Annotated in this window: 205 protein-coding genes, 1 tRNA gene and 1 other annotated feature (1 of these 207 only partly in view); of the genes, 101 read left to right on the top strand and 105 right to left on the bottom strand. The window is 60.7% G+C overall.

Annotation, left to right across the window (positions count from 1 at the left end; all coding sequences use genetic code 11):
• The 3 genes from Q1B40_RS14675 to Q1B40_RS14665 all read right to left on the bottom strand — a co-directional run.
• Positions 1-591: the 5' portion of a GAK system ATP-grasp enzyme gene (locus Q1B40_RS14675; protein ID WP_299816021.1), read on the bottom strand. The gene continues 300 nt to the left of window position 1, outside the view; only the first 591 of its 891 coding nucleotides appear in the window; the start codon lies at positions 589-591; its stop codon lies off the left edge, out of view.
• A complete protein-coding gene (locus Q1B40_RS14670) occupies positions 584-2,218 on the bottom strand; it encodes a phosphotransferase (RefSeq protein WP_299816019.1) in 1,635 nt (544 codons plus the stop codon). The genes Q1B40_RS14675 and Q1B40_RS14670 overlap by 8 nt, the downstream gene beginning before the upstream one ends.
• 556 nt (positions 2,219-2,774) lie before the next feature.
• A complete protein-coding gene (locus tag Q1B40_RS14665) occupies positions 2,775-3,644 on the bottom strand; it encodes a MurR/RpiR family transcriptional regulator (RefSeq protein ID WP_299816017.1) in 870 nt (289 codons plus the stop codon).
• Positions 3,645-3,847: 203 nt separating this feature from the next.
• On the opposite strand from Q1B40_RS14665, the gene Q1B40_RS14660 reads away from it, so the two are divergent.
• The 7 genes from Q1B40_RS14660 to Q1B40_RS14630 all read left to right on the top strand — a co-directional run bounded on the left by Q1B40_RS14660 (position 3,848) and on the right by Q1B40_RS14630 (position 12,237).
• Positions 3,848-4,645 carry an N-formylglutamate amidohydrolase gene (locus Q1B40_RS14660; RefSeq protein ID WP_299816015.1) on the top strand — a complete coding sequence of 266 codons (798 nt, stop codon included), beginning with the start codon at positions 3,848-3,850 and terminating at the stop codon, positions 4,643-4,645.
• A complete protein-coding gene (locus Q1B40_RS14655; RefSeq protein WP_299816013.1) occupies positions 4,638-5,234 on the top strand; it encodes a TRAP transporter small permease subunit in 597 nt (198 codons plus the stop codon). The genes Q1B40_RS14660 and Q1B40_RS14655 overlap by 8 nt, the downstream gene beginning before the upstream one ends.
• On the top strand, positions 5,234-6,574 hold the full coding sequence (locus Q1B40_RS14650; RefSeq protein WP_299816011.1) for a TRAP transporter large permease subunit: 1,341 nt from the start codon (positions 5,234-5,236) through the stop codon (positions 6,572-6,574). The genes Q1B40_RS14655 and Q1B40_RS14650 overlap by 1 nt, the downstream gene beginning before the upstream one ends.
• A 120-nt stretch (positions 6,575-6,694) precedes the next feature.
• Complete coding sequence (locus Q1B40_RS14645; protein WP_299816009.1) at positions 6,695-7,744, top strand: TRAP transporter substrate-binding protein; 1,050 nt, start codon at positions 6,695-6,697, stop codon at positions 7,742-7,744.
• A 126-nt stretch (positions 7,745-7,870) separates the two neighbouring features.
• Positions 7,871-9,238, top strand: a complete 1,368-nt coding sequence (locus tag Q1B40_RS14640) for a glutamine synthetase family protein (protein WP_299816007.1) — start codon at positions 7,871-7,873, stop codon at positions 9,236-9,238.
• A gap of 138 nt (positions 9,239-9,376) precedes the next feature.
• Entirely contained in the window at positions 9,377-10,765 is a 1,389-nt protein-coding gene (locus Q1B40_RS14635) for an aldehyde dehydrogenase family protein (protein WP_299816005.1), read from the top strand.
• 308 nt (positions 10,766-11,073) lie between these two features.
• Positions 11,074-12,237: an iron-containing alcohol dehydrogenase gene (locus tag Q1B40_RS14630; RefSeq protein WP_299816003.1), complete on the top strand. Its 1,164-nt coding sequence runs from the start codon at positions 11,074-11,076 to the stop codon at positions 12,235-12,237.
• A gap of 108 nt (positions 12,238-12,345) precedes the next feature.
• Here the strand turns inward: Q1B40_RS14630 and Q1B40_RS14625 are convergent, their stop codons facing one another.
• Positions 12,346-13,380, bottom strand: coding sequence for an AraC family transcriptional regulator (locus Q1B40_RS14625; RefSeq protein ID WP_299816542.1), 1,035 nt, complete (start codon positions 13,378-13,380; stop codon positions 12,346-12,348).
• 144 nt (positions 13,381-13,524) lie between these two features.
• On the opposite strand from Q1B40_RS14625, the gene Q1B40_RS14620 reads away from it, so the two are divergent.
• Positions 13,525-14,646 (top strand): alpha/beta fold hydrolase, encoded by a 1,122-nt coding sequence (locus tag Q1B40_RS14620; protein WP_299816001.1) that lies wholly within the window; start codon positions 13,525-13,527, stop codon positions 14,644-14,646.
• Between the two features lie 117 nt (positions 14,647-14,763).
• Here Q1B40_RS14620 and Q1B40_RS14615 read toward each other — a convergent pair whose 3' ends face one another.
• From Q1B40_RS14615 to Q1B40_RS14600, 4 genes are all read right to left on the bottom strand, one after another.
• Positions 14,764-15,276, bottom strand: coding sequence for a hypothetical protein (locus Q1B40_RS14615; RefSeq protein ID WP_299815999.1), 513 nt, complete (start codon positions 15,274-15,276; stop codon positions 14,764-14,766).
• 230 nt (positions 15,277-15,506) lie between these two features.
• A complete protein-coding gene (locus Q1B40_RS14610; RefSeq protein WP_299815997.1) occupies positions 15,507-17,048 on the bottom strand; it encodes a tripartite tricarboxylate transporter permease in 1,542 nt (513 codons plus the stop codon).
• Between the two features lie 12 nt (positions 17,049-17,060).
• On the bottom strand, positions 17,061-17,492 hold the full coding sequence (locus tag Q1B40_RS14605; RefSeq protein WP_299815995.1) for a tripartite tricarboxylate transporter TctB family protein: 432 nt from the start codon (positions 17,490-17,492) through the stop codon (positions 17,061-17,063).
• A 263-nt stretch (positions 17,493-17,755) separates the two neighbouring features.
• Complete coding sequence (locus Q1B40_RS14600) at positions 17,756-18,745, bottom strand: tripartite tricarboxylate transporter substrate binding protein (protein WP_299815993.1); 990 nt, start codon at positions 18,743-18,745, stop codon at positions 17,756-17,758.
• Positions 18,746-18,933: 188 nt separating this feature from the next.
• Between Q1B40_RS14600 and Q1B40_RS14595 the strand changes: the two genes are divergently transcribed.
• Genes Q1B40_RS14595 through Q1B40_RS14585 form a run of 3 tightly spaced genes read left to right on the top strand, consistent with a single transcriptional unit; the run spans position 18,934 to position 22,065 of the window.
• Entirely contained in the window at positions 18,934-19,605 is a 672-nt protein-coding gene (locus Q1B40_RS14595) for a response regulator transcription factor (RefSeq protein ID WP_299815991.1), read from the top strand.
• A gap of 19 nt (positions 19,606-19,624) precedes the next feature.
• A complete protein-coding gene (locus tag Q1B40_RS14590; protein ID WP_299815989.1) occupies positions 19,625-20,995 on the top strand; it encodes a sensor histidine kinase in 1,371 nt (456 codons plus the stop codon).
• Entirely contained in the window at positions 20,992-22,065 is a 1,074-nt protein-coding gene (locus Q1B40_RS14585; protein ID WP_299815987.1) for an ABC transporter substrate-binding protein, read from the top strand. The genes Q1B40_RS14590 and Q1B40_RS14585 overlap by 4 nt, the downstream gene beginning before the upstream one ends.
• A 15-nt stretch (positions 22,066-22,080) precedes the next feature.
• On the opposite strand, the gene Q1B40_RS14580 is transcribed toward Q1B40_RS14585, so the two are convergent.
• The 6 genes from Q1B40_RS14580 to Q1B40_RS14555 are packed head-to-tail and all read right to left on the bottom strand — an operon-like array spanning position 22,081 to position 27,264.
• The gene (locus Q1B40_RS14580; protein ID WP_299815985.1) at positions 22,081-23,208 is read right to left on the bottom strand and encodes an energy transducer TonB; all 1,128 of its coding nucleotides are present in this window, start codon (positions 23,206-23,208) and stop codon (positions 22,081-22,083) included.
• Positions 23,205-23,606: a biopolymer transporter ExbD gene (locus Q1B40_RS14575; protein WP_299815983.1), complete on the bottom strand. Its 402-nt coding sequence runs from the start codon at positions 23,604-23,606 to the stop codon at positions 23,205-23,207. Before Q1B40_RS14575 ends, Q1B40_RS14580 begins: the two co-directional genes overlap by 4 nt.
• Positions 23,603-23,989, bottom strand: coding sequence for a biopolymer transporter ExbD (locus Q1B40_RS14570; protein ID WP_299815981.1), 387 nt, complete (start codon positions 23,987-23,989; stop codon positions 23,603-23,605). The genes Q1B40_RS14575 and Q1B40_RS14570 overlap by 4 nt, the downstream gene beginning before the upstream one ends.
• Positions 23,979-24,662 (bottom strand): MotA/TolQ/ExbB proton channel family protein, encoded by a 684-nt coding sequence (locus tag Q1B40_RS14565; protein ID WP_299815979.1) that lies wholly within the window; start codon positions 24,660-24,662, stop codon positions 23,979-23,981. The genes Q1B40_RS14570 and Q1B40_RS14565 overlap by 11 nt, the downstream gene beginning before the upstream one ends.
• A gap of 9 nt (positions 24,663-24,671) precedes the next feature.
• Complete coding sequence (locus Q1B40_RS14560; protein WP_299815977.1) at positions 24,672-25,112, bottom strand: hypothetical protein; 441 nt, start codon at positions 25,110-25,112, stop codon at positions 24,672-24,674.
• 55 nt (positions 25,113-25,167) lie between these two features.
• Positions 25,168-27,264 (bottom strand): TonB-dependent receptor, encoded by a 2,097-nt coding sequence (locus Q1B40_RS14555; protein WP_299815974.1) that lies wholly within the window; start codon positions 27,262-27,264, stop codon positions 25,168-25,170.
• Between the two features lie 267 nt (positions 27,265-27,531).
• Here Q1B40_RS14555 and Q1B40_RS14550 point away from each other — a divergent pair, with 267 nt between their 5' ends.
• Genes Q1B40_RS14550 through Q1B40_RS14535 form a run of 4 tightly spaced genes read left to right on the top strand, consistent with a single transcriptional unit; the run spans position 27,532 to position 31,480 of the window.
• On the top strand, positions 27,532-28,620 hold the full coding sequence (locus tag Q1B40_RS14550) for a ChuX/HutX family heme-like substrate-binding protein (protein WP_299815971.1): 1,089 nt from the start codon (positions 27,532-27,534) through the stop codon (positions 28,618-28,620).
• The gene (locus tag Q1B40_RS14545; RefSeq protein WP_299815968.1) at positions 28,617-29,513 is read left to right on the top strand and encodes a hemin ABC transporter substrate-binding protein; all 897 of its coding nucleotides are present in this window, start codon (positions 28,617-28,619) and stop codon (positions 29,511-29,513) included. Before Q1B40_RS14550 ends, Q1B40_RS14545 begins: the two co-directional genes overlap by 4 nt.
• Before the next feature lie 8 nt (positions 29,514-29,521).
• Entirely contained in the window at positions 29,522-30,637 is a 1,116-nt protein-coding gene (locus tag Q1B40_RS14540; protein ID WP_299815965.1) for an iron ABC transporter permease, read from the top strand.
• 12 nt (positions 30,638-30,649) lie between these two features.
• Positions 30,650-31,480 (top strand): heme ABC transporter ATP-binding protein, encoded by an 831-nt coding sequence (locus Q1B40_RS14535; RefSeq protein ID WP_299815962.1) that lies wholly within the window; start codon positions 30,650-30,652, stop codon positions 31,478-31,480.
• A 99-nt stretch (positions 31,481-31,579) separates the two neighbouring features.
• Here the strand turns inward: Q1B40_RS14535 and Q1B40_RS14530 are convergent, their stop codons facing one another.
• The 9 genes from Q1B40_RS14530 to Q1B40_RS14490 form a co-directional block, all read right to left on the bottom strand.
• Entirely contained in the window at positions 31,580-33,049 is a 1,470-nt protein-coding gene (locus Q1B40_RS14530) for a mannitol dehydrogenase family protein (RefSeq protein ID WP_299815959.1), read from the bottom strand.
• A 3-nt stretch (positions 33,050-33,052) separates the two neighbouring features.
• Complete coding sequence (locus Q1B40_RS14525; RefSeq protein ID WP_299815956.1) at positions 33,053-33,823, bottom strand: L-iditol 2-dehydrogenase; 771 nt, start codon at positions 33,821-33,823, stop codon at positions 33,053-33,055.
• Positions 33,820-34,824, bottom strand: coding sequence for an ABC transporter ATP-binding protein (locus Q1B40_RS14520; RefSeq protein ID WP_299815953.1), 1,005 nt, complete (start codon positions 34,822-34,824; stop codon positions 33,820-33,822). The genes Q1B40_RS14525 and Q1B40_RS14520 overlap by 4 nt, the downstream gene beginning before the upstream one ends.
• Positions 34,825-34,834: 10 nt before the next feature.
• Positions 34,835-35,665, bottom strand: coding sequence for a carbohydrate ABC transporter permease (locus tag Q1B40_RS14515; protein WP_068405831.1), 831 nt, complete (start codon positions 35,663-35,665; stop codon positions 34,835-34,837).
• A 12-nt stretch (positions 35,666-35,677) separates the two neighbouring features.
• Positions 35,678-36,544, bottom strand: a complete 867-nt coding sequence (locus Q1B40_RS14510; RefSeq protein ID WP_299815948.1) for a carbohydrate ABC transporter permease — start codon at positions 36,542-36,544, stop codon at positions 35,678-35,680.
• A gap of 112 nt (positions 36,545-36,656) precedes the next feature.
• Positions 36,657-37,958, bottom strand: coding sequence for a sugar ABC transporter substrate-binding protein (locus tag Q1B40_RS14505; RefSeq protein WP_299815945.1), 1,302 nt, complete (start codon positions 37,956-37,958; stop codon positions 36,657-36,659).
• Positions 37,959-38,123: 165 nt separating this feature from the next.
• Positions 38,124-39,080 carry a sugar-binding transcriptional regulator gene (locus Q1B40_RS14500; RefSeq protein WP_299815942.1) on the bottom strand — a complete coding sequence of 319 codons (957 nt, stop codon included), beginning with the start codon at positions 39,078-39,080 and terminating at the stop codon, positions 38,124-38,126.
• A 156-nt stretch (positions 39,081-39,236) separates the two neighbouring features.
• A complete protein-coding gene (locus tag Q1B40_RS14495) occupies positions 39,237-40,835 on the bottom strand; it encodes an EAL domain-containing protein (RefSeq protein WP_299815939.1) in 1,599 nt (532 codons plus the stop codon).
• Positions 40,836-40,981: 146 nt separating this feature from the next.
• Positions 40,982-41,665, bottom strand: coding sequence for an HAD family phosphatase (locus tag Q1B40_RS14490; RefSeq protein ID WP_299815936.1), 684 nt, complete (start codon positions 41,663-41,665; stop codon positions 40,982-40,984).
• 896 nt (positions 41,666-42,561) lie between these two features.
• Between Q1B40_RS14490 and Q1B40_RS14485 the strand changes: the two genes are divergently transcribed.
• The 5 genes from Q1B40_RS14485 to Q1B40_RS14465 are packed head-to-tail and all read left to right on the top strand — an operon-like array spanning position 42,562 to position 51,150.
• Positions 42,562-43,713, top strand: a complete 1,152-nt coding sequence (locus Q1B40_RS14485) for a helix-turn-helix transcriptional regulator (RefSeq protein ID WP_299815933.1) — start codon at positions 42,562-42,564, stop codon at positions 43,711-43,713.
• A 22-nt stretch (positions 43,714-43,735) separates the two neighbouring features.
• Positions 43,736-45,985 (top strand): UDP-forming cellulose synthase catalytic subunit, encoded by a 2,250-nt coding sequence (bcsA, locus tag Q1B40_RS14480; protein ID WP_299815930.1) that lies wholly within the window; start codon positions 43,736-43,738, stop codon positions 45,983-45,985.
• Positions 45,986-45,993: 8 nt separating this feature from the next.
• Positions 45,994-48,276 (top strand): cellulose biosynthesis cyclic di-GMP-binding regulatory protein BcsB, encoded by a 2,283-nt coding sequence (locus tag Q1B40_RS14475; RefSeq protein ID WP_299815927.1) that lies wholly within the window; start codon positions 45,994-45,996, stop codon positions 48,274-48,276.
• A 1-nt stretch (position 48,277) separates the two neighbouring features.
• Entirely contained in the window at positions 48,278-49,384 is a 1,107-nt protein-coding gene (locus tag Q1B40_RS14470; RefSeq protein ID WP_299815924.1) for a glycosyl hydrolase family 8, read from the top strand.
• Positions 49,363-51,150, top strand: coding sequence for a tetratricopeptide repeat protein (locus Q1B40_RS14465; RefSeq protein WP_299815921.1), 1,788 nt, complete (start codon positions 49,363-49,365; stop codon positions 51,148-51,150). The genes Q1B40_RS14470 and Q1B40_RS14465 overlap by 22 nt, the downstream gene beginning before the upstream one ends.
• Before the next feature lie 151 nt (positions 51,151-51,301).
• Here Q1B40_RS14465 and Q1B40_RS14460 read toward each other — a convergent pair whose 3' ends face one another.
• The 7 genes from Q1B40_RS14460 to Q1B40_RS14430 all read right to left on the bottom strand — a co-directional run bounded on the left by Q1B40_RS14460 (position 51,302) and on the right by Q1B40_RS14430 (position 58,101).
• Positions 51,302-52,057, bottom strand: a complete 756-nt coding sequence (locus Q1B40_RS14460) for an SDR family NAD(P)-dependent oxidoreductase (RefSeq protein WP_299815919.1) — start codon at positions 52,055-52,057, stop codon at positions 51,302-51,304.
• A 41-nt stretch (positions 52,058-52,098) separates the two neighbouring features.
• Entirely contained in the window at positions 52,099-53,550 is a 1,452-nt protein-coding gene (locus Q1B40_RS14455; protein ID WP_299815916.1) for an aldehyde dehydrogenase, read from the bottom strand.
• Between the two features lie 50 nt (positions 53,551-53,600).
• Entirely contained in the window at positions 53,601-54,314 is a 714-nt protein-coding gene (locus tag Q1B40_RS14450; protein WP_299815912.1) for an ABC transporter ATP-binding protein, read from the bottom strand.
• Entirely contained in the window at positions 54,301-55,035 is a 735-nt protein-coding gene (locus Q1B40_RS14445) for an ABC transporter ATP-binding protein (protein WP_299816540.1), read from the bottom strand. Before Q1B40_RS14445 ends, Q1B40_RS14450 begins: the two co-directional genes overlap by 14 nt.
• Positions 55,035-55,997 (bottom strand): branched-chain amino acid ABC transporter permease, encoded by a 963-nt coding sequence (locus Q1B40_RS14440; protein WP_299815909.1) that lies wholly within the window; start codon positions 55,995-55,997, stop codon positions 55,035-55,037. Before Q1B40_RS14440 ends, Q1B40_RS14445 begins: the two co-directional genes overlap by 1 nt.
• On the bottom strand, positions 55,997-56,869 hold the full coding sequence (locus tag Q1B40_RS14435) for a branched-chain amino acid ABC transporter permease (RefSeq protein WP_299815906.1): 873 nt from the start codon (positions 56,867-56,869) through the stop codon (positions 55,997-55,999). Before Q1B40_RS14435 ends, Q1B40_RS14440 begins: the two co-directional genes overlap by 1 nt.
• An 83-nt stretch (positions 56,870-56,952) precedes the next feature.
• Positions 56,953-58,101, bottom strand: a complete 1,149-nt coding sequence (locus tag Q1B40_RS14430; protein WP_299816538.1) for an amino acid ABC transporter substrate-binding protein — start codon at positions 58,099-58,101, stop codon at positions 56,953-56,955.
• Between the two features lie 261 nt (positions 58,102-58,362).
• Between Q1B40_RS14430 and Q1B40_RS14425 the strand changes: the two genes are divergently transcribed.
• From Q1B40_RS14425 to Q1B40_RS14370, 12 genes are all read left to right on the top strand, one after another.
• Positions 58,363-59,274 carry an AraC family transcriptional regulator gene (locus Q1B40_RS14425; protein WP_299815903.1) on the top strand — a complete coding sequence of 304 codons (912 nt, stop codon included), beginning with the start codon at positions 58,363-58,365 and terminating at the stop codon, positions 59,272-59,274.
• Between the two features lie 331 nt (positions 59,275-59,605).
• On the top strand, positions 59,606-60,646 hold the full coding sequence (locus Q1B40_RS14420) for a TRAP transporter substrate-binding protein (protein WP_299815900.1): 1,041 nt from the start codon (positions 59,606-59,608) through the stop codon (positions 60,644-60,646).
• Positions 60,647-60,714: 68 nt separating this feature from the next.
• On the top strand, positions 60,715-61,302 hold the full coding sequence (locus Q1B40_RS14415; protein WP_299815898.1) for a TRAP transporter small permease: 588 nt from the start codon (positions 60,715-60,717) through the stop codon (positions 61,300-61,302).
• A complete protein-coding gene (locus Q1B40_RS14410; protein WP_299815895.1) occupies positions 61,299-62,615 on the top strand; it encodes a TRAP transporter large permease in 1,317 nt (438 codons plus the stop codon). Before Q1B40_RS14415 ends, Q1B40_RS14410 begins: the two co-directional genes overlap by 4 nt.
• Positions 62,616-62,700: 85 nt before the next feature.
• Positions 62,701-63,465 (top strand): SDR family NAD(P)-dependent oxidoreductase, encoded by a 765-nt coding sequence (locus Q1B40_RS14405; protein ID WP_299815892.1) that lies wholly within the window; start codon positions 62,701-62,703, stop codon positions 63,463-63,465.
• Positions 63,466-63,475: 10 nt separating this feature from the next.
• The gene (locus Q1B40_RS14400) at positions 63,476-64,243 is read left to right on the top strand and encodes a crotonase/enoyl-CoA hydratase family protein (RefSeq protein ID WP_299815889.1); all 768 of its coding nucleotides are present in this window, start codon (positions 63,476-63,478) and stop codon (positions 64,241-64,243) included.
• Between the two features lie 4 nt (positions 64,244-64,247).
• Positions 64,248-64,733 (top strand): MarR family winged helix-turn-helix transcriptional regulator, encoded by a 486-nt coding sequence (locus Q1B40_RS14395; RefSeq protein ID WP_299815886.1) that lies wholly within the window; start codon positions 64,248-64,250, stop codon positions 64,731-64,733.
• Positions 64,734-64,756: 23 nt separating this feature from the next.
• Positions 64,757-66,571 (top strand): feruloyl-CoA synthase, encoded by a 1,815-nt coding sequence (locus tag Q1B40_RS14390; RefSeq protein WP_299815883.1) that lies wholly within the window; start codon positions 64,757-64,759, stop codon positions 66,569-66,571.
• A gap of 12 nt (positions 66,572-66,583) precedes the next feature.
• On the top strand, positions 66,584-67,456 hold the full coding sequence (locus tag Q1B40_RS14385) for an amidohydrolase family protein (RefSeq protein ID WP_299815880.1): 873 nt from the start codon (positions 66,584-66,586) through the stop codon (positions 67,454-67,456).
• Positions 67,453-67,908: a DUF3237 domain-containing protein gene (locus tag Q1B40_RS14380; RefSeq protein ID WP_299815877.1), complete on the top strand. Its 456-nt coding sequence runs from the start codon at positions 67,453-67,455 to the stop codon at positions 67,906-67,908. Before Q1B40_RS14385 ends, Q1B40_RS14380 begins: the two co-directional genes overlap by 4 nt.
• Before the next feature lie 12 nt (positions 67,909-67,920).
• The gene (locus Q1B40_RS14375) at positions 67,921-69,498 is read left to right on the top strand and encodes an acyl-CoA dehydrogenase family protein (protein WP_299815874.1); all 1,578 of its coding nucleotides are present in this window, start codon (positions 67,921-67,923) and stop codon (positions 69,496-69,498) included.
• A gap of 172 nt (positions 69,499-69,670) precedes the next feature.
• Positions 69,671-70,156 (top strand): DUF992 domain-containing protein, encoded by a 486-nt coding sequence (locus Q1B40_RS14370; protein WP_299815871.1) that lies wholly within the window; start codon positions 69,671-69,673, stop codon positions 70,154-70,156.
• Between the two features lie 873 nt (positions 70,157-71,029).
• Here the strand turns inward: Q1B40_RS14370 and Q1B40_RS14365 are convergent.
• Positions 71,030-71,986 carry a PRC-barrel domain-containing protein gene (locus tag Q1B40_RS14365; protein ID WP_299815868.1) on the bottom strand — a complete coding sequence of 319 codons (957 nt, stop codon included), beginning with the start codon at positions 71,984-71,986 and terminating at the stop codon, positions 71,030-71,032.
• 140 nt (positions 71,987-72,126) lie between these two features.
• Positions 72,127-72,312 (bottom strand): PLD nuclease N-terminal domain-containing protein, encoded by a 186-nt coding sequence (locus tag Q1B40_RS14360; RefSeq protein ID WP_299815865.1) that lies wholly within the window; start codon positions 72,310-72,312, stop codon positions 72,127-72,129.
• A gap of 173 nt (positions 72,313-72,485) precedes the next feature.
• Between Q1B40_RS14360 and Q1B40_RS14355 the strand changes: the two genes are divergently transcribed.
• Positions 72,486-72,656, top strand: coding sequence for a DUF1328 domain-containing protein (locus tag Q1B40_RS14355; RefSeq protein WP_103225026.1), 171 nt, complete (start codon positions 72,486-72,488; stop codon positions 72,654-72,656).
• Positions 72,657-72,762: 106 nt separating this feature from the next.
• Here Q1B40_RS14355 and Q1B40_RS14350 read toward each other — a convergent pair whose 3' ends face one another.
• The 3 genes from Q1B40_RS14350 to Q1B40_RS14340 form a co-directional block, all read right to left on the bottom strand.
• The gene (locus Q1B40_RS14350) at positions 72,763-74,070 is read right to left on the bottom strand and encodes a DUF2254 domain-containing protein (protein WP_299815854.1); all 1,308 of its coding nucleotides are present in this window, start codon (positions 74,068-74,070) and stop codon (positions 72,763-72,765) included.
• Between the two features lie 81 nt (positions 74,071-74,151).
• Positions 74,152-74,706 (bottom strand): sigma-70 family RNA polymerase sigma factor, encoded by a 555-nt coding sequence (locus Q1B40_RS14345; RefSeq protein ID WP_299815851.1) that lies wholly within the window; start codon positions 74,704-74,706, stop codon positions 74,152-74,154.
• Positions 74,703-74,924, bottom strand: coding sequence for a NepR family anti-sigma factor (locus tag Q1B40_RS14340; RefSeq protein WP_299815848.1), 222 nt, complete (start codon positions 74,922-74,924; stop codon positions 74,703-74,705). The genes Q1B40_RS14345 and Q1B40_RS14340 overlap by 4 nt, the downstream gene beginning before the upstream one ends.
• Before the next feature lie 187 nt (positions 74,925-75,111).
• Between Q1B40_RS14340 and Q1B40_RS14335 the strand changes: the two genes are divergently transcribed.
• Positions 75,112-75,909: a response regulator gene (locus Q1B40_RS14335; protein WP_299816536.1), complete on the top strand. Its 798-nt coding sequence runs from the start codon at positions 75,112-75,114 to the stop codon at positions 75,907-75,909.
• 177 nt (positions 75,910-76,086) lie between these two features.
• On the opposite strand, the gene Q1B40_RS14330 is transcribed toward Q1B40_RS14335, so the two are convergent.
• Positions 76,087-76,284 (bottom strand): CsbD family protein, encoded by a 198-nt coding sequence (locus Q1B40_RS14330; protein ID WP_299815844.1) that lies wholly within the window; start codon positions 76,282-76,284, stop codon positions 76,087-76,089.
• A gap of 192 nt (positions 76,285-76,476) precedes the next feature.
• Between Q1B40_RS14330 and Q1B40_RS14325 the strand changes: the two genes are divergently transcribed.
• The gene (locus Q1B40_RS14325) at positions 76,477-78,282 is read left to right on the top strand and encodes a PAS domain-containing protein (protein WP_299815841.1); all 1,806 of its coding nucleotides are present in this window, start codon (positions 76,477-76,479) and stop codon (positions 78,280-78,282) included.
• Between the two features lie 42 nt (positions 78,283-78,324).
• Here Q1B40_RS14325 and Q1B40_RS14320 read toward each other — a convergent pair whose 3' ends face one another.
• Together Q1B40_RS14320 and Q1B40_RS14315 are read right to left on the bottom strand one after the other, a co-directional pair.
• Positions 78,325-78,558 carry a hypothetical protein gene (locus Q1B40_RS14320; RefSeq protein WP_299815838.1) on the bottom strand — a complete coding sequence of 78 codons (234 nt, stop codon included), beginning with the start codon at positions 78,556-78,558 and terminating at the stop codon, positions 78,325-78,327.
• Between the two features lie 141 nt (positions 78,559-78,699).
• Complete coding sequence (locus Q1B40_RS14315) at positions 78,700-79,215, bottom strand: DNA starvation/stationary phase protection protein (RefSeq protein ID WP_299815836.1); 516 nt, start codon at positions 79,213-79,215, stop codon at positions 78,700-78,702.
• A 453-nt stretch (positions 79,216-79,668) separates the two neighbouring features.
• Between Q1B40_RS14315 and Q1B40_RS14310 the strand changes: the two genes are divergently transcribed.
• The 4 genes from Q1B40_RS14310 (at position 79,669) to Q1B40_RS14295 (ending at position 82,075) form a co-directional block, all read left to right on the top strand.
• Positions 79,669-79,929, top strand: a complete 261-nt coding sequence (locus Q1B40_RS14310; RefSeq protein ID WP_299815833.1) for a Rho termination factor N-terminal domain-containing protein — start codon at positions 79,669-79,671, stop codon at positions 79,927-79,929.
• Between the two features lie 220 nt (positions 79,930-80,149).
• Entirely contained in the window at positions 80,150-80,494 is a 345-nt protein-coding gene (locus Q1B40_RS14305) for a DUF883 domain-containing protein (protein ID WP_299815830.1), read from the top strand.
• A 5-nt stretch (positions 80,495-80,499) separates the two neighbouring features.
• A complete protein-coding gene (locus tag Q1B40_RS14300; RefSeq protein ID WP_299815827.1) occupies positions 80,500-80,913 on the top strand; it encodes a hypothetical protein in 414 nt (137 codons plus the stop codon).
• 58 nt (positions 80,914-80,971) lie between these two features.
• On the top strand, positions 80,972-82,075 hold the full coding sequence (locus Q1B40_RS14295) for an AI-2E family transporter (protein ID WP_299815824.1): 1,104 nt from the start codon (positions 80,972-80,974) through the stop codon (positions 82,073-82,075).
• A 260-nt stretch (positions 82,076-82,335) separates the two neighbouring features.
• On the opposite strand, the gene Q1B40_RS14290 is transcribed toward Q1B40_RS14295, so the two are convergent.
• Positions 82,336-82,644 carry a hypothetical protein gene (locus tag Q1B40_RS14290; protein WP_299815821.1) on the bottom strand — a complete coding sequence of 103 codons (309 nt, stop codon included), beginning with the start codon at positions 82,642-82,644 and terminating at the stop codon, positions 82,336-82,338.
• A gap of 263 nt (positions 82,645-82,907) precedes the next feature.
• Here Q1B40_RS14290 and Q1B40_RS14285 point away from each other — a divergent pair, with 263 nt between their 5' ends.
• The 12 genes from Q1B40_RS14285 (at position 82,908) to Q1B40_RS14230 (ending at position 95,281) form a co-directional block, all read left to right on the top strand.
• Positions 82,908-85,202, top strand: coding sequence for a bifunctional salicylyl-CoA 5-hydroxylase/oxidoreductase (locus tag Q1B40_RS14285; RefSeq protein WP_299815818.1), 2,295 nt, complete (start codon positions 82,908-82,910; stop codon positions 85,200-85,202).
• Positions 85,199-85,942: an SDR family NAD(P)-dependent oxidoreductase gene (locus Q1B40_RS14280; protein WP_299815815.1), complete on the top strand. Its 744-nt coding sequence runs from the start codon at positions 85,199-85,201 to the stop codon at positions 85,940-85,942. Before Q1B40_RS14285 ends, Q1B40_RS14280 begins: the two co-directional genes overlap by 4 nt.
• On the top strand, positions 85,939-86,409 hold the full coding sequence (locus tag Q1B40_RS14275) for a MarR family transcriptional regulator (RefSeq protein WP_299815812.1): 471 nt from the start codon (positions 85,939-85,941) through the stop codon (positions 86,407-86,409). Before Q1B40_RS14280 ends, Q1B40_RS14275 begins: the two co-directional genes overlap by 4 nt.
• A gap of 4 nt (positions 86,410-86,413) precedes the next feature.
• Positions 86,414-87,214: an enoyl-CoA hydratase family protein gene (locus Q1B40_RS14270; RefSeq protein ID WP_299815810.1), complete on the top strand. Its 801-nt coding sequence runs from the start codon at positions 86,414-86,416 to the stop codon at positions 87,212-87,214.
• Positions 87,214-88,368, top strand: a complete 1,155-nt coding sequence (locus tag Q1B40_RS14265; protein WP_299815807.1) for an acyl-CoA dehydrogenase family protein — start codon at positions 87,214-87,216, stop codon at positions 88,366-88,368. The genes Q1B40_RS14270 and Q1B40_RS14265 overlap by 1 nt, the downstream gene beginning before the upstream one ends.
• Before the next feature lie 3 nt (positions 88,369-88,371).
• On the top strand, positions 88,372-89,991 hold the full coding sequence (locus Q1B40_RS14260) for an AMP-binding protein (RefSeq protein WP_299815804.1): 1,620 nt from the start codon (positions 88,372-88,374) through the stop codon (positions 89,989-89,991).
• 149 nt (positions 89,992-90,140) lie between these two features.
• Positions 90,141-91,277, top strand: coding sequence for an ABC transporter substrate-binding protein (locus Q1B40_RS14255; protein ID WP_299815801.1), 1,137 nt, complete (start codon positions 90,141-90,143; stop codon positions 91,275-91,277).
• A gap of 72 nt (positions 91,278-91,349) precedes the next feature.
• On the top strand, positions 91,350-92,270 hold the full coding sequence (locus Q1B40_RS14250; RefSeq protein WP_299815797.1) for a branched-chain amino acid ABC transporter permease: 921 nt from the start codon (positions 91,350-91,352) through the stop codon (positions 92,268-92,270).
• Positions 92,267-93,250, top strand: a complete 984-nt coding sequence (locus tag Q1B40_RS14245) for a branched-chain amino acid ABC transporter permease (RefSeq protein WP_299815794.1) — start codon at positions 92,267-92,269, stop codon at positions 93,248-93,250. The genes Q1B40_RS14250 and Q1B40_RS14245 overlap by 4 nt, the downstream gene beginning before the upstream one ends.
• A complete protein-coding gene (locus Q1B40_RS14240; RefSeq protein WP_299815791.1) occupies positions 93,243-94,025 on the top strand; it encodes an ABC transporter ATP-binding protein in 783 nt (260 codons plus the stop codon). The genes Q1B40_RS14245 and Q1B40_RS14240 overlap by 8 nt, the downstream gene beginning before the upstream one ends.
• Positions 94,022-94,708, top strand: coding sequence for an ABC transporter ATP-binding protein (locus Q1B40_RS14235; protein ID WP_299815788.1), 687 nt, complete (start codon positions 94,022-94,024; stop codon positions 94,706-94,708). Before Q1B40_RS14240 ends, Q1B40_RS14235 begins: the two co-directional genes overlap by 4 nt.
• Before the next feature lie 177 nt (positions 94,709-94,885).
• On the top strand, positions 94,886-95,281 hold the full coding sequence (locus tag Q1B40_RS14230) for a RidA family protein (protein ID WP_299815785.1): 396 nt from the start codon (positions 94,886-94,888) through the stop codon (positions 95,279-95,281).
• Between the two features lie 437 nt (positions 95,282-95,718).
• Here the strand turns inward: Q1B40_RS14230 and Q1B40_RS14225 are convergent, their stop codons facing one another.
• Complete coding sequence (locus Q1B40_RS14225; protein WP_299815782.1) at positions 95,719-95,919, bottom strand: hypothetical protein; 201 nt, start codon at positions 95,917-95,919, stop codon at positions 95,719-95,721.
• Between the two features lie 378 nt (positions 95,920-96,297).
• Here Q1B40_RS14225 and Q1B40_RS14220 point away from each other — a divergent pair, with 378 nt between their 5' ends.
• The 10 genes from Q1B40_RS14220 (at position 96,298) to Q1B40_RS14175 (ending at position 108,842) form a co-directional block, all read left to right on the top strand.
• Complete coding sequence (locus Q1B40_RS14220) at positions 96,298-97,704, top strand: hypothetical protein (RefSeq protein ID WP_299815779.1); 1,407 nt, start codon at positions 96,298-96,300, stop codon at positions 97,702-97,704.
• 27 nt (positions 97,705-97,731) lie between these two features.
• Entirely contained in the window at positions 97,732-98,853 is a 1,122-nt protein-coding gene (locus Q1B40_RS14215; protein ID WP_299815776.1) for a phosphatase PAP2 family protein, read from the top strand.
• Positions 98,854-98,867: 14 nt separating this feature from the next.
• The gene (locus tag Q1B40_RS14210; RefSeq protein WP_299815773.1) at positions 98,868-101,006 is read left to right on the top strand and encodes a S8 family serine peptidase; all 2,139 of its coding nucleotides are present in this window, start codon (positions 98,868-98,870) and stop codon (positions 101,004-101,006) included.
• A 488-nt stretch (positions 101,007-101,494) separates the two neighbouring features.
• Entirely contained in the window at positions 101,495-102,394 is a 900-nt protein-coding gene (locus tag Q1B40_RS14205; RefSeq protein ID WP_299815769.1) for a hypothetical protein, read from the top strand.
• Between the two features lie 397 nt (positions 102,395-102,791).
• Positions 102,792-103,520, top strand: a complete 729-nt coding sequence (locus Q1B40_RS14200) for a FadR/GntR family transcriptional regulator (RefSeq protein ID WP_299815766.1) — start codon at positions 102,792-102,794, stop codon at positions 103,518-103,520.
• Positions 103,513-104,676 (top strand): aminotransferase class I/II-fold pyridoxal phosphate-dependent enzyme, encoded by a 1,164-nt coding sequence (locus Q1B40_RS14195; RefSeq protein WP_299815763.1) that lies wholly within the window; start codon positions 103,513-103,515, stop codon positions 104,674-104,676. The genes Q1B40_RS14200 and Q1B40_RS14195 overlap by 8 nt, the downstream gene beginning before the upstream one ends.
• A 45-nt stretch (positions 104,677-104,721) precedes the next feature.
• The gene (locus Q1B40_RS14190; RefSeq protein WP_299815760.1) at positions 104,722-105,978 is read left to right on the top strand and encodes a sugar ABC transporter substrate-binding protein; all 1,257 of its coding nucleotides are present in this window, start codon (positions 104,722-104,724) and stop codon (positions 105,976-105,978) included.
• Positions 105,979-106,040: 62 nt separating this feature from the next.
• Positions 106,041-106,904, top strand: a complete 864-nt coding sequence (locus tag Q1B40_RS14185; RefSeq protein WP_299816534.1) for a carbohydrate ABC transporter permease — start codon at positions 106,041-106,043, stop codon at positions 106,902-106,904.
• An 8-nt stretch (positions 106,905-106,912) separates the two neighbouring features.
• Positions 106,913-107,755: a carbohydrate ABC transporter permease gene (locus tag Q1B40_RS14180; protein ID WP_299815757.1), complete on the top strand. Its 843-nt coding sequence runs from the start codon at positions 106,913-106,915 to the stop codon at positions 107,753-107,755.
• Positions 107,756-107,765: 10 nt separating this feature from the next.
• On the top strand, positions 107,766-108,842 hold the full coding sequence (locus tag Q1B40_RS14175) for an ABC transporter ATP-binding protein (protein WP_299815754.1): 1,077 nt from the start codon (positions 107,766-107,768) through the stop codon (positions 108,840-108,842).
• On the opposite strand, the gene Q1B40_RS14170 is transcribed toward Q1B40_RS14175, so the two are convergent.
• Positions 108,834-109,574: a phosphoribosyltransferase gene (locus tag Q1B40_RS14170; RefSeq protein ID WP_299815751.1), complete on the bottom strand. Its 741-nt coding sequence runs from the start codon at positions 109,572-109,574 to the stop codon at positions 108,834-108,836. The genes Q1B40_RS14175 and Q1B40_RS14170 overlap by 9 nt on opposite strands.
• 124 nt (positions 109,575-109,698) lie before the next feature.
• On the opposite strand from Q1B40_RS14170, the gene Q1B40_RS14165 reads away from it, so the two are divergent.
• Positions 109,699-110,868, top strand: coding sequence for a M20 aminoacylase family protein (locus tag Q1B40_RS14165; protein WP_299815748.1), 1,170 nt, complete (start codon positions 109,699-109,701; stop codon positions 110,866-110,868).
• Positions 110,869-110,955: 87 nt separating this feature from the next.
• On the opposite strand, the gene Q1B40_RS14160 is transcribed toward Q1B40_RS14165, so the two are convergent.
• From Q1B40_RS14160 to Q1B40_RS14130, 7 genes are all read right to left on the bottom strand, one after another.
• Entirely contained in the window at positions 110,956-112,743 is a 1,788-nt protein-coding gene (locus Q1B40_RS14160; protein WP_299815745.1) for an adenine deaminase, read from the bottom strand.
• Positions 112,740-113,654, bottom strand: a complete 915-nt coding sequence (locus tag Q1B40_RS14155) for a nucleoside hydrolase (RefSeq protein WP_299815742.1) — start codon at positions 113,652-113,654, stop codon at positions 112,740-112,742. Before Q1B40_RS14155 ends, Q1B40_RS14160 begins: the two co-directional genes overlap by 4 nt.
• A 7-nt stretch (positions 113,655-113,661) precedes the next feature.
• Positions 113,662-114,696: an ABC transporter ATP-binding protein gene (locus Q1B40_RS14150; protein WP_299815739.1), complete on the bottom strand. Its 1,035-nt coding sequence runs from the start codon at positions 114,694-114,696 to the stop codon at positions 113,662-113,664.
• On the bottom strand, positions 114,689-115,468 hold the full coding sequence (locus tag Q1B40_RS14145) for an ABC transporter permease (protein ID WP_299815736.1): 780 nt from the start codon (positions 115,466-115,468) through the stop codon (positions 114,689-114,691). Before Q1B40_RS14145 ends, Q1B40_RS14150 begins: the two co-directional genes overlap by 8 nt.
• Positions 115,465-116,292 (bottom strand): ABC transporter permease, encoded by an 828-nt coding sequence (locus Q1B40_RS14140; protein WP_299815733.1) that lies wholly within the window; start codon positions 116,290-116,292, stop codon positions 115,465-115,467. Before Q1B40_RS14140 ends, Q1B40_RS14145 begins: the two co-directional genes overlap by 4 nt.
• A gap of 74 nt (positions 116,293-116,366) precedes the next feature.
• Entirely contained in the window at positions 116,367-117,389 is a 1,023-nt protein-coding gene (locus Q1B40_RS14135; RefSeq protein ID WP_299815730.1) for a PotD/PotF family extracellular solute-binding protein, read from the bottom strand.
• Positions 117,382-118,464, bottom strand: a complete 1,083-nt coding sequence (locus Q1B40_RS14130) for a LacI family DNA-binding transcriptional regulator (protein ID WP_299815727.1) — start codon at positions 118,462-118,464, stop codon at positions 117,382-117,384. Before Q1B40_RS14130 ends, Q1B40_RS14135 begins: the two co-directional genes overlap by 8 nt.
• 419 nt (positions 118,465-118,883) lie before the next feature.
• Between Q1B40_RS14130 and Q1B40_RS14125 the strand changes: the two genes are divergently transcribed.
• Entirely contained in the window at positions 118,884-120,269 is a 1,386-nt protein-coding gene (locus Q1B40_RS14125; protein ID WP_299815724.1) for a hypothetical protein, read from the top strand.
• Positions 120,270-120,371: 102 nt separating this feature from the next.
• Here Q1B40_RS14125 and Q1B40_RS14120 read toward each other — a convergent pair whose 3' ends face one another.
• Positions 120,372-121,121, bottom strand: coding sequence for an SDR family NAD(P)-dependent oxidoreductase (locus Q1B40_RS14120; RefSeq protein ID WP_299815721.1), 750 nt, complete (start codon positions 121,119-121,121; stop codon positions 120,372-120,374).
• Positions 121,122-121,318: 197 nt separating this feature from the next.
• Between Q1B40_RS14120 and Q1B40_RS14115 the strand changes: the two genes are divergently transcribed.
• Positions 121,319-122,626, top strand: a complete 1,308-nt coding sequence (locus Q1B40_RS14115; protein ID WP_299816532.1) for an aminotransferase class III-fold pyridoxal phosphate-dependent enzyme — start codon at positions 121,319-121,321, stop codon at positions 122,624-122,626.
• A gap of 99 nt (positions 122,627-122,725) precedes the next feature.
• Here the strand turns inward: Q1B40_RS14115 and Q1B40_RS14110 are convergent, their stop codons facing one another.
• Positions 122,726-124,207, bottom strand: a complete 1,482-nt coding sequence (locus Q1B40_RS14110; protein WP_299815718.1) for a PLP-dependent aminotransferase family protein — start codon at positions 124,205-124,207, stop codon at positions 122,726-122,728.
• 280 nt (positions 124,208-124,487) lie between these two features.
• On the opposite strand from Q1B40_RS14110, the gene Q1B40_RS14105 reads away from it, so the two are divergent.
• The 4 genes from Q1B40_RS14105 to Q1B40_RS14090 all read left to right on the top strand — a co-directional run bounded on the left by Q1B40_RS14105 (position 124,488) and on the right by Q1B40_RS14090 (position 128,985).
• The gene (locus Q1B40_RS14105; protein ID WP_299815715.1) at positions 124,488-125,624 is read left to right on the top strand and encodes a PotD/PotF family extracellular solute-binding protein; all 1,137 of its coding nucleotides are present in this window, start codon (positions 124,488-124,490) and stop codon (positions 125,622-125,624) included.
• A 99-nt stretch (positions 125,625-125,723) separates the two neighbouring features.
• Positions 125,724-126,812, top strand: coding sequence for an ABC transporter ATP-binding protein (locus Q1B40_RS14100; RefSeq protein WP_299815712.1), 1,089 nt, complete (start codon positions 125,724-125,726; stop codon positions 126,810-126,812).
• A gap of 2 nt (positions 126,813-126,814) precedes the next feature.
• A complete protein-coding gene (locus Q1B40_RS14095; RefSeq protein WP_299815709.1) occupies positions 126,815-127,738 on the top strand; it encodes an ABC transporter permease in 924 nt (307 codons plus the stop codon).
• On the top strand, positions 127,735-128,985 hold the full coding sequence (locus Q1B40_RS14090) for an ABC transporter permease (RefSeq protein ID WP_299815707.1): 1,251 nt from the start codon (positions 127,735-127,737) through the stop codon (positions 128,983-128,985). Before Q1B40_RS14095 ends, Q1B40_RS14090 begins: the two co-directional genes overlap by 4 nt.
• A gap of 103 nt (positions 128,986-129,088) precedes the next feature.
• Here the strand turns inward: Q1B40_RS14090 and Q1B40_RS14085 are convergent, their stop codons facing one another.
• From Q1B40_RS14085 to urtA, 7 genes are all read right to left on the bottom strand, one after another.
• Positions 129,089-129,463 (bottom strand): zinc ribbon domain-containing protein, encoded by a 375-nt coding sequence (locus Q1B40_RS14085; protein WP_299815704.1) that lies wholly within the window; start codon positions 129,461-129,463, stop codon positions 129,089-129,091.
• 9 nt (positions 129,464-129,472) lie between these two features.
• Positions 129,473-130,702 carry a formamidase gene (gene fmdA / locus Q1B40_RS14080; RefSeq protein WP_299815701.1) on the bottom strand — a complete coding sequence of 410 codons (1,230 nt, stop codon included), beginning with the start codon at positions 130,700-130,702 and terminating at the stop codon, positions 129,473-129,475.
• 62 nt (positions 130,703-130,764) lie between these two features.
• On the bottom strand, positions 130,765-131,454 hold the full coding sequence (gene urtE / locus Q1B40_RS14075; RefSeq protein WP_299815698.1) for an urea ABC transporter ATP-binding subunit UrtE: 690 nt from the start codon (positions 131,452-131,454) through the stop codon (positions 130,765-130,767).
• 9 nt (positions 131,455-131,463) lie between these two features.
• A complete protein-coding gene (gene urtD, locus Q1B40_RS14070; protein ID WP_299815695.1) occupies positions 131,464-132,219 on the bottom strand; it encodes an urea ABC transporter ATP-binding protein UrtD in 756 nt (251 codons plus the stop codon).
• Positions 132,220-132,231: 12 nt separating this feature from the next.
• Positions 132,232-133,401 (bottom strand): urea ABC transporter permease subunit UrtC, encoded by a 1,170-nt coding sequence (gene urtC, locus Q1B40_RS14065; protein ID WP_299815692.1) that lies wholly within the window; start codon positions 133,399-133,401, stop codon positions 132,232-132,234.
• A 10-nt stretch (positions 133,402-133,411) separates the two neighbouring features.
• Positions 133,412-134,338, bottom strand: coding sequence for an urea ABC transporter permease subunit UrtB (gene urtB, locus Q1B40_RS14060; protein WP_299815688.1), 927 nt, complete (start codon positions 134,336-134,338; stop codon positions 133,412-133,414).
• 207 nt (positions 134,339-134,545) lie between these two features.
• On the bottom strand, positions 134,546-135,724 hold the full coding sequence (gene urtA / locus Q1B40_RS14055; RefSeq protein ID WP_299816530.1) for an urea ABC transporter substrate-binding protein: 1,179 nt from the start codon (positions 135,722-135,724) through the stop codon (positions 134,546-134,548).
• Positions 135,725-136,250: 526 nt separating this feature from the next.
• Here urtA and Q1B40_RS14050 point away from each other — a divergent pair.
• Together Q1B40_RS14050 and Q1B40_RS14045 are read left to right on the top strand one after the other, a co-directional pair.
• A complete protein-coding gene (locus tag Q1B40_RS14050; protein ID WP_299815685.1) occupies positions 136,251-139,664 on the top strand; it encodes an ATP-binding protein in 3,414 nt (1,137 codons plus the stop codon).
• Positions 139,651-140,574 carry a DNA-binding response regulator gene (locus Q1B40_RS14045; RefSeq protein WP_299815682.1) on the top strand — a complete coding sequence of 308 codons (924 nt, stop codon included), beginning with the start codon at positions 139,651-139,653 and terminating at the stop codon, positions 140,572-140,574. Before Q1B40_RS14050 ends, Q1B40_RS14045 begins: the two co-directional genes overlap by 14 nt.
• Positions 140,575-140,587: 13 nt before the next feature.
• Here Q1B40_RS14045 and Q1B40_RS14040 read toward each other — a convergent pair whose 3' ends face one another.
• Positions 140,588-141,505, bottom strand: a complete 918-nt coding sequence (locus Q1B40_RS14040; RefSeq protein ID WP_299816528.1) for an SMP-30/gluconolactonase/LRE family protein — start codon at positions 141,503-141,505, stop codon at positions 140,588-140,590.
• Positions 141,506-141,738: 233 nt separating this feature from the next.
• On the opposite strand from Q1B40_RS14040, the gene Q1B40_RS14035 reads away from it, so the two are divergent.
• The 4 genes from Q1B40_RS14035 (at position 141,739) to Q1B40_RS14020 (ending at position 147,289) form a co-directional block, all read left to right on the top strand.
• On the top strand, positions 141,739-142,764 hold the full coding sequence (locus tag Q1B40_RS14035; RefSeq protein ID WP_299815679.1) for an ABC transporter substrate-binding protein: 1,026 nt from the start codon (positions 141,739-141,741) through the stop codon (positions 142,762-142,764).
• Positions 142,765-142,869: 105 nt separating this feature from the next.
• Positions 142,870-145,356, top strand: coding sequence for an ATP-binding cassette domain-containing protein (locus tag Q1B40_RS14030; RefSeq protein WP_299815676.1), 2,487 nt, complete (start codon positions 142,870-142,872; stop codon positions 145,354-145,356).
• Complete coding sequence (locus Q1B40_RS14025; protein WP_299815673.1) at positions 145,353-146,381, top strand: ABC transporter permease; 1,029 nt, start codon at positions 145,353-145,355, stop codon at positions 146,379-146,381. The genes Q1B40_RS14030 and Q1B40_RS14025 overlap by 4 nt, the downstream gene beginning before the upstream one ends.
• 128 nt (positions 146,382-146,509) lie before the next feature.
• Complete coding sequence (locus Q1B40_RS14020) at positions 146,510-147,289, top strand: triose-phosphate isomerase (RefSeq protein ID WP_299815671.1); 780 nt, start codon at positions 146,510-146,512, stop codon at positions 147,287-147,289.
• 68 nt (positions 147,290-147,357) lie between these two features.
• On the opposite strand, the gene Q1B40_RS14015 is transcribed toward Q1B40_RS14020, so the two are convergent.
• From Q1B40_RS14015 to Q1B40_RS13995, 5 genes are all read right to left on the bottom strand, one after another.
• A complete protein-coding gene (locus Q1B40_RS14015; RefSeq protein WP_299815668.1) occupies positions 147,358-148,212 on the bottom strand; it encodes a universal stress protein in 855 nt (284 codons plus the stop codon).
• A 10-nt stretch (positions 148,213-148,222) separates the two neighbouring features.
• Complete coding sequence (locus Q1B40_RS14010; RefSeq protein ID WP_299815665.1) at positions 148,223-149,713, bottom strand: SulP family inorganic anion transporter; 1,491 nt, start codon at positions 149,711-149,713, stop codon at positions 148,223-148,225.
• Positions 149,714-149,779: 66 nt separating this feature from the next.
• Positions 149,780-149,837, bottom strand: a sequence feature (sul1 is cis-regulatory element that is thought to sense ions involved in sulfur or methionine metabolism; They are found in Alphaproteobacteria).
• 86 nt (positions 149,838-149,923) lie between these two features.
• On the bottom strand, positions 149,924-150,538 hold the full coding sequence (dhaL, locus tag Q1B40_RS14005; protein ID WP_299815662.1) for a dihydroxyacetone kinase subunit DhaL: 615 nt from the start codon (positions 150,536-150,538) through the stop codon (positions 149,924-149,926).
• 3 nt (positions 150,539-150,541) lie between these two features.
• Positions 150,542-151,552, bottom strand: coding sequence for a dihydroxyacetone kinase subunit DhaK (locus tag Q1B40_RS14000; protein ID WP_299815659.1), 1,011 nt, complete (start codon positions 151,550-151,552; stop codon positions 150,542-150,544).
• A gap of 134 nt (positions 151,553-151,686) precedes the next feature.
• Positions 151,687-152,142 (bottom strand): RpiB/LacA/LacB family sugar-phosphate isomerase, encoded by a 456-nt coding sequence (locus Q1B40_RS13995; RefSeq protein ID WP_299815656.1) that lies wholly within the window; start codon positions 152,140-152,142, stop codon positions 151,687-151,689.
• Between the two features lie 394 nt (positions 152,143-152,536).
• Between Q1B40_RS13995 and tal the strand changes: the two genes are divergently transcribed.
• Both tal and Q1B40_RS13985 read left to right on the top strand, forming a co-directional pair.
• On the top strand, positions 152,537-153,493 hold the full coding sequence (gene tal / locus Q1B40_RS13990) for a transaldolase (protein ID WP_299815653.1): 957 nt from the start codon (positions 152,537-152,539) through the stop codon (positions 153,491-153,493).
• Between the two features lie 65 nt (positions 153,494-153,558).
• On the top strand, positions 153,559-154,257 hold the full coding sequence (locus Q1B40_RS13985; protein ID WP_299815650.1) for an RraA family protein: 699 nt from the start codon (positions 153,559-153,561) through the stop codon (positions 154,255-154,257).
• A 36-nt stretch (positions 154,258-154,293) separates the two neighbouring features.
• Here Q1B40_RS13985 and oiaX read toward each other — a convergent pair whose 3' ends face one another.
• Together oiaX and Q1B40_RS13975 are read right to left on the bottom strand one after the other, a co-directional pair.
• Positions 154,294-155,547: a 3-oxo-isoapionate-4-phosphate decarboxylase OiaX gene (gene oiaX / locus Q1B40_RS13980; RefSeq protein WP_299815647.1), complete on the bottom strand. Its 1,254-nt coding sequence runs from the start codon at positions 155,545-155,547 to the stop codon at positions 154,294-154,296.
• The gene (locus Q1B40_RS13975) at positions 155,544-156,941 is read right to left on the bottom strand and encodes a four-carbon acid sugar kinase family protein (protein ID WP_299815642.1); all 1,398 of its coding nucleotides are present in this window, start codon (positions 156,939-156,941) and stop codon (positions 155,544-155,546) included. Before Q1B40_RS13975 ends, oiaX begins: the two co-directional genes overlap by 4 nt.
• 103 nt (positions 156,942-157,044) lie before the next feature.
• Between Q1B40_RS13975 and Q1B40_RS13970 the strand changes: the two genes are divergently transcribed.
• Positions 157,045-157,875 carry a phosphogluconate dehydrogenase C-terminal domain-containing protein gene (locus Q1B40_RS13970; protein WP_299815639.1) on the top strand — a complete coding sequence of 277 codons (831 nt, stop codon included), beginning with the start codon at positions 157,045-157,047 and terminating at the stop codon, positions 157,873-157,875.
• Between the two features lie 89 nt (positions 157,876-157,964).
• Here Q1B40_RS13970 and Q1B40_RS13965 read toward each other — a convergent pair whose 3' ends face one another.
• The 8 genes from Q1B40_RS13965 to Q1B40_RS13930 all read right to left on the bottom strand — a co-directional run bounded on the left by Q1B40_RS13965 (position 157,965) and on the right by Q1B40_RS13930 (position 166,939).
• A complete protein-coding gene (locus Q1B40_RS13965) occupies positions 157,965-158,702 on the bottom strand; it encodes a transcriptional regulator NanR (protein ID WP_299815637.1) in 738 nt (245 codons plus the stop codon).
• A gap of 87 nt (positions 158,703-158,789) precedes the next feature.
• Positions 158,790-160,610 (bottom strand): hypothetical protein, encoded by a 1,821-nt coding sequence (locus Q1B40_RS13960; protein ID WP_299815634.1) that lies wholly within the window; start codon positions 160,608-160,610, stop codon positions 158,790-158,792.
• A complete protein-coding gene (locus Q1B40_RS13955) occupies positions 160,607-161,638 on the bottom strand; it encodes a Gfo/Idh/MocA family oxidoreductase (protein ID WP_299815631.1) in 1,032 nt (343 codons plus the stop codon). The genes Q1B40_RS13960 and Q1B40_RS13955 overlap by 4 nt, the downstream gene beginning before the upstream one ends.
• Before the next feature lie 22 nt (positions 161,639-161,660).
• Entirely contained in the window at positions 161,661-162,725 is a 1,065-nt protein-coding gene (locus Q1B40_RS13950; protein ID WP_299815628.1) for an ABC transporter permease, read from the bottom strand.
• Entirely contained in the window at positions 162,722-164,287 is a 1,566-nt protein-coding gene (locus Q1B40_RS13945) for a sugar ABC transporter ATP-binding protein (RefSeq protein ID WP_299815625.1), read from the bottom strand. Before Q1B40_RS13945 ends, Q1B40_RS13950 begins: the two co-directional genes overlap by 4 nt.
• Complete coding sequence (locus tag Q1B40_RS13940; protein ID WP_299815622.1) at positions 164,284-164,904, bottom strand: DUF2291 family protein; 621 nt, start codon at positions 164,902-164,904, stop codon at positions 164,284-164,286. The genes Q1B40_RS13945 and Q1B40_RS13940 overlap by 4 nt, the downstream gene beginning before the upstream one ends.
• A gap of 156 nt (positions 164,905-165,060) precedes the next feature.
• Entirely contained in the window at positions 165,061-165,945 is an 885-nt protein-coding gene (locus tag Q1B40_RS13935; RefSeq protein WP_299816526.1) for a D-ribose ABC transporter substrate-binding protein, read from the bottom strand.
• Positions 165,946-166,114: 169 nt separating this feature from the next.
• Positions 166,115-166,939: a phosphogluconate dehydrogenase C-terminal domain-containing protein gene (locus tag Q1B40_RS13930; RefSeq protein WP_299815619.1), complete on the bottom strand. Its 825-nt coding sequence runs from the start codon at positions 166,937-166,939 to the stop codon at positions 166,115-166,117.
• A 298-nt stretch (positions 166,940-167,237) separates the two neighbouring features.
• Here Q1B40_RS13930 and Q1B40_RS13925 point away from each other — a divergent pair, with 298 nt between their 5' ends.
• On the top strand, positions 167,238-167,687 hold the full coding sequence (locus tag Q1B40_RS13925) for a 6,7-dimethyl-8-ribityllumazine synthase (RefSeq protein WP_299815616.1): 450 nt from the start codon (positions 167,238-167,240) through the stop codon (positions 167,685-167,687).
• Positions 167,688-167,848: 161 nt separating this feature from the next.
• Here Q1B40_RS13925 and Q1B40_RS13920 read toward each other — a convergent pair whose 3' ends face one another.
• The 4 genes from Q1B40_RS13920 to Q1B40_RS13905 are packed head-to-tail and all read right to left on the bottom strand — an operon-like array spanning position 167,849 to position 172,137.
• A complete protein-coding gene (locus Q1B40_RS13920; RefSeq protein ID WP_299815613.1) occupies positions 167,849-168,832 on the bottom strand; it encodes a sugar-binding transcriptional regulator in 984 nt (327 codons plus the stop codon).
• Between the two features lie 45 nt (positions 168,833-168,877).
• Positions 168,878-170,353: an FGGY family carbohydrate kinase gene (locus Q1B40_RS13915; RefSeq protein ID WP_299815610.1), complete on the bottom strand. Its 1,476-nt coding sequence runs from the start codon at positions 170,351-170,353 to the stop codon at positions 168,878-168,880.
• Between the two features lie 6 nt (positions 170,354-170,359).
• Entirely contained in the window at positions 170,360-171,319 is a 960-nt protein-coding gene (locus Q1B40_RS13910; protein ID WP_299815607.1) for a transketolase family protein, read from the bottom strand.
• Positions 171,319-172,137, bottom strand: coding sequence for a transketolase (locus Q1B40_RS13905; RefSeq protein ID WP_299815603.1), 819 nt, complete (start codon positions 172,135-172,137; stop codon positions 171,319-171,321). Before Q1B40_RS13905 ends, Q1B40_RS13910 begins: the two co-directional genes overlap by 1 nt.
• Positions 172,138-172,387: 250 nt before the next feature.
• Here Q1B40_RS13905 and Q1B40_RS13900 point away from each other — a divergent pair, with 250 nt between their 5' ends.
• The 5 genes from Q1B40_RS13900 to Q1B40_RS13880 all read left to right on the top strand — a co-directional run bounded on the left by Q1B40_RS13900 (position 172,388) and on the right by Q1B40_RS13880 (position 177,901).
• Positions 172,388-173,317, top strand: a complete 930-nt coding sequence (locus tag Q1B40_RS13900) for an ABC transporter permease (RefSeq protein ID WP_299816524.1) — start codon at positions 172,388-172,390, stop codon at positions 173,315-173,317.
• 221 nt (positions 173,318-173,538) lie between these two features.
• Positions 173,539-174,474 (top strand): substrate-binding domain-containing protein, encoded by a 936-nt coding sequence (locus Q1B40_RS13895; protein ID WP_299815600.1) that lies wholly within the window; start codon positions 173,539-173,541, stop codon positions 174,472-174,474.
• Between the two features lie 31 nt (positions 174,475-174,505).
• Positions 174,506-175,999, top strand: coding sequence for a sugar ABC transporter ATP-binding protein (locus tag Q1B40_RS13890; RefSeq protein WP_299815598.1), 1,494 nt, complete (start codon positions 174,506-174,508; stop codon positions 175,997-175,999).
• A gap of 19 nt (positions 176,000-176,018) precedes the next feature.
• Positions 176,019-176,801, top strand: coding sequence for a glucose 1-dehydrogenase (locus tag Q1B40_RS13885; protein ID WP_299815595.1), 783 nt, complete (start codon positions 176,019-176,021; stop codon positions 176,799-176,801).
• A 308-nt stretch (positions 176,802-177,109) separates the two neighbouring features.
• Positions 177,110-177,901, top strand: a complete 792-nt coding sequence (locus Q1B40_RS13880; RefSeq protein WP_299815592.1) for an SDR family oxidoreductase — start codon at positions 177,110-177,112, stop codon at positions 177,899-177,901.
• Between the two features lie 35 nt (positions 177,902-177,936).
• Here Q1B40_RS13880 and Q1B40_RS13875 read toward each other — a convergent pair whose 3' ends face one another.
• The 4 genes from Q1B40_RS13875 to Q1B40_RS13860 all read right to left on the bottom strand — a co-directional run bounded on the left by Q1B40_RS13875 (position 177,937) and on the right by Q1B40_RS13860 (position 181,717).
• On the bottom strand, positions 177,937-179,073 hold the full coding sequence (locus tag Q1B40_RS13875) for a patatin-like phospholipase family protein (protein WP_299815589.1): 1,137 nt from the start codon (positions 179,071-179,073) through the stop codon (positions 177,937-177,939).
• 327 nt (positions 179,074-179,400) lie between these two features.
• Positions 179,401-180,099 (bottom strand): pirin-like bicupin family protein, encoded by a 699-nt coding sequence (locus Q1B40_RS13870; RefSeq protein ID WP_299815586.1) that lies wholly within the window; start codon positions 180,097-180,099, stop codon positions 179,401-179,403.
• Positions 180,096-180,716 carry an alpha/beta hydrolase gene (locus tag Q1B40_RS13865; protein ID WP_299815583.1) on the bottom strand — a complete coding sequence of 207 codons (621 nt, stop codon included), beginning with the start codon at positions 180,714-180,716 and terminating at the stop codon, positions 180,096-180,098. The genes Q1B40_RS13870 and Q1B40_RS13865 overlap by 4 nt, the downstream gene beginning before the upstream one ends.
• Positions 180,717-180,784: 68 nt before the next feature.
• Positions 180,785-181,717: a VOC family protein gene (locus Q1B40_RS13860; RefSeq protein WP_299815580.1), complete on the bottom strand. Its 933-nt coding sequence runs from the start codon at positions 181,715-181,717 to the stop codon at positions 180,785-180,787.
• A gap of 127 nt (positions 181,718-181,844) precedes the next feature.
• Here Q1B40_RS13860 and Q1B40_RS13855 point away from each other — a divergent pair, with 127 nt between their 5' ends.
• Together Q1B40_RS13855 and Q1B40_RS13850 are read left to right on the top strand one after the other, a co-directional pair.
• The gene (locus Q1B40_RS13855) at positions 181,845-182,744 is read left to right on the top strand and encodes a LysR family transcriptional regulator (protein WP_299815577.1); all 900 of its coding nucleotides are present in this window, start codon (positions 181,845-181,847) and stop codon (positions 182,742-182,744) included.
• Between the two features lie 112 nt (positions 182,745-182,856).
• On the top strand, positions 182,857-183,606 hold the full coding sequence (locus tag Q1B40_RS13850; protein WP_299815574.1) for a class II aldolase/adducin family protein: 750 nt from the start codon (positions 182,857-182,859) through the stop codon (positions 183,604-183,606).
• Here the strand turns inward: Q1B40_RS13850 and Q1B40_RS13845 are convergent.
• Positions 183,601-184,857 (bottom strand): LysR family transcriptional regulator, encoded by a 1,257-nt coding sequence (locus Q1B40_RS13845; RefSeq protein ID WP_299816522.1) that lies wholly within the window; start codon positions 184,855-184,857, stop codon positions 183,601-183,603. The two genes, Q1B40_RS13850 and Q1B40_RS13845, sit on opposite strands and share 6 nt — an antisense overlap.
• 227 nt (positions 184,858-185,084) lie before the next feature.
• On the opposite strand from Q1B40_RS13845, the gene Q1B40_RS13840 reads away from it, so the two are divergent.
• The 7 genes from Q1B40_RS13840 (at position 185,085) to Q1B40_RS13810 (ending at position 193,684) form a co-directional block, all read left to right on the top strand.
• Positions 185,085-186,917, top strand: a complete 1,833-nt coding sequence (locus tag Q1B40_RS13840) for a thiamine pyrophosphate-binding protein (RefSeq protein ID WP_299815571.1) — start codon at positions 185,085-185,087, stop codon at positions 186,915-186,917.
• A gap of 82 nt (positions 186,918-186,999) precedes the next feature.
• Positions 187,000-187,959 carry a tripartite tricarboxylate transporter substrate binding protein gene (locus Q1B40_RS13835; protein ID WP_299815568.1) on the top strand — a complete coding sequence of 320 codons (960 nt, stop codon included), beginning with the start codon at positions 187,000-187,002 and terminating at the stop codon, positions 187,957-187,959.
• A 42-nt stretch (positions 187,960-188,001) separates the two neighbouring features.
• Complete coding sequence (locus tag Q1B40_RS13830; RefSeq protein WP_299815565.1) at positions 188,002-188,466, top strand: tripartite tricarboxylate transporter TctB family protein; 465 nt, start codon at positions 188,002-188,004, stop codon at positions 188,464-188,466.
• A 15-nt stretch (positions 188,467-188,481) separates the two neighbouring features.
• A complete protein-coding gene (locus Q1B40_RS13825; RefSeq protein WP_299815562.1) occupies positions 188,482-190,023 on the top strand; it encodes a tripartite tricarboxylate transporter permease in 1,542 nt (513 codons plus the stop codon).
• A complete protein-coding gene (locus tag Q1B40_RS13820) occupies positions 190,020-191,495 on the top strand; it encodes an aldehyde dehydrogenase family protein (RefSeq protein WP_299815556.1) in 1,476 nt (491 codons plus the stop codon). The genes Q1B40_RS13825 and Q1B40_RS13820 overlap by 4 nt, the downstream gene beginning before the upstream one ends.
• A 1-nt stretch (position 191,496) precedes the next feature.
• A complete protein-coding gene (locus Q1B40_RS13815) occupies positions 191,497-192,618 on the top strand; it encodes an AbrB family transcriptional regulator (protein ID WP_299815553.1) in 1,122 nt (373 codons plus the stop codon).
• Between the two features lie 76 nt (positions 192,619-192,694).
• A complete protein-coding gene (locus Q1B40_RS13810; RefSeq protein WP_299815550.1) occupies positions 192,695-193,684 on the top strand; it encodes an ABC transporter substrate-binding protein in 990 nt (329 codons plus the stop codon).
• 90 nt (positions 193,685-193,774) lie between these two features.
• Here the strand turns inward: Q1B40_RS13810 and Q1B40_RS13805 are convergent, their stop codons facing one another.
• From Q1B40_RS13805 to Q1B40_RS13755, 11 genes are all read right to left on the bottom strand, one after another.
• Positions 193,775-194,551: an aldolase/citrate lyase family protein gene (locus tag Q1B40_RS13805; RefSeq protein ID WP_299815547.1), complete on the bottom strand. Its 777-nt coding sequence runs from the start codon at positions 194,549-194,551 to the stop codon at positions 193,775-193,777.
• Positions 194,552-194,554: 3 nt separating this feature from the next.
• Positions 194,555-195,994 carry an NAD-dependent succinate-semialdehyde dehydrogenase gene (locus tag Q1B40_RS13800; protein WP_299815544.1) on the bottom strand — a complete coding sequence of 480 codons (1,440 nt, stop codon included), beginning with the start codon at positions 195,992-195,994 and terminating at the stop codon, positions 194,555-194,557.
• A 103-nt stretch (positions 195,995-196,097) separates the two neighbouring features.
• The gene (locus tag Q1B40_RS13795; protein ID WP_299815541.1) at positions 196,098-196,919 is read right to left on the bottom strand and encodes an SDR family oxidoreductase; all 822 of its coding nucleotides are present in this window, start codon (positions 196,917-196,919) and stop codon (positions 196,098-196,100) included.
• Positions 196,916-197,917, bottom strand: coding sequence for a Gfo/Idh/MocA family oxidoreductase (locus Q1B40_RS13790; RefSeq protein ID WP_299815538.1), 1,002 nt, complete (start codon positions 197,915-197,917; stop codon positions 196,916-196,918). The genes Q1B40_RS13795 and Q1B40_RS13790 overlap by 4 nt, the downstream gene beginning before the upstream one ends.
• Positions 197,910-198,230, bottom strand: a complete 321-nt coding sequence (locus tag Q1B40_RS13785; protein ID WP_299815535.1) for a cupin domain-containing protein — start codon at positions 198,228-198,230, stop codon at positions 197,910-197,912. The genes Q1B40_RS13790 and Q1B40_RS13785 overlap by 8 nt, the downstream gene beginning before the upstream one ends.
• On the bottom strand, positions 198,227-198,850 hold the full coding sequence (locus Q1B40_RS13780) for an ATP-binding cassette domain-containing protein (protein WP_299815532.1): 624 nt from the start codon (positions 198,848-198,850) through the stop codon (positions 198,227-198,229). Before Q1B40_RS13780 ends, Q1B40_RS13785 begins: the two co-directional genes overlap by 4 nt.
• Before the next feature lie 3 nt (positions 198,851-198,853).
• Positions 198,854-199,549: an ABC transporter ATP-binding protein gene (locus Q1B40_RS13775; protein ID WP_299815529.1), complete on the bottom strand. Its 696-nt coding sequence runs from the start codon at positions 199,547-199,549 to the stop codon at positions 198,854-198,856.
• A complete protein-coding gene (locus tag Q1B40_RS13770) occupies positions 199,549-200,292 on the bottom strand; it encodes an ABC transporter ATP-binding protein (protein WP_299815525.1) in 744 nt (247 codons plus the stop codon). The genes Q1B40_RS13775 and Q1B40_RS13770 overlap by 1 nt, the downstream gene beginning before the upstream one ends.
• 1 nt (position 200,293) lies before the next feature.
• Complete coding sequence (locus Q1B40_RS13765; protein WP_299815522.1) at positions 200,294-201,325, bottom strand: branched-chain amino acid ABC transporter permease; 1,032 nt, start codon at positions 201,323-201,325, stop codon at positions 200,294-200,296.
• Positions 201,326-201,329: 4 nt separating this feature from the next.
• Positions 201,330-202,250, bottom strand: a complete 921-nt coding sequence (locus Q1B40_RS13760) for a branched-chain amino acid ABC transporter permease (RefSeq protein ID WP_299815519.1) — start codon at positions 202,248-202,250, stop codon at positions 201,330-201,332.
• A gap of 106 nt (positions 202,251-202,356) precedes the next feature.
• Positions 202,357-203,646: an ABC transporter substrate-binding protein gene (locus Q1B40_RS13755; RefSeq protein WP_299815516.1), complete on the bottom strand. Its 1,290-nt coding sequence runs from the start codon at positions 203,644-203,646 to the stop codon at positions 202,357-202,359.
• Between the two features lie 174 nt (positions 203,647-203,820).
• Here Q1B40_RS13755 and Q1B40_RS13750 point away from each other — a divergent pair, with 174 nt between their 5' ends.
• Positions 203,821-204,633: a MurR/RpiR family transcriptional regulator gene (locus Q1B40_RS13750; protein ID WP_299815513.1), complete on the top strand. Its 813-nt coding sequence runs from the start codon at positions 203,821-203,823 to the stop codon at positions 204,631-204,633.
• A gap of 109 nt (positions 204,634-204,742) precedes the next feature.
• On the opposite strand, the gene Q1B40_RS13745 is transcribed toward Q1B40_RS13750, so the two are convergent.
• The 9 genes from Q1B40_RS13745 to Q1B40_RS13705 form a co-directional block, all read right to left on the bottom strand.
• A complete protein-coding gene (locus Q1B40_RS13745; protein ID WP_299815510.1) occupies positions 204,743-205,714 on the bottom strand; it encodes a hypothetical protein in 972 nt (323 codons plus the stop codon).
• Positions 205,689-207,113, bottom strand: coding sequence for an MBOAT family protein (locus Q1B40_RS13740; protein WP_299815507.1), 1,425 nt, complete (start codon positions 207,111-207,113; stop codon positions 205,689-205,691). The genes Q1B40_RS13745 and Q1B40_RS13740 overlap by 26 nt, the downstream gene beginning before the upstream one ends.
• Before the next feature lie 21 nt (positions 207,114-207,134).
• Positions 207,135-208,121 carry a sterol desaturase family protein gene (locus Q1B40_RS13735; protein ID WP_299815504.1) on the bottom strand — a complete coding sequence of 329 codons (987 nt, stop codon included), beginning with the start codon at positions 208,119-208,121 and terminating at the stop codon, positions 207,135-207,137.
• A 127-nt stretch (positions 208,122-208,248) separates the two neighbouring features.
• The gene (locus tag Q1B40_RS13730) at positions 208,249-209,622 is read right to left on the bottom strand and encodes an FAD-dependent oxidoreductase (RefSeq protein ID WP_299815501.1); all 1,374 of its coding nucleotides are present in this window, start codon (positions 209,620-209,622) and stop codon (positions 208,249-208,251) included.
• The gene (locus tag Q1B40_RS13725) at positions 209,603-210,469 is read right to left on the bottom strand and encodes an isocitrate lyase/phosphoenolpyruvate mutase family protein (protein ID WP_299815498.1); all 867 of its coding nucleotides are present in this window, start codon (positions 210,467-210,469) and stop codon (positions 209,603-209,605) included. Before Q1B40_RS13725 ends, Q1B40_RS13730 begins: the two co-directional genes overlap by 20 nt.
• Positions 210,466-211,071 (bottom strand): cysteine hydrolase, encoded by a 606-nt coding sequence (locus tag Q1B40_RS13720; protein WP_299815495.1) that lies wholly within the window; start codon positions 211,069-211,071, stop codon positions 210,466-210,468. The genes Q1B40_RS13725 and Q1B40_RS13720 overlap by 4 nt, the downstream gene beginning before the upstream one ends.
• Positions 211,068-213,134: a hydantoinase/oxoprolinase family protein gene (locus Q1B40_RS13715; RefSeq protein WP_299815493.1), complete on the bottom strand. Its 2,067-nt coding sequence runs from the start codon at positions 213,132-213,134 to the stop codon at positions 211,068-211,070. The genes Q1B40_RS13720 and Q1B40_RS13715 overlap by 4 nt, the downstream gene beginning before the upstream one ends.
• Entirely contained in the window at positions 213,131-214,828 is a 1,698-nt protein-coding gene (locus tag Q1B40_RS13710; RefSeq protein ID WP_299815490.1) for a hydantoinase B/oxoprolinase family protein, read from the bottom strand. Before Q1B40_RS13710 ends, Q1B40_RS13715 begins: the two co-directional genes overlap by 4 nt.
• Positions 214,825-215,388, bottom strand: a complete 564-nt coding sequence (locus tag Q1B40_RS13705) for a tautomerase family protein (protein WP_299815487.1) — start codon at positions 215,386-215,388, stop codon at positions 214,825-214,827. Before Q1B40_RS13705 ends, Q1B40_RS13710 begins: the two co-directional genes overlap by 4 nt.
• A 141-nt stretch (positions 215,389-215,529) precedes the next feature.
• Here Q1B40_RS13705 and Q1B40_RS13700 point away from each other — a divergent pair, with 141 nt between their 5' ends.
• The 6 genes from Q1B40_RS13700 (at position 215,530) to Q1B40_RS13675 (ending at position 221,448) form a co-directional block, all read left to right on the top strand.
• Entirely contained in the window at positions 215,530-216,333 is an 804-nt protein-coding gene (locus tag Q1B40_RS13700; protein ID WP_299815484.1) for a GntR family transcriptional regulator, read from the top strand.
• Positions 216,333-217,736 (top strand): 3-isopropylmalate dehydratase large subunit, encoded by a 1,404-nt coding sequence (gene leuC / locus Q1B40_RS13695; protein ID WP_299815481.1) that lies wholly within the window; start codon positions 216,333-216,335, stop codon positions 217,734-217,736. The genes Q1B40_RS13700 and leuC overlap by 1 nt, the downstream gene beginning before the upstream one ends.
• Positions 217,733-218,341 carry a 3-isopropylmalate dehydratase small subunit gene (gene leuD, locus Q1B40_RS13690; protein ID WP_299815478.1) on the top strand — a complete coding sequence of 203 codons (609 nt, stop codon included), beginning with the start codon at positions 217,733-217,735 and terminating at the stop codon, positions 218,339-218,341. The genes leuC and leuD overlap by 4 nt, the downstream gene beginning before the upstream one ends.
• A gap of 105 nt (positions 218,342-218,446) precedes the next feature.
• The gene (gene dctP, locus Q1B40_RS13685) at positions 218,447-219,460 is read left to right on the top strand and encodes a TRAP transporter substrate-binding protein DctP (RefSeq protein WP_299815475.1); all 1,014 of its coding nucleotides are present in this window, start codon (positions 218,447-218,449) and stop codon (positions 219,458-219,460) included.
• 171 nt (positions 219,461-219,631) lie between these two features.
• The gene (locus Q1B40_RS13680; protein ID WP_299815472.1) at positions 219,632-220,138 is read left to right on the top strand and encodes a TRAP transporter small permease; all 507 of its coding nucleotides are present in this window, start codon (positions 219,632-219,634) and stop codon (positions 220,136-220,138) included.
• On the top strand, positions 220,138-221,448 hold the full coding sequence (locus tag Q1B40_RS13675; RefSeq protein WP_299815469.1) for a TRAP transporter large permease: 1,311 nt from the start codon (positions 220,138-220,140) through the stop codon (positions 221,446-221,448). The genes Q1B40_RS13680 and Q1B40_RS13675 overlap by 1 nt, the downstream gene beginning before the upstream one ends.
• A gap of 354 nt (positions 221,449-221,802) precedes the next feature.
• Here Q1B40_RS13675 and Q1B40_RS13670 read toward each other — a convergent pair whose 3' ends face one another.
• The 3 genes from Q1B40_RS13670 to mnmA form a co-directional block, all read right to left on the bottom strand.
• On the bottom strand, positions 221,803-224,565 hold the full coding sequence (locus Q1B40_RS13670) for a beta-1,3-glucanase family protein (protein ID WP_299815466.1): 2,763 nt from the start codon (positions 224,563-224,565) through the stop codon (positions 221,803-221,805).
• 693 nt (positions 224,566-225,258) lie between these two features.
• Positions 225,259-225,335 (bottom strand) — tRNA-Met (locus tag Q1B40_RS13665).
• A gap of 112 nt (positions 225,336-225,447) precedes the next feature.
• Positions 225,448-226,629: a tRNA 2-thiouridine(34) synthase MnmA gene (gene mnmA, locus Q1B40_RS13660; RefSeq protein ID WP_299815463.1), complete on the bottom strand. Its 1,182-nt coding sequence runs from the start codon at positions 226,627-226,629 to the stop codon at positions 225,448-225,450.
• Between the two features lie 339 nt (positions 226,630-226,968).
• On the opposite strand from mnmA, the gene Q1B40_RS13655 reads away from it, so the two are divergent.
• Together Q1B40_RS13655 and Q1B40_RS13650 are read left to right on the top strand one after the other, a co-directional pair.
• Positions 226,969-228,876 (top strand): flagellar hook-length control protein FliK, encoded by a 1,908-nt coding sequence (locus tag Q1B40_RS13655; RefSeq protein ID WP_299815460.1) that lies wholly within the window; start codon positions 226,969-226,971, stop codon positions 228,874-228,876.
• A 32-nt stretch (positions 228,877-228,908) separates the two neighbouring features.
• Positions 228,909-229,568 carry a flagellar hook capping FlgD N-terminal domain-containing protein gene (locus tag Q1B40_RS13650; RefSeq protein ID WP_299815457.1) on the top strand — a complete coding sequence of 220 codons (660 nt, stop codon included), beginning with the start codon at positions 228,909-228,911 and terminating at the stop codon, positions 229,566-229,568.
• The last annotated feature ends 252 nt before the right edge of the window (positions 229,569-229,820 follow it).

Here is a 229,820-nt window from a genome sequence, read left to right as displayed (position 1 = left end):
CAGAAACACCATGCCGAGATCGCGTCCGGACAACCTGACCTTCTTCTGCAGATAGATTACCGGGTTTTCGTCCTGAAATTCGGTTATCCGCTGCCGGAGGAGGCCTTCGCCCTCGTCGGCGTCCATAACGAGCATGCCGCGGGCCTTGGTGGAGAAGAGCGGCTTGAATACGGCGCTGCCGAAGCGTTGGAGAGCGGCGAGAGCCTCGTCGACATTTTCGGTCACGCAGGTCGCCGGCATCGCAATGCCTGCATTGGCAAGGGTGACCGTGCAGCTCAGCCGGTTGACCAGACCCAGGATCGACCGGGTCCTTGAAAAGATCCTGACACCGCAGGCCTCGGCGACCCGCAGCATCTCGAGGTGGTCCAGCGTTGCCGGGCTGTAGTCCTGGCTGATCTTCTTGATGACGAGACCGTCGAGCTCGCAAAGGTTCCGGCCGCCGGCGAAAAGCGTCCGGTTTTCAAGATCGAGGACGGCATCTGCCATGTCGACCACGCAACGGAACCCGGTTCGTGCCTCCAGCGCGTCCGCCAGAACCTCGGTAGACCATTTCCCGGGAATGCCGACGACGCCGATTTTCAGATCAGTCAACAAAGATCTCCTTCATCTGAAGCCGGAATTTGGCTTCTTCTCCGGGCGGGCAGGCGAGCGCCTGTTCGATCAGGTAGCGTGCCCGCAGCCACATGCGCCGGGCGTGGGACTTGTCGAAAATGAAACGGGTGGAACTCGCGAACGAGCGGGCCAGTCCGAGGGCCAGCCGGTATTCGAATGTCTCGTCGCTCTGCTTGCGCGCGAAGGCCCGCGCCGACTTGAAGAATGACTGGGAGACAATCATGATCCTGCGTCTGGTTTCCGGATCGAGCACCTGGAGACGATAGTTCGACACCATGAAGACCGACACGTCCTGCACATAGTCCATGTATCGGGAGCGGTGAAGGTCGATGAAATGGATGCGGTTTTCACCCGGGTCGAAGATGATGTTGTCGACGTTGAAATCTCCGTGGATATAGACGGAGAACGGCGCCGACATCTTCGCCTCGCGTGCAGCGGCTTCCGCGATAAGTGCGTCGAAGGAGGGGAGGACCTCGCCTGAAAAGCGGATCGCGGTATCCTTGAATTCCGGATGCACCCGGCGCACCGACCCCAGCCGTCTGGAGAGTTGCTGCATGCTGCCCAGTTCGGCCGGCTCGCCGGTCCTCGTCTGTTTCCAGATGTCCTTCAAGGTGGCAGCAAGGCAGGCAAGCGCGGTTTCGCAGAGCGTATCGGATTCATTGAGCACGATATGCTCGAAAGTCAGGCCGGGCAGGTGTTCGATCAGGAGCGCTGCGGACTGATCGCGTTTCCGGTAGGAGAGGATCTTCGGGGCAAGGCCGGGATAGATCGAATGCCAGCTCTTCACGCCCTGGCGCTCCTCCTTGACCTTGCTTTTTTCCCCTTCCTTGAAGACGGCGGCGACGGTTTCCGTCTTGCTGTGCCTGATCGCCGAGATGGAACCGCCCGAGCGGGTTTCGGCGATGGTCTCGATCTTCATGTCGTCGCCATTGCCTTCCAGGTCCGACATCAGACTTTGAAGGGCGAAATAGCGTTCGAAATTGACCGCCTGACCGATGTTCGCAGAAATCACCGCTTCACTGATGGCCTTCAGGGTTTCGCCCATGCGCTGGAAGTTGCTGGCAACCAGCAGGCTGTTGGCAATGTCTGCCGGCAGGACATCGGGATTGCGCATTTCCCTTGTGTAGATCTTGAAGAGCTTCCGGTAGTCGGCCTCGATCTTGTCCTGCAACTGACCAATGCCGATGGCCCGCTCGCTGTCATTCCTGAAAAAGGCCTCCTCGATCCGGGCGACCCCCTGGCGCACCCGTTGTACGATCGCCGGATAGCGCGCGGGGACAAGCGTCTCGAAGGTTTCGATCCGTTCGACATGACACAGGGACTGGCGTGCCAGATTGGCGAGGCGCTGCAGATCGGTCGCGATGAACTCCAGGCTGCGCAGGGTCAGATGGGCGCGATTGTCCTTGCCAGCTTCAGTCATCCGCCGGACACAGGCTGCGTGAATGCGGGTTTTCAGGTTATGCGCGTAACCGGCCCGGTCCATGATCCGGCGCGCGGTCGCCGCTGTCGGTTCGGCAAAGAAAGCTTCCAGCTGACCCAGCTGGCCATCGATCTCCGCGCACAGAAAATGGAGGTTTTCCCGGATGCTCTTCGGTAAATCAGTCATTGTGGGGTCCGAGATAAACTTCGAGCTCCCGCGTACAGCTAGCTGAAAACAGTTTTGTGACACAGACCGGATGAAGTTGTTGACTGTGTGAGGCCGTAATCCCGCTTGTACCGGTCTGGCGAGGGGCCGGATGGAGTTTTTTCGGAACCGGCAACATGCCACCGCGAAGGAGGAACGCGCGCGGGGTGGAGCGTATGAGGTGGCGGAATCCGGGGAAGGGATGGTTTTGTCTCAGAATTGCTCTTGGCTCCATTCCCGGGGTCATGTGACCCAGAAAGCGCTCCGATGACCGGTGCGCCCGGCCTTCAAGTATAGATGAGTCTCCCATGCCCGGCCAATCAATCGGCCGCCGGGGATCGGCCTGCAACAGACACCGTCGGTCGATTGAAGCCGACAGGCGCCGTACCTTAGTTGCTGTCCCGGACTTGAGCCGGAACCTTTTCCATCAGGCGTGGCCGTCAGGTCCCGGCTCAAGGCCGGGACGGCGGAATTACAGTTTGAGGCTGCAATGGTGGAAATGGTTGTCGCAAGACCCGCCGCCGGGGCCTGCCGGTCCTCAGATATCCGGCCCTGTTCGCCGGCCTTCGGTTGACGGGTCGATTTCGTTGCGGAGCTTTTCGAGGGCACGCATGCGTTCCTGAGCGCGCTCCTGGTTCTCGCGGGTGACACCTGCAATCAGAACTTCGGCAATTGCCATGAGCGCGAGGGAGGAGTCCCACGGGGAGGGCACGGCAACGCGGGCGGGCAGGACATAGCTTGCGATCCGGCCGACCGGCGACATCCAGCTGTCGGTCACGAGCGCCACTGTGGCACCCTGTTTGGCGGCGGCTTCTGCGAATTGGATGATCTCGGCCTGGTATCGGCGGATGTCGAACACCACGACGACGTCCTTCGGGCCGATGCCGATGAGCTGGTCCAGCCAGTTGCCCTGCTGGCCGGCGACATGGTTGACGTTGGAGCGTACGATCCTCAGATGCGCGGCCGTGTAACGGGCCAGACCGTCGGTGAAGCGGCCGCCGATCAGATGAATGGTCTTGCGTTCGTCCGACAGCAGCCGGACAAGACCCTCCAGTTCGCCCTTGGGAAGATGGGCGAAGGTCTCGCGCACATTTTCCACAAGCTGGCCGACATGCGGGTCGCCGTCCCCGTCATCGGCCATGTGTGCGCTTCTTGCCAGTGGCGAATTGAGCTGGTTTTCCAGCTCGCCGCGCAGCTTTTTCTGGAACTCCGCGAAGCCCGGATATCCCAGTCTGCCGATGAAGCGCAGGATGGTCGGGGAACTGACCCCCGCCGTTTCGGCGAACTGTGCGACCGTGCCCAGGCCCTGCATCGGATAGTTCGCCAGAAGCGCGTGAGCGGCCTTCTTTTCCGTCGCCGTGAATTCCTCCAGACGGTCACGGATTTCTTCCAGAAGCGGGCGTTCCATGGCGGCGGGCTTTCCAAGGTACGGACATGCAGTCGAAATCGACCGGATGTCCGAGGTTGATCGATTTCAGAATTTCTGCGGCGTCGAATTTCATTTGACAGCAGCTGTAATCTACGTATCAAATATTACAGAACTTGGCTTCACCGGCAATACTGTAATAAATGTTACAAACCTGCCGACGTTGATTTTTCAGGGAGTTTGGTATGGGAGCGCGCCCCCAGGCGGACGGCATGTCCCCCGCTGTCACAGTGGAAAATGCGGAGGGAACCGGTCCCTTCGTGTTCGTCTGTGACCATGCTTCCAACTTTCTGCCGTCGCCATACGATCAGTCTCTCGGCATCACGCAGGCAGACAAGACCGCTCATATCGCCTGGGACCCCGGCGCGCTCGGCGTGGCCATGGGATTGTCGCGCGCGCTTGATGCGCCGCTGGTTCAAAGCACGGTCTCCCGTCTGATCATCGACTGTAACCGGGAAGAGACCCGGCCCGACCTGATCCCCTGCCTCAGTGAAAACACACAGATCGCGGGCAACAGGGACCTGCCGGCATCCGAGATAGAGTTTCGGCTGAACCTGGCGCACCGACCGTTTCACAAGGCTATCGACAAGGTCATCAATCAGCGTCTCAATCGTGGGCTGCCGACCGCCGTTGTGTCGATCCATACCTTCACGCCGGTCTACAAGGGCCACGCCAGACCCTGGGAGATCGGACTGATTTCCGATGTGGACCGCAGTCTTGCAGATCCCGTTATTCGCGAACTGAGGGCGAGGGGCGATCTGACCGTCGGCGACAACGAACCCTATGCGCCTTCCGATGGCGTCTATTACACCATCCGCCGTCACGGCGAGGACCGGAAGCTGCCGTGCCTGATGATCGAGATCCGCAACGATGAAGTGAAGACGGCGGAAGAAGAGATCCGCTGGTCTGACATGCTGGCGCCGATGCTTGCACATTCGGTCGAGGCAACTCTCGACGGCGCAAGGGGGAGTGCCCATGCTTAAGGCCGCGCGCTGCTACATTCATGTGGTCGACGGCTTTAACAGGGGCCTTGGCAAGATCATCATGTGGGGCATCTTCGTGATGGCCGGCATCCTGCTCTGGTCGTCCATTTCCAAGACGTTCTTCAATCCTTCGCTGTGGACGCTGGAAGTCGCGCAGTTCGCCATGGTCACCTATTACGTTCTCGGCGGTCCCTATTCGGTCCAGCTTGGCTCCAACGTGCGCATGGACCTGTTCTATGCGGAGTGGAGCGTGAAGAAAAAGGCCTGGTTCGACGCTTTCACCGTGCTGCTGCTGATGTTCTATCTCGGGGTCCTGCTGTACGGCGCATTGAATTCGACCGCCTATTCGCTCGGGTATTTCGGTAAGGAACCCTTCGCGTTCTATTGGGATCTCATCACCGCGTTCGTCACCGGCGGTCCGGAAGCGGCCGGCGAAAAACTCGGGTATATCGAACGCAGTCCGACCGCCTGGCGGCCGTATCTGTGGCCGGTCAAATTCGTCATGGTTTTCGGTTTCTTCCTGATGCTGCTGCAGGCGCTTTCGGAGTTCCTGAAGGATGTCGTCGTGCTTCGGGGAGAAACGGTCTGATGTCCTACGAGATGATCGCCATTCTCATGTTCTCGTCGATGATGCTGATGCTCCTGACAGGGCAGCGCGTCTTCGGCGCCATCGGCGGTATCGCGGCCATCGCGGCCCTGGCCCTCTGGGGCACCGGCGGCGGCGACATTCCGTTTTCGGCCGCGATGAAGCTGATGAAGTGGTATCCGCTGCTGACCCTGCCGATGTTCATCTTCATGGGCTATATCCTGTCGGAAACGAAGATCGCCGACGATCTCTACAGGATGTTCCATGTCTGGATGGGGCCGGTAAACGGCGGACTGGCAATCGGCACGATCCTGCTGATGGTGCTGATCTCCGCCATGAACGGGCTTTCGGTGGCCGGTATGGCGATCGGCGCAACCATCGCACTGCCCGAACTGTTGAAACGAAAATACGACAAGCGCATGGTCACGGGGGTGATCCAGGCCGGGTCGTCCCTGGGCATACTTGTGCCACCCTCCGTGGTGCTGGTGCTTTACGCTATGATCGCGCGGGCGCCCGTCGGTCAGCTCTGGCTAGCAGGTGTGGTGCCCGGCCTGATGATGGCGGCGATGTTCATCGTCTATATCGCCGTTCGCTGCAAGATGAACCCCGAACTGGGGCCGGCGCTGAGCGAGGAGGAGCGCGAGTCCTCGAGCGGCGAAAAATACCACCTTCTTCTGGCCGGCATCCTGCCGATCGCAATCTTCGCGACCATGATGGTGCCCTTCGTCAACGGCTGGACGAGCCTGGTGGAGAGTTCCGCCATCGGCGCGCTGACCGCACTGCTGGCCGCCGTTATCAAACGGCGCATGACCCTGGACATCCTGATCCGGTGCATGAAGAACACGCTCGGCATTTCCTGCATGTTCATGTGGATCATCCTGGCGGCGCTCGGCTTCGGCGCGGTGTTTGACGGGCTGGGCGCGGTCAAGGCCATCGAGAGCCTGTTCACCGAGCAGCTCGGTCTGTCACCTTGGATGATCCTCATCCTGATGCAGCTGTCCTTCCTGGTGATGGGCACCTTTCTTGACGATACGGCCATGCTGGTGATCGTCGCGCCGCTCTATGTACCGCTGGTGGCGACGCTCGATCTGGGCATGCCCGCGGGCGACGTGCTGATCTGGTACGGCGTGCTCTACACGATCACGACGCAGATCGCCTACATGACGCCGCCATTCGGTTACAATCTCTTCTTGATGCGGGCGATGGCGCCTCCGAGCATTTCCATGCGCGACATCTACGGCTCGATCACGCCGTTCGTGCTGGTGATGATCCTGGCGCTGGTGCTGGTGATGACCTTTCCGCAAATCGCGCTCTGGTTGCCTGACATGATCTACGGCAAATAGGTTCGATATGGGGGACAATAAAAACAACATCCGGAGAAAACGGAGTTGAAGGGCAGCCGGATCTGAGCCGGGAACCGGCCGGGTTGCCAGAATTTTTGAATGACACAAGGGGAACTCAATATGACCAACAGACGTGATTTTCTCAAAAAAGCCGGTGTCGGCACTGTTGCCGCCGCAGGTGCCACCACTCTCGCGGCTCCGGCCGTCCATGGCCAGTCGCCGATCAAATGGCGCCTGCAGACCTACGCGGGCCCGGCTCTTGCCGAGCATGTGATCAAGCCGCATATCGATGCCTTCAACAAGGCGGCGAACGGCGAGATGGTAATCGAGCTTTATACCGCCGATCAGCTGGTTCCGACCGGTGAACTGTTCCGCGCAATGCAGCAGGGCACCATCGACGCGGTGCAGTCCGACGACGACAGCATGGCGTCTCCGACCGAAGTCACCGTCTTCGGCGGCTACTTCCCGTTCGCCTCCCGCTACTCCCTCGACGTGCCGGTGCTGTTCAACCAGTACGGCCTGAAGGAGATCTGGGAAGAGGAATACGCCAAGGTCGGCGTCAAGCACATCTCCGCCGGTTCGTGGGATCCGTGCCACTTCGCCACCAAGGACCCGATCCGCTCGCTGAAGGATCTGGAAGGCAAGCGCGTCTTCACCTTCCCGACCGCCGGCCGTTTCATGAGCCAGTTCGGTGTCGTGCCCGTCACGCTGCCATGGGAAGACATCGAGGTTGCGGTTCAGACCGGCGAGCTCGACGGTATTGCCTGGTCCGGCATCACCGAGGATTACACCGTCGGCTGGGCGGATGTGACCAACTACTTCCTGACCAACAACATCTCGGGCGCATGGGCGGGCTCGTTCTTCGCCAATCAGGAACGCTGGAACGAACTTCCCGATCACCTGAAGACCATGCTGCAGCTCGCCATGGACGCGTCGCATTATTATCGTCAGTGGTGGTACTGGGGCGGCGAAGCCAACCTGCGCGTCAACGGCACCAAGATGGAACTGACCACCATTCCGGATGCCGAGTGGGAAACGGTCGAAGCTGCCGCGATGGCCTTCTGGGACGAGATCGCTGCAGAGTCGCCGGTCAAGGCGAAGGTCGTGGAGATCTTCAAGCAGTACAATCAGGACATGCAGAAGGCTGGACGGCCTTACCGCTACAGCTGATAACGGCCCGGGTATGCCGTCCCCCACAGGACGGCATACCCGCACTTACCGATCCGGAGTTCAATGCTCCGGATCGGATTTTCCGGATTATAACGATACAAGACCCGCTCAACACGGACTTAAGAAATGCCAGGCAACCTGACCTTCGATGCGTTGAAATCCCTCGTCTCCTCGGGCGAAATCGACACGGTGCTGACCTGCATCGTCGACATGCAGGGGCGGCTGATGGGCAAGCGGTTTCATGCCCGGCATTTCGTCGACAGCGCATATAACGAGACCCATTGCTGCAACTACCTGCTGGCCACCGATCTGGAGATGTACACGGTCGAAGGCTATGCCGCGACAAGCTGGTCGGGCGGCTATGGCGACTACGTCATGAAACCGGATCTTGCCACCCTGCGGATGGTGCCGTGGCTGGAAGGAACGGCCATGGTGATCTGCGACGTGCAGGACCACCATACGCACGCCGACGTGCCGCATTCCCCGCGGGCGATGCTCAAGGCGCAGGTTGCCCGCATGGACGCGCTCGGCCTGACGCCGGTCATGGCAACCGAACTGGAGTTCTTCCTGTTCGAGAAAAGCCTGGAAGACATGCGCAAGGGCGGCTTCCGCGATCTGGAGCCGATCTCCGGTTACAACGAGGATTACCATATCCTGCAGACCACCAAGGAAGAGGACGTCATGCGCCCGGTGCGCAATTGTCTCTTCGACGCGGGTATCCCGGTGGAGAACACCAAGGGCGAGGCGGAGGCGGGCCAGGAAGAGCTCAACATCAAATACGCGCCGGCTCTAGACACGGCCGAATATCACACCATCGCCAAGCATGCGGTCAAGGAAATCGCCTGGGCCAAGGGCCGCTCCGCGTCCTTCCTGGCAAAGTGGCGGCATGACAAGGTCGGGTCTTCCTCGCATGTGCACCAGTCGCTGTTCGACAAGGACGGCAACAACGTCTTTTGCGACGCCAAGGGCGAATACGGCATGTCGGAGACGATGCGCCACTATGTTGCCGGGCTGATCAAATACGCGCCCGACTACACCTATTTCCTGGCGCCCTACATCAACAGCTACAAGCGGTTCCAGAAAGGCACATTCGCGCCGACGAAGACCATCTGGTCGATCGACAATCGTACGGCGGGCTTCCGCCTGTGCGGGGAAGGTACGAAGGCCCTCAGGATCGAATGCCGCATTGGCGGGTCGGATCTCAATCCCTATCTTGCGCTTGCCGTCCAGATTGCGGCCGGGCTCAAGGGGATTGAAGAAAAACTTCCGCTCGATCCGCCGGCGACCGGGGATGTCTATGAGGCTCGGCGCGCGAAGGAAATTCCGCAGAGCTTGCGAGAGGCACGCGAGACTTTGCGCAAATCGAAATTCCTGCGCGAAACCTTTTCCGATCAGGTGATCGATCACTATGCGCGCGCCGCTGAATGGGAAATCGAGGAATTCGACCGGGCGGTCACGGATTATGAAATTGCGCGCGGCTTCGAGCGGGCGTAAGGGGAGAATTGCGGCGCGGAAAGCCTTGCAGGCCCCTTGCCGGGTGGCAACGATCGCGCGCTTTCTCACGACGATGTTCGGGTTCTGGAACCACACTAAACGAAATGCGCTTCATGAGGCGCGATAGAGGTCTTCAAAATGTCTGATGTGATCAAGCTGATCTCGCCGGTTGACGGATCGGTCTATGCGGAACGGCCTGCCCTCGATGGGGCTGCGGTCGAAAAGGTGGTTTCGGCGGCACGCACGGCGCAGCCCGGTTGGGCGGCTCTGCCGATTGCGGAACGGGTCGCCTATTGTGAAAAGGCGCTCGAGGCACTGAAGTCCATGAACGACGAGGTCGTTCAGGAACTGGCCTGGCAGATGGGTCGTCCGACCCGTTACGGTGGTGAGCTCGGCGGAACGATCGAGCGCACGGAATATTGCGCACGCACCGCTGCAGAAGCACTAGCTGATATCGAACGCACCGACAAGCCGGGCTTCAAGCGCTATCTGAAGCGCGTGCCACTGGGCATCGTCATGGTGATCGCACCCTGGAACTATCCGTTCATGACGGCGATCAACACAATCATGCCGGCGCTGATGGCGGGCAACGTGATCGTTCTCAAACATGCCGCGCAGACGCTTCTTGTCGGCGAACGTCTCGCCAAGGCGTTCGAGATGGCAGGTTTGCCGAAGGGCGTCTTCCAGAATATTGTCCTGACCCACGCCGGCACAGAAAAGCTGCTTGGCTCGGGCGTGATCGACCATGTCAATTTCACCGGCTCCGTCGGCGGCGGCCGCGCAATCGAAAAGGCCCTGGCCGGTACTTTCGCAACGCTCGGGCTGGAGCTCGGCGGCAAGGATCCGGCCTATGTACGCGCGGATGCCGATCTCGACTATGCGATCGGCAACCTGGTGGACGGGGCCTTCTTCAATTCCGGCCAGTGCTGCTGCGGCATCGAGCGCGTCTATGTGCACGAAAGCCTCTACGATCGCTTCGTCGACGGTTTCGTCGATCTGACCAGTCAGTACAAACTGGGCAACCCGCTGGACGAAGCCACGACGCTCGGCCCCATGGCCCAGACGCGCTTTGCCGACTGGGTGCGCGAGCAGACCCAGGAAGCCCTGCGCAAGGGCGCGAAGGCACATATCGACACGTCGAAATTTGCCGAAAACAGGGAAGGAACGCCTTACCTCGCGCCGCAGGTGCTGACGAATGTCAATCACCAGATGTCTGTGATGCGCGAGGAAAGCTTCGGTCCGGTGGTCGGCATCATGAAGGTCAGGGACGACGAGGAAGCCCTGCAGCTCATGAACGACAGTCCTTATGGTCTGACCGCATCGATCTGGACAGAGGATGTCAATGCTGCTGCTCAGATCGGCGACAGGGCCGAGACCGGCACGGTCTTCATGAATCGCTGCGACTATCTCGATCCGGCTCTGGTGTGGACCGGTGTCAAGGATACCGGAAAAGGCGCCGCCCTGTCGGAGATCGGCTTCCACAATCTGACCCGGCCGAAATCTTTCCACTTCCGCGTGGAGCATTGAGGGGAAGGCTATCACGACTGGGCAAACTCTGTTCAGTGAGGGCGATTGTTGCTGGGCATTCGGGCTTGCTCCTTTCTCCCCCCTTGAGGGGGAGATGTCTCCGTCAGGAGACAGAGGGGGGGGACAGCCTTCCGGCACAACGAGATCTGGAATATGACGCACCGCCGCTGCCCCCCTCTGTCCGTTTCACGGACATCTCCCCCTCAAGGGGGGAGAGGGGGTGTTTGCCGGAACGCGGTGCAGAAAACTGACGAATTGACTGGGAAAGGCCCAGTTCTGCTTACAAACGTTCAACCCACGAGACACACATGAGCGCACTTCCTTCCGTCAACTGGTCCTACCCCACCTCCGTCCGTTTCGGCGCCGGCCGCATCAGGGAACTGCCCGACGCAGTCAAGGCCGCAGGCATGGCCAATCCGCTGCTGGTCACCGATCCGGGGCTTGCCGCCCTGCCGATGGTCGCCGAGGCGATTGCGAGCCTTGAAGCAGCGGGCCTCAAGGCCGCGGTCTTTTCAGACGTCAAACCGAACCCGGTCGACAGCAATATTTCCGCCGGGGTCGCGGCCTACAAGGCCGGTGGCCATGATGGTGTGATTGCGTTTGGCGGTGGCTCGGGGCTCGATGCGGGCAAGCTGATTGCCTTCATGTCCGGGCAGAGCCGGCCGATCTGGGATTTCGAGGATATTGGCGACTGGTGGTCCCGGGCCGATCCGGCCGGTATCGCGCCGATCGTCGCGGTGCCGACAACGGCGGGCACCGGGTCGGAAGTCGGAAGGGCAGGCGTCGTCACCAACGAGGCGACCCACACCAAGAAGGTGATCTTTCATCCGAAGATGCTGCCGGCCACCGTCATCTGCGACCCGGAACTGACGGTCGGCATGCCGCGCTTCATCACCGTCGGTACGGGTATGGACGCTCTGGCCCACTGCCTGGAGGCCTATTCCGCACCGATGTATCACCCGATGTCCGAGGGCATCGCGCTGGAAGGCATCCGGCTGGTTCTGGAAAACCTTCCGAAGGTTGTTGCCGACGGCGCTGACCTGGAAGCGCGGGGCCACCTGATGAGTGCGGCCGCCATGGGCGCGGTCGCCTTCCAGAAGGGCCTGGGTGCGATCCATTCGCTGTCGCACCCGGTCGGTGCGCTCTATGACACCCATCACGGCATGACCAACGCTGTGTTCATGCCCTATGTGCTGCAGTTCAACCGTCCGGCCATCGAGCAGAAGTTCGAGCGGCTTGCCGGGTTTCTCGGAATTGCGGGTGGTTACCAGGGTGTTCTGGAGACCGTCCTGAAACTGCGCGAGGACCTCGGTGTGCCGCATACGCTGGCCGGTCTCAAGGTGGACGACAGCAAACGTGACCTGATAGCCGAGATGGCCATTGTCGACCCGACTGCCGGCGGCAACCCGGTTCCGCTGACAAAGGATGGCGCGCTGGAAATCTTCGACAAGGCGCAAAGCGGCACGGTCTGATTACCGCACCAGGTGCTCAAGAACAGTCCCGGCCAGGTATTGCCTGAGCCGGGATTTTTTTGGCTGTGACTGCAGGACGGGCGCGGGGTGCTTGATCAGACTTCAGTGTCAGGTCGCGGCTGCATCCGATGCCCGAGCCGACTTCCGCCAGGCGTCCGGGCTCTGGCCGGTGACGCGCTGGAACTCCTTGTTGAAGTTGGATTTGGTCGCAAAACCGGCCTCATACATGGCGGCCGTGATGGTGGTGTCTTCCTCGGTCAGTATCCGGCAGACTTCGCCGATCCGGAAATCATTCACGTAACGGGAGACGTTCCCGCCGGTGGTGCGGTTGATCGCGCCGGAGACCTGCCGGGCGGGCAGTCCGGCGCGTCGTGCCAGCCGCGAAAGGTTCAGGTTTTCGTCCCTGAAAAGCTTTGCCTCCCGCATCAGGGCGTCGACGCGCTCGAGGATGTCGGCATCTTCAGCGGTGGAGACGGTCTGGGGTGAGGGGCGCGCGCTTCGGGATCCTGTCTGGTCTTCCTGTCCGGTCTGGCTGCGGGCGGCCACGGAAGCTGCAAGTCCGATCAGCAGCAATGTGAACAGATTGGCGTTGCTGACGAGGATTGCGGCGTTCTCTCCGCTGGTCCACTGGAAGTCCAGCAGGATCAGGATATCGAACAAGGCGGACAGGAAGAGGCAGGCGGCCGCCAGGATCATCGCCCGGTAGGCGGATCCAGCGCTTTCCAGCCGCGCCAGATCGAGACCGTCCGGACCGGCGTGGGCAAGCTTCAGGAGCGCCAGGGCGTATCCGATAAAAAGAGCGACGATCGCAATGTCGATCAGCAACGGCTGAACAAGAAACAGGACGACAACGGCAAGGGCTGCGAGTGGCGCCGCAGCGAGCCGGATGCGGCTTGTTTGCGCTTCATCCGCCAGACCCCGAAAGCACTCGTAGATAAGCGGGGGAAGTGCGACTGCCAGGACAGGAAGGACAAAGCGCAGCTCGGCGATGCCATAGCCCCAGCGCAGGCCGATGACGATGGATTGAATAGCGCACAGGCCGATCAGCATCAGGAAGGGCTTTGTCGACAAGGCACCTCTGCTGCGCAGCAGATAGGCGAACAGAAACCACAGCAGCAGGGCGAAGACGAAAGGCAGAGGCACGAATATCAAGACGATGGACCTGAAGCGCTGGTGAGCGGCGCGTCCTCGATCGCGTTCCAGGATGACTGGAACGCGATTCAGGACGCCCTTTGTGGAACCGTTAGCAAAACTGTCCGCAGTTCACCACCACTTGCAGGAGATGTCATGAAAGCCAAAGTCATTTTAGGGTCGTTGATCCTGGCCGCCGGACTGGCCACCCAGTCCAATGCCGGAAACGAGGCGCCGAAAAAGTCCCCCAACGGGGTAGAGCAAGAACACGCCAAGGGCGTCGGTGTCAGGCAGATCAGCATAGCGTCGCCGGCGCGCGGCGGGGATCTTGATGTCACGGTCTGGTATCCGGCAGATGCCCCCGGCGAGGTCGTTGCGGTCGGTGCGGACAGGATTTTCGAGGGCACGGAAGCCTTCGCGGATGCGCCGCTCAGGCCGGGCAGCTATCCGCTCATCGTCTTCTCGCACGGGTCGGGCGCATCGATCCACAAGATGAGCTGGGTGGCAACGAGGCTCGCCGAGAAGGGGTTCGTCGTCGCCGGTCCAAATCACCCCGGCACGACCAGCGGGGATTCCACACCTGAGGACACGCCGAAACTCTGGGAGCGCACCGACGACCTGTCGAACGTGATCTCGGCGTTGCTGGCCGATCCCGCCTGGGGCAAGGTGATTGCGGCGGACAGGATAGGTGTTCTCGGGTTCTCTCTCGGGGGCGCGGCGGCGCTGGAACTTGCCGGTGCCCGTGCGGATCTCGAAGCCTATGCCCGCTATTGCGAGACCTATCCGGACATGGCGGATTGCGTGTGGTTCGCCGGCGGCAGGGGCTACAGGAATCGGGAAGCCATCGATGTCGACGTATTGGACTTGCGCTCGGTCGACAAGGAACGGTTCGAGCAGTCCAATCTCGACCCGCGTGTCAGAGCCACCGTACTCGTCGATCCGTCTCTCGCCCTGGCATATGACGAGGCAAGCTTCGCCGGTATCCGCAGTTCCCTGCATGTCATCAACCTGGGCAATCCGGACACAGTGCCGGTTTCGGTCAAGGCTGACGGACTTGCCGGTCTTGCGCCTGATGCGACCCATACTTTCATAGAGGACGCCGTGCATTTCAGCTTCCTGCCGGTTTGCGCGGAAGGGGCAGCCGAATTCATGAAATCCATCGGCGAGACGGATGAGCTGTGTTCCGACGGCAACCATCGTTTGCGCGCCGATATCCACGCGGAGCTGAACCGGAACATCGCGGAAGCCTTTGACCGGATGCGGAGCCCGCGCGACTGACGTGTCCGGCAGTCTTCGCCAGACCGCAGGAATGTAAAACAGTATTCACGGGATGAGACACCCGCCCGCCTCTTGGGCGGGCGGGTGTCTCGATTGAGAGCAGGTTGTTCGCGGTGATCAGGCGCTCTGTTGACGCTCGATCAGTTTGAGAACCGCGACCAGAACGATGCCATAGAGCACGTGGCCGACCAGCGCGACCCAGGTAATGCCGCTGAAGTTCAGGAAGAACGGCAGGCCGGCAACCGTCGTGATGCCACCGATGGCAAAGACCCACAGACCGAAGCCGTAGATTGCGGAGGGCAGCAGCCAGTGGGTATTGCCGATCACGCGCTGCCAGAGCGGTGCGAACACGAACAGCCAGCCGATGGGATAGCCGATCAGGCCGACGACATAGAAGTGGACGAAATAGCCGGCAAAATCACTGGCGGGCAGACCCAGGCTGCCGAGCAGGCTGCGGGCCAGACCATGCGGGGACAGCGTGGCGAAGCCGAGTGCGGGACTGAGGATCTGTCCCCACAGGTCAAAGGCAATGGTGGCAAAGAAACCGGAAATGAACATCAGGCCAAGCGTGCTGAAATTGACAGCCGGAACGCTGCGCGCCAGACGGGCTTCGGAAGGGATCGTAGTCATGACGGCGTCACCTCTTCAGGGAGTGAATACTGTAGCTGCCGATACGTGGGGCCGATCGCGATCACTTTGAAATAAAATTGAAGGCGGCGCGGGTGACGATCCTGTGAGAAAGAGGTGAGCGGTCAAGCTGGAAAGGCGTCTGTCCCCGGGCCGCGCCTGGCTGTGATCTGAACAAAAAAAGCCCGCCAGTCGGCATTGACTGGCGGGCGCTTCGATCCGGGTCGAAGTCTTTAATCGATCGTCGAGCCTTCTTCGTCCTTCGCCATGTGACGCATGCGGGCTTTCACGACCTTGCCGAAGATGATCGGCAGCAGGAAGCCGATGACTGCGAGGGTCCACAGACCGATCGAGAGCGGGCTGTCGATCAGTGCGAACCAGTCGCCGTTGTCGATGGTGATCGCGCGGCGGAGATTGTTCTCCATGGCGTTGCCGAGCAGGGTTCCCAGAATGATCGGCACCAGCGGCACGTCGAGCTTGCGCAACACCCAGCCCAGGACGCCGAAGCCGACCATCACCAGAAGGTCGAAGGACGATCCGGAGATCCCGTAGATCCCGACGAAGCTGACCATCGCCACAATGGGCATCAGGATGCGCGGCGGGATCAGCAGGACGCGGGTGAACAGGCCGATCATCGGAATGTTCATCAGGAGCAGCATGACGTTGGCGATGAAGAGGGCCGCGATCAGGCCCCAGACGACGTCCGGCTGTTGTGTGAAGAGCAGCGGGCCGGGGGTGATGTTGAGGGCCAGAAGAACGGCCAGCAGGACGGCCGTGGTGCCGGAACCGGGAACGCCGAGGGCGAGCATCGGAACCAGGGCACCGCCTGCAGCTGCGTTGTTCCCTGCTTCGGGCGCCGCGACGCCGCGCGGATCGCCGGTGCCGAAGGTGCCTTCCTTGTCCACCAGCTTCTTTTCGAACGTATAGGCAATGAACGAGCCCAGCGAGGCGCCCGCGCCGGGCAGAACGCCGGCGAGGAAGCCGAGGAAGCTCGAGCGCAGCATGGTCGGGGTGCAGGACTTGAGCAGGGACCAGCTCGGCATCAGGCGGCCGACGGTGACCTTGTGGCCGCTGGCGTCGGCGTTGCCGTGCCGGTGTTCCAGAAACAGGAAGACCTCGGACAGGGCGAAGAGGCCGACAATCGCCACCAGGAAGTCGATGCCGTCATAAAGATGCACTTCGCCGAAGGTGAAGCGCGGCACGCCTGTCTGGGTATCGACGCCCACGGTGGCAAGACCGATGCCGAGCGCGGCTGCAAAAGCGGTCTTGGCCTGATTGGTGGAGGCAACGCCCCCGAGGGTCGCAAAGGCCAGGGTGAAGAGAGCGAAATACTCCGCCGGGCCGAACAGCAGGGCGATCTTGACGAGCTGCGGTGCCAGCAGGATCAGCCCCCATGTCGCCAGAAACGCGCCGACGAAGGAGGCGATGCCGGAGAGCGACAGGGCCTCGCCCGCGCGGCCCTTCTTGGCCATCGGATAACCGTCGAGGCAGGTCATCATCGCCGGTTCGTCACCGGGGATGTTCAGGAGGATCGACGAAATGCGGCCACCATACATGGCGCCGTAATAGACCGAGGTCAGAAGGATCAGCGACGGGGTGGCACCGAGCCCGAGCGTGAAGGCCAGGGGGATCAGGATGGCAACGCCGTTGGAAGGGCCGAGGCCGGGCAGGGCGCCCATCATGGTGCCGAGAAAACAGCCGAGAAGGGCCAGTAGCAGGTTCTGCCAGGTGAGGGCGATCACGAAGCCGTCGGCCAGAGAAGAGAGGGTTTCCATGGGAGCGCTCCGTTAAAAGCCGAGAGGGCCACGGGCCAGCGAGAGGCCGAGGACAAGGTGGAAGACCGCATAGATGCCGAGCGATGTCAGGCATCCGGAGACGACCGAGGAGAGCGGTCTGGTGCCGAGACGCCAGGTCAGGTAGGTGGCGGCGAGTGCGGTGGCGATGACGAAGCCGAGCTCCGGAAGCAGGATCGCGTAGAGGACCATCACCAGGATAGCGGCGCCGACCTCCATCAGACGCGGCAGCGCGGGCCAGTGCGGCGCGGTGTCGGGCTTGAAGAAGATCACCAGGGACGACAGGCCCAGGACCGCCGCGATGATCAGGGGAAAAGCTTTCGGGCCGACGGCGTCGGAGAGAAAGCTTTCTTCGATGATAAGTGCGGCCCAGGCATATCCCAGCGCGAGGATCAGCCCGACCGCGCCAAAAATGCGGTCGCTCATTGTTACTTTCCTAACGGCGGTCCCAGCCGGGGTACGGCAGACGCCTGAAACCATTTCATCTTCATTTATGAGTTTACGCCCTAGGCACTTCGACGGTGCCCTTGAAAAAGCCGGCAAGCAACACTGCCATCTTCTTGAGAAGCCAGGCCACGGGCCCGGCTCAAAGCAGGGATGGTGCATTAAAATACGCGGATGGCTCTTGCCGGGAATGGAGCGGGGGCACACGACATGCGCCCCCGCCCGAGAGACCGATGGGGCAGCTGTTATTTAATGATGCCGATCTCTTTGGAAATTTTCTGGATCTGGGCGACAGAGTTCGCGACGAACTTCTGGAATTCCTCGCCCTGCAGATCGAGCGGCGCCAGGCCGTTGGCGGCCATCACGCCTTTCCATTCTTCGCTGGCGTAAAGATCGCCGATCATGCCGACCCAGGCATTATAGGCATCGTCCGACATGTTGCCCGGTGCATAGAAACCGCGCCAGTTTGCGCCGATGGCGTCGATGCCCTGTTCTTTCGCGGTCGGGAAGACCTCGAATTCACCGGGAAGACGCTCGGGAGCCAGAACCGCGATCACCTTGATGTCGCCGCTGTCGACGAAACCCTTGGCTTCGGAGATATCGCCGGTGAAGGCTTGAACCGAACCGGCGAGAAGCTGGGTTACCGCTTCGCCGCCGCCATCGAAGGCGATGTACTTCACGGAGCGCACGTCATCGATGCCGTAGGCGTTGGCCGCGATCAGCACTTTCAGGTGGTCCCAGCCGCCGACGGCGGAGCCGCCTGCAACGGACACCGAGCTCGGATCATTCTTGATCTGGTCGAGCAGCTCGGGCAGCGTATTGACCGGGCTGTCGGCGGCAACGGCGATCACACCGTAGTCCGCACCCACGGCAGCAAGCCAGCGGACCTGGTCCATGGTGTTGCCCGGGTAGGCGCCCTGTGCCAGACGGGTTGCGGTTGCCGCAGAGGCCGCCACGATGAGATCGTTGTCGTCATCGCGCTTGTTGACGACTTCGGCGAAGGCGACACCACCGCCGCCACCGGCCAGGTTGACAACCTGTACCGTGCTGTCGAGCAGTTTCTGGTCCTGCAGGGACTTGCCGACCTGACGGCAGGTGAAGTCCCAGCCGCCGCCCGGATTAGCCGGTGCGATACATTCCGGATTTTCCGGTTTGAAATCGGCTGCGGATACGCCGAATGCAGACGCGCCAAGAAAGGCCGCCGCCAGAAGAAGGCGGGTCGATTTGAATGCCATGATGTGTTTCCTCCACATGAGCCAGGCTTTTGGGTTGCCCTTGATATCCGCGAGACCGCACAAGCGGGTCCTCCCCGCGGATGTGGAGCGAGCCTAGCGCCGAACCCTGTCACCAACCTGTCATGGTGCAGGATTGCTTGCATGGGGCGGAAAGCCGGGGCATGACAGAACGGGGGAGGACTTTATCCGTGCGTCTTTTGCTCGTTGAAGACACATTCGACATGGCGGAAGCGATCATGATTCGGCTTGAAAGGTCGGGCGTCGCCTGCGACCTGGCCAAAACGCTGGAACAGGCAAGGGCCTGTGTTGAAGTGCAGCGTTATGACGTGATCGTTCTTGACATCAATCTGCCGGACGGGCTCGGAACGGAGCTCCTGAAGGAGATGCGGGCGGCCGGCGACCGCACGCCGGTGCTGATGCTGACGGCGGAATTTTCCGTCGACGACCGGGTCTCGTCGCTGAACTCCGGTGCCGACGACTATCTCGTCAAGCCATTCGATCACAGGGAACTGGAAGCGCGCATCCGGGCGCTCTATCGCAGGGAACAGAATGACAAGGCGGAGGAGCTAACGCTCGGCAATCTGACCTTCAACGCCTCGGCCCGGGTCGTCAGGCAGGACGACAGTCCGATCGACCTGACCCGCCGGGAGTTCTCGCTCCTGGAAATCCTGGTCCGAAACCGGGGCAAGACGGTCAGCAAGGAACGTTTGTTCGATGGTGTCTTCAGCTTTCAGGACACGGATGTCGGCATGAATGCGCTGGAGCTTTATATTGCCAGGTTGCGCAAGAAACTTGCCGGCTGCTCGGTCAAGATCGAAACCCAGAGAGGACTTGGCTACAAGCTGGATGCCGATGCCTGAGCTGATGCGCAGACTGGAAATGACGTCGCTTACCGCACGCGTTGCCCTCGGTGTGGCGGTGCTGCTGGTCATCGGCGGCGTCATCGTTTCCATCGCGGCCTTTGCCTATGGACGTGAAGCGGCCCGCAGCGCCTTTGACCGGTTGCTGCTCGGTGCTGCCAGCGATATCGCCTCGGCAATAACCGTTCAGGATGGAAAACCGGTGATCGAGCTTCCCGTCTCGGCGTTCGAGCTTCTGGCATTCGCGCCCGACGATCGGATCGGCTACCGCATAATCGGACCCGACGGCACGACGCTCACCGGCTATGAGGAGATCGCGCTGCCGGAAAACCGCCGCGATCTGCGGGACGGCTATTTCGACGGGGCATTTTTCGGCGAACCGGGGCGCTATGCCATCGTCTCCCGCCGCTTTGCCGAGCGCACGCTCAACGGCACGATCAGGGTCATCGTCGGACAGACGATGCTGGCGCGCAATTCGATGGCCTATGACATCACGCGCAAGGCGCTCTACGTGCTGGCCGTCTCCGGCCTGGCGATGATCCTGCTCGCGGTGGTGGTCGTACGCTCCGTGCTGACACCATTGGAAAGGATCGCCGGCAGCCTGTCGGCGCGCGATCCCCATGACCTCACCCCCATGGATACCGCTGTTCCCCGGGAAACCGCCGTCATGATCAACGCGCTGAACGGTTTCATGGCGCGGCTCGACCGGCAGATGAACTCGATGCGTCATCTGATCTCCGACACGGCGCACCAGCTCAGGACACCTGTCGCGGCGCTGCGGGCGCAGGCGGATCTTTTTTCCGATGAGGTCGATCTTTCCCGCAAGGAGAAGATCGTCGAACGGATACAGACCCGCTCGGCCGGGCTTGGTCGGCTACTCGACCAGATGCTGAGCCAGGCGCTGGTCATTCATCGCGGCGACAGTGCGCGCAGGGAGCGGGTGGACCTGCGCGACATTGCGCTGGACGTCTTCGAGGAAGGCGACCATGCGGTGCTCAATCCTGAGATGGATGTGGTTCTCGATATCGGGGAGAACCCCGTGGAGGTGCTGGCGGACGCGCCGTCGCTGAAGGAGGCGCTGAAGAACCTTTTGAGCAACGCTCTCAAACACGGCCGGGCTCCGGTCCGGATCGGGGCGTCACTGAATGATGGCAAGGCCGTGATCTGGGTGGAAGACGCGGGGGAGGGGCCGGACCGGCAGACGCTGGACGAACTCGGTTCCAGGTTCAACAGGGGTGGGCTTGCCCGGCAGGCGAGTTCCGGGCTCGGGCTGGCGATCGCCCATTCGGTCGCTGTATCTTTCGACGGCGAACTCGTTCTGGAACCGACGGACCGGGAGCAGTTCCGCGCCGCCTTGCTGTTTGAAGTCGCGCCGGCGAGGACTGCATGATGACGATGACCCCGTCCTTGCGAATTCTTCTGGCCGGAATTCTCGTGCTGCTGAATTGTGGTCCGGCCGCCGCACAGGAAATGGTGGCCGACTTCGGGCCCGAGGACGCCGGGCAAGTCCTTGTGCTGAGATCCACGACCGACATCGCAATCTTCGAACCGGTGGTGGAAACGTTTCTGCAAACGCGTCCGACCGTCCGGTTGCGTTACGAGCAATGGGGCTCCAATGAACTCTACCGGCTGTCGCGGCGCGACTGCCACAGCAATCAGCCGGGCGCGGATATCGTCATCAGCTCGGCTGTTCACCAGATGGTGCAGCTCGTCAACGAAGCTTGTGCGAGCAGTTACCGTTCGCGGCTGACGGAAGAGTTGCCGGGCGCGCTCAGGTGGCGGAACGAGCTGTGGGGCATTACCCGGGAACCTGCGGTCATGGTCTATAACCGCGATCTCGTTCCCCAGGGCGACATTCCGCAGACGCGCTTCGATCTTCTGGATCTGCTGCGGCCTTCGGACACCCGATACGCGGGGCGGGTCGCGACCTATGACATCGAGGAATCCGGTCTCGGCTATCTCTTCGCCTTTGCCGACGCCCAGGAGGCGTCCACCTTTGGCGCGCTGCAGGAATCTTTCGGGCGGACGCGGGCGATTTCCACCTGCTGTTCGGCGGATATCATCCGGGGCGTTGCCGAGGGGCAATATCTGATCGCCTACAATGTGCTCGGCTCCTACGCGCAGGGCTATCAGCAGCAGGACGAGCGGATCGGCATCGTGCTGCCGTCCGATTATACCCTGGTTCTCTCGCGCGCCTTGATGATCCCGAAAGAGGCCCGGCAAAAGCCGCTGGCGGAAGCGTTTCTGGATTTCCTGCTGTCGCCGGAAGGCACCCTTGCGCTCAGGACAGCGCTGCTGATCAGCCCGCTGCTGGAAGCGGAAGACGGCAATGAGGGGGAGAGCCTCAGCTCAACGGCGCTGCGCCCGATAGGCCTGTCACCGGCCCTCATGGTTGCCCTCGACGGCCTGACCCGCGAGACTTTCCTGCGCCGCTGGCGGGCGACGTTTCCGGGGCCTTGAGGGTCTGTACCTACGTCACTTCATCGCCACTGGCAGGGTAAACGTCCAGCTGCTGCGTCCGGCGCCATCGGGGATCGGCGGAAAGGGAGCCGCCCGGCTGACAGCCTTCAAGACCGCCTGATCGAAGGGTTTGGAACCGGAGGAACGGGCCAGGCTGATGGAGCCGACCGAGCCGTTCTTTTTGACCGTGAAACGGACCTGCGCCTCGCTCCTGGCGCGCCTGCCACCCTTTGGCGCGCGCAGGGATCTCAGAATCTTGCGGTGGACCTTGGCGGGGTAATTGGTGACATCGGAATTGCCTGCGGTTTTCGACTTCCCCTTGCGCTGCGATCCGCCTTTCTGGGTGGTTTGGTTCGATTGTCCGCCCGCGCCGCTTTTGGTCGCCTGATCCGCCCGAGGCAGAGGCTTGTCCGGCTTTTTTGTGGCGGATGGCCTGGTCTTGGCCGGTTCAGCCTTGGCAACCTTCTTTGGAGGCTCGGGTTTCGACCGGGGCGCAGGCGCATCGGTTTCGGCTTTCAGGACTTCCTCATTCTCGACTTCGGTCGCTTTCGTCGGCGAGGGAGCCTCGGGAGTTACAGCCTTCACAGGAACTGTTTCTGCTGTGACGGGCTTTGCCGGTTGAACGGGTGATTGTTGGTTCCTGACGCTTTCGACTTCAGCAATTTCGGCTTTTTCGACTTGCTGGACGGCCAGCGGGCTTTCCGGCTGCAGCTCCGGCGTGACCGGTATGGCAAGAGTGGAGGTTGGCGAAACCGGCAGACTTGCGGATGCCGCCGTCTCAACAGGCTGGACTTCCGTTACCGTTTGAACCGTCGTTGTCTTCACCGGCTCGGCCTGCTGCACGGGATCGAGCGGTTCGACCCTGGCAGCCTTGGCGGTCTCCACCGGCTTCGCAGTTACCTTTTCCGGTTCGACAGGCGTTTGAACCTCGTGGTCCTCCACAGGCTCCTGTCTTTCCGACTGGGCAGTCGTGCCGGCGACAAGCGTGTGGAACGGTGACTGGCCGAGCATGGCGTCAAGTGCTTCGCCGGCGCCTTCGATTTCAAGGTCCGGCCGGCTTTGCAGCGTCATTGCCACGGCGATCAGATGAATGGCGAGCGATACGGCAAGGGCGATGAGCAGGGGTTTGCGGAAGGTCTTCATTCCGATTGCGTCCTGGTGACGACGACGACGCGTGCCGCGCCTGCCCGGTAAAGAGCGCCGACATGGCGCAGAAGGTCTTCGGCCTTCAGGCTTTCGTCGGCGGCGAGCCTGACAACCGGATCGGAAGCTTCTTCTGCGGCCACGTGCCGGGACATGTACTCTTCCGCGCTCATCGGCTGCTCGCGGTAATGCAGCGTGCCGTCGACCCGCGCGTAGAGGGCGTCGGGCGGCGGCAAGGGGTCTGCCTTCTCGGCTTGTGAAAGAGTGACTTCCGGATCCTGCGGCGGCGCCAGCCGTCCTGCGACGAGAAAGAAAATCAGCATCAGGAAGACGATATTGATCAGCGAGATCGTCGTCTCCAGCGGCCGTTTCGCCTGTTTGCGCGGAACCTTGATCATTCGTTGCCGGCAACCGTAACGCCAAGCTCCGGAATGGCCTTCAGCCGGCTGACGACCGTCACCAGTTCCTGGGTGGTTGTGTTGCCGCGCACCAGCACAAGGAGGCTGTCGATATCGCGCTCAACCAGCATGCGCGCTTCATCTTCGAGATTTTCGGATCCGATTTCGCTGCCGTTCAGGAGCAGCCTGTCGTCCTGCAGGACCAGCAATGCCTTTGGCGCGGCACCACTGCCGCCTGCACCGGCGGGGGCGCCGATCTCCACCTGGCCGAAGGTGGTGAAGGTGGAAGACAGCATGAAGAACAGCAAAAGGAGGAAGATGACGTCGACAAGCGGCGTCAGGGATATAGGCTTCTGTTTTCTGACCGGCCTGTCAACGCGCATAGGAGAGGTTCTGGCTCCCGAATGATGACGCTTCCTGTGGTTCCGGCAGTTTCTGAAGCAGCAGGGAAGAGGTCAGCGTCTCGACACACACGCGCTCGGACTCAAGCCGTCCTTCAAGCCACGTGACGGCCAGCGATACGGGCATCGCGACGCCAAGTCCGGCAGCGGTCGTCATCAGCGCGACCCAGATACCGCCGGCAAGAGCGGACGGATCGACGTTGCTTCCGGACGATTGCAGGGCCTGAAAGGCTTCGATCATGCCGAGGACCGTGCCGAACAGGCCGATGAGAGGCGCGATCTGTGCGATGGCTTCGAGGGCACGGACGCCTTTCGAGAAATGATGCAGGTCACCTGCCGCCTGGACGCCGATACGCTCCTCGATTTCTGCCTTTTCCTTGCGCATATCGAGAAGGACAAGTGCGGTCGCGACCGCTTTTCCGGCAGCGCTTTTCGGCTGAGCCTGGGTGGCTTTCGCTCTGGCCAACTGCCCGGCCTGCCACTGGCGGATGGTTTTTTCCGCTCTGCTGCTGTCGCCGACGCCGCAGGACAGGAATTCGAAGACCTTGACCAGTATCAGCGCGGTCGCCACCACGGACAGGCCCGCGATGACCGTTACCACCGGGCCGCCGAGTTGAAGGAGCGAGGCGACGTGCTCCATGACTTCAGACACCATGATACGTTCCTATTGGCTGAGGGTGAGGCCGGTACGGCTGGAGAGCTTCAGGGGCGCTGTACAATGCGCCGGAGGCTGATCCGACGGGCAACCGGCCGGGCCGTTGATCAGCAGGTTTCCCGCTTGTGCGCAGCCCAGACCGGGCAGCTCGAATTGTCGTACAACTGTTTTGCCCTGAGGCAGGGCGCCGAAATCGAACACGGACATCTGGCTGATGACGCCTTCGGGCGAGAAGAGAACTAGCTCATAGGCGGCCGCCTCGATACGTTCGCCCGTGCCGTTGCTCATGACGAAGGACAGACGGCAGTTTTCGCCGGTGTCTTCCGCCTTGTTGAGTTCAAGGGAAATTGCCGGCGCTTCGGTCTGTGCCTGAACGGGCGATGTTGCGGTCAACCCGAGGGTCGCCGCGAACAGAGCCTTGAGGACCGGTTTCGATATACGCACTGCCATCGTTGCAAAACTCCAGTGAGCCCGCCGCCCGCGGGGACGGGCGGCGGGGTGGCGGTCAGAACTTCTTGGCGAAGCTCAGCTTGAAGCTGCGGCCAGCGCCTTCGTCGTCGCTGAGGTGGTTCCGGAAAGACTTGTCGAACACGTTGTCGACATTGAAGCGGAACTCGCTGTCGGCGAGGTAGCCTTCTGTCGGCTTCCAGGCCGCGTAAAGGTTATGCAAGGCATAACCGGCGGTTTTTTCCTCGTTGTCGCCGACCAGATCCTGGGACGCGAAGAAGTCACCCTTCCAGCCGAAATCCAGGTTCCAGGGCCGGTAGACATAGCCGATCTTCAGGAAGGCGCTGTCTGCGGGTACGGCTTTGAGATGGTCGCCGGTGGTGACATTCTCGCCCCGGATCAGAGACGCGCCGACGGTTCCGTAAACGCTGTTCGTCCAATAGGACGCCTCAAGTTCCAGACCCTGATAACGCGCCTCGGGGATGACTTCGGTCACGACAGTGGTGCCGTCCCAGTAGCTCGCATAGTAGTTGGTGACATTGTTGCGGAATGCGGTTGCCTTCAAACGGAAAGCGTCGCCTTCCAGAGCTAGGTCGTCGAAGGACAATGTGACGCCGGCCTCGAAGTTGTTCGACAGTTCCTTCTTGACGTCATTGACCGTGTAGTTGCTGAAGACCTCGTCCAGGGAGGGCAGGCGCTCCGTGTGGGCGACCGATCCGAAGACGCCAAACCAGTCGGACATCTTGATCATCGCTGCGAGTTTCGGAGAATAGCCGATCTCGCTCTTGTCCTCGTTCAGGTCGATGGTGTTGCCACTGCTGTTGACATAGCTGTCGACCGAAACACTGGAGTAATCGATACGCATGCCCGGAATGAGGGTGACACGGTCGTTCCAGACCAGTTCGGCCTGGGCGTAACCGCCGACATTGGTGGTTTCGCCTTCCGGATGGGTATTGGAGCCGCTTTGCACGTAGGTGCCGAAATCACGCGGGTTGCGCCGTTCCTGGTACTGGGCGTCGATACCCGTCGTCAGATAGGCTGCCCATGTGTCACCAAGCTGGAAGGTCGCCACGTTGTCGGCCTTGCCCTGCCAGGTCTGGTAGGAATATTCGGAGTTGTCACCGAACGGGTAGTAACAGATGGGGGGGAAACCTGGGCGGCAGATCTCGTCCTGGTTCTTCTGTTCCACGCGGGTGTCCGACCAGCTGACCTGGGCTTTCATGTCCAGAAGGTCATTGTCGTAAAACGAATTTTCGTAGCCGATGATGGCGGTCTGATCGGTCACCGTGCGGTCGACGGTACCGAAGTCCGGACCCCAGGTGATCTGATCATAGTTCTGGTTGTCTTCGTCGCTCGACCAGTTTTCGTAGCTGGCGAAGACCGCCTGATCCTCGTTTGCTCCGAACGTATAGCGGGCCTTGATCAGGCCGTTGACCGAGGTGAAGTCGGTGTCGTCGATCTTGTTGCCCTGACCGTCCGTGATGTCCTGAGACTGCCGGTAGTTGAGATTGCCGAGCAGTTCGAGGTTCTTGACCGGTTCCGCCGCAATGATCGCGCTGCCGAGCCAACCGTTGCCGTTGGAATCCCAGGAGGTCTTCAGGCGTCCACCGAACATGTCGCCGGGGTCGAGGAAGTCGCTTGCATCCTTTGTCGTGAAGGTGACCACGCCGCCCATGGCGCCTGACCCGTACAGTGTGGAGGAGGCCGGTCCGCGCAGGACTTCAACCTGCTTGTAAAGCTCCGGGTCGGAGAAGAACGAGCCCATCCGGTACTGTTCGTAGAACTTGTTGACGCCATCGACCTGAATGATGATCCGGGTCTCGTCACCGGAAAGCGCTTCGCCGATGCCGCGAATGTTGATGCTTTCGCCGAGCACCGAGTTGCTGCCGATCGGCGTGATGCCGGGAATTTCGCTGAAGAGTTCCCCGATAGTGCGCGCCTGCTGAGCGTCGATTGCGTCCTGATCCAGCACGGTCACCGCTTGCGGCGTATCGATCGCCACCTTGTCGACACCCGTGCCGACCACGATCCGTTGAAGCGGAGTTACCGACGCACTCTGCGCTGTGTCCTGCGCGGCGACGCCACCGTTGAAAACCATAACCCAGAGAGCAACACCACCCATCAGCTGGGTGTGCCTGGTTATTTTGAGCCCCATTAAATTACTCCAAAATGCGCGTTGTTCGCGTCCTTTATCGCTGCCTCTCAAACAGCGTTATAAACATGAGTCAGTGACTCAGGTATTGCAGTCAATATGAAACGTGATTATAGGAGTCAAGTATTAGATCGCAGCCGTCGCGGTTTCTGCCTTCTTTGGAATAATTCCAAATAGCTGTTCGTTGCCAGCAGGTTATCTGTACACAGGTGCGGCAAGGGCTAAGCGGCGGCAGCGGTGACGCAGACCATAGTAATGAAGGCAAGACGCATGAGCGCCGAACAGATTTCCAACGAAGACAGACCGACAGCTGCCGCCATCCGCGAAGCGCGGGCTCAAAACCCCAAGATGAGGGAGCGGGATCTGGCGAGAATTCTCGGCGTGAGCGAAGCGGAACTGGTGGCAAGTTTCGTCGGGCACGGAACCCGGCGGATCGAGCCACGGTTCGACGATCTCTTCCCGGGTCTGAAAAAGGTCGGCGAAGTGATGGCGCTGACCCGCAACGAAAGCGCCGTTCACGAAAAGATCGGGCCGTTTGAAAAGTTTGTCCAGGGCAAGCGGGCCGCCCTGATGCTGGGTGAACAGATCGACTTGCGCATGTTCCCCGCAAGCTGGGTTCATGGTTTTGCCGTTGAAAAGATGGACGGCAAGGATGTCCGCAGGTCGCTGCAGTTTTTCGACGCGCACGGAGATGCTGTCCAGAAAATTCACGCCCGCCCGGAAACGGACATGGCAGCCTGGGACCAACTGGTCGACAGTCTGGTTCTGGAGGACCAGTCCCCGGACGTGCTTCCGACGGTGACCCCGGCGGAACCTTTCTCTCGCAAAACCCCTTCTGACGGCGTCGAAACGACACTTCGTGAGCGCTGGCAGGCGATGAAAGACCCTCACCAGTTCCACGGGCTGCTCAAGGATCTCGATCTCGACCGGATCAGCGCCTTCGAACGTGTCGGGGAAGACTGGGCCTGGCCGCTGGATACGGGGGCGGTTACGGCTCTCTTGCGTCTTTCGGCTTCGGAAGGAATTCCGCTGATGTGTTTCGTCGGCAACCGGGGCTGCATCCAGATTCACACCGGTGCGGTGGAAACGGTCATGGAAAAAGGTCCCTGGATCAACGTCATGGACCCGACCTTCCACCTGCACCTTCGCACCGACCAGATCGACAGTGTCTGGATGGTTCGCAAACCCGCAGATGTCGGCCATGTAACCTCGGTCGAGGCCTTTGACAGCGACGGCCAGCAAATCATTCAGTTTTTCGGTGTGCGCGGGGAAGGCAATGCCGAGCGCGGCGATTGGCGGAGCCTGGCGGAAAACCTGCCGAGGCAGGGCCGCGCCGTTGCATTGGAGGCAGGGGAATGAGGGAGATCTTTCATTCAAGGTTTTACGGCGTTGCCGTCGCGACGGCTCTGACCGCCGCCGCTCTGGTCACGCCTGCCAAATCGCTTTTCGCCGAAGGTACGCAGCAGCCCCCCGCGAACCGGGTCGTCGCAGTCGGAGGCTCGGTGACCGAGGTGATCTATGCGCTCGGCGAAGAAGAACGTCTGATCGGGCGGGACAGCACCAGCATCTATCCGCAGGACGCACTGGAATTGCCGGATGTCGGCTATATGCGGGCGCTGTCGGCGGAGGGTGTGCTCTCCATCGATCCGGAGCTGATCCTGATGCTGGACGGCAGCGGTCCGCCCGAGACCGTCGAGCTTCTGCAGAAATCCGGTGTCGCCATTGCAAACATCCCGAATGCCTTCACGGCTGAAGGCATCGTGACAAAGGTGCGCGCGATCGGCGAGGCGCTGGACGTGCCGGAGAAGGCCGAAGAGCTGGCCGTCAAGCTGGAAACCGACCTTGAAGCGGCCCGCACCCAGGCGGCTGACCAGACGTCCGGCGTGCGGGTTCTGTTCATCCTGTCGACCAACGGCGGACGCATTCTGGCCTCCGGCTCCGACACGGCTGCCGACGGTATCCTGAAACTGGCTGGCGCGGAAAATGCCGTGGCCGATTTTTCCGGCTACAAGCAACTCAGCGACGAAGCGATCATCAGTGCAGCGCCTGATGCGGTGCTGATGATGTCTCGGGGCGGCGATCATGGTGCCAGCGCCAACGAGCTGTTCAGCCATCCGGCCTTGGCGCAGACACCGGCGGGTATCAACAACCGGCTCATCAAGATGGGCGGTCAGTATCTGCTTGGCTTCGGCCCCAGAACCGCCGATGCGGTCAGGGATCTGGCCGTGGAACTGTCAAGCATCCGGAACTGACCGACAGGATGACCGGCATAGCGCTCCCTGATCTGTTCGCCCGGCGGTTTGTCTCGTCGGGTGGCAACCGTGAACCCCTTGCCCGCGCCGCGCTGGTGCTTCTGGCTGTTGTCGCCGGGTTGACGATGCTCGTCAGTCTGGCAATCGGTCCGATCGCCATTCCCGTGCTTGAACTCCTGCCGCACATGCCGGGGCGCGTTCTGGCGGCAAGCGCCGGCGCGCCGGAGGGAGTTTCGGCGCGTGACTGGATCGTCGTCACGGAAATCCGTCTGCCGCGCGTGGTGCTCGGGGCGCTGGTCGGGGCCGCGCTTGCGGTCGCCGGTGCTGTCATGCAGGGCCTGTTCCGCAATCCGCTCGCCGACCCCGGCATTGTCGGGGTTTCGGCCGGAGCCGGTCTCGGAGCGGCGCTCTTCATCGTGCTGGGCAATACGGCGCTGGCTTCTGTGATGGCGATCCTCGGAATCTATGCCGTGCCGCTGGCTGCCTTCATCGGGGGTCTGATCACGACGCTGCTGCTTTACCGCATCGGCACACGGGGCGGCATCACGTCTGTTGCGACGCTTTTGCTTGCGGGTATCGCGCTGGGCGCCCTCACAGGGGCAATGACCGGTCTTCTGGTCTATGCCGCCGATGACCAGCAACTGAGAGACCTGCAGTTCTGGGGGCTGGGGTCGCTTGCCGGATCCAACTGGGAAAAGGTGGCCTCGGCGGCCCCCATCATCGGGGTCATGCTGGTCAGCGTGCCGTTCCTGGCAAGAGGGCTGAACGGGCTGACCCTCGGAGAGGCCGCTGCCTCCCATATCGGCATCCGCGTGCAGCGTCTGAAGAACATCAGCATCCTGCTGGTCGCGGCGGCGACCGGTGCTTCGGTTGCCGTCAGCGGCGGAATCGGCTTTGTCGGTATCGTCGTGCCACATCTGCTGCGGCTGACCATCGGGCCCGATCACAAGTATCTTCTTCCCGCGTCGGCGCTTCTGGGGGCAATTCTCCTGATCGCCGCCGATACGCTCGCCCGCACCATTGTCGCTCCAGCCGAACTTCCGATCGGCATCATCACCGCCTTTGCCGGTGCGCCGTTCTTTCTCTGGATCCTGCTGCGCAAACGCGGCCTTACCGGTCTTTGACAGGAGTTCGAGTTGCACCAGTTCAAGCTCGCGGAGGACCCGTCCTCATCCGAACTTCACGTTGAGCGCGCCAGCGTTTCCATCGGCCGCGTGCAGATCGTTCAGGACGTCTCCTTTCATGCCCATGCGGGGGAGTTCGTGGCGATCATCGGGCCAAGCGGGTCTGGCAAGACAACGCTGCTGAAGGCGATGACCGGTGAGTTGAGCTATTCCGGTTCTATCCGGCTGGCGGGAATGGAGACCGGTAAGCTCTCGGCGGAATATCTGGCGCAAATGCGCGGGGTCCTGCCGCAAGCGAGCCAGATATCGTTTCCGCTCAACGTTTCCGAAGTCGTCGGTCTGGGCGTGATCGACAGACGGCAGGGAAGGGACGGTCGCGCCCGGAGGATCAGGGATGCGCTGGCGAAGGTCGGGCTGCACGGGTTCGAGGGGCGCAGCTACCAGGAACTTTCAGGCGGCGAGCAGCAACGGGTGCAGCTTGCCCGGGTGCTCTGCCAGGTCTGGGAACCGGTGGCGGACGATGGCAATCCGCGCTGGTTGTTTCTGGATGAACCGGTCTCCAGCCTCGACATCAAGCACCAGTACCAGATCATGCAACTGGCGGCCGGATACGCCGCTGCAGGCGGCGGTGTGGTCGCGGTCATGCATGATCTCAACCTGACCGCAGCCTTCGCGGATCGTATCCTGGTCATGAAAGGCGGCAAGCGCCTGAGTTTCGGCGGCCGGGATGAGGTGATGCAGGCGGATCTCCTGTCGGAGGCCTATGATTTTCCGCTGGCGCTTACGCGCTCCGGGGAGTCCGATGTCCCGCTCGTCGTGCCGGGGGGCGGTTCAGTCCGATAGACGGATGGTCGCAGTTCTCCGGCACCGATCCCGGAACGACTTGCGCATCGTGGTCAGGACTGGTCGGATCTGCCGTTAAACAGGTGATCGGTAAGGGTTCTAACCTTCGATATATGCCTTCAGCGCGCCCGCGACACCGAGCGTCGCGATGCTCTGTGCGGCATTCCGGAAGGCCTGCAGGTAAGCCGGTTCGGAGGCCAGACTGCCGAGCAGGTCCGGCATCTCGTATTCCCCGGACGACTTGCCAAAGACGCTCTCCGCCCAGGTATTCAGCTTGTCGGCATTGTCGTCTTCCACCTGGATAACATTCCCGGCTTCATCCGTCCCCAGACAGTAGCGGCACCAGAGTGCGGTCTCGAGAGCAAGCCCCTCGACGGGCAGGCCTTTGTCGAGCCGGTCCTGGATGGTGGGCAGGATGAATTTCGGCTGGCGGTTCGATCCGTCGAGGCAGAGGCGGGGAATGGTGTCGCCCACCGCCGGGTTGGAGAAGCGCTCCATGACGGTCGTCAGATATTTGTCAAAGCTCACTCCCGGAATTTCCGGAACGGTGGGCAGGATCTCGTCTTTCTCCAGCTTCCCGAGAAAATCGCGGATCAGCGGATCCGCCATGGCATCGTGGACGAAATAATGGCCCAAAAGCGCGCTCGCGTAGGCGATGGCCGCATGGCCGCCATTGAGGATGCGCAATTTCATCAGTTCGTAGGGCGCCACGTCCCTGACGAATTCGACGCCGACCTTTTCGAGCGCAGGGCGTCCGGTGGGGAAGTGGTCCTCCAGAACCCATTGCCGGAAGGGCTCGCAGACAACCGGAGCTGCATCCTCGATGCCGAAGGTGTCGCGCACGAGATTGCGTTCCCGGTCCCCGGTTGCCGGGGTGATGCAATCGACCATGCCATTGGGGAAGGCGACGTTTTCCGCGATCCAGTCGGCCGTCTCGCCGGAGAGGGCGCGGGCGAAGCCGACAACCGCCTGCTTTGCCATATGGCCGTTCTCGGGAAGGTTATCGCAGGACATGACGGTGAACGGTGCCGTGCCCGCGGCCTTGCGTTTCATCAGGGCGGCAACCAGCACTCCGAACACGGTTCGGGGATGATCGGGATCTTTCAGATCTGCCTGGATTTCCGGATGATCGGCGTCGAAGCCGCCGGTATTCGGATCGACGTAATATCCACCTTCGGTGATGGTCATCGAAACGATGCGGATGCCGGGTTCGATCAGCCTGTGCAGCAATGCCGAGGGATCGACGTCGATGAAGTCGATCATCGAACCGCAAATCTGCGCGCTCAGTCCGTTCGGGTCGAGTTCGACCACGGTGGTGAGCCAGTCCTGGGACACAAGCCGCTCCCGCATGGCCGCGTCATAGGGCTTCAGTCCCGCACCGACAATCGCCCAGTCGTGTCCCTCGCCGAGCGTGAACAGCCGGTCCAGATAGATGGCCTGATGAGCGCGGTGAAAGTTGCCGACACCGATATGCACGATGCCGGGCGACAGGGCCGCACGGTCATATGCGGGTCTGCTGATGGTATCGGGGAGTGAATTGAGCACAGTCTTGTCTAGTTTTTGGGTCATTGGTCAGCTCATCCAGTTGCCGCCGTCGACGTTGTAGGTTTGCGCCAGAATGTAATCGGCTTCGCCTGACGCCAGAAATACGGCCATGCCCGTCAGGTCGTCTGCGGTCGCCATCCGGCCGTAGGGCACGGCGGAACCGACAGCGGCCTTTTTCTCTCCGGGTTGCAGACCCTCGTATCGGGCAAAAAGCGCGTCGACCCCGTCCCAGTGCTCGCCGTCCACGACACCCGGTGCGATGGCGTTGACGTTGATGCCGTGACGGATCAGATCCAGCCCGGCGGACTGGGTCAGGCTGATAACGGCCGCCTTGGTGGCGCAATAGACGCCGACGAGGGCTTCGCCGCGCCGGCCTGCCTGGCTGGCCATGTTGATGATCTTGCCGCCTTTTCCACGACTGATCATGGACTTTGCGGCCGCCTGCATCATGAACAGCGTCCCGCCGACATTGATGTCGAACAGTCGCTGATAGCTGTCTCTGGTGATATCCGCGATCGGTGCCAGGTCGAACAGGGCGGCATTGTTGATCAGAATGTCGATGCCGCCGGTTTTTGCCTCAATCGCCGCAATGGCTGCGTCAATGGAGGACTGGCTGGTGACGTCAAGCTCCACGGCCCAGGCACCCGGGCCGATCTCGGCTGCGGCAGCTTCAGCGCCGGCCATGTTGATGTCGCCGATCGCCACGCTGGCGCCTTCCTGGACGTAGCGCCGGGCAAAGGCCTTGCCGATACCTCTGGCTGCACCGGTGATCAGCGCGGATTTTCCTTCCAGTCTCATGGAATTCTGAGATCCTGCTTGTCGAAGCGGTGGATCTTGCTGGCATCCGGGGTGAGATAGACGTTGTCTCCGTGACGCACGCCGATCTCCCCGGTCGAGCGGACCGTGATCGGTTCGTCGACGCCGTCGATATCGACATAGAGAAACGTGTCGGACCCGAGATGTTCGGAGACCCCGACCCTGCCGGACCAGGCTCCCTCACTGGAGGAGACCGCAATGTGCTCCGGCCGGATGCCGATGGTCGTGGCGTCATATCCGGAGGCGTATTGGCCTGTAAGGAAGTTCATCTTCGGCGAGCCGATGAAGCCGGCGACGAACTTGTTGCGCGGTGCGTGATAGAGGTCGAGCGGCGAGCCGACCTGCTCGATCAGGCCTGCCTGCAGCACGACGATCTTGTCGGCCATGGTCATGGCTTCGACCTGGTCGTGCGTCACGTAGATCATGGTGGTCTTGAGCGTCTGGTGCAGTTCGGAGATTTCCAGGCGCATGTTGACGCGCAGCGCCGCATCCAGGTTCGACAATGGTTCGTCGAACAGGAAGGCGGCCGGTTCGCGCACGATGGCCCGGCCGATGGCGACACGCTGGCGCTGGCCACCGGAAAGTTGGCCGGGACGGCGGTCGAGGTAATCGGTCAGGTTCAGCACTTTGGCGGCCGCATCCACCTTGGCGTTCTGGGCCTCCTTGTCGAGACCGGCCATGCGCAGCGGGAAGGCGATGTTCTTGCGCACCGACATGTGCGGGTAAAGCGCGTAGGACTGAAACACCATGGCAAGGCCGCGTTTGGCCGGGGGAACCTCCGTGGCATTCCTGCCGTCGATGGTGATGTCACCGCTGGTCACATCCTCCAGTCCCGCGATCAGGCGCAGCAGTGTGGACTTGCCGCAGCCGGACGGCCCGACGAAGACAACGAACTCACCGTCGTCGATGCGTAGATCCAGAGGCGGGATGACCTGAACGTCGCCGAAATTCTTGGTAATCTGGTTGAGGGTTATCTGACCCATGATCAGGCTCCTATTTGACCGCGCCGAAGGTCAGGCCACGTACAAGCTGTTTCTGGCTGAACCAGCCGAGAATGAGAATGGGGGCGATCGCCATGGTGGAGGCGGCGCTCAGCTTGGCGTAAAACAGACCTTCCGGGCTGGAATAGCTGGCAATGAATGCTGTCAGGGGAGCGGCTTTCGCCGCGGTCAGGTTCAAGGTCCAAAATGCCTCGTTCCAGGCCAGGATGATGTTCAGCAGCAAGGTGGAAGCGATGCCGGGCACGGCCATTGGCGTGAGGATGTAGAGGATCTCTTCCTTCAGCGCGGCCCCGTCCATGCGGGCGGCCTCCAGAATTTCGCCCGGAATCTCCTTGAAGTAGGTGTAGAGCATCCAGACGATGATCGGCAGGTTGATCAGCATGAGGACGATGGTCAGGCCGATACGGGTGTCGAGCAGCCCAAGCTCGATGAAGAGCAGGTAGATCGGGTAGAGAACACCGACGGCCGGCAGCATTTTTGTCGACAGCATCCACAGCAGAATGTCCTTGGTGCGTTTTGAAGGCACGAAGGCCATCGACCAGGCCGCGGGCACCGCGATGATGATGCCTATGACGGTGGAGCCGCCGGCAATGATCACCGAGTTCCAGAGGAACCGCATGTAGTCCGACCGTTCCTGGACGACGGCGTAGTTTTCGAGGGTCCAGTCAAAGAAGAGGAAGAGCGGCGGGTCGTTGATCGCCTGGGCTTCGGTCTTGAAACTGGTCAGGATCGTCCAGAGAATGGGAAAGAATATCAGCAGGCCGACACTCCACGCGACGAGCGTGTTGAGAGCCTTGCGGCGATTGGTGACTGCGCGTGCCATCGTCTCTCCTCCTCACGAGTCCAGATTTTTGCCGACAATGCGCATCAGGAAGATCGCGACAATGTTGGCAAGTATGATTGCGTACACACCACCTGCGGACCCAAGTCCGACATTCTGGCTCTCCAGAACGCGCTGGAAAATCAGGTAGGTCAGTGTCCGGGTGCCGAAGGACCCCTGCGTGGTCACGAATATTTCGGCGAAGACCGCCAGCAGGAAGATCGTCTGGATCAGCACCACGATCGTGATGGCACGAGACAGATGCGGCAAAATGATAAAGCCGAAGCGGGCAAGGGGCGGCGCGCCGTCCATTTCGGAGGCTTCCAGCTGCTCGCTGTCGAGGGACTGGATTGCCGTCAGAAGGATCAGTGTCGCGAAAGGCAGCCACTGCCAGGATACGATCAGAATGATCGAGAAAAGAGGGGCGTCGCTCAGCCATTCCACCGGTTGCGCACCGAAGAATTTCCAGAGATGGGCGAAAAGACCGTTCACGGGATCCATGAACATGTTTTTCCAGACCAGCGCGGAAACCGTCGGCATGACGAAGAAGGGGGCGATCACCAGAATTCGCACGATGCCCTGTCCCCAGAGCGGCTGATCCAGCAGGATGGCCAGCAGCACACCGAGCATTACGGTGATCAGGAGCACACCACCGACAATGATGAGCGTTGTCTGAACGCTGGGCCAGAAGGCGCTGGAGGAGACGAAGCGGACGTAGTTGTCAAACCCGACCCATCCAAGGTCGCCGCCGCGCAGCGGCAGGAACTTCTTGAAGGAGAAGTAGAGGGTCATCGTGAGCGGGATGAGCATCCAGCCGAGCAGCAGAACAACGGCAGGCGCCATCATGATGCGGGCGGCGGATCGGGAATGCTGGGTTGCCATGGGTCACACCTGATCTGACGACGGGTTCTGCCGTCACTGATGGGTGAAAACTTTACAGAGAAGAAAGAGAGGGCAGGTCTCGACCCGCCCTCCCAAGTGAGGGAGGAATTCCCTAGTAGCCAGCGGCTTCCATTTCTTCGGCCGTCAGAGTCTGGGCCTTTGCCAGGGCTTCGTCGACGGTCTGCTGACCGGCCAGAGCGGCGGAGAATTCCTGACCGACCTGGGTTGCGATGCCGGCGAACTCGGGGATCGCCACGAACTGCACGCCGATATAGGGAACCGGGTCGACAGTCGGGTTGGTCGGATCAGCCGAGTTGATGCTGTCCAGGGTCATCTTGGCGAATGGAACCTTGGCGTATTCCGGGTTCTCGTAAAGAGAAGTCCGTGTTCCCGGGGGAACGTTCGCCCAGCCTTCCTTGGAAGCAACAAGCTCAAGATATTCCTTGGAGGTCGCCCATTCGATGAACTGCTTGGCAGCGGCTTCCTTCTGGGTGCCAGCCGGAATGGCGAGCGCCCATGCCCAGAGCCAGTTGCCGCGCTTGCCAAGACCTGTGTCCGGTGCCAGGGCAAATCCGACCTTGTCGGCAACCGTGGAATCGTCCGGGTTGGTCACGAAGGACGCCGCGACGGTGGCGTCGATCCACATGCCGCACTTGCCCTGCTGGAACAGCGACAGGTTTTCGTTGAAGCCGTTGGTCGAAGCGCCCGGAGGGCCTGCTTCGTTCAGTAGGTCGATGTAGAAAGAAAGGGTTTCCTTCCACTGCGGGCTGTCGAACTGGGGCTTCCAGTCCATGTCGAACCAGCGGGCACCGAAGGCGTTGCCGGTTGCGGTCAGGAACGCCATGTTCTCGCCCCAGCCGGCCTTGCCGCGAAGGCAGATGCCGTAGATCTCGTTGTCCTTGTCGGTCATCTTGCGAGCCGCGTCGGCAACGAATTCCCAGGTCGGCGCGTCGGGCATTTCGAGCCCGGCCTTCTCCATCAGATCCGTGCGATACATGATCATGGAGCTTTCGCCGTAGAACGGCGCCGCATAGAGCTTGCCGTCGAGAGACAGGCCGCCGCGCATGGCGGGCAGGATGTCATCGGCGTCATAGCTGTCCGGCAGATCGTCGAGTGCGACCAGCCAGTCCTGCTTGCCCCAGATCGGCGTTTCGTACATGCCGATGGTCATGATGTCGAACTGGCCGCCCTTTGCGGCGATGTCCTGGGTAACACGCTGACGAAGAACGTTTTCCTCAAGCGTGACCCACTCGACTTCGTGGCCGGTCTTGTCGGTGAAATCCTGCGTCAGACCCTGCATGCGGATCATGTCGCCGTTGTTCACGGTTGCGATGGTGAGTGTTTCTGCTGTCGCCGGTACACACAGTGCTGCGACCGCACATGCGCCGAGCAGCGCACGGGTATGAAATATCATAATTTTCCTCCCAAGCGAGATTGGGCATTTGCCATTCTTGCGAGCAAATAATCACAGCAAATTCTGTCGCGAGTCAAGGAACGAATCGGCCAAAAAGCAAAAGACCTTTTGCTGCGATGCAAAAAGCCTTTTTATTTCAATATTTTAACTTATGCGGGAAAATGCTCAGAACTTGAGCAATTGCTCAGAAGTGATCTCATTTGTGATCAGGCAGTTGACGAACCCGCCTGCGAGCGCACCCAGAATTGCCGGTACCTTGATCTCGCCGGCGGCGACTCCATAGACCGGTTTTTCTCCGTTGGAGACAAGGGGGGCACTTGCCACAAGGTCGTTGGTGAGGCCGTTGATCAGTTCTCCCCTGCTGTCATAGACCCAGCTGGTTATTTCGCCGATGGCTCCGGCCCTTTCCAGGGCGCGCATCTCGTCGAGGCTGACGAAGCCGTCAACTGCGAGCGGGGCTGTCGGCCCCAGGTTGCCGATGCCGACAAATGTCGCGTCCGCCTGGCGGATGAGATCCAGTATGCTGTGAACCGCTTCCTGGTTGTGCAGCAGGTGCAGCTCTTCGCGGGATCTGGCGAAGACGGGCAACGGCATCGGATAGTGCCGGGCGTTGATCCGGTCGGCCAGGCGGATGATGACGTTGTAGGCCGAAGCCGAGCCGTCCGACATCATGTTGCCCAGCAGGGAGACGACGCGGTGTTGCGGGCAGTCCATGGAGGGGATCTGGTCGACCGATGCCCTGAGGGTCCGGCCGGTTCCGAAGGCGATGATCTTGGGCTTCTGGGAACTGAAATGGCGTTCCATTTCGGCGGCGGCTGCCTGGGCGATACCAACCGGTGAGGATGGTGCGTCCGGGTCGCTGGGAACGACTTCGCAGCTTTGCAGTCCGAAACGTTCGATCATCCGCGCGCTGAGTTCCATGCACCGGGCAATGGGATGGTCGAGCCGCACCTTGACCAGCCGTTCGCTGACCGCAAGGGAAACCAGACGCTGCGCGGACTGCCGGGACACGCCCAGTTTGCGGGCGATTTCATCCTGTGTGTTGCCGGCAACATAATACAGCCAGCCCGCGCGGGCAGCGTCATCGAGACGAGAGGTCTCGGCAGTGCTTTTGAGTTTCATATCAGCCGTCACCCAGTCTTGAATTTGGCACAAGCTGATGGAATTCCCTGAAATTTGCAAATACTTGCGTGGCTTCCGTAGCGGCGTCCACGCAATTCATCAGGGAAACGGCGCGCGCCGCCAACATATTCCGCGGAGCGGTACGCGCTTGCGGGCTTACACGCGCTTCAGACTGACGACTGTCCGGGGCGCGTTGTTCCGGTCTGTTTGTACGAAGGTTCTGAAGGCGTCGATTTCCAGCGGCCTCGAGAGCAAGAAGCCCTGACCGAAACGTACCTTCAAGTCCTTGATCTGCGACAGCTGGCTCTCCGTCTCGATGCCTTCGGCGACGACATCGACATCAATCGAGCGGGCGATCTCGACCATCGGGCCGACGAGAGAGGCGCGCATGGCCGGCAATTTCCGGTCGAGTTCCTGGACAAAGGACCGATCGATCTTGATGAGGTCGACGCGGCTGTCCCTGACCTGTGAGATGTTGGAATAGCCGGTTCCGAAATCGTCGATAGCGATCAGGAAACCGCACCGGTCCAGGAAACTCTGGACTTTCAGCATGTGGTCCGCCGAGAGTATGCCCGTTTCCAGGATTTCGAAGCACAGTCGGAATTTGCTGCGGGCCGCCCGGCGCAGCGATTGGTTCGTGCTGAGCCGCTCCACATGACTGTCGTCGAGATCGCCGGGAAAGAAATTCACCGAGACATTCAGCTCCGGATGCCTGTCCAGGATCGGCCCCAGGTCCTCGATCGCGCGGGAGAGCACTATCTCCGTGAAGGCCCAGGTCAGTTGCTGCCGCTCGATTTCCGGAATGAATTGAGACGGCGAAAGCGGGCCGTACTCGTCCTCGTAGCGAGCCAGAACCTCACATCCGGAAACCCGGTCCGAGCGCAGGTCGATGATCGGCTGGTAGACGCAACGGATCTGGGCGCCGCCAGAGCGGATCGCGCGCCGGATTCGTCCGCCGACGGAATTGCGGTGCTGCAGATGGGTGCGCAGCTGGAGAAAAAAGAGGACGGCCAGGGCGCCATTGACCAGATTGCCCGTAACCAGAAGGGGCCATTCGCTGGTGACCAGTTCGCCCAGTCCCGCTTTCATGTAGAGACAGATGATGCCGTTCTCGAGTTCGCAGGTACGAAGGTGGAGGAGCGACACGAAGGGATTCCATCTCGACCATTGGTAGTCGGCCGAGATCCCGGGCTGGCCGAGGACCGTCACTTTCGCCCCTCTGTCGGGAGCGGTTGCGGTAATTTCCCAGTCGCGGTGGTCCGGAAGACCGTCCGGCCATGTCGGATAGCTGACGATCGCAAGCGGACCTTCGCGGAACAGCACGACACTCGTCGAGCCGGGATAGTTCAGGCCCTTCGGGTCAAGCCAGACGAACCTTCCTTCCCTTGGGGTCGGCATCCGTGCCTCGGGCCGCAGCCGCGCGGGTCGTTCCAGAACGCCGAGCAGGGCGGTACAGCGGATCTCGTTCGTATCATCGTCGAGAATGGCAATGTCGCGGATGGCTTCGTGATTAAAGAGGGCCCGGCGCATTTCCTGCTGCAACGTGTCTGAGCAACCCTGCTTTGCGCGGTCCGCGAAGACCTGCAGCAGCTCGTCGCGATGACTGAATTCCTGGTTGATCTTCTGAACGACGTAATTCTTCTGATCGCTCAGGACGGTGTGCAGCTGCGCGGCGGCGATCAGCCAGACGGCGATGCCGCCGATCCCGAACACCGTCAACGCCACGGCCAACGGAACGACTGTATTTATCGACACTCTTGACCGCATTTGCGGGACACCTTCCGGTTCGGTCCGGAGTACTGTATCCGACTTAATTTAACGTAGCGTAAGAATTCTGCCAGTTTCAACCGATCAGTGTGCCGGATACACCCGGTGAGCGATCAAATCCGCTAGCCGTAAGGTCAAACGGCCAGCTGCAAATCCGGCCTGAGCCGATAGAAGTCCTCGAAAGAAGTAAATACGTGTGCGGCTCCGACGGAAACGTCTTCGCTATTCACGAGGTTTTTCAGGTGTGAACCGCCGATAAACCGCCAGACCTGCATGCCGGCGGCAAGACCTGCCTTTACGCCGTTTTCGCTGTCCTCGATGACCAGGCAGTTTGCCGGATCAATCCCCCGCTTTTGCGCCGCCAGCAGGAACAGGTCCGGGGCGGGCTTGCCGTGCACGACCTCGGTGGCCGTTGTCGTGCGGTCTGTAAACAGATCCTTCAGCCCGGTAATTTCCAGCGACTTCGCCAGTCTTGGCGGGCTGGAGCTGGTCGCAAGGCAATAGTCCGGTTTCAGTTGCTCGATCACTGCGCGCACTCCGGAGATCGGTTTCAGATCTTTCTCGAAGGCGCTGAGCAGGGTTGCGCGATAATGTGTCTCGAATTCCGGAGGCAGGTCGATCCCGAATTCCTTGCGGATCTGTTGCAGGACAACAGGGTAGCTGCGGCCAAGGAAATGGTGGGCGACGTAATCCATGGTGATGTGCACGTCGCGTTTGGCAAGCTCTGCAACCAGCATGCGCGCGCTGATCACTTCGCTGTCGATCAGGACACCGTCGCAGTCGAAGATAACAAGTTGGACAGACTTTTGACCGGACATCGGGGACCTTCGGATTACGGATTTCAAAAACTTCACCTACAGGGGTGTATCTGGTGAAAAGCAGACAGGAAAGTCCGTTTATCCTCACCTGGTTAGGGGCAGAGAAGAGGCGCCGGCTCCTATGGGCCTGACAGCTCGATGGCAGATGCCTGGCTTTTCCGGCTTCAGATCGCTCTCATATTGCGCTGCGATATGGAGATTTTCTTTCAATTCGGTTGCGTAAATTCATCGTTGAAGAGCCATTTGAGGTCGCGTGTGCGTCAATCAGCTTCGATACAACCATGTAAATGGAAGTAGCTTGCACAAAATACGAAATTTTCATGCCTAAAATATTCGTTGCTGCGACGCAAAAAATGCTCACTGCAACAATTTTATTCGGATTTGCCTAAAAAACACGCAGGAGTTATGAATTCATCAGTACAATCTATTTTAAATAAGTCAATCGTCTCTTGTTGTGCTTTAAAGCTCTTATTAAGTTAATTTATCTTTTATCATAATATATTTATATATATTACGTATTTATTTGAATTTTTTACTATATATTTCGCCGGGAAGTTAATCAACCATAGCATGTAGTGCTGGGTGTGTTGGTATTTTTCGCGCAAATTGGGGCCTGCGGGCCGTGAACTACGCATGCATTAATCCATAAATATATATGCTGATAAATTACACTAGGTAAATTTACCTAGTTAACCATGACTGTAACGGCTCTCAAAATTGGTGCAACGGTACTAAAGTAATTTCTGCAATTCTGATCTATAAATTTCCTAACAGATTATTAAACGGCTTGCTAATTCAGTGTTTGGCTTGTTGCTCCCAGATAATGTTTCTGGACTTATTCAATAATAATTTAACGTGAAGCCATTCGCTCAGTATATGTATGGAGAAGCGTCGTAATGTATTTCGGTGCTAGCAGCTTTACTGAAGATTTCAGCTTCGGTCGGTATTTCAATGAGCGGCGCTCCCGCAGCGGCTGGGATTTTCCCTTCACGTTGGCTCAACGGTTTGAATACCTGGTATTCAGCGTTTTTGTTTTGGATGTCGACAATAACAACGTCGAAGTTTCTTTTACTTTCGACGATAGCGGGCGCCGCTGGGAAGCGGATGATCTTATCGCGCAGGAAATCGCGACGTTCTCGAGCTTCCGCGGCGATGCCTGTATTCCCGTATATTACGACTCATCCGTGCTGCAGTGCACAAGCCTCAAGTCCTCCAACTCGAATTCGAAATCGATCCTGGAAACCGACCGGGCCGCCGTTCTCACGGTAGACCTCGGAAATGGCTTGCGTCTCTATCTGGCGGCTCATGTCCCCTGCGGGTTTTCGGAATCCCTGTTCCAGGGGGTTGTCGCCTATTTCGAGGATGTGGCGGGCGGCTTCCGGACCTACGGGGAGGAACTGGTCTACGGGCGGGGAAAGATCGATCTGGTGAGTGCCGAGTACTGGATCAAGTTCATCAAATACCCGGCGTTGGTGATCTACGGGCAGGGACATGTGCTCACGTGCAATCCGGCTGCACGAAAGCTACTTGAAAGCTCAGTGGAATTTCATGTTTCGGAGGGACGGCTCGTCGTTCCGGACGAGCTGCAGGCCAGTATTTATCCGTCCAGCGATGTCGTGCTTCCGCTTGAGCCGTATGGCGACGGGTTTACCGCATCTGCCGGCTCCAGCGTTCCGCGGAGCGCCAACGGCGTCCAGTATTTCGTGGAAAGGATCCCGGACCTTTCAGGCGAGGACGAACGCTCGGATCCTGTCAGAGACTATTTCAGAAAAAGAATTGTCGTTGCCTCATCCATTTCGGTCATCGACGTGGATCCCCTGCTGATCAAGTCGATGACTGGAGTGACGTTGCAGCAGGCAAGAATAATAAAGCATATCATTTCAGGTAAATCATTGCGAGATTCTTCTGAATTGCTTGGAATTAGCTACAACACCGCAAGAAATCATATCGCGCTTGCGCAGCAAAGGTTGGGAGTCAATTCACAAGTCGAGCTTGTCAATATTGTTCAGGGTGCGATTTCAATCGCTCCTCATCATGAAAAGAAATAAGTACACCTCAGGAGCATAGGCGATGCTAAAGTATACCGTATATTCGCTGGCGGCGATGGCGACTATCGTGATGTTCTTCATCATCACGCTTCCCCTGTCCGTCGAAGTGCAGCTTTTCCTCGGGCTTTCCGTACTGCTTGTCATGCATGTCGCGAAGGCTTTCCCGGGTACTCTGGGCCGGGTGATTTTCCTGTCGCTCGGCGGCATTCTGGTCGGACGATACGTCTTCTGGCGTGTTACCCAGACAATCCCTCCCGTCGAGAACTTCTATGATTTTGTTCCCGGCGTGGTTCTTATGGCCGCAGAGCTCTTCTGCATTCTCATGTTCTTCCTGTCCGCGCTCATCGTGTCCGACAGGTACGAGCGGCCGCGCCAGGTTCAAGCCACGGACGAGGACGCTCCGACAGTGGACGTCTTCATACCGAGCTACAACGAGGACCCGGGTCTGGTTGCCTGCACGATCGCAGCAGCCATGAGCATGGATTATCCCCAGCACAAGTTCCGGGTGTTTCTTCTCGATGACGGCGCGACCGGACAGAAGCTGAATTCGCCGGACCGCGCCGTCTCGCGGGCGGCATATGCCCGGCGCGAGGCGATGCAGCGCATCTGCGAGGATCTGGGCGCGACGTACCTCGCCCGCGATCGCAACGAGCACGCCAAGGCCGGAAACCTGAACTACGGACTTTCCAAGTCAGTCGGCGATCTGGTTGTCGTATTCGACGCAGATCATGCGCCGTCACGCGAGTTCCTGCGGGAAACAGTCGCCTATTTCCGCGACCCCAAATTGTTCCTCGTGCAAACACCGCATTTCTTCCTCAACCCGGATCCGGTGGAACGCAATCTGCGCACCTTCGACGTCATGCCGTCGGAAAACGACATGTTCTACGGCATGATCCAGAAGGGTCTCGACAAGTGGGATGCGACCTTCTTCTGTGGATCGGGCGCGGTACTGCGCCGCGCCGCCCTCAATGAAGTCAGCGGTTTTTCGGGTGTTTCCATCACCGAGGACTGTGAAACGGCTCTGGAGCTGCATTCACGCGGCTGGAAGAGCGCGTATGTCGACCGTCCGATGATTGCAGGGCTTCAGCCGGAAACAATCGCCTCGTTCATCGGCCAGCGTTCCCGCTGGTGCCGCGGAATGATGCAGATCCTGCTGCTGAAGAGCCCGCTCTTCAAGCCGGGTCTGAATTTCATGCAGCGGGTCGCGTATATGTCCAGCGCGATGTTCTGGCTGTTCCCGTTCCCGCGCCTGGTATTCATGCTGGCGCCGATGCTCTTCATCCTGTTAAACATGAAGATCTATATTGCCTCGCCGCAGGAATTCCTCGCCTACACGATGACCTATATCCTTGCGGTCATTTCGATCCAGTCCGGTCTCTACGGCAAGCTGAGATGGCCATGGATTTCCGAGCTTTACGAGTACATTCAGTCGATTTTCCTGTTTCCCGCGATTATTTCCGTCCTTCTCAATCCGAGGGCACCGAAATTCAACGTGACGTCCAAGGGGGAAACCCTGGAAGAAGAGCAGCTTTCCGTTCTCGCATGGCCGTATATCCTGCTCTTCGGCGTCATGTTGTTCGTCACCGGCGTGCTGATCTGGCGCATCGAACACGATCCGGGCCAGAGCGTGCTGCTGACCGTCGTCGGCGTCTGGCAGGTGTTCAACCTGCTGATTTCGGGAGCCGCTCTCGGGGCGGTCCTGGAACGCAAGGAGGTCCGGACGGCACCGCGCATCCTGACCAATAGAACCGCCGTCCTGCAGCTTCACAATGAATCCATTCCGGTCGTCCTGAGGGAAGCCAACACCAACGGCGTCCTCATGCAGCTGGAGAAGCTTCCCGAGGGTGGAAATATTCTCGGCGATACCGGCCTGCTCAAATTCACGCCTTCCCAAAAGGGACAAGGCGGTGCGCTCAAGGACGGTCGGGAACTGATGCCCGAACATGCTGTCCGGGTCCGCATCGCTTCGCAGCGTGCAGGTGCAACCGGTTTGATGCTGGGGGCGGGCTACGCGGACAGTGTCGCCAATTGCGCGATGGCCTCAAGTGACCTGATTTACTCCGACCTGACCATTCCGAAAGCGTTGCACAATCGCAAACTTTCCGGGTCGTCGGTCCTGTCGGGGAGCCTGCGCATCGCACGCTGGGCGCTGAGCGCGGGGATCCGTATCCCGATGCTGGCCGTCCTGTCCCTCCTGAGATCCGGACTGCGCCGCAAGCCTGCGCCGACCGCGCAGGAACTGCCTGAAACCCTGCTGACGCCTGCAGAGTGAGACATGTCATGAAACACCATATGTTTGCAGTAAAAACCATGCCTTTGGTAAAGGCCGCCCTGTTGGCAACCGCGATGTTGGTTCCGGCGCTGCCCGCAGGCGCACAGGAGGTGGATCTGTCCATCCTCGAACCGCAGGCGGTCCGCCCGATGGCGATCCGCCGCCTGTCGGCGACCACCGATCAGTTGCGCCTGGAAGGCGAAATGGCTGAAAGGACCATGGCCATCTACGCGCCGCGCGACGAAGTGCTCAAATACAGGAAGCTGCAGGTCGATTACCTGACCGCGGTCTCCGCCGCCCCGGAGAGTTCCAATCTGGCGGTCTTCGTGAATGGTCAGGTTATCGGGGCAATAGAACTGAAAGCGGGGGAGCAAAACACCCTTCGCAGCTTCGACCTGCCGCCCGGGCTGCTTGTCGAAGGGTTCAACGAAATCCGGTTTCTGGCCCAGCACCGGCACAGGGTCGATTGCACGATCCCGGCCACTTATGAACTGTGGACGGCACTTAATCCGGCCAATACCGGCCTGGTGTTCGATCCGGGGCCGGGCAGTCAACCGCAGGTGCTGAGCGATCTCGACATCCTCAGGTCGATCCCGACCAATGAAAACGGTGCGACGAATATCCAGCTGGTCCAGATCGGCAGCACCGCCATCGGCAATATCGACCGTGCCCTGGCTGTTGCGCAGTCCATTGCGGTGTTCGGCAAATATCTGAATCCCGATGTCAGAATTCAGGGCCGTCCCGGGACAGGTGCCGGTCTCGACATCATCCTGGGAACAAGGTCTGAACTTTCCCAGGCTGGTTATGTCATCGGCAGCTCCCGCTCGGACATACCGGGCCTGGCGCTGGTGCGAACGCCTGTGACGGGCCGGATTGCCCTGATCATATCGGCCGACAACCGTTTGGCGCTGGATCAGACGATCGAAACACTGGCCTCCCGTCTTGCAGCGCTTCCCGTCACCGGATCGAGAGCGGGCGTGGCGGCATTCGCGAACAAGTTCGGACGGAAGGTGGATACCGGAAGGGCCATCACTCTTTCCCAGCTCGGTGTCACCAGCAAGCGTTTCGACGGGCGTTTGCTGCACCAGGATTTCTCGCTCAACCTGCCGAATGACTTCTTCGTCGGGGATTATGGCAAGGCGACCCTGGGTCTCAATGTCGACGCGCTTGGAGATCTTTCGAAAGCCAACAAACTGCAGGTATTCGCAAACGGAGCGGCGCTTGCTTCCGCCGATCTGACGCGTACCGGCATAAGCTCGCGCAATCCGCTCAACATTCCGCTCGGTGGGTTTTCGCCGGGCTACAACGAAGTCAGGATCGAAGTTTCCGCGCTGACCGATGGCGATGCCGTGTGTAACGTGGCGGAGCAGGTTTCCGGTGACAGGCTTTATCTGAGTGCCGAGAATTCGGCCATTGAGTTCGATACTTTCGCGCGGATGCGGGTGACGCCGAATGTCGCGGTCAAGAACCTGCTGGCATCTGCGCCTTCAGACACAAGGCCGACCCTTGTTCAGGTTCCGGCGGATGATCCGGCAAGTCTCGAGACGGCCGTCCAACTGGTCGTGGCTTCAGCCGCTCTCAACCAGGAAGTCCGTCCGGTGTCCCTTGTTCTGTCCTCGGCGCCGGTCGGCACCCGGCCGGGTCTGATCGTGGCTCCGGTCGACAGGTTGTCCGGAGCCGCGAAGGAAGCCTATCTGGAAACGATCAACCAGGGGCGCCGGGCTCGCAGCGGCGGCATTACGGGGCTGCTCGGCCTTGATGCGATCAGCGAAGGCGATGACAGCCTCTGGGCAGACGTGCGCCGTTATGCCGGATCGCTCTGGCGGGGCATGGGTTTCAGGCTCAGCCCGGGGGCGAACCCGGGACAGGAGTTCCACCTGGAACAACAGGATGTCCTGTTCGCGCAACGGACCACCGGCCTTTCTCCGGACGAACGCTGGGTGGCTTTCATGGGAGCCCCGGTAAAACAGGACGCCTGGACGGTGGTGACCGGTCTTGGCAGTGAAGACATCAAGACCGGCGTGAGTGCGCTTCTGGAGAAGAACCGGCTGTCCTGGCTGAATGGTGACACCTCGCTCTACAAGGCGTCCACGGGTCAGGTTGTGTCGGAGCGGTTCTCCGAGCCCAACTACTTCGCGACGGTGGCCAATCCTTCCGACTGGCGCAACACGCGGCTGGTGGTTGCCGGTGTGATCTCGCACAACATGCTGTCCTTCGTTCTGTTCATGGCGGCATTCTGCGTTTCGCTCGGGTTTGTCTATTTCATTGCGCTCAAGAAGTCGGGCCGGTGAGATGGCAAAGATGCTTTGCGCGGCGGTGATTGTCTCCATGATGGCGGCCGGCGGGGTCTTCCCCGCCATGGCCACCGAGGTGATCGGCCAAAGCGCCCGCGACAACGAAGCTGTTTCGCTCTGGCTGAAGTCGGCGTGGCGCGAATACGCGAAGAGGTTCGTGACGGCTGATGGTGCCGTCATCGACGATGGCAATCAGGGGATCAGCCACAGCGAAAGCCAGGGCTACGGGATGGTTCTGGCGGTTGCCGTCGACGATCGCGAGCTTTTCGAGCGCATTCGGGACTACACGTTCGAAACCCTGCAGGTCCGCAAGGACCACCTTTTCGCATGGAAAGTGGAACATACGGACAAGGGACCGAATGTCGCCGATACCAACAATGCGACCGATGGGGATCTTCTGATCGCCTGGGGGCTTGTCGAAGCCTATAAGAGCTGGGGCGAAAACGAGAATTTGAGTTCGGCCAGGCTGGTGCTGAAGGACATTGCGGAAAAGCTTGTCCGTGACACCGGCTTTGGCCCTGTTCTGCTGCCCGGCGAAATCGGGTTCAGTTCCGGGAACGGGAAGGAATTCACGCTCAATCCCTCCTACTGGGTCTATCCCGCCCTTGAGGCGGTCGCCCGTTTCGATACATCCGCCAATTGGGAGGAGATCGCCGTGGTCGGCGAGGAAGTGCTCGACCTTTCGCAGCGCGCCCCCAGCTATCTGCCGCCCGACTGGGTCGATGTCTCGGGGATAAAACTGGATCCGGCGGAAAAGTTTCCGCTGGAATTCGGTTACAATGCAATCCGCATCCCTCTTTATCTGGCTCTTTCGACAAATGCGTACCGGGAGAAAAAGGTCGCGGATTTCGCGGCCCTGAAGGGCTTTGACGCGCCCGGAGGCCCCTATGTGGTGCATGTCGTTTCCGGCGAGACGCAAAGCGTCATGGGGGGCAAGGGATTTGCGGCCGTCGCGGCACTGACCCGTTGCATGGACACGTCCGAGCCCTTTCCTCCCGAACTGCTGCGCGTCGGCGCAGACCCCTATTATTCATCGACCTTACAGATTTTCACTGTTTTGGCTTTAGCTGAGAGGTATCCACAATGCTTATCTCAAGAAGGATAATCACCGCCGTTGGCCTGGTGCTTTCTGGAAGTGCCGCGCAGGCGCAGACCGCGCCCTGGGACACCGTCCCGTTGCAAACCAGCAATTCACCCTTCGTCCTGTCGCTTCCGGGAGGCGCGGAAACACCCCCGCCGGCACAGAATGCCGAACCTTTCGCACTTGGATCGGCCGGGGTCGTGCAGCAGGCGAATGTACAGGGTGCAGCTCCCGCCAGGCCCCAGGTGGATGAATCCGCCCTGCGGTATTACGCTCACAATGGTGAAATCGGCAGGGTTTCGGCAGAAATCAACCGGTTGAAGAGCCTGCACCCGGACTGGGAGCCGCCGGAAGACATATTCGACTCCAACAAGACCGTGGTGAACGAGCAGCCTTTGTGGGATCTGTTTGCGGCCGGCAAGTCCCAGGAGCTCTATGCAAAGATCCGGGAATTCATCAAACTGTATCCCGGTTATGCACCTTCCGGTGAATTGCGGCGCCAGATCATGAACGCGGAAGCCCGCAAGACCGTCCTCAGTGCGTCGGAAGTCGGAAACTACGCGGATGTGGTCAAGACGGTGGCGAAGAACCCGACGCTGCTGGTTTGCCAGGAGATGGACATGATCTGGCGGACGGCTGAAGCCCTGTACAAGACAGGACGCGAAGCGGAAGCTTTTGCCGCTTACCAGTATATCCTGGCCAATTGCTCCAATCCGGACGAACGTGTCGCCACCGTGCAAAAGGCGGCGGAAACTCTACCGCGTCAGGCCGTTGAAAAACTGATCACGTTCGGCCGGGCCGGGATCGACGGGCAATCGGAGTTCAACGATATCTTCCTGAATATCGTGCGCGGCGAAGTGGGAAAGGCGGCAGCCGACGAAATGCTGCTTGTCGAGCGGGCCGATCTGGAAGCTCTCACGCGTTCCGCTAAACTGCAGCAAAATCCCGGCGATGCGGAACTTCTCGGCTGGTACTACTATTCCCGCCAGGATTATGAACAAGCCGCGGAATGGTTCAATGCCTCGCTTAAACTCAGGCCTTCGGTGAAGGCGATAGAGGGGATCGTTATTTCACTGAAGGGAGCGGGCGCTTACGAAGAGGCGGAAAATCTCGCCTACGAGAACCGCCGCAAGGATCCACTTATCCTCAAGGCCTATCTGGAGGTGATGTCGATCCAGATACTGGACAATCTCGATCGGGAACTCGATTTCAAACGCCTGTCCAGATTTGCCAACTCCATCGAGGAAGCCGAGTCTGCAAACGGGGCGCAGGTTCTGGGCTGGCATTTCTACGAGCTCTACGATTTCGATGAAGCCGAAACCTGGTTTGACAAATCCATGAAGTTTCATCCCAACGAAGCCGCCGTCGTCGGCCTCATTCTGGTTGCCCAGCGCAACAAGCAGACAAAGCGCCAGAACCAGCTCATTGCCGACTGGTCGGGGGATTTTCCGGCTGTAGAGGCCCTTAATACAGTGCGGAGGGCGTCTGCAAGCTCAACGCAGAAAAGGTCGAGCGGCGGAAGCAAAAGTTATTCGAACTCGTCACTGACTTCCGCCCGCAATGCCTTCAATTCCGGCAACTACAAGGAGGCGGTCGCTCTGCTTGAGCGCAATGCCCTGCGTGGCCGTGAAACCCGCACTACACAGCTGCTGCGAGGGTGGGCGCTCTTCAACAGCGGCAGAAGCAAGGAAGCGCACAAGATCTTTGCCGCGGCGGATGCCCAGCGCTCCACCAAGGAGACCCGTCAGGGCAAATGGTTCTCCGAAAAGGCCATGTACAAGTACCAGTAACGGCGCTGAAAAGTCGTCGGCGTGAACCGTAACCGGGCTCTGTTGTTGCTCTCCTTGTGTTTCCAATCCGGGACCGGGAGGCTCTACAGAGCCTGGATATTACGAAATCGAGTGTTCCGAATTTGCCGGGATCAATCCGGCATCCTGCCTCTCAGGCGCTCATGCCGCCGTCGGCCATGAGCATGGTACCGGTGGTGAAGCTGCTGTCGTCGCTGGCGAGGTACAGGACCGACCGCGCGACTTCGCTTACCGTTCCGTGACGGCCGAGCGGGATCATGTCGTTGAACATTTTCGTCCCGTCGACGCCGAGTGTTTGGCCGATGCCGTCTTCGACCGCTTGCTGGAACGAGTTGTCGAGCGGGCCGGGATGGATTGTGTTGACGCGAATGCCTCTGGGGGCAAGTTCCTTCGACAGGCAGCGCATCAGGCCGACCTGGGCGTGTTTGGCGGTGATATAGCCATAGACGCCGGGGTCGCCGCGTGTACCTGCCACGCTGGAGGTGATGATCATGCTGCCGCCGTCGCGCATGGCGGGCGCTGCGTATTTCGCGGTCAGGAACGCACCTGTAACGTGGACGTTGAGAACGCTCTGAAACGCTTCGAGTGGATAGTCCGCGATCGGTTTCACCTCGCCGAAATTCCCGGCATTGGAAAACACGATATCAATGCCCCCGAAGAAGCCTTGCGCGGTTTCGACGGCGGCTGCCATTTCCGTTTCGGAGGTGACATCCGCTGTCAGAAACAATACCCGATCGGACGGCAAGGCCTCCGATGCCCTATCGAGAGAGAGGCGGTCGCGGTCCATGAGGACCACGCGCGCACCTTCCTCGACGAAGAGCCTGGCCGTCGCCAGGCCCAGGCTTCCCGCACCGCCGGTAATCAGGGCGGTCTTGTTTTCCAGTTTCATCTGCAGTTTCCGCGATAGGAGTGATGAGGTCTGTCCTGCGATCAGATCGGGTAGTGGACAGGCCCGTCCTGAATGGTGATCCAGCGCAGCTCGGTGAATTCCGCGATACCGGCCTTGCCTCCGAAGCGGCCGTAGCCGCTGTCCTTGACGCCGCCGAACGGCATTTGCGCCTCGTCGTGGACGGTCGGTCCGTTGATGTGGCAGATGCCGGATTCTATCCGTCGGGCAACGCGCATCGCACGGTTGATGTCCTTGCTGAAAACGGCGGAGGACAGACCGTATTCGGTGTCGTTGGCCACCCGCACCGCTTCGTCCACACCGGAGACACGCACGACGGTCGCGACCGGACCGAAGCTCTCCTCGTTGTAGATACGCATGGACGGGGTCACATGATCGAGCAGGGTGGCGTCCATGACGGCACCGTCCGCGCCGCCGCCGGTGATCAGCACTGCACCCTTGCTGACGGCGTCCTTGACCAGTTCCTGGATCCGGTCCGCGGCACGCACATCGACAACGGCGCCGAGCGGGGTTTCGCCTTTTCTCGGATCGCCCGCCTTGAGCGACTTCACCTTGGTGCTGAGTTTGTCGATGAAGGCGTCGGCGATGGCGTCATCGACAATGATGCGCTCTGTCGACATGCAGATCTGACCCTGGTTCATGTAGGCCCCGAACGCGGCGGCGGAAACGGCCGCGTCCAGATCGGCATCGTCCAGAACGAGAAACGGCGCCTTGCCGCCGAGTTCCAGAAGAGCAGGTTTCAGGTTGCGGCCGCACATCTCTGCAATGACCCGTCCCACACGGGTGGAACCGGTGAAATTCACCCTGCGGACCGCCGGGTGGGAAATCATCGTCTCGACGATTTCCGGCGCATCCTCGGGTGCGTTGGAGATCGCGTTCAGCACACCGGAGGGAATTCCGCCCTCACGTAGCGCATCGACGATCAGCCGGTGCGTGCGCGGGCAGATTTCAGAGGTTTTCATCACGACCGTGTTGCCACAGGCGAGCGGTGTGGCAAGAGAGCGTACGCCGAGGATAACCGGTGCATTCCAGGGGGCGAGGGACAGCACGACACCGACCGGCTGGCGCACGCCCATGGCAAGGCTGCCGTCGCGGTTGGAGGGAATGATTTCTCCGCTTATCTGGGTGGTCAGAGCGGCGGCTTCGCGCAGCATGTCGGCTGCAAGGTGTACGTTGAACCGTGCCCAGCCTTCTGTCGCGCCGATTTCATCGGCCATTGCGGCAACGATATCATCTGCGCGGGCTTCCAGGGCTGCCGTTGCGGCAAGGAGCAGTTTCCTGCGCGGACCGGGGCCCATGTCCGCCCAGTCGGGAAAAGCGGCGGCGGCGGCGTCGCAGGCCTGCCGGGCGTCTTCCCTGGTGGCGGCGGCGACACGGCTCGCGACCTCGCCGGTGATGGGGTTGAGGCGTTCAAACACCTTGCCGTCGGCGGATTGCGTGTCTTCCGAGCCGATCAATAATCCGAGTGCATCCATGTCAGTCATCCCAGTTTGTAATTCTTGTTTTCCATACAGTTCGTTCGATTTCAGGCATTGAGGCCGAGGAATGCCTGCCTGACGGCTGGGTCTTCCTTCAACTCGGCGGCGCTGCCTTCTCCGACCACGCGTCCGACTTCCAGAAGATATCCCCTTGCGGCGAGTTCGAGGCTGATCGTCACGTTTTGCTCCACGAGCAGAAGTGCCACACCGGACGCGCCGATCCGCCCGAGGGCATCGAAGAGTTCACCGACGACCACCGGCGCGAGTCCGAGGCTCGGTTCGTCCAGCATCAGGAGCCGCGGATTGGACATGAGCGCTCTTCCGATGGCGACCATCTGCTGTTCGCCGCCGGACATGGTGCCGGCGATCTGTTTGCGCCGTTCCGCAAGGCGCGGGAACAGATCGAAGATGAAATCCCGCTGCCGTGCCTCGCCTGCGCGGGCACGCCTGGAATAGGCGCCAAGGGCGAGATTTTCGTCGACGGTGAGCGCCGTGAAGATGCCCCGGCCTTCCGGCACGAGGGCGATCCCCTCATCTGGTATCCGGTGCGGGGCAACCCCTGCCAGTTCATGGCCGTCGAGGGTGATGCTGACGCCCGGCTCCGGTGTCACCAGTCCCGAGATGGCCTTGAGAAGGCTGGATTTGCCTGCTCCGTTCGCTCCGAGGATCACGACCGTTTCGCCGGGGTCGACACGCAGATGCACATTGTCCAGGGCGATGTGCTTGCCATAGCGCACGGAAAGAGCGTCAAGTGTCAGCATGGGTGCCTCCAAGATATGCGCGCACCACTTCCGGATCCCTGAGCACCTCGGCGGTCGCGCCATCGGCGATCTTGCGCCCGGCGTTCATGACAACCGCGCGCGGGCACAAGGCCCGGATCGCATCCATGACATGCTCCACCAGCAGGATGGTGATGCCTTTCTCGTTGAGTTTGGAGATCAGCCCGATGCCGATGGACAGCTCGGAGGGATTGAGGCCCGCGAGCCATTCGTCGAGCAACAGCAGCTTCGGTTTCGAGGCCAGTGCCCTGGCAAGTTCCATGCGCTTCTGGTCGATATAGGTGAGCGCAGCGGCATTTTCACCGGACCGTCCCGCCAGGCCGACGTCTTCCAGCAAGCGGTGAACTTCCTCTTTCGCGGCCTCTTTGGCGGGCGGGTTCCTGCGGAACATCACAGCTGCCAGAATATTGTCCTCCACATTGAGAGAAGGAAGCACCCGCACAAGCTGGAAGGTGCGTGCGACGCCTGCATGGGAGATCCAGTGGGCCGGCTTGCCGGTCAACCGTTTGCCGTCCAGCTGCACGGTGCCGCCGGAAGCGGGCTGAAACCCCGAGATCATGTTCAGCGCCGTTGTCTTTCCCGATCCGTTCGGACCGAGCAACGCGGCCACTTCGCCCTGCCGCAGGCTGAAGGACAGCTCGTTGACCGCAGTCAGCCCGCCGAAGCGTTTGGTGAGGTTGCTGACGTCCAGAAGGGTCTCCATCATCCGACCTCCTTGTCCTGCGACGGCTCGTTGCTGCCTGCCGACCTGCGCGCGCGCAGCCGGTTCCAGTGATCTTCGAAAAAGCCGAGCACACCGTTGGGCAGAACGAACACGATGGCGATGAACAGCAGCCCCAGGATGATCGAATAATGATCGGGGAAATTGGCGGACAGCCACTCGAACAGCAGGAACAGCGGCACGGCTCCGACTACGGGTCCCCACAGTCTTCCGGCACCGCCGAGAAGCGCCATGATCAGCGTCAGGAACGAGATTGTCGGATTGAAGACGATCGTCGGTTCGATATAGGTCCAGCGCGGAGCCTGAATGGCGCCGACCAGCGTGATGATAACCGAGCTTGCCGCGAAGAGGGCCAGCTTCACCCGGGCTGTCGGCAGACCGCAATGCTCGGCGACCACTTCGTCGTCACCGATCATCTTCAGCGCCAGTCCCCAACGGCTGCGCTTGATGAAATAGCCGATGGCCAGCGTGACGGCGCAGAGCGCGAGGAGTTTCCAATAGACGACTTCGGGTCCGTAGTCGACGAAGAGATAGCGTCCGAGCGTACCGGTGATGTTGACCTCGTACCAGGTGACGAGCTGGCGGATCAGTTCGGCAAGGCCGAACGTGAAGATCACGAAATAGACGCCGGCGAGACGCAGCGTCGACAGGCCGACGAGAAGGGCGACGACCAGCCCGATCAGGGCGGCGACCACGAGAACCAACCAGGAGGGCAGGGTTTCATAGAGCACTGCCACCGTATAGGCGCCGATGCCGAAGAAGGCGACTGTCGCCAGTGAAACGTATCGGGTCGGCCCGGAAAACAGCGCCCAGGCGCTTGCAAGCGTCACGTATCCGACAAGCCCGAGCAGGAACCCTATTCCGTATGTGCCCAGAAAGAAGGGAGCTGCGGCGAGGGCGGCGAAGATGGCCGCAAGCGCAGTGAAGGAAAATGCCACCATCATCACACGCGCCGTCCAAACAGGCCCTCGGGGCGCCACAACAGAACGGCGAGGAAGATCGTGTAGGTCGCGGCCAGCGTGAGACCGGGATCCAGATAGGTGGAGACGGTCGTTTCAACGATGCCGAGCACGAGGCCGGCGGTCAGCGCGCCCAGAAGATTGCCCACACCCCCCATGATCACCACGATCAGGGCCTTCATGGTGAAGACGACACCGCCGGTGGCGGTAAAGGTCTGGTACATGGAGATCACGGTGCCGCCGGCCGCGGCAAGGGCCGTGCCCATGGCGAAGGCAACGGCAGCGGCGCGGTCTGTATTGATGCCGACGAGCTTCGCCGACTGCGGCGATACCGCAACTGCCCTGAGGGCCGTGCCCCAGCGCGTGCGGGTCAGCAGGGCGTAGAACATAAGGCCGATGGTGAGCGCCAGAACAAGGGCGATCAGCCGGTTGGCGGCAACGGTCGTGCCGAAGATCGAGACGGGCACGTTGAGGAACGTGTAGCTGGTGTAGTTGCTGCCGAACAGCACCAGCAACACGCCCTGGATGACGAACAGCAGACCGAAGGTGGTCAGGATGGAGTCGACCTCCAGCGTCGCCTTGTCGGGCGCGCGCTTCACCAGCGGCGACAGAAGAAACACATAGACAAGATAGCCGAAAATGAAGCCGCCGGGGACGACGATGGCCAACCCGGTCAGAGGGTTCATCGACGGCAGGGCCTGCACGACGAAGGCGGCGAAAGCGGCGGTAATGATCATGTCGCCGTAAGCGAGATTCATGATGCGGGCAATGCCGTATTGCAGGGTCAGTCCCATGGCGACAAGCGCGTAGGTGCCGCCGAGCACGAGGCCCGCTATCAGCGTGGTGGTCAGTGTCATGTGTTCCTGCCGAAACCGTTGATCTGTCGGGCATGGGAGACCGGCGGCGGTTTTCCCGCCGGTCTCCTATCCGTGTAGGCGTCTTACCAGGGCTGCTTCGGGAGCTTCACCTTGGAGGCGCCTTTCCGGTCGGCAGGCGCCACACCTGCCAGCGTGCCGTTCTGCCACTGGCCCACCAGCCACAGGTCGCGGAGCTGATTGTCCTGAAGGCTGGTCTCGCCGAGAACGGTCTCGAAGGTTCCCGTCGACAGTTCTTTCGAAACGGCCTCCCGGTCGAGGCCTACGCGTTTGATGGCCTCTTCGAGCATCTGCAGGCTGGCATAGGTTATGACGCTGCCCCACAGATCCGGATACTGGCCGTTCACCTCGTTGTGGCGCTCGCGGTAGGCCTTGTTGCTTTCGTTGGCCGGGTCGATGCCGCCCAGCGTCATGATGCCTTCGGCCTTCTCGCCAAGGTTCGCGCCGTAGGGCGGGAAGCCGACGCCGACACCGAGATAAAGCACCTTCGGATTGAAGCTGTTTACCTGTGCCTGCTGGGTGAGAGCGAAGGTGCCCGGGGGATAGGAAAAGGCGACGAATGTGTCTGCCCCGGAGGCTTTTGCCTCGTTCAGGATGGTGGTGAAGTCCTGGGTCCCGACCGGGTAGGTCTGGTCCATGACGACATCAAGACCTGCTTCCTTAAAGGAAGGACGGGCCGCGGTGACGAGATCGATGCCGAAGCCGTCGGCCACGGAAATCATCGCGACCTTGGAATTGATGACACCTTCCTTGACCTGGTCGGCCAGCAGGGTTGCCAGGGCGTTCGTATAGTCATGGCCGCCGCCGAGGAACCAGAAGCTTTTCGGCCAGCGCTTGACGAAATCCGGTGCCTTGTCGGTCACGGCGGACACGGCGAGCTGGGGATAGCCGTAACGGTCGAAGAGCGGCGCGACCGCGAGGTTGAAGCCGGTGCCCCAGGGCGGGAGAATGAAATGGGCTTCATCCTGTCCGGCCAGACGCTCGACGGCACGCACGACTTCCTCGGCGCTGGACCGGTCGTCATATTCGATGAGCTCGACCGGAATTTTCGTGCCGTCCGGCATTTCCAGACCGCCCTTGGCTTCCAGGTCCGAGAGCCAGAGTTTGTAATTCGGAATGGTCGTCATTGCGGCGCCGCCGGCATTGGCGCCGGTTTTCGAGACCGCGTATCCGATCTTGACCTTGTCCGGATGGTCCTGTGCGGAGCCCGGCATGGCGGCAAGTGCCAGCGCTGCGGTGCCCGCAAGTACGGTCAGGCTGAGCCTGCGAAATGTTGTGATCATGTTTTCCTCCCAATCGGCCGAAGTCACGTGTGCGACAGCGGCGGGGCCGGTTCTCCACGACCGGCGCCGTCATTACACTATCCGGGAATGCGCGGATTAAAATGTACATTTAATGGAAAAAAATGTACTTATGATATCTATTTTCAGGCAAATATGCCCTTCAACTGAGCAGATCGCCGGACACATAATCAGATGAGCCTCTTCGATACGTCTTCCGGCAACTGGCCGTCTCCCGGTCCTGCCCAGCATCAGATCGAAATTCTTCCCGATACCGAAGCCGGTGTGATCCGGACCGCATTGACGCCGACGAGCTGGACGTTGCGCGGCCGCCGCAACCGGGGCTTCGTGCTGGTCTCGGGAGAAGGGCAACTGGATTTCGAAAGCAGCGAGTTGCCGTTCGTCAGCCCTTGCGCGGTCTGGCTGCCGGCGGGCAAGACAGCGCGGCTGACGCTGAAATCCGGGTCGCGCGGCGCGCTGGTGTCGGTGTCGGAACTGGCCTTCGGCAGGGCGGTTCCCGCCGGACTCGTCGGACGGCAGGTTAAGGATGCCCTGCTGCATCCCCTCATCGGTGCCCGTTTGCAAAAGCCCCAGGCGCTGGAGTTGATGAGCGCCATCGAATCGGTCGAACGGGAACTGCGCAGCGAACTGCCGGGGGGGCAGGAAGCGGCGCGCCACCATCTCGTGCTCGCCCTCATGACGCTGTGGCGGATTTCCAGTCCCCAGCCGCAACAGGTCCAGGCGGCGCCCAGAACGATCGTGCGGAATTTTCTTCACCTGCTGGAGCTTCATCTTCGCGACCACTGGACGATCGCCGCCTATGCACGGGTTTTGAAGGTTTCCCGGGCACGGCTGACCAGCGCGGTCAAGCGGATCACCGGAAGAGCGCCGCTGGAACTGATTCATGAGCGCCTTGTGATCGAGGCGGAGGCGCTGCTGGCGGAGTCCAATCTTCAGGTCGCGGAGATCGCCGACGCGCTGGGCTTCAAGGATGCCGGTTATTTCAATCGGTTCTACAAGAGGGAGACAGGCATTCCACCGGGCCGGACCCGCAAACGCGGTGCGGAACGCAAGAAGTCCTTTCCGGGCTTTCATGAGTGGCCGTGACACCTGCCGCCTTATGGTAACGGCTTCGAACGAGCTGCCATAAGTCTAAGATCGGGTGGATTTTCTTTCGGGAAAACAATGATAAGGTGCCGCCCCGGGGAGATGCGTTGGAAGAGGACAAGGCGATGCGCGGATCCAGTTCAATTCTGGAGGACAAGCCGGAACGGCGGCACTGTCCAGGCCTCGTGGCTCCTTGCAGCATTTCCCTGCCATCATTTCATGATGGACAGGACTTCAAAAAAGGTTATACGGTATAACTATTATGGATCATTACCTGATCGAGGGGAGGACTCCGGTCAGTTTGTAATGTTGATCTGAAAGGGAGGACAGGATGATCAACTTCCACAAGCAGCTCGCGACTTTCGCGGCAGCTGCAGCCGTTTCGGCAATCGCACTTGCCGGAACCGCATCGACGTCACTGGGGCAGGAAGTCACGCTTCGCATGCACCAGTTCCTGCCGGCGCAGGCAAATGTTCCCAAGAACGTTCTTGACCCGTGGGCGGACAAGATCGAAGCGGAATCCGGCGGACGCATCAAGATCGAGCGTTATCCGGCCATGCAGCTTGGCGGCAAGCCGCCGGAGCTAATCGACCAGGTCGTTGACGGCGTTGTCGACATCGTCTGGACGGTCGCCGGATACACGCCGGGCCGTTTCCCGCGCACTGAAGTGTTCGAGCTGCCGTTCACCATGACGGACGCGGAGACGATGTCCGAGGCGTACTGGAAGCTCGCCGAAGAAGAAATGATGGATACGGAATTCGCGCCGTTCAAACCGTTGGCCCTGTGGGTGCACGGACCGGGCGTGATCCATTCCAGCGAGCCGATCACGGAGCTTTCCGACCTGAACGGCGTCAAGCTTCGCGCGCCGACGCGGGTGACGAACAAATTGTTCTCCAATCTCGGCGCGACGCCCATCGGCCTGCCGGTGCCAGCCATTCCCGAAGCCCTGAGCAAGGGTGTGGTGGATGCAACGGTCATCCCGTGGGAGGTCGTCGGTGCGCTCAAGGTGAACGAACTTGTGAAAAATCACACGGAGTTCCCCGGCAAGGCGATCTACACGACCACTTTCCTGTTCGCCATGAACAAGGACAAGTACGGGTCGCTGCCTGATGACCTGAAAGCCGTGATCGATGCGAATTCCGGACTGGAATTCTCCAAGTTCGCAGGCAAGCAGATGCAGGCAGACGATGCCGGTCCGCGCCAGGCTGCGGTCGACATGGGCAACAACATCATCACCCTCACGCCCGAACAGGCTGCGCAATGGGAAGCGGCCGCCCAGGGAACGATCGAGGAGTGGACGGCTGAAATGGACGAGAAAGGTCTCGACGGTACCGGCCTGCGCAAGCGTGCAGCGGAACTGATGAGCAACTGATCTTTCTGGCCAACCGGTCTCCCGGAGGACTGTCTTCCGGGAGACCTTTCCCTCAGGAATTCTGAATAATGCTGTTTCCCCTGGTGGAGCGCCTCGCACGCTTCATGGCAATCCTCGGCGGGTTGGTGCTGACGGCGCTGATCGCTCTGACATGCGTCAGCGTCCTCGGGCGCGGCCTCAATACGTTCGGGCATTCCGCGTTTCTGACGTCGATGTCCGAATCTGCTGCGAACGCGCTGATCGCGACCGGGGTCGGACCCGTTTTCGGTGATTTTGAACTGGTCGAGGCCGGGATCAGCTTCACCATCTTCGCGTTTCTGCCGATCTGCCAGTTGCGCAAGGCGCATGCGACGGTGGATATTTTCGCAAGCCATTTCCCGCGCGGGCTGAACCGTTTCCTGTCGACCCTCTGGGAAGTTCTCCTCAGCGCCGTCATCCTGCTCATCACCTGGCGCCTGTTCGTGGGGATGGAGGACAAGATGCGCTATGCGGAAACCACGTTCATCCTGCAGTTCCCCATCTGGTGGTCCTATGCGCTCAGCTTCGGTGCCGCGGCGATCGCGTCTGTGGTTGCCGTCTACTGTGCCGGCGCCAGCGTTGTCGAACTGATTTCCGGACGCAAGTTGATTGATGACATGGAAGGGGGAGTCCATTGAGCCTGCTCGAACTCGGATATCTCTCGTTTCCCGTGCTGCTGGTGCTGATTTTCCTGCGCGCACCGATCGGGCTCGCCATGCTGTTGTGCGGTCTGGGGGGACTTTATCTCGCCACCGGCAACCCGAATATCTTTCTGTCCAAGCTGAAGAGTGAAACCTATACGACCTTCTCCAGCTATTCGCTGACCATCATTCCGATGTTCCTGCTGATGGGGCAGTTCGCAACGCACTCGGGCATGTCCGCTTCGTTGTTCAAGGCGGCCGAAAGCTGGCTCGGTCACCGCAAGGGCGGCGTGGCGATGGCCGCGGTCGGCGCTTGTGCGGGCTTCGGTGCGATCTGCGGATCGTCGCTCGCGACCGCAGCCACCATGAGCCGCGTGGCGCTTCCCGAACTGCGCCGCTACGGCTATTCCGGCGGGTTTTCAACGGCAACGCTTGCAGCCGGCGGTACGCTCGGCATTCTCATCCCGCCGTCCGTCATCCTGGTGATCTACGCCATCCTGACCGAGCAGAACATCGCCAAGCTGTTTCTGGCGGCTTTCATACCGGGAATTCTGGCCGCTATCGGCTACATGATCACGATCTCCATATATGTGCGCCTCAACCCCAAAGCGGCCGGCACGCGTGAGCCTATTCCCTATTCGGAGCGTTTCAAGGCACTGATGGATGTCTGGCCGGTTTTGCTGGTCTTCGGACTTGTCGTCGGCGGGATTTACAGGGGCTGGTTCACGCCAACCGAGGGCGCTGCCGTAGGGGCTGCGGGAACAGGGCTGCTCGCCCTGGTTTCGGGCAATCTCACGCGCAAGATGTTTCTGGACAGCATCATCCAGACGGCGCTCAGCACCGCGATGATCTTCTTCATCGTGCTTGGCGCGGCGTTCTACAACAGCTTCCTGGCGCTGAGCCAGTTGCCGCAGGAGCTTTCCGGCTGGGTGGTCGGGCAGGGCTTCAGCCCCTGGGTGGTTCTCACCCTGATCCTGCTGTTTTATCTCGTCTTCGGCTGTCTGATGGACAGCCTGTCGATGATCCTGCTGACGATCCCGATCTTCTTTCCGGTGATCAGCGTTCTGGAATTCGGCATGAGCCCGGAACACCTTGCGATCTGGTTCGGCATCCTGGTGCTGATTGTCGTCGAGGTCGGGCTGATAACGCCGCCTGTGGGCATGAACTTGTTCATCATCAATGCCATAGACCGGTCAACGCCGATGAAGGACACCTACAAGGCTGTCCTCTGGTTCGTCACTTCCGACATTGTGCGGGTCATCCTGCTGGTGCTCTTCCCGTCGATCACCCTGTTCCTGATCTCCGGTTAACCGGAGAGCGGGGCCGGGGTTTCGGCAGGCTTAAATAGATATGGAATATAACAATGATGAAGCAAACAGGTTTAGAGGTGCTGTGATGCTGACTTCCGGACAGACCGTGCTCGTGACAGGAGGCGGCAGCGGCCTGGGCGCGGCAACCGCCCGCCATTTTGCTTCGCTCGGAGCCAGGGTCGCGATCCTCGATTTCGATATCGAGCGTGGCCGGAGTGTGGCGCAGGAATGCGGCGGGCATGCAGTTCAGGCCGATGTCGGCGATCAGACGGCCGTCGACAGTGCGCTGGAGGAAGCCGCTCAGCATCTGGGCGGCGCGCCGCGGGTGGTGGTGAACTGCGCCGGTGTCGGGCATGCGGCGCGGATCGTCGGTCGTGAGGGCAAGATGTCCTTCGACGTCTTCGAGAAGACGCTCAGGGTCAACCTGTTCGGTACCTACAACGTGATGAGCCATGCCGCCCGCCGGATGATGGCGCTGGAGCCGCTGGACACCGGAGAACGCGGTGTGATCATCAACACCTCTTCGGTCGCCTGGGAAGACGGGCAGCTCGGTCAGGCCGCCTATGCGGCGTCCAAGGGCGGCATCGCCTCCATGTGCCTGCCGGCAGCGCGCGAATTCGCCCAGCACGGCATCCGCGTCGTGGGTATCGCACCAGGTCTGTTCCAAACGCCGATGATGGCCGGATTGCCGGAAGAGGTCTCCGCGAAGATCACCGCCAATATTCCGTTCCCGCCCCGCCTGGGAGACCCGGACGAATACGCCCTGCTTGCGGCGCATATCGTCGCCAATCCGTTCCTCAACGGAACGACCATTCGTCTAGACGGCGCCGTGCGCCTGCCGCCGCGCTGAGGAAGAAGCCATGAGTGAACCGATGTTGAAGGTTGAACTGAGCGACGATGTCGCGACCCTGACCATGAACCGACCGGACAAGCGCAACGCCATGTGCGACGAGCTGCTTGCCGCCATCGACGGTTTCTTTTCGAACCCGCCGAAGGAAACCAAAGCCGTCGTCATTACCGGGACGGCGGGGCATTTCTGCTCCGGTCTCGATCTCAGCGAACATGTCGCCCGTGATGCGGAAGGCACCATGCGCCATTCGCGCGGCTGGCATCAGGTCATGGACAGGATCCAGTTCAGCGGTCTGCCGGTCGTCTCGGCCCTGTTCGGCGCGGTCATCGGCGGAGGCCTGGAGATGGCGGCGGCCACGCATGTGCGCGTTGCCGACACGACGGCCTTCTTCCAGCTGCCCGAGGGGCGGCGCGGCATTTTCGTGGGCGGCGGCGCGTCTGTCCGGGTGGGGCGCATTCTCGGGGCGGACAGGATGACGGAGATGATGCTGACCGGACGCAGATACGATGCCGCCGAAGGTCTGGCTCTCGGACTTGCGCATTATACCGTCGAAGAGGGCGCTGCGCTTGCCAGGGCCCAGGAGCTGGCCCGCCGGATCGCCTCCAACGCGCCGCTGTCCAATTACATCATGATCCAGGCGCTCGCGCGGATTGAGGACATGTCGAAAGCCGACGGGCTGTTCACCGAAAGCCTGTGCGCGGCAATCACCCAGACCAGCCCGGATGCGGTAGAGGGCCTTGCGGCCTTTCTGGAAAAACGCAACCCGACCTTCAGGTGACGTCATGAAAAAATCCGCACCCGAACCCGCACTTGAGACGGGCGTCCACAGTATCAGCGACAGGACCCTGCGCGCGTTTTACGGTTACCAGATGAAACGGACTTTCAACGCCATCCAGTCGGATCTGAACCGGACGTTGAAGCCTTTCGATCTGCGGATGCTGACATATACCGCCCTCGTTCTGGTGGTGGACAATCCCGGTCTCAGTCAGGCGCAGCTTGCCGAGGCCATGGATATCGAACGGCCCAATCTCGTTGTCATCGTCGATGAGCTGGAACGGCGGGAGCTGATCATCCGCGACCGGCTGCCGAAAGACCGCAGGGCCTACGCCCTTAAGGCAACGCTGGCCGGAAGACGTCTTTATGAAAAGAGCGTTGCGGCGGTCTCCGCGCATGAGAAGGCTTTCCTGCAGGGCGTGGATGCGGAGGCTTTCGCGGTGGCGATGAATGTCATGCAGCGTGTCGAGAAGAACCGTCAGCGGCAAAGCTGACACGGCATTGGGAGGAAACAGTCATGAAACGCACATCGAAATTTCAGTCTCATGCCGTTGAGAAGCAACAGCGCGCTGACGGGTCAATCCTGCTGACATCCCGTCATACGCTCAGCCCGGCGGTCGAGCGTACCGGTGACTGGCTGCATTTATGGGCGAAGGCTGCGCCGGAACGGGTTTTTCTGGCGGAGCGAAGCGGCGCCGGCTGGCGGCAGGAATCCTATGAAAGCGTGCTCGGCCAGGTGCGTGCAATCGGTGCGTCGCTGCTGGCACGTGGAATGGGACCGGATACGCCGATCCTGATCATGTCGGGCAATGGTGTCGATCACGGTCTTCTGGCGCTGGCCGCGCAGTATGTCGGTATTCCCGTCGTGCCTGTCGCCGAACAATATTCGCTGGTTCACGGCGCTCACGGCCGCCTCAGGGAAGTCATCGGACTGATCCGTCCGCGCATGGCCTATGTGGTGGATGCCGACCAGTTCGCGGAAGCACTCGCTCTCGATGCGCTGCATTCAATCGAGATCGTTGCCAGCCGTCCGGGGTCTGCACAGGTGACCGCGTTCGCCGAACTCCTGAAGGGGGACGACAGCGTCGATGTCGACGCGGCGTTTGCGGGAGTGACCGCAGACACGGTCGGCAAGATCCTGATGACCAGCGGGTCCACCTCCAGTCCCAAGGGCGTTCCGACGACCCACCGCATGATGTGCGTCAACCAGGCCCAGCTTGCGGACGCCCTGCCGTTCCTGCGGGAACGTCCGCCGGTGATCATGGACTGGCTGCCCTGGAATCATGTTTTCGGCGGCTCGCATAATTTCAACATGATGCTGGCCAATGGCGGCAGTTTTTACATCGATGACGGCAAGCCGGTGAAGGGGCTGTTCGAGCGCACGCTGGAAAACCTGTCGCTGCAGACCGGCACCCTGGCGTTCAACGTGCCGCTCGGTTTCGGCATGCTGCTCGGCGCACTTGAGAAGGACGACGGCCTGAGGCAGCGCTTTTTCGAAGGGCTCGACCTGATCTTCTATGCGGGGGCTTCCCTGCCGCAGGAAGTCTGGTCGGGTTTCGAGCGTATGGCGATGGAGGTGAAGGGGGAAATTCCGCTGATGACCTCTTCCTGGGGGCTCACGGAGACCGCGCCCTGCGCGATGATGCAGCAGGAACCGGCGCCGCGCTCCGGTATCGTCGGCGTACCCGTGAACGGCGTCACGGTGAAGCTGCTTCCCGATGAGGACATGCGCTGCGAGGTGCGCGTCAAGGGCCCGAATATCATGCAGGGCTATTTCAACGATCCTGAAAAGACAGAGGCGGCTTTCGACGAGGAAGGCTTCTTCATCACCGGCGATGCGATGGTGTTCCTTGACGAGAACGATCCCGACAAGGGGATGCGTTTCGACGGCAGGATGTCGGAGGATTTCAAGCTGCAGTCCGGCACCTGGGTGCGGGCAGCGCAGTTGAAACTCGACATGCTGTCCCGCATGGCGCCGCTCGCGGCAGATCTTGTTATCACCGGTGCGGACCGCAAGCAGATCGGGGTGATGATTTTCCCGAATGTCGCGGAACTGAACCGCGAAGGCTTCAGTCTTCAGGAGGAGGGCGGGGCCTATGGCTGCGCACTGCTGCAGGGAGAAATCCACCGTAGGCTTAGCGAACGGGCGCGCGAGATCAGCGGCAGCTCGGCGCTTGTGTCCCGCGCCATTGTTCTTAGCGAACCGCCGTCCATGCCGGAGGGCGAAATGACGGCCAAGGGCAATCTGAACGTCCGCAAGGTGCTGACGCGCCGCGAGAAGCTGCTGGAGCGGCTTTACAACGACAACGACCCGGCTGTGGTCACGATTTGAGGGGAAACCGAGATGGTCGACATTTCAAAAGTCCGGGCGATCGATATCCATACCCACGCGGAGGAACCCTGCGGTTGTCATTCCGATGACGGCTATGACGACTTGCAGTCAACGATGGCGAAATATTTCCGCGCGCCGTGGAGCCACCCGCCGACCGTGCCGGAAACCGCTGCCCATTACCGCGAGCAGAACATTGCCGCGGTGATCTTTCCGGTCGATGCTGAACGCGAAACCGGTTACCGCCGTTACAAGAACGAGGAAGTTGCCGAACTCGCTGCCGAGAACGACGACGTCCTGATCCCCTTTGCCTCGATCGATCCGCACAAGGGCAAGCTCGGCGCGCGCGAAGCCCGGCGGCTGATCTCCGAGTTCGGTATCAAGGGCTTCAAGTTTCATCCGACCATGCAGGGCTTCTATCCGAATGACCGCATGGCCTATGAATTGTACGAGGCCATCGCCGAGGCGGGCGCAATCGCATTGTTCCACACCGGCCAGACCGGCGTCGGCAGCGGCATGCGCGGCGGCAACGGGATGCGGCTGAAATACTCCAATCCAATGTATATGGACGATGTCGCGGTCGACTTTCCGGACATGAAGATTATCCTCGCCCATCCGTCCTTCCCCTGGCAGGAAGAGGCCCTGGCCGTCGCCCAGCATAAACCGAATGTCTATATCGACCTGTCGGGCTGGTCGCCGAAATACTTCCCCGAAATTCTGGTGAAATACTGCAATTCGATCCTGAAGAAGAAGGTGCTGTTCGGCTCCGACTGGCCGATGATAACGCCGGAGCGCTGGCTGGCGGACTTCGAAAAGATCGCCATCAAGGATGAGCTGCGTCCTGACATCATCAAGGGCAACGCTGCGCGGCTTCTGGGCCTGACATGAGTGCTCCCGCGCTCAGCCACTTCTGCGATCTGGAAGTGCAGCTCGGCCCTGTTCGGGAAATGGGGCAGGGACGCTGCGGCGGACGCCGTATCATTCCGATCATCGGCGGAACGGTGACGGGAAAGATCAGCGGCAGGGTGCTTGAACTTGGCGCCGACTGGCAGACGATCCTTGCCGACGGTTCGGCCGATATCGACACGCGCTATGCCTTCGAAACCGATGACGGAGCGCTGATCGAGATCGTCAACAAGGGCGTGCGGCACGGACCGCCGGAGCTCCTGCAGGCCTTGGCCCGTGGGGAGGATGTCGATCCGGCGCATTATTATTTTCGTACAACGGCTCGTCTGGAGACAGGGGACCCGAGATACGAATGGGTTAACCGGATGATCTTTGTGGGCACCGGCAGACGGCTCGCCGCCACTGTTCTCGTATCGCTCTTTTCCGTTGACTGAGGACCTGTTCCGATGAAACCGTTTTCCGCGCCGCTCGACGACATACTCTTTTCGCTGAACCACGTTGCCGGGGCCGGCAGTCTTGCGAACTGGGACGGCGATCTGGCTTTTGAAATCGGTCAGCATTTCGCGGCCTTCGCCGAAGAGCAACTGGCGCCGCTCAACGAGCCGGGCGACCGTCTGGGATGCCGGCTGGAAGGTGGACGGGTGCGGATGCCGGAAGGTTTCGCCGAAGCCTACAAGGCTTACGCCGAACAGGGCTGGCCGGGTCTGACGGTTCCGGAGGAATTCGGCGGCCAGGGCCAGGACGGCACGGTGCTGGCTGTCACGTCGGAGATCTTTTCCGGTGCGAACCACAGCCTGCAGATGGTGACCGGTCTCGTGCCGGGCGCCGTCAGCACGCTGTTGTCCTTTGGCACTTCTGACCAACAGGCACGTTTCGTCCCCTCGCTGGCTTCGGGCGGTGCGCTGGCAACCATGTGCCTGACCGAACCGGAGGCGGGATCGGATCTTGGCCGGATTCGCTGTAAGGCTGTTCCTTCCGGGAGCGGCTGGAGCCTGACGGGAGAGAAGATCTTCATTTCCGGTGGCGATCAGGACATGAGCCAGAACATCCATCATCTTGTGCTCGCGCGCACCTCGGATGACGGGGTGAAGGGGCTTTCCCTGTTCATGTCTCCCTGCACGCGTGCGGACGGGTCGCGCAATGCAATCTCCGTTACCCGGATCGAAGAGAAGATGGGACTGCACGCCTCGCCCACCTGCCAGCTCGCCTTTGACGGGGCGGAGGCGGAACTCATCGGTGAGGCGGGCGCGGGACTGCGGGCGATGTTCACCGTGATGAACCACGCAAGGGTCGATGTGGCGCTGCAGGGTGTCGCCCATGCCGCGCGCGCCTTCGATATCGCGAGAACCTATGCCGCCGAGCGCGTTCAGGGACGCGGGCCCGACGGCAAGTCTGTCACCATCGACAGGCATGCGGATGTCCGCAGGATGCTCGACGAAATCGATAGTCTGGCATTGGCCGGGCGCGCGGTGGCGCATCTGACCCTTGTTGCCATCGAAACCGGCGACACACCCGATCTTGCCGAGTTCCTCAAGCCGGTGGCAAAGGTCTACTGCTCGGAAGCGGGAATGCGCGCCGCCGAACTGGGCATGCAGGTCCTGGGTGGTTACGGCTATCTGCGCGAATACGGGCTGGAGCAGATCTACCGCGACGCCCGTATCACGGCGATCTACGAAGGGGCAAACGGCATTCACGAGAAGGCCCTGGTGACCCGTCTGCTTTCCGGACCGGCGGGGGATGCATTCGAAACCTTCCTGTCGGAGGAATGCACCGCCCGGCAGATCGGCCGGCAGGCGCTTGAAGTCTCCCTTGAGACATGGCGCGGCGCCCGCGAGCGGATCGCGGCGTGTTCCGATCCCGGACCACAGGTGCATGCCTTCATGCAACTGACGGCCGGCGCCCTTGTCTTGTGCTTGTGGGCGCGTATGGCGGAGGCAGCGGACCGTCATCCCGACCCCCGGCGCATCAGGCGTCTCGCGGACAGGGCGCTGGGCCTCGGTGACGCGCAATCCGCCTCTGGATGACCCTTGGTAAGGGCCTGAAAACTTCAAAAGGATCGAAAATTCCGGGAACTCTTGGCGATGCGTTTCGTTCTCCACGTATCGGGAGCCGGCAGGTGTCGGCTCCAGAATGCATGAGCAGGCTGCCCGGTCGTCAGGACCGGCGGCGGTCTGTCTACCAGCAAGGAGAATTTTCATGAAACGGTTCAGCAAAATCGCTCTGGCGCTGACCGGCGCAACGCTTCTGGCAACGCCTGTCATCGCGGCCGACACGGGCCCGGGCGTCAAGATCGGTACGCTTACCTGTGCGGTTGAAGGTGAAACGAACTTCATCGTCGGATCCAATGCCACGCTCAGCTGCACCTTCGAACCGGCCAATGGCGCCCAGGCTGCCTATTACACCGGTACGGTCCGGGAATTCGGCCTGGATATCGGAACCACGACCAATGCGACCCTCGTCTGGGGCGTTCTGGCGCCGAGCGCCGATATGGAAGCGGGTGCCCTTGAGGGCGAATACGGCGGTGTTACCGCCGGTGCGAGCCTCGGTGCCGGCGTAAAGGCAAACGCTCTGATCGGCGGTTTCGACAAGTCCATCGCGCTTAACCCGATCAGCGTCGAAAGCCAGACGGGGACCAACCTGACCCTGGGTGTCAGCTACCTGTCGCTGAAGGCGGCCGGTTAATTGGACTAGTTGATTGGTTTTATTGAAGGGCCGGCTTTGCCGGCCCTTTTCTTTTGCCGGCTAATAACCGGCCACATAACCCCTCCAGAGTAGGCCTGTCATGCCAAGGCAAGGATGAGGTCGATTACAGAAATTCTCGATGCCCGGGAGGGTAGTTCAGGTTGGCGGGGCGGCTGCCGGTTCGCTCCATCGGACAGGGCGCCGAGGGTCTGACATGTTTCTGCTTTTACCTGCCTTGTAACGGTCTCACCGCTCGGGACTATTCCAGACATTCATATCGGTCTGTCGCCGATCGTTGCGCCTGTGGCCGATCAGATCACCATCGGATCAATCCGGAAGTGGATTCTTTACGCACTTGCAGTGCGAACACTGCCTTGGGCGTCTCCCTGAAACCCTGAATTCGCTTGTACGCAACACGCTACAGGACGGCGGCTGACATTCCTGACGGGGAAGTCTGAGTTAGCGCCTTGTCGCCGGACCGGCTGTGCTTCCGGGAGCGCTTGTTTTCCCGTGACACTCAACCCCTTGTTCCCGTGTTGCCGAGGGGGGCCATCGTGTTTCCCTCATTGGAGCTTCTAACGAGTGAAGGCGTTGTGATGCTGCTTGGGCTGATGCTTCGGTGCTGGCTTTGGCAGCGCTGGGCTATGTCGTCGTCCGAAGCCTTAGGCTCGTACTCAAATGACGAAGGCAGATCGGCTGGTAGCGACAAGCGACCTGGGGGCAGGGAGGCTGTGTTGTGGGATGCCTCACAGCGCGCATGGCGCTTCGCGCTGTTTTGCAAGGTTCAAAAGACATAATGCAAAAAAAAACGGACCGCATTTCGCGGCCCGTTGTTTGAGTGTGGATCAACGATCCGGGGCAAGTCCCGATCCGTTAACGCAGCATCGTGCTTTCCGGGTTGGACTTGAAGGCTGCCGGGTCGAAGGTTTCGGCATTCTCAAGGTCCGATTTGGTGAACGGCACGGTGATCATCAGATCGTTGTTTTCCGTCTGGAACAGCTTCAAGCTGTCAAAGGAAACAGCAACCGGCTTTTCACCGAAGCCAAGGAAACCACCGACGTCGATGATGACCGCTTTCGCCTGGCCTTCTTCGTCGAGCAGAACCTGGGACACTTCACCGATATTGGATTCCGTACCGGTATGAACTTCCGTGCCGATCAGTTCGGCAGTCGAAATGGTGGTGGCATCGACCTCGGTCATTGCGCCGGCCATTTCAGTGTTTTCATCGTCGGTCAGGGACGTTTCTTCGGCTGAAGTGGTATCGATCCGCTTTTTCGCAGGATCAATGGCTTCAGTGCGAACCGAGTCCACCATCTTGTTGGCGCCTTCGGCAACCTTGTCCATTTCATCCTTCACGGACGACGTGCTCATCCAGTTCGGAATATGGTCCGGACGTTCATAGGCGGGAGCATTTTCAAGCTCTTCCTTGGAAGCGTCGGTTGCAATGTCGAATTCACCATCGTTCTTCGACACGAAGGAAAGGCGTTCGAATTCAACGGCGACGTCTTTTTCAGCGATGCCGAGGAAACCGCCGACGCCGACAATTACAGCGCGTACGTTACCGTCACGGCCGATGACGACGTCATTGATGTCGCCGATGGTTTCAGCGTCATCGCTTTCGCCGGACATTACGGACTCGCCGATCATGTTTGACGCCAGGATGCCGCTTGTTGCGTCGGTCGCAAGCGTCTGAACTTCGAACTCGTAGACGCGGATGTCGTTTTCGACCGAGCTCTCGGCGCCAGCCTTCGGCATGGTAGCCGTCTGAGCAAGGGCTCCGGTGGTCATCAGAGCTGCGACAGCGGTTGTTGCAAGAAGATTGCGAATCATTTTGTTAGTCCTTTCTGATTTCTGTTTGAAATCTCATATGACACTCAGTAAACTTCTGAGTTTGATTTGAGTTCCCAAAAAAATACGCGCCCTGAGGCGCGTATTTATTAAATTTATTCTTCTTATATGGGTGCTGCAGATTATATGGTCGCTGTAGAGCCTTTCGGGCCGGCCAGCAGCCAGACGATGAAGCCAACCACCGGGAAAACGATGATCCCGAGGATCCAGAGCAGCTTGGCCACTGTCGAAGCACCGCTTCCCAGAACCTTGATGATTGCGTAAATATCCAGGACCAGAATGATCAGACCCAAAATTCCATATTCCATGACAAACCTCCGAATTGAACTGTGGGTACAACGCATGTCGGTCGACAATGGTTCCAGAAAGATTTCGCAATAGCTGAAATAAAATGACGGATCGCGAATATCGGAGAAAGAAACCGGGAACTATTCGGGATTGGCTGCGTTTAGGCCATGTAACTCAATAGAAGGAGCACGCTATGCTTTCCTGGGCATTGTTTTTCTTGGTGGTTGCTCTGATTGCAGCCGTTCTCGGTTTCGGTGGAATTGCCGGGACCGCCGTCTCGATCGCCAAACTGATTTTCTTTGTGGCGATTGCCCTCTTCCTGATTTCCGCCATTGCGCATGCATTTCGTGGACGCCGGGTCTAGGAGGTTCCGATAGGATCAAAAAAGGGCGCCCTCGGCGCCCTTTTTTGCTGTCTTTTGTCTGGCAGTCGCAGTCTTGAAGGGCCCTTTCATCGACCGGCGTGTCGGCTCAGGCGTTTTTATTGCTTCTGATGGTATGACGCACGGACCTCAGGCAATCGGCAATCTGCTTACGGTCCGGTCGGCTGCGGATAACCAGGTTCGCATCCGAGGCAATATCCAGAAGCTGGCTTTCAAGCAGCGGCAGATGTTCCGGCCGGCAAACCCTGGCCATCTTTTCGAGAGCGGTGATGAGATGATCCAGGACCAGGATATTGGACATTGAGGACTGCCGCAGGGGCCGCACCGCGGCGTTCAGTATGTCTCTGACCGGCAAAAGTTTCATCCAGAGCCTGGGCGTGTCATCGTCGTCCTGAAGGAGTGAACTCGGCGCGCCGCGCTGCAGGATGCGGGCGAGCGAAGCTGATAGATGATCCACGGCGCTGATGGCCGTATAAGCATCGTTGATGCCAGGCGATAGAGCCCGAAGCGCGATCTCGACCATCAGGTGAACCGAGAACTGAATATCCCCTTCCGGCGCGCGTGCCTTTCCGATCCGGAACGCAAGCCGGAGCCCCTTGACGTCCGGCTCTTCGACCTTGGTGCGGACTTCGGCGATCGGCATTCCTTCAATGACGAACGCCCCGGCGGGGACGAGCACTTCGACGAAGCCGTCCAGATCCCTGGCAAGGGTCATCAGCTTTGCGCTGTCGATGAATGTGACATAGCCGCTTTCGGTCGCCGGGACGGGATGAACGGGCAGGGACGGGATCAGCTCGCGATCATTCGGCTGTTCGCGCGGCTCGCTTGACAGCAACGTATCGATGGATGTGCGCAGCGATGCCTGGATGCGACCGATCTCCGTGTCGATGCGGATCCGGCTGGCGACATCGTTGACGAAATACACCAGCCAGAAAAAACTGATCGCCGCCAGCGCGATCGAAATGGTGACCGAGAACCGTACATCCCGGGTTCCATCGATCATGAACAGCACGAGAAGCGCATAGAGGAACGTAGCACCCAGCAGGCCGATGGTTATCTGAGTGGTACGGTTGCTGGCGAATGTCTCCAGCAGACGCGGCGAGATGTTGCCGGCGGCCAGCGTGAAGACGACCAGCGTCAGGGAGTAGACAAGACTTATCACCGACATCATCGCGCCGGCGATGGTCGACAGCACGGACCGGGCGCCATCCGCTCCGATCACCTCGAACTTGATCGCGCTGAACGCCCCTTTCAGGAGCCCCAGATCGTCGACCAGCAAGGCGAAAAGAGCAAGGACGGCGCCGAGCAGCGCTATACATACGGGAATGAAGAGGAAGCCTTTGAACAGCCTGATGAGGGCTTGTTCACGGGCATCTTCGCGGTAGGCCAGTCCCATGTTCGCGGTCCTCGCAGTCAGGGGGCCGCGCAACCGGTCAGCGCGGCGGTTACCTCAGGCCGAAAAATGGGATGTCTGGTGTCAGACGGTCAAGGCATCGTTGATCATGGACGCGGACTCGGCGATGGCAACTTCCGAGCGTTCAAATCGTTCGACACCACTCATGAGATCTTCCAGGCGCAGGCGGGCACGGGAGACGCGGCTCTTGACCGTTCCGATCTTCACACCGAGAATTTCCGCGGCTTCCTCGTAGGAAAATCCGCTGGCGCCGATCAGGATCAGAGCTTCGCGCTGGTCGTCCGGCAGTACCTGGAGAGCGCTGAGAAAGTCCCTCATTTCGAGGTGGCCGTTTTGCTGGGGCTTGGATTCCAGAGACGCGGCATGTTCTCCGTCGGGATCGGCCACTTCACGCTGCATTTTCCGACCGACCGAATAGTACTGGTTACGCAGAATGGTGATGAGCCAGGCAGTCAGATTGGTGCCTTCGGTGAACTTGTCCTTGTTGGCGATGGCTTTGGCGAGGGTTTCCTGAACCAGGTCGTCGGCGCGGTCACGATTGCCGCTGATGGATCTGGCGAAGGCCCGCAACCGCGGAATCGAGGCAACCAGATCCTCTTTGAACTGATTGTTGCTCATTCAGCGGCCTCCTCGTCAGCACTGTCTTCTTTTGGATCGTTGTCATCCAGTGAGGAGAGCAATTGAAGCATGTCGTCGGGGATGTTCTCCGAGAGTGCCTCGTCATATACTTTCTTGAGCTGGCTGCCGATCCAGTCTTCTTTCGACGTCGCACCGGCCGTTGGATTTATGATTCCAAAATCGTTTGCCGTCGACTTCGAATGTGTCTTGCTTGCCATCGCTTATTCCTAGTTCATGTTGGGGCCGAGACCCGAGTTTGATAAAATAACGCCGTACGGAAAAAAAAGTTCCCGATGCGTGGAACTTTTTTTGAACTTACGCATTTCCACCAACAGGCGGTGCTTGTCACCTTCCCGCATTTGACCGCGTACAAGCGGCGGCAAAGTAAGGATTAACTTGATGTCCGTGAGTCTATCACAAGAAATTGCGCCTCTGTTGCCATATCTGCGTCGCTACGCACGCGCCTTGGCCGGAACCCAGAAAAGCGGGGATGCGTATGTCCGGGCGTGTCTGCAGGCGCTTGTAGCCGACCAGTCGATCATCGACACGTCCGATGGGGTCAAGATCGCCCTCTACAGACTGTTTCATGTGCTCTGGAACGCGACAGTGATCCCGCCTGCAGGCGACGATGGCAGCGTATCCATTTTTGAACAGACCGCCCAGCAGCGCCTGGCTTCCATGGCTCCCGAAAGCCGTCAAACCCTTCTGCTGACAACGCTGGAAGGGTTTTCGATTCCGGAAACAGCAAAAATCATCGACAGGTCCGAGGACGACGTCACCAAGCTGGTAAGTGCGGCCATTGACGAGATCGACAGGCAGACCAAAACCGATGTCCTGATCATCGAAGATGAGCCGCTGATTTCCATGGATCTGATCGAAATCGTCGAATCTCTCGGCCACAATGTCACGACCGTTGCCCGGACGGCCGGCGATGCGGTCGCGGCCGCGAAGGTTCAGAAGCCGGGTCTCGTGCTGGCGGATATCCAGCTTGCAGACGGTTCCTCCGGGATCGATGCGGTCAAGGAGATCCTGACCGAGCTCAACGTGCCGGTGATTTTCATCACCTCGTTCCCCGAACGTCTCCTGACCGGAGAGCGACCGGAACCGACCTTCCTGATCACCAAGCCGTTCAATCCAAACACCGTGAAAGCCGGCATCAGCCAGGCCCTGTTCTTCAACGGGGCGGATGCTGTCGCAGCCTGAGCGGTCGGAGAGGGGCTTGCCACGGGCAAGAAAAGTGGCTGTTTCATACGGAGCCGACATGCGGCGTGATCACTTCTTCGGTGTTCGGGGGAGCGACCGTCGCGTGGAGGCGTTTCGTCATGATCGCGCTCTGTCCAGAGCCCCGGAGGGGAGGCGGGAGTTTCCCGCCTGCGCCCTTCAGTGGTTGTTGAGCCAGCCGTCGATTTCCTTCTCGGCTTCTTCACGGGTCTTGCCGTACTTCTGCTGGATGAGGCCGGCGAGTTCAGTGCGGCGACCTTCGACCTTGTCGAGTTCGTCGTCGGTCAATTCACCCCATTTCACGCGCGCCTTGCCTTTGAATTCGCGCCAATTTCCTTCAATCTGGTCCCAATTCATAACTCGAAGTCTCCTGTTGTTCGTGACATCAGGAAAACGGCTTCCAGTATCAAAGGTTCCACGAGAATACGCTACGCCGGACGGGAAAACGTTGACAGTCAGAAATAAATGGCTTGGAGAGATGGCCGTGCCGGATGACTTTAGGTCAGCCGGAAGAAGAGACTTCAAACACGCCGGCTGGAGTGCCGAATAATGTTTTCCGACATCCTGTCCTATCTTTTCGGCGATCCGTCGCTCAGGTCGCTCGATTATTACATGCGCTGGCGCGAGGACCTCATCTGGGTTCATGCGATTTCGGACGCCCTCATTGCACTTTCCTATTTCGCCATACCGCTCGCGATCTTCTGGTTTCTGAGAAAACGTCCCGACATTCAGGGCATGACGCGCAACGTCGGGTATCTGCTGACCACTTTCATTTTCGTCGGCGCCGTAACGCAGACAATGACATTCATGACGTTGTGGTGGCCGGTATTTGGCGCACAGGGCATCCTGAAGCTGGCGACCGCACTCGTGTCCATCGCGACGGCCGTTGTCGTCTGGCAGATCCTGCCGAAGCTTCTTGCCATTCCCTCCATGGACGACCTGGAGCGCGCAAATGAACTGCTGAAGGCGGAAAACCTGGAACTGAACGATGAAGTCGGCAGGAGCCGGATCGAGCTGAACCTCATCAACTCCAAATTCGAGATGGCGCTGACGGGGTCGAACATTTCGGTGTTCTCTCAGGACTCGGACCTGCGCTACACTTGGATCCACAATCCCCGGTTCGGCTTCGGCAACAAGGATGTTCTGGGCAAAACAGACGCTGAAATCCTGCCGGCGGAGACCACCGAGGAAATCGTGCCGCTGAAGCGGGCTGTCATGGAGACCGGCGAATCTGCGTCGACCTATATCGCGATCGACGATCCGGAAGCGGGCACGATATTCCTGGATCTGATCGTGCATCCGACGCGCGATGCGGCGGGCAGGATCGATGGTGTTCTGTGTACCGCCGTCGATATGACCGAAAAGAACCTTTACGAAATCCGGCTGGCATCCATGGCGAGCCAGCTCGCGGAAGCCAACAAACGGTTCGAAACGGCACTGGAAGGGTCGCTCATCACCGTGTTCGAGCAGGACATGGACCTGAAGTATGTCCATATCGTCAACCCGCCACAGGGCTTTGATCAGGAAAACTTCATCGGCATGACCGATTCGGATCTTGTGTCGGAGGAAGACCAGATCAAGATCCTTCCGGCGAAGAAAAAGGTTCTGGAAACCGGCGAAAGCGAAGTCATCGAATTCGATGTGGAACTGGGCGGCAGGACCAGGAACTACAATCTGCGCCTCGACCCGGCGCGTGACCGGACGGGCAAGGTGTCCGGTGTTATCGGCACAGCGGTGGATCTGACTCACAAGCGGGAAAACGAGCGCCAGATGCATCTGGTCATGCGTGAACTCACCCACCGTTCGAAAAATCTTCTGGCCGTCATCCAGGCGATGGCGCGTCAGACGGCGGCACGGTCCGACACGACCGACGGTTTCGTGGAGAGTTTTTCCGCCCGGCTCCAGGCGATGGCCGCGAGCCACGATCTGCTTGTTTCCCAGTCGTGGTACGGGGCGGACCTGCGCGAGCTGATCGTGGCGCAATTGTCCCAGTCGATCGATCCCACCAGTCCGCGGATCAGCCTGAAGGGTGTGTCCCACACGATTACGGCGGAGGCCGCCCAGAACCTGGGGCTGGCGCTGCACGAACTGATAACCAATGCGGCAAAATACGGCGCACTTTCGGTGGTGGATGGCAAGCTGGCCATTTCCTGGGAACAGCACGGTGACAAGATCCTGCTGGACTGGAAAGAGAGCGGCGGGCCCGAGGTGTCGGAGCCCAAGCGCAACGGCTTCGGGCGGATGCTGCTTGAAAAGCTGGTTGGACCGTCCCTGGACGGAGAAGTGAAAATCGATTTCTCGCCGGAAGGCGTAAACTGCACGATTGAGATCCCGGTCAAGCATATCGCGAGTTAAGGCCGGGCCTCTTGACCTGGCGTACAGGCAGGGCAGCTTCTTTCAGCGCCCGCCGTAACTGCGCTTACGCCGGTTGAGAGCTGCCAGCGCCGCATCTATCTCCCGGATCATCCTGTCGGTGTCGTTCCTGCCGCCAGTGGACAGAAGCGCAGCCTGCCTCAAGGTTGCTCGCCAGGTCAGCAGAGCGGTTCTCTTTTGATCCGCCGAAAGCGATGGATCGTTCAGAACAGCTTGCGCGGTGCTGAAACCCGCAAATCGTTTTGGAACGCTTATCATGACAACTTGCCGCCGGAACTGATTTTAAAAAACTACGCGCAATCCGGGCCGGGCCGCTTTCAGGGGATTGCCCTGAAAGCGGCCGTTCTCCTGGAGGACGGCGGTAGCCTGCCGGAAATGTCTTCCGGTACCGCAGTGACGTCAGACCGTCACCAGGGCCCGCAGCATCCACGCAGCCTGCTCGTGAAAGGCGATACGCTCGGTGAGAAGGTCCTCGGTAACCGGGTCTTCATTGTCCCCGGCATAAGCGACCATGTCGCGCATCTCGGCCGAAATCATTTCGTGGCTGCGAACCAGATCCTCGATCATGTCCTGCGCATTCGGCATGCCGCCGGACGGCAGGTGAATGGTCAGGTTCAAGGTGCCTTCCTGCACATTGACCGGCGCACGGTGGCCGAGGGCGCGAATGCGCTCCGCCAGTTCGTCCGTGGCGGCGAACAGGTTCTCGTAGTGCTCTTCCGTGAGGTCATGGATGGCCTTGAACATCGGGCCCACAACGTTCCAATGGTAGAGATGCGACTTGATGGTGAGGATATAGGTTTCCGCAAGAATGACGGACAGATGCTTTGCGAGCTGTTCGCGGACGTCGGCTGAGACACCTGTGTTGATATTGTCGGACTTGGGCGTTTCGATCTCAAGAATCTGCGTGGCGGACATTGGCTTTCCTTTCCTGAATTGAATTTCCTGGCTTCAGACTTTCGCCTGAATGGCCTCTTGAAGGAAAAGTCACTGGCGCTGGATCGGTTCCTGAATTGCTTCAAAAAAATCTGAATTTACGTTTGAATATGAGTTTGCCTCTTGAAGTAACGTAATTGTTATTTTTCAATCAACATAAATTCACTCTCGGGTGTTTGACGTACTTTAATTAGTTAAAATAAGGGATTTTGTTCTCTAATAATTAATTCCGATTTGTCTTTCGAGATAAAGACCTTCCCTTCTCTGTTGGGAACCATCTGAATTCATGAGCGTTGTCTGAACTGTACTTATTCTGCACGTGCTCTCAGCGTGGATGTGCCGACAGGCGGTGGACGCCGTGATTTTCCGACTGCGGAAGATTTCCTCGTCTCTGAGCCGCGCGCGGCGTGCAGTTCGAAACGACAGGAGCGGACGATGGCCGATAAAGACAGACCCAGCATCAAGAATGAAGACACCTACGAAGCCCTGCGCGAAGAGGGCTACAGCAAGGAAAAATCCGCGCGCATCGCGAATGCTCAGGCGAATGACACGCAGGCGCCTTCAAAGAAGGGTGGCAAGGCAAAGCCGTACGAGGACTGGACCAGGGATGAGCTCTACGAACGTGCCAAGGAGCTCGAAGTCGAGGGCCGTTCAAAGATGGACAAGGCTGACCTGATCAGCGCCCTCCGCAACTGATCTCCTATGCCATTTCGTCTTCATTTGTGAGTTTACGCCCTAGGTGTGGAATCAGACGCCTTGAAGAAAATGCGGAACCAAAAGGCCCGTCTCCAGTTTACCGGGTGAACCGCGAGCCTGCATGCCCGCGGCCGGCGACCTCGACAGGTGCCGGAAATGAATTCAATCGAGATCTTTCTTCAGATTTCGGCAAACCTCGATACACAAACGGAGCGATATAATGGCAACTCCCAAATCCGCTACTGCTTCCACCGGCAATGCCGCCAATGACCAGGTAAGCGCGAACGACATCGAACGGGATATCGAACGTATCCGTGCCGATATTTCCTCGCTGGCCGGATCGCTGAAAAAATACGGTGCCGGAAAGACCGGCGAATATGCATCCAAGGCGAGCGCCGCGGGCGACGATCTGACGAAGATGTCCCAGGATGCGCTCAACACCCTGACCCGTGAACTCGACAATTACGAGCGCGCGCTGGTTTCCGGCGTCCGCCGTCATCCGCTGCAGTCGCTCGGCATCGCCGCCGGCGTCGGGTTCCTCATTGCCGCGCTGGTCCGCCGCTGATGGTCATGCGCGCCCTACCGCTGGCACTGAGCGCTGCGACGCGCGACATACGCATGGTGTATCGCCGTGCCAAGCGGAACGTGTTTTTGATGACGGTGGCGGGGGTGTGCTTTGCAACGGCCTATGTGGCCGGCCTCGCTGCCGTCTGGGCCTATCTTACGCCCCTGTGGGGGCCGGCGGAAGCCGCGGCACTGATTGCGGCGGTCATGGCCGGTATCGGCGTGCTGATCGTCGTGGCACTGAGCATTGTGAAACTCGTCGAAAGACGGCGTAACAGCCGGCGACGGGCGGCACAGCGTCTGTCCGCGGCAGCGGCACTTTCCATCCTGCCGCGTCTTACCAAATCCAAGAGCCTACTTGTCATAGCCGCCATCGGCGGCCTGGCGTTCCTGGCCACTCAGGGCGGCGATCGGGAGTGAATTCATTTCGCCCACGGCGCGCGGCCGCAGGTGCGTTTGAGCTGTTGCGGAGCGCCAGATGACACGTCAGATCGAAATCCCCGAAAGCATACAGACAGGCCCCGGCGAAAAACCGGTGTCTGTCTGGAGTGCCGATCCCGCCGTACGGATATCCCTGTTGATTCTTTGCGGGCTGGCCCTGACGGCCGCCCTCGATTTCGCGCAGGTGATCCTCGCGCCGATCTGTCTTTCTCTCATTGTGGGGACGCTGTTCGGTCCGGCTGCCGATCGCCTGTCGCGCATCGGCGTGCCGTCCTGGATGTCGGCGATTGCCATGGTGGTGCTGTTCGTGGCGCTGATCCTGACAACAGGAGCAGCTTTCGTTGTGCCCCTGTCCGACTGGATGGACAAGTTGCCACTGATATGGTCGCAGCTTCAGTCGCAACTCACCTCGTGGCAGGGCTTCTTCGCTTCGGTGGCCAGTCTTCAGAACGAGCTGCAGAACGCAATGGGCCAGTCGGGCAATATGCAGGTCAGTGTCGACGACACATCTGCCGTTGAAAGCGTGTTCTATTTCGCTCCGACGTTCGTGGCCCAGATCATACTGTTCCTGGCAAGCCTCTACTTCGTCATTCTGACCCGTCCGCATTTCCGCGAGACGCTGATGCGCATGTGCGACGATCATCATCAGCGCAGAAACGTCGCAACGGCGATCCAGGCGATCGAAACCCGGCTGTCCACGTATCTGGTCTTCATAACCTTCATCAATGTGGGCCTAGGTGCGTCAGTCGCCCTGGTGATGTGGGCTCTCGGCGTGCCCTCGCCACTGCTTTGGGGCATGCTGGCCGGAATGCTGAATTACATCGTCTATATCGGCCCTGCCGTTATGGTGGCCGTATTGATCGGCGTTGGTCTCGCGACAGGCAATACGCTGTTTGCGATCATGACGCCGCCGGCCGCCTATCTGGTGCTCAACCTCATAGAAGCGCAATTCGTGACGCCCATGGTGCTGGGCCGGACGATGACCCTCAATCCGTTCGTGGTGTTCCTCACAATTGCGTTCTGGATCTGGCTCTGGGGACCGGCCGGCGGCTTCGTTGCCGTGCCGTTGCTGCTGATCGCCTATTCGATCTTCGAAACCGTGGAACACCAGGCCGCCAGTCGGACACGTCTGGAGATCTGAGTGAACAATCCAAAGGGTTCTTAATCTTGAGCTTGCCCTTGTCCGTAAACCTGAGCCGCCCGGTGGGCGGCTTCAGCATGTGCATCGCCCCGGTTCGCTGCGGGAGAAAGATAGTCTGCTTTCAAGGGGAAGCACCATCCTGGCCTCGTCGCTCTGCGACCAGCCGCGTCGACAGTGGCCGCCACAGGGGTTTTCAATAAAGCAAAAGCCGCCCGTTTCCGGACGGCTTTTGCTTTGAAACCTTGTGTCTTGGGGCAATGTTATTCGGCGTGGAACGCCAGCATGCCGCCTGCCACCGGCCAGCCTGTGCAGGTGGTGGTGTTGTTGCCCGACACGCAACGCATGGGCCGGTCGTGTGCATCGGCCAGATCGATCTTGAGGTCACCCTTGCCTGTTGCGGCGGTGGTGACATCAAGCTGCGCCACGACAGGTGTCGGCGCAATGGTGGTGGCAGCCGTTGACGGGCTGGAAGCGATTTCTGCGGCGCTCAGTGCGCCGGCAAGGGCCACGGCCCCGAGAATGGTTGGCGTACTGACCGCCAGGATGCGTTTGCGTATCGTAATCATCATCAATACCTCCACCCCGTAAACGCACCAGTTAAAAAAAGGTTTCATCGGAAACGATTTGAAGCACGAGAACCTTGAAAGTGCCGGACTGTTCGCGTGGCACACTCAAATCGGATTGCCGCGGATATCCTCAACCGCAGACGCCTTGTGGGGGCGAGGCGGATCTCATACGGAGCCTGAAATATTTTAAGCTTGAAATTTTAGGGTTGAAGTAAATCCGATCCTGTGGTTCGCTGAGGTTACTGAAGCCAGCGCAAGGAGGTCGTATGCGGATCGCGTGTCTGGGCGGAGGGCCTGCAGGGCTCTATTTCGCCATCTCCATGAAATTGCGTGACCCCTCCCATGAGATTGATGTCATCGAGCGCAACCGCGCGGACGACACTTTCGGCTGGGGTGTGGTGCTTTCAGAAGAAACCCTGCAGAACCTGGCGGCAAACGATCCGGTCAGCGCCAAGGCCATTGGTGAAAATTTCGCCTATTGGGACGACATCGCGCTGCATATGTGCGGAGAACGGCTGGTTTCCTCCGGTCACGGCTTTTGCGGCATCGGCCGGATGAAGCTGCTTATGCTCCTGCAGCAGCGCGCGCGGGAGCTGGGCGTCAATCTGAAGTTCGAGACGGAAGTGGCAAGCGCGGAGGATTATCGCCGCGACTATGACCTGGTGGTTGCCAGCGACGGTCTGAACTCCAGGACCCGGACGCTTTATGCCGATACCTTCAAGCCGGATATCGACCAGCGTTTGTGCCAGTTCGTCTGGCTCGGTACGCACCAGACTTTCGCGGATGCCTTCACGTTCATCTTCGAGGAAACGGAGCACGGCTGGGTCTGGGCGCATGCCTATCAGTTCGATGCCGACACGGCGACTTTCATTGTTGAATGCACGCAGCAGACCTTCGATGCCTTCGGCTTCGGCGAGATGAGCCAGCAGGACAGCATCCGGACCTGCGAGGAGATCTTCAAGGATCATCTGGGTGGTCATCCCCTGATGACCAATGCAAAACACATCAGGGGCTCGGCCTGGATCCGCTTCCCGCGTGTCCTGTGCGAAAAATGGAGCCATGAGAATGTCGTCCTTCTGGGCGACGCGGCGGCGACTGCGCATTTCTCCATCGGGTCGGGAACCAAGCTGGCGCTGGAATCTGCGATGTCCCTGGCGAACCTCCTGCATGAGGAGGCGGATATGGCGTCCGCCTTTGCGCGCTACGAAGCGGAGCGCCGGCTCGAGGTTCTGCGCCTGCAGTCTGCGGCGCGCAACTCGCTGGAATGGTTCGAGCACGTGGAGCGCTATCTGCATCTCGATCCGGTTCAGTTCAACTATTCCATGCTGACGCGCTCCCAGCGGATCAGTCACGAAAACTTGCGTCTGCGCGATCCGCAATGGTTGGAGTCCGCTGAGCGCTGGTTCATGGAACAGGCAGGCGTCAGCGCCGACAAGCCGGTACGGCCGCCGATGTTCGCGCCGTTCAAGCTGCGTGGCATGGAGCTGAAGAACCGCATCGTCGTGTCGCCCATGGCCCAGTACAAGGCCGTCGACGGTGCGCCGACCGACTGGCATCTGGTGCATTACGGCGAACGCGCCAAGGGCGGGGCGGGACTGGTCTTTACCGAGATGACCTGCGTCAGCGCGGAAGGCCGCATCACGCCGGGATGTCCGGGTCTTTATGCACCCGGACATGAGGCCGCCTGGAAGCGGCTGACGGATTTCGTCCATTGCGAAACGGATGCGAAGGTCTGCTGCCAGATCGGCCATTCGGGCCGTAAAGGTTCGACGCGGATCGGGTGGGAAGGCATGGACCAGCCTTTGCCGGACGGCAATTGGGAGCTGGTCTCGGCCTCCGCCGTTGCCTGGTCGGACAACAACGCGGTGCCGCGGGCGATAACGCAGGCCGAAATGGACACGATCAGGGACGAGTTCGTGGCCGCCGCTGAAATGGCCGAGCGCGCCGGTTTTGACATGATCGAGCTGCATGCGGCGCATGGCTACCTTCTGTCGTCCTTCATTTCCCCTGTCTCCAACATCCGCCAGGACGCCTACGGCGGCTCGCTGGAAAACAGGATGCGCTGGCCTCTGGAAGTGTTCACCGCCATGCGCGCCGTCTGGCCCGAGGAAAAACCGATGTCGGTTCGTATCTCGGCCAATGACTGGGTTGGCGACGAAGGCGTGACCCCTGACGAGGCGGTGGAGATCGCACGTCTGTTCCGGGCGGCCGGCGTTGATCTGGTCGATGTCTCCGCCGGGCAGACATCGATTGCCGCCAAACCGGTCTACGGCCGCATGTTCCAGACGCCGTTTTCCGACCGGATCCGCAACGAAGGCGGGTTGCCGACCATGGCCGTGGGCAACATCTACGAGGCCGATCACGCCAATTCGATCCTGATGGCAGGGCGGGCGGATCTGGTGGCTGTCGGTCGTCCGCATCTTTCCGATCCCTACTGGAGCCTGCATGAAGCCGCCAGGATCGGCGACCGGGCCGCGAGCGACTGGCCGCTGCCCTATCTGGCCGGGCGCGACCAGCTGTGGCGCCTTTCGGACCGGGATGCGGAGACCTTGCGGGCATGAGTGTTTCAGGACGCCATATCATCGTGACAGGCGGGGGCAGCGGCGTTGGAGCCGCCTGCGCCAGGCTGTTTGCGGACGAAGGCGCAAGGGTCACGATATTCGGCCGGACGGAGGAGAAGCTGGCGGCGCAGTCGCTGCCCTACCAGGTCTGCGATGTCACCAGCTCAGAGGCGGTCGCTGCCGCGTGTGAGGCAGCAAGGGCGAACGCCGGGCCCATCGACGTGGTTATCGCCAACGCCGGAGCAGCGGAAAGCGTGCCGTTCGCGAAGATGACACAAGAGACCCTGCAGGCGATGCTGGCGGTCAATCTCATCGGCGTTTCCAATGTCTGGCAGGCCGCGCTGCCGGACATGAAGACGAACGGCTGGGGCCGGATGATTGCCATCGCCTCGACCGCCGGTCTCAGGGGCTATCCCTATGTCAGTGCCTATTGCGCGGCGAAGCACGCGGTGGTCGGGCTGACCCGGGCGCTCGGCCGTGAGCTGGCGAAGACAGGCATCACCGTGAATGCCATCTGTCCGGGCTTCGTCGAAACCCCGCTGCTTGAGCGGTCCATCGACACCATTACCGCGAACACGGGCATGAGCCGCGAAGCGGCGAAAGAGACGCTGAAAGCGGACAATCCGCAGGGACGTTTCATTCAACCTTCGGAAGTCGCCGCGACGGCGCTCTGGCTGTGCTCGGGCGGAGCCCAATCGGTCAACGGTCAAGCGCTCAGTCTTTCGGGAGGCGAGCTATGAAACCCTCACAGGCTCCCGCCGGCGAAACCCTCTCCAAGGCAAGGTTGCGGGTGTGGCTGAAGCTGCTGAAGTCCGTCAATGGCATAGAGACGGAAATCCGCCGCAACCTGCGCGAGGAGCATGGGACAACCCTGCCGCGTTTCGACGTGATGTCCGCGCTGGCGCGCTTTCCGGACGGTCTGAAGATGAGCGATCTGTCGTCCTACCTGAAGGTTTCCAACGGCAATGTCACCGGCATCGTCGACAAGCTGACCGAAGAGGGCCTTGCCCTGCGCGTGGCGGTGCCCGGCGATCGCAGGGCCCAGGTGGCTCGGCTGACCGCCAAGGGCAGGGCGGCGTTCGAGGAACTGGCGCAACACCACGAAGACTGGATCAATACCCTGCTCGAGGGCCTGTCGGCCGGAAACGTCGATGCGCTTTCGGCGCATCTGGATTGTATTCTGGACCGCCAGATGGAAGAGGACTGACGCGATGCGCAGCGACGTGAAGCATTTCTGGTGCGAGATCGAGGACGGGATCGCGCGGATTGCCCTGAACAGGCCGGAACGGAAAAATCCGCTGACCTTCGAAAGCTATGCGGAGCTGCGCGACTGGTTCCGCGAACTGGTCTATGCGGATGACGTTCATGCGGTGGTGATCCTGCCCAATGGCGGCAATTTCAGCTCCGGCGGCGATGTGCATGAGATCATCGGTCCGCTGACCGCCATGACGATGAAAGAGCTGCTGGCCTTCACGCGTATGACCGGCGATCTGGTGAAGGCGATGCTTTGCTGCGGCAAGCCGATCATCGCCGCAGTCGATGGCATTTGTGCGGGCGCGGGGGCGATCATGGCGATGGCGTCCGATCTTCGCATCGCCACGCCGGAAGCAAAGGTAGCCTTTCTCTTCAACCGGGTGGGCCTTGCAGGCTGCGACATGGGCGCCTGCGCGATCCTGCCGCGGATTATCGGCCAGGGCCGCGCGGCGGAGCTGCTTTATCTCGGCCGGTCGATGAGCGCCGCCGAAGGCCATGCCTGGGGCTTTTTCAATTCCGTCACCGAGGCAGCGAGCCTCGAAAGTGCAGCGATGGAGATGGCGGGCAGGATCGCCGCCGGGCCGACTTTCGCGAATTCGATGACCAAGACGATGCTCGCCCAGGAATGGTCGATGAGCCTTGAGCAGGCCATCGAGGCGGAAGCACAGGCCCAGGCGATCTGCATGCAGGGCAAGGATTTCCGCCGCGCCTACGAGGCGTTCGTCAGGAAAGAAAAACCGGTGTTCGAGGGCGATTGATGGCAGACAAGACCTTCCTCGACTGGCCGTTCTTCGAAACCGGCCACCGAGCGCTGGCCGCCGAGCTGGAAAGCTGGGCGTCTTCTCATCTAGCGCATCTCGAACACAGCGATACGGATGCGGACTGCCGCAAACTTGTCGCGGATCTGGGTACAGCCGGATTCCTCCGATATTCGGGAGCTCCGGACGGCGCGCTGGACGTGCGCAGCCTTTGCATCATTCGCGAGACCCTTGCCCGTCACGACGGGCTGGCCGATTTCGCCTTTGCGATGCAGGGGCTGGGGACCGGCGCGATTTCCCTGTTTGGAACGGATGCGCAGAAGTCGGACTGGCTTCCCCTGACCCGCTCGGGCAAGGCGATTTCGGCATTCGCGCTCACCGAGCCGAAGTCGGGCTCGGATGTCGCCAATTCAACGATGACCGCGACGGACGATGGCGACGCCTATGTGCTGAACGGCGAGAAGACCTGGATCTCCAATGGCGGGATCGCCGATCTCTATACGCTGTTCGCAAGAACCGGAGAAGCGCCCGGGGCAAAGGGGCTGTCCGCCTTCATCGTGACGCCCGACCTTGCCGGGTTCGAGGTGAGCGAACGTCTTGAAACCATCGCCCCGCATCCGCTGGCGTCCCTGCGGTTCACTGACTGCCGGGTTCCCAAGGCCAACATGATCGGCGCGCCCGGCCAGGGCTTCAAGATCGCCATGTCTGTCCTCGACATCTTCCGTTCCACGGTCGCTGCCGCTGCCCTCGGATTTGCCCGGCGGGCACTGGACGAAAGCCTGCGGCGCATCACGACCCGCGAAATCCAGGGAGCGCCGCTCGCAGAGTTGCAGCTTGTCCAGGGCCATATCGCCGACATGGCGCTCGACATCGATGCCGCCGCGCTGCTGGTCTACCGGGCCGCCTGGACCAAGGACAGCGGTGCGCCGCGGGTAACACGCGAAGCCGCTATGGCCAAACTCTTCGCCACCGATCAGGCGCAGCAGGTGATCGACAAGGCAGTGCAGCTGCACGGTGGCGACGGTGTGCGCTCGGGCACTGCGGTCGAAAAGCTTTACCGGGAAATCCGCGCCCTGCGCATCTACGAGGGTGCCTCGGATGTCCAGAAAATCATCATAGCGCGCCAGACGCTCGGCGCATTTCAGGAGGCCTGATCCATGCTTGGTCCTTCCGCACATACCGATACCTTCACGCGGGACAACCTGCCGCCCGAAGACGCCTGGCCCGAGTTTCTGCTCGATGGCTTCTCCTATCCGGAGCGCCTCAACGCGGCGGTGGAACTGACCGACCGAATGGTCGAGAAGGGGTTCGGCGACCACACGGCGCTGATCGGCAACGGCCGTCGGCGGACCTACAAGGAACTGGCAGACTGGACCAACCGCCTGGCTCATGTCCTGAGCGAGGATCTCGGTGTGCAGCCCGGAAACCGGGTGCTGATCCGGTCCGCCAACAATCCGGCCATGGTGGCCTGCTGGCTTGCCGCCACGAAAGCGGGGGCGGTGGTCGTCAACACCATGCCGATGCTGCGGTCGGGCGAGCTTTCCAAGGTGGTCGACAAGGCGGAGATCGAATTCGCGCTGTGCGACACGCGATTGATGGAAGAACTGGTCACCTGCGCCAAGACATCCTCCTATCTGAAGAAGGTCGTCGGCTTCGACGGCACCTCCAATCACGATGCGGAGCTGGACCGGCTGGGGCTGGAAAAATCCGTGAACTATGACGCGGTGCAGACCGGCCGCGACGACGTCGCCCTGCTCGGGTTCACTTCCGGGTCGACCGGGACGCCGAAGGCGACGATGCATTTTCACCGCGACCTGCTGATCATCGCCGACGGCTACGCGAAGGAAGTGCTGGGCGTGACGCCGGAAGACGTTTTCGTGGGCTCGCCGCCGCTGGCCTTCACATTCGGTCTCGGCGGTCTGGCCATCTTTCCGCTGCGCTTCGGCGCGGCGGCAACGCTGCTGGAAAACGCTTCGCCGCCGCAGATGATCGAGATCATCCAGAAATACAAGGCCACCGTCTGCTTCACGGCGCCGACCGCCTACCGGGTGATGCTGAAGGCGATGGACGAAGGGGCGGACCTGTCCTCTTTGCGCGCCGCGGTTTCGGCAGGCGAGACCTTGCCGGCGCCGGTTTACGATGCCTGGATGGAAAAGACCGGCAAGCCGATGCTGGACGGCATCGGCGCCACGGAGATGCTGCATATCTTCGTTTCCAACCGCTTCGAGGATCACAAGCCCGCCTGCACCGGCAAACCGGTGACGGGCTACGAGGTCAGGGTCGTGGGGATGGACGGTCAGCCGGTTCCGGCGGGTGAGGTCGGGCGGCTCGCCGTGCGCGGGCCGACGGGTTGCCGCTATCTGGCGGATGAGCGACAGGGACAATATGTCGTCGACGGCTGGAATATCACCGGCGACAGCTTTTCCATGAGCGCGGACGGTTATCTGCATTTCGCCGCCCGCAACGACGACATGATCATCTCCGGCGGTTACAACATCGCCGGTCCGGAAGTCGAGGCGGCGCTGCTGGCGCATCCGGCGGTTCTGGAATGTGCCGTCATCGGCGTTGCTGACGAGGCCCGTGGCGCCATCGTTGAAGCCCATGTGGTGCTGAACGAGGGAGCCGAGCCGGGGGAAGACCTGCGCAAAGCGTTGCAGGACCATGTCAAGGCAATGATCGCTCCGTATAAATATCCGCGTTCGGTCGTGTTTACGGACACATTGCCGAAGACGGAGACCGGCAAGATCCAGAGATTCCGGCTGCGGCCGCCGGCGTAAGCCGAAAGGAGACACCTTTGCCACGCGGGCACGCGGCAAGGGAAGAAACAGACGACTGCCCAGACCTGTCCGGAAAGACTGAAACAAGCACCGGACAGTAAAATAAAAACATGCGGGAACCGCTGGTTCAGTATCGAGAGGAGTTTGAAATGAAGGTTATGACGATGGCGGCGACAGCCGTCCTGGCCCTGGGGCTGACGAACGCCCAGGCAGATCCTGTGAAGGTTGGCATGATCACGACGCTTTCGGGCGGTGGTGCCGGTCTCGGGATCGATGTGCGTGACGGCTTCCTGCTGGCTGTGAAACAGTCCGGCAACAGCGATATCGAGGTGATCGTCGAGGACGATCAGCGCAAGCCGGATGTGGCCGTGCAACTGGCCGACAAGATGGTCCAGTCCGACAAGGTCGACGTGATGACCGGCATCGTCTGGTCGAACCTGGCCATGGCAGTCATTCCTTCGGTCACGGCTCAGGGCAAATTCTACCTGTCGCCCAATGCGGGTCCGTCGGCACTGGCGGGCAAGGGCTGCCACCCGAACTATTTCAACGTCGCCTGGCAGAACGACAACCTGCATGAAGGCGCGGGCGCCTACGCCAATTTCGCCGACATGAAGAAGAGCTTCATCCTGGCGCCGAACTATCCGGCGGGCAAGGACGCGCTGACCGGCTACAAGCGCTTCTACAAGGGCGAGCTTGCCGGGGAGATCTACACCAAGCTCGGCCAGACCGATTATGCGGCCGAACTCGCCCAGATCCGGGCATCGGGGGCGGACAGCGTGTTCTTCTTCCTGCCGGGCGGCATGGGGATCTCGTTTCTGAAGCAGTACAAGGACAGCGGCATCGATCTTCCGGTGGTGGGTCCTGCGTTTTCGTTCGACCAGGGCATCCTGCAGGCGGTTGGCGACGCGGCGCTGGGTGTGAAGAACACCAGCCAGTGGAGCAAGGACATCGCCAACGAGACCAACAAGGCGTTTGTCGAGAGCTTCCAGGCCGAATACGGCCGGCTGCCGTCGCTTTATGCCTCGCAGGGCTTCGACACGGCCAACCTTCTGCTGTCGGCAATGGCTAAGGCGGACGTGAGCGATGCGGACGCATTCCGCGAGGCGCTGGAAGAGGCCAACTTCAAGTCCACACGGGGCAACTTCCGGTTCGGTCCGAACCATCACCCGATCCAGGACATTCATGTCCGTGAGGTGATCAAGGAAGGCGATGTCTACACCAACAAGATCATCGGCACGGCGCTGACCAGCCATGCGGATGCCTATTGGGCCGAATGCGACATGTAAGACACTGAGTCCGCGGCCCGGAAACGGGCCGCGGACTGCCAATCGTTTTTGATGCTCCAGGGGCGGGGGTTCATGTCACTGATATTGCTCATAGAGCAGATTTTGAACGGTCTTCAGTTCGGCATCATGCTGTTTCTGATGGCGGCGGGGCTGACGCTGATCTTCGGCGTCATGGGGCTGATCAATCTTGCCCATGGGTCGCTGTACATGATCGGCGCTTTTTGCGCGGCTGCGGTTGCCGGTCTGACCGGATCTTTCCTGCTTGGCCTGATCGCCGCGCTCGCAGGGGCCGCTCTTGCCGGTGCGCTTGTTGAGCTGGTCGTCATAAGGCGGCTCTACCGGAAGGACCATCTGGACCAGGTGCTGGCGACCTTCGCCCTGATCCTGATCTTCTCGGAAGGCACCCGCTGGCTCTTCGGGTCTTTCCCGCTGTTCCTGGACGTGCCGGACTATCTGTCCGGCCCGATTACGCTGCCTGGCGGCATCCAGTATCCGCTCTACCGGCTTGCGCTCATCGTCATCGGGCTTGCGGTCGGGCTGGGGCTCTATCTGCTGATTTCGAAAACCCGGCTCGGTGTGCAGATCCGCGCCGGGGAGAATGACCGGGAGATGATTGCCGCCCTCGGGATCGATATCGCCAAACTCTATACGATCGTCTTCGCGCTTGGCGCGGCGCTTGCCGGCTTTGCCGGAGCGCTGGTCGGAGCCATTCAGTCGGTGCAGGTCGGCATGGGCGAACCGGTTCTGATCATGGCTTTCGTCGTCATCGTCATCGGCGGCATCGGCTCCATCAAGGGGGCTCTGATCGGAGCCCTCCTCGTCGGGCTGACCGATACGCTGGGCGGTATCTTCCTGCCGGAAGTCATGAAACTCTTCTTCGATCCTTCAACGGCGACCTCGGTCGGCTCCTCGCTGGCCTCCATGGCGATTTACGTGCTGATGGCCGCCGTGCTGGTTCTCAAGCCTGCAGGGCTGTTCGGAGCGCGGGCATGACCAGAGAAACCTATGTGAATGCATTCACCCTGGCGCTGTTCGTGGCGATCCCGCTCTGGGCGGTTGTTGCGGACGAGCCTTTTACCATCACTCTTATGACCCGGGCGGCGATCTTCGCCATCGCGGCCGTCGGGCTGAATATCGCGCTGGGACTTGGCGGTCTGGTCAGTCTGGGGCACGCCGTATTCTTCGGGCTTGGCGGGTATTCGATGGGCATTCTCGCCTATCATGCGCAAACCTATATGTCTCTCGCCGAATGGCCCTTGCTGATCGAGGGCACCAAGTCGATGCCGGTCATCTGGTTGACCGCGATTGTCGTGTCGTCCCTGGCCGCGCTGGTGATCGGCATCCTGTCCCTGCGCACGGCCGGCGTCTACTTCATCATGATCACGCTGGCCTTCGGGCAGATGTTCTTCTTCTTCGCCATTTCCTGGTCGGAATACGGCGGCGAGGACGGCTTGTCGATCTATGTGCGCAACGGCTTCCCGGGCCTGAACACGCTCGACCCGATCCAGTTCTACGGGCTGTGCCTGGGGCTTCTGTGCCTGGTGCTGGCCTTTGCCTGGCGTCTGGCCAATTCGCCGTTCGGGCTGGCACTGAATGCGGCGCGCCAGGCGCCGCTCCGCGTGGAGACTGTCGGTCTCGACCCGGCGCGTCTGCGCCTCGTTGCCTTTGTGCTGTCAGGCGCTATAGCCGGACTGGCCGGAGCCCTGTTCGCGGATCTCAACCGGTTCGTCAGTCCGGTGATGTTCAGCTGGCAGACAAGTGGCGAGATCATGATCTTCGTTATTCTGGGCGGGGTCGGTCGGTTGTTCGGACCTGTGGTCGGAGCGCTGGTCTTCGTTGCGCTGGAACACTGGCTCGGCGGGCTCAGCGAGTTCTGGCACATCTATCTGGGGCTGTTGCTGCTGCTGATCGTGCTGTTCGCCCGGGGCGGACTGATCGGGCTGGTCGCGGGACGGGAGGCGGTTCATGACTGAGCAACCTGTTTCGGCAACATCGGTCCCGCAAATGCCGGTTCTGGAAACGCGGGGCATCTGCAAGAGTTTCGGCGCCCTGCGGGCCAGTCAGAATATCTCGCTTGATCTGAGGCCTGGAGAAATCCACGCCATCATCGGGCCGAACGGCGCAGGCAAATCGACGCTGATCGGGCAGATCTGCGGGACGCTCAAACCGGATACCGGGTCCGTTCACCTTCTGGGCAAGGACGTTACCCATGACGCCACGCGGCTGCGGGCCCGGGCGGGGCTCGGCCGGACGTTCCAGATTTCCTCTCTGGCGATGGAAGACACGGTGCTGCAGAACGCCGTTCTGGGAGCCCTGGGCGCCAGCGGCAAACCCTGGCGGTTCTGGAAAGATGCATTGCACGACAGGTCGCTTACGCAAACAGCCGAGGAGGCGCTGCTCCGCGTCGGTCTTGAGGACCTTGCCCGCCATCGCACTGCGGAACTCAGCCACGGCCAGCGCCGCCAGCTTGAAGTCGCGGTGGCGCTGACGCTGCGTCCGAAAGCCCTGGTGATGGACGAGCCGATGGCCGGAATGGGCCCGGAAGGCTCTAGGCTTTTGACCGGTTTCCTGGATCGGTTGCGCCACGAAGCGCCGATCCTTCTGGTGGAACACGACATGGATGCGGTTTTCTCCCTGGCCGACAGGATCAGCGTGCTGGTCTATGGCGAAGTGATCGCTACCGGGTCCGTGGAGGAAATCCGCGCCAACGCCGCGGTGCGCGAAGCCTATCTGGGAGATGAGGCATGAGCCTGCTGTCGCTTGAAAATGTCACCGCTTCCTATGGCGCCAGCCAGGCTCTCTTCGGCGTGGACCTCGATATCGGCGAAGGGGAGGTGGTTTCCCTGCTCGGCCGCAACGGCATGGGCAAAAGCACAACGGTCAAATGCATCTGCCGGATGCTGCCCGCGTCGGGAGTTCTGACGTTCGACGGAAATGATCTGACGCATCTGGCCAGCCACCGCGCTGCGCGGCTGGGCCTCGGCCTTGTTCCGGAAGGCCGCCGCTGCTTCGGCAGTCTTACGGTTCATGAAAACCTGACAGCCGCGGCGCGACGTGGTGCCTGGACCTTCGAACGGGTCATCGAGCTGTTCCCGCGCCTGGGAGAACGGCGCGGGCAGCGAGCGTCGTCGCTTTCCGGTGGTGAGCAGCAGATGCTGGCGATTGGTCGGGCGCTGATGACCAATCCGAAACTTCTGATCCTCGACGAAGCCACCGAGGGGCTTGCGCCGATTATCCGTCAGGAAATCTGGGCCGTCGTCCGTCAGTTGAAGTGCGAAACGGGTCTTTCGATCCTTGTGATCGACAAGTCGATCCGGGAACTGCGGGAGATCAGCGACAGGGCGGTGATCCTGGAGCGCGGCAGATCCGTGTGGGCCGGCCCGATCGCCGGCCTGACGGACGACGTCACGCATCAATACATAGGAGTCTGACCGAAGCTGAATTGGTCCAGACCGGAAAAGGGAAGAACAGGAACAATGGCAACCTCTGTCCAACGCTTGCGCACGGCTCTCCCTCCACGGGCGATATCGGGTTCAAGTGATCGCATGTCCGCCGCCCGTGCCGAACGGCAGACCGGATTTCGTCGCAAGCTGCAGGGAGTGTGAGAGATGCCGTCCAAGATCATTCAGCCGCAGGGCTGGGTTCCCGCAAAGGGTTACGCAAACGGTGTGCTGACCGAAGGGCGAACGCTCCATATCGGTGGCCAGATAGGCTGGAACGCGGATCAGGTCTTCGAGAGCGGCGACTTTGTGGCCCAGATGGAACAAACGCTCGCAAATATCGCTGCCATCGTCAAAGAGGCGGGAGGTGAGGTCACCGATATCGTGCGGCTTACCTGGTTCATCACCGACAAGCGGACATATATGGCACGCCAGAAGGAAGTCGGCGAAGCCTATCGCCGTGTCTTCGGAAGGCATTTTCCGGCCATGTCGGTTGTCGTGGTCGCCGGACTGATCGAGGACGAGGCGCTGATCGAGATCGAAGCCACCGCTCAGATTGGCTGAGCGTGGCGAAGGGAGGATCTTCCTTCGAACAGATCGGTCGCGCTAAAATTGAGAAATATTTTCCATTGATACTTGATAGTTCAAGACTCTTGAAAATATTTTTAAAGTTGATTTAATTATTTTACAAAAATTGTGGCGGAGAACGCCTCCGCCACTGAATATCTTCTAAAAAAAATCCATATTGAAAATCAACTGCACTTCCTTATCCCTTAAGTGCTCCTTTACAATACTTCTAATCTTTCAAATTGTCAATTATATTTTTACATTTGCTTTGCGTTAGCTTCGCTTACGCAGCGTTGCGCACAGTAAAGCTCGCCCGCATACACGGGTGCTACTGTCTCTGTCTGTCCGGCCCGGCGTCAAACGATGCTTGCGGGCCTGGAGCATTCTGATCACGGTCGAGGGCAGGCCAGAGGCTCTGCCGCTTCAAAATCAATCTAGTCGCGATCCTCTTTTTCAAGATCCGAAAGACTTACCCGGTCAGCCATCTTCACCAGCCAGGATAACGTTTTCTTCTGCGGTTCGCTCAAATGGCCGATTTCGCAGATCTGAATCACGGTTTGTCGGTGATGATTCCATGCAAGGAAGAAATCGACGATATCCGCGACATCATCAATGTTCGTGCTCTCGGCTGACAATTCACCTGCTCACTCTTAAGTTCATGATGGGGAGAGTTTAGGGGCATGTCGCCAGTTGCGAGCGTGAAAAAAGTGTGAACCTATTGGTTCCGTCAGGGAACTGCTGTTTTATAAAACTCCGCATTTTTGTCGAGGCAATGGGCTATGTGCGCCAGGGTATTGGAAATAAACCTGTTCGGGTCCTGTTTCGTCCGTTCCGCTGAACCCGGAGCGTTCGAGATAACCGGCAAAAAGCACCGTGCGATCTTCGCTTTACTGGCGACGGCCCCGCACGGTTGCAGAAGCCGGACCTTCCTGCAGGAAACGCTTTGGGGGGTTGCGTGCTACGACACGGGCCGCCAAAGCCTGCGCCGTGCCCTTTCCGATATCAAATCCGCCATGGGTCCCTATTACGGCCAACTGATCACCACCAACAATTCCGAGGTCACGCTCGATCTCGGCAAGGTTACTTTCGTGGGCAAACCCGGACAGGGGACCTTTCTTGAAGGGCTGGATATCCAGTCGCCGGACTTCATCGACTGGTGTAACGGGATCAGGGCGCAGCCGGATCAGATCTACTCCCTGTTCCGTCCGGCATCCTCTTCCCAGCCACACCCGCCTGTGCCCACTGTCACGGTGTTGCCGTTGCTCAGTATCGAGAACAATCCGGAGCTGTCCGTTCTTGGAGACTGGTTCGCCGAAGAGATCTGCCGGTCTCTTTCGCGAACCAATCTTCTGTCTGTCATTTCCCACCTCTCGAGCCGCGCCTTCTCAGGAAGGCGGATCGATATCGACGTCATTCGTGACAAGCTCGGTGTCGACTATTGCGTGAGTGGCAACATTCACAGGCTGGACGATCAGGTAATCACGGATGTCGATTTCCTGGATGCCAGATCGGGTCGGATCCTGTGGACCCGCCGCTTCAGCGGGAAGTTCAGGGATTTCATCAGTGACGCGGGTCAAGGACTCACCAACATTGTTCAGGCAGTCGGCAGCGCCATTGCGTCCGATACCCTGAATTACGTTCGCGGACGTCCCATCACCGAAATCGCCGACCACAGACTGCTCATGGCCGGCGTCAGCCTGATGCACAGAACGACTCTCCGTGACTTTGCCCAGTCCCGCGAGTTGCTTGACGAGGCGGTCAGACGGTCTCCAAGGTCGGCTGAGGTGCTTGCCTGGCGCGGCAAATGGCACATTCTGAGCGTCGTCAACGGATGGAGTTCGGACCCGGCGCAAGATACCAAAAGCGCCGTCGGCAGTACGGCAAAGGCGCTCGATATCGATCCTGAGAATGCGTTCTGCCTGACGATTGACGGTTTTGCCCATAACAACCTGCTCAGAAGGCTGGATGTTGCTTCCGACCGCTACGGAATGGCTCTTGCCGAGAATCCGAATGAAGCGCTGTCCTGGCTGTTGCGGGGGGCCTTGTTTGCATTTCAGGACGCCGGACAACAGGCGATTCACGCTGCGGAAAAAGCACGTCAGCTTTCCCCGATCGACCCGTTCAAATACTTTTTCGATTCCCTTTGCGCTACGGCTTATCTGTCGGCAGAGGATTACGGGCAGGCCTTGAAGTTTGCCGATATGTCGCTGGAGCGTAATCAGCGCCATTTGTCGACATTGCGCGCCAAGATAACTGCGCTTCATTTTTTGGATAGGACAGAAGAAGCAAAAGAAGTTGCTGCTGAACTTCGCCGTAGGCAACCGGACTTTTCAGTTGAGAATTACATGCGTGCACATCCTGCAGCAGATTATCAAATTGGAAAAAATGCCGCGCTTGCACTGACTGCGGTGGGTTTTTGAATATTGGATTTATAAACGGAGGGTGGCATGGCCTATTTTGGTGGTATTGGCGGTATCGGCGGCATTGGAGGAATTGGTGGGATCGGTGGCATTGGCGGGATCGGTGGCATCGGTGGGATTGGTGGCCTGACGGGAATCGGTAGCTTTCTGGGCGCAGGAGCAGGTCCGGCGCTCGACCCGCTGACAGTTCAGGGACTGCAGACGAGTGCGCAGGCGATTGCCCATGCAGCTGGAAGTGCAGCGGCGCATACGCCCGGTGAACTCAAATACTCGTCTACCGACAATCTTGATCATTGGGCTGACTGGGTCAGGGCATCGCTTTATCTCAGCGATTTCCTGAGTGAGTTGCACTGGAACATCAAGGCCGAACCGGGAGGAGCTGTTGTATTGTCTCACCGTGCGCGCGGTGGGCAGGAGCAGGCATTCTTCGAACTGGTCCGGCCGGAGATGTCCGTGTTTGTAGAACAGGCGAAGATCGTCCGTTCCTACATGGATCAGCGACCCGAACGAACTCCTGAAATCCTCAGCCAGCTCGGGTTTCCGACGCCCTATTTCGCCATGATCCTGGGGCTATATCCGGCGCGGAACCAAAGCACTATGGAGCTTATCTCGATCACGCAGGTTCTGGCCTCGCATGTGGCAATGATTGCCAAACACCACCTGGCCATTCGCAGGCCCGACCGGGTGGACGCGATGATTCTGCCGATGATCACCACCCCGGGGCATGGCAGTTTCCCCAGCGCCCACGCCACGGAAGCCTTTGCGGTTGCCCGTGTACTGGAAGGCCTGATCGATGCGACGGCATCGCACTATCCGGATCCGGACAAGCGCAAGAAACTGGTGCGTAAACAGGCCGAACGGGTTGCGGTGAGCCGGACTGTCGCCGGCGTGCACTATCCTGTCGACAGTTGGGCGGGAGCGTTGCTCGGTAAAATGGTCGGCGAAATCATCCTGAACAAATGCGGCATTTCACAGCTCATGACCGGTCTGAAATATGAAGCGAAGGCCGATTCCGATTTCATGCTTTCCCAATACCGGGATCCTGCCTGGAAAGATCATGGCGTGAGTGAGCTCCAGAACTGCAAGGTCGACAAGAGTTCCCTGTTTGAATGGCTCTGGGAAAAAGCCGTCGGCGAGTTCGACCTTTAAGCGGGAGCAGGGACATGAACGACACAAGCACCTCAGGCAGCGACGGGAATACCGTCTCTGCGCTCGAGAGCTATTTCGGCCCTTATGAAGCCTGGAATTTCGGGATCGGCAGGCCCTATGCCTTTCCTGTCTTCCGCAAGAACGACAGCCAGTTTCTGACGGCTCTCGCCGAGCATCCGTCACCGAGGAAGCCTGAGCTTCCTGCAAGCGCGGCTTCGAAGGCCGGTCGCCGGGTGTGGTTGCCGACGGTGTGGGGCAGGAGCGAAAACATTCCCTTGCGGTTCTGGCCTCTTGTCGTCGAAAACAAGGGGGATGGGGAGATCGGCTTTCAGAATTTGAAGGGCGACCTTCAGCAGGCCGTGCAGTCTCCTGGGATTGACGCGCCCCGTTACAGGATGGCGTTTCCGGTAGCTCCCGCCAACATGCATGATGATGCCGGCGCGGATCTCGCGGATCCGGACTGGTCTCCGGATCCCAAGGTTAAAGAAAACAGCCAGGGCAAGGTCATCAACGTTCTGGCGGTCATCGACGACGGGATTCCCTTTGCTCATCGCAATTTCCGGGCTGCCGACGGTCTCAGGACCCGGCTGGAGTTCTGCTGGGTCCAGTCTGCCGACAAGGATCCCGAAGCCGAGATCCCGAGTGTTCTTTTCGGCAGGGAATACACCCGTGACGTGATCGAAGGGTTCATCCGTGACCATGAGGACGAGGATGCGCTCTATGCGGCGACAGGCGCGTCCTCCGAACAGTTCGGATCACCCGCGGCCATCAATCGGCTCGCCACGCACGGTGCTCACGTCATGGATGTCGCGGCAGGTCATGACCCGAGCAAGTTCACCACCTCACCGGAGGAAACCCGACTGATCGCGGTGCAGCTTCCCAACACCCTCTCGTGGGATACGTCAAGCTTCGGCAAAGACATGTACATGCTTTCGGCGGTTCACTATATCCTGGAACGGGCCGAGAGGATCGCTGCAGGCTATGGGGTTGCGGACATTCGCGTTACCATCAATTTCAGCTACGGGTTTTCCGCAGGTGGACATGACGGGGCGAGCGAGCTTGAAGCGGCAATCAACGAGATCGTGGGAAAACGACGTGCGCTCGGAAGGCCGACCGCAGTCGTCATTCCATCAGGCAATACCCATCTGCAGCGCCTGCATGGTGAAATTACCGCGGAAGACCTCAAATCGGGTGCATTTGAATTTACCTGGACTGTTCAGCCGAGCGACCGGACGTCCAACTACCTGGAGATCTGGTTTCCTGCCGGGTTTGATCCGGGCCAATTCACAGTCGAGCTCAAGGGGCCATTCAACAAGGCACAGGCTGCGCTGAAGCTCAGGCCGAATGCGGATTTCGAAGATGGCGATCCGCGGAATTTCGAAGTTGTGCGGCTCGGTAACCGGCACCCCGCCCCGCATGTCGGTCAGATGAGTGTCGACAACCATCGTTCGTCCGGGCGCTGGCGTGTGCTGATCGCGCTGGCGCCGAGTGAACCGGACGACATGGATCTCCCTGCAGCTCCTGCAGGTGACTGGCAGGTCAAACTGAGGCGTGGAAAGGGCGCGCCTGCTGACCATCCACCGATCAATCTATGGGTTCAACGCGACCTCGATCTGGAGGCTTTTCAAAAGGGGAGTCGGCAGAGCTATCTGAACGATCCCGATTATCGCTCCTACAACGATCGCGGTGAGCAATCCCAAACGGATGAGACCGACGGTCATGTCCGCCGATTTGGAAGTCTCAATGGCATGGCGACCGGCGAAACAACGCTGATTGTTTCCGGATGCATGCCCTCTGCCGCGAACGCGTGGGATCCGGAGCAGCCCATCCCGTCCCACTACAGCTCCGCGGGCAAGGTTTCTCCGGATAATCCGGTCGGCACGGTCGACTGTACCGCGCAGTCGGACCGTTCGAGCGTTCTGCCGGGGATGATCGGGGCGGGGACCCGCAGCGGGTCCTACGCGGTCGTGCAGGGAACGAGTGTTGCTGCTCCCCTGGTGGCACGGCGGCTTTCGGAAGCTTTCGCAATCAGTTCCCAAGAGGAAGTCGCGAAGGCCGAGGAGGATAACTACCTTCCCTTGTTGAAGAAGGTGGATCTACCTGGGGGTGATAAAGAAATTTATGCCCGCCTCGGTGGCTCCCTTATAATATAAAGTAATTTATAATATCGATCTGGCCCGGTATTCACCGGGCCATTTGTTTTTCGAACGTTTCATTCACGCTTTTCTCACGAGCATCCAAATCAGAATTGCTTATTATTACTATTGTCGGAAGGCGCAATGATGCGGCTCCGGTATTAGAGAGTTGTCTCGAGATCATATGATTTCGCTTTGAACGACCTCTCCTTGGCAACATGACAAATTGTTTTCCGGTGCCGCCTGGGATCAGGCGGCTCGAGGGACCGTCATGCCTCAAGGAGCAGGCCACATTGTTGGCAGGAACGGAAAGATGTCAGTTCAATCGCAGGGCCCCCGAAATGTTCCGGTTTCACGCCGCGTCCGCTCGTCTGCTGAGGCGCCGCATGGAACCATGCTCTTGGGTGACGTGCCCCATCGACCGCTTGACCGCGCAATACTGCTTGCGGACCCCGCGGTTCCTGCACGCGCTGACTACTGCAATCTGCCCGGCTTAGGAGGTAGACATGTACGCTGAAATCCTGGAAGCAACGGTACTGAACAACACGAGATTTGAAAAAGATCCGAACAAATGCCTTGTTTATCACATCCTGGATGACAACAGGGCGCCCCTGACACCGGAGCAGGTGGCGGTGGAATGGTCCGCAATCGGCAAGGGTGACGATGAACTTGCGCACAGGATCCGGCGTTCGCCGACCACGGTCTGCGCCGGCGGCGACGCCTGGGTCAACGTCCTGATCGAAGTGTCTCGCTTCCTCGGGTACAACAAGACTTTCTTCGATGTCCTGGAAGGTTACTACGAGACCGCGAGCACAGCCTGGCCGAGCATCACGTTCGATCAGGTGGTCGAAAGGAAACCCTTCAAGCTGCATATCGACAAGGGTGGGTTCGACTATTTCGTCTTTTCCGGCGGAGGCAACGAAATCCTTGGCTGCGGCGTCTTGCAAAAGCTGCTGAAGGACCGCAGCGCCGGGAACGGGTCAGGCAAGCCCGAGGACTACCTGATGCCCGACAGGCTCGATGCCATCCTGGCCAAGCTCAAGGAGGGATATCTGGACATCGCGCGGTACGTCAGAAACACATCGCCCGGAACGCAGATGCTTGTCCACGGTTACGACTATCCCGTGGCCCGCGCCGATGGTCCGTGGCTCGGCAGGCCGTTCGTGCGGCGGAGCTTCGACATGGGGGCTGACAAGGAACTGATCGCGGAAATCCTGGCCCATGTCATCGACCGGTTCTACGGCATGCTGGAAGAGGTTTCCGAAAAACATGCCAATGTGACGGTCGTCGACATTCGCAACATCGTTCGCGGCCGCTGGACCGACGAGATGCACCCGGATCTGGAAGCCTCGAAGGATATCGCGGCTTTCTACCGGAATGTCATCGATGGCTATCCGAGCATGTGACTTTCGCGAACGCCGCCCGGTCTGACTGAGGCCACTTCCTCCCGACTGAAGGCATCCACCTCGAGATAAGCGGTGTCTTCAGAGACCTTTCACGCCGGGCGGCACCTGCAACATTTCGATCTTTTCCGGACACCCCGGCCGGCATCCGCAACGGTTGCCGGCCGGGTTGTTTTTGCGCGTGTACTTCCGTGGGTGGCCTGCTCGCTGTTCTCTGATCTGCCGCGGCTACCTGGCCGGAATTCTGCCGGATCGCAGATTCTATTTCCATAAAAAGTTATAAATATCAGTATCTTGTTTAGTTTCTTAGTGTCTCAGAAACTTTGTCTGACAAAGTATTTACAATGTCAGACAAAGTGCTATCGTGAATAAGAACACTGAGAAAGGTCATCCCCGGTCCATGCCGCAGAACCCAGCTGTGAAACGTTTCGACAAGAGGACAGACCGGGATGACGAGCCGTGGGACGTGCCGCGTGCTCTCATCAGGCTGATCGAGGACGAAGGGTTGAAGGTCGGCGACCGCCTGCCGCCTGAACTCGATCTGGTGCAGCGCCTCGGTTTTGGCCGCTCGACCATCCGCGAGACCCTGAAAACCTGGGAAAGCATGGGTGTCGTCAGCCGCAACAAGGGGGCAGGGACCCGGCTCACGGCGGAGATCTCCCGCAACACGGTTCGCGTGGCGCTCACAATCAAGCATGAGGCGATCAGCCTATTGCGCATGCTGCAGGTGCGGCGCCCACTCGAGATCGAGGCGGTGCGGATCGCGGCCCGTCTCGCCACTACCGAACAACGCAAGCTCATCAATGCGCGCGCGGCGGAGCTGATGGCGGTCTTCGAGGCGGGTGAGGACTGGCGTCCGGCCGATCACCGGTTTCACAACGCCATTCACGACGCCACGGGCAATCCCCTGTTCCGCCAATTCGTCGATCAGATCCAGAAGTGCTTCCACGACATCTACGACACGCCGTTCGGCAAAGCCCATCTCGGCAAGGACACCATTCCGATTCACCGTCCGCTGGCCGATGCGATCATCGCCGGGGACGAGGATGAAGCTGCCCGGCTGACCGCAACGATCATCGACATGGTCTGCACCGAAACGCAGAAAATTTCCGAGGAACACAATGGCTGAGACCGGGCCGGATCCCTATTCCATCGATACGCTGCTGGCAGCGGCAGCCACCGGCTTTGGTGGGGCCGCGGTGCCGCCTATCGTGCAGACTTCGCTGTTCACCTTCGACAGTTATCAGGCCTTCGAGGACCGGATGGCGGGGCGGACGTCCGATCCGCTCTATACGCGGGTCCAGAACCCGACCGTTGCCGCCTTCGAGGCCCTGGTGGCGGCTGCGGAGGAGGGGGAAGCCGCTGTCGGTTTCGCGTCCGGCATGGCGGCCATCTCCTCGACGGTGTTTGCCTTCGTGCAGCCGGGGGACCGCATCGCGTGTGTGGAGCATGTCTATCCGGATGCCTACCGGCTGTTCGAGCGGATGCTGCGTCCCTTCGGTGTCGAGGTTTCCTATCATTCCGTCGAGGCATTCCAGAACGATCCGGACCTGCTCGAAGGGGTGAAGCTTGCCTATCTGGAAAGCCCGAACTCGGTTGTCTTCCAGACGATGGATCTTGCGGCGGTGGCGGCTCATGCCAGGCGGCACGGAACGCTGACGGCCGTGGACAATTCCTGGGCGACGCCTATGTTCCAGCGGCCGCTGACGCTGGGTATCGATATCGTTATTCACTCGGCATCGAAATATTTGTCGGGCCATTCGGATACGGTCGCCGGCGTGGTGATCGCCCGCGCCGACCTCATCAACCGGATCCGCGACCTGACTCTGACGCTGCTGGGCGGCAAACTTGCGCCCTTCGAGGCGTTTCTGCTGACACGAGGCCTGCGTACGCTGGGTGCCCGCATGCGCCACCACGAGGCGTCGGCGAACCTCTTCGTCGACAGGCTGTCCTGCCATCCGAACGTTACCGCCGTCATGTCGCCAGGCCCCAACATGGTGCCGGGCCTGAGCGGACGCTCGGGTCTGCTGTCGGTCGAACTGGATGAGAGCGTCGATATCCCGGGTCTTGCGGACAGGCTGAAGCTGTTCCGCCTCGGCGTCAGCTGGGGCGGCTTCGAGAGCCTGATCCTGCCGACGCGGATCGGGCTGAGGCAGGCCGGCGAACAGAATTCCATGCAACGCTTTGGCGTCTCCGACAGGGTCGTGCGCCTGAGCCTGGGTCTTGAGGACCCCAACGATCTTTGGACCGACTTCGAGGCGGCCCTGAGAGCAAGCGTTCGCTAACAAGACGGCGCTTTCAAATATAACCAAAGAGGAGCGGAGCAGATTATGAGGGGACTAATAGGAGCTATCAGCGCACTGGCATTTCTTGCCGGATCAGCGGCTGGTGCAGAGACCCTGAAGCTTGTGGAAGTCATCACAAGTCCCGAGCGGACGGCAGTTCTTCAGAAGCAGGTTGACGCTTTCGAAGCGGCCAATCCGGGAACCGAAGTCGAGATCGTCTCGCTGCCCTGGGGTCAGGCGTTCGAGAAATTCGCGACCATGGTGGCGGGGGGAGACATTCCCGACGTGGTGGAAATGCCGGACCGCTGGGCGGGGATCTACAAGGACAAGCTTGTCGATCTGAACAGCCGGATCGCGGAATGGGAACACGGCAAGACGCTGACCCAGAAGACCCTGGACATGGGACGACAGACGGACGGAGAAAGCGCCCGGATGATCCCGTACGGTTTCTATCTGCGGGCCCTGTTCTACAACAAGAAGCTGCTTGAGGAAGCGGGTGTCGATGCACCGCCGAGAACCATGGAAGACTTCATGGCGGCCTCCAAGGCGGTATCCGAGCTGGACGGCAAATACGGCTATTGCCTGCGCGGCGGACCGGGCGGTCTGAACGGCTGGATCATGATGGCCGCGACCATGAACGGCGACAACACGTTCTTCGACGAAGACGGCAAGAGCACGCTCAACCAGCCGGGGTCCGTCGAGGGGCTGCAGTTCCTGATCGACATGTATCAGAACGGCTATGCGCCGAAGGATTCCGTGAGTTGGGGCTTCAACGAAATCGTTGCCGGTTTCTATTCGGGGACCTGTGCGTTCCTGGACCAGGACCCGGACGCGCTGATCGCGGTTGCCGAGCGGATGGACGCGGAAGACTTCGCCGTTGTTCCGATGCCGGTCGGTCCGGCGGGCAAGGCATTTCCGACCATCGGTTTCGCAGGCTGGGCGATGTTCGACAGCACGGACAACGAGGACCTGTCCTGGAAGCTCATCGCGCATCTTTCCAGCCCCGAAGCCAACAAGGACTGGGCCAAGCGCGTCGGCGTCATTCCGATCCATGAAGGAGCGGACCAGGATCCTCACTTCCAGACCGAGCAGTTCGCCGGCTGGTTCGATACGCTGAACGGAGATGAATATATCCCGACGGTCATGCCCACGTATCTGGATCAGTTCGGGTATTTCGCCGACTCCATCGCTCTGGAAACCAGCCAGGAAGCCCTGCTTGGCCAGATCAGCGCACAGGAAATGGCCGATACCTGGGCCGAATTCCTGACAGAAGAGTACGGCCGGTGGAAAGCCGCGCAATGACGGCAAGAAACCCTTCCGCGCCCGGGGCATCCCGGGCGCGGCCATCCTTCTACCTGCGCTACATGGTGGAGCCCTATGTCTATCTTTCGCCCGCGCTCATCCTGATCGCGTTGGTGATGCTGGTTCCGCTGGTCATCGGGATCTCCTATGCGTTCCAGTCGGTCAATCTTCTGCGTCCGCTCGATACGGGCTGGGCGGGGCTGGATAATTTTCGCTCCCTGTGGAGCGACCGGAAATTCTGGCTGGCGCTGACCAACACCTTCTGGTGGACGGCCGGGTCGATCACGTTCCAGTTCTTTCTCGGTCTCGGCCTGGCGCTGCTGCTCAACACGAGCTTTCATGGCAAGCGACTGGTTCAGGCTCTTGTCTTCCTGCCCTGGGCAGTGCCGACCTTCCTGTCTGCCCTGACCTGGGCCTGGCTTTTCAACCCCACCATCGGCCCGTTGCCGCACTGGCTCGCGGCGCTGGGCATACTGCCCGAGCCGTTCAACATCATGGGCGACCCGAACCTTGCCATGTGGGGGCCGATCACCGCCAACGTCTGGTTCGGCATTCCGTTTTTCGCGATCACTCTTCTGGCAGCCCTGCAGTCGATCCCCGGTGAACTCTATGAGGCGGCGGAGATCGACGGTGCATCGGCCTGGCAGATGTTCACCAAGATCACCCTGCCGTTTCTGGCGCCGATGATCGCCATTACCGTCATGCTCAGGACGATCTGGATCGCGAATTTCGCAGATCTGATCTTCGTGATGACGGGGGGAGGGCCGGCCAATTCGACACAGATCCTGTCGACCTACATTTTCACCACCGCGTTCCGGAAGCTCGACTTCGGCTATGCCTCGGCGATTGCCGTCGCGCTGCTGGGTCTGCTGCTCGTCTACGCCGCGGTTCTGCTGGTGTTGCGCCGCAAGCTGGTCAAGATCTGAGGTTCGTCATGAGTGTGCATCGTCACAGTTCGCCCCTGGCGGTCACCGGCAAATATCTGGCCCTGGCGCTGTATGTCGGCTTCGCCCTGTTTCCGCTCTACTGGCTCGCCAAGATCGCGGTCACGCCGGACAAGTTGATCTACACGGAAGGAACCGCGCTGGTTCCGAGCAGCTTCACGCTTGAGAATTTCCGCACGGTTCTGGTGGCGACGGACTTCCTGTATTATTTCCGGAACAGCCTTGTCGTGTCGCTCACCACCGCCGCGATCACGACCTGCATCGCGGCAGCGGCCGGCTACGCCTTTTCGCGCTTCACCTTTCGCGGCAAGCGGCTTGTGGTGGCCATCATGCTGATCACGCAGATGTTCCCGCTGCTGATGATCATCGCCCCGATCTACAAGATCGTCGCGGCGGTCGGGCTGCTCAATTCCCTTACCAGCCTGATCATCGTCTACACGGCCTTCAACATACCTTTCGCAACCTTCCTGATGCAGTCCTTCTTCGACGGCATTCCGAAGGATCTGGAGGAGGCGGGCATGATGGACGGCTGCACCCGCTTTCAGGCGCTGCGCAAGATCGTCCTGCCGCTGACCTTGCCGGGCCTCGGCGCGACGCTGGGGTTCATCTTCACGGCAGCCTGGAGCGAACTGCTGTTCGCGCTCATGCTGATCAACTCGAACGACACCATGACCTTCCCGGTCGGGCTGCTGACGTTCGTTTCGAAATTCTCGGTCGACTGGGGGCAGATGATGGCGGCCGGCGTGCTTGCGCTGGTGCCGTCCTGCCTCTTCTTCATCTTCATCCAGCGGTATCTGGTCCAGGGGCTGACCTCCGGGGCCGTCAAGGGGTAGGCGTTTCAGCATGGCACGCATTGAACTGCAGAACATCGCCAAGAACTATGGTCCCGTTGAAGTCATGCGGGATATCAATCTGGAGATCGAGGACGGCGAATTCATTGTGCTGGTCGGCCCGTCCGGCTGCGGAAAATCGACGCTTCTGCGCATGATCGCCGGTCTGGAGCCGATCACGGACGGCGAGTTCCGGGTCGATGGGCGGCGCATGAACGAGGTGCAGCCACGCGATCGGGACATGGCGATGGTGTTCCAGTCCTACGCGCTGTATCCGCATATGGACGTTGCCCGCAACATGGGTTTTTCGCTCGAAATCCGCAAAGCGCCTTCGCAGGAGCGGGCCGGGAAGGTGCATGACGCGGCAAAGACGCTCGGTCTCACGTCGTTGACCGCCCGTCTGCCCAAGGCCCTGTCCGGCGGTCAGCGCCAGCGTGTCGCCATGGGCCGGGCAATTGTCCGCGATCCGAGCGCCTTCCTGTTCGACGAACCGCTGTCCAACCTGGATGCCGCGCTGCGGGTCGAGATGCGCCTGGAAATCGCCCGGCTGCATCAGCGCCTGGAAACGACCATGATTTACGTCACGCACGATCAGGTCGAGGCGCTCACGCTCGCCGACAGGATCGTGGTTCTGAACGCGGGCAAGATACAGCAGGTTGGCACACCGCTGGATCTTTATGAGCGTCCGGCCAACCGGTTCGTCGCCCAGTTCATCGGTTCTCCGACCATGAACATTTTGGAGGTCGCTCCGGCGGACAAGGGCGTTCTTCTGAAAGACGGAACGTTGATCGGGATCTCGCCGGGAACGGGTCATGCCTCGGCCAGCGATCTGGGCGTGCGGCCCGAGCATCTGAACATCGTTCCGGAAGCGGCCGCGCATTTCTCCGGAACGGCGGAACTGGTCGAGCATCTGGGGTCGGACACGAATATTCACGCGCGGGTGCCGGACATCGGCCAGGTGCTTGTCCGCCAGCACGGACATTTTCCACTGAAGACAGGCGATCCCGTCCACATCGCAATGGAGCTGGACAAGGTGCATCTCTTCGCTCCGGACGGGCAAAGGCTGGAACCTGTTGTCGGTTCAGGCTGATTTGTCCAACGCTTCCGGCTGCCATCCGCCGCCGGGGTGGCGGGTGAGCTTCGGTGTTCTGAAGACGCCGACAACGCGCTCCGAAAGGCCGCTTGCCTCCTGCTCCAGCGCTTCTTTCCAGCGCATCGTCTGAAGCATGGCGGCACCGATGGCCACCGGTTCGATACCGCAAAGCTTGAGCAGGCGAAGGCCTGCGAGAATGGATGTGCCGCTGCTCAGGACATCGTCGACCAGCAGTACCCGCTTGCCCTTCAGGAGCGGCAGCATGCGCGGGTCGAGATAAAGGCGTTTCGTCTGGTCCGGGCTGGTGATCGAGCGCAGGGGAACGGAGAGGTCCTCCCGGTACCAGAACTTGCGCGAGGTGCTCAAGGGCACGAAGCGGCTGTGGCCGAGGTTGCGCGCGGCGGGAGCTGCCAGGGTCAGGCCGAGCGTCGGCAGGCCGAGCGTCGGCAGGCCGACCACCACCTCAGGCGAGAAGGGACGGGCAAGATCGGCAAGTGCCGTGGCCAGCCGGTCAACGACTTCGAAGGATGCCTGGTTGACGATAAGAGATGCCAGAGCCGACTGGCCATCCGCCAGTTCGCGGATCGGCAGGGCGAGCTGGCCTCCGTCCGGCAACAACGCGGGAAAGAAGATCCGGTGCCCTTCCGGCGGTGCGGTGTCATATGTCCCCGCCGGAGCGGTTTCCTGCCAGAAAACATGGGGTTCTTTTTCGAAGATATTGCCGATCATTGTCTGCTTTCCGGGGTTCGACTATGATAAATCCGCTTTTTCCGGGATCTATCAGATCCTGGCCGCCTTGTCCGGTCCGGAACGGGGTTCAGCCTTTTTCTCCTCGAAAGGATCAACACATCCGATGACCAAGATATCGCTGGACGCGGAGGAACTGACATTTCTCAAGAACCTCCGGCATGACCTGCATACCCATCCCGAGCTTGGTTTTGAGGAAGTGCGCACAAGCGCCATCGTGGCCGATCTTCTCAAAGAGGCCGGGGTAACCATCCACCGAGGCCTCGGCGGTACGGGCATTGTCGGCACGTTGACGAACGGCAACGGCCCGCGCCGCATCGGCCTGCGCGCGGACATGGATGCCCTTGCCATGCCGGAGACGGCGGACCGTCCGTACAAATCCTCGGTTCCGGGCAAGATGCATGCCTGCGGCCACGATGGCCACACCACCCTGCTGGCGGGCGCCGCGCGGTATCTGGCACGAACCCGGAATTTCAACGGCACAGTCCATTTCATCTTCCAGCCGGCGGAGGAAGGCCGGGGCGGGGCGCGGAAAATGGTCGAGGACGGCCTCTTTGATCTCTTTCCCTGTGATGCGGTCTACGGCCTGCACAACATGCCCGGCCTTGCCGTGGATGAAATGGCGGTTACGGCAGGCCCGCAGCTTGCGTCCTCCGACAGCTGGAAGGTCGTATTCAAAGGGGTCGGAACTCATGGCGCCAAGCCGCATCTGGGCAAGGACCCGGTGACGGCCTGCGGCCATTTTCTGGCGAGCCTTCAGACGGTTGTCGGCCGGGTTGTGGATCCTCTCCAGCCCGCGGTCGTCAGCGCCTGTTCCGTTCATGCCGGGGACCCCAATGCCCTCAACGTCATTCCGGACTTCGTTGAAATCGGCGGGACGGCGCGGGCCTATTCGCCGGCAGTCCGGGATCAGCTCGAGGCGGAAATCGGCCGCCTTGCCCGCGGTGTTGCCGTCATGTTCGGGATCACCGCCGACTATGATTTCATCCGTCGGATTCCGCCCGTGGTGAACAATCCGGATGTCACGGAGCGCGCGCTCGCGGCCGCACGCGCGGTTTGCGGCAACAAGGTGCGCACCGATTTTCCGCCGTCCACCGCAGGCGATGATTTTGCGTTTTTCTCCCAGGAGGTTCCGGGCTCTTATGTCTGGCTCGGCAATGGACCTGCCGTCGATGGCGCGCTTCACCACAACACCGCGTATGATTTCAACGACGCGGCCATCGAGACCGGCGTCAGTTTCTGGGTTCGGCTGACCGAAGGCGAATTGGCGGGGTAGCGGTCGAGTTGGCGTGAAGCCGGTCTCGCAAATCAGTCGATCCGGAGTGTATTGCACCGATGGAGTCCGGAGCCAACATCATTGAAGCTAGCTGACGATCTTCAGGACCGGATTTTTCATTGGTTCGGCGAGGGTGGCATCGGCAAGGCCCATGTCGGTCAGATGCGGGCCGGCGTTGCAGGCGAGTGTGGCGCCGAAGCAGGCCTTGAAGACCAGGTAGGGTGGCTTCCAGGTAACGATCTCTTCCATGGCTTTCCGGATAGCCGCAAAGTCGCGGGCCGTTTCACTCAGCGGTGCGTCGGTGATCAGGCCGGAAAGCGACAGGGCGAGTCCGGCGAGGATCTTTCCGTCTTTGGCAACGGCCATACCGCCTTGTCGGGAAATCACCCAGTTCGCCGCAACCGCCATGTCTTCCTCGTTGCCGCCGAAGACCGTGACGTTGTGGCTGTCGTGCGAGACCGTGGTGCAGAACGCGCCCCGCCATGTTCCCCAGGATGTGAGGTAGCCGGTTGCCGGGCCGGCATCGCCGCGTCCGTGACGGTGGATGACGCTCATCAGGGTGGCGCCTTGCGGGGGAACGACACAGCCGTTCTCGACCTCTGTAATGGCGGTGCCCCAGCGTGTGAACCGGGGCCGGTCGATGGTCGCGACCTCGACGCTCCTGCCGCTTGAGCGGACCTTGAAATCCTCCGCAGTGACCTGCGTGCAATGAACGGAGTTTCGTAACAGCGCCGGGTCCGTGCCGACGAGCGGTGCCGTCAGGGTGCCGTTTTCCGCGACGGCAACGCCGTTGGCGATAACCTTCACCGTGACAAAGTTCTCAAGATCTTCAAACAGCGCGATATCCGCCCGCCGGCCCGGAGCGATGAGACCGAGATCGGCGCGTCCAAGCCGGTGCGCGGCGTTGAGGGTGGCCGCTTGAATTGCCCTCACCGGTGACAGGCCGTAGCGGACGAGACGGGCGACGACGTCGTTGAGGCCGCCGGTGGCGTGAAGATCGTCGGGGAAGACATCGTCCGTGCACAGCGTCAGCGTGGAAGGCAGGGCAGCGAGCGCGTTGAGGGTCTCCACGAATTCCGGCAGTAAATGATCATGCGAGCCGCGCAGCTCGATGGTCAGTCCGGCCCGGAGCTTGCGTATCAGATCCGCGCCGGAAGTCAGTTCGTGGTCGGAAGTGATCCCCGCCGCCATGAAGGCATTGAGATCCGCTCCTTCCAGGCCCCGGGCGTGACCGCAGACAAGCTTGCCGCTTTCAAGGCCCGCCTGCACCACGTCCGTCATGCGCGGGGCGCGATCGATCACGCCTTGCATGTTCATGACTTCGGCGACGCCGGCGATGGCTTCGCGTTCGAGCAGGTCCTGCAGTTCCGCGCGCGCGAAATCCGCCCCCGATCTCTCCAGTCCGGGCGCGGAGGGGACGCAGGACGGGGCAAGCAGCAGGATCCGCAAGGGCAGGGGCAGTGAAGCCTCAATGGCCCAGTCGACACCCGCCAGACCATGAACATTCGCCAGTTCGTGCGGGTCCCAGATGATGGTGGTCACTCCTCGGGGCAGCACCGCTTCGGCGTAGCCTGCCGGGGTGACCATGGAGCTTTCCACATGCATGTGAGTGTCGATGAGACCGGGGGAGACGAACAGCCCGGCGGCATCGATGATCTTTGCTGCATCGTCGCGCGTGCCGGTGTCGTGAACGCTGGCGATAATGGCTCCGCATACACCGATATCGGCTTGCCTCAGCTCGCCGGTGACCGCATCGACGAGCGTGCCGCCTCTTATCAGGAGATCGAAAGGTTCAAGGCCCTTGGCTGCCCTTACGGCCCGGTCCCGCAAGGGGCGGGCGGCGAGGTCTGCGGGTTCGTTTGCGGTGTCGGTCATGAAAGGGCTGCCTTTTGCAGCGTCTTCAGTGCGAGCGAGAGAACGCGGGGCGCGTCCGCATGCATCGCCCAGCGGCAGTTCGGCGTGATCCCGGGCCGTTGATCAAGGACCGTCCTGCCGCGCGTATGCGTGCCTGTGAGTTCGACCGCGACGAAGCCGGGGGCGAATGTGAAGGCTTCGGGAATGATCAGGGCCGCCGCCGCGCAAGGATCGTAAACAGCCATTTTCTCCCGTCCCCTCTCAAGGGCGATATCCACATAGGCACCGCAGAGATCGGCCAGCACACGGCCTTTTTCCGTGCCGGATGCCTCCAGCGGCCGAAGGTCGTTCGGTCCGATCAGAACCTGACGGCACAATTCCAGATCGAGGATGTCCAGGGGGACGCCGCTGTTGACGACGATCTGCACCGCCTCGGGGTCCGCAAAGGCGTTGAACTCGGCGGAAGGGGTCTGATTGCCACGGCCCGCACCGCCACCCATCCAGGTGATCTTGGCGATCTTCGTCAGAAGGTCCGGCCGGGAGAGGGCCAGAATGGCAAGATTGGTCAGGGGGCCGAGCGCCAGGACTTCTCCCGGCGCGTCAAGGCTTTCCAGCCAGGCGCACAAGGCGGCCTGGGCGGGAGACTCCGGAACGGGCGGACATTCCGGGAGCCGGGCGCCCCGGGTCGGGATGCCGGTCGGGCCAAGCACATGACCGGGCGTGATCGTCTCGCCCAGGATGGCCTGTGCCGCGCCTGTATGCATTGGCGTCCGCCAGCCCAGCAGAGCACGGGCCCCGGCCGCATTTTTGCGGACCTGTTCGAGCGGAGCGTTGCCGAAAACCAGTGAAATGCCGGATATATCCCGCTGGTCGGCGATTATCATCACCGCCAGAATATCGTCGAAACCCATATCCGTATCGATCCAGATCATGGTTTTCTCACTCCATTCGGGTCAGGCGGGCGGCGTGGTCCGGTGCGAGATCGAAGGCGATCCGGTCGCCGATGTCATAGGCATCGTGGGGAACAGGCTGTTCCGCCTTGATCGGGCCGAGGGCACTGTCGAGCAGGTATTCGCGGGCATGGCCGGCAAAGGACGACCCTTTGACGATACCGGAGAACGGTCCCGTTCCAAGGGCTACCTTGGACGGACGCCACGCCAGACCTTTTACCGTGCCGTCGACCGGCGTGCCCGGGCTGAGGGGGACCTCGCCGTCGGCGGTTTTCAGCTTGCCGTTTTCCATGGGGAAGATGTTCTCGAACCCGACGAAGTCGGCAACGAAGCGAGTGGACGGACGGTCGTAGACATCCTCCGGCGTGCCGAGCTGTTCGATATAGCCGTCCTTCATGACGACAATCCTGTCGGCAAGCGCAAGCGCTTCGCTTTGGTCGTGGGTGACGAAAACCATGGTCACGCCGCTTTCGCGCTGAACCCGCTGCAGCTCGGTGCGCATTTCCAGCCGCAGCCTTGCGTCCAGATTGGAGAGCGGCTCGTCCAGCAGAAGCACCTTCGGGTCCATGACCAGGGAGCGTGCGAGGGCGACGCGCTGCTGCTGGCCGCCGGACAGCTCCGCCGGTTTGCGGTCCGCCAGATGGGACAGGCCGACTAGGTCCAGCCCGCCATCGACCTTTGTCTCGAGCGCCTTGCCGCCCAGTTTCTTGAGGCGCAGGCCGAAGGCAACGTTTTCGAAGACATTCAGGTGCGGGAAGAGGGCATAGGACTGGAACACCAGCCCGACCTGACGCTTGTTCGCGGGCAGATAGGTGATGTCCGCCCCGTCCAGGGTGATGCGGCCGGCAGCCGGGCGCATGAGGCCGGTGATCGCCCGCATCGTTGTGGTCTTGCCGCAACCGGACGGACCGAGCAGAGCGATCAGTTCGCCCCTGGTGATGTCGAGGTTCAGTCTGTCGACGGCAACCGACTTGCCGTAGGCCAGCGTGACGTCTTTCAGCGAGAGATAGGTCAGATCAGACATAACGGGAAAATCCGAGGAAACGTTCGGCCAGAAACACGATGGCGATGGACAGGAAGGCCAGCAGCGCGGCAAGCGCGGCCACGGACGGGTCGTAGGTGATTTCCATGTACCAGATCATGTCGATGGGCAGGGTTCTGACGCCGGGGCCGGACAGGAACAGGGAGACCGGAACCTGATTGAAGCTGGTGACGAAACCGAGGATGAAGGCGGCGAGAATGCCGTTGCGGATATTGGGCAGCACGACCCGGAAGAAGGCTCCGGCGCGTGACGAGCCGAGGATGACCGCGGCCTCCTCGATGTCGCTGCGCAGGTTCTCAAGCGACGCGGAGACGACCCGCACCGCATAGGGCAGGATGAGAGCCGTATGCGCGATGAAGAGCGCCAGCCCGATGCCGACGTCCAGCGGGATCACCAGATAACGCAGGAGGGCGAGGCCGACGATGATGCCCGGCACGATGATCGGTGCGGAGACGATGGTGCGCAGGGTCTCGCCGAAGGGCAGCTTGTAGCGAGAAGCGGCATAGGCGACTGGGACGCCGAGAATGAGCGCCGCCAGCGTGCCGAACACGGCAAGGAACATGGACAGGGCGAAGCTGTTCCGGAAGCTCTCGATCTCGAAGACCTTGAAAACCCATTTCAGGGACAGGCCCTGGGGCGGAAAGGCCAGCGTCTCTCCGGCGGACAGGGCCGCCGCGACGATGATCAGGAACGGCCCCAGGAGAAAGGCGAGCACCAGGGTGAGGGTGACGTAGGAAAGAAGACGGCCGGTCATCGTCTGTTCCTCGCCGTTGCCAGACGCTTCAGCAGCATGTTCGCCGAGAAACTCATGACGATCAGGATCATGGCGATGATGCTTGCGGATGCGAAGTCATTGGCGACCGTCACCCGCTGATAGAGGAGGGTTTCCAGCATGAGAACCTTCGAGCCGCCGAGAATGGCGGGGGTGATATAGGCGGTGAGCGATCCGGTGAAGACCAGCGTGCCGCCGATGACGAGGCCTTCCCGCGTCAGCGGCAGGATCACCTTGAGAAAGACCTGCAGCCAGTTGGCACCGAGCACCCGCGCGGCGGGCACGGCGTCCCTGGGCATGTTCTCCAGGGCGCTGATCAGGGAAAGGATCATCAGGGGAAGGAAGAGTTGCAGCAGTCCGATGAAGACGGCTGTCTCGGTGAAGAGAAAGCGGACCGGGGTGTCGGACAATCCGAGGCCCACGATGACCTGGTTGACGAAGCCGGTGCGGCCCAGGATGACGATCCAGGCATAGGTGCGGGCGACCGGAGAAATCATCAGCGGCATGACCACGAGGCCGATCATGCGGCCGCGCGCCGTTGGAGGCAGCGTGACGATGGCATAGGCGGTGGCATAGCCGATCACCGCAGAGACGGCCGTCACCATCGCGCCGAGTTTCAGGGTGCGCCAGAAAACGGTCTGATTGAGCGGTTTGGAGAAGAAGTCGACATAGGCGCTCAAGCTCCACGCACCTTCCATCCGGAAACCTTCCGATAGCAGAATGCCGACGGGGACCAGAAAGACGACCGCCGCGAACACGACCGCGGGTAAAGCGAGGGCGAGTGCTTCCGCCCGGTTCTGAAACATGAAACCTGCCTTGAATGTGCAGGCAGCGTTGTCACGCTGCCTGCTGACTTTCGGTTATCCGGATACGGACGGCGTTACTGGCCGACCTTGTCGTTCCATTCGGCGAGCCAGGTTTCGCGGTTGTCCAGAATGACGGCCGGCGGCAGAAGATGAAGGTTCTTCACCGTTTCTTCGCCATAGGTGAGGTTTGCCGCCACTTCGTCGGAAACCTTCACCTCCGCATTGGCCGGGCTGTCGACCAGGGCTTCGGCAAGTTTCGTCTGGATCTCGGTGGACAGCCAGTAATCCATGAACTGGTAGGCGAGGTCTTCGTTCTTGGCGCCCTTGGTCAGGATCATGACATTCATGCCGCCGGTCTGGCCTTCCTTCGGCGTTGCCCAGGCAATGTTCATGTCCATTTTCGGATAGGCGCCCCACGCGAACCGGCCGATGGGTGCTGCCAGGATTTCTTCCTGCTGCATGAGCTGTGCGACCTGGGAGGAGCGGACGTAGAAGGTGAGGATATCGTCCTTGTTCGCACCGACTTCGGCGATTGGCGCGGAAAGGGAGGGGGCATCGTCGCCCATCGCCTTGCCGAGCATGTAGAGCGCGGGCGGGCCCTGGTTGGTGGTCACATTGGGAAATGCCACGCGGCCTTTCAGGTCGTCCTGGAACAGGTCGGACCAGCTTTCGATCTTCACCTTGTCGGCGCGGTAGGCGATGGACGTGGCGTAGAAGGTGTAGCCGATGCCGAGGTGGTCGCCCAGCGGGTCCTTGGCGATGTCATAGAGCTTGTCGAAGTTCGACAGTTTCGAGACGTCGATGGACTGGGTGATGCCTTTGCGTGCCGCTGAAAGGGCATCATGTGTGGACATGACCGCCATGTCGATTTCCGGATCGTCCTTGCGGGCTTCCAGCTTCGCCAGGCGCTCCACGCTGTTGCCGGTCTCCACCACCAGCTCGCAGCCGCAGATCTTTTCAAAGGGGTCGTAGACGATTTCCTTGAAGGCATCCTGGGCAAAACCGTAGACGGAGATGACCAGCTTGTCGTCGGCGGCAAGCGACGGTGCGGTGAAAGCGCAGAGGGCGACGCCCGCGGCGAGAGTTCTTCTAAGCATTGTTTGTTCCTTCTCTGGAGGGGAGGGTGTCAGGATCTGGATTGTTGTTGTTATCCTGCGATGGGAAGAGGTTTTCATTCGGCGAGGCGCTGGAATTCCGGACAACGAGTTCCATCGGCACGGCCTGAGGACGCGTGGCTTCGTCCACGGGTGGGGCGCTCCTGTCCGGTTCGATCTGCAGAAGGAGATCGGCCACGGCGAGCCGGGCGATCTTCTCCATGTCCATGCGCACGGTCGTCAGGGCGGGTGAAATGGACCGGGCCCAATGCAGGTCGTCAAAACCGGTGACGGTGACATGCACGGGCACCGAAAGGCCTGAACGCTGAAGCTCGCTGACGGCGCGCAGGGCGTGAATATCGGAGACAGCGGCGAAGGCCGTATAGCCATGACGCACCAGCTCCGCGAGCCCGAGTTCGCATCCCGGTCCCGCGGCTGCTTCCAGGGCGTCGATCCACAGCGTGCGGACGGAACCTTCCGGGCCGAAGCCCGTGCGGATGCCACCGATACGGTCGGCCTGAACATTGGAGTCCTGGTGAAGACCGATGACGGCAAGGCGCGTGTGCCCGAGATCGCGCAAATGCGCGCCGATCAGTCTGCCGCCCTGCCAGTGGTCGGCGGAAACGGTGTTTCCCGGTGTCGATGGTGTGTCGATCACCGCGACGGGACAGTTGATTTCAGCGATCCTGGTACCGTGCCGGGGCACGAGGATAATGCCGTCGGCGCCACGTTCGATAAGCTGGTCGATGGCAGCGGTCTGGGTTTTGACGTCACCGCGGCTGTCGCCGATCAGAACGCCGTAGCCGGCCTTCGTGGCGGCCTGCTCGATCGCCTGGGCAAATTGCGGGAACAAGGGATGGCCGATATCGGCCAGCACCAGGCCGAGAACATGGCTGCGCCCGGTGCTCAGGGCCCGTCCGGCAAGGCTGGGGACATAGCCGAGTTCCCTGGCCTTTTCCGCAATCTGCCGTGACAGCTGTGCGGAGACCCTTCCCTTGCCCGATAGGGCATTGGACACGGTTGCGCTGGAAACGCCGAGGGCTCTGGCAATGTCCGAAAGATTGGGGCGTGGTGCCATCTGGTTTGGAGTACCAGCCGTTGGAACAAATCTGATTAAGCGTTTAATCAGACTAGGCAGAATATCCGCTGATGTCGACTCCTTTCATGACGTGAAAACGCCTTCCGGGTCGATTCAACCTGCGGCGGCAAAAACAAAAACGGGTCCCTTCGGGCAGCGCGCGGCTTTGGTTCACGCTGTTTTCCGAGCAATCGGGCTTGAGCCGATCCTGGCTGTCCAGCGCGATTGTCAGCTGTGTTACATGCCTGTTCACGGGAGTGTTCCCGCACAGTCTGCCAAGCGGAAACTTGTTTCCTCGATCACAGTCCGCAAGCCCGGCCGGTGCTAGACCAACGGACATCAGGATCCTGTTTGCTTTTGTGCACGCCCATCATTTCGAACAGACTTATTTTTGGAAAACCCCGTCCCCAGGTGTGATGATGTCGAGTTTACCCAAAATCAGTATCGCTCGTTCCGTCGGATTTCGGGCGCAGAACAACATTGCAGACGTTCGAACCGTCCAAAAGCGCCTGAACCTTCTGCTGGATCCGTCCCGCACTCCTTTGGTGGAGGACGGTTTCCACGGTCCGCTGACCAAGGGCATGATCGGCGATTTTCAGAGCAAGGTGCTGGGTTTCATGAACCCGGACCAGCGCGTGGATCCGGTCGGACCGACACTATCGGCGCTGAACGATGCGGCGTCGGAGGCAAAGTGGAAGGTTGCGCCTGTAACTCCAAAACCGGTACCGCCGAAGGACAATCCGGACAAACCGACACCGGACAAGCCCGCCGATCCGTCTGGCATGCCGAAGATACCCGTCTTCGGTCCGACCGACGGCAGCCCGGGTTTCGACGGCTTTCCCGCGCCGTCGCAGGTGCTCGGGCCTTTGCAGGTGAAGATAAGTCCGGCGCGTGACGGCGCCTGGATCATGGTGCCGGAGGGTTCCGAACGGTCGATCCGGATCGGTATCGATCCCGACAGTCCGGTCCGGATTGCAGGCAAGGGGGTCGATGAAGAAGGCTATGCCTGTTCATTCACCAAGGAACGGCTGCTGCGCGCAGTCATCAAAGGCCAGTGTCTGGTGATCAAGGGACTTAATTCCTGCAAGGACTGCAAGCTGGATCTCTTTCAGAACGGCAAACACCTGCGGGTCTATGTGTCCGTGAAACCGCGCAGGATCGTGCCGATCTTCGCCTTTCACGTCGAGCACGGACCTGGCCTGAAATCACGCGTTTCGAGCGGTGAGCTCAGGACCGTGTTCAAAATCGCAAACAGCGAAGTCCTGATACCCCAGTGCAACGTGGAACTTCGCCTGCTCGGCGACGAGTTGCTGTCGCACAAGGACATCGGCCGCCATCTCGGATTTGTTGTCCGATCAGACAGTTACGAGAACAAGAGAGACGAATTCAAGTACCTTAAACCCTTTGCAAAGGAACGTGCGTTTCCGCAGCCCTCAGGGGCAGACCATATCAAGACCGTGAACGTCTTCATCGTCCGGGAAATGGTCAGCACTCAGAAAAAGGGTGAACGGCCGACGAAGGCGAACGGCCTGATGGACTATGACACCGGTATGTGCCTGCTCGATGACCGGTCCTATCGCAAGACGACCCACATCAATTCGATTGCACGCACGCTTTCGCATGAAGTCGGCCATCTTCTGATACAGCAGCTCTACACTCACAACGCAGACATAGTGCAGCCTCACGCACACAATCCCTATGACGATGCCCTGATGTATCCGGGAGGCCTCGGGAACAAGCTGTACCGGGTCGAGGTAGAGGCCATGAACCCGACATCCTTCAGACCGCCGTCCTGGTATTCCTGACCCTGACATTCGCAGGACAGGCGATCGGATACACATCAGCGGTGACTGGTCCGAAGGAGGCGAGGCGACAGCGATGGACCGGCATGAGTTCCGGTGCCGCTTTTAGCCCTCCCGGGCAATCTGCCAGCCGGCCCAGGATTGGCTGACAGGCATGATCTCAAGGGAATTTATGTTGAGATGGGAAGGCTGGGTGGCGATCCAGTAGACCGTGTTGGCGATGTCTTCTGGCTGGATCGCGTTCGCGCCGCCATAAAGTGCGTCATAGCTTTGCCTGTCGCCACCTGTGCGCACCAGAGTGAACTCGCTCTCGCATAGCCCCGGTTCGATCGAGGTCACACGCACGCCCTTGCCGTGAAGGTCCGAGCGCATGCCGAGAGAGAACTGACGCAGGAAGGCCTTGGTGCCCGCATAGACATTGCCGCCCGGATAGGGCCAGTTGGCGGCGATGGAGGAGATGTTGACGATCATCCCCTTGCGCTCGACGAGCTTCGGCAGCAGCAGGTCGGTGATGGTGACAAGGCCGGTGATGTTGGTATCGATCATGGTCTTCCAGTCGGACAGCTTCGTGTCCGGCGCCGACGCGGTGCCGAGGGCAAGACCGGCATTGTTCACCAGAACGTCGATATCCTGGAAGTGCTCAGGCAGGTCGGCGAGAGCGTCCCTCGTTGCCGCTTCGTCCATGATGTCGAAGACAGCGGGACAAAAGCTGTTGCCGAGCTCTTCGCGCAGTTTTTCCAGACGGTCTGCCCGCCGGCCGGTGCCCACGACCTTCCAGCCGTTTGCCGTGAACAGCCGGGCCATTGCCTGGCCGAAACCCGATGTCGTTCCGGTGATGAGAATTGTGCCGGTCATGGCAAGGCCTTTCCTGAGGTTGAGGTCAGCATTCATCTGAGCGGACCATACGAACAAGGCGCGCCGGCACAATGGCAAAACAGGCGGCAAACATCTCTGGCCCTTACGAATGAAAGAGCTGGCTCTAAGCAAGCGTCGGGTCTGGTCCTAGGAGTGATCCAACCGTTTCGATCTTGAGGACCCGAGCAGTGACCCAGATGCCGATCAACATGGACCATCACTGGATGCCGTTCACCAACAACCGGCTGTTCCATCAGGAACCCCAGATGTTCGAGAAGGCACAAGGCGTGCGCTACTGGACGCCGGAGGGCCGGGAAGTGCTGGACGGCTCCTCGGGTCTGTTCACCTGCGCGGCGGGTCATGGCCGCGAGGAGATCGCCGAGGCTGTCTACAAACAGCTTCAGGACCTGGACTATACGCCGCATTTTCAGCGTGCAGCGCCGATCTCCTTCAAGCTGGCGGAAGCCCTGAGCGACATTCTGCCCGAAGGGCTGGACCGGGTCTTTTTCGGTTCCTCCGGCTCGGAGGCGGTCGACAGCGCCATCAAGATCTGCCTTGCCTATCACAAGGCCAAGGGAAATCCCCAGCGCACCCGTTTCGTCTCGCGTTCGTGGGCCTATCACGGCGTTAATCTCGGCGGCACGTCGCTGGCGGGCATGGTCGGCAACCGGCGGGACTTTTCCGGTGTGACCTGCGACGTGGTTCACATGCGCCACACCTGGAACGAGGAACAGCGGTTCACGCGGGGCCAGCCGGAAGACGGAGCCCATCTGGCGGATGACCTGGAAGAGATCTGCAAGACCTACGGCGGCGAGACGATCGCGGCTGTCTTCGTCGAACCGATCGCCGGCTCCATCGGCACAATCGTTCCACCCGTCGGCTATCTTCAGCGCCTGCGGGAGATTGCCGACAAATACGGTATTCTTCTGGTGTTCGACGAGGTGATCACCGGGTTCGGCCGCACGGGAGCCGCCTTTGCCGCGCAGGAGTTCGGGGTGACGCCGGATGTCATGACAATGGCGAAAGCCCTGACAAACGGGGCCATTCCCATGAGCGCCGTCGCCGTGAAAACCGAAATCCAGAAAGCCGTGATCGAATCCATATCCGCCGACAGGCCGGAACTGATGCATGGCTATACCTATTCCGCCCATCCGGTCGCCTGTGCCGCCGCGCTGGCAACCCTCGGCATCTACAAGAGTGAAGGCCTGTTTGACCGGGCCGCCAGCCTGTCGGGGACCTTCCTCGACAGCGTCTTCAGCCTGCGCAATCTTCCCCATGTCGCCGATCTGCGCGGCTACGGCATGATGTCCGGCATCCAGCTGACGCCGGGCGAAGCGCCCGGAGCGAAGGGGTCCATCGTGCAGCGGCGGCTGTTCGATGAGGGGTTGCACGTGAAGGCAACCGGCGATGCCCTGATTTTCGCACCTGCCCTGACAACCTCGGAAGAGGACCTGTCGAAGATGGTCGACATGCTCCAGAACGTGCTGGGGCGCGCGGAGCTTTAGGCCCAGGCGTCCAACGACTCAGGCCTTGCCGTCTGGCAAGGTTCCGGATCTCCGCTTCGCTGCGTCCGGAACGGCACTGCGGGGTGTCCGGTTATCGGGTCACGTGCTCTTAGCAAGGAGTTGGCCAAGCAGCCGGATGCCGGGTTCCATCTTCTCCTCGGCGATGGCACCGAAGCCGAGACGGATGCGGTTGCGGGGTTTTTGCGGCGACGCATAATGGATGTCGCCCGCTTCGATCAGGAGACCGTGCCGGGCTGCTTCCGCCTGTAATTCCATGGCTGCGATCCCTTCGGGAATTCGGATCCAGACGCCGGACCCGCCGGTGGTCACCGTTGCCTCGCAGGCGGGGAGGTGGGTTTCGATCAGCTTGAAGATCTTCTTCCACTTCTGTGACAGGATTTTTCTCTGGCGGCGGATGTGTGAGTCATAATGTCCTTCAGACAGGAAGATCGCCATCGCCCGCTGATCGAGGGCGGAGGGATGCCGGTACATGAGCCGACGCAAGGCCCGCAGTTCCCTGACGATGCGCCTGTCCGCCGCGATGAAGCCGAGACGCAGTCCCGGAAAAAGCGCCTTCGACAGGCTGGCGACATGGATGACCCGGCCGGTCCGGTCGAAACTGCGCAGGGAAGGTTTCTGCGCGCCGACAAAATTCAGTTCATGCTCATAGTCGTCTTCCAGAATGATGAAATCGTTGGTTTCCGCCTGGGCCAGCAACTTCAGACGCCGTTCCATGGACATGGTGACATTGGTCGGTGACTGATGTCCCGGCGTGACATAGACCAGCCGGGCGCCTTCCAGATCGTCACCGAAACGCATGCCGTTGGAATCCACCCGGTGATGCCTGATTTCCGCACCGAGCGCCTGGAAAATGTTGCGCGCATCCACGTAACCGGGTTCTTCGATATCGACCCGGATACCGGGCCGACAGAACAGGTGGGCCGCCATGAACAGGGCGTTTTGCGCCCCGACCGTGATCAGGATCTCTTCCGGATCCGCCCGGAAGCCCCGCTGCGGCAGCATGCGGCGGATGATCTGGTCGACCAGCATCGGATCGTCCCGGTCCACCAGATCGCCGATCCAGGTGGGCGCGTGCTGGGCGGTTCCGGCCAGACGCACGCAGTCCCGCCAGCGGGTCACCGACGTCTTGTCGGGCGAAAGCTGGCCGAAGATGAACGGGAATTCGAAAGTCTGCCAATCGGCTGCCTTGAGAATGTTTTCCTGATCCGAATAGCGGTAGGCCAGAAGCGCGTCCGGGTCGAAGGGATGCTTCGACCGGGGAAGGATCTCCTTGGCGTGATCGTCGACGCGGATGTTGAGCTGTTCGCGGATATGGCGCTCATTGATGAAATAACCGCGCCGGCTGACCGACTTCAGGTAGCCGTCCTCCACCAGCCGCTCGTAGACGATGGCGACGGTATTGCGGGAAACGTTGATCTGCCTTGAAAAGACGCGTGTTGCCGGCAAGGGCTCGTGCAGAGGCCAGACACCGTCGAGGATCGCCTCGATCAGCCGCTCCTGGATCTGGTGCTGGAGGCGCCGGTCAGGATCAAAAGGTTTGTTGAAATAGGTCGCAAGCATTTGAATTTCCGCAATGGCGAAGAGGACGCCGCCGGTGTCCATCTGATTTCGCGAGGACAGTTTTGGTGGTAATGCCGCGCGGAGCAAGTCCTCTTGCATGCCCTGGCACCATAGTTTTCAGCCTCTGGCTCTAATGGCGGATGTTGCACCGCAATACTCTTCCGGTCAACGCGGCGCAGGATCGGTCCGGGCAGTCATGTCACGGGCAAAAAAAGATCCGGCCTGTACCGCGCCAGAGCAGTGAACAGTTTGGTCAGACCAACAGACAGGGGATGTCACAATGAATTTCAAAAAGGGTGCACGCACCACGCGGCGCGATTTTCTGAAGAGCGCGGCCGCGGTCGGCGCAGGGCTGTCCATGCCCGCGATCGTCAGTTCCAGCGTGCTGGCCTCATCCGGCGAAATCAACATCATGATGTGGTCGGACTATCTGCCGGAAAGCTTCGTCAACGGCTTCACGGACAAGACCGGGATCAAGATCAACTTCACCGGCATCGGCTCCAACGAGGAAATCATCAACAAGCTGAAGGCCACCAGCGGTGAAGGTTTCGACATCGTCTCCCCGACAGTGAACCGCAACCTGCTCTGGGCGGAGCTGGGCCTGCTGCAGCCGTTCGACATGTCCAAGGTTGACCTCGACAAGGTCAATCCTTCCATGGCGCTGGGCGAGACCCACTGGAACTTCGACGGCAAGGGCGTTTTCTGGCTGCCGCATATCTGGGGCACGGAAGGCATTGCATGGCGGACGGACGCATTCGTGCCGGCAGGTGAATTCCCGAGCTATTACGATGTCTGGGATGAGGCCAACGCAGGCAAGACCATGGGTCGCGGCCACTCCATGCTGCTCGGCCTCGGCCTCGGCCTGGAAGGCCGCGGCGAGATGGATGCCGGTTCCATGTGGGCAGCCTATGAGAGCCCGGAGAAAATGGACGAGGTCTGGACCAAGCTTGTTGAGACAGCCATCGCCAAGAAGCCGAACATCAAGCTGATCTGGAACGATGCCGACACCCAGAAGAACGGCTTGCTGAACGAAGGCGTCATTGTCGGCCAGACCTGGGACGGCCCACCGCTGGCACTCAAGACGGCTGGCGAACCGGTCATGTACCGGGCACCGAAAGAGGGCGCAATGGCCTGGGTCGACGGCCTTGCCATGCCGACCGGCGCAAAGAACATCGATCAGATCTACGCATTCATCGAAGCGGCCTATGACGCAAAGCTGGCCGGCGAGGCCATCAAGACACATGGCTACAATTCGCCTGTCGTCGGCGCTGCGGAATTCGGCGGGGAAATCTATGCCAAGAACTTCGCCGATGCCTATCCGGGCGAGGCGCTGGGCAATCTGAACGCGTGGCCTGCCGAGGCACCCTGGTACTCGGAAAAGCGGACGGAATACACCAACAAGTTTCTGTCCGCATAACACGTACGGATCAACGGGCACCGGATGCCGGGCGCAGTCCCGTCCGGCATTCGGCTGCCCGTTTTCACCGTTCCGTTCAGCCGTATTTCCGAGAGCGTCATGGCCACAAAAGATATTGTTCTGGATCACGTTTCCATCCGCTTCGGGGCCTATACCGCGGTCGACAACGCTCATCTCGTGATCAAGGGTGGGGAGTTCTTCTCCTTCCTGGGTCCGTCGGGGTGCGGCAAGACGACGTTGCTGCGCTGCATCTCGGGCTTCAGCGATCCGAGCGAGGGCCGGGTCCTGATCGGCGGGCAGGACATGAAGGGCATTGGCCCCAACAAGCGTCCGACGGCGCTGATTTTCCAGAACCTTGCCCTGTTTCCGCTGATGAGCGTTGCCGACAACATCGCCTTTCCGCTGGAAGTGCGCGGCGTTGGCAGGAGGGATCGCCGCAAGCGCGCGGACGAACTTCTGGAGATGATCGCGCTGCCCGGAGTGGGCGACAAGAAGGTTCACGAACTGTCGGGTGGCCAGCGGCAACGCGTGGCGATTGCTCGCGCGCTGGCGGTGGAGCCGGATATTCTCCTGCTCGACGAGCCGCTGTCGGCCCTCGATCTGAAGCTGCGCCATCACATGCGCACGGAGCTGCGCACGATCCAGCAGCAGGTCGGGCTGACGTTCATCTACATCACCCATGACCAGGGCGAAGCCCTGACGATGTCCGACCGGGTCGCGGTGATGAATGCCGGGGTCATCGAACAGGTCGATCCGCCCGAGACGATCTATAACCGGCCCAAGACATCCTTTGTGGCTTCCTTCGTCGGCCAGTCCAACGCGATCGAAGGCAAGGTGGCGTCCCAGTCGGGCACGCTGGTGTCGATCGAAACGCCGCTTGGCCGATTGCAGGGGCGCGCGGCCGGCGGGCGTCAGTACAAGTCCGGCGACAACTGCTTCCTGTTCATCAGGCCTGAACAACTGAGCCTTGGCGACGGCCTGCCGAACGCGGTGGCCGCCAACTGGGTCAAGGAAGAATTCGAGGGCAATGCCCGGCAGATGTTCCTTGAAGCGAATGGCGTGCCTCTGCGCCTGTCCAGGGTCAATCTCGGTGGTGCCGCCGACACGCTGTCAGGCGCGAGCGTGCCGGTCGGGTTCGAACCCGACCAGGCCATCGTTCTGCCTCACGGCGTTCTGGCGGGGGCATAGGAATGCAGGCTCTTCAGACCGCGTTGAAGCAGATCGCCGGCAAGCACGGTCTCGGTGCGGCCACCTTTGTCGGTGTCGCCGTCCTGATCTGGGTGATCTTCCTGATCGCCCTGCCACAGTTGGCGATGCTCGACTATTCGTTCCGCTTCAACCTGCCCGCCTCTGACGTCGGCGGCCCGCAGGATGTCTATACGCTCGAAAATTATGCCTATTTCTTCCAGGGCAATGACGGCACGGTGAACACGCTCGATATCGGGATCCTGGTCAGGACGCTGGTCGCGGCCGTGTTCGTGACCTGCATCGACATCCTGCTGTGCTATCCGATCGCGTTCATTCTGGCCCATTCGGCCACCGGCGTTGCCGCGCGGATGATGGTCATCGGCCTGATCGTGCCCTTCTGGGTCAATGAAATCCTGCGCGCCTTTGCCTTCCGCGTGCTGTTCGGCGCCACCGGCCTCATCAATGGCGTCGGCATGTCGATGGGGCTGTGGGACCAGCCGGTGGATTTCATCCGGGCGGATGTGGCGCTCTATTCCGGGCTGACCTATGCCTACATTCTGCTGATGGTGTTCCCGATCTTCAACGCTGTTGAAGCTCTGGACCGGAACCAGATCGAAGCGGCGCGGGACATGGGCGCGAGCTGGTGGCGGGTTCACTGGCGGGTGGTGCTGCCGGTCGCCAAGCCGGGCATCGCCTCCGGTGCGACCATGGTGTTCATGCTGACGGCGGGCGCACTGGCCGCCCCGCAGATCCTCGGCGGACCGTCCAGTCTCTGGTTCACCCAGCTCATCTACCAGTGGTTTAACGAGAGCGCCAACTGGCAGCGCGGTTCGGCCTATGCGGTCATCCTGCTTATCGTCTGCATCTCCTTCGTGATGATGCTGATGCGGGTCTTCAAGGTATCCATCGGGGAGATCGGCCGATGAACCGGGGCACGGGCGGCGGCGCCGTCGCAGCGGGATTTTCGCTGCTTTTCTTTTCCTTCCTGTTCGGTCCGCTGATCATCATGGTGATCACGGCGTTCAATTCCTCGTCTTTTCCGAGGATCACCCCGTGGGAGTGTTTCACCACCGAATGGTTCGCCGTTCTCTTCGCCAACGACCGGCTGATGAGCGGTCTGCTGAACAGCCTGGTGATTGCCGTCAGCGTCGTTGCCATCGCGGTGCCCATCGGTCTTGCCGGCGCACTGGCTCTTTCGGAGCTCAGCTCCCGGCTGCGGGCGGTGCTCTATACGGTGCTGATCACGCCGATCCTGATCCCGGGCGTGGTTCTGGGAATCTCGACCATCGTCTTCTGGGGCGCGCTGGGCCGCAGCGTCGGAGCGGAATACGGCTCGTTTTTCTTCGACGGCATGTTCCTGACCCTGGCCGGCCAGGTGACCTTCATATCGGCCTACGCCATGCTGGTGTTCCTGGCGCGGCTGCAAAGGTTCGATCCGATCCTGACCGAGGCCGCGCTTGACCTGGGGGCAACGCCCGGTCAGGCGTTTCGCAAGATTCTTCTGCCTTTCCTCGGGCCTGCTATCGGATCGGCAACCTTCCTGACGTTCCTGGCATCGTTCGAAAACTACAACACGACCGTGTTTACGATCCTGTCCGGCAACACCTTCACGACGGCGCTGGCTTCCAAGGTGCGGCACGGTACCGACCCCTCGCTGTCGGCGCTCGCGGTGATCATCATCGGCATTACCCTGATCGGGGCGATCGTTCATGAAGCGCACACGCGCCGAAAGGAAGTGCTGCGCACGGGTATCGCAACACGGTCGCGGATCTACGGCAATCCGGTTTTGAAGACCCTGGTCCATCCGCTGACGGTTTTCCTGATCCTCGCCGGTATCGCGGGCCTTGCCACCTGGCAGGGCACACGGCACGACGCTTCGGTCTGCAAGCAGCAGATCCTCGACGACAAGCGGGCGCGTCAGCACGAACTTCTGGAAGAGCAGCGCCGGAAAATGCAGGAACAGCAGAAAACCACTGCGCCGGTGACCTCACCAGCCGATGCGGCCGGGAAAGCCAACCCGTCGCCTTTCGGCGGGGCGTTCAGCCCCAATGGCCTGACGCCGGCACAGGAAGAGCAGGCGCCCGCCGCAGCTCCGACAGAGACGCCAGCCAAGGCCAATCCATCGCCATTCGGCGGAGCGTTCAATCCGAACGGGCTGAAACCTTCGCAATAGGTGCCGGGTGAAAGGTGTTGGGGTTGCGTCTGCATGAGTTAGGCGGTCGGGAAGAGGCACAACAAGCCTGACGCCCGGTCGTGACCAACCGGGCGTCTTCGGATCAGTGGCTGATCATCCAAGGCCGTTTTGAGGGGAAGGTCTTGCTGCCGTCGGCCTTGTAGACCGCGCTGGAGCGGAAGTTTCCCTTGCCGCCCGAACAGCAGGAACATCCGTCCGGATGGCGCTTGCGCGCTTCCTTTGCCCGATCCTCGCGCCCGGACCTGGTCGAGAAGACCGGGTTGTGGCGCGCAGTTTCGTTGCGCTCGAAGGCCGAGCGCTGTTCTGTCGAAAGACCCGGCATGTTCGGCGCCCGCAGGAGGGCCCTCGGGGCCTCCTGCCTGCACGCCGGACAGTCGATCGGATCTGCGTGCGCGGACATCGGTCGCTGGGCGGTGATCGGTCCGCAGGAAGCGCAGAGATAGTCATAGACCGGCATGGGCGCTCCTTAAAGATCCGGTGCCAGCGGCACGTCGATGGACCCGTCGAGATGCTTTATCGGCCCGTCCGAGCCCGGCATCATGTCGAATTCGAAGATGTCGGTCGGCAGCCACAAGGTGGCACAGGCGTTGGGAATATCGACCACACCGGAGATATGTCCCTGCACCGGGGCGGTGCCGAGAATGGCGTAGGCCTGGGCGCCGGTGTAGCCGAACTTCTTCATGTACTCGATGGCGTTGAGACAGGCCATGCGATAGGCGATGTGGACGTCCAGGTAATGCTGGGTGCCGGCCTCGTCTACCGAAATCCCCTCGAAGATCAGGTAATCATCGTATTTCGGCGTGATCGGGGAGGGCTTGAAGATCGGGTTCTTGACGCCGTATTTGGCGATGCCGTCCTTGATCAGTGACACGCGGATGTGCAGCCAGCCGGCCATCTCGATGGCGCCGCAGAAGGTGATCTCGCCGTCGCCCTGGCTGAAATGCAGGTCGCCCATGGAGAGACCGGCCCCGTCCACATAGACCGGGAAGTAGATCTTCGAACCGCGGGACAGATCCTTGATGTCGCAGTTGCCGCCGTGCTCGCGCGGGGGCACGGTGCGGGCGCCTTCCGCGGCGGCCTTGTCTCTAGCCTCGCCTTTCATCTGGCCCATATGCGCCGACTGGGTGTTGGGCAGGGCGGCAAGGGCCGGAACGCGGTCCGGATCGGTGTTGAAGAGAGACGTCTCACGCTCGTTCCAGGTGTCGAGCATCTTGCGGTCCGGCAGGCAGCCGATCAGGCCGGGGTGGATCAGCCCGGCGTAGTTGACGCCCGGAACGTGACGCGAACGGGTGAACATGCCCTCGATGTCCCAGATCGACTTCTGCGCTTCCGGGAAGTGTTCGGTCAGGAAACCGCCGCCATTCTGCTTGGAGAAGAAGCCGTTAAAGCCCCAGAGCATTTCTTCCTTGGCGCCGATGTCGAGAATGTCGACGACAAGAAGGTCACCCGGTTCGGCTCCCTTCACGCCGATCGGGCCGGACAGGTAGTGCACCTGTTCCAGTTCCACGTCGCGCACGTCGGCGGCATCGTCGTCGTTCTTGATCTGACCGCCGGTCCAGTCGTAGGTCTCGACCTTGAAGTCGTCGCCCGGTTCCACCCAGACCGCCATCGGAATGTCGGGGTGCCAGCGGTTGTGGATCTTCTCGTTGGTATGCGGAGACTCGCTCAAGTCTACCGAGATCAGCGTATCAGCCATGGGGTTCTCCTCTTGAAAGTGCGCCGTTTTCCTGAGCGCGGTTGAGCTTTGAAAGATCCGGATCAGACGGACAGGAAGGCGGAGACCTTCGCCTCGTCGAGATCGGCACGTGGCTCGTCGTGGACGAGCCTGCCGTTCTCCAGGACAAGGACGCGGTCGGCGACATCGAGCGCGAAGGACAGGACCTGTTCGGACACGACGATGGACAGCCCGTGCTCATCGCGGATGCGTTTCAGCACCCGTGCCATTTCGCGGATGATCGACGGCTGGATACCTTCCGTCGGCTCATCCAGAAGCAGGACCTTGGGATTGGTGGCGAGCGCCCGGGCGATGGCGAGCTGCTGTTGCTGCCCGCCGGAAAGGTTGCCGCCGCGCCGGGACTTCATGTCCAGCAGGACGGGAAACAGCTCGTAGATGTCTCCCGGCACCTTGCTTCGCCCGCTTATGGTGAGGCCGGTCTCGATATTTTCCTCGACCGTCATGGTCGGGAAGATCATCCGGCCCTGGGGCACATAGGCGATGCCCCTGGCGACGCGCTCGTAGCTCTTGAGCGTGGTGATGTCGATGCCGTCGACGGCGGCGTTGCCGTTGCTGGTCGGGATGATACCCATCAGCGATTTCATGAGCGTGGTCTTGCCCATGCCGTTGCGGCCCATGATGGCGATGATCTCGCCCGGTGCGACCGTGAAATCCAGGCCGTGCAGGACTTCGCTCTGGCCGTAGGCGACGTGGTAATGTGCAACATTCAGCATGATTGCCCCCTAATGACCGAGATAGACGTCGATGACTTTCGGGTCGGACTGCACCTTGGCCATGGAGCCCTCGGAGAGGATCTTGCCCTGGTGCAGGACCGTGACCCGGTGGGCGATGTCCTCGACGAATTTCATGTCGTGCTCGACCACCATCACCGAGCGGCCCTTGGTGATTTCGTTGAGGAGTTTCGCGGTCTGCTTGCGTTCGGAGACGCTCATGCCGGCGACGGGTTCGTCCAGCATCAGCAGTTCCGGGTCCTGGATCAGCAGCATGCCGATCTCCAGCCACTGCTTCTGGCCGTGGCTGAGAAGGGCTGCCTGCATGTCCAGGAGTGTGTCGAGAAACACCATTTCGGCAATCTCGCGCACCCGTGCCGTCACCTCCGTGTCCCGCTGGAAGGTCAGGGCGCCCCAGACGCTGCGGCCGCGCGGAAAGGAGAGTTCCAGGTTTTCGAAAACCGTCAGATCCTCATAGATGGACGGGTTCTGGAACTTGCGTCCGACCCCTTCGCGAACGATCTCGTGCTCGCGCATTTCGGTCAGTTCCCTGTTGCGGAACTTGATCGATCCTTCGGTCGCCTTTGTCCTGCCGCAGATGAGGTCGAGCACGGTGGTCTTGCCGGCGCCGTTGGGGCCGATGATGACGTGGATCTCATTCTCGTCGACGTAAAGGTTCAGGTCGTTGACCGCCTTGAAGCCGTCAAAGGAAACCGTCAGGTTTTCGATGGCGAGCAGGAAGTCCGTATTGTTGGTGATGGTGTTCATCGGTATGCGCTCCTACTCTGCGGGCCTGGCGGCGGGGTCTGGTTCGAACGCCGGTGTGTCGATGGCACCCGTTCCGGTGGAGCCTCCTTCCGGAGGTTTGCGGAAGATCCAGCGGTCCACATGCGGTGCCAGATAGCTGCGATAGAGACCGGACAGTCCGTTCGGGAACACCAGCACCACGGCGATGAACAGTGCGCCGAGGCCGAAGAGCCAGAGTTCAGGGAAGGTCTCGGAAAAGGTCGTCTTGGCCCAGTTGACCAGCAGGGTTCCGTAGACCGCCCCGAAGATCGACAGGCGGCCGCCGACCGCGCAGAAGATCACCATCTCGATGGAGGGGACGATGCCGACGAAGGAGGGCGACATGAAGCCGACCTGCAGGGTGAACATCGCCCCGCCGATGGCCGACAGGACGGCGGCGAAGCAGAACACGAAGATCTTGAAGTTGGCCACGTCGTAACCGGAGAAGCGGACCCGGTCCTCCTTGTCGCGCAGGGCAACCAGAAGCCGGCCGAGTTTACTTTTCAGCACGAACTGGCACAGCACCAGGACGCCGAGCAGCAGTGCGCCGTTGAGAAAATAGAGGAAGTACTTGGCGTCATCGGACCGGATGTCCCAGCCTTTCAGGGTCCTCAGATCGGTGATGCCGTTGACCCCGCCGGTGTAGCCCTGCTGGCCGATGATCAGGATCGTCAGGATGGCCGCGATTGCCTGGGTGATGATGGCGAAATAGACGCCGCCCACCCGGCGCTTGAACATCGCCGCGCCGATGATGAAGGCAAACAGAGCCGGGACGACGAGGATCGCCACAAGGGTGAAGGTCAGGCTGTTGAAGGGTTCCCAGAACCAGGGCAGCTCCGTGATCTGGTTCCAGTCCATGAAGTCCGGAATGCCGGGTGTCGACTGGATGGCGGTCGCCTCCGGAGTGGAGGACTCCAGTTTCAGATACATGGCCATGCAGTAACCGCCGAGGCCGAAGAAGACGCCCTGGCCAAGGCTGAGGATGCCGCCCTTGCCCCAGCACAGCACCAGGCCTATGGCGACGAAGGCGTAGGTCAGGTATTTGCCGATCAGGTTGAGCCGGAAAATATCCATGGACATCGGCATGACGACGAAGAGCAACGCGGCCAGGATAATAAGGGCGAGGATGTCCTGCCGCGCCATGAAGGATTTCAGGTTGATCATGGGAACCTCCTCAGCGACGGATCTTGGCGGAGAAAAGACCTTCCGGGCGCAGCATCAGGATGCCGACCACGGTCAGGAGCGTGAGTACCTTGGCCATCGAGCCGGACAGGAAGAACTCCATGGTCGACTGGGCCTGGCTGATGGCAAAGGAGGAGGCGATGGTGCCGAGCAGGCTGGCCGCGCCGCCGAAGACGACGATCAGGAACGTGTCGACGATATAGAGCTGGCCGGCGGTCGGTCCGGTGGAGCCGATCATGGTGAAGGCGCTGCCGGCGACGCCGGCAATGCCGCAGCCGAGTGCGAAGGTCATGCGGTCGACCTTCTCCGTGTTGATGCCGACGGCACCGGCCATCACCCGGTTCTGCACCACTGCCCGGGACTGCATGCCTGTGCGTGAGCGGAACATCAGGAAATAGACGCTGATCGCGATCACCAGCGTCAGCACCATCACGAAGATGCCGTTGATCGGAATTTCGATGATGTCGGTGAGGGGCACGGAACCGAGCAGCCAGTCGGGAAGGGTCACGCCGACCTCGCGGGCGCCGAAAATCGACCGGTAGGCCTGCTGCAGGATGAGGCTGAGGCCCCAGGTGGCCAGCAGCGTGTCGAGCGGCCTTCGATAGAGATGCCGGATCAGCGACCACTCCACCAGCGCTCCCAGCGCTCCGGCGACGAAAAAGGCCAGGATCATGGCGAAGAAGAAATAGACGCCGAACAGCGCGGGAACAAACGCTTCGACGAAGTTCGAGCACAGGTAGGTGACATAGGCGCCGAGGATCATGAACTCGCCATGGGCCATGTTGATGACGCCCATCTGGCCGAAAATGATCGCAAGGCCGAGGGCCATCAGGACGAACACGGAAAACAGGATCAGTCCGGCAAAACCCTGCATGGCGAAAATGGACCCGAGTTCTGTCCATGAGTAGTCGGCGAACATTGCGCGCATCTCCATGCTGCGGGGCCGGGTTGAATGAACCTCGTGCCCCTCTTGCGGGAAAAAATGTGGAACGGTGTCGGAGTGGGGCGCTGCGCAGGCTGCATGCGCGCAGCGCCCCGGGTGCGACCCGCCGTGGCGGCGGGCAGGTCCTTTCCCGATCTTTCCCCTGGCCTCAACGGGGGCGGATCGGGAGAGGTCGGCCGGGGCTTACTGGTAGCCTTCCGGGAACGGATCCGGCTCCATCAGGTCCGCGGTTTCATAGACCAGCTCGTACTGGCCGTCGGGCTTGGCGAGGCCGATGCGGGTCTTGGACCACAGGTGATGGTTCTCATGCACACGGACATAGCCTTCCGGCGCCGTGGTCAGTTCGATGCCCGGAGATGCCAGACGCACCTTGTCGATGTCGAAGCTGCCGGCCTTTTCGACCGCTGCCTTCCAGAGCCAGGGACCGAGATAGGCTGCCTGGGTCACGTCGCCGATGACAATTTCGTCGCCCCACATTTCCTTGAAGGCGCTGACGAATTCCTTGTTGTTTTCATTGTCGAGGGACTGGAAGTATTTCATCGCGGCATAGGCGCCTTCGATGTTTTCCCCGCCAATGCCGCGGATCTCGTCTTCCGTCACCGAGATGGTGAGCAGAACCGGCTTTTCCTTGGTCATGTCGATGCCGGCAGCCTTGAGCTGCTTGTAGAAGGCGACGTTGGAGCCGCCGACGACGATCGCGTAGATCACGTCAGGCTTTTTCAGCTTGATCTTGTTGATGACCGAGTTGAACTGGGTGTGGCCGAGCGGATAATACTCCTCGCCGACAACCTTCATGCCCAGCTTCTCGATGTGCTTGCGGGCGATCTTGTTGGAGGTGCGCGGCCAGATATAGTCGGAGCCGAGCAGGTAGAAGCTCTTGGCACCCTTTTCCTTGGCGACCCAGTCAATGCCGGCGAGGATCTGCTGGGTGGCTTCCTGGCCGGTGTAGATCACGTTCGGAGACTGCTCCAGGCCTTCGTAGAAGGTCGGGTAGTAGAGCATGCCGTTGTACTGTTCGAAGACCGGCAGGACGGCCTTGCGCGATGCGGAGGTCCAGCAGCCGAAGACCGCGGCAACCTTGTCGCTCACCAGAAGCTTCTTGGCTTTTTCGGCAAAGGTGGGCCAGTCGGAGCCGCCGTCTTCCTGGATGTATTCGATCTTGCGTCCGAGGACACCGCCCATGGCATTGATCTGCTCGATCGCGAGCTTTTCGGCCTGTACCGATCCGGTTTCTGAAATCGCCATCGTGCCGGTGACGGAATGCAGGATGCCGACCTTCACCGTGTCTTCGGTGACCGCAAGTCCGGTCGTGTTCACGTCATCGGCGTGCACAGGTGCTATGGCACCCGCGGTGACCAGCATTGCCGCGGCGGCCGTCCCCGTCAGGACAGACCGGCGCGAGAGCCGGTGTTCAATCAAGTCTTTCAGACGTCGCATTCTTGGACCCCTCCGTGTTTGAGGTTGAGGCAGAGTGCCGGACGGCGTCTCTGCATGTCTCAAGGCTCGTCTGAATTTGTGCACTGCCGCAATGCGTCAGTTGCTGTGGGTTAATTGACTTATTTGCGAAGATTTAATTGTGTGAAACAATTCAAAGTTTGCGAAGCTTTTCGTAAGGAAAAATAACGATAAACACTTGAATATCGAGATTGTTCCTTGTGATTTTCCTTGGTGAATAAAGTGGGTGAAATATTTATTTCGCTAACTGCAGATTGTTTTCTGGCGAATACCACCAAAGAGGCATGGATATTGCTACAAATCACAGGGTTGCGTGCGTGCTGGATTATTTCGCCGGGAATGCCGGGAGAATAAGCGCTCTGCACATGAATGATGGTTGCGGTGCACAATCGTTGGGCTCCGCATCGGATGATCGGAATGTCGGGTGGGGTGAATGCCAAGTCATCAGCGGGTAGTCCGTCTGCGTCGGACCTACAATCAATGGGTGGCCAATCAGACCCTGGAAGACTTCGCTCTGCGCTTCACCGCGAAAAGCGCACGCCGCTGGTCCCCGGTCTGGGTCGCCAATACCGCGCTCGGCGCCATTTCCTTTCTCGCCCTGGAAGCCATCGGAGCTTCCATCACCTACAATTACGGTTTCACCAACGCGGTTTCGTCGATCCTCGTGGTCGGCCTGATCATTTTCATCACCGGTCTGCCGATCTCGTACTACGCGGTCAAATACGGTGTCGATATCGATCTTCTGACCCGGGGTGCGGGCTTCGGATATATCGGCTCGACCGTGACGTCGCTGATCTACGCCAGCTTCACCTTCATTTTCTTCGCGCTGGAAGCGGCGATTATGGCGACGGCGCTGGAACTGTTCTTCGGCGTGCCCCTGAACATCGGATATCTGGTCTGTACACTGGTGATCATCCCTCTGGTGGTCTACGGCATCACGCTCATCAGCCGGCTGCAGATCTATACCCAGCCGGTCTGGATCGTCCTGCAGCTCCTGCCGTTCGCGTTCCTGGCCTGGCAGGGGCTGGCGCCGCTGGAGGACTGGCAGAATTTCTCCGGCCGTTACGGCGACGAGGGCGGCCGCTTTGATCTTTTGCTGTTCGGGGCCGCCAGCGCCGTCCTGTTTTCCCTGATCGCGCAGATCGGCGAGCAGGTGGATTTTCTCCGCTTTCTGCCGCGCAAACGGCAGGGTCAAAAGCTGAAGTGGTGGCTGGCCCTGCTGGCGGCGGGACCGGGCTGGATCGTGGTCGGCGCCATCAAGCTGCTGTTCGGGTCCTTCCTGGTGGTGGTGGCGCTGCAGAGCGGCCTCAGCCCCGACAAGGCCGTCGAGCCGACACATATGTATCTGGTCGCCTTCACCCGGGCGACGACCCCGGAAGTGGCCATCGCCCTGACAGGGGTGTTCGTGATCGTCTGCCAGATCAAGATCAACGTCACCAATTCCTATGCCGGCTCGATCGCCTGGTCGAATTTCTTTTCCCGTCTGACGCACAGCCATCCGGGCCGGGTGGTCTGGCTGGTGTTCAACGTGGCGATTGCGCTCGCGCTGATGGAACTCGGTGTCTACAAGGCGCTCGAGCGCACGCTCGGGCTCTATTCCGTGGTGGCGGTCGCCTGGATCGGCGCGCTCTTCGCCGATCTGGTGATCAACAAGCCGCTCGGCCTGAGCCCGCCGCATATCGAATTCAAGCGCGCCCACCTTTACGACATCAATCCTGTCGGGCTCGGGTCGATGACCGTCGCCAGCCTGACCGCGCTGGTGGCCTATTCCGGCGTGTTCGGCCAGACCGCCCACGCGCTTGCCAGCTATATCGCCCTGATCGTCGCAATCGTGCTGGCGCCGCTGATCGCCTATGCCACCAAGGGGCGCTACTATATCGCCCGTCAGCCGGAAGCCCCGGCGAAAGGAGCCGCGGCGCAGAAACTGTCCCTGCGCTGTTGCATCTGCGAGCATACCTTCGAGCGCGAGGACATGGCCCATTGCCCGGTCTATGCCGGTCCGATCTGCTCGCTGTGCTGTTCGCTGGATGCGCGCTGCGAGGATGACTGCAAGGAAAATGCACGCATCGGCGACCAGGTGAAAGCGCTGCTGCACGCGTTATTGCCTACGGACGTGGCCGGGTGGATCAGTTCGCGCCTCGGTATCTATCTGTCGGTGATGATGATCGTCACCGTGTCGCTCGGCGCGATCCTGTCGCTGGTTTACGTCGAGGCGAGCATGCTCGGCTCGGATGACAGCCGCGAGGGCATTGGCCGGGCGCTGACACAGGTGTTCTTCATTCTGCTCGTGATCTCGGGCGTGATGACCTGGCTGTTCGTGCTGGTGCATGAAAGCCGCAAGTTCGCCAATGAGGAAACCCGGCGCCAGACCAGCCTTTTGATGCGCGAGATCAGGGCGCACAAGCGTACGGATGCGAAGCTGGAAAAAGCCAAGGAGGCGGCCGAGTCCGCCAACCAGGCCAAGAGCCGCTACGTGGTCGGGATCAGCCACGAACTGCGTTCGCCGCTCAATGCGATCGCCGGATACGCGCAACTGATGCGCAAGGACCCCGCCATCCCGGCGCACCGGCGCGATGCGGTCAGGGTGATCCAGCATTCGGCGGACCATCTGGCCGGTCTCATCGAGGGGCTGCTCGACATTTCCAAGATCGAGGCCGGGCACCTGACGATTTACCGCGAACGCTTCAATTTGCACGAATTCCTGGCGCAGATCGTCGACATGTTCCGCCTGCAGACCGACGCCAAGGCGTTGCAGTTCAACTTCGAACCGGCCGCCCATCTGCCGGTCTATGTGTTCGGCGATGAAAAACGCCTGCGCCAGGTCCTGATCAACCTGCTGTCCAACGCGATCAAATGGACCGATCGCGGCAGTGTCAGTCTGACGGTGACCTATCACAGCCAGGTGGCGGAATTCGCGGTGACTGATACGGGCATCGGCATCGCCAGGGAAAACCTGGAGCGGATCTTCAACCCGTTCGAGCGGATAGAGGAGGAGGGCCAGTTGTCCGTGCCCGGCACCGGTCTCGGACTGACCATCACCAAACTTCTCAGCGAGATCATGGGCGGCGACATCCAGGTGGAGAGTGAGCCGGGCAAGGGCAGCCGTTTCAAGGTCCGCATGCTGCTCAGTGCCGCGGAGGCGCCAGCCAGATCGGTTCGCTCCGAAAAGCGGATTGTCGGCTATCAGGGGCCGGTCCAGACGGTGATGGTTGTCGATGACGATCCGACGCAACGGACCCTGATCCGGGATGTCCTGACGCCGCTCGGCTTCAAGGTCCTGATGGCTCCGGGAGGGCAGGCCTGTCTGGAAATGGCCGGCGTCGAGCAGCCGGATGCCTTCCTGCTGGATATCAGCATGCCGGGCATGAGCGGCTGGCGGCTGGCACGCAAGCTGCGCGACAGCGGGCATGGCGATGCGGTCATCATCATGATTTCAGCCAATGCGGACGACAGCGGCCGCGATCCGCTGCACCGGATCTATCATGACGACTATCTGGTCAAACCGGTGCGGCTGAACGACCTGCTGGAAAAACTGCATCTGGCCCTGAAGCTTGTCTGGCGCACGGATGAGCCTCAGAGCCGGACGGCGCTGCAGGACTATACGCCGGCGGGGCCTCCCGAATTCGACAGTGCTGCGTTGCCCTCGGAGGAGAGCCTGGGAATGCTGAAACAACTCAGCAGCATCGGCTATATGCGCGGCATCCGCGCCAAGCTGGACGACATCGAAGCGCATGAGCCGCATGCGGCCGGCTTCGTCGCCCACATGCGCGAGCTGATCCGCGAATTCGACCTGACCCGATATGACAAGCTCCTGGAAAGGCTCGGACATGATCATGAATGCTCTTAGTGAGACTGTGCTGGTTGTCGACGATACGCCGTCCTCTCTGGGCATGCTGACGGATGCCTTGGAGGAAGCTGGTTACACGGTGCTGGTGGCGCGTGACGGCAGGAAGGCCCTGGATATTGTCCGGCAGGTCACCCCGAGCGCAATCCTGATGGACGCGGTCATGCCCGACCTCGACGGCTTCGAGACCAGCAAGCGGCTGAAAACCTTCGAGGCGCTGCGCGACGTGCCGGTGCTTTTCATGACAGGCCTGAGCGAGACCGAGCATATCGTCCGGGGCCTGGAGGCGGGCGGTGTCGACTACATTACCAAGCCGGTCGATCCGGACGAGCTGATTGCCCGCTTGCGGGTGCATATTTCGAACGCCCGCAATTCCCACAGCGCCCATGTCGCACTGGATGCCTCCGGCCGGTTCCTGCTGTCGGTCGACCTGTCCGGCAACATCCGCTGGGCGACGCCCCAGGCCCTTGAACTGGTCGAAGGACGCCTGGTTGGCGAAACCGCCGGGGGCGGGAAGCTTCCGGCGTCGACAATCGAGTGGTTGCGGCAGTTGCTACTGGATTCAGGAAAGGCGCCGCAGATGGGCCGGGACACCGTCGCCAGCATGTCCGGACGCGATCTGAGGTTCAGCTACGCCGGGGTGATCAGCACTACCGAGCATCTCCTGAGGGTTGTCGAGGTCTCGGGGGGCGAACCGTCGGATGTGCTGAAGGCGGCGTTCAATCTGACGGAGCGCGAAGCGGAAGTCCTGAGCTGGATCGCCAACGGCAAGTCGAACAAGGAAATTGCCGCGATCCTGGAGATGAGCCCGAGGACGGTCAACAAGCATCTGGACCGGATCTTCGGCAAGCTCGGCGTCGAGAACCGCACGTCTGCGGCCATCCTGTCCCTGAGAAAGCTGCTGGAGCAGTAGACCCGGCCGGAGCCTATCCCGGCGTTGTGCCGTTGGTGAACACATAGACCGAATAAAGCGATGTGGTGCCGCAGATGAACAGGCGGTTTCGCATGGCACCCCCGAAGGTGACATTGGCGACAATCTCCGGGATCCTGATCTTGCCGATCATCACCCCATCCGGCCGAATGCAGTGGACGCCTTCGGCGGAGCTCGTCCAGACACGTCCCTCGCGGTCTACCCGGAAACCGTCGTAAAGCCCGCTTGTGCTTGTTGCGAACACGCCGCCGCCGGACAGCCTGCCGTTCTCGCCGACCTCGAACCGTCTGATGTGGGCGGGACCGTCCTCCTGATGGGTGGTGCCGGTGTCGGCGATATATAAAAAGCGCTCATCGGGTGAAAAGGCCAGGCCGTTCGGCTGGACAAAATCATCAGCCATCCGGTCGATGCCGCCCTGTGGATCGATCCGGTAAACGTGACACCCGTCCTGCTCGAGCGGGCTCACCTTGCCTTCGTAGTCGGTGGCAATTCCGTAGAACGGATCGGTGAACCAGATACTTCCGTCGGAAGATACAACGACGTCGTTGGGGGAATTAAGCCGCTTGCCGTCATAGCTGTCGGCCAGCACGGTCAGCGATCCATCGTGTTCGGTGCGGGTCACACGTCTGGTGAGGTGTTCACAGCTGACCAGACGGCCCTGGCGATCGACCGTGTTGCCATTGGAGAAGTTGGATGGTGCGCGGAACACCGACACCGAGCCGTCTGTTTCGTCCCAGCGCATCATCCGGTTGTTGGGAATATCGGACCAGACGAGATAGCGGCCGGCTGCGAACCAGGCCGGCCCTTCGCACCACCGGGCACCGGTCCATAACCGTTCCACGTGAATGTGCGGCGCGAACAGCGTCTTGAAATCCGGTTCAATGACTTCGAACCCGACACCCTCCGAAATCATCATGCGCCTCGCCTTCCTCTGATTGCCAACCGGCTGTTTGCACTTCGCGGAGAAGGAGCCGTCAAACGCCTCCGCCGGCACTCCCGCCACCTCGGAAATGCTGATGTCTGCCGCGCTGTTGCACACTTTCGAACAGCTCGAATTGCTTGCACATTAATTAGCCAACTGGTATACACATCTACTGGTATGATGAATACCAGATAATAGATACCGGATGTAGAGGGAGGAAACAAATGGTATTCAAGAGAACTTTTACCGCCGCTCTGGCGGGTGTCGCTCTTGCGGCTGTCAGCGCAATGCCGACAACCGCGGCGGAAGGGGACTGGGTCATCGCGCTGTCGAATGCCTATTACGGCAATACGTGGCGTCATCAGATGGTCGAGGCTTTCGAGGGCGCCGCGAGCGAAGCGAAAGAAGACGGTTTGATCTCCGACTTCATCGTGATGAATGGCGATGGATCGGTCGCAGCCCAGAACAGTGCCATCGCGGAACTCATTCTGCGCGGTGTGGACATGATTGCGGTCAACGCCGCGTCCGAGACCGCGGTCAATGGTGTCATCGAGCAGGCATGCGAAGCCGGCATCATTGTCGTGTCGTTCGACTCGATTGCATCGGCGCCGTGCAACTACCAGCTCAATTTCGACTTCAAGGGCTACAAGATGGCGCAGGCGCGCGCAGCGCTTGACCTGATCGGTGGCGAAGGGAACATCATTCAGGTTCGTGGCGTGGCGGGGTCGGCTCCCGATGAAGCCATGTTTGCTGCCCAGAACGAGGTTCTGAAGGAATATCCGAACATCAATGTTGCTGCCGTTGTCGTCGGCCAGGCGACCGCATCGGTCGCCCAGGCGGCGATCACCAACGTTCTGCCGAGCCTGCCTCACATCGATGCGGTTCTGGCGCAGGGCGGAAGTGATGACGTCGGTATCGCACAGGCGTTTTCGCAGTATGGCGGCGAATATGCCGGCAACATGCCGGTGATCGAAGGCGGTGGTGGTACCGACTTCGTCAAATGGTGGGTCGAGGAAAACAAGGAGACCGGCTATCAGACCGTGTCCATGAACACCACGCCGGGTATTGGCGGCGCGGTCTTCTGGCTTGGCCTTGCAATGCTCAACGGTGCCGAAGCTCCCAAGGAAATGATCATGCCGGTGGCAACGGTCAATGCCGATAACCTGGAAGCCTACAGCGACCTTCCGAGCGGCCGGATCATCAGTCCGTCCTATTCCCCGGAATGGGTTGAAGAGAACCTGCTGAAATAAAGCCGGCAGAACTCCAACCAAGCATCAAAGCTCGTCTGGCCGGCCAAATCCGTTTGGCCGGCCAGTCTTCCAGAGCCCCCTTGTGCGGCCATTCCGGAGGCATCCTTGATCAAGAATACTGAAGCCGTACCGTTGTCGGAGGTTTCTCCCGCGCCGATGCAGGCGATAAACGGATCGGCCGGCAGCGTAGCGCTCGCCGGTATCACCAAGGACTTCGGTCCGACGCGCGCCAACGACCATATCGATATCGTCATCAATCCGGGTGAGGTTCTCGGGCTGGTCGGTGGCAATGGCGCGGGCAAGTCCACCTTGATGAAAATTCTTTCCGGCGCGGTGACACCCACCTCGGGCTCGATAGCCTTCGACGGTGAAGACACCGACTTCGAACGTTACAACACGGCCGCGGCCCAGGCGCGTGGCATCCGGATGGTGCATCAGGAGCTTTCGCTCTGCACCAATCTGTCGGTGGCGGAAAACTTCTTTCTGGAATCGCCGGACAGCATGCTTCCGGTGCCCGGCTGGCGCAGCCGGCATCGCGTGCGCGCCGCAACCGCTCTCGACGACGTCTTTCCCGACATCACTTTCAGGGTTGACGACAACGTCGGGCGTCTGTCCATCAGCGAGCGGCAAATGGTCGAGATCGCGCGTGCGGCGGCCACGCCCGGAGTTCGTCTCATCGTTCTGGATGAGCCGACCTCGTCGCTCGACCAGACCCGCTCGATGCAACTGAGAGAGTTCGTGCGCCGAAAAGCCAGCGAAGGCATGGCCTTCATCTTCATCAGTCACAAGCTTGAAGATATCATCGACATAGCAACCAGGGTCGTGGTGCTGCGCAACGGCAGGCTTGCCTGGCAGGGGGCCTCCCGGGACGCAACGATCGAGCATCTCGTCGAGCTCATGGGTGGCGACGTCAATGTCATTCACCAGCATGCTGTCGAGAGCAAACAGGAAGCCGGGCAAGGTGTGATCAGACTGACGGGTGGCCTGGTCGAGCCCATAGGTCATCCCATCGAGATCCGTCACGGCGAGATCGTCGGTCTGGCTGGCCTCGAAGGCAACGGTCAGCGCGAACTGCTTCATGCGGTCTTCGCACCCCGCGGCAGCAACCGCGATGTGGAACGCGATGCCGCCGCGAGCTTCATAGCCGGGGACCGGCAGAAGGAAGGGGTGTTTTCCCAGTGGAACGTTCTTGCGAACATCAGCATCGGCCGCATCGCCGGCCGGTTCCCGCTGGGGTTCGTCTCCGACGCTGACGAGCGCAAGGAAGCCGCGCATCACGCGGCGCGGCTTGGTCTGGACGAGGAGCGGTTCAATTCGAACATTCTGGAGCTGAGCGGCGGCAACCAGCAGAAGGCGCTCGTCGCCCGGGCTCTTGCCGCCGATACGCCGATCCTGCTGCTCGACGACCCGACGCGCGGCGTGGATGTGGCGACGAAACAGGATTTCTACAAGCTCTGCAACAACGCGGCCAAGGAAGGGCGCATCCTCATCTGGTACACGACCGAGGACGCCGAATTGCTTGCCGCCGATCGCGTGCTTGTCTTTTCCGGTGGAAAGATCGTTCGGGAACTGGTGGGCGAGGAAATTTCCGAAGAAACCATCGTCGGTGCGTCCTTCGCGCATGCCAGCGAGAGCAGGGCCGAACAGACCCAGGCTCGCAGTTCCGCTGCCGCTTGGGCGACGCGCCTTGTGGATGCCGCGCCCTTCATCGGGCTGGCGCTGGTTCTGACTGCCATGATTTCACTCAACCCCCGGGTCGCCTCCACCTTCGGCATGGATCTGCTGCTGTTGCCGGCACTTTCGCTGGTGCTGGTTACGGCTGCGCAGATGTTCATCATAGGAGGCAGCGAGATCGATCTCGGTGTCGGCGCATTCGCCGGGCTCATAAGTGTTCTCGCGGCAACGGTGCTCTATACGAATCCTCTGCTCGGGGCAGGGGCGATCCTGCTGACGATCTCGCTCTATGCATCCATGGGAGCGCTTATCCAGGTTCGCAAAATTCCGGCAATTGTCGTGACGCTCGGAGCGTCGTTCATCTGGGCGGGGCTGGGGCTCACGATTCAGCCGACGCCCGGTGGCACCAGCCCCGACTGGCTGAGAGCCTTGGTCACCTGGTCGCTCGGGGGAATTCCCAAATCGGTGGTTCTGATTACCATTGCCGCGGTGATCATCGTCCTCATCGACAGATCGCCTCTGGGGGTTGTTCTTCGCGGCTTCGGCAACAATCCGCAATCGGCCATCCGCTCGGGCTGGTCGGCGGTGCGTTTCGCGGTCGTGCGCTATTTCATCGCCGGTGTGTTTGCTGGTGTTGCGGGACTGTCGCTCACGGCCATCAACACGGCCAGCGACATCAACGCCGGCAACTCCTTCACTTTGCTCAGCGTCGCGGCCGCCGTGATGGGGGGATGTCTGCTGCTTGGCGGTGTTATTTCCCCGATCGGCGTGGTGGCCGGTGCGGTGACGCTGTCCCTGATCGGCGCGTTGCTGGGCATGCTCAACGTCAGCAGCGACTACTACATAGCCACGCAGGGGATTATCCTGATTGTCCTGCTGGCGCTGCGAAGCCTGGTGTCACGGGAGCGTAAATCATGACCATCGTGCAGCGTTTCCTGTCCTGGACGCACGGCAACCGCTGGATCTGGTCGGCCATTGCCGTTGTGATCGTGTGGATCATCCTGTCCGTGGTGACAAACCGGTTCAGCCTGTCGAGCGTTTCCGGCGTCGTCCTGTCGGCATCCTTTCTGACGCTCATCAGTCTCGGGCAGATGTTCGTCGTGTCGACGGGGCGGGGAAACATCGACCTGTCGATCCCCGCGGTCCTGACCCTGAGCGCCTTTGTGGCGCTCATCGTGATCCGCGGTGAAGACGCCAATCTCGTGGCCGGCGTTCTGGCAGCGCTTTTTCTGGGACTGGGCATCGGCGCGGTGAACGCCTTTCTTGTCGTCATCATCGGAATTCCGGCGATCATCGCCACCTTGTCGTCCGGCTTCGTGCTTGCCACCGCGACGCTGCTGGCAAACCGGGCGATCCCCGGCTTTGCCGTCAGCCCGACCCTGCGATACATCGCAACCGCCAAGATCGGCGGGCTTCCGGTCATGGCCATCGTGGCGTTCGCAACGGTGGTGCTGGCCGCGATCGTGCTGCGGTATTCCGTTTATGGAAAACAACTGTCGGCGACAGGCCAGAGCCGCGATGCCGCCCGGCTCGCCGGGGTCGCGGTGAAGCGCATCGAGGCGAGCGCGTTTTTCATCTCCTCGACACTGGCTTCCCTGACCGGGCTGTTTCTAGGCGCCTTTGTCGGAGGCGCGTTTCTGGAAATGGGGCAGGCCTACCTGTTGCAGTCGATTGCGGCTGTTGTGGTGGGCGGAACGCTGATTTTCGGTGGTTCGTCGACGGCCTTTGGAACGATGTTTGCCAGTATTCTCCTGATCCTGATCGTTACCACGATGCAGATCATGAGCCTGCCGCTGGGCACGCAGAATATGGTGCAGGGTGTCGTGGTCATTCTGGTGCTTGCACTGGCCGGTGTCGAGCGCTCCGCCCGGGGCAAACGGAAGACACCGGATGAAGACATCTCCCCCGAAGCTTCAGGCGAGATGGGGCAAGCCCGGCAATGACTTCAGTTGCGTTGGAAGCAATGCCCGGCCGGCTTGACGCCGGCCGGGCTTCCGGGATGATGCGTGTGGCAAGGGCGACAGGCAGGCTCGCGCACACGAAAACCTGAATATCGAAGAGGACTGACAGAATGGCCGCCACCATCCAGGCATGGATCGGAACAAGCTGGAAGATGAACAAGCTGCTGGCCGATGCCAGGCGCTTTGCTGAGGGGCTGATTGCAAGCGAAGACAACCGCGATGCCCGCATCCAGCGCTTCGTCATCCCGCCCTTCACCGCCGTGCGGGAGGTCAAGGCAATGCTTGCCTCGACATCCGTGAAGGTGGGTGCGCAGAACATGCATTGGGAGGACGCCGGCGCATGGACAGGGGAGGTGTCCCCGGCGATGCTGGCGGACTGCAACCTGGATATCGTCGAATTGGGACATTCCGAACGCCGGGCGCATTTTGGCGAAACGGACGAAACGGTCGGATTGAAGACGGAAGCCGCCGTGCGTCACGGGCTGATCCCGCTGATCTGTATCGGTGAAACGCTGGCGGAGCGTGAAGCCGGACAGGCGCGTGCTGTTCTTGAAACCCAGGTCCGCGCGGCCCTGGGCAAGTTGTCGGGAGAGCAGAAGCAGGCAAGCATCCTGCTCGCCTACGAGCCAGTCTGGGCAATCGGGGTCAATGGCATTCCAGCCACGTCAGACTATGCGGATGCCCGGCAGGCGGAAATCATCGAAGTTGCGCAAGATGTTCTCGGAAGACGCATCCCCTGCCTTTATGGCGGTTCGGTCAATCCGGGAAATTGCGAGGAGCTGATTTCCTGCCCGCATGTGGACGGGCTGTTCATCGGGCGGTCCGCCTGGGAGGTCGAGGGGTATCTCGACATCCTTTCCAGATGCTCGGGCAAACTCGGCGCGCTCTGAGACGATAATCGCGGCGACGGACGGCGATGCGTAGCCGCAGTCCGTCGCCGGAGGAACGCAAGTTCCGCTCAGCGCATGAGCAGGATCGGCACCTTGCAGGTGCGGATCATTTCCGATGTGGTCGAGCCGATGATCAGGCTGCGGATTCTGGAATGGCCGTAGGCCCCCATGACAACAAGATCGAAACCCTTTTCCTCGACGAGCTTGCCGAGCGTGTTGTCCGGTTTGCCGCTCTCGATGAGGATCTCGGCTTCAAAACCGCCAGCCGACAGTGTCGCCTTCGCGTTTTCAAGGGCCTTGCGAATGTCCGGGGTTTCCACTCCCGCGAACGCCAGCGCCACCGGGATGTCCGCAAGCAGGCGGTTGCGCGCCAGATAATCCACCGCCTTCAGCGACGAGTGTCCGCCGTCGAAGGCAATCAGAACCCTGGTGACCGGTTTGAACTCGCGGTTGGCGACGAAGACCGGCTTGCTGCTGGAGCGGACGACACGTTCCAGGTTCGAACCGAGATGGAGCTTGGCGAAATCTGCTGCTTCACCGCGTTTGCCGATGACGATCATGTCGCCGGTGTCTTCCTTGGCGAGGACGGTTTCCACCAGATCCCCCTGCCGCAGCCGTGTTTCCACGCTCACGCCTTCGGCCTCGATGATGGCCTGGGCATCCTCGAGAATCGCCCGTCCCTGGGCGTGGGCGAGCTTGGCGCGCCTTGTATCGAGTTCGCTCAGCTCCTCCAGAATGTGGGAGCGTGCGCCGAGCTCGATTGCGCCACTGAGATCCTGCCGGTCGACGCCCTGGCGGCGTCCGAGGACGTGGTAGATCTTGACCGAGGCCTCGATCCGTTTGGCGACCCATGCCGCATAGTGGCAGACGCTTTGCGAGTATTTCGAACCGTCCACAAGGGCAATCAATGTGCCTGTAGTCATATGAGCCTCCCTAATGCCCCAGCAGTTTTTCCATGGCGCCCGGCTTGTCGTGGATCGCAAGACTGTCGACGATGGTTTCCGAGGCCTCGTTCATGCCGACGATATCCACTTCCGCGCCTTCGCGGCGGAATTTCAGGACTGCCATGTCGAGGGCGGCGACTGATGAAATGTCCCAGATATGGGCGCGGCTGACATCGATCGTCACCTTCTCGGCTGCTTCCTTGAAGTCGAGCGCCTTCATGAAATCCTCCGAAGAGGCGAAGAACAGCTGGCCCGCGATCTGATAGGTCCGATGCCGCCCGTCCGGGCTGATCGTCGTCGTCACGCGGAAGATCTGCGAGATCTTCCAGGCGAAGAACAGGCCGGAGAGCAACACGCCGACGAGCACGCCGATGGCAAGGTTGTGGGTGTAGACCACGAAGAACACCGTCGCCAGCATGACGATGGATGACGAGCGGGGATGTTCCTTCAGGTTCTTGATCGAACTCCACGAGAATGTACCGATCGACACCATGATCATGATCGACACAAGAGCCGCCATGGGGATCTGGCCGACGAGATCGCCCAGGACCACCACCATGAAGAGAAGAAAGACACCGGCTGCGAAGCAGGACAGGCGTCCGCGTCCGCCGGACTTCACGTTGATCATCGACTGGCCGATCATGGCACACCCGGCCATGCCGCCAATGAAACCGGTTGCCGTGTTGGCGATGCCCTGGCCGATGCATTCCTGATTGCGGTCGGAAGGCGTGTCGGTGAGATCGTCGACGATCTGCTGGGTCATCAGGCTTTCCAGCAGGCCGACGACAGCGACGGCAAGCGAATAGGGGAAGATGATCTGCAGGGTCTCGAACGTCAGCGGGATATCCGGAATCAGGAATATCGGCAGCGTGTTCGGGAGTTCTCCCATGTCGCCGACTGTGCGTACGTCCCAGCCGAAGGCGATCGACAGGACGGTCAGCACGATGATCGTGACCAGCGGCGAGGGAATGACCTTGGTCACACGCGGGAACAGATAGATGATCGCCAGACCGGCGGCGACAAGCGCAAAGGTCAGGAGCGGCACGCGCGAGGGGTCGAGCTCCGGCAGCTGCGCCATGAAGATCAGGATCGCAAGCGCGTTGACGAAGCCGGTCATGACGGAGCGGGAAACGAACCGCATCACGTAACCGAGCTTCAGCAACCCGGCGCCGATCTGCAGCAGTCCGGCAAGAACGGTCGCGGCAAGCAGGTATTGCAGCCCGTAATCCTTGACCAGCGTAACCATGAGCACCGCCGTTGCGGCGGTCGCGGCCGAGATCATGCCGGGGCGGCCACCGGTTATGGCGACGAGCACGGCGATGGAAAAGGACGCGTAGAGCCCGACCTTCGGATCGACGCCCGCGATGATGGAGAAGGCGATTGCCTCCGGGATCAGGGCGAGTGCGACGACGAGGCCCGACAGCAGGTCAGCCCGGACGTTACCCGTCCATTGGTTTTTGTATTGAGTAAAGGAGATCATAAACAGCCCAAAGTCCTGTCATCCGGAGCGGCATTTCCGGCTACGGTGGTTCAAGATAAAGTTTCGGGTTGTCCGGCGGATCGGCGGCCGGAAGAGCCACCCGGGAATCTCACCCGGGTCCGTGTGATCCGGGTCTCTTAGCGTGTTGCAGTGCAAAAGCCAAGTCATGAAAGGGCCGGCACTGCGACGACCCTCGTTCTGAATGCCGCTTCAGAAACGCGTGCATATGGCCTTGATGATCATGGTGGCGGAAACGGCACCGGGGTCCGGATGACCGAGGCTTCTGTCACCCAGGCGCGCGGCACGGCCCAGTGTCGCGACCATGTCGCGGGTGGAGGCAGCGCCGGCTTCGGCTGCAGCAAGGACCTCGGTCGAAGTTCCTCCTGCCGCTGCGATGTCCGCGGCAGGTCTCCAGGCGTCGATCATCGTCTTCTGGCCGGTCTCGGCCTTGCCGCGGTGGGTGATGCCGTCCGCCATGGCCACGATCACAAATCTCAGGTCGTCCGCCGCGATAGATGTCGCGGGTCCGACCTGTTTTCCCGCTCGCATGAAGGCTGTCGCATAAAGAGGTCCGGAAGACGCGCCGACAGCGTTCAGAAAACCCTTCGCCGCGGCATTGAAGAGGTCCTGCAGGCTGCAATCCTGCAGGTCTTCAGCCAGATCCCGCGCGGCACTGGCAGCTGCCGCCATGCCCTGTTCCATGGCGATGCCGTGGTCGGCATCGCCGATTTCTCCGTCTAAGGCGCACAAGTTATCGCGCTCGGCCGCCATGACCTGGGCGAGTTCTTCCAGCAGCGATTGCAGGTCTTTTGCCGTGAAATCCATTGGTTACCTCACCTGAAACATTGCACAGTCGCAGGGATGGTCGAGCATCTGCTTCAACTCGCTGTCCAGATGCATGACCGTGATCGATGCTCCGGCCATTTCCATGGATGTGCAGTAGGGGCCGACGAGACTGGTGTGGATGTTCAGACCGGCCTCGCCGAGCCGTTCGGCGACGCGTGCATAAAGGATGTAAAGCTCCATCAGCGGGGTCGATCCGAGCGAGTTTACCAGAACCGCAACCTCATCTCCGGCTCGGGCTGCCATTTCCGCAAGGATGGCATCCATGATTTCATCGGCAACGGCATTGGCGCTTTGCAGCGGGCCGCGGCGAACGCCGGGCTCGCCGTGAATGCCCATACCGATTTCCATTTCGCCGGCGGCAAGCTGGAAATTGGGGCGGCGGGTATGGGGCAGAGAACAGGCGGACAGGGCTACACCCATCGTGTAGGTCCGGTCGTTCGCGTGGCGGGCGACACGTTCGACCTCATCAAGGGAAAGGCCCTTGTCGGCGGCGGCCCCAGCCGCCTTGAAGATGAAGACATTTCCCGCGACACCCCGGCGCGTTGCGCGGGCTTCGCGTGGCGCCGATGCGATGTCGTCGGTCGTCAGGACCGTGCGCGCCTCGATGCCCTCAAGTTCGAGCATTTCCGCCGCCATATCGAAGTTCATGACATCACCGGCATAGTTGCCGTACATGAAGAGGACGCCTTCGCCGCCATCGACCGCCATTGCGGCATCGACGACCGGCTGGGGCGGCGGGGAGGCGAACACATTGCCGATGGCCGCGGCGTCGGCCAGACCCTTGCCGACGAAGCCCAGGAATGTCGGCTCGTGACCTGAGCCGCCGCCGATGATCAGCCCGACCTTGCCTTTTCGCGGACCGTCCCTGGCGATCACCGCGCGCGGTGCGTTCTCCGGTCGCCACAGGTGACTGCCATGTGCCGCCATGATCCCCGTCAGCATCTCGTCAACAGCATCTTCGCCGGCGTTGATGAGCTTTTGCGTCAGATCCATTGAAATCTCCTCCTCGTCGAAATCCCGGCGTCGAGCCTGTTATAAAAAGCAGTCCTCGACTCACTCCCGGTCTCTATCAGAAACCGAAAAGGTCTTGATGAGAAGGGGGCGATCTGCGCCGGGATTTTCCAGGATCAACCCGCGTGGTACTTGGAATCGACCGTATCGATCGCATCCACGTTTCCTGCCGACGGTCCAGCGGGATCGAAGGATTTTTCCAGATAGGCATCGACGATGGTCTTGGCGAGTTCGCCGGCGATCGTGCGGGCGCCGAGGGTGATGATCTGGGCGTTGTTCGAGGTCGCCGCCTTGCCGGCCGAATAGGCGTCGCTGACGAGCGCGGCTCTTATGCCCGGCACCTTGTTTGCCGCGATGCAGACACCGATCCCGGTGCCGCAGCACAGGATGGCCCTATCGTAGGTTCCATCCATCACCTGGCTGGCAACACGATCGGCCAGGTTGGCATAAAACCGGTCGGGGCCATTTTCGGTATGGGAGATTTCGGAGACCTCGAACCGGTCCTTGAGATGATCGGCCAGAATACGCGCAAGTCCTTCCCCTGCACTGTCGCCGGCAACTGCAATTTTCATGATTCTTCTCCTGGAAACGTTTTTGGGACTGGGCAGGGAGAAAGATTTTCGGGGGCGTCCGGAATGGTTGTCGTTTTACCGGACGATCGTCGGTGGAGGATGCGAAAGGCTCTTTTGTCCGCTGCGATTGTCGTGGCTCGAATTTGAAACTGGTATAATGAGATGATAGCATCTTATCAATCCCGCTTGCAATGAAGGCCGGATGGCGGGTTGTCCAAGGATAAAATTTTCCTCGTGAGACCAGCCTTGCAGCAGCTGCGTGCCTTCATCCCCGTGCAATGGTCAGGAAAGAATTGACAATGGCGTCCGTGTGATGGCGTTTGAAGGCAAAGATGCGGATCCTGCCCCGGGCAGATGCGCTGATGGACAATAATGTTGAAACTGGAGGCTTAGAATGGCGAGTGTGCTTGAACAACTCAGAAACATGACGGTCGTTGTCGCGGACACCGGCGATGTTGCGGCCGTAAAGGCCTTTGCACCGGTGGACTGCACGACGAACCCGTCTCTGGTGCTGGGAGCGCTCAAGGACCCGGCGTCGGAGGCCCTGATCGTCCGCGAGATTGAAACCGGGCGCAAAAACGGCTTGTCGCCGGAACAGGTCACCGATGTGCTGACGGTCGCCATCGGCGCCGAGTTGACGACACTGGTGCCGGGCCGCGTCTCGACCGAGGTGGATGCCTGCCTGTCTTTCGATACGGATGCTTCGGTCAAGCGGGCGCACGCGATTATCGCCGAATACGACAGACGGGGCGTCGGCAAGGAGCGGATCCTCATCAAGCTTGCTTCGACATGGGAAGGTATCCGCGCGGCCGAGATCCTGCAGCGCGAAGGCATCGACTGCAACCTGACGCTTCTGTTCTCGATGGCTCAGGCCGTGGCCTGCGCCGATGCCGGCGCCTTCCTGATTTCGCCCTTCGTCGGTCGTATCACCGACTGGTACAAGAAGGCGGAAGGGCGCGACAGCTACGCTCCCGACGAAGATCCGGGTGTCAAATCGGTCCGCTCGATCTACGACTATTACAAGTCCAACGGCATCTCCACCGTCGTGATGGGGGCATCCTTCCGTAACACCGGGCAGATCAAGGCCCTGGCGGGATGCGATAATCTGACCATCGCGCCGAAGCTGCTGACCGAGCTGGAAAACGATACGTCCGAACTGAAGAGAGTGTTGTCGCCGGAAAACGCAACAGGCGTCGCTGCCGTCGAAATGGGCGAGGCGGAGTTCCGCTGGCAGATGAATGCGGACGCGATGGCAACCGAAAAGCTTGCCGAGGGCATCCGCAACTTCGACAAGGACCACAAGACGCTGATCAACCTCGTTGCGGAACGCATGAAGGCTTCCGCAGCCTGACAATCGACTTTGCCTGAAGCCGCAAGTCCGTTCCGGCGGACTGCGGCATTCACTCGGAGCGCACCATGATCGAAGAACCCCCCGTCCTGACAATCAAGCGGCATATCAATCGCCCGACCCCTGAGCAGATCGAAGCCTTCCGGGATGTTCCGACCGGTTTCGTCTGCGATGCCATGAACGGTCAGGGTGCGCTGGACTGCGTCATACAGCCCATTGGCAATGGCCGCGATATCGATTGCCGGGCCGTCGGTCCGGCCCTTGTCGCGGAGAACGGCCCGGCGGAAATTCTCGCCACCATGGGGGCGCTGCATGTCCTGGAGCCCGGCGACATCGTCGTCTCGGCGGTCCACGGTCATCGCAACTGCTCGGCCTCGGGGGATCAGTTTTGCGGCATGCTGAAGAACAAGGGTGCGGCGGGCTTCGTGACCGACGGAGCGATGCGGGATTATGAAGGCATCGTCGAAGTCGGCATGCCGGTCTGGTGTGCCGGGCTCAGCCCCAATTCACCTTACTCCAACGGCCCTGCACGGGTGGGGTTCGGAGCGGTTGTCGGCGGACGCCAGATCGAAAGCGGCGACCTGATCGTCGCAGACCGCAACGGTGTGGTGGTCGTGCCTTTCTCCGAGATAGATGCGGTGGCGGAAAAGGTCCGGCAGGTGCGTGCGCTCGAAGAAGAGCTCGAGGCGAAGGTTGCCAACGGCTTCCATGACATGCAGCTCATCGCCGAGATGATTGCCGACGGGCGCGCTGTCGTCATCGACTGACCTTGGGCGACAAGAGGCCGAAAAGGCGTCAGCCCGTCAGCCCCATTTGGCCAGGGCGCTTGCCAGTTCCGGCTGGTCCCTGGCGTAGTCCTCCAGCTCGATATCGAGTTCCGCGGCTTTCCAGGCCTGGCGGATCGCCCGCACTCCTGCGGCCGCGCCCATCGGATGCCCGTGAATTCCGCCGCCTCCCAGATACATCAGGTCGAGCGTCCTGCCCGTGCGGCGGTAGGTTTCCACCGCCTGACCGCCCCATTGGCCGGAACAGACCACCGGCAACGAGCGGTCGTTTTCCGAAAAGATCGGTGTGGCGAGGTCATGGAAGGAGCCGACGAAGCTTTCGTCCGGCTCCCAGTATTTTGCGCGTATTCCATTGATCTGGAACTGATCGACACCGAGCAGGCGCCAGAGTTTCTGGTAGGCGCGAAACTCCATGCCGAGGCCCGGGTGGCGTGTCAGAATATCCCAGCCGTTGCGATGAGCGTGCAGGCACAGCTGCGACCGCTTGCGCAGGAAGGACATGCCGCCATAGCCGATGGAGTTGATGTTGATGACCGCAGCGTTGCCGCCCGCTTCGACGACACAGTCGTGATGGCGAATCATCGTGTCCGGGTCGGCGGAGGAGATCCCGAAGGCGTACATCACCTTCTTGCCGGTTTTCTGCTCATGATCCAGGATAACCGGCATGATGGCTTTCACGCGGGCTTCGAGCGACGAATAGCCCGGGCTCATCAGCTTTTCATCGTCCTTGATGAAGTCGACACCGGCTTCGCAGAGTTGGGCCACAACTTCCGCGGTTTCTTCAGGTAACAGGCCGAGCGATGGCTTGATGATCGAGGCGATCATGGGACCTTGCTCAACGCCCATCAGGCGCCGTGAACCGGGAATGCCGAATTGCGGTCCGGGATGGCAGGACCATGCCTGGGGGAGGTCGATGTCCATGACGCGGATTCCGGTGAGCCCGCGGACCGCGTAAACGCCGCCGATGGTGATGGTCATCAGTGCCGCGATGTCGGTGCCGACGGCCTCCAGCGGATAAGCGATGACCGCGTCCGCCCGATGATAGGGGCCGGTTCCGCCGGGTGCTGGAATGGAAGGAACATCGGTCGGCTCGAGCGGCCGGATCTCAACGACCCTGGCAGCGCATCGGGCGCGCACTTCCTCGGTCTCGCCGGGCAGTTCGGTGAAGGTGCCGGTCGACTGGTCGGCGGCGATCTTCGCCGCAAGCGCTTCAACATCCCCCGCTGTTTCCAGCCGGTAGGTAACGTTGATGGTTTCCCTGGCCGTGGTCATCTTGGTCCTCCACCGTCACGCACCCAGCCGAAATAATCCGGCGTTCCCATCTGGCCGCCTTTCAGCGCCAGCTCCAGTCCGTCCATCGGGCCATCTGCATGCGCCTGAAAAATGGACGCGCCGGGAATGGTCGGTGCAAGTGCTGACAGAGCGAAGATGTCCAGCAGTTGGGTGGCGTATCCCGATGTGTCTCCGCCCGAGACGACCGCGCGTCTTACGTCGCCCCGCTCCAGGACGCGTTTGAGGATGTGGCCGAGGGCTTCTCCAACCTTGCGGTTGGCGGAAGGCATGTCGAGCGCGGATGCTGCAACCGCCTGCCTGAAACGCTCGACTGCCGGGTCATCTGGGCCGGCGGCAGAGAAGATCAGCGGGTCGGTTCCCTGTGAAAGCGCCGCGAGCGACCGCTCAACGACCTGTTCGATTTCGGCCTCGAGCTCTTCAGGTCCGCCGCAGACCTTCACCGCGTTGAATTCGATGCAGGCAAAGCCGTTGGCTCTCGACCAGGCGATCTGGTCTGCTGTCGTCGGCGATACGGATCCAGAGACGGTTGCCATGCGCCTCGAACGTCCGATCCCGGCAGGCGCTGACGTGGCCGGCAACAGGCCGTTCTGACGCCAGTATTCAACCAGAGCGAATTCAATCCCCTGGGAGCCGACCACGAAAGGGCTCTCTTCCCGCGCTTCCCAGATCGCCCGCCCTGCGGCCGCATCCGTGGCGGCGTCCAAGCTGTCTATGGTCACCGCCGTGAGCTTGTTGCCGTCGGAGAAGCCGGACAGGGACACGGTTTCGTCTGCTTTCAGGTCCTCAAGCGACAGGAGACCCGTGTTGAGCTTGTCCGACTGTTTCGATATATGGAGGCTAACATCTGCTTCCGTCATTGGGGTGACCGGGTGGCGCGACATTACCGGGTGTCTGTCAAGGCGGACAATGCTGTCGCCGGCGCTCGCGAACAGATGGCCGAAACACTGATAGCGGCGCATTTGCGGGACGGCGATGAGCACCGGAACGACGGTGGTGTTAAACCGCTCCGCTCCGATTTCGATGGCCCGTCCGATTGATCCGGTGTCCGGTGAGGAATCGAGGGTGGAGCAGACCTTGTAGTGAACCAGCTGCGGGCCGAGGCCCTTGAGTTGATCGAATGCGGCGGGCAGGGTCTCGCTCATCCATTGCGGCGATCTGGCGCGCGCGGTGGACGCCACGCCGATGTTGCGTATGTCCGGGAACCGGTCGAGCTGTTCGCGGGTCGGCACATCCAGAAAGAGAATTGAAGGAAGTCCGGCGAAAGCCAGTACCTCCATAACCGCTGCTGCTCCGGTGAAATCATCGCCGTACCAGGCGACAAGCGGCCCTTCCGGAAGCTTCCGCAAGGTCTTTTTCGAACTGCTTTCTTTCATGCGGCGTCCCTAAAAGCTTGACATGATTATATAATTAGTATCTCATCATACCAGTTGTCAACGGCATTTACCGTAATTGCTTGTACTCTGGGGAGTTAGTGACGTGAAGAAAGTGGCCTTGTTCGGCGCGGGTGGCAAAATGGGAATGCGCCTCGGCGCCAATCTTGCCAAGTCCACCGATTTCGAAACGATGCATGTCGAGGTTACGCCGGAAGGCCAGGAGCGTGTGCGCGCAGCTTATGGTGTCGACTGCGTTGACCCTGATACGGCGCTGGAAGGCGCCGATGTCATTGTTCTGGCCGTGCCGGATACTCTGATCGGAAAGATCTCTCACAACATCATCGACAAGATCAAGCCGGGAGCGATGCTCTACTGCCTGGACGGGGCGGCGCCCTTCGCCGGTCACTTGCCCGAGCGCGAGGATGTCACCTATTTCGTGTCCCACCCCTGTCACCCGCCGATCTGGAACGATGAAACCGATCCGCATGCCAAACGCGACTATTTCGGCGGGCTGGCGGCCAAGCAGGGTATCGTGAACGTGCTCATTCAGGGTCCCGAAAGCGACTATGCGCTGGGGGATCTTGTCGGCCGGACCATCTATGCGCCGGTCATGCGCTCACACCGTGTCACACTGCAGCAGTTCGCCATGCTTGAGCCGGGCCTTTCGGAGACCGTTAACGGGTCGCTGATGATGGTGCTGCGGCAGGCGATGGACGAGGTGGTCTCGCGGGGTGTGCCCTACGACTGCGCAAGGGATTTCCTCCTGGGGCACATGAACATCATGGGCGCCGTCATTTTCGACCAGCACAAGGGTGTCTTTTCGGACGCCGCGAACAAGGCAATCGAATACGGTATCCCGGTTCTGATGCGCGATGACTGGAAGCGTTGCCTGGACGACGCCGAGATTGCGGCCAGCGTGGACCGGATTACCTGATATTTCGCAGGCGGGCATGACCATCAGCCTGCGGCAGTCGTGTCGCAGGTTGCCCTTTCGGTTTAAAATCGATGTTTCCTGAAAGGGCTCTATTCGGCCTGGTTATGGTGGCGATAGAGATCCTTGGATCTGTTCAGGTGTGTCCCGAGTGCCGATGCGGCAGCAGCCGGATCGCCGGACGCGATGCACTCGATGATCTTCTGGTGTTCCTCGAGCGTGACGTTTTCCCGGCCCGACCAGATCAGCAGATCGGCGTGATAGTTGAACAGCCAGGTGAGCATCGCGTCGCAGACGGCGGCCAGAATGGGGTTGCCGGAGATCGCGGAAATCTTGCTGTGAAAAGCGATGTCCGCCTTGATGAATTCGGACGGGTTTCCGAGTTTGGTGCGCTGAGTCGCCAGCAGCTTCTCAAGTTCGGCAATATCTTCCTTCGTCGCTTTTTCCGTCGCGATCTTCACCATGCCGACTTCGAACAGACGGCGGGCTTCCTTCAGATATTCCAGGTTATCGGAAGATGCGGAAAGGAGCATCCGCGCGACCATATCCATCTGCCGGAAGGCGAGATCGGCGGACAGTTCACTGACACGGGAACGTTCACCATGGGATATCGTGATGAGGCCCTGGGTATGCATGGACTGCATTGCCTCGCGCACAGCCGGTCTGCCGACACCGAAGCGCTTCATCAGTTCCCGCTCGGAGGGCATGAGGTCACCAGGCGCCAGTTCCCCGCGCACAATCATTTCGCGCAGGCGTTCAAGAACCTGATCGGATAACTTGCGGCGCACAATCTTGTCGTCGTCGCCACCGGGGCCGTTCCAGTTCTCCATGGTTTTCCGCCTCAAACCCTCGTTTCTATGTCGCGTCCCCTAATTTGCGGACGAACCTGATGCGGACATAGCTTATCATTTCCGATGTCACAACCATCTGGTCTCAAACGGCCCCAGCATGTCGTGCCCGACCGTACTGAATTCAAGTTCATTAGATGTCAAATTGGCAATGAGAATCGAACAGCCCGTGGCCGTGTCGAATCCCAGCGCTGCAAGTTTCCGTTCGTCGCTCACCTTGCATTCACGAAGCGGCAGATCCTGCACCCGCGCAAGCTCCGCTATGGCGCGGCCGACAGGCAGGAAGTCGTCTCCCGCGGCCGTCAGCACGCCGCGTGGTCCGGTGAATGCCGCCGGGATCCATTTTTCGATGCCGGCGGCGGCGATGCGTGCCGCATATCCAACCGTCCACGCGGCTGCGAATGCTCCTCGCTGACGCGGGTCGTCGGACGTCATGCAGATCCGTTCGCCGTCCGGATTGTCGAATGTTCTGGACCCGTAGGGGTTCATCCGCATCCCGATCGTGGACGGGCCGATCCTGTAGCTTGTGTCCGCACCTATGATCGCCCTTGCAGAGCGGGTGATATGGGGCAGGGTTTCCAGGGTCTCCATCACGCTGTCATCGTCAGCGGCATGGACGATCGGGCTGGTCGAGTGTGTCACGAAATCGAGCAGATCGAGCGGCGGGCGCTTGCGGTTGAGTTCGGTGAAGTAGCTGAACATGCCTCCGCCGAGCGTGAGGCGGGGAAACGCGCGGCGTGCGGCGCGATAGATGTCCTCAAGGGGCGGGCACGCGGGCCAGTCACTGCCCGGTGGCGTGGACTGACGATCGACAGAGGGACAAACGGCAAGCGAATTCAGAGTTAAGCCGCTGTCGCTCACTTTCCGCGCGAGATCTTCGAATTCCGCCTCAAGGTCGCCTTCGCAGGCAACGACATATTCCAGGTCGTATTCGGCCGGATAGATGTCCTGAAGCGTTTTGTAGTGACCCCAGAATTGCGGCTCGTGATGGGTTGTCGGGTCGAAGTGCAGGAGGATCGATTTCGGCTTCAGCTCGAAGAGGCGGTCGGCGCTGTTGAGCGCGGGCTCGCTTTCTTCCGGCGTGATCAACAGGCCGATGTCCGGCAATTTCGTTCCGGCTGGTGCGTCTACTTCAATCGTGACCGGTCCATCGTGCCCTGCGGCTTGCGAGGAACTCACACCGGTCGTGGTTCTTTCAACAAGGAGTTCGACCTCCTGTTGGTTTTCCTGCCCTCCCGGCAGGATATACGGCCATGGAAGCGCCAGTGGGCGCACATAGGTCTTGTAGGAGGCATCGGACCAGTTGCGCTGATCCTCCATTTCAAAGACATCCCCCTCCATCCGGCAAGTCGCCTTGATGGAGGCCGCCGGCCAGTGGGTAAGGGCGCGGATATTCTTGAAAGGCTGCCAGGGCTCGATCAGTTCCGGGAAAGCGGTTTCCTCGCGGGACCCGTCGCAATGCTCCACTTCTACCGGGGCACCGGCGACATCCCGTATCGGATGCAGGATGTTGAACCCGCAGCGGTTGGTTTCGAAATCCTGTTCGGCGAAGGCTTTCGCGCTGTATCTCAAGCAGCCGTCCGCGCTGCCTTCAATGCGGGTGGATACCTTGAGTGTAGCGCCTGCATTCGCGAAGACGGCGTCATAGCTGACGGTGAATTTTTCCGCCCCTTCCTCAACCCTCATGTCTTCAATGCGAGGCGCCAGAGTTCCCCAGTCGCGATCACGGACGACATAGGATATCGCCCGCAGGATTTCGACGCCCTCGAAGCTGACGTACCTGAGATTGCCGTTCTCAAGCCGTGCCGTCAGCGCACCGGCACGGAGTATCCTGTACGGGGCGGGGGGCTGTGTCGTGCCAAACAGGCTCAGGGCTTCGTCGTCGGTCATCGGTTCGGATCACGCAGATCTATGGTTCGGTTTCCTTCGGCGGCGGAGAGATAGGCCGCCTCCACGAGGTCGAGCGTCTTCAGGTTGTCGGCACCGGAGGTTTCGGGTGTCCCACCGGTGTTGAGGCAGTCGATGAAATGGCGCTGAATGTTGAAGACGCTTTCCTGAATGTTGTGCCAGGGACGCTCGGCCCAAGGGAGCAGCGGCGGCGACACATCCTTCCGTGACGTGCCTTGTGCGTTGTGGATCTCGAGCTGGTAGTTGGACATCAGCCGCAGGGTACCGGTGCTGCCGTCGACTTCAAGCAAGGTCTCGGGGAAATGCTCATGCGGCAGACGGGTGGCATAGCTGCAGTCGACAATGCTGGTCACATCGTTTTCGTGAACAAGCATCATCGTGGCGACATCTTCTGCCCGGATGGCCTGATTGACCCGCTTCGTGCTGGCGCTGATGGATTTCGCGTCGCCGAACAGGAAGCGGGCGATGTCGAGTATGTGGATGCCCAGGTCCTGCACGATGAAACGGTCATCGGTGGCCAGATAGGGTTGGCCCGAATAGACGTCGTAAGCCGAGCGGAAACTGACGCGCCCCCAGAACGCTGTTCCGATTGCCCCGCTTTCGATTTCGGCTTTCGCCTTGCGGATGGCCGACTGCCAGCGGAAGTTCTCATGCACCATCAGGGTGACGCCGGCGGTCGCGGCCAGGTCGGTCATGGTCTTCGCGTCGTGCATGGTGTTCGCGAAGGGCTTCTGGCAGATAATGTTCACACCGCTGGCAGCAACAAGCTGCACAAGCGGCAGATGAGTCTGCACGGTGGTCGCGATGTCGGCGAAGTCGAGGGTCTCGGCCTTGAGCAGCTCCGCGGCATCCGTATAGGTTCTTTCGATCCCGAAGCGCTCGGCCGTCGCATTCAGACGCTCCTCGTCCCGGTCGCAAAGCGCCGTGATTTCGGCACCCTCCACACCGGCCCAGGCATGCATGTGGTTTTGAGCGAAGAAGCCGCAGCCGATCAGTGCACCCTTTTTCATTCCATTCTCCTTGTCGGGCTCTTTATCGGGCTGCTGCCTGCTGCTGCAGGGCTACCCGCGCCTGAAGTCTTTGTTGTGCCTGATCTACGACAACTGCGGCGATGATCACCAGTCCCTTGATGACGGTCTGCCAGAAGGAACTCACGCCCATCATGACAAGACCGTCGGACAGAACCCCGATGACGAAGGCGCCGACAATCGTTCCGCCGATGCGTCCACGGCCACCGGACATGGACGTTCCCCCGAGCACTGCCGCTGCGATGGCATTCAGCTCGAACGTCTCGCCGGTCGCAGGGTGTGAGGCCACGAGCTGGGAAGATATGACCAGGCCGACGATCGCCGCGCAAAAGCCGGAGAACATGTAGACGAACATCTTCACACGATTGACCTTCACACCGGAAAGAGCCGCAGCCTTTTCATTGCCGCCGACGGCATAAATATGCCGGCCGAGGGGGGTTCTGGAGGCGATATAGGCGGCGGCGCAGCCGACCGCGATCAGCAGCCAGATGGAGATAGGTATCCCGAGAATGTTGCCCGTGCCCAGGAGATAGAAGCCCGTCGAGCCGTAGTCCTCCTTGCCGACAAGGTTCGGAAAGGTCGCGCCGTCGGACGACAGCAGCGCCAGTCCGCGCGCCACATAGAGCGTTCCGAGGGTCGCGATGAACGGAGCGACATTCAGCCGGGTTATCAAGAGCCCGTTGATGGCGCCCACCAGCACACCTACGGCCAGGGTGATGAGGATGATCTCGAACAGGTTGAAATAGAGCGAGTATCCGATCCCCAGATCGATGCCGTTGAGGATCAGCCAGCCGGCCACCATGCCGCACAGGCCGACAATCGAGCCCACCGACAGGTCGATACCGCCGGTGATGATGACGAAGGTCATTCCGATCGCCAGAAAGGCGTTCAGGGCCACGTGTTTGGACATGATGACGAAATTGGCTGCGCTCAGGAAGTTTGGCGCCGCCATCGAAAAGAAGGCGAAAACGGCGATCAGAGCGATGAAGGTTCTGAGTTTCAGCAGTAGCAGAACCAGGGGTTGCCCGCCCGAACCGGTCTGACCCTGTGTTGCGGTGAGCGATGTCATCCGTGTTTCCTCTCGTTCATGTGGCCTGCTTCGCCTGAGGGAGCGTGGCCGATCGCGGAAGCCGCGATAATCTGTTCTTCTGTTGCGTCGGGTCCGTTGAATTCACCCGTGATCCGTCCGTTGGACATCACGATGATCCGGTCGGACAGGGACATGACCTCTTCAAGGTCAGAGCTGACAAAGAGTATGCCGAGACCTTCCGCTGCGAGCTTGCGCATGGTGCGGAACACCTCCGCCTTGGCGCCGATGTCGATGCCGCGGCTGGGCTCGTCCATCAAAAGCACCTTGGGCGACGTCATCAGCGCCTTGCCGATCACGACCTTCTGCTGGTTTCCGCCGGACAGCGAACTGACCGGATTTTCCATGCTGGCGATCTTGATGGTGAGGTCGCGAACGAACCGGGCGACGGTTTCCCGCTCCCGGCGCAGGTTGAGATGAATGCCCTTGACGAAGTTCCCGAGACTGGAAAGGGACATGTTCTCCCTGATCGGCAGGATCTGCACCAGCCCCTCTGCCTTGCGGTCCTCCGGTATGAGGGCCAAGCCGCGGGAAATGCGGCCGGCCACATCCGGTTCGTTGAGAGGTTTTCCCTCCACGAAGAACGCACCGCTGCAATTTGGATGCTGCGCCATGATGCATTCGAAAAACTCGGACCGTCCGGCGCCCATCAGACCATAGATGCCGACGATCTCTCCGGCCCGGAGGCTGAGAGAGACATGGTCAACCACAAATTTGCCGGTCTTGCCGATCAGGCAGATGTCTTCGCTGCGGAATATCTCGTCGCCGAACTCATGCTGGACGGTCTTGGCGAAGTCCTTGGAGGCGGCACCGATCATGTTGCGCACGATCCAGGGGACGTCCACGCCTTCCATGGAGCGGGCGCCGGTCCGGACACCGTCCCTGAGCACGGTGATGTAATCGCCAATGCGGATCAGTTCCTCGAGGCGGTGTGAGATATAAACGATGCCGACGCCGCGTTTTTTCAGATCGGCGATCACCCTGAACAGGATCTCCACCTCCGCCGCGCTCAATGCGGATGTCGGCTCGTCCATGATCAGGATGCGGGCATCCTGCGCCAGCGCCTTGGCGATCTCGACAATCTGCTGTTCGCCGATCCGCAGGTCGGAGACCATTGCATCCGGCGAAATGTCGTGTTCCAGCCGCTTGAGAAGTTCGACGGCTTCCTTTTTCTGGTCCCCGGCCGCGATGTCGATGCCCGCCCGGGTTTTCTCCCGCGCGATAAAGATATTGTCGGCCACGGTCATGTTCGGGAAGAGGTTCAGTTCCTGGAACACGATGCCGATGCCGTGGGCAGCGGCCGCGCGGGTGTCGGGAAGGCTCAGACGCTCGCCGTCCTTCAGGATCTCGCCCGATGTCAATTGCTCCACGCCGGCGATGACCTTCATGAGCGTGGATTTTCCCGCGCCGTTCTCGCCGACAAGGACATTGACCGCACCCAGATGGACATCGAAGTCGACGTCATTCAGGGCGAGGGTGCCCGGATAGACCTTGGTCGCACCGCGTACGGAAAGTCCGATCTTGTGATCCGGCGCGGTCATCATTCGCCCACCTTCAGGGCAACGGGCGTGACGAGAAAAGGCTCTTCGGAGCCGCGCACCGTGAAGGCGCCTATGGCGTCGACCTTCCGGCCGACGAGCGCGTCGCGCGGCAGATCTTTCAGCGCTGCCTCATAGGCGCGCGTGTTCAGGGCTCTCGACAACTGGGCAAATTCGATCTGGTCGGAAAAGGATGTGAAGTCGATAAACGGCAGGACATCGCGAAGCGCCGTGCCGCGGATAACCGGGCCGAGCTGCAGGGTGACATCCGCTTCCCCGTCTCCGTCCACATCGATGTCGGCGGTGGCGGCGCGGGTGTCTGTCCGGGCCGAGACGATCGTGCCGGTGATCCTCGTGGCGAAGTTCCAGGGACTGCCCTCGCTTGCCGGACGATAGCCGTTTGCGTCGCCCGCAGCGTCGAGATCCTCGGCGATCGCTGACGCCAGGGACTTCATGTCAGTCGATGTTTCCTGAAGATGCGGGACGACCTGTGTGTCCCAGATGTCAGCGACCAGAGTATTCATGTCGCCGCCGGGCTGGCTGGACACGACGTCCTGGCCGTCGCCACCTGCAACGATATCGTTTTTCTCAAGCTTACAGCCGCCAAGGGCGGCAACAATCATGACCATACAAATTGACGGAGCTAAGCCGCGATGCACCTTGCATCCTCCCGAATAAAACTTACCCATGCCTTGCGGCCGCTGGCAGCAGGCAAGGGGTCAGGTATTATGAAAGGGTCCGGTTGCGACGGACAGGATCCGCCGCAACCGATCTCGATTTTATTTCAGTGCGAAGGTTTCGAGATTGCCGGCGTTCGATGCGTTGATCAGCACGCAGTCCATCAGCTGCTTTTCATCCTGACCGGTGGAACCGGTCTTCAGATACTGATCGGCCTGCTCGACTGCGAGCTCTGCCTGGCGGAAGGCCGGCTGAAGAACCGTTGCCTTGATACCGCCTTCGAGGATCGAATCGCGGACATCGTTGCTGCCGTCAAATCCGACCACGATCACGTCCGTACGGCCGGCCGCTTTCAGAGCGGACCAGGCACCCATGGCCATGGTGTCGTTTCCGGAGATGACGCCCTTGATGTCCGGATTGGCCTGGAGGATGGTTTCCATCTTCTCGTAGGCTTCCGTCTGGCTCCAGTTCGCGGACTGCTGAGCGACCATCTTCATGTCCGGATACTGGTCGATGACGTCATGGTAGCCTGAGGAGCGGATGCCGGCGTTGGTGTCGGATTCCTTGCCGACGAGTTCGGCATAATTGCCTGCTTCGCCCATCAACTTGACGAACTCTTCAGCGCCGAGCTGGGCACCCTGGTAGTTGTTGGAAACGATCTGGGAGACCGCAACACCGGTTTCGGAAATTTCCCGGTCGATCAGGAAGGACGGGATCCCGGCTTCCTTGGCCCGGCGGACCGGTGCGACGGAGGCGTCTGCTCCGGCGTTGTCCAGGATGATGGCCTTTGCGCCGCGAGCGATCGCGGTGTCAAAGAGTTCGCTCTGCTTGTTCGGATCGTCGTCGTGAACGAGCACCAGCGTTTCGTAGCCGAGCGCTTCTGCGCGCTGTTGTGCGCCTTCCGCTTCAGACTTGAAGAAAGGGTTATCATGCGAAGGCGTGATAATCGCGATCAGATCCGCTGCGGATGCATAGGCGGGCGCCATGAGAGTAGCTGCAAGCGCAGCCCCTGCAAGGAGCGTTCTGCGAGTGAATGTCATATAGTCCTCCCGTTTAACGTAGAAATTTCAGTCTTCAGTGCCGAACCGCTCCAACAAGTTCAGAGCTTCCGGTTCGTTCAAGTTGCCTGCGCCGGTCAGGACGCAGGAACTCCGATCAGGTGATCCGCCGGATGCTTTCCTTGATTTCCTCCGGCTTGAACACGCCAATCCAGTCATCACGCATGAGGCGTGTTTTTCCATTTACGATTGCCTTGTTGCAGGCATCCGAAAAGACGCCGTCAACTTCCTCCATGACAACCGCGCCAAGAACATTCATGTGGCCGAGCAGAAAATCGCGCGCCGCCTGGCGGTCGACGCCGAGGCGCACGACTTCTTCCATGGCCTCCTTCATGACCACGAGGAGCGTGGCGCAGACTGTCTCGGACAAGCCGGGCTCAAGAAGCGCCATCTGTTCGACGGTGATGCGATGTGACCGCAGGATCGGTTTGAAGATCGTCTTCGCGATATCCTCGCCAATCGCAAAGTGCTCTTCCGGCCCTTGCATGAGGGCGCTGACAATGGCCTGCTTCGCTGCGATGCCACCGAAATGGTCGCGCTTTGCGGACATGTCGGTTTCATCGTTGAAGATCGGCGGATGGCAAGGATGCGTGACGAAGAAGGTGATGTCGTCCCGCTTCGGAAAATGGCCTGCGAAAGGAGCGGCCGCATCCAGCGCGATCAGGATGGTTCCCGGGTCGAGCTTGTCGACAATGCTGCTGGAGACCGCCTTGATAGCCGTGTCCGGCACTGCCAGGATAACTGCACGGGCACCTTGCAGGGCCTTGTCGATATCGACGCAATCGGCCCCGACTTCGGACTTCAGCCGCTTCTTGCCTTCATCGCTGACTTCCACGTGAGCAACGTCGTATCGGGAGCCCTTCAAATTATGGGAGAGTCGCACTCCCATTTTTCCCCCCGCACCTATGAGCGCGATTTTCATGGTTCCTCCCAAGTTTATGATTTTTATGAATCCACAGTGAAATTTGGATGTCAACTGGTATGATGACATTATTATTATCTGCACTCGGACGTATGTGTCTAGCTAAATTCCGATGGTGCAAATCAATTGGGCAGGGATGAATTCGTTGCAGCTATGCGGTGGGGCAAAGCGTCCCCTGGGTCAAATACGTCTGAAATGATGTGGCGGGACGCGTCGGCTTGAGCCATAAGAAGCCAAGCTGGCCTTGCGGTTATGAAACAGCGAGCCTCAGGAAAAACGGGAAGAAGGAACGGGACCTTTGAGCACAACCAGGAAATTCGCCTTCATAAAGGCACGCTGGCACGCGGATATCGTCGACAAGGCGTTCGACGGCTTCAAGCAGAGATTGTCGGAACTCGCTCCTGGAGCAGAAGTGGAAAGCTTCGATGTTCCGGGCGCGTTCGAAATGCCGCTCGTTGCTCTCAAACTGGCCGAGACGGGAAAATACGATGCCATTGCCGCGGCTGCGCTTGTCGTCGACGGCGGCATCTATCGCCACGATTTTGTTGCTCAGGCGGTGGTTTCGGGACTGATGGATGCCGGGCTCAAGTCGGGTGTTCCGGTGCTTTCGGTCTCCCTGACACCGCATCACTTCCAGCCGACCAATGAGCATGAGGGCTTCTTCAGCGAGCATTTCGTCAAGAAGGGCAAGGAAGCCGCGGACGCCGCAGTCAGCGCTTCCGATCTGGTGGCGCGGCTCGGCGCGTAACCAGTTGCTTCCGCGCGGTGGCTGCCCGAGTTGGAGCATCACTCCTTGGCCGCCCCGGACTTGATCCGGGGCCGTCCGGTGGTCCCGGGTCAAGTCCGGGACAGCACTGGGGGGTGCTGATGACGTACCTGCATATGCAGGCCTTTCCGCCAGATTGAATCCTAAAGAGGTTTTGCCTGCGCTTCGGCTTGAGGCGTGGCGACCAGTCGCTCGGCGGTGAACCTGTCGGTGATCAGAACATCGATCTTGCCGGTTCTCAGCGCGCCGCGAATGGCCTCGGTCTTGGTTTCGCCGCCCGCCAGCGCGACGACACGCTCTACATGCGCCAGATCTTCCAGTGGCATGCCGATCACCCGGTCATCCAACGGAGTTTTGACGGTTCCGCCATCCTGGTCGAAGAACCTCAGGCTGATGTCGCCGACGCCCCCGGCCTCCTTGACCGCGGCCAGTTCGTTCGGCGTGAAAATGTTGCCGGAGCGGGCCAGCATCCAGGAGGGTTCCAGTGCGCCGATGCCGACGATGGCGAGGGTTATGCGGCTGAACAGGTCGATGGTCTCGCGGATGTAGGGATCGCTGAGCAGGACAAGCTTGGCTTCCCGCGATTGTGCGACACCGGGGGCACTCAGCAACCGGGCCTCGGCGCCGGTCAGTTTGGCAAGCCGGGAGGTCAGTTGCGTGGCGTGGATCTGAACCGTCGGGTCTCCCATGCCGCCCAGGGTCTGGACGACGTATTTCGCCTTGCCGTTTTTCATCGGATGGATGTTGTCGACCATCTTGAGAATGGTCTGGCTCCAGCTGGAAACGCCAATGATCTCGCCGGGCTGCAATGTTGCCTCGATGATATGCGCGGCGGCTTCGCCGATGCGGGCCATGATCGCGCCTTCGCGGTCCTCGGAGCATTCCACCACGATGGCTTCGGCGAGCCCGAACGCTTCCCTGAGCCCTGTCTCCAGTTCGCTGTAGGTCCCCGACGGCGCGACGACCGTGGTGCGCACGATCTCCTCCTCCACGGCCTTCTTGAGCATTCTGGAAACCGTTGCCTGGGAGATGCGCAGATGTTTGGCGATATCGGCCTGCCGCTTGCCCTCGATGTGATACATCTGGGCAACCCGAGCGATCATGCGTAATTCATTCAGGCGCGACACGTCATCAGCTCCAGTTGTTCGGGTCCGGCTCCTATGAATAAATATTCAAATATTGATAATTGTCGAGCGGCGAATTGCGATCTGCCAGTTTTCCAGGGAACGAGCCCGCATTTCGTTGGCCATATCGGGACCCAGTTCCGTGCCACGTCTCTTCAGGCCTGAAATGGCCGCCAGGTCCGGCCAGACACCCGCCGCAAGGCCTGCCAGATAGGCCGCTCCCAGGGCGGAGGCTTCGGTGTTGTCGCACATTGTGACTGGGTGGTTGAGATAATCGGCAACCAGCTTCATCAGGAAGGGATTGCGGCTCGGGCCGCCATCGACGAAAAGCCGCCCAATTCCATGCCCGGTTGCGCCGGCCATGATCGTGTAGATGTCGTTCACCTGAAAGGCCATGCTCTCGGCGGCCGCGCGGGCCACATGAGCCGGGCCTGAGGAAAATGTGAGGCCGCTTATCAGGCCGCGTGCGTCCGCCTGCCAGTGTGGCGCGCCGAGACCGACATGCGCTGGCACCACGGTAACGCCCAGGCACTCGTCGACGGTCTGTGCAAGATCGAGAAGGGCGTCGACACTTTCCAGGCCAAGCAATTCCGTCGTCCATGGCAAAATGGCGGCGCTGACCAGAATGTTGCCCTCGAACGCATAGGTCATCTTGCCGCCAATGGACCAGGAAATCGTTGTGGTGACGCCTTGTGGCGGTGCAATGAATTCGGGGATTGTCGTCATGAATGACGAACCGGTGCCGAAGGTGATCTTGCCGTCGCCCGCGCCAAAAGCGCCGTGGCCGAAGAGGGCCGCGTGGGAGTCGCCCACAGCCGCAGCAATCGGGATGCCGCCGCGAAGGCCGGGCACATCCGTCGTGACGCCGAAAACGTGGGAGGAGTCCCTCACTTGCGGCAGCGCCGCTTTTGGGACGCCGAAGAGCGCGCACAGCGTGTCGTCCCAATTGCCGGTCGTGATATCGAGAAGCTGGGTCCGTGCCGCGTTGGAACGGTCGGTCATGTGGGCCTGCCCGCCGGAGAAGCTCCAGATGAGCCAGGAATCGACCGTGCCCAGACAGATATCGGCGGGGTCGCGTCCCTGGCAGTGGTTATCGAGCAACCATCTGGCCTTCGTTGCGGGAAACATCGGGTCGAGCGGCAGTCCGGTCAACCGGAGCACCGAAGGTTCATGGCCGGCGGATTTGAGCTCGCTGCAGGCTGCAGCGGTGCGCCGGCACTGCCAGGTAATGACCGGGCCAAGCGGCTCGCCGGTCGCTCTGTCCCAGACGAGCATCGATTCGCGCTGGTTGGAAATTCCAAGTGCGGCGATGTCGACGTCCGGCGCTGCCGACAGGCAGGACCCTATTGCGGCAAGGGTGGCGGACCAGATTTCCTCAGCCGATTGCTGAACCCAGCCGGGCCGGGGATGCTCTGTCGGGACAGGCGCGCTGCCACTGGCAAGAATATCGCCGTTTTCGCCGATGAGGACGGCCTTGCTGTTGGTCGTTCCCTCGTCAATCGCCAGCACCGCCCGGATGGTCATCGTCGATCAGGCCTTCTTCTTCATGAGCTCCGCGGCGCTGCCGGCGATGCCTTCAGGGGACATGCCGAATTCGTCCAGCAGGAAGTTTGCGGATCCTGTCGGGGCGAATATGCCCGGCACGCCCAACAGCTTCATCGGTACGGGCCGGGTTTCAACAACAACTTCGGCGACCGCACTGCCGAGCCCACCGTAAACTGTATGTTCCTCGCAAGTAAGGATCGCGCCGGTTTCGTTCGCTGCCGCCAGGACCGCGTCCCGATCGATGGGGCGGACGGTCGCCATGTTGAGCACCCGGGCGGAGATACCGCGCTCAGCGAGCACTTGCGCGGCAGCCATGGCCCGGTGGGTGAGAACGCCGTTGGCGACGATGGTCAGGTCGGTGCCGTCGCGCAGCATATTGGCCTTGCCGAGTTCGAAGACATGTCCTTCGGAAAGAAGATCCGGGACGCCGACGCGGCTCAGGCGCAGAAAGACCGGGCCCTCATATTGTGCGGACCATTTCACAGCGGCAATGGTTTCGGCCCGATCCGCCGGGGCGATCACCGGAACATTGGGCAGCGCCCGTATCCAGGCGAAATCCTCGATCGAATGGTGGGTCGGTCCGAGTTCGCCATAGGCCATGCCCGAGCTGATGCCGCAGAGTTTCACATTGGTGTTGGTATAGGCGACATCGGCCTTGATCTGTTCCAGTGCACGGCCGGTCAGAAAGCACGATGCGGCACAGACAAATGGGATCTTGCCGCCATTGGCAAGGCCGGCACCCACGCCGACCATATTCTGTTCCGCGATGCCGACATTGACCAGCCGGTCCGGCCATCTGTCGCGAAACCCGCCCAGCTTGCTGGAGCCGACGGAGTCGTTGCACACGGCGATGATGTCGTTGTTGGTCTGCGCGAGCGCCTCGAGCGTGCCGACAAAGGCGTCGCGGCAGTCGTAGAGTTGCGCCGGTGGTACCGAGATCGTCATCAAAGTGCCTCCTCGAGTTCGCGCATCGCCTGCTTGTACTGGTCCGCGCTGGGAACCTTGTGGTGCCATGCGACGTCGTCGGTCATGAACGAGATGCCCTTTCCCTTGAATGTGTGGGCGACGATGCATTTCGGTTTGCCGGGAGTGATCGCACCGCGGTCAAGCACCGCGCTGATCGCCGCCATGTCATGGCCGTCGATTTCTTCCACAGCCCAGCCGAAGGCCTCCAGCTTGGGAGCGAAGGGGGCGACATCATTCGTGTCGGCCAGGCGCGCGCCCTGTTGCAGCCGGTTGTGGTCGATGATCAGGGTCAGGTTGTCCAGATTGAACTGGGCAGCGGCCATGATCGCCTCCCAGTTGGAGCCTTCCTGCATTTCGCCGTCGCCCGTGACGACGAAAGTCCTCCAGTCCGCCTTGTCGAGTTTGGCGGCCATCGCCATTCCGACACCGATCGGAAGGCCGTGACCGAGCGGACCGGTATTGGCCTCGACGCCGGGCACCTTGGTGCGGTTGGGGTGTCCGTTCAGACGGGAATGCGGTTTCAGGAAGGTGCTGATCTCATCCTTGGGAATGAAGCCTTTTTCGGCGAGCGTCACATAGAGCGCGCAGGCCGTGTGTCCCTTGCTGAGGACCAGACGGTCCCGGTCCGGCGCATCGGGATGGGCCGGATCGATGTTCAAAACCCGAAAATAAAGCGCTGTCAGGATGTCTGTTACCGACATTTCACCGCCAATGTGGCCGGCACCGGCTTCGAAAACCGCCTGAAGATCCCGCCGCCTGATATGATTTGCGATAACGCGGAGCTCACTGGGTGTCATGACATGCTTACCCTTGCATAATTATTCTGATATTATTAAACATGCACAAAGGAAAGCTGTCAAGCAGGTTTCAGATTCCGTCAATGGAAGAATACAGAGATTACCGGGGATTTTTAGATCTTTTCGGATCTTGACAGACGAAAAACTGCTGAGTATGATTTTTTTGCATACATGAATAAATATTCGTGTTTGGGAGGAGGAGATGACGGTGACAGCCGATCATGACGTTGGAAAATCGCGTTTGCTGGAAATGGTCTCGATCCGCGGGGCTACAGGGCCGCTGATCGGTCTGCTCCTGCTGTGCGTGTTTCTTTCAATCGCGACGGACTCGTTCCTGTCGTTCAGAAACTTCCTGAACATTCTCGATCAGATCACCGTGTTGGGCATCATGGCTGTCGGCATGACCTTTGTTATTCTGATTGGTGGCATCGATCTTTCGGTCGGATCGGTGCTGGCGCTTTCCATGATGGTGCTGGGCTATCTCAACGTGGAAGCGGGGATGCCGATGGCGATTGCCATCAGCGGAGCGCTGCTGGCCTCGGCCGTCGCCGGTGCGGTGTCCGGGCTGCTGATCACGGCCTTCAGGATTCCCGCCTTCATCGCGACGCTGGCCATGATGTCGATCGCACGCGGTGTGGCGAACATGATCACCAACGGCTCGCAGATCATCGGCTTTCCCGCCTGGTTCAACATGGGCGCGATCATTCGCTATGGCGGATTTCTGACCATGACGGTTGCCGTCATGCTGATCGTTTTTACCGTGGCGACACTTTATCTGCGTTACCGCGAAGGCGGGCGTTCGCTTTATGCGATCGGCGGCAACCCGGAAGTGGCGCGTCTTGCGGGGATCAATGTCCAACGCACGACGGTGCTGGTCTATGTGGCTTCCGCGGTCCTGTCCGGGCTGGCCGGGGTCCTGCTCGCGGCGCGCCTGGATGCAGTGCAGCCGAGTTCGGGTGTGGCCTATGAACTGGATGCCATCGCGGCGGTGGTCATCGGCGGCACCAGTCTCTCCGGCGGGACAGGTGGCGTTGTCGGGACCATCGTCGGTGTCCTGATCATCGGCGTCTTGCGCAACGGCCTCAACCTGATCGGCGTGTCGCCCTTCCTGCAGGCCGTCATCATCGGTTCGGTCATTGTCCTTGCCGTTGCTGTCGAGACGATCAAACGCCGGAGCTGACGGAAAGACATCGCCGGGAGCCTGGGAGGACCGGACGAAATACTCCCGTTTGCCGCCAGGTGTCCTGTGGCTGGAAGTTTATAGGGAGTATCCCGCAAGTTACTGAAACAGATCGATTTTTCTTCCGGTTGGACGAGGAACGATCAAGCGAAGGGTCGGCGAGAGCCGGGCTAAATCGGGTCAGCAGAAGAACGACCCAAATCAGAGTGGAGGAGAATTCAATGAAGACGACAATGAAGGCAATGGTTGCTGCGGTCGCAACGACCTTGATGGCCGGGTCGGCCCTGGCCGGCGAAGTGAACAAGATCGGCCTCGCGGTTCCGAACCTGCAGGCGGACTTCTTCAACCAGATCAAACTCGGCGTTGAAGCCTATGCCGGGGAGAAGGGTATCGAAGTGATCGTTGTCGATGCCAAGAACGACACGGCAACGCAGGTCAATCAGGTCCAGGACCTGATCACCCAGGGGATCGATGCATTCATCTATATCCCGGCAGGTGCGGCGGCTGCTGCTGTTCCGACCAGACTGGCAAGGGCTGAAGGCATTCCGGTCATCAACGTCGACCGGACACCTGAAGGCGCTCCCGGCGACACGTTCATCGCCGGCGAAAGCGTCGAATCCGCTTATCAGGTCTGCAACCACATCATTGGCCTGGCCGAAGGCAAAGGCAAGATGGCCATCATTCACGGCCAGAAGGGCACCACGCCGGAAGTCGACCGTTTCAAGGGGTGCAAGCGCGCCATCGACGAAAATCCGGGCATCGAGCTGGTGACCCAGCAGTGGAGCCAGATGTGGTCTCCCGATGAGGGCTTTTCCATTGCCCAAAACATGCTTCAGGCGCATCCCGACATCAAGCTGATCTTCGGACAGGCGGACGGGCTGGCCATGGGTGCGGCCAAGGCTGTCGATGTCGCGGGTCTCTCCGACACGGTCATCATCGGCGGTTATGACGGCGACGTCGCGGCCCTGGAATATCTGGCAAAATGCGAAGGTCCGTTCATTGTGACCGCAACGCAGAGCACGCAGCTGATGGGCCGCCTTGCGGTGGATTCCGCCCTGAAGGTTGCCGCCGGTGAGGAAGTGCCGGAGCGCCAGATCCCCAATGCCGTGCTGACGACCTGCGCGGACGCTCCGAAGTTCGTGGAAAAGCACCCGTAAGCTGCGGCGCGATCAGAAGAAAGGCGGCGCCATGACCTCCGACGGCAGATCTCCGATCCTTACACTGCGGAACATTCACAAGTCCTATGGACCGATTGAAGTTCTGCACGGTATCGACATGGATATCCACGCCGGCGAGGTCGTGGCGCTGCTTGGCGAAAACGGCGCCGGAAAATCGACACTGTCGAACATCATTTCCGGAACGGTCCTGCCGAGCGCCGGGACAATGACCTGGCAGGGCGCGTCCTACGCGCCCGCCAATCCCCGCGAAGCGATAGATGCGGGCGTCGGCATGATCCATCAGGAACTGCTGCTGCTGCCGCATCTGACCATTGCCGAGAACATTTTTGTCGGGCGCTACCCGATGAAGCACGGGCGGGTCGACCGCAGGGAAATGGAAAGCCGCGCGCATCGCGGCCTTGAACGTCTGGGGCTCGACATTTCGCCGCGGCAGTATGTCGAAGGGCTTTCGACCGCCAGCCAGCAGCTGATCGAGATCGCCAAGGCGCTGACGCTCAATGCGAAGCTTCTCATTCTCGATGAACCCACCGCCGCCCTGGGCGGCGAAGAGACCAAGCTGCTCTTCAAGCAGATCGAGCGGCTGAAATCCGAAGGTGTCGGCATCGTCTACATCTCGCACCGCCTGGAGGAGATCAAGCAGATCGCCGACCGGATCGTCGTCATGCGCGACGGCCACAAGGTGCAGGAATTCGACACCGCCGATCTTCCGGTGCGCACCATCGTGGAGGCGATGGTCGGACGCAGCATGGAGCAGATGTTTCCGCCGCTGGCTGTTCCGGACGAGGAAACCGTGCTGGAAGTCAGCAATTTTTCGTCGCCCTCGGGTCGGTTCACCGATGTGAATTTCTCCGTCCGCAAGGGCGAAATCTTCGGGATTGCGGGCCTGATCGGCGCCGGACGAACGGAACTGGTGCGGGCGATCGCGGGCGCGGATCCGATACGCTCCGGGTCGGTCAGGCTGAACGGGCGGGATATCACGCCGAACTCGCCCCGCGATGCCATCCGGAACGGCATTGTGCTGGTGCCGGAGGACCGCAAGCTGCAGGGGGTGATCCTCGATCACAGCATCGCGGAGAACATCGCCTATTCGAATTTTGAATCGGTCGCCACGGCCGGATGGATCAGGTCGCATCGGGTACGGGAATTCGCTGATAAAAGCATCCGCAAGTTCGGCGTGAAGGGGACGGGCCGCCAGAAGGCATCCGAGATGTCCGGTGGCAACCAGCAGAAAGTCGTCATCGCCAAGTGGCTTGCCCGCAATCCGCGCGTGGTGCTTCTGGACGAACCGACGCGCGGGATCGACGTCGGGGCGCGATCCTCGATCTACGAGATCATTCACGCACTCGCCGCCGACGGCGTGGCGGTGATCGTGGTCAGCTCCGATCTTGAGGAAGTGCTTGGCGTCTCGAACCGTATCCTGGTTATGGCGGCGGGCCGGCAGACCGGTATTCTGGATCGTGACGAAGCAAACGATGTTTCGGTCATGGAACTGGCAACCGCATGATTTGCGAAGGTAACAAGAGATGAATCGTTTCGACGGAAAAACAGTTGTCATCACCGGCGGCAACAAGGGGATCGGCTACGCCATTGCCGAGCGCTTCACCGCGGAGGGCGCCAATGTGGTGATCGCTTCGGTCGAGCCGCAGGTGGAAGAGGCCGCCGCGAAGCTTCGCGAGAGCGGTGCCGCAGCGTCCGGCGTCGTATGTGACGTAACGGATCCGGACGCCGTGCGGGCGCTTTACGAGCGCGCCTTCGATGAGTTTGGCCAGGTGGATATTTCGGTGCAGAACGCCGGCATCATCACCATTGCCAAGGTCGAGGACCTGACGGAAGACAAGTGGGACGCCACCATGGCGGTCAACACCAAGGGCGTGTTCCTGTGCTGCCAGGAAGCGATCCGGCAGATGCGCAAGCATGGGCGTGGCGGGCGACTGATCAACACGGCCTCCGGCCAGGCGCGCGACGGGTTCATCTACACCCCGCATTATGCCGCCTCGAAGTTCGGCGTCATGGGTCTGACCCAGAGCCTTGCGAAGGAAGTCGCCCTGGAAGGTATCACGGTAAACGCCATCTGCCCCGGCATCATCAAGACGGACATGTGGGATTATAACGACCGGGTGTGGGGACAGATGCTGGGCGATTTCGGTCCGGGCGAACTGATGGCGAGCTGGGTTCAGAACATCCCCATGAAGCGCGCGGGCGAGGGCAAGGACGTGGCCGGACTGATCGCCTTTCTTGCCAGTGAAGACGCCGACTACATCACCGGCCAGACCATCAATGTGGATGGTGGGCTGATCATGTCCTAGGGTGTGGACCCATAAAATTATGCTTTCAGGTCGTTCAGAAAATGATTGGCGCCAAGGCGCAAGATCGCAGGAAACCTTTCTGGTTTTCAAGATTTTGCAACGCTGGAGACAGTCGCTTTCTGAACGATCCGAAGGACATCAATCCGGCTGCGAAGAGCCGCGTCAAAGCCTTTGCCCCATGCACCAGCATGGCTCTTCAGGCTTTTCCTTGCTCTTCTTTGTCGGATTGATGCCTGAATGTACAATTTTATGGGTCCACACCCTAGGACGACGGAATATATCCGGAGTTCCTGCGAGGATGGAAAAAAGTGGCTGAAATTACCTTGAACGCACCGGCGCTTTTCGGCCTTTCAGGCCGGGTGGCGCTTGTCACCGGTGCCGGCAGCGGCATCGGTCAGCGCATCGCAATGGGGCTTGCGCAATGCGGCGCGGATGTGGGGCTGCTGGACCGTCGCACGGATGACGGCCTGGCACAGACAGCGGATTTCATTGCTAAGACCGGGCGCAGGTCTGTCCAAATCGCGGCGGATGTGACGTCCGAGGATGCACTTGCCGATGCGGTGAGGCGTGTCGAGGCTGAGCTCGGGCCGTTGACGCTGGCGGTCAACGCGGCGGGCATCGCCAATGCAAGTCCCTGCGAAGAGATGAGCGAAGATCAGTACCAGACCCTCATGGACATCAACATGAAGGGCGTCTGGCTTTCCTGCCGGGCGGAAGGGCGGGCGATGCTGGCGCACGGCAAGGGCGGGTCCATCGTGAACATCGCCTCCATGTCCGGCGTGATCGTCAACCGGGGCCTGTCGCAGGTGCATTACAACGCCTCGAAGGCGGGCGTCATTCACATGTCGAAATCGATGGCGATGGAATGGGTGGGCCGGGGGATCCGGGTCAATTCCATCTCTCCCGGCTATACCGCGACACCCATGAACACCCGGCCGGAAATGGTGCACCAGACCAGGGAGTTCGAAAGCCAGACGCCCATGCAGCGCATGGCGAATGTGGATGAGATGGTCGGCCCGGCGGTCTTCCTTCTGTCGGATGCCGCGTCCTACTGCACCGGCGTCGACCTGCTGGTGGACGGCGGCTTCTGCTGCTGGTGAGGGCCCCAGACCAGGATGAGGGATTGGCCGGCCAGCTATGAGGCCTTGGCCGTTTTCACCTCGGTTTTGCCGACACATTGCAGCCAGCGCGACAGGTCGAGCGACGATCTGCGTCCAAGGTCGGTCCCGTGGTCGATCAGGAACCGGTCGGCGGCCTCCCGGCCTTCGTCGCGCAGATCCGTCAGGAACTGCCAGGCGGAGTTCATCTTCGACTGACCGCTGCGGTCGTTCATTTCCTTGCTGGTAATCCGGTGCAGTCTCAGATCGGCGATGGGGTCGGCGGCTGTGATGCTGTCGCTCTGCCTGCCGGAGCCCAGTGCGGTGAGGCGCGGAAAGACGCCTGTGCGTTGCGGGGACCCGCGGCGTCTTGCCTGGTGCTGAAGTTCCGCAAGCAGTCTGAGTTCGTCGATCAACGGCGTGTTGAAGGAGATCTCCTTTTCGCGCAAGGCGATTTCGCGGGCGTTCTGCGGAATTGTGGACCGCCGGGTGGGGCTGGTCTGCACAAGCAGTATATCGGAGGCTCCTTTTGTGCGCACCAGCGGCATCAGGCTCGGATTGCCGCTGTATCCGCCGTCCCAGTAGAATTCCCCGTCAAGTTCGATCGCGTGGAAGAGTGTCGGCAGGCAGGCGGATGCGAGGAGGACCTCGCTGCTGATCTCCCGGTTGGAAAAGATACGGGCTTCGCCTGTGGCGACATGGGTCGCCGTGACAAAAAACGCAATCGGAGAGCGGGTTATGACGTCGAGATCGATTGTAGCCCTGATGACACTGCGCAAGGGGTTGAGCCCGACGGGATTGAGCTCGTAGGGAGAGAACATCCGCAGGCCGGTTTCCAGAAACGGCCTGAACATGGCGATGTCGATACCCAGACCGCCCAACACCGCCTGCGAGGTTGCCGCGTTGTAGCGGGTGAGGCGGCCCCGGTCGGACACGTTCCGCCAGAAGGCTTCCAGGGACTGCTGTGCTCCCGATCTGCCTCCTTGAGCAAGGCCGGACACCAGCGCAGCGCCGTTCATGGCCCCGGCGGAGGTGCCGGAAATCGCGTTGATCTGAAAGGATTTTTCGTCGAGGAGGCGGTCCAGAACACCCCAGGTGAAGGCGCCATGCGCTCCGCCACCCTGAAGTGCGAGATTGAGGGAAATGATGCTGGCAGTCGAAACTTGCTGTCTCATTGCCGAATTCCTTTTTCAACAGTCCGGTTCACGCACCGAAGCGGTGGTCACCAGCCCTGATCCTTCTCCTCCTCTTTATCGCTGCAAATCCCGGGTTTCGGCCCGGGATCATGGTGTGACCGTCTCCCGGCGTTGCATCCGCCGATACGGCGGACACCTTCGCTGACAAGATATGCTGCACTGCAGCAATTACTATAGCTATTCACAAAACCGTGAACGCACGGTGCTCCGGCTCTCGATCCGGCGATGGCTTGTCAGTTCCCGGATGTGAAGCGTTCAGGGGGCCGAAAGTTCCGGCCATCCCTGCAGGTTCGCATCGTGGCCCTGTCAGGCCATGTCGAACAGCAGGGCATGGCCATCCGTGAGCCAGGTCAGGGCAGGGATGCCTTCACGGCCGACCTGAAGGCCGTCACCCGATGAGATCCGCTCGCCTGCAAGAGTGGCAAGACCCTCCACCACATGGAGATAGGTCTTTCGTCCGTTTGAAACCGGGACACCTGTTTCCGCGCCCGCAAGCGGATGCACGATGGAGATTTTCGTGTCGGAAAGAAGCCGCAAGGAGGCTTCTCCGGGAGTGCCGCTCGCCACAAGCGACCAGGTTCTTGCAGCCTCAGGCGCGGGAAGAAACGCCTGCTGATAGGTCGGCGTTCCTCCCTGTGTCTCCGGGATCAGCCAGATCTGCAGAAAGTGTGCGGGCTCGGTGTCAGAGGCATTCATTTCCGAGTGCCGGATCCCGCTGCCGGCGGACATGAGCTGCACCTCGCCCGGCGCGATTATGGCCTCGTTGCCGATCGTATCCTTGTGACGCAGCGCGCCGGACAGGACCAGGGTGAGGATATCCATGTCCGCGTGGCCGTGCTCAGCAAAGCCGGAGCCGGGAATGATCCGGTCCTCGTTGATGACACGCAGGGACCCAAAGCCCATCCGCGAGGGATCGCGGAAATTGCCGAAGGAAAACGTGTGGAAGCTGTCCAGCCATCCGGTCCGTGTGTGGCCGCGGCTCATGTTTTCGTGGATGAGAGTCATGATGAATGCTCCGGATCGGTCAGGAAGGCCTGCAGGGCGGCAACCTCCTGTTGCCGGATCTCGTGTCCGCCGTCATGCAGTTCGACCTTCACCTCAGCTTTCTGGTCTTCCAACCAGGAAATCAGGGCTGCGGTCTGCTGGCGCGGGCAGATCGGGTCGCGGCGTCCGGCCGTGATCAGGATGTCCTTTCCGGCAAGACCAGGGTTGGCCTGCGGTGTCCACGGAATGAGCGGATGAAGCAGGGCAACCCGGTCGAAAAGATCCGGCCGGGTGAAGGCCACAGACGCAAGGATGTTGGCGCCGTTGGAATAGCCGAAGGCGTAGACGGGATGACCCGGATTGGCTTCCTTGTGCGCTTCGATGAAGGAGACCATCCTGCCGGTTCTGAGCGCCAGGTCGTCCATGTCGTAAACGCCTTCGCCGGTGCGGCGGAAAAAGCGCAACGCGCCGTGTTCGGAAACATCGCCGCGCGGCGAGACAAGGCCGGCCTCGGGCAGGATTTCGTCGACGAACTGCGAGAACTGGTGCTCGTCGCCTCCCGTGCCGTGAAAGGCGAAAACCAGGGGCGCGCCCGGAGCCGGTTTCTTCGTCAGGGCGTGATAGAGGGAAAGGGACATCGCGTTTCTCGATTCACATGATGGGGCGCGCGGAGCATCGGCTCCGCGCCGCCGGAAAGCGGTTGGTACTAGTCGATGATCGGGCTGAGATTTTGCTCGATCTGTGTCCGGAACTCTTCGTAGCGGCCTGGCAGCTTCAGGGCCTCGCCGAGATGAGCGGTATCCTCGTCCCGGTCGAAACCGGGCTCGTTGGTTGCGACCTCGAACAGGATGCCGCCGGGGGTGCGGAAGTAGATCGCCCAAAAATAGTCCCGGTCGATCACCGGCGTCACCTGGTAGCCCGTGTCGAGAAGCGCCTTGCGGACCTCCAGCTGCGCGGCCCGGTCCTCCACCGCGAACGCGATGTGGTGGACAGATCCGGCTCCCTGACGGCCGCGGCTACCGGACGGGACCGTCTCGATGTCGATGAAATCGGCTCCGTTGCCGCCCTCGACGCCAAAACGCGTCCAGTTGTCCTTGCGGTCGACTTCGCTGTAATTCATGAACTTCAGCAGTTCGGCCGTGCCGCCTGCGTCCTGCAGACGGAAGCTCGCGCCATGGAAACCCTGGATCGCTTCGGCGGAGCCGATACCGCCGGCTGTCCAGCCTTCGCGGTCATCGTTGCCGACCTCGATCAGCGCGAAGCGGTCGCCGTCGGGCCCGTCAAAGCGCAGGCGCTTTTCGCCGAAAACGTCGTCTTCGCCAAGTCCGCCTACATGGTGCCGGGAAAGGCGTTCCTTCCAGTAGCCGAGGGAGCCTTCCGGAACCGTGAAATAGGTTTCTCCGACTTCTCCCGTGCCCTGCCGGCCTCTGGCGATGTGCGGGAAGGGAAAGTAGGTCATGACCGATCCCGGAGTTCCAACCTCGTCGCCGTAATAGAGGTGATAGACTTCCGGATCGTCGAAATTGACGGTTTTCTTGACCCGGCGCAGGCCGAGCGCCTTGGTGAAGAAATCGCTGTTTTGCTGCGCGTTCGCCGCCATTGATGTGACGTGATGCAGGCCCTTGATTTGCTTGAGCATGACCGCTGGTCCTTTGTTTGAAAAAAGCGTTCGTGTTTGCCGTTGACGTGAAAATGGGGCAGCACCAGCCAGTTCGGAATAGCAATAATTTCTATGATATTATTTCATTTTATGAAATTATCAGGCCATGATCGATCTCGGACAGGTTCGCATATTTCTCACGGTTGCCGAGCTAAGGAGCTTTGCCGCTGCCGCACGGCAGCTCGCCATGACGGCGCCCACCGTCACGCGGGCTGTCAGCGCTCTTGAGGAGGATCTGGGAATCCAGCTGCTGCTCAGGACAACACGGCATGTTTCGCTGACCTCTGCGGGGGCGGTGTTCGCGGCTCGTATCCGGCCGCTTCTGGACGACTTTCGCAATGTGACCGAAGACCTGCAGGCGCAGCATGGCGACGTGGCGGGACTGATCCGCATCAACGCGCCGATGTCGCTCGGCCTGCAGATACTGCCCGATGTCGCGTCGGCTTTCCGGGTCGAGTATCCGGGCGCGGCCCTGTCGCTCACTCTCACGGACAGCTTCATCGACATCGTCTCCGACGATTTCGATCTGGCGATCCGCATTTCCGAACCGCCGAAGGACAAGTCGACGATCTGGCGTAAACTCTGCCCGGTCCGGCGCATTCTGGTTGCCTCTCCGGGGTATCTTGCGTCCTTTGGAGAGCCGGAGACACCGGATGACATGGACAGCCATACCTGCCTTGCCTACGACGCGCGCTCGCAGGAGGAGACCTGGGAGTTGCGCTGCCAGGGCAAGACACGCCGGGTCAGGGCCGGGCGGACCCTTGCGGGCAACAACGGCGACCTGATCTCCCGGCTGGCGGAAAACGGCGAGGGGATCGCGCTGCTGCCGCATTTCATTGTCGAGGAAGCGATCTCCAACGGCCGTCTGGTTCAGGTTCTGGAGGACTGGGAGCCGCCGGAGCTGTGGCTGACGCTCTATTATCCGCCCTACGAACGCCTGCCGATGCGGGTGGCGAAGTTCTCTGATTTCTTCGAAAACTATGTCACGCGCACGCGGCCGTTGTGAATGAGGCGCGGCGAACGTTGACTCCCTACCGGGTCCAGGTTTTGACCGGGCTGCCCAATTTCTGGCAATGTCTGCGCCTGCGTTTGATCTCTGTTTCAGGAAACACATTCACATGACCACATTGGACCGGCGGCGGCCGGACGGGACATTTTCGGCAAACGATACCGTCACGCATGCCGTCATCGAAGACCTCGTGACCGCCAACAGGATCCTGGCGGGCGAAGGTGTGCTGGATGCATTCGGGCATATCAGCGTGCGCGATCCGCACGATCCGGGAGCGTTCTTTCTTTCGCGGTCGCGCAGTCCGGAACTGGTGGAGACCAGGGACATCATGCGTTTCGATCTTGAGGGCAACGTGCTGGAGGGCGAGGGGAAGCCTTATCTGGAACGTGTCCTCCACGCGGCAATCCTGGCGGCTCGGCCCGACGTCAATTCGGTCGTGCATCATCATGCGCCGTCCGTGCTGCCTTTCGCGGTTGCCGATGTCGCGCTGCGGCCGGTGTTTCATCTCGGCGCCGTCATGGGAACGCAGGTGCCGGTGTGGGACAGCCAGGACGGTTTCAATGACACAAGCCTCCTGGTATCCGATCTGGACATGGCCCGCTCGCTTGCGCAAACCCTTGGCGCCGAGCCGAGCTGCCTGCTTGCCCGCCACGGCGCGGTCTGCGCAGGGCCCGACATCCGGCAGGCGGTGTTCATCGCGATCTGCATGCGCGACAATGCGGAGGTGCTCATGAACGCCCTTCGCCTTGGAACGCCATCCTATCTGACTGCGGGCGAAATCCGGCAAGCGGCGGCAAAGCATGATGGCGGAGCTCCCGTCGCCCGGGCATGGGAATACTGGGCGCGCCGTTGTTCATGAATGTGCCGGCGTCTTGATCCCCGGTTCAATGAGGGACCCGGGCCTTGTTGCGCCGAGTTCCGCGGCAACCTCGCGCAGGGAGCGCAGAAGGGCGGAAGCCATGGGCGTCGGGGAAAAATCCGAGCGGATGGTAATGCCGACGGGCCGGTAACCGGAACTGATCTCAACCGGCAGGATTTTCAGCACGCGCCAGTCCACTTCCAGATCGACCTGAAACCGTGACAGCAGTGCCAGACGGTCGCCGCGCAGCAGCAGCGAGCGCACGGCCACGACGGAATCCGTTTCGATGACATTGCGCGGTGGCGGCAAGCCCTCGGCGGACAGTGCGGCCTCGAAAAGAGCCCGGATCGGTACGCCGCCGAAGGGTAGCACCCAGCCGTGCTCCAGGCAGTCGGCGAGGCTGACATGATCGCGGGCCGCGAGCGGATGGTTCAGCGCGGCTATGATGGCAATGTCGTCCCGGAACAGTTCCTCGGACTCCAGCCCGCCGATCGGTATCGGTTGGCGGATGGTTCCGGCCAATATATCGATGTTGCCTTCGGCGAGGTCTTTCAAAAGGGCTTCATACGTTCCGTCGACAATGGCGACCTGGGCATCGGGAAAGGTGCACAGAAGCTTTTCAACCGCAACCGGGACGAGCCCGCCGAGGGTCAGGGGCAGGGCGCCGATCCTGATCCTGCCGCCGGTTTCTCCGCGCAGATACCCTATCTCTTCGACCGCCTGGCGAATTTCTGACTGGGCGAGTTTCACCCTCCGCAAGAGAACTTCGCCGGAGCGCGTGAGCTTCATGGCGGTTTTCATGCGGTAGAAAAGGGCTGATCCGATCCGGTTTTCCAGTGTCCGGAGCGATTTGCTCAGGGCCGGTTGCGTCAGTCCGGCCGCCCGTGCGGCGCTGTTGATCGAACCGAAGTCCGCGATACCCAGAAGAGCGGCGAACTCATGATCGGATGCATGTTGGACGAAGGAATATTCTTCGGCTGGAGCATTCCGGTTCAGGCCGCGAAGTTCCGTCTCGCTTCGCCTCAGGTGATACTGGGTTCTCCTGATGCGCGCGATCAGGAGCTTGCCGGCATCTGTCAATGCGAGCGTCCGTGAACTGCGATGAAACAGCACAATGCCGAGTTCGTCCTCAAGGCTCTGCACCGCGCGTGTGACGGCAGGTTGCGTCATGTTGATGAGGCGTGCGGCGCCTGAAAAGCTGCCGGTTTCCGCAACCGATAATGCAACGTGAAGTTTGCGGAGCTTGGGCAGAACGGGCTTCCAATCTGAATGTTATTCTAGCTGGATCAAGGGAGAGAATTTTTTCAATATTTCTCAACATTTTTTGCCGGTCTGTCAAAGTGCGATTGGAAGGCATATAACCAAAATGCATCAATCGATAGCAGATGGCATTTCCCTGCATCCGGTTTTCTGCCCACTATTGATCTCGATAAGCAGGCTGAAAAATTCAAACAGGCCGGCACGGGAGGAAAACGGATATGGACGAGATTCGCCGCCATGGCGAAAGCGGGCCAATCTGGCTCGACGAGCTGGAAAATCCCGTTCCATGCGAGACCACTGTCCTGCAATGGGGCAGCGATGCGGTTGCCGAACTTCTGCGTCTTTTTGAAATTCCCTACATTGCCCTGGTTCCCGGTTCGAGTTTTCGTGGGCTGCATGACTCGCTGGTCAATTATCTCGGCAATATCGATCCGAAGATGGTGGTGTGCCTGCATGAGGAGCATGCGGTTGCCATAGCCGACGGCTACGCCCGAGTGACCGGCAGGCCCATGGCGGTGGCGCTTCATTCCAACGTCGGCCTGATGCATGCTTCCATGAGCATCTACAACGCCTGGTGCGATCGCATGCCGATGCTGATCATCGGGGCGACCGGACCGGTCGATGCGGACAAACGGCGGCCCTGGATCGACTGGGTGCATACATCCAGGGACCAGGGTGCCCTGATCCGTCCGTTCATCAAGTGGGACGACCAGCCGGCTTCGGTGGAAGCATCGATCGAGTCTCTTCTGCGTGCCTATCAGATCACGACCACGCCGCCCCAGGGGCCAGCTTACGTATGCCTTGACGTGAGCACGCAGGAGGAAAAACTCGGGCGGGAGATATCCATTCCAGACGTGACGCGGTTTCAGGCGCCTGAACCTCCGGCTCCGGGCAAGGCCGATCTTGAAAAGGTGATCGCAGCCCTGGAACGGTCGCGGCGTCCGGTGTTCCTGTTCGGCCGAATGGACCGAGGCATGCCGGAATGGAACCGCAGGATCGCGTTGGCCGAAGCTTGTGGCGCCGCCGTGATGACCAGCATTCACAACCCCTCGGTCTTTCCGACACCGCACCGCCAGCACCTGCTGCCGCCGTGCGGGGAGACCAGAAGCCGTGCGGAGCAGGAACTTATCTCCGAGGCCGATCTCATCATGTCTTTCGACTGGATGGATCTTGCCGGTTACCTCAGAAGCTGCACCGGGAAGTCCCAGACCCAGGACCCGCTGGATTGCCCGATTATCCATTGCTCGCTGGATTCAACCGTAACCAACGGCTGGAGCATGGATCATCAGGCACTGTCGGCGGCCGACACCAACATTCTGGCGCATCCGGACACCTTCGTATCCGCACTGCTGGAAAGGCTCGAGAGCCGTGCAGCAGCTGATTCAAGCTCATGGGATTTCGACAGGACGCATTGGTCGGACAGGTTGCCTGCCGAGGCTCCCGGTACAGTGCCCGGGAAGATTTCTCTCGGCGATTTCGCGCTCGGCATTCGTGCCCATGCCAGAGCTGAAGACGTCACTCTGGTGCGACTGCCGCTCGGCTGGCCGGTGGCCGCAAGCCATTTTGATCATCCGTTGTCCTATCTCGGCAAGGATGGCGGCGCGGCCGTCGGGGTCGGTCCCGGACATGCCGTGGGTGCGGCGCTGGCGCTCAAGGACAGTGGCAGGATCGTCACCGCTGTCCTGGGAGACGGCGACACGCTGATGGGCATAAACGCGCTTTGGACAGCCAGCCATCTGAAAGTGCCGCTGCTGATAATCGTCGCCAACAACACATCCTATTTCAACGACGAGCGTCATCAGGAACGGATGGCCGATGCGCGCGGCCGGCCCGCAGACAACAAGTGGATCGGCCAGCGCCTCACCGATCCGCAGGTCGATATCCGCGCGATGGCGGCAGCGCAAGGTTTCGAAACGATCGGCCCGGTCAAGAGCCGGGCGGACCTTGAGACGGCGATAAGGGAGGCGACCGTGAAGGTTCGCGCCGGCGGCAGGGTCCTGATCGATGCCGCGATAGAAGACGGCTACGCAAACGACTTTGGCCAGCAGTAACCCCTCCGGGGAGGCGGGGCGGCTGGTACAAACCCGGCGACAAGACCGGGAGGAAATAAAACGAAAATCGGAGGAGAACGAAATGACTGCAACGATGATGAAGAAACTGGCCCTGGCGGCGGTCGCTGCCGGCCTGGCCTTTCCGGCGGTACCGGCGCTTGCCGAGTATCCGGACAAACCGATCACGATGTATATCGGCTTCAATCCGGGCGGCGCCGTCGACACGACCGCGCGGCTGATCCAGAGAAACCTTGAAAAGGAACTCGGCGTTCCGGTTGTCGCGGTCCAGAAACCCGGTGGTGGCGGCACGGTGATGGCCACCACCCTGATGCATGACAAGCCGGACGGTTACACTATCGGCATGGGTGCCAGCGCGGCCTTCGTTCTCGCGCCCTTGCTCAATTCGGACATCCAGTTCGAACTGGACGGGTTCGATCACATTGCTACCGTTTCCTATCCGCAGGATGCGCTTGTGGTACGTGCCGATTCACCCTGGAACTCTTACGCCGACATGATCAAGGACGCCAAGGACAACGACAAGGCGCTGTCCCTGTCCTCGCAGGTGTCCGTGTCACGACTGATGGCGATTGCCATTGAGGAAAAGGAAGGCGTGAAGTTCAATATAGTCCCGGTCAAGGGCGGCAAGGCCGGCATTCAGAACGTCCTTGGCGGCCATACCGATCTGACCTGGGGCGCTTCGGGCTGGCATGGCCAGGTGAAGGCCGGCGAAATGAAGCCGATCCTGTCGCTGGGCTATGTCCGCAATCCGGACTTCCAGGATATTCCGACCCTGCAGGAACTGGGCATCGACTACGCTTTTGTCGATACATTCATGCTGTCGGCTCCCAAGGGGCTGCCGGAAGACGTCAAGGCAAAGCTGTCTGCTGCCGTCAAGGCCGCGCTCACACCGGAACTGGCTGCTGAGCTTCAGTCCAAGATGTATCTTTCCGCCGATTACCGGACACCGGAAGAGACGCTTGACTATCTGAAGATGCAGCGTGAGCAGGTGAAGCCTTTCGTCGAGAAGATGCTGGCTCAATAACGGCCACGCACCGGGCTTACCGGAGATTTGCGGGAGGGAATTGTGCGCAAAAGCGATATCGCGAGCGGCCTCGCCCTGACAGTGTTCGGACTGGTCAGCCTGTGGCTGATCATTCCGGCCCAGATCAGCGGTCATTCCGACTACGGGCTTGCGCCTGATTTCTTCCCGCGCCTCCTCATGTGGTTCTTCGTGCTGCTGGCGGCCGCGCTGGCCGGCAGCAGAATGATCGAAGCGCGGCGAGGCGCCGCCGCCGCGCAGGAAAAGTCACCGATGGAACCAGCCGACTGGCTGTTCATCGGCGGGGCTGCGGTGGTGCTGGCGATTGCCTTTTTTCTGATGGAACATGCGGGGTTCGTCTGGGCCGGTGTCTTCGCCGTTTTCTGCGGTGGCCTAGCGATGGGCAATCTGCGCAAACACCCGGTCCGTCTCGCCCTCATGTGCACAGTCGCACCAGTGGTCGTCTACATGGTGTTCAGGCACCTGTTCCTTGTCTACCTGCCGACATAGGCTCTGAGTGGAATAATGGAAACAATCCTTGCCGGCATTTCCGATGCCTTCACGCTTGTCAATATCGGTTATATCGCCTTCGGCGTCTTCATGGGCATCATGGTCGGCGCCATTCCCGGCCTCAACGGACCGATGGCGATCGCTGTTGCAGTGCCTCTGACCTACTACATGACGCCGCTGGCCGCCGTTGCCTTTCTGATCGGCATCAACAAGGGCGGCACCTATGGGGGCTCCGTTTCCGCGATCCTGCTCAATACGCCAGGCTCGCCGGAATCCACCTCAACCGCTTTCGACGGCTATCCGCTGGTCAAGAAGGGGAAGGGCCTGAAGGCGCTGAAGATGGCGCTCTACTCGTCCGTCTCCGGCGACATTTTTTCAGATATCGTCCTGTTCACCGTTGCCGCGCCCCTGGCGATCATCGCATTGAAAATGGGGCCTGCGGAAATGGCCGCCGTCTTCGCCTTTTCGCTGACAATCGTCGCGGGGCTGAGCGGCAACTCCCTGCTGCGCGGGCTGATTGCGGCTGTGCTGGGCGCCTTCCTGTCGACGGTGGGGCTCGACATCGAGACGGCGCAGCCGCGCCTGACCATGGGCATCAGCGATCTCATCGAAGGTATTCCCATCATTCCGATGACAATCGGTCTGCTGGCGCTGTCGGAGATCCTGATCCAGATCGAGACGACACTGCTCGGCCGGGAAACGGACACGGGCCGCAACAGGATCTTCAGCAAGGACCTGCCGCGGGAAGATCGCCGCGTGTCCTTTGCCGAATATAAAAGCTGCCTGAGGACCATTGTCCGCTCAGCCCTCATCGGGACGGGCGTCGGCGCGGTTCCGGGCATCGGTGCGATAGTGGCGGGATTCCTCGGATATGGCGCGGCGAAAAGAGCCTCGAAACATCCCGAGGAATTCGGCACCGGAAAACTGGAGGGCATCGCTGCAACGGAAGCTGCGAACAGCGCCGTCATCGGCGCCAACCTGATCCCGCTGCTGGCGCTTGGCATTCCCGGCAGCCTGTCCGCCGCGATCCTTATCGGGGCGTTCCTGATGCATGGTGTCGATCCCGGCCCCCTGATCTTTCAGGAGCACGGCCGGCTGGTCTACGGCATTTTCGCCGCGATGTTCCTGGCGAACTGGATCAACTTCGCCATCGGCAATTTCGGATTGCGCTTCTTTGCTCTCCTGGTCAGCGTGCCCAAAGGGATCATCCATCCCATCCTGGTGATCTTCTGCATTGCAGGCGCTTACGCCAATGGCAACGCGATGTTCTCTGTTGCGGTCATGATGGTCTTCGCCGTCGTCGGCTATTTCATGCGCAAACTGGACTTCTCCTTTGCGACCTTCATCATCGGTTTCGCGCTGGGCGGCACTTTCGAACAATCGGTGCGCCAGTCGGTAATCCTTTTCAAGGATCAGCCGCTGCAACTCTTTCAACACCCGATCGTCCTGCTGTTTGCGGCGCTGACGGTCTTCTCCCTCTGGCGCATCGCCCGAACCAAGAGCCGGATCGCACCTGTGCGCTCACCGGATGCAACCGTACCGGAGAACCGACCATGACGGCACATCGTCCGAGTGACTTTCAGATACGCTTTCCCGAGCAGCGACAACTGTATTACGGCGGCGGGTGGCATGCCGCGCGCAATGGGCAGGTCCGTCCTTGCGGCAGTCCGGCAACAGGCGAAAGTTACGGGGAAGCAAGTTACGCGGACCCGGACGACATGCGCGCGGCGATCGAAGCCGCGCACAAGGCCTTTCCCGCGTGGCGCGACACCCCGCCCCTGGAGCGGGCTAGGCAGTTGCGCCAGATCGCCGACATCCTGCGGGCGCACAAGGAAGAGCTTGCGCTGGTCGATGCGGCGGACAGCGGCAATCCTGTTGCTGCCATGCTGAAGGACGTGGACATCGCGGTCAGCCAGCTCGATTTCTTCGCCGGTCTGGTGACGGAAATGAAAGGCGACAGCATTCCGATGGGACCGGACGCGGTGAATTTCACGGTTCGCGAACCGCTTGGCGTTGTCGGACGGATCGTTGCCTTCAACCATCCACTCATGTTTTGCGCGGGGAAAATGGCAGCACCTCTCGCCGCCGGCAATACGGTCGTGATGAAACCGGCCGAACAGGCGCCTCTTTCGGTGCTGCGTTTGCTGGAACTGATCGACGGGATCCTTCCAGCAGGTGTACTGAACGTCGTTCATGGCGGTGTGGACGCCGGAGCGGTCCTGGCGAGCCATCCGCTGGTGGCTAAGGTCGGGCTGATCGGCAGTGTGCCGACAGGACGGGCGGTGATGACGGGGGCCTCCGGAACGCTCAAGGACGTGATGCTGGAACTCGGCGGCAAAAACGCGTTGATCGCCTGCGCCGATGCCGATGTCGAAAAGACGGCGAGGGGCATCGTTGCAGGCATGAATTTCGCCTGGTGCGGACAGTCCTGCGGCTCAACCAGCCGCGCGTTCCTGCATGAGGATATTCACGACGCGGTGCTGGAACGGGTGGTCGACCTTTGCGGTGCGTTCCAGCCGGGCAATCCGGCTGACATGGCAACGACCATGGGCGCGCTCGTGAGCAAGAGCCAGCATGAGCGGGTCCTGGGCTACATCCGCAAAGGTCAGGAGGAGGGCGCCCGGCTGGTCTGCGGTGGCAAGGTGCCGAATGCGCCGGGTCTGGAAAACGGTTTCTTCATCGAGCCGACAGTGTTTGCAGATGTCACGCCGGACATGACGATTGCACGGGAGGAAATCTTCGGCCCGGTCCTGTCGGTTCTGAAGTGGTCAGATGAAGCCCGGATGATGTCGGCAGTCAACGGGGTCGAGTACGGGCTGACCTGTGCGATCTGGACCCGGGACCTGGTACGCGCCCATCGTCTTGCGCGGCAGGCCGATGCCGGCTTCGTGTGGGTCAACAAATCGGGCGCACATTTCCTCGGGGCGCCTTTCGGAGGCGTCAAGCAATCCGGTATCGGCCGTGAGGAATGCATCGGTGAGATGCTTGCGTTCACCAGAGAAAAGAACATCCATATAAATCTGGATTGACGTGAAACACAGACCCGCTCAGGCATTTCTGGCCGCCATGTCACCCCAGCTTGTCGTCAAGCGCGTGCGAACGCCGCTTGCGACCCTGGCGATCGCGTCACTCGGCGGTGCGGCCGCCGCGTGGATCGGACTGCCGCTGCCCTGGCTGATCGGCGCTCAGATATCCCTGTGTGCCGTTGCTCTCATGGGCGTTCGGCTCTTCGGGCAGGCCCCTTCATGGCCCGCCGGTTCAAGAGGGTTGTTCCTGCCGATCCTTGGCCTCATGGTCGGCAGCGCCTTCACGATGGAAATTCTCCAGACAATTCCTGATTGGTGGCCAAGCCTTCTGGCCCTGACGGTCTTTCTGGTCGTTGCCCACGGACTTGTCTTCGCGGTTTTTCTGCGTATCGGGCGCTATGACATTCCAACCGCGTTCTTTGCCTCCTTTCCCGGCGGCTTCCTGGAAGCAATTCTGCTCGGCGTCAGGGCGGGCGGCGATGAGCGCATTATTCAGGTGCAGCATTTCCTGCGTATTTCCCTGATCGTTTTCCTGATCCCCATCGGTTTCTGGCTCTATGAAGGTCAACTCGTTGGCAGCATGAGCGATGTTGCGGCAGTTGCCGGCAGTGCGAAACCGGTCTGGAGCGATTATCTTGTCCTTGCTCTCGCAGGCATATCGGGGACGCTTTTCGCCCGCCGCTTCAGGCTTCCCGCACCGGATATTTCGGGCGCAGTCCTCTTCGGCGCGACGGTCAATATCATCGGCCTGACCCATGGCGCGACGCCGCCGCAAATGCTGATTGCAGTCACGCAGCTCGTGGTTGGAACATCACTTGGCGTTGGGTTTGTCGGCATTGCCTGGCGCGATCTGGTTCAGGCGTTCGGTCTTTCCGTCGCGGCGTTCCTGATCACCATGTCGCTTGCGCTCGGTACAGCGATCGCTCTGCATGACTGGCTGGGCGCCGATATCGAGAGCCTTCTGCTGGCTCTGGCTCCTGGAGGCCTTGCCGAGATGAGTCTGATCGCCCTTACCCTGAGCCTGAGTGTTCCGTTTGTCGTGCTTCACCATCTTTACCGGATCACCTTCACGGTGCTGGTCATTCCGCATGCCTACAGGTTCATTCGTGATCGGTTCGGCGCATGAGGGACCGGAAAGGCCCGGAAATACGATAACCGGATTGGCGAGGACGCCGTCCCCTGTGAAAGGAGAAACCTGTTTCATGACCGACCTGAATTTGTCCATCGCCGTCGGGGACTACGACCGCATGCGGCCTTTGTTCAACGGTGACATCAAGATCGACGGTGTCGACCCGGTATTTCTGCGTCTGAGCCCGGAGGAAATTTTCTTTCGCGCCTTCAGGCACGCGGATTTCGATGTCTGCGAATTGTCGCTGAGTTCCTTCGCGGTCAAGACCGCGAACGGCGATTGCCCCTATGTCGGCATACCTGTCTTTCCTTCCCGGGCGTTCCGGCATACTTCCATCTATGTCCGCAAGGATCGCGGGATCGAAAGCCCGGCGGATTTGAAAGGCAAGCGGATCGGGCTGCCCGAGTACCAGTTGACCGCGAATGTCTGGGCGCGGGCGCTGATGGAGGATGAATTCGGTGTGGCGCCGCGCGATGTCGAATGGATACGCGCCGGGATCGAGGAGCCTGGACGGCCGGAGAAGATAAAACTCAATCTGCCGTCGGATGTGAAGCTTTCCGACGCGCCGGACGGCAGCACACTGTCTGGTCTCCTGCGCAGCGGCGATATCGATGCCATGATCGGCCCGCGCATTCCCTCATGCTTCGGAGAAGCGAACCGGGTCGGTTGGGCATTCGAGGACCCGCGCGCGGCCGCGATGGACTATTACCGGCGCACGAAGATCTTTCCGATTATGCATATCGTCGGGATCCGCAGGGACCTGGCCGAGGCTCATCCCTGGCTTGCGGCCACGTTGGTGAAGGCGTTCAGCGCAGCGAAGAGTCTGTGCGCGGAACGGCTGTCCGACACGTCGGCGACCAAGGTCATGCTACCCTTTGTCGAGGAGCAGGTTCACGAGACCAGGAAGCTCATGGGAGACGACTACTGGTCCTACGGACTGAATGCCAACCGGCATGTGCTGGAGACCTTCCTGCATCACCATCACGCCCAGGGCCTGTCGTCACGCAAGGTCGATCCGGAAGAGCTCTTCGATCCGAGCACGTTCGAGAGCGCGGTGATCTAGATGTGAGCCTTCGTTGCTGAAGTCTCCGGCTCTTCCTGTTCGGATTTGCAAGAGCGAATTGACGAACGACGCGAACCGAAGCCTATCGTTTTACCGGGGATCGTCGCCGAAAAAAGCGGAAACGGTATCGGCAGCGCCGGCCTCGATGAAGCGCGCGTCGGAGCTGATGGTGACCATGTTCATGCCACGCTCCGCAGCACCCCTGGCATAGGACGCCGATCCGCAATGGAGGCAGCAGACGAGATTTGCCGCGGCGGCGGTCCGGCGGATGTGCTCGATGAGTTCGAGCATTTCCGGTTCCTGCCGGTCGAACCCCGGACCGAACCCGAACGCGGATCCGAGATCCGCCGGGCCGATATAGACGCCGGTCAGTCCGGGCACCTTGAGGATCTCCTCAAGCGATTCCACCGCAGACTTTGTTTCGATCATCGCAAGGGTGACGATCTCTTCGTTTGCCCGCGCAGGGTAGTCGGGTCCCCATGCCAATCTTGCGCGCACCGGACCGAAGCTCCGGTTGCCCTCCGGCGGATAGCGGCAGGCGGAGACGAAGCGCTCCGCATCCGCCGCCGTCTCGATCATCGGGGCGATAAGGCCGAGGGCGCCTGCGTCCAGCGCCCGCATGATCGCCGCCTCGTCGACCCAGGGGACCCTGACCAGCGGTGTGGTGCCGGACTTCTCGATCACCGGCAGCAGCGACAGGAGGTCGGAATAATCCGCAGTGCCGTGCTGCATGTCCACCGTGAGTGCGTTCCAGCCCGCCACCGCCATGGCTTCGGCGCTGAGGACCGAGGGTACGGCAAGCCAGCCGTTGACGGCGGTGCGGCCGTCCTCCCAGATACGGCGCAGCGGGTTGGAAAAATGTGTCATGCGTCAGCCTGCCATAATGTGGGAGAGTTTGGTGTTCTGATAGTCGCGAATGGCTTCGCGGCCGCCCTCCCGGCCCATGCCGGAATGATCGACTCCGCCGAAAGGGGCTTCGGCATGGGCGATCATGAAGGTGTTGACGCCGACCATACCGGCGTGCAGGCGCTTTGACAACGCTTCTGCCTTGGCGTGACTGCCGGTAAAGGCATAGGCCGCCAGACCGTAGGGCGTGGCGTTGGCGCGCGTGATGGCTTCGTCGAACGTCTCGAAACGGGCGATCGGGGCGACCGGCCCGAAAGGCTCCTCGCTCATGATCTGTGCCGTGTCCGGAACGTCGGCCAGCACCGTCGGCTCCAGGAAATAGCCTGCATTGCGATCCGCGGGGCGGGACCCGCCGGTGACCAGCGTTGCGCCCCGGGTAACCGCGTCGGCGATCAGCCGCTCGACCTTTTCCCTGCCTGTGTCCCGGGTCAGCGGTCCCATTGTCACCGCCGGATCCTGGCTGTCGCCGACCACAAGAGCCTCGGCCTCGGACTTGAAGGTGGCGATGAACCGGTCGGCGACGCTGTCTTCGACATAGAAGCGATTGGGCGCGATGCAGACCTGACCGGCATTGCGGAACTTGAAGCCGGCGCATTGGACAGCGGCGGCTTCCACATCGGTGTCGGCACAGATGACCACGGGAGAATGACCGCCGAGTTCCATCGAACAGCGCTTCATGGTCCTGGCGGCATCTGCCACCAGCATCTGTCCGACACGCGTCGAACCGGTGAGCGAGATCTTGCGAACCTCGTCGGCATCCATGATCCGCGGCGTGATGTCCTGCGTCCTTCCCAGCAGCAGCTGGACGACACCAGCGGGAACACCCGCTGCGACGCAGGCTTCAACGATCAGCGTGGTGGTCATCGGCACCTGCTCGGACGGGCGCACGAGTATCGGACAGCCGGCTGCCAGAGCCGGAGCGATTTTCCGGCAGGGCAGGTTGACCGGAAAATTCCAGGCCGTGAAGGCGGCAGCGATACCGACCGGTTCGTGCTCGATCAGCAGACGCCCGCCCTGGCGCGAGGGGATCGTCTCGCCGAAGAGCCGTTCGGCTTCGCCGGCATACCATTCAAACTGCTCGATCGCCGCGCCGACTTCTCCGGCGGACTGGGTGTAGGGCCGGCCGATTTCCAGGGACAGGGCCCTGGCGATATCATCTGTGCGGGCGCGCATCTCCGCGGCGATTGACCTGAGCACCCGACCGCGTTCCCAGCCGTGCACCAGGGGCCATGTCTTCATGGCCGCGCGCGCGTGCGACAGGGCCTCGGTGACCTCCGCCTCCCCGCAGGAGGGAGCTTCCCAGAGCGTTTCGCCGTTGCAGGGATTGATCACCGCGATCGGCGCGGCGCTCCCGGAAGTTCGAAAGTCTCCCCCGATCAGAAGTTTGGGCTGCATGTCCGTCATTTTATTACCTGTTCATGATCGTGCGTCGGAAAATGTCCGGTTCGGGCGCTGCAGAGCAGCAGGTCGTCCGTGTCGAGCCATTGTGGACACCGGAGTTTGAAAGTCATTGCGAGGCCGTCACTCCGCCGTCCACATAAACAACCTGTCCGGTCATGTAGCTGCCTGCCTCGGAGGCGAATGTGATCACTTGTCCGGCGACTTCCATCGGGTCGCCGATCCGTCCGAGGGGATTGCGTTCCAGGATGAAATCCCGGAAGGCGGGCTTGTCGAGATGAGGCCGGATGCGGTCCGAGCGGATGAAGGTCGGGGCGACGCCGTTGACGGTTATGCCGTGCGGGGCAAGCTCCATTGCGTGCTGCTTGACGAGCATGGCCAGACCGCCCTTGGTCGCGCAATAGGCGGAGTAGCCACGTCCTCTGAGGGCAAGTTGCGAGCGCACGGACAACAGGTGAATGTGCCGGCCCGAAGTACCGCGGCTGATCTGGTCGCGGGCTACCGACTGGGCCAGAAACATCGCCGATTTCAGGTTGGTCTCGTACATCTCGTCGAACGTCTCTTCCGTCACTTCCATCAAGGCTTGTTCGCGCTGAATGCCGACGCAATTGACCAGGACGTCGATCCCACCCATCAGCGACACGGCTTCCCGGCTGCAGGCCTCGATGGCGCTTACCTTGCGGGCATCGAGAGCCAGCCCGTGAGCCCGTCCGCCGAGAGCCGCAATCCGATCGGCAAGCGCAACGGCTTTCTCCAGCGTGGGGCCGGCGATCACCACTTCCGCGCCCAGCCGTGCCATGGCGATGGAGATCGCCTCGCCGATGGCACCGTATCCGCCCGGCACGAATACCCTCAGTCCGGTGATGTCGAACAGGCGGTCCACGACCTTGAGATCGATTTCAGGCGTCAGGCTGCCTGTCGGATGGTTCATGACCCCACCTCCACTCCGGCGGCGCGATAGACGCTTTCCATCAGCCGCAATGTCTCCAGATTGTCCAGCCGGTCCGTCTCGAAGGGCGTTCCCTGCTGCAGCCCGGTGACGAAAGCGGCCATGGTCAGGTCGAAACATTCCTGATAGCGGCCGAGCAGATCCACCACCTCGGCGCTGTCTTCCTCGCCGACCACGAAGATCCGGTTCAACTCCATGACGATGGTGCCCGTGGTGCCTATCACCTCGAGCCGGTCGCCATGCAGTTGCGGGTATCCCGGAGCGACAAGGCAGCCGTCGGCCGTCGCGATGAACCCGTTCTCGCCTTCAAGCAGGATCGAGGCGGTGTCTTCGCCGGGCAGTCCTTCCGCAAGGCGGTTGAGCCGGGCGGCGACGACCTTCAGCGGCCCGCACAGGCACCTGAGCACGTCGAGATGATGGATCATCGTTTCGAAGACGAGATTGCGCTTGAAGCCGGTCAGGTAGGGCTGGCGCTCCACGAGGAAGGGCACCGTGCCCTCGCGGGCGCACAGGCCGGATCCCCGGCAGGAAATGGCGGCATGACGGACCCGGCCGATGCGGCCGCCATCAATCCAGCGCCGGACGGTCATGTAGTGCGGACGGAAGCGATAGTTTTCATGGACCATGAACCGCACGCGCTCTCCGACATGGTCGACGAGCCGTTCCGCTTCCGCCACGGTTTCCGTCAGCGGTTTCTGGCACATGATGTGGACGCCGTGATCGGCGGCCAGTCGTGCGACCGGTCCATGCGCACCAACGGAGGCGGCGATGTCGACGGCGTCTATGCCACCGTCGCTGAACATGGCGGCTGCATCCGAATAGACCCGTGACACGTTGAATTCCGCAGCGCGGGCTTCTGCCTTGGCCCGGTCCGTGTCGCAAAGGGCGACAAGCTCCACCCCAGCCGATTGCCAGGCCCTGAGATGATAGACGCTGATCATGCCGCAGCCGACCACGGCGACGCGAAGGGGACTAGCCATGAGCATCTCCGAATGAGCCGTAGCCGTAGTGCCAGGTCGACCCTTCCGGGGAGAGGGTAAGCAAGGTGTGGCTGGCATGGGCGGGAATGAGGACCAGATCTCCGGGACCGCAGCGGGCCGTTTCTCCGGCCACCTCGATTGTCATGTCACCACTGGCGACGACGACGAATTCGTCGGTGTCGTGAACGAAATCCGCCCAGAGTTGGCCCGGCGGGTCGTCAAACGTTCCGAAGGAGAACCCGGGAAAGTCTGCCTTGATCGCGTCTGCCGTGACCGGCACGGGATAGACGTCTTTTCGAAAAACTGTGCTCATGCCGCACGCTCCGTCAGTAGGTCGCCGAGATATGCCTGTGCAGGTTCGTGTGCGAGCAGGGTCTGATAGTCGGCGAAGGGTGTCACGGTACCTTTTTCGACGAAGATGAAACTCTCGCAGACCTCCTGCACGATCTCCAGATGGAAGCGCTCGTTGGGGTGAACGCACAGAAAGACCAGACGGCCTTCGGCACGCAGCTTGCGGAAAAAGTCGAGCATGAAACCGATATAACCGTCCTGGGTGTTGAACTGGGGTTCGTCGAACAAATGCAGCAGCGGGTAATCCGAACGGGCCGGCTCCATCAGCATGTTCGGTTTGAATGAGCGGAAATGGCGTACCTGATAGGATTGATGATAATGGATCGCCAGCCGGTCGCGCTGATCCGTGCGGATCTTGTGAATGTTGCGCCCGGCGACGAGAACCTCTCCTGAAGTTGGAACATTCGAACCGGTGATGAGTTCGAACAGGGTGGTCTTGCCGGAACCGTTCGGACCCATCATGCCGACCACTCCGGGGGTGTCGATCCTGAAATCGGCGCTCAGGCGGAAAGCCGGTGTCCGGTCCAGACGGCTTTTCGTGTAGATCTTCTCTAGGTTTCGGACTTCCAGCATTCCGGTCATGGTTCACATCCCGATCAGGCGCTGTCTGAGCGGCGCATTGTTCAGCAGGTCACGAGCCGGGCTTTCATGAATGATAACGCCCCGATCCATGACATAGACCCGGTCGGAGACTTCAAGCGCGGCAAGAGCGTTCTGTTCGACGACAAGGCAGGAAACGCCTTCCTGCTTCAGTCGCAGGACGGTTTTCAGAACGTCCTGGACGATCTTGGGGGCAAGGCCCTGGCTCGGTTCGTCCAGCAGCACCAGGCCGGGTGATCCCATCAGCGCCCGGCTGATCGCGACCATCTGCAACTCACCGCCCGACATGTTCTCGCATTCGCGGGGGAGCAGATGCTCGAGTGCCGAAAAGACACCGCACATATCCGACTGGCTCCAGGAGCGGAACCGCGTCCTGCGGGTGCCGAGCGCGAGATTTCTCCGTCCGGTGAGGGTCGGAAACACCCGCCGGTCGTCCGGCACCCAGCCGATTCCGAGCCGCGAAATCTTGTGGGTCGGCAAGGCGGTGATGTCCTTGCCGTCGAACCTGATCTGCCCGCTTCTGGGCTGCGACAGGCCGAGGATCGAGCGGATCGTCGTTGTCTTCCCGGCGCCGTTGGGCCCCAGTAGAGCGACGATTTCAGCCTCTCCGACACGGAGCGACGGGCCGAACAGGGCCTGTGTTTCGCCGTAGAAGGTTTCTATTCTGTTGACCTCAAGCATCACGCAACATCTCCCAGAGTGGAGCGGGCAACCCATTTGTTGGCTCTGAGGGCGGCTGGTGTGTCCTCGGCGATGACCTGACCCCAGTGTATGACGGAGATCGTGTCGGCCAGTTCGAACAGGAAGCGCATGTCATGCTCGATCATGACGATCGTGTAGGTTTCCCTCAAGCTCCGGATCAGATCCATGAGCCGGCGGGTCGCCTCGGCGCCAAGCCCCGATGTCGGTTCGTCCAGAAAGACGATGCGCGGGTCCGCGGCAAGCGCAACGGCAATCTCCAGAGCCCGCCTGTTGCCATAGGACAGGGCGGCCGCCTTCTGCCAGGCGCGGTCGGCAAGGCCCACCTGGTCCAGCACCTCCAGAGCCCGGTCGACCAGCGCGGTGTCATCGAAAACGTTCTGGGTGACATTGAAGCTGCGAGAGCGGAACTCCGGCAATGCCAGGATCACGTTCTCGATGACGACCGTATCGTCGAACAGGTTCATAATCTGGAACGAGCGGGATATTCCCAGTCTGGCGATCTGGTGCGGCTTGCGGCCGGCAATGTCGTGGCCTTCAAAGGTGATCCTGCCGGCATCAGGTGCGTAGAAGCCGGTCAGAACGTGGAAACAGGTGGTCTTTCCCGCGCCGTTGGGCCCCATGATGCCGTGCACCGTGCCTTCTTCCACCGACAGGGAAATATTCTCCAGAACGACACGGGATCCGAAGCGTTTTTGTATGTTCTCGACCTTGAACAGCGTCACGTCAGGCCCTCCCTGCTTGGGCGGCTGGTCCGACCGCTTTGCGGGACCTGAGCGGCAGGCGTGCGCGCAGCACGTGGAACAGACCCGCCATGCCCTCCGGACGGACCATCACCATGATGACGAACATCAGGCCGAACCACAAAAGCCACGTTTCCGTCAGGCCGCCGATGATGTCGCGGGCAATGAAATAGAGAAGCACGCCGAACACCGGTCCCCAGAAGCTGACGAGGCCACCGCCGACGAGCACCATCATGACGATCAGTCCGGACTGATGCAGGCTCATGACATCCGGATAGGCGCTTTCCTGTGCCATCGCGAACAGCCCGCCGGCAAGTCCGGCGAAGGCGGCGGAGACAACGAATGTCAGCCACTTGATGAGCCAGACATTGTAGCCGACGAAGCGGGCCCGGGTTTCGTTCTGCCGAATTGCCTGCAGGACGCGTCCGAAGGGAGCGTTGACCAACCGCCAGAGTGCCAGGACGGCAACAAGAAGCACAATCGTCACGAACCAGTAGAGTGCGCCGTTGTCGGAAATGTCGAGTTTCAGCGGACCGAAGACCAGATCGGGCCGTGGAATGCCGAGCAGCCCGTCCTCGCCGCCCGTGATGCTGTGCAGCTTGATGGCTGCGAACCAGAACACCTGTCCGAAGGCGATTGTCATCAGCGCGAAATAGATGCCCCGGCGATGGGACACGAAGGCCCCGACAAGGGCGCCGGCAAGTGTCGCCGCGGTGATGGCCGCCAGAAGCCCGCCCCAGAGGCTGATGGTGATGTTCTGCTGGAACAGCCCGAACGCATAGGCGCCGATGCCGAGATAGGCACCATGGCCGAAGGAATGCAGGCCGGTGTATCCGAAAAGGAGATTGAAGCCGAGGGCGAACAGGATCCAGATGGCGATCTCCATGCCGAGATATTGATAAAGGCCGATGGGTTCCAGCCAGAAGGGTGCGGTCAGCAACAACAGCACGAACAGTCCCATCGATCGTGTGAAAGGGGATCCGCCACGCGCGGGGATGTCGGAGAGGGAAATCACAGGTTCAATTCTCCAAGGCGCTCTTGCGACCCAGCAGACCGCGGGCGCGAAACCCGACAACGGCGATGAGCAGCAGATACATGGACATCATCGACCAGGCCGGTGCATAGGCTCCGGTGATGCCGACGGACATTCCGACGAGAAGGGCGGCCAGCACCGCGCCCCAGAAACTTCCCACGCCGCCGATCACGATGATCAGAAAGGCCGGGATCACCACGTCCAGCCCGATATGCGGCCTCAGTCCCCAGATCGGCGCCAGTATTATTCCGGCAAGACCGGCGAGCGCCGCGCCGAAGCCGAAGACCAGAAGCCGCAATTTGGACAGGTCGTATCCGAGCGCCCGAACCATTTCGCTGTCGTGGCTTCCCGCCTTGATGATCGCGCCATAGGGCGTGCGCTCCAGGAACACCCAGACGAGGGCGATGGCGGCAAGCGCGAAGGCAGCGGCGAAAAACTTGTATTTGGAGAAGATCAGCCCGCCCATCAGGAACGCGCCGTTGATGGTCTGCGGAACAGTGAGGTTCTGTTCGCCGGTTCCCCAGGCAAGGCGGATGACTTCTTCCACCACAAGGGCCGCACCAAAGGTCAGAAGCAGGCCATAGAGCGGGGCCTTTCCATAGGTCGGCCGCAGGCACAGCTCGATCACCATGCCCGAGGCCGCCGCCAGCAGCGGGCCCACGGCGAGCGCGGCGACGTAGCGCGTTCCGATGGGCAGGCTCAGCCACCAGATGCCGAATTCGGTGCCGGCGAACCAGTCGCCGCCGATGGTCGCCAGGGCGAAATAGGCGCCGAGCGCGAACAGGGACCCATGGGCAAGATTGATGACTTCCATGACCCCGACGATGAGGGTGAAGCCAAGCGCGATGAGCGCGAACAGAAGTCCCAGCGTGAGGCCGTTGACGATGTGGGGTAGCAGCTCGATCATGTCGCCCGTGTCCGAAGGCGTCCCGGAGACCGGACGCAGGTAAATGGTGAACTCCCCGGCCCGGACACGCCATGGTCCGGGCCGGGGATCTATCGTGTGACGGCGGTTACGCGTCGAAAGTCGGCGTCTCGTCGTAGCTTTCCAGCTTGCAGGCTTCGAGCGCTTCTTCGTCTCGCACGTCCTGCGGGCTCGACTGCGTCAGGATCTTGAACATGTCGTTCTCATCCCTCGGCTCGTCGTTCGCCGTTGCCAGATAGATCGATTGCTGGACCTGGTGCGTGAGCGGGTCGATCACCGCATCGTCGTGCTGCATGCGCTCGGCTGCCGGCATGACGTGACCTTCAAGTTCCTTGATGATCGCAATGTTGTTCGTCGATCCCGCGCGCTCGATGGCCTTCAGCAATTCGCTGGTCGCCATGTAGCCGTTGTAGAACACGTTGCCCGGAACACGCATCGAGGTGTCGGGATACATGGCCTGGTAGCGTTCCACGAATTCCTTCACGCCGGGCAGGTCGAGGCCGTAGTACCAGGTGGTCCCGAAGACACCGAACAGGTTGTCGAGCGGCAGGCCGTAGACATCCGGCCAATCCTGCTGGTTGTTGATCCAGGCCGGTTTGGATCCCATGCCGAGCTGGGCGACCTGCTGGCGCAGTGCGATCTGGTCATCTCCGCCGACGGCGGCGGCGACAACTGCCGGGTTGTCCTGCTGGATCTTCAACAAGGCCGCCGAGAAGTCGCGGGTGCCTTGCGGGATCAGGATCTCGTCGACGATCTCGCCGCCATATTGTTCGACGAGGGCCCGGGTGGATTTGGCCGTGTCATGCCCCCACACGTAATCATTGGTCAGCAGCAGGACCTTGCCGCCATAGGCATCGATCGAGTTGCGGACGGCGGCCTTGGCGAAGTTGGTTCCATTACCGTCCCAGACGAATTTCACCCGGTGGCAGTTCTTGCCGCTTTCGGTTGGCGATGACGAGTTGGTGTTCAGGTAGATCACACCGTTGCGCTGGGCCACCTGGCTGATGGCATTGGCGACACCGGAACTGACCGCGCCGACAAGAAAGCCGCAGTCCTCTCGGCTTATCAGCCGTTCCGCCACACGTGAGCCGGTCGCCGGCGTGGTCTCCGTATCGATGTGCGTGACTTCGATCTTGCGACCCAGCACGCCGCCACGGTCATTGACCTCCGAAATCGCCATCATCATGCCGCGGCGGTCGCTGGCGCCGGAATTGGCGTATTGACCGCTGGCATCGGACGTGATGCCGATCCTGATCGGCTTGTCGGTGGCTTGCGCCCAGACCCTGTTATGTTTCCAGGGGCCGGCAAAGGCAGTCAATCCGCCGGCTGCAGCAGCCGAGCCCAGGAGCGCGCGCCGCGATATTCTCGATTTAGACATCTGATCCTCCCATCAGCGGCCCCGCAGGGCCGGGTGCCGGCGTTCGAACTCCTCCTCCAAGCAATTTGAACGCCGTGTCAAAAAGGGTGAAAATATTTTCGATGATTGTCAATGAAATAATTTTCTACTAATTTGAAAAAAAATTCAAACATGAGAATCAGAGATTTACCGCACATGACCCATATCGCCCCAGAGACTTTCGATGCCCTCCGGCAAAGGATTCGCGACCGCTTTTCGGATCTCAGTCCGCATCTTCAGCGCATTGCGCGCGCCTCTCTGGAGGCGCCCAACAGCTTTGCCCTCAACACAACGCCGGTGATCGCGGAGTCGCTTGGCATCCAGCCTTCGACCCTGATCCGTTTCGCCAAGGAGTTCGGTTACACCGGTTTTTCGGACCTGCAGAAAGTCTTCCGCCAGCGTCTCATCGAGGGCAATGCGGACATCCGCGAGCAGGTGCTGGAACACGACAGGGACGCGGTGCCGGGCGATGTAAAGGCCGATCTCGGCCAATGTATCGCAGCGCATCTGGAAAGCCTGAAGAGCTTGGAGAAAGATTGTGATCTGGACGCTCTGAACAAGGCTGTCCAGGTGCTGCGCGGAGCCCGCCATATCTATATTGCTGGCCTGCGCCGGTCGCGGCCGATTGCCGACTATCTGCACTATTGCCTGTTGCGGGGAGAACGGTCCTGCAGCCTGCTGGATTTCGCCGGAGGCATGGCCGGGCCGCAGATCGCAACCCTTGCCAACGACGATATCCTGTTCGCGATTGCGTTCTCACCCTATTCCAAGCATGTGGTGGACGCGGTGCTCGATGCGCATGTCTCGGGCCGCAGGATCGTCTGCCTGACCGACAGGAGCGAAAGCCCGCTTGCCAGATATGCAGAGGTCTCCCTGCTGCTGGGAGCAGACACCGCGAGCCGCCTGCAACCAATCTCCGGCGCTGTCGCCCTGATACAAACCCTCGCCGAGGGCGTGACCAGGCCATGAGGCCAATTGCATGCGGTGTTGCAAAGTGAAGGCTGACGACAGCATCTATCCGCTATTCAAAGAGGTTTCCGTCAATCGCCGTTGGCATAAAACAGTTGGTTCATCCTGCTTATGAGCCTGTCGCTGGAATTTCCGCGCAACGACGGTTGATTTCCTCCGAGTAGATGAGAGCACCATGTGAATTGAGGTGGTCCACGTCCCGGAAGAGAGACCGATCCTGCACCGCTGCGTGCAGGTCCACGTGGCGCCCGCCCACGCGCCGTGCTTCGGCCTCAAAAAAAGCGAGGCTCTTGTGCCAGTCCGATCGTTCCTGATCTGAATAGGTCGCCTTCATGGCGTTCCTGTAATCGGGAGAAAGGGGAAAGGTGACGAGGCAGATTCGCGCTCCCTTTTCGGCAAGGTCGTCCAGCAACCGGCTGAAGAGCTGCTTTTCCGCTTCGACCTGCTTGCGTGCCCCGGTCCGGTGTAGCCTGACGCGGTCGCGGCTCGCGTAGGCCCGCCAAGCGCTGTCTGGTGCGGACAGATCTCCAGGTGACAACATTGCGCCATTCGGCAGGATTTCGACCTTCGAAACCAGTTCGCCCCCAGAAAGCAGATAACGCAACCAAAGCTGGGCCAGCCTGCTGCGGTAACGCGGATCCAGGATGAGCAGTTTGTCCCATGACGGATCAGCAGGGCTGTTCAACTCCTCAAGATAATCGGGGTTCGGCCGGTTCGCGAGACGGTAGGAAGACAACAGATGAGGGTCGGCGGGAAGGATGACGGTGCCCGGTGCCTTTTCAGCGAAATAGGCACGTACCTTCAGAGCGATATGGGCAATGCCCTCGGACGGATATGCGAGATTTACCGCGCCGGTCTCGGGAACAAGTCCTCTGGCGACGTGACTGTCGCCGAATGAGGCGTTGCGTTGTTCAGCGTTCTGGAACAGCCGCTTATGCGCCGAGAAATCGTCTTGCGGCAGAACTTCCCGGCGCAGCAGCCATTCGCTGGCAACAGCAAGCAACAGCACCCCGCAGAAGAACACAGTGACGAACACCGCCAGAGATGTGCGGGCATCAGAACTGGAAATAGAGGAATTCATAAGTCCCCTTTGAATAGACGCTGAACACGGAGAGCATCGCAAGAATTGCTGCCGAAATCGTGAACGCCCGGGACTGCAGCCACGTCATCCGGTTGCTCTCCAGTCTCGAGACCAGTTCAATCGAATTGGGTACGAGCCAGACGATGGCAGCGCCGGCCAGCAGATAAGGCACGATCCAGAAGAAGTCCCTGAAAACGGGAAAGCTTATCGCAGGCATCGTTCCGAAACCGGTCATGACCGCAAGGATGTCGGAGGCGCTGGAGAAACTATCGGCGCGAAAGAAGACCCAGGCAATCAGGACAGCAAGGAAGGTCACCGATACCGCGACCGGGTGTGGTAGAGGCAGCCTTGTATAGTTGCGCCATGCATGATTCACACAAAGGTAAAGGCCATGCAGGCCGCCCCAGACGACGAATGTCCAGCTACCGCCATGCCAGAGACCTCCCAGCAGCATCACGATGAACAGATTGACGTATCGCATAACGCGGCCGTGTCGGTTTCCGCCGAGCGGAATATAGAGGTAGTCTCTGAGGAACTGCGACAGGGTGATATTCCAGCGGCGCCAGAAATCGATGATGCTGCTCGCCTTGTACGGTGAGAAGAAGTTTATCGGAAGGCGTATCCCGAACATCCTGCCCAATCCGACCGCCATGTCCGAATAGCCGGAAAAATCGAAGTATATCTGGAAACTGTAGCAGACCATGCCCAGCCAGGCCTCGGCGAAACTGGGTTCGAGCCCCAGAGCATCGACGTCAAAAAGACGATCCGCGCCATGACGGAAGGAATCGGCCAGCAACACTTTCTTGGCCAGACCTAGCGCGAACAGAAGCGTGCCTGCAAGAAGGTCCTGGCTGTGGAACCTTGCAAAAGCCGGCATTTGCAATTGTGGAATGATCTGTTTGTGGTGGACGATCGGTCCGGCGATAAGCTGCGGAAAAAAGCAGATGAAGAAGGCGTATTCCAGCACATTTCCCGGGCGGGTCTTACCCTGGAACACGTCAACCAGATAAGCGATCTGCTGAAAGGTGAAAAAGGAAATGGCAAGCGGCAGCAGGATATCCGGCAGGTTGAACGGATGGCCCGTCAGGACGGTGAGCGTTTCCGTAAAGAAAAGGGCGTATTTGAACCAGCCGAGCAAGCCGAGATTCAGGCCGATGCCGAGCCAGAGCAGGGGCTTGCCCGGGTGCGAGGACAGCTTGCAGGCAAGAAGGTAATTCACCAGGACCGACCCGATCAGCAGAAAGAGATAGGCCGGGAACATCCAGGAATAGAAGACAAGTGATGAAACCAGCAGGAACAGCAATATCGTGCCTGTGCCCGCGAAGCGGCGCAGCAGGAAGGTCCCGGCGAGCACGATCGGCAGGAACCCTGCCAGAAAGGTTAGAGAGCTGAATAGCAAGGGGGAACCGGCATCCGGGCGTTACCGGTTTGAACTGAAATAGGTCAGCGACTTGCGGATCGGAGAGAGGTAGACGCCGCCCAGGGACCGGAAATCCTCCATTTCATTCTCGTCGATGCCGAAGCGGACGCGCTCTTCGTGCCGCGGCAGATAAAGCGTCCCGAACATGGCGTCCCAGAATGAAAAAATGTGCCCGAAGTTCTTGTCGTAATGCATCTCTTCCGTGCTGTGATGAATCTGGTGCTGTGCCGGCGAAATAAATACCCTGTTCCAGAAATCGCCGTAGGAAATCCAGATGTGCGAATGGCGCAAATTGTAACCGAGCAGACGCCAGATGTAGATGCCCGCCCAGGCGCCGAAAATCGTGATGGCTTCTGTTCCCTTGCCTACGGTTACGAACCAGAGCCCCGTGGCAACACCAAGAGACAGTGTCGTCACCAGACTGCCGACGAGCATGTCGACCGGGTGACGGCGCAAGGCCGTGACGGGAGTCAAGACTTCCGCGCTGTGATGGACCTTGTGAAACTCCCACAACAGCGGAACCTTGTGTTTCAGATAGTGGGCGTAGGTCGCACCGAAATCCCAGGCGAGGACGAGGACTATCGTAAAGGCGATCCGGTGCAGCAAGGTTGTCTCACCCGTCGCGGATATCCCGCCGAATTCATTTCCCGCCCAGAATATTGTTTCCGCTATGAAAGCCGGCGTCAGCACCAGAGATAGAGTCAGGAAGAACAAAAATCCGTTGTTGATCAGAAGGACAAGGTAATCCATCCGGGCGGAATGGTGGAAAAAGATCCGTTTCGGGAACAGCATCCGCAGCATTTTCACGGGGTTTACGAACCAACTGCCTGCCCGCAAGGCCATACGCACGTAAACAACGGCAAACGCGATCAGAAAAGCAACAATCAGCGGGCCGGCACTGAGAAAGCTGCTCGGCGTGACGAATGTGCTCAGCAGACTGGTGAAAGCCGTCAAGACGTAATTGTACGTTAGTTCGATGACATTCATAGGACCGGGTCCGGACGCCGATGACAGGAACCGGGCAATTATCGTTGGGAACAATCAAGGAAAAGTTACCTATGTCCGCAATCTAGCGGGCTTATCGGATCCTGTTGCGTTCAAATTGAACCGACACCTAACCCACGCCCGCGGCACGTCCCAGAACGACCGCGCTGAGGAGGCCGTTGCCGGAGAGGTAGCCGCTGTCGGCGCTGCCCGATACGCCGCAAGCTGCGCCTCCGGCGGCGAAGAGGTTCGGGAACAAAGCGCCGTCTGTGCCACGCACCTGGCCGTTGGGAGCAACGTCCAGGCCGCCCTGGGTGTGAAACAGGGCGCCGGTGACCTTCACTGCGCAATAGGGCGGCGTCAGGGGTGGGCCGGTGAAGTGGCGGCCGAATGCGTCCGGTGCCTCATTTGGAAGAGAGGTCAGAGTTGCCTCCAGCGTATCCGGGTCGAGGCTGCAGGCCCTGGCCAGTTCGGCAATCGTCTCGGCCTGCCTGATGGCACCCTGGGCTTCGGCGTCCTTGAAGTCAGCGAACTGGCGGGCGATGTCGGCGATGCGGCCGTCGAAGATCGTCCAGGCGATGCCGCCCGGCTGGGCCAGCACCTGGCGTGCGGCTTCGGAGTATCCCAGGCTTTCGTTCCAGAACCGCCGCGCGTTCGTGTTGACCTGAACACCGCCTTCGGTGATCACGGCCCAGGTGATCAGGATGCCGTTCGGATGGGCGACATTGCCATGGCCCTGATAGGCCCCGAGATGCCGGGTGGCAGCGCCCAATTGCGACGCCCAGCCCAGAACCTCGCCCCGGTTGCCTTCGTGGCCGAACCAGAGGGCCTCGGCGATTTCTGGCATGTGGTCCCGCACGAGCTTGCGGTTTCCGCCAAAGCCGTTGCAGGCGAGGATCAGGCGCTTGCAGCCGATGCGCTCCTGGCCGCCGTCGCCGCGCGTGGCGATGACGCCGGTGATCTGGCGGCCATCGGCAAGAAGTGTCCTGACGCGCCGATTGCAGATGATGTCTATCTCCCGGCTTTCGCAGGCGCTGCGCAAACGGTCCACGAGCTCCTGACCGGACCGGGTCGGCAGGCCGTGCATGCGGCGGCGGGAATGTCCCGGATAGTCGAAATCGGAAACAACGGAAAAAGGCAGGCCGTATCGCTCCGCCAGCCACTCGATGGCAGGGGCCGACCCTTGCGCCAGCGCATCGACAAGCGCCTGGTCGTTCTCGCCCTTGGCCTTGGCCTGAATGTCTTGCGCGAAGTGTTCCGGCGTGTCGCTTATGCCGGCTTCCGATTGAAAGCGGGTGCCGGCGGCCGGGATCAGGCCGGCGGAAAGCGCGGTGGAGCCGGAGGCAGTTGCATCGGCTTCCAGAACCAGAACCTCCTGACCGGCTTCACGCGCAGCAAGGGCCGCGACCATGCCGCAGGCCCCGGCGCCGATGATCAGCGTTTCGACGTCGAAATCCGTTTCCTGCGGCGGCAGGACGGCGGGGTCAGTCTCCGGAGCCGTCATAGCGCTTGCCTGTTTCCAGCATCTTGTCCGTGCCGATCAGGCCGTTCAAACCGGTAAAATCGAACATCCGATCGGAGAACGGGCGGTTGGAGCCATGCTGGTGCAGGCTCTCGTAATAGGCGACCGCGGTGCGTGCCAGGGCCCTCACGATCCCTCCGGGGAAAATGACGATCGAAAAGCCGGCAGCCTCAAGGTCCTGGGCGGAGGAGATCGGCGTGCTGCCGCCTTCGACCATATTGGCAAGAAGCGGTATCCGCTTCGCGAAGCGGGTGGCGACCTGCGCCAGTTCCGCGCCGGATCGCGGTGCTTCGATGAAGAGCGCGTCGGCTCCTGCCTCCACATAGCGTTCGGCCCGTTCGATCGCGGCCTCGAAGCCTTCGACCGCGATTGCGTCGGTGCGGGCAATGATCAGGGTTTCTTCGCTGGCGCGCGCATCGGCCATGGCCGCGATTTTCCCGGCCATTTCTTCAGTGGAGATCAGGGACTTGTCCGCCAGGTGCCCGCATCTCTTGGGGGAGGTCTGGTCCTCGATCTGCAGGGCGTTGGCGCCGGCGCGTTCATAAAGGCGCATGGTGCGCTGCGCATTCAGCGCATTGCCGAAGCCGGTATCGGCATCGATGATGACCGGCAGGTCGACCCGGTCGCGGATCAGGGCCATCGTGTCAGCCATTTCCGTGACGGAGGTCAGGCCGATGTCCGGCCGCCCGAGCCGGGTATAGGCGACTGCGGCGCCCGACAGGTAGAGCGCCTCGAAACCGGCTTCCGCGGCAATCGCGGCGGTCAGGCCGTCATAGACACCGGGGGCGGTCAGAATCCGATCCTGGTGAAGTCGGCGTTTGAGACTCATGAGAGCATCTCCACTGCCTGGGCGCAGGTCATGACGTCGGTGACGGACCCGAGGGAAACAAGCGTTGCCTCATGGACATCCTGCTTGAAGGCGGCGCATCCGTCGCTGAGGAGGATGGTGTGAATGTTGCGAAGATGCGCATCGCGCACAGTCGACGCGACACCTCCGTTGGTGACGATCCCGCCGATGATCAGCGTGTCGATCCCGAGGGCTTTCAGGATGTATTCCAGACGCGTCTGGTAGAAGGCCGAATAGGCGACCTTTTCGACCACATAGTCGGCCGGTGCCAGGGCATCCACCAGGGAGTGGCCGAACGCACCGGGCGCGAAGTCGCCCTTGCCGAGGAAAGGGCGCAGTTTCTTCAGGTGTTGCGCGATCAGCGGTTCGCCGCCCGGTCCGGGCACGAGGGTGAACTGCGCGGATACGAAGGTTCCCCGGCGCGCCCTCAGAGCGTCCACGACCGGCCGGATGCGAGCGGGCAGGGCGGTGATGCTCTCAGCGGTTTGTCCGGCGCGGCCATAGGCCCCTTCGGGATGCAGGAAATCGTTCTGCAGATCGATGGTCAGCAGAGCGGTCCGGGAGGGATCGAGGGTCTCTGTCATGCGCTCTCCTCCACACGGGTGATGATGGTGTTGCCGTAGTCATCGACACGGCCAGTCAGACCCGGCTCGATGAGCACGGTGGTATCCGGCTGTACCAGAATTGCGGGCCCGTCGATACGTGCACCGACAGGCAGGGCAAGCCGGTCGTAGATCTTCGTCTCGTGCCAGGTATCGCCGAAATGAACGCGGCGGGTGCCGGTGCAGGCCTCTTCCGCGTCTCCGCCGGTTGTCGGGGCCAGGGTGGCCAGATCGAACTTCGGGCGCCGGCCTATGACCGAACTGCGAAGGTTCATGAGGCGGCGAACCCCATCGGGCAAAAGCCGTCCGTAGGTGCCGTGATACGCTGTGTCGAATGCGGCTTCGATCTCTTCCCTTGACGGCGTGACCACCTTGCCGTTGTCGATTGCGACTGGCAGCGGGACAGCCACGGTGTGGGTCTGACCGACATAGGCCATGTCGAGTTCAAACACGGTATCACGTGCCTCGAATTTGGTCCCGGCGGCGTCCAACAGAGCCATGCCGTCGTCCACATGGCGTTGCATGATTTCCGCCAGAGATGCCGGGTCGACCGCCGAGATCAGAGCATTCACCGTCTGGACGAAATCCTGGCGCATGTCCGCAATGACGCAGCCCAGAGCGCTGGTGACGCCTGGATAGCGCGGTACGATGGCCCGGCCGATGCCGACTTCGTTGAGCATGGCGCCCGCATGAAGGGCCCCGCCGCCGCCGAAGGGCATGAAGGCGAACCGCTTCGGATCGAAACCGCGCTCGATGCTGACCAGCCGGATCGCTCCGGCCATGCGGGAATTGGCGACCGTCAGAATGGCTTCAGCCGCCTCCAGGGAGCCGAGTCCCAGGGGCTTGCCAACATGTTCATCAATGGCTTTCGCGGCCGCCTCGACATCGAGCCGGTCCAGCTTGCCACCGATCGGGCGGTCCGGATCGATGCGGCCGAGGACGACATTGGCGTCGGTCACGGTGGGACGGGTGTTGCCCTGGCCATAGGCGACCGGGCCGGGTGTCGATCCGGCACTTTCCGGTCCGATGTTCAGGAGGCCGCCCTTGTCGACCCAGGCAATGGAGCCACCGCCCGCACCAATCGTGGTGATCTCGATCATGGGAGTGCGCACGACCATGCCGAAATCGATCGATGTCTGCGGGCTGAGGACGCTGTTGCCGCCGGCGATCAGGGAAACGTCGAAGCTGGTGCCGCCCATGTCGCCGGTGATGACGTCCGGAAAGCCTGCCGTCTGGGCGATGTATCCGGCTGCGATCACACCCGCCGCAGGACCGCTGAGGGCGGTGCGGACCGGCAGGCGGCAGGCCGTGGCCGTATCCATCACCCCGCCGTTGGACTGGACGATCATGAACTCGCCGGCAAAACCGCCCTTGCGCAGGGCCGTGTCCAGACGGTCCAGATAGCCGCTCACTTCCGGTTGCAGGTAAGCGTTCAGCGCCGTCGTCGAGAAACGCTCATATTCGCGGATTTCAGGCAGGATTTCGGAGGAGCAGGAAACATGCGGGTTCGGCCACAGGTCACGCACGGCTGCGACCGCCAGGGCCTCGTTTTCCGGGTTCGCGTAAGCGTTGGCGAACAGGACGGCGACCGCCTCGCAGCCCTTGTCCAGAAGCTCTGTTGCGGCGGCACGTACAGCCTCAAGATCGACCGGGGTGCGGATCGATCCGTCAGCGAGGGTTCTTTCGGGAACCTCCAGCCGTAGGTCCCGGGATACGACCGGTTCGAAATTGCCGCGCAGGCCCCAGGTTCTCGGGCGGTCGCGACGGCGCATTTCGAGGACGTCTTTGAGGCCTTCGGTGGTGATTACGCCGATCTTCGCGCCTTTGCGTTCCAAAAGAGCATTCGTTCCGGCCGTCGTGCCGTGAACCACCGCGCTGACACTTGCCAGATCCGCAACCTGCCGGCCGATGCCTTCCAGAAAGCCGCCGGACTGGTCCGGCCGTGTGGTCGGGACCTTGGCCACCTGGGCGGCGCCGGTGCTTTCATCCAGCACGAAAACGTCGGTAAAGGTGCCGCCGACATCGACTCCGATCATCTTGCTCATCGCTCCGCCTCCTGCCAGGCAGAGCCATAGATCTTGTTGGCGGCTTCAACGCTGACATAGCCCTGCGCCACGTCGCGGGCGACGGCTGCGGGATCGCGTTTGTCGGGCGGTCCGTAGCCGCCGCCGCCCGGGGTCATCAGCTGCACCCTCTGGCCCTTCTTCAGCTTGATGCCGCGCATCTTGGAGACCATTGGCGGTTGGTGCCAGCCATCTTCCTGTTCGTAACTGAACACATTGGTCGCGGCGCTTGCTCCGCCGGCCACACCCTTGGGAGGGAAGCGTCCGCGTTCACCGAAAAGGAATGCTTCGGCCTGTTCCTCGAGCAGCTCGATTTCGTAGGTGGCGCCCAGGCCGCCGCTGTGCGTACCGGCCCCCGCGCTGTCCGGGCGCAGGGCCCATTGCCGGAACATGACCGGATAGGCAGCCTCCAGGATTTCGAGTGGCGGGATGGTCGCGGTCGAGATCGGTGCGTTGCCATGGTTGAGGCCGTCGCTTTCAGACGATCCACCATGGCCGCCGCCATAGAAACTGAACATCACCCAGGGCTGACCATTGGCCCGTTTTCCCGCAATTGAAAGCGCATTGATGGTGCCGTAGGCATTGGCGACAACCCGTTCGGGAATGGCCTGGGCGGCAGCGGAAAAGATCACGTCGATCATCCGCAGAATTGTTTCCGTGTAGCCCCCGACAGGTGCGGGGAACTTGGCTGCCAAGAGGGATTCGTCCGGGACCTTTATCTCCACCGGGCGCATGACGCCGGCATTGGCGGGCAGGTCCGGAAAGATGTGCTTGATGGCGACATAACAACAGGCGACAGCGGTGGGCAGAGCAATGTTGACCGGTCCGGCAGTCGCCGGAGCCGTGCCTGCAAAGTCGAGCGTCAATCGGTCGTCCCGGATTTCCAGGGCGACCCGGATCGGGAGCGGCGTGTCCGTGATGCCGTCGTTGTCGAGGAAGTCTTCAGCTTCCCATCGGCCGTCCGGCAAGGCCGCGACTTCCGACCGCATCAGGGTTTCCGCACGGTCTCCAAGGGCGTCGAGTGCAGCCGATACGGTGTCGGCTCCATATTCGTCGAGAAGTTCGTCAAGGCGCCGTGCCCCCAGATCGAGCGCGCCGAGCTGACCGTTGAGATCGCCCATGGCGGATTGCGGCAGACGGGTGTTGCGCATAAGGATGTCGATGATGTCCTGCTGCAGGACCCCTTTGCGGGCGATGCGCACCGGCGGCAGGATGAAGGCTTCCTGGAAGGCCTCCGTCGCTGCCGGATTGTAGTTGCCCGGAACGGCCCCGCCCACGTCATGCCAGTGTCCGACGGAGGCGAGATAGCAGAACAGCCGGCCATCGCGGAAATACGGGCGCACGAGACGCATGTCGCTCAAATGGGTGCCGCCCATGTGGGCGTCGTTGAAGATGTAGATGTCGCCATCGGAAAGATCGCCGTCGGCGGCGGCCTTTTCGATGACTGCCTTGACCGCGAAACTCATCACGCCGACAAAGATCGGCAACCCAGATTTGCCCTGCACCAGCGTGTCGCCGGTGGTGGCGTGGTACAGGCCATGGCTCGCATCGTGGGCTTCGGCGATGATCGGATTGAAGGCGGCGCGAAACAGGGTCGCGTCCATTTCGTCCGTTATCTGCTCCATGCGCCCGGCGAGAACCGCCAGCGTGATCGGGTTGATGGCCTGGTCTGTCATGCTTTGCCCTTGATTTCGGCGATGTCGTTCCACACGTCCTGGCGCGTGATCTTGTTGTTTGTCACCTCGAACCGGTCAATGAAACGAATGCCGGAGAAGTGTGAGCCGTCCGGCCATTCGCCCGACAGCGTACCGCGCGTATAGACGATTGCGCTGCTTTCCCCCTGAAAAGCCTCGACGCCCTGGTAGGTCTTGGTAACAAAGCGATAGCGCGGCCTGGCCCAGTCGATCAGTTCGGCGATTGTCGCCATTTTTCCGGTGCCGGGAAAGACCATCCTGAAGTCCGCGCCGAGGTGGGCCTGCGCCTTGTCGAGGTCGCGTGCTTCCATGGCTTTCAAATATTCCAGAACGACCGCCGCGGGATCCTGAAGGGCAGGCGCCGGGGTGCGGTGGGTGCCGCCGCGCATGTAGTCGGAGGCGGGGACCTCGTTCAGGAAAACGCTCACGGCTTCGGGCGCGGCAGGCACCACAAATCGGACCGCGTCACTCAGGGCTTTCATCAGGCGGGTTTTATCGGCAGGTGTGTATCCCGCCATAAGGTGCACATGAACGCTCGGCACGGCTGTCTCCCGTTTATTTGTATTTTTTGTAATACAGATTTTGAATATTAAAAAGACAAATTTTTGATAGATTAATGGTCTTTGTTCTTGCTTTTCCATAATCTGCGGTTACCGTTAGCCCCTGATACGAGGAGATTTTTCGTGAGCGAGCAACAACAGACATGTTTGCCGGAAGGCGGCAAGGCCCGGAGGGTTTACCTGTTGCTTCGCGATGAAATGGCGAACGGCGTTCTCGCCGAGGGTGCTCCCATTCCGGCCGAGCAGAAGCTGGCCGAGATCCATGGCGTGTCGCGGGTCACGGTCCGCAGGGCGCTCGATGCTCTGGCCGCCGATGACCTCATAGAAAAACGCGTCGGGGCCGGATCGTTCGTGCGTCCACGGTCGCAATCCGCCGCTCCGATCACCGGTGATATCGCGTCCCTGATGCCACAGCTTGTCGAGATGGGGCGCAATACCACGGCACGGCTCCTGTCGTTTGGCTATGGTCCGGCACCGTCCGCGGTTGCTGCCGCCCTCAATCTGTCGCCCGGAGCGCGGGTTCAGACGGCCACGCGCGTGCGTCTGGTCGACGGTCTGCCGTTTTCCCATCTGACCACACATGTTCCGGAGGAAATTGCCTCTCACTATGACGAGGCCGATCTGGCGACCACGGCGCTCTTTCAACTGCTGGAGCGAAGTGGTGTGCAGGTGGACAATGCCCATCAGAGCGTTTCTGCCACACTGGCGGCTCCCGAGGTTGCCGAAGCGCTCGGGGTGTCCGTGGGAGCGGCCTTGCTGTCCCTGAAAAGGGTTGTGCGCGACGCGTCCGGACGCGGGATCGAATATCTGTCCGCCTATTACCGGCCGGACATGTTCCGGCTTGAAATGTCTCTGACCCGTGTAGGCGCGGAAGATGCGCGCCACTGGGAGCCGGTCATCGGACCGGATGCACAGGAAGGGGCGTGATGTCGGTTCAAGCCACCCTGTTCGACAAGGTCTGGGACCGTCATGTCGTCGTGGCGGGCGCGAACGGCTGGGCTTTGCTTTGGGTGGACCGGCATTTCGTTCATGAAGGCTCGCATCACGCTTTTGCGAAATTGGCCTCGCGCGGGCTCAAGGTGGCCGAGCCGGACCTGACCTTCGGTGTTGTGGACCACTATGCGCCGACACAGGGACCGCTTTCGGCGGCTTCCGCGGATATCCAGCGCATGGTGCGGACCGTGGAAGAAAATACCAGGGCGCATGGTATCGAGTGTTTCGATCTCGATGATCCGCGTCAGGGGATCGTTCATGTGATCGGGCCGGAACAGGGGCTGACGCTGCCCGGACTGACCATCAATTGCGGCGATAGCCATACCTCCACTCATGGCGCCTTCGGGGCGATTGCGTTCGGCATCGGCGCGACCGAGGTGGCGCATGTTCTGGCGACGCAGACCATCTGGCAGTCAAAGCCGAAATGCATGCGGATCACGATCGACGGCAAGCTCGGGCCCGGTGTCGGCGCGAAGGACATGGCGCTCAGCTGGATTGCCAAACTGGGCGCAGATGCAGCCCAGGGCCACGCGGTGGAATATGCCGGGTCCGCCGTGCGTGATCTGACAATGGAAGGGCGCATGACGCTCTGCAACCTGTCGATAGAAGGCGGAGCGCGGTGCGGAATGGTGGCGCCTGACGAGACGACCTTCGCATATCTGCGTGGCCGGTCGCGCGCGCCGAAGGGCGAGGCCCTGTCGCGCGCAATTGAAGACTGGTCGCGGCTCGCAAGCGACGCTGACGCCGTTTTCGACAGGGAAGTGGCGCTCGATGGCGCTGAAATCGCGCCGATCGTGACCTGGGGGACAAGCCCCGAAGAGGCCCTGCCGGTGACCGCTTCGGTACCCGACCCAGAGCGTCTGCCGGAACACAAGAGATTCCGGGCGCGTGAGGCACTCGACTACATGGGCCTGGTGCCCGGCCGGCCGATTTCGGGCACGCCGGTGGATCAGGTGTTTATCGGATCGTGCACCAATGGCCGGATCGAGGATCTGCGTTCCGCTGCGGCCGTGCTCAGCGGCCGCAGGGCAAAGGTGCCGGGGATTGTCTCGCCGGGATCGCAAAGCGTGAAACTGCAGGCCGAGCAGGAGGGCCTCGACCGCATCTTCATGGCGGCTGGCCTAGAGTGGGTCTCTTCGGGGTGCTCCATGTGCGTCGGTATGAACGGAGATACGGTCGCTGCGGGCCAGCGCTGCGCATCGACGACAAACCGGAATTTCAAGGGACGGCAGGGGCGCGGCGCTCGTACGCATCTGATGTCGCCCGGCATGGTCGCGGCAGCTGCCGTAACCGGCGAAATCACGGACGTGCGCCCCTTGCTGGAGGGCCGGTCATGAGCGGATGGACCCGTCACGAGGGCGTCGCGGTCGCGTTGCCGTTGGAAAACGTCGACACAGATCAGCTGATCCCCGCGCGTTTCATGTCCGCTCCGCGAAGCCAGGGCTATGGCTCCTATCTGCTCCACGATCTCCGGCATCGGAGTGACGGCACGCCGATCGCGGAGTTTCCGCTCAACAGTCACCCACGGGCAAGCGTGCTTGTCGCCGGGCGCAACTTCGGCTGTGGGTCCTCCCGGGAGGCTGCGGTCTATGCGCTGGTCGATCACGGCATCCGGACCGTTATCGCGCCGAGCTTCGGAGACATATTTGCCGCCAATGCCATCAACAACGGTTTGCTGCCCGCCCGTGTGGATACCGAGGTGGTCGAGGAACTGTTCGCCGCGCTCGGCGTCGAAGCCGTGAAGGCGAGCGTGGATCTGGTGGCCGGGACCATCCGCATTGCCGGCCGGGAAATCGCACTGGAGCTTGAAGAAGAAAAGGGCGCCAAGCTGATCAATGGCTGGGACGACATCGACCTGACCCGGTCGCATGCGCAGGTAATAGCCTCCTTCCGGAGCAGTCACTTTCAGCGCGCGCCATGGGTTCGGCCCGCCGACATATAGAATTTCGCGAACACACAACGCGCGAATGCAAGAGGGAACGGGATCTAACCCGTTCCGCAAAAAGTGGGGTTGGCCTTCCAGCCCCGGGGAAAAGTGGAGAGACCGATGAAGAAACAAGTGATCGGCGTGTTTGTCGCCGGATCGGCCCTGTTCGGGGCGAATGCATATGCCGAAGAAACCGTGACCGCAGTTCACGCGTTTCCGGAAACGCTCATCTATACGAAAAGCTTCCTGTCTTTCGTCGACAAGGTCAACGAGGCCGGCAAGGGCGTCGTTCAGATCGAGGTGCGCGGCGGCCCTGAAGCAATCGGCATGTTCCAGCAACCCGACGCGGTTCGCGACGGCGTTGTGGACATGGTCTATACGCCGGGGTCCTTCTACGGAGGTTCGTTGCCTGAAAAGGACGCGATGGTCGCGTCAAATCTCACGGCAGTCGAAACGCGCGCCAATGGCGGCATCGAGCTGATCGATCAGATCCACCAGGAAAAGATGGGACTGAAATATCTCGGCTGGTTCGACAGCGGCGTTTGCTACAATCTGTGGACGCGTGACGCTCCCGATTTCGATGACGCCGGCAACCTGAAGGTGGAAGGCCTAAAGCTTCGCGGCAATTCGGTCTACAACGCATTCTTTTCAAACTATCTCGGCGCACAGGTCATCGACCTTCCGACTGGTGATGTCTATGCGGGCCTGCAGCGCGGCGTTGTCGATGCGACCGGCTGGACACAGATCGGCCTGATCGACCTGAAGTGGAACGAATTCCTGAATTACCGGATCGAACCCTGCTTCTTCTCGACCGATCTCGGCGTGATCGTCAATCTCGAGAAGTGGAACAGCCTGAGCGACGAAGCCAAGAAAATCCTTCAGGACGTTGCGATCCAGCACGAGAAGGACAGTGTCGAAGCTCTGGGCGCCAAGCGCGACGAGGACTTCGCCAAGCTCGCCGAACAGGGCATGGAGGTGGTTAGCCTCGAAGGGGAGGCGAAAGCCAACTATCTGCTTGCCGCCCGGGAAAAGACCTGGGAGCGCATGAAGGAACTCATGGCCGAACAGCCCGGCGGCACCGCGAACTACGACACGCTGATCGAGTTGTTCTACGATCCGGCTGCCGACAAGTAACCGGTAACATCCTGGCCCGGCGCCCGAGGGCGCCGGGCCTTTCCATGTCCTGGAGCACTTTGAAAGAATACGGGTGACACCTGATGGGCGGGGCAAGCCTGCCGCGGATCCGAACATCGGGTCCGGCGGCTCCGTATTCATCTGGAGGGTGCCGGCGGTCCGGAGGCTGCGATGCATTTGATGACGCGAATATATGACAGGCTGGTGGAATTCATGGGCCTTGTTGCCGCCCTGATGCTTGTCTGGCTGATGGTGTCGATCGTCATCTCCGTGGTGATGAGAAACATCGGCATTCAGCCCTTCGCCTGGCTGTTCACATCCGCCGAATATGCGCTGCTCTACATGACCATGCTGGGCGCGCCCTGGCTGGTGCGCAAGAAAGGGCATGTGCATATCGAACTGGTGACCGCCAAGCTTCCCCCAATGGGGAAGGTCGTCGTCAGCCGGCTGGTCGCATTCCTGTGCGTGCTGGTTTGTCTCGTGCTTGCCTGGAAGGGCTTCGACCTGTTCCAGACCAATATTGCGCGCGGCGACTATGACGTGCGGGCCTATTTCTTTCCCCGCTGGATGCTGACGATTTCCTTCCCGATCGCCTTCGGTGTGATGGCGATCGAGTTTGCACGTTTCGTCTTCGGAAAAGAGCTCATGCATTCTGGCGAGGCGGGGATACACGAATAATGGAATGGTACGAAGCGCTCGCGGTCCTGCTCGGCAGCATCGTCTTTCTCATGGCCATCGGCATGCCGGTGGCGCTGGCCTTTCTGGCCGCCAATATCATCGGTGCCTGGATCTTCATGGGCGGCGAGCGCGGTGTCAGCGCGCTGCTGAACAATGGTCTCGGCGCGCTGACGAAATTCGCGCTCGTCCCGATCCCGCTTTTCCTGCTTATGGGAGAAGTCTTCTTCCAGACCGGCCTCGGCGGGCGGATGTTCAATGCCATCGACCGGCTGCTGGGCAAGCTGCCGGGGCGCCTGAGCTATGTGACGGTTCTGGGCGGAACCGGGTTCTCGACGCTGTCGGGCTCGTCGATGGGGTCCACCGCGCTGCTCGGAAGCCTGATGGTTCCGGAGATGAAGGCGCGTGGCTACAAGAGTCACATGTCCATCGGCCCGATCCTCGGCACCGGTGGCTTGGCGATCATCATTCCCCCGTCCGCTTTGGCCGTGCTGTTGGCAACCCTCGCCCAGATCGATGTCGGTGCTCTGCTGGTGGCGGGCATCATTCCCGGACTGATCCTGGCCGGCCTTTACATTCTGACCATCTGGCTGCAGACCAAACGCGATCCGCTGGCCGCACCGGCCTATGACGTGGAGCCCATGGGGCCCGGACAGAAACTGTCGCTTCTCCTGACCGACGTGGTGCCGCAAATCGGTCTGATGGCCGTCATCGTGGTGCTGATGATCAACGGCTTCGTCACGCCTTCGGAAGCGGCGGCCTTCGGCGCGCTGGGTGTGTTCATCCTGGCCGCGCTCTACCGGTGCCTGACCTGGCAATCGGTCAAGGCATCGGTCTGGGGGGCGTTGCGGGTGACGCTGATGGCCTATCTGATCGTGTTCGGCTCGGCCACCTTCAGCCAGCTTCTGGCCTTCTCCGGCGCGTCCCGAGGTCTGATTTCCTGGGCCACGGGCTTCGAGCTGGAGCCGACCTACATGCTGCTGGTGATGTTCGCGGTGCTGCTCCTGCTCGGCATGTTCATGGAACAGATTTCCATCATGCTGCTGACGGTGCCGATTTTCTTTCCGCTGGCCACAAGCATCGGCTTCGACCCGATCTGGTTCGGGCTGGTCATGCTGCTGGCGCTGGAAATCAGCTTCACCACGCCGCCCTTTGGCCTGTTGTTGTTCGTGATGAAAGGCGTTGCACCACCCGGCACCACCATGAAGGAGATCTACAGCGCGGCGATCCCCTTCATCCTGTGTTCGCTTCTGGTGGTGGTCCTGCTGATCCTCTTCCCACCCCTTGCCACCTGGTTGCCGTCCCGGGGGTAAGCGGGAAGAGGGGCATCTGCCGGCCGGTTTGGACCGGCGGCGAACTGGCCCGGACAAGCGCAGCGTTCGCGCGCCGGTGCCTGAGGTTTTGTACCGACGTTGTGGACGCGCTTATGAAGGGCGCGCGACAAGGACGCGCGCCGAAGTCTACGGACGGCATATCGGGACAGTTAGAGGCTGATTTACAGGCCCTTGGAGGTGCGCAGGCCATGTCCTTGGCGCACCTCTAGCTCAACCGGTATTTTCCACCCGTTCCTGCTGATCAAGCAGGTCTTTATGAAGCTTGCGATATTCGTAGACCTTGTCGCTTTCCTTCCGCGCCTCTCAGCAGTTCGGGTCTGGCGGGCACCCACTCTATTGGGATGAATCGAGGATTTTCACGCCGACTGGCACCATCGGGACAAGCGAGAGCTGAGGGTTTCCGATCGGACCGTCTTTGGCGAAAAAGTCCGAATACTGGAAACTATAGACGCCACTTCCGAATGTTTCTCTGATTTCCGCTGCCCATGTATTGTAATAAGCGCTCGACTGCACCTGATGAAACAGCTTGGCCGCATCCGCTGACCATTGTGCACTCGTCATCTTGCCGTAGGTTTTGTTGGCTGGGTTAAGCCCTTCCGGGCTCTTCGTCGTGCTATCCACAAAGCCGCTGGCGAGCCCCACCAAAACATCGCGCACCACAGCCGAGAATACATTGTTCGACCCGTTGCTTTCGATTTGGCCGGAGGTGCATGCGTGATTTTTGACACTGTAATACACGACGGCTTCGTAGATCGCGTTGGAAAACGCAGCCGGGGTCAAACCGGGTGTATAACAGGTTTGCGCCCCGGTGCTCCCGGAACAACCCGTGGGCCGGGGTGTAACCGGCGTGTAGGCAGTAATCGTGAAATCGTCAATTACTTTGGCGCTGCCAACGATGGTCAACGCCCCCTGCGTGGCACCAGTTGAGTGATAGGTGACCGAGGAAGTCGAATAGGCCTGTTTTTCAAACGCAGCTGCCGAACAGATCGTACTGTCGGAATCCCTTGCCGCACTTTCGTAGGTGTTGCTGACTGAAATCGGTACCGTCGGCGTGCCAGTCTGTTCGTTGAAAGCACTGCTCAAGTAGTCCGCAAATCCGGGGTAATGTCCAGCCCATTTGCTGCCGTTGGCGGGACTGATCACGCGGACAGTTTCACCCGCGGTGTTTTTAACGGTTACCGTGCCCGAGTTGCTGCCGGCCAAGGTTGCGAGGTCGCCGGACAAGCCGGATAACGACTTGTCGGCAAGCGGCTCCCCATAGCGGCTTGCACCTTGATTGATTGCAACGGGAATAGAATAGAGATTGATATAGGTAACATCGAACACGCCGCCGAGCTCGATGAACTGCCAGCGTGTCTTATAGTTGCAGTCGGTGCTGTCGACAGGGGACGGCGCTTGAAACTGCGTGGCGGTGACCGGGGTGCAGGTGTTTCTTACTTTCATCTCAAGCGGTTTATCCGAGAAATAAAGATCTCCGCCCACCGTCTGATTGCTGGCGAACAGCGCAGCGCTTGCAATGTCTGACAGTCTCACCGAAGTGGTGCTCGGAAAACCGATCAAGCTATTGGCATTGTTGCCTGATGTTGGCACATACCGCAGTTGATCAGCTGAATTGCTGCCGGGGAAAAAGGTGACATAGGGGTCGGCCAAGCCGGTATCTTCCGAGCCAAGGGACATCCAGTAGCCATGTGTCGTATCCCCCCAGGCAGTATAGGGATCAAATGTCGCAATTGTGCTGCTAGTCTGGCCAACCAGCTCGACTTTTAACGGGAGAAGGCGAAACACACCGCTCGTATCCGACGCCCGTTCGACGCCGAAACCGGTAAGGAAGTCTGATCCGCTGTCGAAATGCGTGGCCATTGTCCAACCGGTTTGCGTATCTTTTACCGAATATGGCGTCACGGTTGTTCCAGCCTGATCGGAAATCCACCACCTGGGCTTGCCTGTCATTGGTTCGTACCAGTAAACACCCATTAGAGCATTAGGCGCGCTGTCGGTTCCCCACATCTCGAGGAACATGCCCGTCCCGCCGAGGACAAGTGGCGAAGTTGAAACATTGGCACCGTACCAGCCGGTAGCCGGTGCATCGGATAGCTGTCCTTGTGCTCTGCTGTGGGCGCGCGTCAGGGAAATGGTTTCCTGCATACCGTCCGCTCTGGATGTCCAAACAAGACTGCCGGCACCGCTTCCCGAGAAGGATAAGGTTATATCGGCTACAATCTCGTCCACCCGGGGCGCTGCCAAAGTATCAAAACCCGCAGGAAGGGCCGGCGCAGCGGAATAAGTATTTGCTGTGCCGGTGAAGGCAGCGGTCTGATCGTTCCAATAGGCGTTCAGCATGTACCAGACCGCTGCACCGGAAGGATCCTGGGTGAAGATCATGCCCAGCATACTTTCAGAATGAGTGGCATTCCGCTGTAGCGCGAGATAGCTGCTGTTCTGTCCGGCCATGGTCCACCAGCCGTCGTCCGGTTGCTGGCTTCCCGTATACAGGATGCAGCTGAAATTGGTTGGCGTGACGGTGACGGAAAAGCCGGCCGCAGAGGCGTCGGCACAGGCACCTTGCCCGCCCCCGAGAAATATCCCGCTTGCAAGTCCGGGCGTTAGCGTGAGGGTTTCCGTCGTACCACTATATGGGCACTCCCAAGTCTGGGGGCTGCTGCTAGCAACTTGATAACACGGATGAGTCTTGCTTTCCTTCGCCGAAAGCGTGCTCAGTCCGGCACCAGACGCTGTAACATCGAACGCCGGTTTGACAGTCAACTCGCAGGTGTGGGCGCCCGCTTTGACGGAAATTGAAGTGTGGATCGTTCCGATACCCGGCTCGATTGACTTGCATGCCAGCGTACCTCCTTGAAGGATCGTTCCCTCAGTGACATCGAACGTAAGGTCCAATCCGCCGGTGGGCAGATCCGTCTTGGTGCAAGGGGACGACGCTGTGACCTTGCAGGAGGGTGCATCTCTGCCGATTGTCACGGTGATAGGGTGTTGGGAAGTGACTGTGAGCGTAGCGGTAGCAGTGTTCGCATTGGCAAGACAGGGTGCTAAAGTGATAAAGCCCCCAAAAAACAAGCGTTTCAAAACTGTCGATTTCATACAATTTCTCCTGCACTGAGCATTTGAGCTCTCTTGGCCTTCGCGGACGCACCGATCGCATAGATGCGACAGCAGCTCCTAGTTGCCGAAATTTCTATCAAAAATTGTAAATATGGTATTAACAATTAAAAAAAGGATGTAATATACATAATGTTTGTAGAGTGAAATGATTCACGAATTATCCTGTGATCTTTATTAGTTTAAAATCTAGGTTTTGCGATTTGTCGTATTTAAATTATTAAATAATTCTAATTATATGCTTCTTAGTATGTCTAATATTTGTTAGTATTCTGAATTTTATTTTCTATAATCCAATTTTGTCTAAAAGGCATTGTCTCGTTGTCGGCAAATCCGGCAGAAGAACTATTCTGGCCTCCCTCCCGCCGATTGGTCGTGAAAGCGCAGTCAACTTGAATTAGATCATTGGGCGTGTGCCGCTGCTGACAGAGCGTTTGAAATCAAGGTGCAAAGTAGTCGCTTCGAAAAACCCTGCCGGAGGGCCCTCCAGCTCGTGCTCTCTCAAACCGCTATTTTTGGCGTCCAATGAAAGAGCATTAATCAAGTCGTATTTTAATGCCGAAAAGGCTCTGTTTGCAGAAAAAATGGATGCCAAACGAACTTGCGCGCTACAACAAGAGACCGCCAGTCAATTGGCGCTGTTTGTTGTAAGTCTCTGAATTTTAATATGAAAAATGGTAGCGGAGGAGGGACTTGAACCCCCGACACGCGGATTATGATTCCGCTGCTCTAACCAGCTGAGCTACTCCGCCATCCATGCGGCATGGGCCGAAAGGCCTGCGCGACGTGGGGTGCTTATAGTGAGGCTGCGGGCGGGCGTCAAGCGTGGAATTTGCGCCTGCCCGGATTGTTTTGCTGTCGCCTTCAGGCCGCGGAAACCGGGCTTTCGACCTGGGGAAAATCGATAGCCCAGGTGCCGGTTCGTTCGGTCTTGTGGATCCAGCCGCCGCCCAGCACGCGGGCGGTTTCGTCGTCATTGTCGAAGAAGACGCAGGCCTGGCCGGGGGCGACGCCGGTTTCGCCGTTGGCAAGGTCGACAAAGGCCTTGCCGTTGAGCATGCGCACGGTCGCCGGAGCCGGGGGGCGGGTTGAACGGACCTTGGCGAAGACCTCGATTTCATCGCCTTCGTCAAGCGGCTGGTCGCCGATCCAGTTGAGCTCGCGCAACAATATGGTGCGGGTCGCCAGTGCTTCCCTGGGACCGACGACGACGCGCCGGGTTTCGGGGTCGAGACGCACGACATAGAGCGGCTCGCCGGTCGCAACGCCGATGCCGCGGCGCTGGCCGATGGTGAAATGGATGATGCCGTCATGGGTGCCCAGCACGCGGCCGTCCATGTGGACGATGTCGCCCGGTTCGGCCGCATTGGGGCGCAGCTTGCGGATGACGGCGGCATAGTCGCCGTTGGGTACGAAGCAGATGTCCTGGCTGTCCGGCTTGTTGGCAACGGAAAGTCCAAATTCGGCGCCAAGTTCGCGCACCTTCGCCTTGGGCATGCCGCCGAGGGGGAAGCGGACGAAATCCAGCTGCTCCTGGGTGGTTGCGAACAGGAAATAACTCTGGTCCCGGTCGAGATCGGCCGGGCGGTAGAGCGCGCGCCTGTTGCCCGCTGCCGCGGAGCGCACGTAATGGCCGGTGGCCAGCGCGTCTGCGCCGAGATCCCGCGCGGTCTTGAGAAGATCGGTGAACTTGACGGTCTGGTTGCAGGAGACACAGGGGATCGGGGTTTCACCGGCAATATAGCTGTCGGCGAACCGGTCCATCACCTGTTCCTTGAAGCGGCTTTCGTAATCCAGAACATAATGGGGAATGCCGATTGTCTCCGCGGCGCGGCGGGCATCGTGAATATCGACCCCCGCGCAACAGGACTTTGCCTTGCTGACGGCCGCGCCGTGATCATAGAGCTGGAGCGTGACGCCGATGACGTCATACCCTTCGGCCTTCATCAGCGCTGCAACGACAGAGCTGTCGACACCGCCGGACATGGCGACAACGACCCGCGTGTCTTCCGGGCGGCCGGGAAGGTCCAGACTGTTTCGCATCAATTACACTTCCAGAAGTCTTCGTTTTCCGACCGGCAGGGCGGCGCAAGACTGCGTTTTCTTGCCCTTGCGCCGTCAAGATGTGGCGCTGCGGTCCGTTTTTAAGTTGGCGGCACTATACAGATAAGCCGTGCCCCTGCCAATTCCATGGTCCGCATGGCAGGCACGCATTGCCGCATGGGCAAAGCTTGCCGCCCGTTGCGGGGCTTTGCGCGGTGTGAAGCCAGGAATAAATCAATGAAAACAATTATCTCGACGGGTGATTTAAACTGGCCCGGCGCTTGCTTACCAAAGCGGTGACGAAATGCGTCCACGGGGTGGGCGAGGAGATCGGGGGCGCAATTGCTGCCATTTGGATTGACGACCGATGTTTCCGCCGGAGCTCTGGCGGCTGGGAACGGCGCCTTGCAGGGCGCCGGTCAGAAGCAGGGTAATGCCGGAAAAGCCTCGGGCGGTGCCGGATTTGCGGCCGAGCTCGGCGCAGCCGATGCGGGCCGGGTCCCGGAAGCTTCGGGTGCCAGGCCGGGCAAAGGCTCACAGGGTATAGAAGCCGTGTCCGGAGCTGCTGCGCCGACCGCGCCGGGGATCAAGGTAAGTCTCGATGTGCCGCCGGTTGAAGATATGCTTCAGCTCCCGGCCGGTGAGGTTGTGGCGGATCCTCTGCAGACGGAGGGCGACGAAGCCCTGATCGGATTGCCCGCGGAAGACGCCGACGGGGCAACGGATGAGAGCCAGACGACAGACGTCGCGGTTGCGCCTGGAATTGATCTGCCGCCGCTGCCGGCTGCCGGGTTGCCGGGGCAGGCCGCAAGCTCCTCGTTTCAGGCCGGGGACGCCGCGCTGGCAAGTCAAAATTCGAGTGCAAATTCATCTGGCGGGGCTCTTCCCGGATCAGCTGGTCTGCAGATTGCCGGTCTTCCGGGCAGTGGTCCGCAAGGGCAGGCTGGAGCGGCAGGCGGCGCCGGACAGGTGCCTGCGGCCGCTTCGGGAGCCGGCTCTTTCGGCGACGTTCTGGCGTCTACCGCTCCGGGAACGACCCCTGCCGGACCGGCGGAGCGCAGATGGCAGAGCGAACTGCCGAAGGAACTCAGGGCGCAGACCGCGGTTCCCCCACAATCCTCCGCAGCCTTCCGGCAGGAGTCTGCAACAGCGGGTGCCCTTGCCGATGGTTTGACCTCTCGGCCGGGAAATGACGCCGGAGCGGCGGAACAGGTGAAGCTGCCAGGACAGCCGACAGGACTTTCCGCTGCCGGGCAGACGGGGGCGCTCTCCGGTGACGACAGTCAGACATTTAATATGGGCAAGACGGTTGAAGGGGGTGCACAAGGAGTGCAATCCGGTGGCGCTGCAGAGGCCAATTCTGCGGTGAAGGCTGCTGTCACGGCTCAAGTTCGGCCCGGTGAGGCGCCTGTGCCGCTGCAATCTCCTGCGGCTGCCGCCGGCGCTCCCCGGTCGGGTGACACAGGTTTGAGCGAGACCCTGTCAGGCGACGAGACGGCAGGTCTCAAAGGAACGGCGGATCCGAAATCGCCGACCTTCGCAGACAGGCTAGCTGACCGCGCCGCAGGCGGTCAGGCCGGAGCTGATGCCTCGGTGCGGCCGGAAGCGCGCCTGGCGGGTGGAAACGCAGCAGCTTCGACGGCCGCCGGACTTTCCCCGACCGCGTCGATGATGGCAGGCGGCGAGGCCGAGCTGATTGTGAACGGGGCCGATTTGAGCCTCACCGGTGAAGGCGGTACGGCGACGGTGCGCGGCGGCGATCTTTCCGGAGCAATGCGGACCGACAGCCTGCAGGCGCCGAACCAGAGCCAGTCCGGTCACGTCGCCACACAGGTGGCCGCGGAGATCGCCCGCAATCTGAAGAACGGCAACACCCGTTTCCAGATGCGTTTCGATCCGCCGGAGCTCGGCCGGGTCGAGGTGAACATGAAAGTTTCCTCGGACGGCAGCGTGCATGCGCATCTGATCGTCGATCGCCCGGAAACACTGGACATGTTCCTGCGTGACCAGCGCGGCCTCGAAAGGGCCCTGGAAGCCGCGGGCCTCAATCCGGATTCGGAGAACATGCAGTTTTCGCTGAAGCAGGACGGCGGAGGTGAATTTGCCTCCGGCGACGACAGGCAGGAGCAGGGATCTGAAAGCGGCCAGGAGCAGGCCGTGGGCACGGCAGCGGAGATCGACCCCATGTTGGAAGAGATCGTCCGGATGACGCTCGCGGAGCAACGCGGCGGACTGGACCTCAAGATTTGAAACAGGGCGGAAATCCGCCTGTGGAGTGAAATATGACAACGGTTACCTCGGCATCATCCACCCTGGCACAGAGTCAGAGCACCTCCGCCCAACAGGGGCTGATGGCCAGTTACGATCTGTTCCTGAGCATTCTGACCACGCAGATCCAGAACCAGGATCCGCTCGATCCGATGGATTCGGCCGAATACACCAGTCAACTGGTCCAGTATTCCAGTGTCGAGCAGGGGATTCAGCAGAACAAGAACCTCGAGAACATCATCGCCACGCTGCAAAGCAATCAAAGCATGAGCTATGTCAGCTATATCGGCAACGAGATCTCCGCGGATGCCTCCACCACGCTGCTGTCGGGCGGTGAGGCCAGCTGGGCATACGAGATCAAGGAGGATGCGACGGGAACTTTCGCAATTCGCGATGCCGCCGGATCCGTCGTCTATAGCGGTGATATTGAGCTCGAGGCCGGTTCAGGCTCCTTCCAGTGGAACGGGCAGACTGATTCCGGCACGGATGCCCCCGCCGGTACCTATTCGATCTCCTTCGACATGCAGGACGCTTCCAGCCGTGCCGAGAATGTGACGACAGCGATCAAGGGGATCGTTGAGAGCGTCGACTGGTCGAGCGGGGAGGCGATCCTGAAGATCGATGGCCACAGCATTCCCGTAAGCTCGGTGACGGCGGTTTCGAGCCCGAGCTAGCCAGACTGATCACTTCGAACCAGTGCATCCAACGGAGAGCCGGCAACACCGCCGGCTCTCCGTTTTGCGTTCGGGCTATGGAAAGAGGGGGCTCGGCGTTGCCAGCTTGCGCCTGAAGCAGGCTGTAAACAGTGCAGACACCTGCCAGGAGGGCGCAGGTGGGATGGCGCGCGGTCAAAGAGGGGGCCGGGCCTGATTGTGCTTCCAGTCGGTCCATTTCGTATTTTCCCATCGATATGAAGGCGGATTTGA

The organism is uncultured Roseibium sp. (assembly GCF_947496995.1).
Classification (GTDB): Bacteria; Pseudomonadota; Alphaproteobacteria; order Rhizobiales; family Stappiaceae; genus Roseibium.
Note: the sequence above shows the minus strand (reverse complement) of the source record. Positions and strands in the feature narration are given on the sequence as shown.

Excerpts from the sequence above, each read along its gene's own strand:
- Q1B40_RS14465 (WP_299815921.1), top strand. The coding sequence starts at position 49,363 with ATGCTTATCTCAAGAAGGATAATCACCGCCGTTGGCCTGGTGCTTTCT.
- tal (WP_299815653.1), top strand. The coding sequence starts at position 152,537 with ATGGCGAGTGTGCTTGAACAACTCAGAAACATGACGGTCGTTGTCGCG.
- Q1B40_RS14050 (WP_299815685.1), top strand. The coding sequence starts at position 136,251 with ATGCCAAGTCATCAGCGGGTAGTCCGTCTGCGTCGGACCTACAATCAA.
- Q1B40_RS13890 (WP_299815598.1), top strand. The coding sequence starts at position 174,506 with ATGACCTCCGACGGCAGATCTCCGATCCTTACACTGCGGAACATTCAC.
- Q1B40_RS13715 (WP_299815493.1), bottom strand. The coding sequence starts at position 213,134 with ATGAGCAAGATGATCGGAGTCGATGTCGGCGGCACCTTTACCGACGTT.
- urtE (WP_299815698.1), bottom strand. The coding sequence starts at position 131,454 with ATGCTGAATGTTGCACATTACCACGTCGCCTACGGCCAGAGCGAAGTC.
- Q1B40_RS14440 (WP_299815909.1), bottom strand. The coding sequence starts at position 55,997 with ATGATGGTGGCATTTTCCTTCACTGCGCTTGCGGCCATCTTCGCCGCC.
- Q1B40_RS14345 (WP_299815851.1), bottom strand. The coding sequence starts at position 74,706 with ATGAGCAACAATCAGTTCAAAGAGGATCTGGTTGCCTCGATTCCGCGG.
- Q1B40_RS14390 (WP_299815883.1), top strand. The coding sequence starts at position 64,757 with ATGAAACGCACATCGAAATTTCAGTCTCATGCCGTTGAGAAGCAACAG.
- Q1B40_RS13910 (WP_299815607.1), bottom strand. The coding sequence starts at position 171,319 with ATGACGATCTCGGTACCACCGGCGCAACTCTACGACTGCCGCGACGCC.
- Q1B40_RS14435 (WP_299815906.1), bottom strand. The coding sequence starts at position 56,869 with ATGACACTGACCACCACGCTGATAGCGGGCCTCGTGCTCGGCGGCACC.
- Q1B40_RS14550 (WP_299815971.1), top strand. The coding sequence starts at position 27,532 with ATGAGCGCCGAACAGATTTCCAACGAAGACAGACCGACAGCTGCCGCC.
- Q1B40_RS13975 (WP_299815642.1), bottom strand. The coding sequence starts at position 156,941 with ATGAAAGAAAGCAGTTCGAAAAAGACCTTGCGGAAGCTTCCGGAAGGG.
- Q1B40_RS14605 (WP_299815995.1), bottom strand. The coding sequence starts at position 17,492 with ATGAGCGACCGCATTTTTGGCGCGGTCGGGCTGATCCTCGCGCTGGGA.
- Q1B40_RS14600 (WP_299815993.1), bottom strand. The coding sequence starts at position 18,745 with ATGGCATTCAAATCGACCCGCCTTCTTCTGGCGGCGGCCTTTCTTGGC.
- Q1B40_RS13960 (WP_299815634.1), bottom strand. The coding sequence starts at position 160,610 with ATGACCGACGACGAAGCCCTGAGCCTGTTTGGCACGACACAGCCCCCC.
- Q1B40_RS13825 (WP_299815562.1), top strand. The coding sequence starts at position 188,482 with ATGGAAACAATCCTTGCCGGCATTTCCGATGCCTTCACGCTTGTCAAT.
- Q1B40_RS13850 (WP_299815574.1), top strand. The coding sequence starts at position 182,857 with ATGACCACATTGGACCGGCGGCGGCCGGACGGGACATTTTCGGCAAAC.
- Q1B40_RS14565 (WP_299815979.1), bottom strand. The coding sequence starts at position 24,662 with ATGGTGTCTGAAGTCATGGAGCACGTCGCCTCGCTCCTTCAACTCGGC.
- Q1B40_RS14355 (WP_103225026.1), top strand. The coding sequence starts at position 72,486 with ATGCTTTCCTGGGCATTGTTTTTCTTGGTGGTTGCTCTGATTGCAGCC.
- fmdA (WP_299815701.1), bottom strand. The coding sequence starts at position 130,702 with ATGGCTGATACGCTGATCTCGGTAGACTTGAGCGAGTCTCCGCATACC.
- Q1B40_RS14630 (WP_299816003.1), top strand. The coding sequence starts at position 11,074 with ATGAGCGCACTTCCTTCCGTCAACTGGTCCTACCCCACCTCCGTCCGT.
- Q1B40_RS14235 (WP_299815788.1), top strand. The coding sequence starts at position 94,022 with ATGAGCCTGCTGTCGCTTGAAAATGTCACCGCTTCCTATGGCGCCAGC.
- Q1B40_RS14130 (WP_299815727.1), bottom strand. The coding sequence starts at position 118,464 with ATGGCACCACGCCCCAATCTTTCGGACATTGCCAGAGCCCTCGGCGTT.
- Q1B40_RS14360 (WP_299815865.1), bottom strand. The coding sequence starts at position 72,312 with ATGGAATATGGAATTTTGGGTCTGATCATTCTGGTCCTGGATATTTAC.
- Q1B40_RS14135 (WP_299815730.1), bottom strand. The coding sequence starts at position 117,389 with ATGCTTAGAAGAACTCTCGCCGCGGGCGTCGCCCTCTGCGCTTTCACC.
- Q1B40_RS13865 (WP_299815583.1), bottom strand. The coding sequence starts at position 180,716 with ATGTCCCTTTCCCTCTATCACGCCCTGACGAAGAAACCGGCTCCGGGC.
- Q1B40_RS13900 (WP_299816524.1), top strand. The coding sequence starts at position 172,388 with ATGGTCTCGATCCGCGGGGCTACAGGGCCGCTGATCGGTCTGCTCCTG.
- Q1B40_RS14105 (WP_299815715.1), top strand. The coding sequence starts at position 124,488 with ATGAATTTCAAAAAGGGTGCACGCACCACGCGGCGCGATTTTCTGAAG.
- Q1B40_RS13940 (WP_299815622.1), bottom strand. The coding sequence starts at position 164,904 with ATGATTGTTGCCGCCCTTGGCGGCTGTAAGCTTGAGAAAAACGATATC.
- Q1B40_RS13650 (WP_299815457.1), top strand. The coding sequence starts at position 228,909 with ATGACAACGGTTACCTCGGCATCATCCACCCTGGCACAGAGTCAGAGC.
- Q1B40_RS14110 (WP_299815718.1), bottom strand. The coding sequence starts at position 124,207 with ATGCTTGCGACCTATTTCAACAAACCTTTTGATCCTGACCGGCGCCTC.
- Q1B40_RS14590 (WP_299815989.1), top strand. The coding sequence starts at position 19,625 with ATGACGTCGCTTACCGCACGCGTTGCCCTCGGTGTGGCGGTGCTGCTG.
- Q1B40_RS14640 (WP_299816007.1), top strand. The coding sequence starts at position 7,871 with ATGCCAGGCAACCTGACCTTCGATGCGTTGAAATCCCTCGTCTCCTCG.
- Q1B40_RS14570 (WP_299815981.1), bottom strand. The coding sequence starts at position 23,989 with ATGCGCGTTGACAGGCCGGTCAGAAAACAGAAGCCTATATCCCTGACG.
- Q1B40_RS14150 (WP_299815739.1), bottom strand. The coding sequence starts at position 114,696 with ATGTCTGATCTGACCTATCTCTCGCTGAAAGACGTCACGCTGGCCTAC.
- Q1B40_RS13795 (WP_299815541.1), bottom strand. The coding sequence starts at position 196,919 with ATGAACCATCCGACAGGCAGCCTGACGCCTGAAATCGATCTCAAGGTC.
- Q1B40_RS13835 (WP_299815568.1), top strand. The coding sequence starts at position 187,000 with ATGACTGCAACGATGATGAAGAAACTGGCCCTGGCGGCGGTCGCTGCC.
- Q1B40_RS14195 (WP_299815763.1), top strand. The coding sequence starts at position 103,513 with ATGGCTGAGACCGGGCCGGATCCCTATTCCATCGATACGCTGCTGGCA.
- Q1B40_RS13755 (WP_299815516.1), bottom strand. The coding sequence starts at position 203,646 with ATGTCTAAATCGAGAATATCGCGGCGCGCGCTCCTGGGCTCGGCTGCT.
- Q1B40_RS14325 (WP_299815841.1), top strand. The coding sequence starts at position 76,477 with ATGTTTTCCGACATCCTGTCCTATCTTTTCGGCGATCCGTCGCTCAGG.
- Q1B40_RS14425 (WP_299815903.1), top strand. The coding sequence starts at position 58,363 with ATGAGCCTCTTCGATACGTCTTCCGGCAACTGGCCGTCTCCCGGTCCT.
- Q1B40_RS13720 (WP_299815495.1), bottom strand. The coding sequence starts at position 211,071 with ATGACAGAGACCCTCGATCCCTCCCGGACCGCTCTGCTGACCATCGAT.
- Q1B40_RS13885 (WP_299815595.1), top strand. The coding sequence starts at position 176,019 with ATGAATCGTTTCGACGGAAAAACAGTTGTCATCACCGGCGGCAACAAG.
- Q1B40_RS14255 (WP_299815801.1), top strand. The coding sequence starts at position 90,141 with ATGAAGGTTATGACGATGGCGGCGACAGCCGTCCTGGCCCTGGGGCTG.
- Q1B40_RS14500 (WP_299815942.1), bottom strand. The coding sequence starts at position 39,080 with ATGAAACTCAAAAGCACTGCCGAGACCTCTCGTCTCGATGACGCTGCC.
- Q1B40_RS13895 (WP_299815600.1), top strand. The coding sequence starts at position 173,539 with ATGAAGACGACAATGAAGGCAATGGTTGCTGCGGTCGCAACGACCTTG.
- Q1B40_RS14245 (WP_299815794.1), top strand. The coding sequence starts at position 92,267 with ATGACCAGAGAAACCTATGTGAATGCATTCACCCTGGCGCTGTTCGTG.
- Q1B40_RS14205 (WP_299815769.1), top strand. The coding sequence starts at position 101,495 with ATGTACGCTGAAATCCTGGAAGCAACGGTACTGAACAACACGAGATTT.
- Q1B40_RS14165 (WP_299815748.1), top strand. The coding sequence starts at position 109,699 with ATGACCAAGATATCGCTGGACGCGGAGGAACTGACATTTCTCAAGAAC.
- Q1B40_RS14470 (WP_299815924.1), top strand. The coding sequence starts at position 48,278 with ATGGCAAAGATGCTTTGCGCGGCGGTGATTGTCTCCATGATGGCGGCC.
- urtD (WP_299815695.1), bottom strand. The coding sequence starts at position 132,219 with ATGAACACCATCACCAACAATACGGACTTCCTGCTCGCCATCGAAAAC.
- leuC (WP_299815481.1), top strand. The coding sequence starts at position 216,333 with ATGTCGGTTCAAGCCACCCTGTTCGACAAGGTCTGGGACCGTCATGTC.
- Q1B40_RS13955 (WP_299815631.1), bottom strand. The coding sequence starts at position 161,638 with ATGAAAAAGGGTGCACTGATCGGCTGCGGCTTCTTCGCTCAAAACCAC.
- Q1B40_RS14460 (WP_299815919.1), bottom strand. The coding sequence starts at position 52,057 with ATGAAACTGGAAAACAAGACCGCCCTGATTACCGGCGGTGCGGGAAGC.
- Q1B40_RS14515 (WP_068405831.1), bottom strand. The coding sequence starts at position 35,665 with ATGGCACGCGCAGTCACCAATCGCCGCAAGGCTCTCAACACGCTCGTC.
- Q1B40_RS14315 (WP_299815836.1), bottom strand. The coding sequence starts at position 79,215 with ATGTCCGCCACGCAGATTCTTGAGATCGAAACGCCCAAGTCCGACAAT.
- Q1B40_RS14655 (WP_299816013.1), top strand. The coding sequence starts at position 4,638 with ATGCTTAAGGCCGCGCGCTGCTACATTCATGTGGTCGACGGCTTTAAC.
- Q1B40_RS13965 (WP_299815637.1), bottom strand. The coding sequence starts at position 158,702 with ATGGAGAACTGGAACGGCCCCGGTGGCGACGACGACAAGATTGTGCGC.
- Q1B40_RS13805 (WP_299815547.1), bottom strand. The coding sequence starts at position 194,551 with ATGACACATTTTTCCAACCCGCTGCGCCGTATCTGGGAGGACGGCCGC.
- Q1B40_RS14320 (WP_299815838.1), bottom strand. The coding sequence starts at position 78,558 with ATGATAAGCGTTCCAAAACGATTTGCGGGTTTCAGCACCGCGCAAGCT.
- Q1B40_RS14290 (WP_299815821.1), bottom strand. The coding sequence starts at position 82,644 with ATGATGATTACGATACGCAAACGCATCCTGGCGGTCAGTACGCCAACC.
- Q1B40_RS13675 (WP_299815469.1), top strand. The coding sequence starts at position 220,138 with ATGGAATGGTACGAAGCGCTCGCGGTCCTGCTCGGCAGCATCGTCTTT.
- Q1B40_RS14025 (WP_299815673.1), top strand. The coding sequence starts at position 145,353 with ATGACCATCGTGCAGCGTTTCCTGTCCTGGACGCACGGCAACCGCTGG.
- Q1B40_RS14200 (WP_299815766.1), top strand. The coding sequence starts at position 102,792 with ATGCCGCAGAACCCAGCTGTGAAACGTTTCGACAAGAGGACAGACCGG.
- Q1B40_RS14525 (WP_299815956.1), bottom strand. The coding sequence starts at position 33,823 with ATGAGACTGGAAGGAAAATCCGCGCTGATCACCGGTGCAGCCAGAGGT.
- Q1B40_RS14095 (WP_299815709.1), top strand. The coding sequence starts at position 126,815 with ATGCAGGCTCTTCAGACCGCGTTGAAGCAGATCGCCGGCAAGCACGGT.
- Q1B40_RS14305 (WP_299815830.1), top strand. The coding sequence starts at position 80,150 with ATGGCAACTCCCAAATCCGCTACTGCTTCCACCGGCAATGCCGCCAAT.
- Q1B40_RS14485 (WP_299815933.1), top strand. The coding sequence starts at position 42,562 with ATGTATTTCGGTGCTAGCAGCTTTACTGAAGATTTCAGCTTCGGTCGG.
- Q1B40_RS14300 (WP_299815827.1), top strand. The coding sequence starts at position 80,500 with ATGCGCGCCCTACCGCTGGCACTGAGCGCTGCGACGCGCGACATACGC.
- Q1B40_RS14260 (WP_299815804.1), top strand. The coding sequence starts at position 88,372 with ATGCTTGGTCCTTCCGCACATACCGATACCTTCACGCGGGACAACCTG.
- Q1B40_RS14415 (WP_299815898.1), top strand. The coding sequence starts at position 60,715 with ATGCTGTTTCCCCTGGTGGAGCGCCTCGCACGCTTCATGGCAATCCTC.
- Q1B40_RS13930 (WP_299815619.1), bottom strand. The coding sequence starts at position 166,939 with ATGAAAATCGCGCTCATAGGTGCGGGGGGAAAAATGGGAGTGCGACTC.
- Q1B40_RS14120 (WP_299815721.1), bottom strand. The coding sequence starts at position 121,121 with ATGACCGGCACAATTCTCATCACCGGAACGACATCGGGTTTCGGCCAG.
- Q1B40_RS14155 (WP_299815742.1), bottom strand. The coding sequence starts at position 113,654 with ATGATCTGGATCGATACGGATATGGGTTTCGACGATATTCTGGCGGTG.
- Q1B40_RS14645 (WP_299816009.1), top strand. The coding sequence starts at position 6,695 with ATGACCAACAGACGTGATTTTCTCAAAAAAGCCGGTGTCGGCACTGTT.
- Q1B40_RS14140 (WP_299815733.1), bottom strand. The coding sequence starts at position 116,292 with ATGTTTCAGAACCGGGCGGAAGCACTCGCCCTCGCTTTACCCGCGGTC.
- Q1B40_RS14545 (WP_299815968.1), top strand. The coding sequence starts at position 28,617 with ATGAGGGAGATCTTTCATTCAAGGTTTTACGGCGTTGCCGTCGCGACG.
- Q1B40_RS14170 (WP_299815751.1), bottom strand. The coding sequence starts at position 109,574 with ATGATCGGCAATATCTTCGAAAAAGAACCCCATGTTTTCTGGCAGGAA.
- Q1B40_RS14240 (WP_299815791.1), top strand. The coding sequence starts at position 93,243 with ATGACTGAGCAACCTGTTTCGGCAACATCGGTCCCGCAAATGCCGGTT.
- Q1B40_RS14385 (WP_299815880.1), top strand. The coding sequence starts at position 66,584 with ATGGTCGACATTTCAAAAGTCCGGGCGATCGATATCCATACCCACGCG.
- Q1B40_RS14185 (WP_299816534.1), top strand. The coding sequence starts at position 106,041 with ATGGTGGAGCCCTATGTCTATCTTTCGCCCGCGCTCATCCTGATCGCG.
- Q1B40_RS14010 (WP_299815665.1), bottom strand. The coding sequence starts at position 149,713 with ATGATCTCCTTTACTCAATACAAAAACCAATGGACGGGTAACGTCCGG.
- Q1B40_RS13780 (WP_299815532.1), bottom strand. The coding sequence starts at position 198,850 with ATGACCGGAATGCTGGAAGTCCGAAACCTAGAGAAGATCTACACGAAA.
- Q1B40_RS14040 (WP_299816528.1), bottom strand. The coding sequence starts at position 141,505 with ATGATTTCGGAGGGTGTCGGGTTCGAAGTCATTGAACCGGATTTCAAG.
- Q1B40_RS14100 (WP_299815712.1), top strand. The coding sequence starts at position 125,724 with ATGGCCACAAAAGATATTGTTCTGGATCACGTTTCCATCCGCTTCGGG.
- bcsA (WP_299815930.1), top strand. The coding sequence starts at position 43,736 with ATGCTAAAGTATACCGTATATTCGCTGGCGGCGATGGCGACTATCGTG.
- Q1B40_RS14015 (WP_299815668.1), bottom strand. The coding sequence starts at position 148,212 with ATGACTACAGGCACATTGATTGCCCTTGTGGACGGTTCGAAATACTCG.
- Q1B40_RS13905 (WP_299815603.1), bottom strand. The coding sequence starts at position 172,137 with ATGACACCCAGTGAGCTCCGCGTTATCGCAAATCATATCAGGCGGCGG.
- oiaX (WP_299815647.1), bottom strand. The coding sequence starts at position 155,547 with ATGACCACGGCCAGGGAAACCATCAACGTTACCTACCGGCTGGAAACA.
- Q1B40_RS14190 (WP_299815760.1), top strand. The coding sequence starts at position 104,722 with ATGAGGGGACTAATAGGAGCTATCAGCGCACTGGCATTTCTTGCCGGA.
- Q1B40_RS14430 (WP_299816538.1), bottom strand. The coding sequence starts at position 58,101 with ATGCCGGGCTCCGCACAGGACCATCCGGACAAGGTCAAGATCGGATAC.
- Q1B40_RS14610 (WP_299815997.1), bottom strand. The coding sequence starts at position 17,048 with ATGGAAACCCTCTCTTCTCTGGCCGACGGCTTCGTGATCGCCCTCACC.
- Q1B40_RS13710 (WP_299815490.1), bottom strand. The coding sequence starts at position 214,828 with ATGACAGACCAGGCCATCAACCCGATCACGCTGGCGGTTCTCGCCGGG.
- Q1B40_RS14520 (WP_299815953.1), bottom strand. The coding sequence starts at position 34,824 with ATGGGTCAGATAACCCTCAACCAGATTACCAAGAATTTCGGCGACGTT.
- Q1B40_RS13915 (WP_299815610.1), bottom strand. The coding sequence starts at position 170,353 with ATGACCATCCGGGCGGTGCTGGCGATTGACGAGGGAACGACCAACAGC.
- Q1B40_RS13855 (WP_299815577.1), top strand. The coding sequence starts at position 181,845 with ATGATCGATCTCGGACAGGTTCGCATATTTCTCACGGTTGCCGAGCTA.
- leuD (WP_299815478.1), top strand. The coding sequence starts at position 217,733 with ATGAGCGGATGGACCCGTCACGAGGGCGTCGCGGTCGCGTTGCCGTTG.
- Q1B40_RS14510 (WP_299815948.1), bottom strand. The coding sequence starts at position 36,544 with ATGGCAACCCAGCATTCCCGATCCGCCGCCCGCATCATGATGGCGCCT.
- Q1B40_RS14115 (WP_299816532.1), top strand. The coding sequence starts at position 121,319 with ATGCCGATCAACATGGACCATCACTGGATGCCGTTCACCAACAACCGG.
- Q1B40_RS13985 (WP_299815650.1), top strand. The coding sequence starts at position 153,559 with ATGATCGAAGAACCCCCCGTCCTGACAATCAAGCGGCATATCAATCGC.
- Q1B40_RS14000 (WP_299815659.1), bottom strand. The coding sequence starts at position 151,552 with ATGGATCTGACGCAAAAGCTCATCAACGCCGGCGAAGATGCTGTTGAC.
- urtA (WP_299816530.1), bottom strand. The coding sequence starts at position 135,724 with ATGCTGGTCACCGCGGGTGCCATAGCACCTGTGCACGCCGATGACGTG.
- Q1B40_RS13785 (WP_299815535.1), bottom strand. The coding sequence starts at position 198,230 with ATGAGCACAGTTTTTCGAAAAGACGTCTATCCCGTGCCGGTCACGGCA.
- Q1B40_RS14395 (WP_299815886.1), top strand. The coding sequence starts at position 64,248 with ATGAAAAAATCCGCACCCGAACCCGCACTTGAGACGGGCGTCCACAGT.
- Q1B40_RS13840 (WP_299815571.1), top strand. The coding sequence starts at position 185,085 with ATGGACGAGATTCGCCGCCATGGCGAAAGCGGGCCAATCTGGCTCGAC.
- Q1B40_RS14250 (WP_299815797.1), top strand. The coding sequence starts at position 91,350 with ATGTCACTGATATTGCTCATAGAGCAGATTTTGAACGGTCTTCAGTTC.
- Q1B40_RS14380 (WP_299815877.1), top strand. The coding sequence starts at position 67,453 with ATGAGTGCTCCCGCGCTCAGCCACTTCTGCGATCTGGAAGTGCAGCTC.
- Q1B40_RS14405 (WP_299815892.1), top strand. The coding sequence starts at position 62,701 with ATGCTGACTTCCGGACAGACCGTGCTCGTGACAGGAGGCGGCAGCGGC.
- Q1B40_RS13680 (WP_299815472.1), top strand. The coding sequence starts at position 219,632 with ATGCATTTGATGACGCGAATATATGACAGGCTGGTGGAATTCATGGGC.
- Q1B40_RS14275 (WP_299815812.1), top strand. The coding sequence starts at position 85,939 with ATGAAACCCTCACAGGCTCCCGCCGGCGAAACCCTCTCCAAGGCAAGG.
- Q1B40_RS14580 (WP_299815985.1), bottom strand. The coding sequence starts at position 23,208 with ATGAAGACCTTCCGCAAACCCCTGCTCATCGCCCTTGCCGTATCGCTC.
- Q1B40_RS14620 (WP_299816001.1), top strand. The coding sequence starts at position 13,525 with ATGAAAGCCAAAGTCATTTTAGGGTCGTTGATCCTGGCCGCCGGACTG.
- Q1B40_RS14490 (WP_299815936.1), bottom strand. The coding sequence starts at position 41,665 with ATGTCCGGTCAAAAGTCTGTCCAACTTGTTATCTTCGACTGCGACGGT.
- Q1B40_RS14445 (WP_299816540.1), bottom strand. The coding sequence starts at position 55,035 with ATGGAGACCCTTCTGGACGTCAGCAACCTCACCAAACGCTTCGGCGGG.
- Q1B40_RS13670 (WP_299815466.1), bottom strand. The coding sequence starts at position 224,565 with ATGAAATCGACAGTTTTGAAACGCTTGTTTTTTGGGGGCTTTATCACT.
- dhaL (WP_299815662.1), bottom strand. The coding sequence starts at position 150,538 with ATGGATTTCACGGCAAAAGACCTGCAATCGCTGCTGGAAGAACTCGCC.
- Q1B40_RS14540 (WP_299815965.1), top strand. The coding sequence starts at position 29,522 with ATGACCGGCATAGCGCTCCCTGATCTGTTCGCCCGGCGGTTTGTCTCG.
- Q1B40_RS14215 (WP_299815776.1), top strand. The coding sequence starts at position 97,732 with ATGGCCTATTTTGGTGGTATTGGCGGTATCGGCGGCATTGGAGGAATT.
- Q1B40_RS14265 (WP_299815807.1), top strand. The coding sequence starts at position 87,214 with ATGGCAGACAAGACCTTCCTCGACTGGCCGTTCTTCGAAACCGGCCAC.
- Q1B40_RS13945 (WP_299815625.1), bottom strand. The coding sequence starts at position 164,287 with ATGATGACCGCGCCGGATCACAAGATCGGACTTTCCGTACGCGGTGCG.
- Q1B40_RS13860 (WP_299815580.1), bottom strand. The coding sequence starts at position 181,717 with ATGCTCAAGCAAATCAAGGGCCTGCATCACGTCACATCAATGGCGGCG.
- Q1B40_RS14350 (WP_299815854.1), bottom strand. The coding sequence starts at position 74,070 with ATGGGACTGGCCTACCGCGAAGATGCCCGTGAACAAGCCCTCATCAGG.
- Q1B40_RS14280 (WP_299815815.1), top strand. The coding sequence starts at position 85,199 with ATGAGTGTTTCAGGACGCCATATCATCGTGACAGGCGGGGGCAGCGGC.
- Q1B40_RS14400 (WP_299815889.1), top strand. The coding sequence starts at position 63,476 with ATGAGTGAACCGATGTTGAAGGTTGAACTGAGCGACGATGTCGCGACC.
- Q1B40_RS14665 (WP_299816017.1), bottom strand. The coding sequence starts at position 3,644 with ATGGAACGCCCGCTTCTGGAAGAAATCCGTGACCGTCTGGAGGAATTC.
- Q1B40_RS14125 (WP_299815724.1), top strand. The coding sequence starts at position 118,884 with ATGTCGAGTTTACCCAAAATCAGTATCGCTCGTTCCGTCGGATTTCGG.
- Q1B40_RS14635 (WP_299816005.1), top strand. The coding sequence starts at position 9,377 with ATGTCTGATGTGATCAAGCTGATCTCGCCGGTTGACGGATCGGTCTAT.
- Q1B40_RS14180 (WP_299815757.1), top strand. The coding sequence starts at position 106,913 with ATGAGTGTGCATCGTCACAGTTCGCCCCTGGCGGTCACCGGCAAATAT.
- urtB (WP_299815688.1), bottom strand. The coding sequence starts at position 134,338 with ATGTTCGCCGACTACTCATGGACAGAACTCGGGTCCATTTTCGCCATG.
- Q1B40_RS14505 (WP_299815945.1), bottom strand. The coding sequence starts at position 37,958 with ATGATATTTCATACCCGTGCGCTGCTCGGCGCATGTGCGGTCGCAGCA.
- Q1B40_RS13730 (WP_299815501.1), bottom strand. The coding sequence starts at position 209,622 with ATGACGGCTCCGGAGACTGACCCCGCCGTCCTGCCGCCGCAGGAAACG.
- Q1B40_RS14285 (WP_299815818.1), top strand. The coding sequence starts at position 82,908 with ATGCGGATCGCGTGTCTGGGCGGAGGGCCTGCAGGGCTCTATTTCGCC.
- Q1B40_RS14670 (WP_299816019.1), bottom strand. The coding sequence starts at position 2,218 with ATGACTGATTTACCGAAGAGCATCCGGGAAAACCTCCATTTTCTGTGC.
- Q1B40_RS14310 (WP_299815833.1), top strand. The coding sequence starts at position 79,669 with ATGGCCGATAAAGACAGACCCAGCATCAAGAATGAAGACACCTACGAA.
- Q1B40_RS14145 (WP_299815736.1), bottom strand. The coding sequence starts at position 115,468 with ATGACCGGCCGTCTTCTTTCCTACGTCACCCTCACCCTGGTGCTCGCC.
- Q1B40_RS14650 (WP_299816011.1), top strand. The coding sequence starts at position 5,234 with ATGTCCTACGAGATGATCGCCATTCTCATGTTCTCGTCGATGATGCTG.
- Q1B40_RS13745 (WP_299815510.1), bottom strand. The coding sequence starts at position 205,714 with ATGAATTCCTCTATTTCCAGTTCTGATGCCCGCACATCTCTGGCGGTG.
- Q1B40_RS14175 (WP_299815754.1), top strand. The coding sequence starts at position 107,766 with ATGGCACGCATTGAACTGCAGAACATCGCCAAGAACTATGGTCCCGTT.
- Q1B40_RS14615 (WP_299815999.1), bottom strand. The coding sequence starts at position 15,276 with ATGACTACGATCCCTTCCGAAGCCCGTCTGGCGCGCAGCGTTCCGGCT.
- Q1B40_RS14020 (WP_299815671.1), top strand. The coding sequence starts at position 146,510 with ATGGCCGCCACCATCCAGGCATGGATCGGAACAAGCTGGAAGATGAAC.
- Q1B40_RS13875 (WP_299815589.1), bottom strand. The coding sequence starts at position 179,073 with ATGAGACAGCAAGTTTCGACTGCCAGCATCATTTCCCTCAATCTCGCA.
- Q1B40_RS13750 (WP_299815513.1), top strand. The coding sequence starts at position 203,821 with ATGACCCATATCGCCCCAGAGACTTTCGATGCCCTCCGGCAAAGGATT.
- Q1B40_RS13935 (WP_299816526.1), bottom strand. The coding sequence starts at position 165,945 with ATGGCGCCCGCCTATGCATCCGCAGCGGATCTGATCGCGATTATCACG.
- Q1B40_RS14585 (WP_299815987.1), top strand. The coding sequence starts at position 20,992 with ATGATGACGATGACCCCGTCCTTGCGAATTCTTCTGGCCGGAATTCTC.
- Q1B40_RS13790 (WP_299815538.1), bottom strand. The coding sequence starts at position 197,917 with ATGGCTAGTCCCCTTCGCGTCGCCGTGGTCGGCTGCGGCATGATCAGC.
- Q1B40_RS14555 (WP_299815974.1), bottom strand. The coding sequence starts at position 27,264 with ATGGGGCTCAAAATAACCAGGCACACCCAGCTGATGGGTGGTGTTGCT.
- Q1B40_RS14340 (WP_299815848.1), bottom strand. The coding sequence starts at position 74,924 with ATGGCAAGCAAGACACATTCGAAGTCGACGGCAAACGATTTTGGAATC.
- Q1B40_RS14370 (WP_299815871.1), top strand. The coding sequence starts at position 69,671 with ATGAAACGGTTCAGCAAAATCGCTCTGGCGCTGACCGGCGCAACGCTT.
- Q1B40_RS14575 (WP_299815983.1), bottom strand. The coding sequence starts at position 23,606 with ATGATCAAGGTTCCGCGCAAACAGGCGAAACGGCCGCTGGAGACGACG.
- Q1B40_RS14045 (WP_299815682.1), top strand. The coding sequence starts at position 139,651 with ATGAATGCTCTTAGTGAGACTGTGCTGGTTGTCGACGATACGCCGTCC.
- Q1B40_RS14160 (WP_299815745.1), bottom strand. The coding sequence starts at position 112,743 with ATGACCGACACCGCAAACGAACCCGCAGACCTCGCCGCCCGCCCCTTG.
- dctP (WP_299815475.1), top strand. The coding sequence starts at position 218,447 with ATGAAGAAACAAGTGATCGGCGTGTTTGTCGCCGGATCGGCCCTGTTC.
- Q1B40_RS14375 (WP_299815874.1), top strand. The coding sequence starts at position 67,921 with ATGAAACCGTTTTCCGCGCCGCTCGACGACATACTCTTTTCGCTGAAC.
- Q1B40_RS13810 (WP_299815550.1), top strand. The coding sequence starts at position 192,695 with ATGACCGACCTGAATTTGTCCATCGCCGTCGGGGACTACGACCGCATG.
- Q1B40_RS14035 (WP_299815679.1), top strand. The coding sequence starts at position 141,739 with ATGGTATTCAAGAGAACTTTTACCGCCGCTCTGGCGGGTGTCGCTCTT.
- Q1B40_RS14365 (WP_299815868.1), bottom strand. The coding sequence starts at position 71,986 with ATGATTCGCAATCTTCTTGCAACAACCGCTGTCGCAGCTCTGATGACC.
- Q1B40_RS14530 (WP_299815959.1), bottom strand. The coding sequence starts at position 33,049 with ATGACCCAAAAACTAGACAAGACTGTGCTCAATTCACTCCCCGATACC.
- Q1B40_RS14230 (WP_299815785.1), top strand. The coding sequence starts at position 94,886 with ATGCCGTCCAAGATCATTCAGCCGCAGGGCTGGGTTCCCGCAAAGGGT.
- Q1B40_RS14450 (WP_299815912.1), bottom strand. The coding sequence starts at position 54,314 with ATGCTGACACTTGACGCTCTTTCCGTGCGCTATGGCAAGCACATCGCC.
- Q1B40_RS14295 (WP_299815824.1), top strand. The coding sequence starts at position 80,972 with ATGACACGTCAGATCGAAATCCCCGAAAGCATACAGACAGGCCCCGGC.
- Q1B40_RS14660 (WP_299816015.1), top strand. The coding sequence starts at position 3,848 with ATGGGAGCGCGCCCCCAGGCGGACGGCATGTCCCCCGCTGTCACAGTG.
- Q1B40_RS14330 (WP_299815844.1), bottom strand. The coding sequence starts at position 76,284 with ATGAATTGGGACCAGATTGAAGGAAATTGGCGCGAATTCAAAGGCAAG.
- Q1B40_RS14090 (WP_299815707.1), top strand. The coding sequence starts at position 127,735 with ATGAACCGGGGCACGGGCGGCGGCGCCGTCGCAGCGGGATTTTCGCTG.
- Q1B40_RS14220 (WP_299815779.1), top strand. The coding sequence starts at position 96,298 with ATGGGTCCCTATTACGGCCAACTGATCACCACCAACAATTCCGAGGTC.
- Q1B40_RS14270 (WP_299815810.1), top strand. The coding sequence starts at position 86,414 with ATGCGCAGCGACGTGAAGCATTTCTGGTGCGAGATCGAGGACGGGATC.
- Q1B40_RS13760 (WP_299815519.1), bottom strand. The coding sequence starts at position 202,250 with ATGATCGAGCTGCTACCCCACATCGTCAACGGCCTCACGCTGGGACTT.
- Q1B40_RS14475 (WP_299815927.1), top strand. The coding sequence starts at position 45,994 with ATGAAACACCATATGTTTGCAGTAAAAACCATGCCTTTGGTAAAGGCC.
- Q1B40_RS14455 (WP_299815916.1), bottom strand. The coding sequence starts at position 53,550 with ATGGATGCACTCGGATTATTGATCGGCTCGGAAGACACGCAATCCGCC.
- Q1B40_RS13775 (WP_299815529.1), bottom strand. The coding sequence starts at position 199,549 with ATGCTTGAGGTCAACAGAATAGAAACCTTCTACGGCGAAACACAGGCC.
- Q1B40_RS13950 (WP_299815628.1), bottom strand. The coding sequence starts at position 162,725 with ATGACATCGCTCACCGCAACACAGGGTCAGACCGGTTCGGGCGGGCAA.
- urtC (WP_299815692.1), bottom strand. The coding sequence starts at position 133,401 with ATGATCAACCTGAAATCCTTCATGGCGCGGCAGGACATCCTCGCCCTT.
- Q1B40_RS13800 (WP_299815544.1), bottom strand. The coding sequence starts at position 195,994 with ATGACGGACATGCAGCCCAAACTTCTGATCGGGGGAGACTTTCGAACT.
- Q1B40_RS13870 (WP_299815586.1), bottom strand. The coding sequence starts at position 180,099 with ATGACTCTCATCCACGAAAACATGAGCCGCGGCCACACACGGACCGGA.
- Q1B40_RS14420 (WP_299815900.1), top strand. The coding sequence starts at position 59,606 with ATGATCAACTTCCACAAGCAGCTCGCGACTTTCGCGGCAGCTGCAGCC.
- Q1B40_RS14210 (WP_299815773.1), top strand. The coding sequence starts at position 98,868 with ATGAACGACACAAGCACCTCAGGCAGCGACGGGAATACCGTCTCTGCG.
- Q1B40_RS13725 (WP_299815498.1), bottom strand. The coding sequence starts at position 210,469 with ATGAGTCTCAAACGCCGACTTCACCAGGATCGGATTCTGACCGCCCCC.
- Q1B40_RS13820 (WP_299815556.1), top strand. The coding sequence starts at position 190,020 with ATGACGGCACATCGTCCGAGTGACTTTCAGATACGCTTTCCCGAGCAG.
- Q1B40_RS14560 (WP_299815977.1), bottom strand. The coding sequence starts at position 25,112 with ATGGCAGTGCGTATATCGAAACCGGTCCTCAAGGCTCTGTTCGCGGCG.
- Q1B40_RS13995 (WP_299815656.1), bottom strand. The coding sequence starts at position 152,142 with ATGAAAATTGCAGTTGCCGGCGACAGTGCAGGGGAAGGACTTGCGCGT.
- Q1B40_RS13735 (WP_299815504.1), bottom strand. The coding sequence starts at position 208,121 with ATGAATGTCATCGAACTAACGTACAATTACGTCTTGACGGCTTTCACC.
- Q1B40_RS14085 (WP_299815704.1), bottom strand. The coding sequence starts at position 129,463 with ATGCCGGTCTATGACTATCTCTGCGCTTCCTGCGGACCGATCACCGCC.